Genomic DNA, 224,782 nt, shown 5'->3' on the forward strand with positions numbered 1-224,782 from the left:
CTGAAGGAGGTCACGGTGCTAAATGGCTAATATTACGACTTTGTTATTTGATTTTGATGGAACGTTACTCGATACGAATGAGCTGATCATACAATCGTTTGAGCAAGTGTTGAACAGCCGTTATCCAGGGCAATATACGCGGGAGGATATTTTGCCGTTCATGGGTCCAACATTGAAAGAGTCATTTGATACGGTTGACGCTGATTTGTCAGATGTATTGATTGAAGAATACCGGACATGGAACTTGGCGAACCACGACCAACTCGTAAAAGAGTTCGACGGGGTGTCCGAAACGTTGCAACGATTAAAAGAGAATGGCATGAAAATGGCGATTGTATCGACGAAGCGAAACAATATGGTCATGAGAGGATTACAACTCATGGGGCTGGAGGATTTCTTTGATACCGTCATCGGATTAGATGATGTGCAACGACCCAAGCCTGATCCCGAGCCTTTGTTGCTCGCATTGGAGCGGTTAGGGTCAAAACCCGAGGAAGCACTTATGATCGGGGATAATACCCATGATATTGGTGGGGGCAAAAATGCGGGTGTGCGGACTGCTGGTGTTGCTTGGTCGTTAAAAGGAGAAGCGTTTATCCGTTCGCTGGAACCGGATTATGTGTTGCAGCATATTAGCGATCTTCTTCCAATTACACAGGGTGAAAAAGTGTGAGAAGGACGGAACGGTACCGTACGAAAGGCGATGCGAATTCGCTTTGGCACATTTACCAAACGGTGTCTTTTTGGAAAGTCGCGAAAAACTTCTTTTTCATTCAAGTCGGCCGGTATACGCCTTTCATCCCTTTGAAGAACTTCATCTACCGAACGTTTTTGAGGATGAAAATTGGCGATAAAACGTCGTTTGCGCTTATGGTTATGCCGGATACGATGTTCCCTGAGCGCATCAAAGTAGGGGACAATACAATTATCGGCTTTAATACGACAATTCTTGCGCATGAATATTTGATTGATGAATACCGGATTGGCGATGTGGTCATCGGAGACCGGGTCATGATCGGGGCGAACTCGACAATTTTGCCAGGCGTGGAAATTGGCGATGGGGCGATTGTATCGGCCGCTTCACTCGTAAACCGCGATATTCCTGCAGGTGCATTGGCGGGAGGGAATCCCGTCCGGATCATCTATACGGCGGAACAGATGGAGGCGCGCAAACAGGCTTCCTCTCGTAACCTGCAAGACTAACAGAAATAGAGTGACGGTTCGTAAACTTATGTTATAATAAGGCAAGTTGATTGGGAGGAACGTTTTATGCGTTCCTTCTAATTTTTTCGGAGGAATTTGATTGGACAAAAAACATAAGAACATCGACAAAAAAGTGATTTCATTTATTCCTGACGGTGAATTTTATTATCATAAAGGCGTCAAAGCGATGCAACGCGAACGCTATGATGAAGCACATAAATATTTACAACGGGCGGTCGAGTTAAGTCCGAATGATCCGCTCATTCTCATGCAATTCGGCATTCTTGTCATGGAGCAAGGCATGTTTGAAGAGGCGTATGAAATTTTAGCGGCTGCCCATGGTTTAGACCCGGAAGAAGAGGATATTATTTTCTATTTGGCGGAAGTCCACGCTCACCTCGGGCTTCTTCGTGATGCGAAAATTTACGCTGAAAAATACATTGCGTTAGCACCGGACGGCCCGCTTGCGGACGATTCGATGGAAATCATCGACTTCGCGGAACAAGAAGAGGCGTTTTTCAAAGACGAAGAAATGCCCGATGGCGAAGTGTATTTCTTGCAGGAGAAAGCACGACGTTCCATGGAATCCGGTGATTTTGAAGAGGCGATTAAAATCTTGGAAGCGATCATTATCGACTATCCGGATTTTTGGGCGGCTTATAACAATTTGGCGCTTGCCTATTTTTATGTCGGCAACATCGAGCCGGCAAAGGAATTGCTGTATGACGTGTTGGATAAAAACAAAGGCAACATCCATGCGTTATGCAATCTCGCCGTCTTTTATTATTATGAAAAAGATCAAAAGGAATTGGATCAAATGCTCGATTTGTTACTGAAAATCAAGCCGTACCAATTCGTCCATCGCTATAAATTAGGTGCAACGTTTGCGTTAGTTGGTAAACATAAGGAAGCATATGGCTGGTTGCGCAGCTTGCAGAAAAAAGGTTTTGAAGGGGATGCGGGCTATTATTTCTGGCTTGCCCATTCGGCTTATTTCTCAGGAAATGAGCAAGTTGCAAAGGATGCATATGAAAAACTCGTTGAACTCGATCCAAGTAAGGAAGGGCTAGAGCCTTGGAAAGATGTTCATTCATCCGTAAAGCCGGAATCGTATGAGCAAGATCGCGAGTTTTTGTTAAGTAAAATCGGAAACAAATATCGAAGTGAGCGTCTACTTGGCTTTTATTTGCTTGGCAAGTCGGGCCATAAGCAAGAAATTATTTCCCATCCTGCGTACATCGACTTGGACAAGCTTTCCGTCATGGAACAGTTGTTTTTAGCACATAGCCTCGACTATGAATTCACGATTGTGAATGAATTTGATGAGTCTTTCTTACGAGCAGTGCAAGCGACGGATTTATTGTACGCTGAGTACAAACCGCTGGACAAACAAGGGACGCATTTATTCCAAATGTGGTTTACCCTATGTGAAGTCGGGTTGCAACGCGCATATCACTTCCGCAATCCGAAAGCGTTGGCGGCGGCTGCCGATTACATGTTCCAGTCATCGCGCTATAAAGGCGTGACGAAAACGGCCATCGCCCGCATGTATGGCATTTCGCCTCAGACGTTGACGAAATATGTGAATGAATTGATCGAATTTCTTCCACATTTTAATCAATAAGGAGAAAAAGTCATTTATTTCATGCAAGCAAAAAAATTGAATGGCTCCTTGAAATCTTATACGATTTGAACAGTGGTATATGTAATGGAGGAGGAAGAACGATGACAACTGAGAAAATCTATGACGTCATTATTATCGGCGCTGGTCCTGCAGGGATGACTGCCGCAGTGTATACATCTAGAGCAAACTTATCAACATTAATGCTAGAGCGCGGAATTCCGGGCGGACAAATGGCAAACACAGAAGAAATTGAGAACTATCCTGGTTTTGAAACGATTTTAGGACCGGATCTTTCGAAGAAAATGTTTGACCACGCGAAAGCGTTCGGTGCGGAATATGCATACGGTGACGTTTCCGAAATTATTGACGGGGAAAGTTATAAAACAATCATTTCAGGAAGAAAAGAATATAAAGCACGTGCGATCATTATTACGACAGGTGCGGAATACCGTAAGATGGGCATTCCTGGCGAGAAAGAACTGACTGGACGCGGCGTGAGCTACTGTGCAGTTTGTGACGGAGCGTTCTTCAAAGGAAAAGACATCGTCGTTATCGGTGGAGGAGACTCTGCTGTTGAAGAAGGTGCATACTTGACGCGTTTTGCTAACAAAGTGACGATTATCCATAGACGTGATGAGTTGCGTGCACAAAAGATCTTGCAAGACCGTGCGTTTGCAAATGAAAAAATTGATTTCATCTGGAATTCAACGGTGAAGCAAGTGAACGACAAAGACGGCAAAATCGGTTCCATTACACTCGTGTCAACAGTGGACGGAACAGAAAAAGAAATGGAAACAGAAGGTATGTTCATCTATATCGGTATGGATCCGTTAACACGACCGTTTAAAGATCTTGGCATCTTGGATGAACACGGCTATGTCGTGACGAACGAAGACATGGAGACGTCCGTACCGGGCATTTACGCTGCTGGTGACGTGCGTCAGAAAATGCTTCGCCAAGTTGTTACAGCAACTGGTGATGGTAGTATCGCTGCACAAGCATGCCAAAAGTATATCGAAGAACTCGCTGAGAAATTAGCGGAAGTATAAGAAGAGAAATGAGCAAGGACGGAGAGGGTGTTTCCGTTCTTGCTTTTTTTTGTGGGTGGCGGGGGGACTATTTTGGGCATAAGCAGGCTTACATTGGGGATGTCAAGCTGGTTATTGGGTGAAAATTATCCGATTGAAAAGGTGAACGAACGCAACAGCGCGCAGGAGGAATATTTTGCGTGAGGGTACGCGGGCGGGATGTAAGTCGGAAGCTTCCCGCCATGACGCGATTAAAAAAAGAGGTTTTTAAAGCTAGTAATTGCAGAAAGTAGTTATGTTACTGGAATCTCTGGCAGTTGTAATAACATTAATGCAACCTTAATATTGTTGTAATGGTTCTGCAATACAGATGGGTTATAGTAAGAGTATCAATTTGACCCCCCTTTTTGATATAGCAAGTTGTTAAGGCTATCTACCGGTTTACCGGTGGGTGGTCTTCTTTTTTTTGTCGTTTGGTTGAAAAACATAGTATACTGTACGTACGCGTGTTGAAAAAAGAGAGGATATTTAAATGCAAAGAATTGCTAATTTACTTGTAGTCAAAAACAATCAAGTGCTGTTGTTGAAGAAACCGAGACGTGATTGGTATGTTGCTCCAGGTGGAAAGATCGATTCTGGGGAGTCCATTTACGAAGCGGCGGTGCGGGAGTTTGAGGAAGAGACGGGTGCAGTGCCTGTGAAACCGCATGTGAAGGGGATCTATACGATGATGATTGTGGATCCGGATACGAAGGCGTTGTTGAATGAATGGATGTTGTATACGTTCGTTGCGCACGATTTGACGGGGACGCCATATGAGTCGAATCGGGAAGGGTTGCTGGAGTGGCATCCGGTTGAAAGTTTGGAAACGTTGCCTATGGCGGAAGGCGATCGGGCAAACTTGTTATTTGCAGTCTCCCAATCTGGCGTGCAATATGGTACATTTTATTATACAGAAGAGTTCGAACTGTTGGACGAACGTTTGCAAAACTCGATGGAAGGTGATTGACGACAATGGAGAACGAATTACCGAATAGCGACGTGGAATTGGTCATCATTACGGGGATGTCTGGTGCGGGGAAAACTGTGGCGATGCAAAGTTTCGAGGATCTCGGGTTTTATTGTATCGATAATTTGCCGCCAGAGTTGCTTGTTACGTTTATTGACTTAATGATGAAATCCGAAAACAAGATGAGACGGATTGCAGCGGTGATGGATACGAGGGGCGGAGACTTGTTCGATTCGCTAATCGGTGCATTGGATGACATGATTCAAATGGATGGTGTAACGGTCAAGCTGCTGTTCTTGGAAGCGAATGATGAGACACTTGTTAGACGGTACAAGGAAACGAGAAGGTCTCATCCGCTCGCTGAAGGTGGCTTGCCATTGACGGGCATCCGAAAAGAGCGGGCATTGCTTTCGGAGTTGCGCGGTCGTGCGCGGTCCATTTACAATACATCTCAACTAAAACCACGAGAATTGCGTGAGAAAATTATGTCCACGTTTTCATCGAAAGGCGATACAGGCTTTTCACTGAACTTTATGTCATTCGGTTTCAAACATGGGATGCCGATTGACGCAGATGTCGTCTTTGACATTCGTTTCTTGCCAAATCCGTATTACATCGATGAATTAAAGCCGAAAACGGGTTTGGATAAAGAAGTCTATGAATATGTGCTAAAATGGAATGATACGCAAGTGCTGATCGAGAAGCTGTCCGATCTGTTTAAATTCATTATTCCTCAATATAAGAACGAAGGGAAATCCCAAGTTGTCATTGCATTTGGCTGTACAGGAGGACAACATCGTTCCGTTACACTCGCAGAATTTTTCGGTGCTCGGTTCAAGGAAGAGTATAAAACAATTATTACACATCGTGATGTAGAGAAGAGAAAGGGTTGAACGCTATGTTGCAATCCGGGGGAGAGAAAAAAATAGTCGTCTTTGGAGGCGGGACCGGATTGTCCACATTGCTTCGAGGATTGAAAAAGTACCCTGTAGAGTTAACAGCAGTTGTCACTGTGGCGGATGATGGTGGTAGTTCGGGTAGGTTGTTGGATGCGTACGATATTCCACCGCCTGGTGATATTCGTCAAGTGATGGCAGCGCTGTCAGAAGTGGAGCCGTTAATTGAAAAGATGTTTCAATACCGGTTTTCGATTTCGGATGATTTGAAGGGACATTCTCTTGGAAACCTTATGCTTGCTGCATTGACCGACATTACGGGTGATTTTGCCGGTGCGGTTGAAAAGATGGGGCAAGTGCTGAACATTAAAGGGAAAGTATTACCTGCAGCAAACCAAAGAATCACCTTGCATGCGGAGCTCGATGATGGCACAATTGTAACCGGTGAGTCAAAAATACCGGTATACGGACGGAAAATTCAAAAAGTGTATGTATCGCCTCAAGAAGTTGAGCCGCTACCTGAAACGGTGAAAGTGATCGAAGAAGCGGATCTGATTATTTTCGGGCCGGGTAGCTTATATACAAGCATATTACCGACAATACTTGTAAGGGACATACGAGACGCTGTTCTCGCATGCCGCGCGAAAAAGGTCTATATTAATAACTTGACGACGCAAGCAGGAGAGACGTTCGAGTATACAGCCTCCGAGCATGTGAAAGCGTTGTATGAGCATGCTGGAAGCGAATTCATCGATACCGTGCTGTTAAATGACACGGATGTGGAACGTATTTATCCGCATGATGAAGGGGCCGATGTACAACTCCCTGTCGAAAATGATATTGAAGCGTTGAAAGACCTTGTGCCGAACATTGTCGTAAAAGATATTTCAACGATGGTAGATGGCCGAATGATTCATGATGCCCAAAAGGTTGCGTCTTGGGTCATCGGCTATATGGAGCAACCAAACGTTAGCGAGTAGACTTGATTGTCGCCGAGAAAGGGGGGAATGTCATGTCTTTTGCAGCAGAAGTGAAGAAGGAATTGACGCAAATTGAAACGAGTGCTTGTTGTGTGAAAGCTGAAATTGCTGCATTTATTCGCATGAATGGTGCCCTTTCGTTTTCCAACAAACAGTTAAGTTTAGATGTACAGACAGAAAATGCTGCCATTGCGCGGAGGCTCTATTCGAATATTAAAAGGCTATATCCTTATAAAGTGGAGTTGTTAGTCCGGAAGAAAATGCGGTTGAAGAAGAACAATGTGTACATATGCCGTATTCGCGAAGGCGCTAAGCAGTTGCTAGAGGATTTGTATATCCTGACAGGAACGTTTCAGTTTAACAATGAAATCGTCCCGGAGTTAATTAAAAAGAAATGCTGTAAGCGGTCTTATTTGCGCGGAGCGTTTTTGGCTGGCGGGTCGGTGAATAACCCGGAGACATCTTCTTATCATTTGGAGATTTTCTCGTTTTACAAGGAACATAGTGAAGCGCTAGTGGAGCTGATGAATCTGTTCCATTTGAATGCCAAGTCAATTGAGCGGAAGAAAGGGTATATCGCGTATCTGAAGGAAGCGGAGAAGATTTCCGATTTTCTAAGCTTGATGGGTGCGCACGTATCCGTCATGAAGTTCGAGGACGTACGGATTTTGCGGGATATGCGAAACAGTGTGAACCGTCTTGTGAATTGTGAAACGGCCAATTTGAATAAAACAATTGGAGCGGCACAACGCCAAGTTGAAAATATAAAATTCATCCAGAATACGATCGGGTTGGATCAATTACCTGAACGCCTACAAGAGATTGCCCATTTGCGGATCACCCATCAAGACATTACATTAAAAGAGCTTGGTGAAATGGTTTCAGGTGGGACGGTTAGTAAATCTGGGGTCAATCACCGTTTACGGAAAATCGAAGAGATTGCAGAAAATCTGCGTGTTGGTGGCATTTTGAACTGATTGAGAATGTGAAGACGAAAGGAGTCTAGTGCGAATGGCAGAAAAAACAGTAGAAGTGAAAATGAAGACTGGATTGCAAGCAAGACAAGCTGCATTGTTTGTGCAGGAAGCGAATAAATTTACATCTGACGTGTTTCTGAAGAAGGAAGAACGTCAAGTGAACGCGAAGAGTATTATGGGTGTCATGAGTTTGGCGATTGCAAGAGGTTCATCGGTGACGTTAATTGCTGAAGGCAATGATGAAGAGCAAGCGATCGAAACCCTAACTGCACTTGTAGAAAAAGAAAACTAAAAGAAAAAGCCGTTTCGATTGTTGTGAAACGGCTGTTCCTTTGGACAAAAAAACCTGTAAACAGGCAGGGCCATTTACAGGTTTTTTATACGTTTACGCCCTCGGCAGGAATCGAACCCACATCTCAAGAACCGGAATCTTACGTGCTATCCGTTGCACCACGAGGGCATATTATGCGCTACTGCTTGTAGCAGACAAGTCCCATTATACAAATAGCGCGGCTTGATTGCAAGACTTATTTTTTGTGCGGTTGTCTAACATGCGAGTAAGTGGGGAATGTATGAAGTCTAGGCAGAATAAAGTAGGGAGAATCGGTATTGTCGTGCTATGGACGTTTTTACAGTTGTTGACGAGACGATTGCTGAATGCGTAATATTTGACCTTAATTGACCATAGTATGTATGATAGATGTACAGTTGAATAAAAGATTTCAACAGAACGATAATTTCGATCCAGTCAAAAGGAGGAAATAGGATGAATCTCATACCAACAGTTATTGAACAGACAACACGAGGAGAACGCGCTTACGATATTTATTCTCGTTTATTGAAAGACCGTATTATTATGTTAGGGAGCGCAATTGATGACAACGTAGCAAACTCCATCGTTGCACAATTACTATTCTTGGAAGCGGAAGATCCAGAAAAAGACGTATCGATTTACATTAATAGCCCAGGCGGAAGCATTACGGCTGGCATGGCAATTTACGATACGATGCAATTCATCAAGCCGGACATCCAAACGATTTGTATCGGTATGGCGGCTTCAATGGGATCATTCTTATTGACGGCGGGTACGCCAGGAAAGCGTTACGCGTTACCGAATGCCGAAGTGATGATTCACCAACCACTCGGTGGTGCGCAAGGGCAAGCGACAGAAATCGAAATCGCTGCGAAACGCATTTTGTTCCTTCGCGAGAAGTTGAACACAATTCTTTCCGAGCGTACAGGCCAACCGGTTGAAGTCATCGCGAAAGATACGGACCGCGATAATTTCATGACGGCTGAACGTGCGAAGGAATACGGTTTGATCGACCATATTATTACGCGCAGTGACATGAAAGATTTGAAGTAAGGGAATAAGTTAACTTAGGCTGTAGGCATACTTTGTATGTCTGCAGTTTTTTTATGCTTTTTTATGGGAGAGCTGGCGCAGTATGCGGCGAACGGCTGAGTAATGCGGAGTTCTGCCGAGTTATGCGGCGTTTTGAAGAAGTATGCCGCGTTCCGATGAAATATGCGGCGTTTGAAGAAAGCATGCCGCATTTGCAAACTGTTCTTGTTCCATAAACGTGGGTGGTTTCTTTGTGTGATGGATTAAATGAATCGCGCTGAATGGGTTTTGACAAATTAATGGTTTTCGTTTAAGTGACAGTAGAGAGATATGCGGCGTTTTGCTGGATTATGCGGCGAACGGCTAAGTAATGCGGAGTTCTGCCGTGTTATGCGGCAAACGGCTAAGTAATGCGGCGTTTTGAAGAAGTATGCCACGTTCCGATGAAATATGCGGCGTATGAAGGAAGCATGCCGCATTTGCAAACTGTCTTTGCTCCATAAACGTGGGTGGTTTCTTTGTGTGATGGAATAATGAATCGCGCTGAATGGGTTTTGACAGATTAACGGTTCTCATTTAAGGGAAACATCGTGAAAAAGAAGAATCGGTGATAAACGTGGGAGAAACGGTGATAACGTGTGCCGAACCGGTGATAACGACCGAGAACCGGTGATAACGTGCTCCGAATCGGTGATAACACGCCTAGAATCGGTGATAACGGAAATAGGAGCGTTCCAAGTTCATTGACCAAATCGTCTTTGCTAAAAAATACGAAGTATACTGCGTTTGACAACGAAACTTTCCTGGAGAGGGCTGAATCATTGGTTTGAAAAGTGCATTTCTAACATAGGCTTATGGTGGATAAGGACACGTTTAGTAAGCAGGCGATGTAGGGTATGGAACTATGAGTAAATAAGGGAGTGGTTGGATGAAGAAATTACTTGGACCGATTGGCATTATCATTGCAATTGTAGTTGTACTGGGTCTTATTTTCGTGCCGAGTTACAACAAGTTTGTCAATCTGGAGGAGAATGTGGATCAGTCGTATGCGCAAGTGGAGAATCAGTTGCAGCGGAGGTTGGATTTGATTCCAAACTTGGTGAATACGGTGAAAGGATATGCGAGTCATGAGAAGGAAGTGCTGACGCAAATTTCGGAGGCGCGTGCAAAGCTTGCGGGTGCAAGTGGACCGGAAGAGCAGGCGGCTGCGGATTCTGAGTTGTCGAGTGCGTTGAGCCGATTGCTCGTTGTTGTGGAGAATTATCCCGATTTGAAGGCGAATCAGAACTTTACGCAATTGATGGATGAGTTGGCAGGTACGGAAAACCGGATAGCAGTTGCCCGACAAGACTACAATACTGTCGTAGCTGATTACAATAAGCAGACGAAACGTTTCCCAGGTAGACTCGTCGCGTCGATGTTTGGTTTTGATGAGAAGGAATATTTTAAAGCGGATGTAGCTGCGAATGAAGCGCCTGAAGTTGATTTCGGAGATGACAAAGATTGATTCGTCGGACCGTCAGCTTCCTTTTAGCTGCTTGTCTCGTTTTGCTTATTCTTCCACGAGGGACGTTCGCAGCTGACATCCCTCCGTGGAATGCGGCGGATCAATATATCCAAGATCGTGCTGGGATTTTATCGAACGAGCAGAAAGCAGAATTGAATCGGCTCGGTAAACAGTTGGATGAAGGAACGACTGCCGAGCTCGTCGTATTGACGTTGCCGAGTATTGGTGACGAGCCGATTGAACAGTTCGCGGTCGATGCACTACGAGAATACAAACTCGGGAAAGCGGACAAAAATAACGGTGCGTTGCTCGTCGTGACGACTACGCCGAATTCTGAAGATGATCGTCATTTTGAGTTGTCCACGGGTTACGGGTTAGAAGGTGCGTTGCCGGACGGGAAAGTCGGTCGCATCATGGATGAAGTGGCGGTACCGTATCTAGAGAATGAGCAACCCGACCTTGCCATTATGGAAGCGTACAAATCGTATTACAACGAGATTGCTAAGGAATACGGCTGGAATGGTGAGTTGGCTGACGTTCAACCACTTGAACGTGGTGACTCTGGCTTAGGCATTCCGGCGCCTGTCGTCATTTTCATCATCATCGTCCTTATCGGCATGTTCTCCGGTGGTCGCGGCGGCGGTGGAGGTGGTCGTGGAGGACGCGGAAGAAGCAGAAGTGGTCCCGTCTTTTTCCCGGGCTCGTTCGGCGGCGGTGGCTTCGGTGGAGGCGGCGGATTCGGCGGCGGCTCTGGCGGTGGATTCTCAGGCGGTGGCGGCTCCGGTGGCGGCGGCGGAGGAGGCCGTAGTTGGTAATGAACAGGAGGAGGCTTGCAAATCATTTGCATGGCCTCCTCTTTCTTTTATACTAAAAGAAAATGGAGAGTCGAGGTGCTTTTTCATGCATGTGCAGTTTTATACGAAAAAAGGGTGTCACTTATGTGACGAAGCGGAGTCTATGATGAAGCTTGTACAAGAAGACTTTCCGCTTACTTGGACGACGATCGATATTGAGTGGAATGATGAGAAGCATGAGCAGTATATGCTGATGATCCCAGTCATTGAGAAAGATGGGGAAGTTCTGTTGTTTGGGTCTATCGGATATGTAGAGTTAATGGATTTATTTTAAACATTATCGGCTAAGTCGGTTTATTTGAATGAACGTAACTGCTTTTTGGTAGATGAAGTAGACGGATGAATGATGGGATGGAACTAGTTAAATATAAAATTTTTGTAAGTCTACCTTCACAGATTTATTGTGATTGCAATCGGAGAAGGTGGTTTAAATCATTGAGCATGCATGATTTTGATAGATGAATTATGGAACGTTGTAGATAAGTGGGATTACTAAAGTTAAGCCTACCTTTACAAGTTTATTGTGAATACGTTCGGTTAAATGAGTTTAATTCAATGAACATACATGCTTTTTTGCTAAATGAATGATTAATGTGATTCAGGGGAAATGAATAGGAGTAGAGACTATAGAAAATACGCTGTCGAAAACTTGATGGCGATGAATTTCCCCAAATAAACTAAAAAAGTTTGAATATACTAGTGAAGAGGTATATACTTGCAGTATCAACTATATTTTTTTGCAATAGGTGGGACAAAATATTAATAGGTGGGCAGAAAGTGTCCTGCTAGAAAGTGAGGCTTTCCGTGAACTCGAATATACTCGAGGCGCAACGAAAGCTTGTGCCAGAAATGGTGGATGTACTCCATCGACGTTATAAATTATTGACTTTCATTGAGATGTCCGGGCCGATTGGGCGGAGGCCGTTAAGTTTGCTTGCGGGTTTGTCGGAGCGCGAGTGTCGAAATGAGATGGAGAGCTTGCGCGAATTGGATCTCATTCGAATCGCAAAAGAAGGAACGACGATTACTGCGGAAGGGGCAAAAGTGCGGGCGGCTCTTCAGCCAAGCATCGATGAGTGGACGGGACACGGCTTGATCGAGAGAAAACTGCAGCGTTTATTGCACATCCAGCATGTGAAAATTGTGCCGGGCGATAGTGATGCCAATGATGCGGTGAAAAACTTGTTGGCGAAAGAAGCAGCGAACGAATTTACGGAGCGCATTGGAGACGGTGAAATAGTCGCGGTTACCGGTGGGACATCGGTTGCGGCCATCCCGCATTATATGCATTCGTTTGAACGAGCTGCGCACTTGCACTTCATTGCAGCAAGAGGTGGTGTGGGGAATGACATCGGCCTACAAGCGAACGTTATCGCAGCCTCGTTTGCCCACGCGTGTGGTGGGACGTATAGCACGTTTTACTATCCTGAGTCACTCAGTGGTGAAGCGCATGAAGTGTTCAAAAAGGAACCGACGGCGCAGAAGATGATCGATTTGTATGAAAAGACCGATTGTGTCATTCACGGAATCGGGGATGCACAACGGATGGCTGAAATGCGCAATACACCGAGCGAAGAAACGGAAAAACTGCAACAAGATGGCGCAAAAGGTGAAGCGTTCGGATATTATTTCGATGAAAATGGCAAGATTGTACACAGGATCAGAACAGTCGGCATTCAAACCGAGCAGTTGAAAAAAGTGCCGCTCATCATCGCCGTTGCAGGTGGCAAGGCGAAAGCGGACGCGATTGCTGCGTATATGGCGAGTGCGCCTGAGCAAACGCTTCTTGTGACGGATGAAGGGGCAGCACTGGAAATCATCCGTAAATTAGAGAGTACGTCTTAACGACATCAACCATACTTGGAGGGAATTCAAATGACATTAAAAGTAGCGATTAACGGATTCGGACGGATTGGAAGAGTTGTATTCAGAGAGGCAAGCAAGCACGAAGAACTTGAAATTGTTGCGGTTAACGATCTGACGGACGCACCGATGTTGGCGCATTTATTGAAATACGATTCTGTGCACGGAATTTTTGACGCGGAAGTCGGTTCAGAAGACAATCATCTTGTCGTCAACGGGAAGAAGATTAAAGTTTACGCTGAAAAAGACCCAGCGCAACTGCCATGGGGAGACTTAGGTGTGGACGTCGTCATCGAATCCACAGGTGTGTTCAGAGACGAAAAAGGGTTGATGAAACATATCGAAGCGGGCGCGAAAAAAGTGATCTTGTCTGCACCTGCGAAAGGCGATGTGAAAACGCTCGTCATGGGTGTCAATGAACACGAATACGATGCGCAAACGGATAAAGTCGTGTCCAACGCTTCTTGTACGACGAACTGTCTGGCGCCTGTCGTAAAAGTGTTGAATGACCAGTTCGGCATCGAACGCGGCATGATGACAACCGTGCATTCCTACACGAACGATCAACGCATTTTGGATTTGCCACATGACGACTACCGTAGAGCGAGAGCGGCAGCTGAGTCTATGATTCCGACGACAACGGGTGCTGCATCAGCGGTGACAAAAGTCATTCCCGAACTTAAAGGGAAACTTGATGGCATGGCTGTACGTGTACCGACGCCGAATGTGTCACTTGTCGATTTCGTTGTGGAACTGTCAAAAGACGTTACAGTGGAAGATGTGAATGCTGCACTGAAGCATGCATCTGAAAATGAATTGAAAAACATTCTTTACTATAATGAAATTCCACTCGTCTCAAGAGACTACAATGGCAACACGGCTTCATCCACAGTTGACGCACTTTCTACGATGGTGTTGGATAACAACATGGTGAAAGTTATTTCTTGGTATGACAACGAGTCGGGCTACTCTGCACGTTGCATCGACTTGGCGCTATACATGCAAAAACAAGGCATTTGAGGCCAATCAATATAAATCATAGCCAATCGATAGGCTACACCTTATAATAGATAAATGGGTAGGAGGAACGGTGTACAACCCGTTCCTCCTTTTTACTAGCGTGCGTATGAAACAGCTCACTGTTCGTACGCGTTACTACTCTTGGAGGTGTGCAGTTTACATGAATGCCAAACAGACGATCAAGGATATGGACCTAACAGGAAAGCGCGTATTTTGCCGGGTGGATTTCAATGTCCCGATGGAAAACGGTACAGTGACGGACGATACAAGAATCCGTGCAGCCGTACCGACGATTACGTATTTGGTCCAAACGGGCGCAAAAGTCATTTTAGCGAGTCATTTAGGGAGACCAAAAGGGGAAGTGAAAGAGGAATTACGCCTCTCAGCTGTTGGTGAACGATTGGCTGAACTTCTTGGTAAACACGTGACGAAGCTTGACGACTCGATTGGAGCAGACGTAGAACAAGCAGTAGCTGCGATGAACGATGGCGACGTTGTGTTGCTTGAAAACGTCCGTTTCCATGCAGGGGAAGAGAAAAACGACGCGGAACTTGCGAAGCAATTTGCTGCACTTGCGGATGTGTTCGTCAACGATGCGTTCGGTGCAGCTCACCGTGCACATGCGTCCACTGCTGGAATTGCTGCGCATATCCCTGCGGTAAGTGGTTTCTTGCTCCAAAAGGAACTGGATGTCCTTGGCAAAGCGTTATCGGATCCGGATCGTCCTTTTACTGCGATTATCGGAGGTGCGAAAGTAAAGGACAAGATTGGTGTCATTGATAATTTGTTGGACAACGTCGACAATTTATTGATCGGTGGCGGTCTTTCCTATACATTTACAAAAGCACAAGGATATGAAACAGGCAATTCACTTGTTGAAGAAGATAAGATTGAACTCGCACAGTCGTTTATTCAAAAAGCGAAAGAAAAGAACGTCAATTTGTATTTGCCGATCGATGCGGTCGTCGCGGATGCATTTTCTGAAGAGGCGAACGTCCAAACCGTGAAAATCGATGCGATTGAATCCGGTTGGATGGGGCTCGATATCGGACCTGAAACTGCTGCATTGTATGCGGACGTAATCCGCAACTCGAAACTTGTCATTTGGAACGGGCCGATGGGCGTATTTGAAATGGCGCCGTTTTCAGCTGGAACGAAAGAAGTGGCATTGGCAATGGCAGAAACCGAAGCATATACCGTAATCGGTGGTGGTGATTCTGCTGCAGCTGTTGAGAAATTTGACGTTGCGGAGAAGATGGATCACGTGTCTACAGGTGGAGGCGCTTCCTTGGAATTTATGGAAGGGAAAGAACTTCCGGGTGTAACGGTATTGAAAGATCGATAATTAGGAGGGAAAACTTTGCGGAAACGAATCATTGCAGGAAACTGGAAGATGTATAAGACGATGGAGGAAGCGAAGCAATTTGTTACAGAAGTGAACGAACGCTTGCCGCAGTCCGAACAAGTCGACGCAGTCGTTTGCCCACCTTCACTCTATTTGGCAGCGCTTCAGTCAATGACGGAAGGCCGTTCATTGCAAATCGGTGCGCAAACGATGCATGACGTGGCGGAGGGCGCATTTACAGGCGAAGTAAGCCCGAAGATGTTAGCGGCATTGCACATTCCGTATGTCATTTTAGGGCATTCGGAGCGTCGTCAATATTTCAATGAAACCGATGAAACGGTGAACAAGAAAGTGCTTGCAGCATTTGCGAATCAATTGACACCAATCGTTTGTGTTGGGGAAAGCCTTGCTGAACGGGAAGCAGAAAAAACGGTAGAAACAGTTGCTTTGCAAGTACAGAAAGCATTTGAAGGCGTGTCAGCAGAGCAAGCGAAAAATGCGATCATTGCGTACGAACCAATTTGGGCAATCGGTACAGGCAAAACAGCGACTGCCGAAGATGCGAATATTGTTTGTGAAGCAATCCGTGTGGAAATCGATCACTTGTATGATGAACAGACAGCTGCAGCAATCCGCATTCAATACGGCGGCAGTGTAAAGCCAGGCAATTTAGGCGAGTTGCTGTCCATGGAACATATCGACGGTGCGCTTGTCGGTGGCGCAAGCCTTGAAGCAGATTCATTCGTGAAAATGATTGAGGTTGCAAGCCATGCCTAAAGCACCTGTTGCATTGATCATCTTAGACGGTTTCGGATTGCGGGATGAAAAGTATGGCAATGCGGTAGCGCAAGCGAACACGCCGAATTTCGATATTTTATGGAACAACTATCCTCATTCGACGCTTACAGCTTGTGGTGAAGCGGTCGGTCTTCCGGAAGGCCAAATGGGCAATTCGGAAGTCGGCCACTTGAATATAGGAGCGGGTAGAATTGTCTACCAAAGCTTAACGCGCATTAATAAATCGATCAAAGACGGCGATTTCATGACGAATGCAGCGTTGCTTCGTGCAATTGAACATGTGAAACAGAAAGGCTCTGCGCTTCATCTGATGGGCTTGCTGTCCGATGGTGGTGTACATAGCCACTATGAGCATTTATTCGCACTGCTTCGTCTTGCGAAAATGAACGGCATCGAAAAAGTATATGTCCATGCATTTTTAGATGGCCGGGATGTAGGTCCGCAAACTGCACCTGGCTATATCGAGAAGACCGAAGAAGTGATGGAAGGTATCGGTGTCGGCAAGATTGCTACGGTATCCGGACGCTATTACGCAATGGACCGCGATAAACGGTGGGACCGCGTAGAAAGTGCGTACCGTGCGATTGTCGACGGAGAAGGGGCTCGTTTTCAAACGGCGATGGCAGGAGTTTTAGCTTCTTATGACGAACTAGTACATGATGAATTCGTGATCCCGTTTGTCGTGGAGCAAGACGGACAACCTGTCGCAACGATTGAAGATGAAGATGCGGTCGTTTTCTTTAACTTCAGACCGGACCGTGCGATTCAATTGTCACGGGCATTCACGGATACGAAGTTTGACGGCTTCCATACCGGACCAAAATCATTGGAACAAGTAAAATTCGTGACGTTTACACATTATAGTGAAGACGTACAGGCGGATGTCGTGTTTACGAATGTCGACTTGACCAACACACTTGGTGAAGTGCTGTCGAACAATGGACTCCGTCAATTGCGTATTGCGGAAACTGAGAAATATCCTCATGTAACATTTTTCATGAGTGGCGGTCGGGAAGAAGAGTTCGAAGGTGAAACAAGGATTTTAATTGCTAGTCCGAAAGTGGCCACGTATGACTTGAAGCCGGAAATGAGTGCTGTCGAAGTGACGGAAGCGCTACTTGCGGAAATTGAAGCGGATCGACAAGATGCGATTATCCTCAATTTCGCGAATCCAGATATGGTCGGCCATAGCGGCTTGCTCGAACCGACGATCAAAGCGATTGAAACAGTCGATGTGTGCCTCGGTAGAATCATCGATGCGCTCTTACTGAAAGGCGGAACAGCGATTGTCACTGCGGACCACGGTAATTCTGATGAGGTCGTGACGCTAGAAGGCAAACCGATGACGGCGCATACGACAAATCCAGTGCCGGTCATCATTACAAAGACCGACATTGACCTTCGTGAAGGCGGTATCTTATCCGATCTTGCGCCGACAATGTTGAAACTGCTAGATATTGAACAACCGGCAGACATGTCCGGAACACCATTATTCTAATTAAAGGGAGAGAATTGTTATGCCAATCATTACCCATATCCAAGCTAGAGAAGTTCTTGATTCACGCGGAAATCCGACGGTTGAAGTTGAAGTGTTCACAGAAAGCGGCGCGTTCGGACGTGCAATCGTTCCATCCGGTGCTTCCACAGGTGAATATGAAGCCGTTGAATTGCGTGATGGCGATAAATCCCGTTACTTAGGAAAAGGCGTGTTAGCTGCAGTTGATCACGTAAACGAAGTGATTGCAGAAGAAATCGTTGATAACTATTCAGTGCTCGACCAAGTTGTCATCGATAAAGCTTTGATCGAACTAGATGGCACGAACAATAAAGGGAAACTTGGTGCGAATGCGATCCTTGGTGTGTCCATGGCAGTTGCACACGCAGCAGCAGATTACTTGGATCTTCCACTTTACCAATACCTTGGCGGCGTGAACGCGAAGCAATTGCCAGTACCGATGATGAACATCCTCAACGGCGGTGAGCACGCGGATAACAACGTTGACATTCAAGAATTCATGGTCATGCCGGTCGGTGCGGAATCATTCCGTCACGGATTGCGCATGGGCGCTGAAATCTTCCATAGCTTAAAAGACGTGTTGAAAGGAAAAGGCTTGAACACGGCGGTTGGTGACGAAGGCGGCTTTGCACCAAACTTGGCATCGAACGAAGAAGCTCTTTCAACAATTATGGAAGCTATCGAAAAAGCGGGCTACAAGCCAGGCGAAGAAGTATTGCTTGCAATGGACGTTGCGTCTTCCGAGTTTTACGATAAAGAAGCAAACACATACCGCTTAGCGGGTGAAGGCATTACGAAAACATCTGAAGAGATGGTTGCTTGGTATGAAGAGCTTTGCTCAAAATATCCAATCGTTTCAATCGAAGATGGTCTAGACGAAAACGACTGGGCTGGACACAAGCTATTGACAGAGCGCCTTGGCGGTAAAGTTCAATTGGTTGGAGACGATCTATTCGTAACGAATACAGAGAAGTTGGCACGAGGGATTGAAGAAGGCGTTGGCAACTCAATCCTTATCAAGGTGAACCAAATCGGTACATTGACAGAAACATTTGACGCGATCGAAATGGCGAAACGCGCGGGTTATACAGCGGTTATTTCTCACCGTTCTGGTGAATCCGAAGATACGACAATTGCAGACATCGCTGTTGCGACAAACGCAGGTCAAATTAAGACAGGTGCGCCTTCTCGTACGGACCGTGTGGCGAAGTACAACCAACTGCTTCGTATCGAAGATCAGTTGGATGAAACGGCTGTGTATCTTGGAGCGAAGACGTTTTATAATTTGAAGAAGTAAGTATCGACTTCGTTCATGATTTACGCTACGGGCGAAAGGAAGCACAAACAGCCGGCGATTGTCGGCTGTTTGTGGAATAATCAAAAAGATATTGTAACAATATGTAATGTTTGCTAGAATAGAGATAGTGTTATGTTCGATTCGGGAGGTGGAACAAAGTGCATGCTTTGTTTATGACGTTGCTAGTTATCGTGTCATTGGCGTTAATCGTTGTTGTGTTATTGCAATCCGGAAAAAGTGCAGGTCTGTCAGGAGCCATCTCCGGTGGTGCCGAACAACTTTTTGGGAAACAGAAAGCGCGTGGGTTGGATTTAGTGCTTCAACGCGTGACAATTATACTTTCAATTTTATTTTTCGTGTTGGCGATTGCCATCGTGAAGATTTGATGGGTAGTTAACGAATTGCATACATGATGAAACGCCTGGCCACCCGTATGGTCGGGCGTTTTTTTCTCTTTGGAAAAGGGAATGGTATAAAGAGGATAGAGAGGAATAGTAAGAACGATGATTTCCGTTCCGGGCGGACGCTTTCCGCGGGCACGGCTTCAGCCGCTTCCCTCGCTTCGCTCAGTCCAGGGTCTTCAGCTCGCGCTGTTCCCGCAGGAGTCGCCGCCCTGCACTTCAATCATCTAAGTGTCCTTCATTTTACTAGGTAGTAAAATGAATAATGCCTTTGCATAAGGGCATGCCAATTGTTCGTAAGTGCTATACTGCCTAAGTACGCAGAAAATCAGACAATCTAACACGACTGAGTTTCTGATTTAATTTTTGTAAGGCAAAAGCTAACATGAAAGTGGACTAAAACGATATTAAGGTACTCTGTTGTATTGTGATGGATTTCATACATACTAATTTCAAAAACGTTTTTCTTAATATGAAGATTTATTGATACATACATACTGAAAGGATGAGTATAGATATGAGGATTGCGCAGCCGAAGCCGTTCTTTTTTGAGAGTGGGAAGCGGGCGGTTTTGTTATTGCATGGATTTACGGGGACGTCGGCGGATGTACGGATGTTGGGACGTTTTTTGGAGAAGAAAGGGTATACGTCACTGGCGCCGCATTACAGGGGACATGGTGTGCCGCCTGAGGAATTGATTGAGACTGGGCCGGATGAGTGGTGGGAAGATGTTGTCGCGGGGTATGAGCAGTTGAGAGATGCCGGGTATGAAGAGATTGCGGTTGGTGGATTATCTTTAGGTGGTGTATTTTCATTAAAAATCGGGGTTACACTGCCTGTAAAGGGAATTGTGACGATGTGTGCGCCGATGTCGATGAAGACGACGGATCTCATGTTTGAAGGTGTGTTGAAGTATGCGGCGGATTATAAGAAGTATGAAGGAAAATCGGCTGATGTTATCGAAAAGGAAGTAGAGGCGTTACGCAATCGCTCGATGCATTCATTGCCTGCTTTGCGTTCGCTCGTGTATGATACGCGGGATGAGCTGGAAAAGGTGGAAGCGCCGTTGTTGGTTGTGCAGTCGCGTGACGATGAAGTGATTGACGTGGAGTCGGCGAATGTCATTTATGACGAAGCGTCTTCGACGAAAAAGGATTTACAATGGTTTGAAAAGTCAGGGCATGTCATTACGCTCGGTCCGGAAAAAGAAGCGCTTCATGAAGAGGTGTATCAATTTCTTGAATCCCTTGACTGGAACGTGTGAAAATGGAAATAGATGACGATAGTTAGAAGTGGAGGGATGGTATTGGACTTTTTTGATGAAGAACTACGGACAAGATTATTGTCTTTTATGAGAGAGGAATCGTATAAACCGCTGACGGTTCAAGAAATCCAGGAGGCGTTAGGGATTGAAGGCGCTGCGGAGTTCAAGGAACTGGTGAAGATGCTTGTTCACCTTGAGCAGAAAGGGGACATTGTCCGCTCACGTACGAACCGTTACGGTGTGCCGGAGCGCATGAACTTAGTGCGCGGGAAGTTCATCGGACATGCGAAAGGCTTCGGATTTGTGACGCCTGAAACGGAAGGAATGGATGATATTTTCATTCCACCACCGGAAGTGAACGGGGCGATGAACGGCGATATCGTGCTTGTCCGCGTGTCGAAGGGCTCGTATGGCGACCGTCGTGAAGGGACGATTATACGAATTGCGGAACGCAAAACGACGAAAGTGGTCGGAACGTATCAGGACAACCGCGGATTCGGTTTTGTCATTCCGGATGACAAGAAGTTGCCGATGGATATTTTCATTGGCAAAGGTAACTCGCTGGACGCGGTAGATGGCCATAAAGTGGTCGTGGAAATTACCGATTGGCCGAGTGATATGAAGTCCGCGACGGGAATGGTTGTGCAAATCCTTGGGCACAAAAACGATCCAGGTGTCGATATTTTATCGATTATTCATAAGCATGGGATTGAAGTTGAATTCCCTAAAGAAGTAATGGATCAGGCGAATAAAACACCGGATGAAGTGCAGGAAAAGGATTTATTCAAACGTCGTGACTTACGAGAAGATGTCATCATTACAATTGATGGGGCAGACGCGAAAGACTTGGATGATGCGATTTCGCTTGTGAAAAATGACGATGGAACGTATACATTGTCTGTCCATATTGCGGACGTGAGTCATTACGTACAACAAAATACACCGCTCGACGATGAAGCGTATGAGCGCGCGACGAGTGTGTATTTAACAGACCGGGTTATCCCGATGTTGCCGCATAAGCTATCAAACGGGATTTGTTCATTGAACCCGCATGTCGACCGATTGACGTTGTCTTGTTCGATGAAAATTGACCGCAACGGGAAAGTTGTCGATCATGAGATTTACGAAAGTGTCATCAAGTCGAAAGAGCGAATGACGTATACGGATGTATACAAGATCATCGAAGAAAAAGATGAGGAGCTGATTAAAAAGTACGCACATATCGTTCCAATGTTGAATGAGATGGCGGAACTCGCTTCGATTTTGAGACAAAAGCGAATTGACCGTGGTGCGATTGACTTTGATTTCAAAGAGTCGAAAGTGCTTGTGGATGATAACGGTTGGCCGACGGATATCGTGTTGCGCGAGCGTACGGTGTCTGAACGACTCATCGAGGAATTCATGCTTGCTGCGAATGAAACAGTGGCGGAGCATTTCCATTGGTTGCAAGTGCCGTTCTTATACCGCATTCACGAAGACCCGAAAACCGAGAAACTGCAACGTTTCTTTGAGTTTTTGACGAACTTCGGTATTGTCGTGAAGGGCTCTGGCAATAAAGTGCATCCACGCGCATTGCAGGAAATCGTGGAATCAATTGAAGGTATGCCGGAAGAGACGGTTATCTCTACGATGTTACTACGTTCGATGCAACAGGCGAAGTACTTTGAAGAAAGCCTTGGCCACTTCGGTTTATCGACGGATTTCTATACGCATTTCACGTCACCAATCCGACGTTATCCGGATTTGATCGTTCACCGATTGATCCGTACGTATTTGATTGAAAAAGATGTGTCTGCGCAGACGATCGCGCATTGGAATGCTAACTTAGCCGAAATCGCGCAACATACGTCTGAACGTGAACGTCGTGCGGTTGACGCAGAACGTGATACGGACGCGTTGAAGAAAGCCCAGTTCATGCTCGATAAGATCGGTGAGGAATTTGACGGAGTCATTTCTTCCGTTACGAATTTCGGGATGTTCGTCGAGCTTGAAAATACGGTGGAAGGACTTGTCCATGTCAGCTATATGACGGATGATTATTACCGTTTCGACGATCGTCAAATGATGATGATCGGTGAGCATACAGGCAAGCAGTTCCGAATCGGGGATGAAGTGACAATCCGCGTCGTGTCCGTCACACCTGAGGAATCGGCTATCGATTTTGAAATTGCAGGGATGAAGCAATCGTTCCATCGTGCGCGGAAAGAGACGCCGAAAGTCATTCATGCGAAAAAGGGCGGCGGTAGAAGCCAATCTGAAAAGCCGAAAGGTGATAAGAAGCAGGGCACCGGTTCGCCGAATGCGAAGAAGAAGTTTTATGAAGGTGTAGCGAAAAAGAAGAAGAAAAAGCCGGCTACGCGGAAGAGGAAGTAAGCGTGTATTGCATCGATTGAGGCGGTTGTCTCAATCGGTGGATACGCATGTAGCAATGGACGCCAGAGGCTAAGAGGCATGAAGCTGCTAGGCGTCCAGCGCTTTTGAAGAGGGGGAGAACGGTATGGCAAAAGGTCAAGGAAAAGTGATCGCGATCAATAAGAAAGCAAATCATGATTATGCGATTGAAGAGACGATTGAAGCAGGCATCGTACTGCAAGGGACGGAAATCAAGTCCGTGCGTAACGGGAAAGTGCAAATTCGAGATGCATTCGTGTTGATACGGAATAATGAAGCATGGATTTCCAATATGCACATTAGCCCATACGATCAAGGGAACCGGTTCAACCATGATCCGTTGCGTTCTAGAAAACTATTGCTTCACAAAAAGCAGATTGCGACATTGATTGGACAAACAAAGCAAGAAGGGTTTGCGATTGTTCCGTTGAAAATGTACTTGAAGGACGGCTTTGCGAAAGTTTTGATCGGCGTTGGTAAAGGGAAGAAACTTTACGATAAACGTGATGACTTGAAGAAGAAAGAAGCGAAGCGTGAAATGGAACGCGCATTCAAAGCAAAACAGCAGTATTGATTTTTACGTTAAAATCCTGTATACTGATTGTAGTGAAATAGTTCAGAAGCCTTTTACAGGCATTCCTGACATCCCTTTAAAGGTCTAACCACCTTTTATCTCGGGGACGTTACGGATTCGACAGGGGTGGTCTGAGCTTGAGCTGCGCGTCGGAGGGCTCGACTCCGTCAGAAACGGCAGTTAATAATAACTGGCAAAACAAACAACAACTTAGCATTCGCAGCGTAAGCTGATGAATCTGCCTAGCAGTTCCATCGCCCATGTGGCATTGTTAGGCTCAACTTAAGTGGGATACGGTAGCGGTCGCCTCCTGAGGCCGTTACAAGAGATTATCAGGATAGCGCTCACGGATAGCCTTGATTGACGGCAAACGTGCGCGCGAACCTAAGTAGTCAATCTACACGCGTAGACGCTTAAGTAGCAGAGCCTTTGGACGTGGGTTCGACTCCCACCGTCTCCATAGTAAGTTATGGAATTATGAAGAGCGATAGATAAAGATATTGAACAGAGGATTGACTTCTGGGCAATATCTTTTTCTTTATAATGAGAATTAGTAGGATGTGAAGAGTGTGGAGAAAATATCAATCCCTACAAACACAATGCGAATTATTAGTACCTCGAGCAAGGGGGACCAATCCAAATGGCATGTCGGAGAGAAGTGGGTTAAGCAAAATGCACGTGGTTATGAAGGAAAAGCGGAGGTCCTTGCATCTCTGATTCTCGCTTGTTCAACCCTGTCGGAGCAAGAGTATGTCACATACAAACCTTGCGAAATCTTGTTGCCAACTGGTGAAACAGTGAATGGTTGTTATTCTCAAGACTTTAGAGGAGAACTACAAGAAGTCACACTTGAACGTTTATTTGAAGCGAATTTCACTTCGACCGATTCTATTTTAAACAATAAAGCTCTTTCATCTCAAGAGAAATTTGAACAGATTATGCATCATGTTGAGATTGTTACAGGGCTTGATGCACGGGCTGTAATCTCTCGAATGCTTGCATTTGACGCGCTTATTTTAAATGAAGATCGTCACACGAATAATATCCTTTTCTTATATAATCCAGTTACACAGTCTTGGCAAATCGCACCTATTTTTGATAATGGGCTTAGCTTATTGTCTGATGAAAAAGATTATCCACCAGGCAAACCATTGACAATCTTAAAACGTAAAGTAAAGGCAAAGCCGTTCAATTCAAGTTTTACTAGGCAGTTAGCTTTGTATACGGGACCAGCATTTATCAATAAAACGAAGCTATTGCACCAACTTGAAATGCATTCTAATGAGTTTGGCCGGGCAAAGCAAGTACTCCTATCTCAAATGAATGACCCAATTTTTGACCATTTGTTTTTCGAAGGAAGTGATCATATTGATTAACTATATGAAATTTGACGTCATGTGGATGGATAAGGTCATTGCACGTGTTGACTTGAAGCCAGCAAATGGCGGCACGCCTTACGTCATCAATTACATTACCGATTTCAATAAACAGTTTTCACCGAATATGGAAGGGCATATTACGGTTGAAGAATTGGAGAAATGGCTGAAGTGGCGCACATTCCCACCAACGCGTGTCAATGCTGATGAGCTACTAGAAAGCCTTGGTTTGCAAGCCTATAATCGGTGGGGTATTGTGCGCAAAACACATGGAGTCATGGCGGACGATGAAATTTGGCTGCGATTTGAAGGGGAGACACTGACGCATAAAGACGTTTGTTTGCGGAAGAAGCTCTATTATCCTGATGAATTCTCTATTGCTGAATAACCGTACAAGAATGTTCATCTCCGTCAGAAACAGCAGCAGTCGAATCCACTACTCATAATACCAATCTTGTAAGCATTTATAGCTTGCGTTGATAATAAATGACTACGTTTGCACAATAACAGCTTCCCTCGGCAAATTTTGAACGATATAGCCATAAGCTCATTTAACCATCCGTTGTTCTTCACCAGTTTTAGCGATGTGTTCAATAGGACCTATTTCATCACGTATCATCCGGAAAAAAGTCCACTTTTCTTCATTCGCTCCTTCTGCTTTAGCGTGTGCTACTATCCCCGAGCAGTCCGTAGAGGGGCTTGGAATATTCATGTAGAAGCAAAGCACCTTGGTTTTTATACTATACCGGTGTCGTTAAGGCACGGAGGACGGGGAACGCTGTTCGGAAGCAACCCCATCGCCTAGCGTACCGCATGGCATCGGGAGGGCAACGGAGGGACAGGACGCGCCGCCTGTCAGCGCTTCGTCCTTGCCCTTGGGGACGGGAACGGCGTTACGGGTAGAAGTAGGGAATTAATATTTTCGGAAGTAGGGAAGAAAAATGATTGAATTAAGAAAGATTACCCACGACAATTTTGAGGCGGTGTTGAAGTTAAGCATAACAGATGAGCAGAAAGGAAATGGGGATTCCAGCCTATATTCTTTGGCTAGAGCCTATGTAAGGATACTCAACGACGAAAAGCCTCCTATGATCTTCGCTATATGCCATCATGATGAAGTCATAGGATATGTCGATATGGGATTTTATAAACGGGCGGAAAGTTCATTTTTACGTGAAAAATATGGAGATAAATTCACTTATGGAATTAATCGCTTCATGATTGATGAAAAGCATCAGGGCAAAGGATTTGGCAAACAAGCAATGATGAAAGTTATTGATTACATAATGTCGTTTCCGCAGGGGAAAGCTGATGCGATTTCTTTATCATATTGGATGACAAACGAAGCTGCACGGGGATTGTATGCATCTGTTGGTTTCGTTGAAACAGGAGCGATATGGGACGGACAAACAGGGGGTAATTGGAATGCAGAAAGAAAAGATATAGAGTATGCTGAAGTAGGTGCCAGACTCGGATTATAAAGCTAGAAATACATAATAGTAATTCTAGCGGACGTGGGTTCGACTCCCACCGTCTCCATAAGATTTTATGGATAGTAGTACAGAAAGAAGCATTGTTTCCAAATTGGAGATTTATGCTTCTTTTTTTATGAATCTATGTATAGGAAAATTCAATTAATTTACTGTGTTTATTGACTCGTACTTTGATAGGAGGTTTGGTTTTAAAATGACTTGGCAAGAAGTAAGAGAATTATTTCCTGATCAATTTCTTTTGGTATCGATTTTAGACTACTATGAAGAAGATAATAAAAAAATTGTGACAGAAGTTGCTCCGATACGTACTGTAGCTAAAAAAGATGCAAACAAAGAATTTTTTAGGGCGAAAGAAGGAACGGTCGTTTATCATACATCGAATGAAGATTTTGTGATTCATCTTTGCAGAGATCCAATGATGAAAGTGAGACGAATTCTAAAATAAGTGTGAAATGTATTGAGTATTCTGCCGACCATAGATTGACAATGTTCGGAATATATTCTAGTGTGAAACTTAGGGGAATGGGAAAGGTGTGTTTGTCTTGGCTAGACGGTTTACTGTCATATTTAAAGATGATATAACCATGCTAGTTTATGATGTGATTTATTTTGAAACGAAACAAATTGAGGAAATTAAAGCTATAGCAGCTGAATATGATAAAGATGCTTTACGAAAAGCTGAAAAGTATGGCATTCCCATTTCTTATCTAACTGATAATCAACGAAATATTGTTCTAGAAGAAAAGGAAAAAATGCTTAGGTCTCATAGTGCTGAAGAGCTTAAAAATAAAAACATTATTCAAATTGGAAGTCATTCCTTGGAACGAATTCTTGAACGTATCGGCTCAATTGAGGAAAATGTTATTATAGACTTAATCACGAGACTCAAGATGACCGATGCAATAACTCAGGCACAGTTTAAAGGGTTCCCATCGTTGTCTTATAGTTTAATTGAAAGTGGGAGCCCAGAGAAATATACATTTGCGATCAGTTTTGTAATAAGTAAAAGGAAGGTTCGTTTTATAAAAATGATTACAGTTCATCTGAATAGCGATAAACTAGAAAAAGTCCACTTCAGAGCTAGCGAAGTAAACCTAGATTATTATCGAAAGTTGGCGAACCTGAAAGACAAATAATTGAACGAAACAAAAAGGACAACAGTGAATAGATAAAAGGTTAGGATTAAAATGTATCTATATAGGGAATATTAGAAGAGGAGGAAGGCACTTTGCACAAAACGTTGGTTAGGGAGGTTGCCGCCATGAAACCGGGAACCAAATCATTAACAAAAGATGTAAAATGGTGTATTGATGAAAAAGTCTATATAGTAAAAAATGTGCCTTATTCTATATTACCAGCTGAAGAGAATGAGTATTTCGAAATGGATGTTTCTATTCGTTTAACCATGATCCGTGATTTAATGTATATGAATGAAATACCGTCTGTCATTGATTATAATGTGGTTAGAGATTTTGAAGTTTAAGCTCACTAAATATAAAATAATTTGATGTACTCTAAACTTTCCACTTCTGATCTTGATTGAGAAGTGGTTTTTAAAATTAAGAAAATGACCGAGGTTAACTTATAGCCATGCCAAGGTAGTACTTCTGTTATTGCGAATCTGTTGAAGTGATGCTACTGGTTGATTATATGGAATTCGATGTTGGCGAACGGTCCCTGTGTGATAAACAATCATGTTAATTCAACCAATATGTATGGTTATTCGGAAGAAATTAATAAGCCTTACCCTTACAACTTCATGTTTGTATGAACATGCAATTGTAATGTATTAACTAAATTGAATTTCACACAGGCACATATTTATGAAGAAAACATAAGAAGCATGAACTTTTCCACTCGGAGAGTTCATGCCTCTTTTTTTATTTCTCGGATGCTTAGGTGAGATTTTGTACTGACAATCCGTCTCGCCACATGACGAATTTGCCTCTATAATGAAGGGAGCCATTATTTTTTGTCCGCTCAGTAAAGGAGTTCATGCATGACTACTCAATTCTCAAAGAAACAAACCATCTTCTTGCTTCTCACCATTTTCGCGGTGGCCATCAATATGCGGCCCGCGATCACATCAATCGGCCCGATGCTCGATACGATTCGGGACGACCTCGCCCTCACCAACGCGCAAGTGAGCCTGCTTACCGCGCTGCCGGTCTTTTGCATGGGCTTGTTCGCGTCACTTGCACCGGTGCTGAACCGGAAAATCGGATTGACCTGGTCGATGTTGCTGATGCTGTTTATCATCGGCGGCATGACGGTGCTGCGCGGGTTTTATTCCACCTACGCCGCTTTGCTCGTATCTGCGATCATGATCGGCATCGGTATTGCGGTTATCGGGCCACTGTTGTCCGCGATGATTAAGCAGTTCTTTCCGGACCGGGCGACAAGCGTCATCGGCGTCTACACATTCGGCATGGGAGTCGGAGCGACGCTTGGAGCCGGGCTGACTGCGGTCTTTTTCAAAAGGACTGGTTCGTACCCTTTCGCTCTTGGCATCTGGGCGTTGCTCGTACTGCTAGGGATCTTCTTCTGCACGATTTCCTTGCGTGGCAATGTCCGCTTGAAGCAGAGAGAGAGACCTGCCGCGAGCGGTGCAGCGAGAATCTCACCGTGGAAGCAGAAAAAAGCCTGGCTGTTCCTCGTATTCTTTGGCCTACAGGCATCGAGCTTCTTCTGCGTCATCACTTGGGTCGTCCCGATTGCGACGGACAGCGGCATGTCACTCGTCGCGGCGAGCGGAGTATTGAGCCTGATGACGGGGATTCAGATCGTCTTGAACCTGATCTTCCCGATTGTCTACGAACGGTTTCCGAAACGGAAGCTCTGGCTGCTGTTTTTCCTAACGATGGGATTAATTTCAATCGGGTTGCTTTCGACCGGCAACTGGACGCTCATGTGGATCAGCGCCATTTTCATGAGCCTGCCTCTAGCGGGGCTCTTCCCAATCACATTGCTGTTCCCACTCGACGAGACAGATAACGCCGAAGACACCAATGCTTGGACCGCCATGATGCAGACTGGCGGCTATATCATGGCCGGCTTCGTCCCGCTCATCATCGCCCTTGTCTACGACGTCACCGGCAACCATGCCTACACACTCTGGATTTTCGCCGCATTGTTCATCTGCATGATCGGATTGACGTTCTTGGTCGGGGAGCGGGAGCAGCGAGTTGGTTGATAAAGAGGTACATTAGAAGAGCAAACATCCTACTGTCGTGAGATGTTTGCTTTTTTATACGTGCAGATTCATCCATAAAAAATGTGCCTGTGCTGGTTGAATTAACGTAAATTTTTTTGCGTAGAATCCTGTCTTAGCTACGTGTCGGAGGTCTCGACTCCTTCAGACCGACAGTTAAAAATAACTGTAATACACAAAAAAACCTCGGAAACTCCAATTGAAGTTCCCGAGGGTTCAAAATTTTACTATATCGTTATAAAAACCTACGTACCTTATTGTTGCATTTTACCTGCAGTATAACCGCCATCCACTGCAAGTGTTACACCGCTAATTGATTTTGCAAGATCTGAGCATAGGAATACGACAGCATTTGCTTGATCTTCTGCTGTAGACATTCTTCCAGCTGGAAGTGATTTGAGTACGCCTTCGTATTGTTCTGGAGATGTTTTTGCCCAATATTCAATTGCAGGTGTAATCGTCGCACCAGGTGCAATTGAGTTAATCGTAATGCCTTTTTGACCGTATTCCAATGCAACTGATTTCGTTAAACCAGCGATCGCATGTTTAGAAGCTGTATAAGGAGCCATGTTTGGTGAGCCTTCAATACCAGCACCTGACGCTGTATTGACAATTGCACCGCCGCCATTTTTCACCATTGCATTGACTTGGTGCTTGAGGCAGTAAAATGTACCATACAGATTTACTTTCAGCGTAATATCCCAATCTTTAGAATCCATTTCGCCAATTGGTTTAAGACCTTTGTTGATACCCGCATTATTATGTGCAAAGTCCAGCTTGCCGAAAGTTTCAACTGTTTTATTTACAAGTGCGATTACTTGCTCCTCATCACTTACATCACATTTGAAAAAGGCTGCTTCGCCACCGTTGTCTTTAATGATTTGTACCGTTTCGAGTCCAGTTTCTTCGCTTACGTCAGAAATCATTACTTTTGCGCCTGCTTTTGCTAATGCAACCGCTGCTGCTCTACCGATCCCTGAACCCGCTGCTGTAACTAATCCTGCTTTACCTTCCATAATTCCTACCATTTAAAACACTCCTTTTTTTATAATACAATACGAAAAAATTATAACATTAATAAGCTAAACTAAATAATCCATTAATATGTGTTAAATAACGTACATTACTTGCCTCTTTCATTAGAGAAGCCGGTAATCCTTTGAGTCCAATCCCGTTAGCCCCGATTGAAGCCACGCCGTCTTTACGACCAAGGCTTGCCAATGTACCGGAGTTTGTTGGATCAAATGCTTCTAACGTTTTTCCTTGTAAATACGCATATAAGTTATAGCCTACAAGCTCACCCATTTGCCATGCATTTTGTGCAGTAGGAGCGTATGGACGACCACCTTCAGAAGGGAAGGCAACCGCACTGTCACCTACAACGAATACATCTGGATGTGAGCTTGATTGGAGAAACTCATTAACCGTTGCACGGCCACGATCTACTGCAAGTTCCGATTCACCAACCAATGGATTACCTGCTACTCCGCCCGTCCAGACAAACGTATTTGCCACAATGGTACGGCCATCTTTCAACGAGATTTCATTACCACTCACATTTGTTACAGGTAGTCCCATTAAGAATTCTACCCCCCGTGCTTCTAGGCTTGCAGTTGCGCGCTCAATTAAATGATCAGGTAAGACCGGCAATACTTTTGGACCGGCTTCAACAAGCTTGATTTTCAATTCTTTTGGATCGACACCAAAACTTTTTGCGATTTTTGGCATATGGTCAATAATTTCCCCGACTAATTCGATACCGGTTAAACCGCCACCACCAATTACAATCGTTGCATCGGCTTCATTTTTAGATTTTGCGTAATCACTAATTTTACCGACGATATGATTGTAGATTTTATTCGCATCATTGACTGATTTCAACACCATGCTATTTTCTTCAAGCCCTGGTATACCAAAGTACGCTGTTACACTACCTAATGCGACCACAAGTGCATCATACTTTACAGTTGAACCATCAGCAACCTTTACCTCTTTATTGTCGACGGAGAAAGATTCGACCTTTGCGATTTTTAAATCGATATCTTTACATTTGAAAAGCTTTTCTAAAGGTATTGAAACGGCCTTTTCAGAGATTGTCCCACCTGCAAGTCGATGCAATTCAGTAATAATCTGATGTGTTGGATATTGATTGATAACAGTGATTGTAGCGTCATCAATTGATAAATGGTTGCGGACAGTTAGAGCAGTTAGAAGACCACCATATCCTGCGCCTAAAATTACAATGCGTTTTGACATTTTGTTATCCCCTTTTTTATCGTCTTGGAGTAGAAGAATTAGCTTCTTTTCTCACGTTCAGCTGCTACTTGCAAATATGAATTCACAAAACGGAAAAGTTTTTGTGCTTGTGGATCTTTCATCATTTTCAGAAGACCAAAAAGACCAATCACTTCGGTACTATCCTCGGCACGGTCTTTGGCTTCAATCATTGTAGCTGCAATATTTTTTACAGAGTCTTTTACCGGCTCGCCTATTTCTTTTATGAAACCAACTGTATCATTTTTCAATACATCATCGGTTGCAACAGATTGAGCAAAATCATAAGACTTATTCAAAATGGTGACAAGCTCGGTTAGTTTTGGTAATTGCTCTACTAAAGCAGTTAATGATTCTTGCACCTCAGGTTTTAACAGTTGATCAAGAACATCTAGTTTTTCTTGATTTGAAGGTACATGTACGCTTTCTTCAGCACGATTTGTTGCATCATGTTGTGCGGTCATTTGCGATTCTCCTTTACTTTATTAGTTAAAATAAACTGATCCTTACATCAGCAATAAATCAAATTATTGTTGAAAGATAACATGGAAAAAAGCTTCAGCTGTGTTTTCCATTGAACAATATACGCCCATATTCGAGTAAGGTCAAACATATATTTAGATGTCTAATTATTTAGTATGAACGATATTATTCGGAAATTTATGCCTTCTAAATTTTTAATTATTTTCATTTTCAAATGAATCATACGCCTCTTCAGTTTCATAGCTGATAGAGGCTACTTTTATGGAGCAAAGGAAGGTATGGACGCTATTTTTCATAAAATGGACAATAAGTAAAAGAAGTATAGGTCAAAGCATGTATTTGAGATTGTAATTTGCATTTATATTTTATAGAATAACAAACATAGTTTAATTAGAGTACTTTAATTGAACTATAATTTCGTGAAAATTGAGATGGAGAAAGGAAATAGTACATGAAATTTAGAGAGTTTTTAAAAGGTAAAGGTGCGACCTCCGCAATATTTATGGGGGTTTTATATGCAGTTTGTATGTTAGGGATCTTTTTGCCAGGCTACACGGCAATTCCGGGCAATATTGATCAGCTACCAATTGCGATTATTAACGATGACGAAGGGGAGTTTGGGGAGCAAATTGCAGAGAGCCTAGTTGAACAACTTCCGTTCGAGAACATAAAAACAGACATTCTGAATAAAGCAGCTTTAGAAGACTTAGAAGATAACGAATTAGCGTTAGTCATTCATATCCCAAAAACGTTTTCAGCTGATTTGAAAAATAGTGATGTTGCATCAAACATTGAGTTCACGCTCAATGAAGCTGGCGCAACAGTTGTAGCCTCTTCGATGAATCAAGTTGTGTCTCAAATTAATGCGCAATTAAGTGCGCAATTCTCACAGCAAACCGCAGAAGGCATCTTAATGAACGTTAATGTGCCTGAAGAGCAAGCAAAAGAACTAGCGAAGTCTATTGAAAACAGCTATGTAGGCGATATTGTTACCATCAATGACATTCCAGATGGTATGCACAATAATATGCTACCGATGTTCTTAACGATGGCCTTATATGTAGGGGCAATGATTGCTGCAATGCAATTAGTCGGAGCGTTTAAAGAGAATCGCGGGAAAGCAACGAAAACACGTTTATTCATCTACGTGCAAGTAACAGCAATCATCGTTGGACTAATTGCTGGAGTCGTCTCAACAATCATTGTGATGGGGATTAATGATTTAAGCGGAGATTTATTCCTGCAGATACTGGGGCAACAAATCCTGAATTATTGGGTAAGCTTTAACTTCACGGCAACGGTCATCTTCTTGTTTGGAGAAGCAGGTATGGTTCTAAATATTCCAATCTTATTAGTTCAGACACTTGCAAATGGAGCAGTCATTCCACGTGCTATGATGTATGCACCTTATGAGTGGGCAAGCCATATTTCACCGATGTATTACTCGGTACAAGCTTATTTTGCAAATCTATTCGGTAGCACAAGTGTAAGCCCTTATGTGTTAGGGTTAGGCCTAGTTGGACTAGTCGCGATGGTAATAAACATTGTGATCGTGTGGAAATTACACAAACCACTGCCAATAGAATCTGCAAAAATTTAAAATCTGCTGAAGTAAATGAGTAGTTTTGATAGAATGGAACTACTATTTACCGAAGGAGCTGAAATAATGGCGATTCAAATTTTTATTCTGACGAAGCTTATGGAAGAAAATAATTACCCATATAAATTGAAAAAACAAATCGCAGAATTACAGCCTCTTGAGACGATCAATGGTTTAACCGAAAGCAAGTTGTATTACCATTTTGAATCATTAGCAAAGCAAGGCTTCATCGAGGTAAAAGAAATCATTAAAGAAGAGCATCGACCCGACAAACAAGTATTTGCAATTACTGAAAAAGGTCAGGAAGTCATACCGAAAAAGATTTATAAACTCTTTGAAAGTGCAGAAACAATTGGGGATATGGTGATTGGTTTAGCCAATTTGAAATATGTGGATCGTGATAAAGTCATCCGTATTTTAGAGAAAAAGGTAAACGGGATCAAAACGACTTGGGACAAGATGTCCAAATTTGAGGGACGACATTTTATTGAACCGGGGCAAGAAGTTCTAGCAGACTTTATTGGCGATTATGCGAACTATCGAATAAATTCCTCAATAGAGTATTTTGAGAGGTTAATTAAACATATTCGAAATGAGGAAATATAAATTTGCTAATAAACAACACCTAGAAAATACGTACGGAGTATTTGAAGAAAAAGCATACACAAACAGATGAATAATAGGGATGTAAACATAGGAAGACTACAATCTCCCTATGTTTTTTCTTATTCCAATGTCCTTTTGTTCAAATTTTACTAAATCGTAGAAGCTAGGCTGTTTTTTTGGATTGGGCATTTAAAAAGAAATAGAAGACGGACCTTCTATTTCTTATAGGGAATATTCAACAATTCAGGAACAGTGACAAACTCGTACCCTTGCTCTTGCAGTGCAGGAATTATTTGGCGAAGAGATTTGATGGTATTCGTTCGATCTCCACTCGGTTCTGAGCCATCGTGCATGAGAATGATTGAGCCTGGTTGAATGTTACCTACTACTCTCGAAGTGATTACTTCCGGTGAATCTTCTTGCCAATCCAACGAATCCACTGACCATCCAATTACGTAATTGTTTATTTCGCCAAGCTTTTCGACGAGTTCATTGTATAAGAAGCCATATGGTGGCCTAAATAATTCTGTCCGGTAACCAATAATGCCGTTCAGGGCATCTTCCGTTCTAGTCACTTCCCGCTCCAGAGTTTGGAGGTCGGATTCTATGACAAGGTTCGGATGGGAATACGTATGGTTTCCGATTACATGTCCATCGTTTTGCATTCGCTTCACAATGTCAGCATTAGCAACGGCTTTTGAACCTAACACGAAGAATGTTGCTGGTACATTGTACTGTTTCAAGACATCTAATACATCATTTGAAAAGCGTGGGTCAGGACCATCATCAAATGTTAAAGCAATCCGTTTTTGATCCGTAGGACCTTGCAAGAAAAAAATATCCGGATACCGCTGTTGTAGAATTCGTAAGTCAACAGGCTGCTGAATTTTTCGACCGGAATTTTCAATTCCTTCGTCAGGATCAGGCAAATCTTCTTTCGGGTCATCTTGTATGACTGCTGTCGACCTTTCCTGCGCTACATATACCAAGGGCTCGTCATTCGCATAAACAGTCCAGACTTCCGTTATATGCAAACTAAATAAAAACCCCGTCACCAACAACCACTTCAATATTCGAATTTGCATCCATTCATCTCCTTTTTATATTTCATAACAGAGACTATTTATTGTCACCATTGTTATGTTCAACTAAATTGGGTTATTTATTCAGAGAGAAATGTCTAATTTGAAGCGGTAGTTAATAAACAAACAGCATCCTCGCATTCGCTTTTGTGCGCAAAATTTAGAATTCCATTCGCTTTCTAGAAATGTGGAATGAATAGTATCTATATAAATGGCAGACTGAAAACATTCGTTCACATAGGAGCTTCTTTTTTGGACTACTTATATAGAAGGAAGGAAGTGAATTTTTTGAATATGGAGTGAGAATAGAAAAGTATTGCATCGTTTTTAAATCTTATTTATAGTAAGTAATATAACGTATTTTTCGTTTAATATGCGTAAAATGAAACAGGAAGTTCTGAAAAAGGAGGTATCTCTATGGTTGCTGTGAAACAAAGAAACATGATTTTGTTTTTACTTTTCATTGGATGGGCGATTGGGAATTTCGATCGTTATTTTATTAACTACGCAGTACTGTCCATAACAAAGGATTTACAATTAAATCCGACCAGTACGGGATTGATTCTTAGTAGTTTTTTTGCAGGGTACGCGCTTATGCAAATTCCCGGGGGCTGGTTGGCTGATAGATTGGGTTCAAGAAGGGTCCTGATCAGCTCCGTTCTAATGTGGTCGATCTTTACGGCTTTGACTGGGGCAGTGTGGTCATTGGGTTCGATGATCATCATCCGTTTCTTATTCGGAATTGGGGAAGGTGGATTCCAGCCCGCAAGCTCGAAATTGATTTCGCAAACGTTTCCAACGGATAAAAGAGCTTGGGCCATGTCGATCATGTTATCTTCAGGAGGGATTGTGTCGTTAATCGTACCGCTTCTTTCCGCCTATATGCTAACAACAATAGGTTGGCGTACATCGTTCTTGATCCTTGGTGGTATTGGATTTCTTATCACGATCCTCTTCTGGGTCTTCATCAAACTGCCTGCTGATCTCAAAGATGAGGAGAAGACACTGGCGGGGGATTCCCATCAAGGAATTTTCAAACAAATAATAAAAACGCCACTCATGTTGAATCTGTTTATTGCCTATTACAGCATTTATGCCATTAACTGGGGCTTGGCGACATGGTTGCCGACGTACCTCGTGAATGTGAGAGGACTTGACTTGATTTCACTTGGATGGATGCAAACAATTCCAGGTTTAGCAATGATTTTCGCAATGTATTTAGCAGGATATGTCATCGATAAACTTCCGCTTGGCAAGGAAAAAGTGGTTGGCGCAATGTCTTGTATTGTTGTCGGTGTCCTCTTATATCTCATGTACAATGCGCCAAGTGTAACAACTTTCGTTGCATACCAGACGATTGTTATTATCTTTATTTCCTTTGTCATGCTTCTGTTGCCAGCAATTATTTTGAAAAGGCTTCCATCCTCTGTGACTGGGACAAGCATAGGTGTTGCGAATACAGGAGGTCAGTTAGCCGGTTTTATTACCCCGCTTGCCATCGGGTTTATTGTGCAGACATTTAACGGTTCGTATAATGCGGCTTTTGGAATGCTGATCATTTTGGCCATAATCTGTACGATTTCACTTTTGACGTTGAATCTCCAGAAGGGCGAGCTACTTCAAGCTGACGCATAAACGCTAACGGCAATTAATGTAGATAAGGAGAGATAAATGATGAAATCAATGAAAACGATTTCAAACTTGATTGAACAAAAAAAGGATAAATTCATTGCGTTAAGCGATAAAATATGGGAAGTACCAGAGTTGTATTTCGAAGAACATCAATCATCCGCTTACTTAATTGAAGGATTAGAAGAAGAAGGGTTTCATGTCGAACGGGGAGTCGCTGGTCTTAACACCTCTTTTGTCGGAAGTTTTGGGACAGGGAAGCCGGTCGTCGCGGTTTTAGGTGAATTTGACGCATTGCCAGGTCTTAGTCAGAAAAAAGGACTTTCCTGTCATGATCCGGTCGTTGAAAACGGAAATGGTCATGGCTGCGGCCATAATCTTCTTGGGACAGGCGCATTTGCAGCTGCTGTCGCCGTTAAAGAATATATGGAACAGAACGGTTTGCAAGGGACGGTTCGTTATTATGGCTGCCCTGCGGAGGAAAATGGATCCGGTAAAGCCTTCATGTCGCGGGCGGGTCTGTTTGACGATGTAGATGTAGCATTCTCTTGGCACCCTTGGGATGTACCAGGACTCATGAATGTGAAAACGCTTGCCAATTATTCTGCACGCTTCAAGTTCAAAGGAAAGAGCGCTCATGCTGCAGCCACTCCTCATTTAGGTAGAAGTGCACTCGATGCAGTAGAGTTAATGAATGTCGGTGTCAATTACTTACGGGAGCATATGGTGCCAGACGCACGAATCCATTATGCGGTTACGGATACAGGCGGCACTTCGCCGAACGTGGTGCAGGCGAATGCCGAAGTCGTCTATTTGATACGGGCAGTTGAAAAGGATGAAGTGGAATCACTTTATGAAAGGGTTCATGACATTGCTCGTGGAGCTGCATTAATGACGGGGACGACATTTGTCGTCGAATTTGTGGGAACTGCTTCCAATCTGATTCCTAATACTGTCCTTGCTGATGTGATGTATGAAAACCTTGTGAATGTCGGGGTTCCATCCTATGATGAAGCGGACGTCGCATTTGCGAAAGAAATCCGACGCACATTGACTGAGGATGATCTCAATAATGCATATGCTGGACGAGACCGGGAAACCGTGAAAAGGCTGAAGGAAAGAGTGATTGCTGATTTCATACCACCCCATTCCACTACCGAAGCGATTCTTTCAGGCTCAACGGATGTAGGAGATGTCAGCTGGATCGTGCCAACGATGCAATGTCTCACAACTTGTTTTGCTCTTGGCACGCCGCTACATACATGGCAGGTCGTCTCGCAAGGAGCAACGCCGATTGCACATAAAGGAATGCTGCAGGCGGCGAAAGTTATCGCGTCCACGGCGCTGCAAGTCATGGAAAACCCGACGATCATTGAACAGGCGAAAGCCGAGTTGGTGGACCGCTTGGACGGCAAGTCTTATTATTCTTTAATTCCTGATTCAGTAAAATAATATAAAAAAAGTATCGTGAGGACACACTCCCGATACTTTTTTTATATTATTTCGTGCGAAGTTGCAAAAGAATTTCCTCCATTTTAAGCTTACTGGTAAAATTGGATTATCGGAGTTAAGAAAGTAGGTAATGTCATGTACAGAGTAGCGGTTGTTGGTCCAAATCAATCGGTCGACAGGATTCTTACGTTGGCAAGAGAGATTGAAAAAGAATTAGAGTTCGTTCCGTATATTTATTCAAAAACGAACGAAGTAAAAGACTTCATACTGAATCCAGACATACCGGTGGACTTTTGGCTGTTTTCAGGCTATATCCCTTATCAAATTGCAGTCAATTCGACGGGGACGAACGAAAATTTTGTGTTTATCGATTCAAGTGAATTGAGTATTTATAAGGGAATCTTGAAACTTTCCAATGAGATTGGTAAAATTCCGCAACGGATTAGCGTAGATATGGTTTCATCGTTTCATTTTGATGAAGAATTTACCCAGTTGGAAAAGGACCTGGGGAAGGCATTTATTAAGAAATTCGATGTCGAGATTGAGGCGGAGGAATTGTTAGATTTTCATTACGGGTTATGGAAGCGGAATGAAATAGAAGTGGCGTTAACATGCTATCCGACTGTCTATGAAAGTTTGCGGGAAGCAGGTGTACCGGCATATTGGCTATCACCTTCACGCAATGAGATCTACCAGACTATCCGGATGTTCTTTGAAAAGATTAAAACATCATACTACAAAGACACACAAATCAGTGTCACAATGATTGAAATCGTGAAGTATGGTGTAATAAAGGAAAAAATGAAGGAATCCTATCAACTGGAATACTTGGAGTTGCATTTAAAGAAAACACTTATACAGCTGTGTGAAACATTAGATGGTTTGCTTATTGAACAAGGAAATGGGCGGTATGTGATCTTTAGTACAAGAGGAGCAGTGGAGCGGAAAATCGGGACATTGAAGGAAAAAGTGGATCATCTATCACTTGAAGCGGACTCGACTGTTGCTGTCGGAATTGGCTTTGGTCAAACCGTCTTTACGGCCGAGGTAAATGCAAACCGTGCCGTTCGGGAGTCGAAGGAAAAAGGGAAGCAGGAAATTATCATTATTCAAGAAGATGGCACGATGATTGATGCAGCGGGGAAGGATGAACAGCTTGTCTATTCTTACCGTACGGACGATAATGAATTCGTGAAGAAACTACAAGAAGGAAAAATCAGCGTTAAGACATTTAAACGAATTGAATCGCTTATTCGGAAAATGGATTGGGCCCATTTCACAACGAAGGATCTGGCGATCCACTTGAACATGAGTGAGCGGAATGCCCAGCGGATCGTTTCCGATTTATGCAAAGTGGATTTAGCTGTATGCGTTGGGGAAGAATCACATTATTCGCGGGGAAGACCGGTGAAAGTGTACCAGTTGACATAATAAACGGCACAACATCCTAACATTTTGCGTAGAAATTGGTCATTTTTTTCACACTTAAAACAGGTGCCTGTGTAAGGCTGAATTCAGTTAATTCACTACAATTTCATATACATAAAATCTGGATGTTGTAGGTATCACGTTTCTTATGATTGCTTGTATAACCATTCAAATTGCTTGAATTAACGTGATTGTTTCTGGCACAGGCACCGTCAAAATTCAAAAAAAATCATTCCATCAAAATTGCCGAGGCTGCGTATTTTACAGTATGAGAGTCACGATGGTATTCCGATAGGGCGGGATAGGACACACACACGAAAAATCAATGCGGCGTCTTTGGACCCATTCATTCGGTTTTCGGATCGAAGAGCAGCAAGCTGCCGAACAGACCGACGCCGAATGTCACCATCCCGCCACAGATAAAGCCGAATCCGACCATCGTTGTTATGCTGGATATAGTGAAACCGCTTTCGAATACACCTAACGAAAAGATGATAAAGCCCAGAACAAGTTCGAGTGTTGCTAGTCGTTTCATAAAATATAGGAAATTAATTTGCATCATGATTCCTCCATACTCGTTCACCGTTTTGACATATTTTCAGTATACGCGTGAAATGATTGTCTTGTAAATGTATTTTGATAATTTTTTAAAAACCGGTGCCCACTAGCGTTGCACCACAGTAAAAAAATAGATGATTTATATAAAAAATAGAATAAAAGACTTGAAGAACGACAAAAAAACTCCTAATGTAGGTAAGGAAGCGACGACTAAATCAGTTCCCTTACACTACAAAAAGGAGTAAGCCATGAAAAGTGTAAACCCTAATTTAGTCTTTCGTCAACTCTTATCCAATTTACCAGATAGTATTTTAGCTTGTCCTTTAATGAATGGTACGAATAAAATTACTGACTTCTCAATCGTAAAACTCTTTATTATGGCGAATGTTGCACAATGGCATAGTCATCGGGACATTGAAGCAGGAATCCAGTCAGACGAGGCATTTAAGAAAGAGCTTGGAATTGATTTTATCAGCTATTCTACAATTAGCCGTCGTCTGAATGGATTTAAAACAGGTGCCTGTGCAAGGTTGAATTCAGTTAATTCACTACAATTGCATATACATAAAATCTGGATGTTGTATGTATCACGTTTCTTATGATTGCTTGTATAACCATTCAAATTACTTGAATTAACGTGATTGTTTCTGGCACAGGCACCGTCAAAAGTATTAGTATTAAAGTATAAGGCAGTGGTGGCGGGAAAAGTACTCTATAAATGAGAATCAGATGATGGTATACTATAAGTAGAGAATAAGATGTGAATCAAATTAATCCGATAGAGAGCGCGTATAGGAGAAGGGCAGCCACTGCTGCTCTTCTTTTTTCGGCCAACTTTGTTCTTAAAAACGGGTACCTGTGTCAGGTTAAATTTAGTTAATTCATGACAATTGTGTATACAAGAATGTCGTGGTTGTAGTGTTTATTAGTAAAGTTCCTACACCTGCAATCAGTACGCGAATAAAGGTAAATGGTATACTACATTTAAATAATGCGCATTCTATTTGATGAATAGATTCTCTTTTAAAGTCGTGAAAAGAAAAAGTAGGTGAACAAAGTGGGAAAATATCAATTGGATTATAAAGGTCAATCGGCTGTGACTAAATATCATGAAAAAAACAAGCCTGTTAAGTTTGATAAAAAGCAGCATCTTGAAAAGTTACGTACAGAGTATTTGAATAAAAAGCAAAAACAAACAGATCAATAATTGGAGCGAAAGAGGCTGGGACATAACATAAAAAAACTGCATTATGGCTAATTCGCCTTTTAATGCAGTTTTTAATATTTTTCCAGTGTTTCTTTTCAAATTCTTTAGTGAGTCGGAGCGGAAAAAGGCCGACTCCTGCGGGATTGTAGCGCGAATGTTGAGACCCCGCAGGGAAAGCCGTTACGCAGAACGGCTTTTGCGAGCAAAAGCGTAGCGTTGGGAGCAAGGATGCCTTAATTTCCGCAAAGTACGCAGAAATACGGCAAATCGAACTCTTCGTTGTTCGATTGGCTCAAGCGCGCCCCGCGGAAAGCGTGCCTTTGGAGCGCAGAGGAACGGTCTATTTAGAGTTTTGTCCCAGCGTCTTTATTTGAGCTCCTTTATTGAATGACCGTTTGGAAGGACAACATATTAGGTAATAAATGGTCCGGTTGTAATGGATCATACAGTATGATATGGTTTAAGATGAAAACCCATAAGAATAGTAGAAATGGCAGCAATCGTTTTACAAAACCTTAAAAACTTAATAGGATGCACTAGGGGTGTTATTTAACTGAGATGAGTAGAAACTCAAACCCTTTGAACCTGATCTAGTTGATGCTAGCGTAGGAAAGTGTGAACATTCATACATATGAAGAGGGATGACTCTGTCTTTTTCTTAGTGTGTCATATTTGTTTTACGCAACTTTCCTTTTGGAAGGTTGCGTATTTTTTTTAGCTGTCATTTGCCTATTCAACTATTACATGTTTAGGAGCTGTTGAAATGACAAAGGTCGTGTTGGTAACAGGAAGTAGTCAAGGATTAGGGGCAACGATCGCAAGGACATTGGCAAGCCAAGGATTTCGGGTCGTCATTAATTACAATAAAAGCAAAGAGGCAGCCGACAAGATGGCTTTTGAGATTGGAAAAGATCATGCGATTGCGATTCAAGCGGATGTCACCAATCGTGCAGAAGTAGAGCGCATGGTGGAAAAGGCAACGGCATACTTCGGGCAAATTGATGTGGTCGTCAATAATGCATTAATCGATTTCAAATTTGATCCAGTCAAGCAGAAGCCGTTTAGTGAACTATCTTGGGAAGATTATCAGGGACAGTTGGATGGGACGTTAAAAGCAGCATTTAACGTCATTCAAAGTGTCATTCCTCAATTTATTGAACGACAAAATGGAAGTATTATCAATATCGGAACAAATCTGTTTCAGAATCCTGTCGTTCCTTATCATGAATACACGACAGCGAAAGCCGGATTGATCGGTTTTACACGCAATATCGCTGCCGAGTTAGGGGCATACGGTATAAAAGCGAATGTCGTTTCAGGGGGCTTATTGAAAACAACGAATGCGAGTGCTGTTACAACGCCGGAAGTATTTGAATTAATTGCGAACGCTACGCCGTTGAAAAAAGTGACAACCCCTCAAGACGTTGCAAATATGGTAGCTTTTTTGTCTTCATACCATGCGAGCGGCATTACAGGGCAGAATTATACAGTCGATGGCGGCTTAACAATGAATTGACAAATGGGGGTGTGGAGAGTGACTGAACAAAAAGGGAAACAATTGAACTTAGGTGTTTTGCTGTATGGGTGCGGGCACCACCAAGCTGCTTGGCTCATGCCTGACTCAAGTGTTGAACGCATTGGTGAGATTTCCTATTATCAAGACTTGGCCAAGTTGGCGGAAAGGGGCTTGCTTGACGTCGTATTCTTTGCGGATAATCAATCTTTTGCAGGAAAGAGTTCCAGTGAATTGCCGGCATTTTGGTTTGATCCGCTCATCAATTTAACAGCCATCTCCCAAGTGACAGACCATGTCGGGTTAGTTCCGACGATTTCAAGCACTTTTTCCAATCCGTTTACAGCTTCCCGCCAGCTTTTGAGTTTAGACCATATTACTAAAGGTCGTGTAGGTTGGAATCTTGTTACGTCAATGACTGATGTTGAGGCGCAAAATCATAACATGGATCAACTGCCCTCGCATGATGAACGGTATGAAAAGGCAGATGAATTTGCTGTGTTAATGAATAAATTATTTCTTTCATGGGACAGTGAAGCATTTTTGCATCAACGTGAAGAGAAGAAGTTGATTAATCCTGCAAATATCTCGCCATTCCATCATGAAGGCACCTATTTTAAAGTGTGTGGACCGTCCACTACGCCGAAAAGCCCTCAAGGTAAACCGGTGGCGATGCAGGCAGGGGCGTCCAAACAAGGCATTGCATTAGCCGCAAAACATGCTGATGCCGTTTACTCAGTGTCATGGAATCTTAAGCAAGCCAAAAGATTTCGAGACAAACTAAATGAGCAAGTGAGACAAAGCGCGAACAACAGACATATTAAAGTGTTTCCGGGCTTAGTCACCTATGTGGGAGAGAGCCGTGAAGAGGCTTTTGCCAAGAAAGCCGCAATAGATGTGAAACTTCCTATTGAAACAGCTCTAAAACAGCTGAGTATGTTTATCCGGCAAGACTGCTCCGATTGGGCATTGGATGAAAAGGTTCCTCCATTGCCGCCTGTCGAAGAATTTACTGGGCCAGTCGGCCGGTACGAGACGATACTGGAAATTATTCATGATACCAACCCGACAGTAAGGGAGCTGTTGGGGTATCTGAATGCTGGTGGGGGACATTTCACGCTCATCGGCACACCGGAAGAGATTGTCGATCAGATGGAGCTTTGGTTTAAAGAAGGGGTGGCCGATGGATTTAATCTTATGCCGCCGACATTGCCCGGTAGTTTAGAAGACTTTGTTGAATTAATCGTGCCGGAGTTGCAAAAGAGAGGTATTTACAAAAACGATTATGAAGGTCATACGTTACGTGAATATTTAGGGCTTGAAAACAGGTGCTTGTGATAGCGTGAATTCAGTCAATTCACTACGATTGCGTAAATGTAAATTCAGAATATTGTAGGTGTACTGTATGTTATGCTTGCTTGTATACCCATTCAAAGTGCTTGTCTCTGTCACAAGCACCGTCAAAATTGGAGGAATGCAACACATTTTGGTCTCTTTTGTCAGTTCCCTTGAGGAAATCATTGCATCCCCTTGTTAACCCATAATCACGCCCGTCGTGTCCGTTTTTGCTTCCATCAATACGATATGATGGATGTCTTCTTTCATTATAATAAGTCTCCAGGACATCTCGGTGCTTATTGCCGTGTGTCAATAAAGTGGAGAGCTGTACATCTATGTAAGTTTGGGTGATTTTTTGATGTATCATGAAAAATAGATACAATTCCATGAGAAAAGTAGGCAAAAGAACAGAAAGCCTATTTTAATCGAAAATTTTTCAAACATTTCACCACTTGAAATCCAGTGTACATGAAGAATAGCAAAAACTGATGCAGAAGGTCCCTTGGCAACTTTCGAAAGTTCGTGTTTTTTGTCATTGAATTGAGGGTAGGCTATTTACATTGACGACTGCCGATTTTGAATTGGCGGACTTCCAATAGACTAGCGTAGGAGGTAATTTCTTTGAATGAAAAGGACACGAATCAGAATGAGCAAAAGGGGCAGGACGTACACCGCGAGACATTGACGACACGCCAAGGGCATCCGGTCAGGGACAACCAGAACATCCGGACGATTGGAGACCGCGGGCCAGCGACGCTAGAGAACTATCATTTCATCGAGAAGATCTCGCACTTCGATCGTGAGGAGATTCCGGAACGTGTCGTTCATGCGCGGGGTACGGGGGCGCATGGCTATTTTGAGACGTATGGCAAAGTCGGGGACGAGCCGGTGGAGAAGTACACACGGGCGAAAGTGTTTCAAGGTGCTGGGAAGCGGACGCCGTTGCTCGTTCGTTTCTCGACAGTCGGCGGTGCCAAGGATTCACCTGAAACTGCCCGGGATCCGCGAGGCTTTGCGGTGAAAATGTATACGGAAGACGGCAACTGGGACCTCGTCGGCAATAACTTGAAGATCTTTTTCATCCGTGATGCGATGAAGTTCCCGGATATGATTCATGCATTCAAGGCGGACCCGGCATCGAATATTCCGCATCCGCAGCGCATGTTCGACTTTGTTTCCCGCTCGCCGGAAGCGACCCATATGATTACGTTCCTGTTCTCACCGTGGGGGATTCCTGCGACGTACCGCCATATGCAAGGCTCTGGGGTGAACACGTATAAATGGGTGAACGATAAAGGCGAGGCGGTTCTCGTGAAGTACCACTGGGAGCCGAAGCAGGGCATCCGGAACTTGACGCAGGAAGAGGCCGATAAGATACAAGCGAAGAACGTCGGCCATGCGACGCAGGATCTCTATGAAGCGATCGAGCGCGGCGACTATCCGGAGTGGGAACTGTTTGTCCAAATCATGGAAGATGACTACCACGACGAACTTGATTTTGATCCGCTGGACGACACGAAACTGTGGCCGGAAGATAAATTCCCGTGGCTGCCGGTCGGACGGATGGTACTTGATCGGAATCCGGTTGATTTTCATGCGGAGATCGAGCAAGCGGCATTCGGAACCGGCGTCCTCGTCGATGGCATGGATTTCTCCGACGACAAAATGTTGCAGGGACGGACGTTCTCTTATTCGGATACGCAGCGCTACCGCATTGGATCCAACTACTTGCAACTGCCATCCAACGCGCCAAAAACTGCGGTCCGCACGAATCAGATGCGCGGCCAGATGGACCACCGCGACCCGAACGAAGCGGGCGACAATCCGCATATCAACTATGAACCATCAATGATTGGCGGTTTACAGGAGGCACCGAAAGGCGAGCGACCGCCACACCGCCCGACCTTCAACGCGGCGGCGATGAGCGCGCCAATCGACCGGCCGAACAACTACGGCCAGGCCGGTGACACGTACCGCAGCTTCGAGGACTGGGAACGCGATGAATTGATCAACAACCTGTCCGAAGCCCTCGCCGTCTGCGACAAGCGTATCCAGGATGCGATGGTCGAACATTTCACGAAAGCCGATGAGGTCTACGGCCGGCGCGTGAAAGAAGGCATCGAACAGAAAATGCAAGAGAACGAGACAATGACCGCCGACGAATACCTGCCAGGTCGCGAGTCCGGCAAGACGAAATTCGGTCTTGGTACGCCGAAAGCAGCCGACGCTGCACATGACGCAGTCGATAAGAGCAACGAAGCAGATCCATATTGATCGGAATAAAGGACGGACACCCGCATGGAAAGGCATGCGGGTGTTTTAGGCGTGCGCGAAGACGTCAGCTGAAAACAGGTACCTAGGTTAAATTCAGTTAATTCGCTACAATTGCATAAACATAAATTCATAATGTTGTAGAATAATGTTTGTTATATTTGCTTTTATACCCATTCAAATTGCTTGAATTAACATGTTTGTTTCTGTCACAAGCACCGTCAAATTAGAAGAGCAAACATCCAACTGTCGTGAGATGTTTGCTCTTTTATTAAAATTAGGTACCTATGCATAGTTGATTTAACCTGAATGTTTCTTACACAGACACTGCTTTTCTACAGGTTTCACCATGGCATCCTGCTCATTGCATCTCGCAATTCATCAATCTCATGAATTTTTTCTACCGTATTCATTGTAATTGGCAATTGGTCCGTGACCGGTGCTAGTGAAATTGCGATGTCTTTTTTAACGGTCATGGTTTTTGGTATGACGCCAAGCTGCTCGGTCAGTTTTAGGAAAGCCTTCTGAATCTCTTCTTTAACATTCAGGGATTTGAGCACTTCCTGATATAACACCAAACCGTGTTCTACATCGAGCGCGACAATCAGGGTTGGGAAATAGGGTCTCTCGAATGGTGAATCTTGAATAGGCTTGTCGATCATGACAAAATCGAAAATAATGGATGTATGAAGTACTTGCATTTTCTCTAGACGTTTTATATCCAATTCGCTTATGTGCAATGAGGGCTTGTCGTCTTGCTTCAGCTTTTCTTCTTTCAGCTGAATGTGAACGCTTTGCCATTCGTAGCCTTCTTCAGTCTCTTGCACCATTCGTCCAAAAAACGTATTTCCACCTGAGTAGGAGGGAATCGTAAGGCCTCTCTCAACCTCTTTAAGCATTTCTTTTGCTTGTTCAATTGCGACAAGCAGCATACGGCCTTCCTCCTCGTCTAAATGACAAGGGTAGTAGCCAGGTACAAGGCTGCGCATTTGAACCCATTGTTTCCGTCCACGGAACGACATGCCGTGCTGTTTGAGCAAATCGTAATCGGCTGCATCCAGTTCATCACGGTCGACAAATGAAAGGAGCAAACTGTGCTGCTTCAAAAAGATGTCTCTGGTGGATTCCCCGGAAAGGGTTGATTTTAGCGCTTGGAGTCCAGTATTCCCAACATATACGGCTAATCCGTACTCCTCTCCTCCAGCTCCAAGTATCGAGCAGTAAAGAAACTGACGGCTTTCCCAATCCGCGACAATGAATAGTTGATCATCCTCAAGCAATTCCCATGGCTTGAGTTTGTTGAAGGACTTTGCTTCCTCTAATAGTTCTAGCCAATCAAATTCATCGTCAGGGTTAGCGGAATCCAGTAACCCGATTTTCAAGGTTTTTAGTTTAAGGTTTATTTCTTCGGTAAGCTCTCGCCAGTCCTTCTCTTGAATAGAGGCATCCATAGCCCAGCTATCTTCCTCGGGTGCCAGTTTCATTGCTTTCAAGCAGTATGGATAGTGCACATCCAGTTCGGGCTTCAGGATTTTCTCAAGCACGATTTCATGCTCCCAATCAGCGCCGAAGTCATAGGTGTAAATGGCGCGGTCCTTCTCCGCCATGAACCAGTCGCATATTCTTTCTTCTTGTTCTTCGTAAAAATCGTGGAAAGAGAAAAACGGAAATACCATATTTTCTCTATCTTCAACGGGTCCGATTTCTACCTTTGTCTTCTCTCCACCGCTTCGCAACATCATAAACGAATGAAGGTGTGAATCTTCCCAGTCAAACGCCACTTGCAATACGTGATGAAAGTCGACAAAAGACATATTCCCATCCAGTTGAAAACGTCTCCATACAGGTGGGCTCATTCCCTTTAAGCCCACTTTCATTTGATAAATCATGCAATCACACCCACCTATTTGAGTAAATTTTTTGATAGAATAAAATAGTTAACTTGAGGCTGCTTTTTATATGGTGATGATTTGTCTTGGTTACACTTTACACCAGAATGGGCTTCCTTCTCAACAAGATGTAACAGATACCTGTGTAAGGTTGAAATCAGTTAATCTACTAAATTTCATATCTGGATGCTGTAGGTATACTGTTTGTTATGCTTGCTTGTATACCCATTCAAATTGCTTGTTTCTAGCACAGGCACGGTCAAATAGATCTGCGTAAATAACTCTTGGAGGGATAAGCATGGAATGGAATGAAGTTGAAGGTGTTGAGGATATAAATAAACTGCTAAAAACGTTTGGTTACTTTCACGACAGTTGTTTAAAAGAGTTGGTGATGTGGAACGACTTCCATGTGCAAAAGGATCTATCAATGGCATTTGGTGATGGGCTTGATAACAACATTAAAATGCTCTTCCAAAGGCAATTTAACGATCCATCAGCGATCGAATTACTCTTTGAAGGGGTGAAAGAATTTCATCTTGGTGATGCTGGCTTAATCTTAGATGCGAATCTCATCCTTCAAGATGGAATGTTTATATGGGCAGATGCTTATGATTGGAAACCAAATGATAACGACGAGAATATTACTTGGATTGCCTCTATGAAAGTTAAATGGCGTGATGTCAGTCATTGGATGGGTGACGAGAGAAGATATGGAGAGCTAACGGAGAGTTGAACAATTGGAAACAGGTATTTATGCTAGGTTAGATTCAGTTAATCCCTTACAATTGCTTATACATAAATACCAAATGTTGTAGGTTTACTGTTCGTTATTCTTGTATACCCATTCAAATTACTTGTTTCTGGCACAAAGCGCCGTCAAAAAATAAAGCAGAAGAAGCATGTTCGCTCCGGATGAGGGAAGACATGCTTTTTTTGCTTTGATCCACTTTCGCGACTGTTGAATTGTGTGAAGTAACCAATCGTGTACGCCATCCATCAGAACATCGAGCGAACTCACGTAGATTCTCCGATGTGCAAGGGAGTACGCGCATAAACGCTTCCCGTTTTTCATTCCCTCGAGAGAATCGGGAACGCGTACGTATCGTTCGCATATTCTGTTAAGAGGTGGTTACAAGATGGAAGGTTTATTTGGGCTGTTCCTTTATGGGGATTTTGTGTTGTTTCTCTTTTTGTATATGTATATAAATCGCTACCGCCGACTAATTGGTTTTCATTTAGGTATGAATATTGCAATGACGGCTGGGGGGATGGCTGGCCTCTTATCAGGAATTTTGCTGATTTTTCAATACCCGTTTCACTTTACGCTCATTACGATCCTTGCAACCATTATTGGAATGGGGGTAGGGGCGCTATTTGGTGCGTTGTTTGATTACCAAACGATGTTAACGGGACTCATTAACGGTCTGATGGTGGGCATTATGGCGCCTATGTTAGGGGCGATTTTAACGGAGCAACTCTTTTTTGGGATCGTCCTTGAAGGATTAACCATTGCTGTCGTCACGATTTTAATCGTCGCGATCAGGAGTACATAAGGAGGGCGCGATGATTACCATTTGGGGGTTAGCTATATGGAATGTTGCAGTAACGATTTACTGTTACCTCATTTTGCGGAAAAGGAAGCAATTATTTGACGATCGATTTGCAACAACCTTAACGAATACGGCAACGTTCATCGCAACAATTGTTGTGAGCTTGCACGTATCGGTTCTGTTAACCGTTGAACTCTCCATGATTTTCATACTGAACATGATCATTGGGGTTAGCATTGGCTCGCTTTTTGGTTCACTCGTAAAGTACCATTCAGTCCTCATTGGTTTTTACAATGGATTGATTGGCAGTTCGATGGGAGTGATGATTGGGGAAGTCTTGAAGAATCCGCAAATTTGCAGCATCCCAATTTCGAACCAACAGCAAGTAGTCATGAATATGTATCAGCTATGTGGATTTGCAACTCTTTTGCTGATTGTTGTCTTTGGTCTCGTTTTATATTCAATGCGAGTATGAGAGGTGTATGCATTTGAAAAAGAACATTGTTATCGCGTCCATCCTTTTCATAGGGTTCGTAGTCGTATATTTGTTTATGCCCCGGACTGTAGCCCTTCCAAAACTAGCACACGTGAAAGATCCGCATTTGCCTGCGATTACTGGTGAAACCTTCACATTCTCCACCGAAAAACCAAAGCTTGTCGCCTTTTTCTTTACCGAGTGTCCGAATGTTTGTCCCATGACGGTCATCGACTTATTGAAGGTGCAACAGTCGTTGGTAGATGAGGGGATTAGTGAACAACAATACGACGTTGTCTTCATCACGCTCGATCCAGACGGATGAGCATTTGTTCTATTCTTTATTGCATGAAAACTTACTAGCGTTAGTGGTAGAATAGGGAAAACCAATGCTTGAGGCATGTGCAAAAAACATTGCTATTCACCTAACCAATGTGAATGGTGATAGATTGCATTAGTGGATATGTATACTTCTTGAAGACTTGATTTCCCTTGGGAAGTAGGGGGCTATTTGCTGCGTTGAGTTTGGAAGTAAACGATAAAAGGGGAGGAAATGTTTTGACTTTATTATTAAAAAATGTGCGTTTGGAAACAGGGTATTTGTATGATCAAGCGTTTGTCACCGCTACTGAAACGAAGATCGTTGATGTTTTGATAGAAGATGGAAAGTTTGTTGAAATAGCGCCAACGATCGAGGCAAGCGATGCAGTAGTGATAGATGCCAACAAGCAATTACTCGTTCCATCGTTCAAAGAAATGCATATACATATCGACAAAACATACTTCGGTGGTGAGTGGAAAGCGCCATCTCCAGCAACAGAAGGGATTTTTACGCGTTTAAAAGAAGAAGCAACACTGTTACCGAAACAATTGGATGTAGCGGAAGAGCGAGCACACGCAATGGTGCAGCATTATATAAAAAATGGACATACACATATTCGTACACATGTGAATGTTGACCCGCACATTGAGACGAAACATATGGACATCACGAAGCGTGTGTTAGAAAGTTATGAAGAGCAAATTACGTATGAAATTGTTGCGTTCCCGCAACATGGGTTATTGCGTAATGGACCAGCATTTTTATCAATCTTTGAGAAAGCGTTACAAATGGGAGCGACTCATATTGGAGGGGTAGACCCCGCTTTAGTCGATCGTAATAGCGGAGAAGTGTTGAAAACAACTTTTGATTTAGCCAAAAAATACGACTTGGCCATCGATATTCATTTACATGAACGCAATACATTAGGGGAATTTCAGATCTACCAAATCCTCGATGAAATGAAACAAAGATCTTTTAACAAGGAAGTAACCCTCAGTCACGCATTCGCATTTGCAGACTTACCGCAACAAGCATTAGACAATTTGATCGAGCAAGTGGCGGCAAATCATGTTGGCGTGACAACAACGGTTCCAATTGGGGCAGCTCCGATTACCATCCCAGTGAAATATATGTATGATCGCGGCATTAACGTTTCATTTGGACACGATAGCTTAATTGACCATTGGTCGCCTTTTGGAAGCGGGGATACGATTCGAAAACTAAACCAGTTTGTTCAACGTTTTGGGTATATTGACGAGTGGCATATCGGGCAGTCGTTGAAATATGCGACAGGCGGATTAACGCCGTTAACGGAAACTGGCGAGCAACAGTGGCCAAAAGTTGGGGATGCAGCAAATGCGCTACTCGTAGATGCCGTTAGCTCTGCGCATTTGATTGCCAGACAATGCCCTATTTCGACAGTCATTTCAAAAGGGACCATCATTCATGAAAAAGAGATCGAGCTAAAGGGGGAATTCCGATGAGCACATGGCTACGAAACGTCCGACTGGAAATTGGAGAGACGACATACGAAGATGGCAGCATTCAAACCGTAACCGATTTGTTTCATATGCAAGTGGTAGAGGGAAGCATTCAGACGATTATTCCCGCAACTGAACATGTGCCAGATGAAGGTGCAGTGGATATGGAAGGGAAATTGGCGCTTCCTGCATTCAAAGATCTACATAATCATTTGGATAAAACATATCTCTCTATCGGCTGGAGAGCTTGTCGCCCTGTAAAGAGTTTAGCTGAGCGATTGGCCCTGGAAGCGGCTGAATTAGAAGAACTTGCTGAAACAGCGGAACAAAGAGCCTCTGCCATGATTGAACTGCATTTGAGCAATGGCGTGAATCATATACGCACACATGTGAATATTGATCCTTTCATTCAATTAAAGAATTTAGAAGGCGTTAAAAAAGCACTGAAAGCTTATAAGCAATACGTAACCTATGAAATTGTCGCATTTCCTCAACATGGCTTGTTAGCGCATGAAGAAATGCCGGACTTATTAAGACAAGCATTGGAATCTGGTGCAACAATCTTAGGGGCACTTGACCCGGCAGGCATTGATAAGGACATCGAAAAGTCCTTGCAAGTTACGATGGATATTGCGAAAGAGTACAATGTCGATGTCGACATGCATCTCCACGACAGAGGACAAGTAGGTTTCTATACGATGGATAAATGGCTGGACATGGTGCAAGAACAAGACTTTAAAGGATGCACTGCTTTTAGTCATGCATTTGGTTTGAGTTCATTGACGATTCCTATGCAAAAGCAATTTGCAAAAAAACTAAGCGAGCATAACGTGGAGATTATGTCTACCATCCCTATTTCTATAAACTCTCAGCTCATTCCGATAGATATACTGCGAGCGGAAGGCGTTAAAGTTGCCTTAGGCTGTGATGGCTTTTTTGATTCGTGGAGCCCTTATGTTCCTGGAGATGTTCTGGAGAAAGTTCATAACTTCTGTGACTATACAGGGAAATCAAGCGAACGGTCGTTACGCGAAAGTTTAAGTTTGATTACACAAGGCGTAACCCCTTTGAATCGTGAAGGTGAACAAGTGTGGCCGAAAGTTGGCGATGAGGCTAGTTTTGTATTTGTAGACGCAAGCTGCAGCGCGGAAGCCGTTGCAAGACTACCAAAGAACAGACAGTTGATGCATAAAGGGAAGTTGTATAAATAGGTTGTTTTCGTAATGGAAATTAGTGAGACGAGGTACGAGAAATGAACGTAGAATTAACTAGATTTAAAGTAAAAAAGGGTAAGACGGAACAAGTAGATGAATGGTTAAAGTTCTTAAACGAAAATATGACAGATGTCCTCATTACTCTTGCAGATGAGAAAATGTTTGTTGAAACAATATTTAGAGAAGAACTAAATGGTGACGAATATTTATATTGGTACTCAGTCCAAGGCAAAGGTGGACAAGAAGTTGAACAATCTAACCATTGGGTTGACAAAAAGCACTTAGAATATTGGGCTGAATGTATTGATGAGACATTTAGTCCTGTTGACTTACAAACGGAAGTAGTTATGATTCCAGAGAAAGTAAGAAAAAGTATGGTATAAACATCTGACCTCTGAATAATTATGTCGGTGCCTGTGTTAGAAACATTCATGTTTATTCAACCATTATGTATGGTAATCATTTAGCCTAATACCTATAACTTCTCGTTTGTACTAACATGCAATTGTTGTGTATTAACTGAATAAAGTTTCGCACAGGTACCTGTTGCAGGTCGAATAACGCGCAATCACCTTTTTATAAATCAGTAGAATGATTGTGACATTACTTTGAATTGTGCGATGAATGGTTTTCATGTATACTTAACATAACTTAAAGGGAAAGGGTTGAGGGTGGAAGATGGTTAACTAATCTTGAAGTTCCGTGATTAATAAAGCACGATTCGAACGGAAAACAGGATTAGTCTGTCCATTTTTAACTCCTTTCCCATACGTACGTTTAAAGGCCGAAATAGGTCTTTTTCAAGGGGCTTGCAATCGCTTGGCAAAATTCATTTTTGATTTGTCATTGTGTTTGATTTGCGTAGCGGACTTTTGGGAAATTGGATAGTGATGGATTGGTCCTTCCGTTAAGACGGGGGGATTTTTTTATTCCCCCAGATAAGGGAGGAATGTACATGTTACTAGGTAGAATAAAGCAGTTAACGTATACGGTAGCCGATACAATGATTTTGGATAAATTGTCTGCAGATTTGCCGGAAGGGGCTTGCATTGCGATTGTTGGCGCGAATGGCGCAGGGAAATCGACATTGCTATCCTTGCTGGCAGATGAGTTGAAGCCGACTTCGGGTTCAGTCGATTGGATAAGGAAGAAACCGTCGATCACGTATTTCAAACAGGAACAAAAGGAGGAAGGGGACGTCGATTGGGATAGGACTGAAACAGCGAAGTATCGGTCGAAGTGGCATGTCCCTGAGCAAGCCGAGTATGCTTTTGCAAGTGGCGGCGAGCGGATGAAGATGCGACTTGCGGCTGCACTTGCTGAAGACAACGAGCTGATTTTATTGGATGAACCGACGAATCATTTGGATCGTGAAAGTCTTGATGAGCTTGTGAATGTGATTAATGAAGGCAAAGCGACATTTGTGATTGTGTCACATGACAGGCATTTCATCGATCGGACGGCGGATTTAATATTTGAAATCGAGCGTGGAAAACTGACGGTTTATGAGGGCAATTATTCGGCTTACCGAGAAAAGAAGGAGAGGGACCGAGAAATCCAAGCGGCGCAATATGAGCAGCAACAGCGAAAGATTGAGATGGTGGAAGGGCAGATTGCACAGCTAAGTGAGTGGTCTGCGAAAGCACATGCGAATTCCAAGAAGAAAGGGGGAGCGAAAGAATATTGGCGAATGAAAGCGAAGAAAAAGGATGTGCAAATCCGTTCAATGCGGACTCGGCTGGAGGCGGAACTTGCGAAAGACCGAATCGAAAAACCGGTAGAGGAAACGGCTGTAGCGTTTGATGTAAAAGGAAAGCGAAAAAAGGGTCATCGTGTGCTGGAACTGAAAGGCGTCCGAAAGGATTTTGCTGGCATTGAACTTTTTAAGGATGTATCGTTCACTGTCCAAACGGGGGAACGGATCGCGTTCATCGGCCCGAACGGGAGCGGGAAGACGACACTGTTTAAGATGCTGATTGGTGAAGAGAAGTTTAAGGGCGAGTTGTGGCTGACAAATGGGATGACCATCGGGTATATGGATCAGGCAGTGATGGATTTACCGGAGGACGTAACGATCGCTGACTACTTCCATACAGATACATTCGAAGAACAAGGTAAAATCCGTGTCCAATTGACAAACTTAGGATTCGAAAAAAAGCATTGGCGATTGAAGCTAAGTGAACTGAGCCAAGGCGAGCGTGTGAAAGTGAAGCTCATGCAATTCATCTTAAAAGGAACGGATGTATTGTTGTTGGATGAACCGACAAACCATCTTGATTTGCCTTCAAGGGAAGAATTGGAGAAGACGTTGGCGACTTTTCCGGGCACGTTGCTGTTCGCTTCCCATGATCGTTTCTTCACGGAACGCATGGCTTCCGGTCTGCTTATTTTCGAAGGGGGGCGCATTCGGAAATTGCCAATGACATTGGCGGAGTGGGAGAACGGGCAAAGAAGTTCAGAGCCATCCGTTTCATCCTCTGTCGCCGATCGATTACGAATTGAAACTGAATTGCAAGCTGTTTTAGGCAAGCTGAGCATGCTGAAAACGGGGGACCCGGCATATGCCGAGTTGGATCGGAAATTTTACGAGCTTAGCAAGGCTTTGAGGGAGTTAAACAGTTGATTGTATGTATTGAGAAAAAGTATTTCTTACCAAGAAAAAAATCCATTAGCGCAGACTTGTGAAATTGAAAAGAGCAATTGAATCGTACGGGTAGAATAATGTTCGGAAATGGTGGATTGCCGGCCATTTGCTGAATACCGGGAATGCCTTTTAAACCCTTTCGTCCTCCAGACGAAAGGGTTTTATAAAACAGGTGATAATTATCGAAGTAGGTTGGTCACAACTAAGCGTACACCTAGTAGTTTCTTAAAACCTATCATTTTCAATTAATTCATTCCTTTAGTTCGCATTGGAAGGTACTTCTTAAATTCAATGAGTATGTGTCACCATTGCCTCTACTGTTTTAACCATATGGCAAGAGATAGACGTTAAAATAACTTTTCTCATTTTCATTATTCCGTGCTCTCCACAGATACAGGTTTAGCAATGATAGCTTGAATTTCATCTAATTGATCTTCCATTAAAAAAGGCTGACCAAATGGTAAAATGCCTGTGTTGCCTAATAGACCACTGGTAAACACAACATCGGACTCCTCGGTTGCGGGGTTATACCTTAGTGTTAACATAAACGTTTCTTCCCCATTTTGAGTAGTGCTAGTTCCTTCAAATGACCCGGAATAAATCCATTCATTATTTGATAACTTTACCTTATGTAAAGTTCCTGCACCGTTAAAATTATTGTCACCAGCGACAGATTTTACGACACCTTTAACTGCAGCTTCATACTCTTCTCTCTCATCATTTGCGTATGTTGTCTTTAGGTCAACATGAAGATCAATAGATGATTTACTCATATCTTCACCGAACTTTTCTTTATTCCCAGCAACAAGTTCTTGGTTACGGTTGTGCAACATGGTTAAATACTCATTATTCACAGATAAATTGAAATGTAGTTTGTTTGCCTCCATCTCTACATGATCTTCATTTTTAGTAGCGTTGGCTTTTTGAGTCTTTTCATTGGTAGTGCCAAACTCCAAGTACATTAAAACGAATCCAATCGAAAGCAACAAAACGGTAATGAAATAAACCTTCACTTTTCCCAAAAATAAACTACTCCTTGTAAAATACATTTTTTAACATGGTATTATTTTAACTTGTAAAGCGAGTGAAGTAAATAGATGATTTTGTGAATTTATCTAGAGAGTTTTTATTGAATTAATGATATTAATATCAATATTTACTACTGTTACTTAATAAATAGGTTTTAACTGTAAGTTAATACTCCCGACTGTTCTTCGATATAAAAATGAAACTTTTTAGTTTATTATCACGACTAATCGGTATAAGGGAGGTAAAATCGATGAAAATAAAAAAAATCGCCATGGTTTTACTCGTCGCTCTTAGTTTAGCTGCTTGTGAAAATCAACAGGTAGTCGATGAAATCGGAGACATTAAACCAAATTATGAAGGTGCATATACAGCTCCTACCATCAATAATTTTGCTGGAATAGTAAACGGTGGAACTGCAAGATATGCAACTGGAAATGTATTTACAAGACACTCGCTCCAGGGAAGAATGAACCGGGCCATTGAGGTATATCCTGGATCTACATACGTACCAGATTTCCCGAAACTGCAGAAAGGCTATTATGCGGAAATCCTTTTTGAAGAGGTCAATAAACACGGAGAAAAACCAAAAGAGCTGTACGCCATAACGACGAGAAATCCGGAAGAAGCGAAAGTCGATATACCGGATAAGCCCGGTAAGCTTTTTCGCTATACCCTTACAATTCGAGATGAAAATGATGACTTCAAAGATCGCCGTTATGACCCTTTGTTCACAACATTTGAAAACTATAATCTTGTTATGAATGTCCGAAAACCTATTTATAATCAATATGAAAAAATCACCTTAAACATTGAAAATTGGGGACCCAATTATCTTTCTATTAGTAAGGATTGGAAATTATTCAAACTAGAAAGCGATGAGTGGATGGAAGTTGAATTTCTTATAAAAAATAATACTGTTGGAGAACCAGCGATTGAGCCATCGGCATGGAATATGCTATTGGCCCAGATGCTGAATTGCTAGTAGCAGACACAGATAAAACTTTTGTGTTCAATCATGTTCATTTGCAAAAAGGCCAGTATAAGATCCAAGGTAAAATGGGTTCTGCTGAGCATGTTTTTTATTTGGAGGATTCGTTTGAGGTTAGATAGGGTGTTTAAGTATGGGGGCTTTTGTCTGACCGTGACTCCCAATGTGGCCATAGAACAATAGTAAAGTTAAGAAGCACAAATTCTTTGAATGAGGTTTGTGCTTCTTTCTTTACTTACGCGTTAAATCAATTCAACCATTTAATGGTTAACAATAATTATAACCACCATAAAACTAGACTTATTTTCGGGTATGCAACTGTAGTGAATGAAATAAATTTAACCTTGCTTAGGCACCTGTTTAACCCCCTCCCGCTTCACACGACAGGAGAGAGATAATAATTCCAACTCAATGAATTGTCATCAATTACAAATACCGATCCAAAAACTCCCGTATAGCACGAAACCCCGTAACCTGATTCTCCCGCTTCGTAAACCCATGCCCTTCATCTTCAAAAATAATATACTCCACAGGCACACCATTCTCTTTCACTTTTTCTACAATGTCGTCGGACTCGGCTTGTAGGACGCGTGGGTCGTTTGCGCCTTGTAGGACGATGAGTGGTTTGTTGATGTTTTCGGCATGAAAGAGTGGCGAGATGCTGCGGATGTAGTCCGTTTGTGTGTAGGGATCGCCGATTTTTTTGTAGAGCAGGTCACGACTTGCTTCCCACCATGGCGGAATGCTTTTTAGTGTGCGTTCCCAGTTGGATACGCCGAATATGTTAACGCCGACATTGAATGCATCCGGTTGGAAGGTGAGGGCCGCAAGCGTCATGTAGCCACCGTAACTTCCGCCGATGATGCCGATTCGGTTTTTATCGATTTTGCCGGTTTCTATTAAAAATGTCTTCCCTTCAATACAATCCGCTAGGTCTACATCGCCATGCTTTAAGTCAGCTGCCTTGAAAAATGTCTTCCCATATCCTGAACTCCCTCGGTTGTTCACAGCGAGTACGGCATACCCGTGATTGACCAAATACTGGATCATCGGATTGAAATCGACGGTCGATTGGCCACCAGGTCCACCGTGTACCCAGATGAGTGCAGGTGCTTTTTCTCCGTCTTCCAAGTGTGGTTCATAGTAAATGGCAGGTATGTCAAGGCCGTCGAATGAAGGGAAGTGAACAACCTTTGCATGGACTAAATCGTTTTCGTCAATTTCAGGGTTCAGTGTGTTTGTTAAACAATTTAGCGTTTTTGATTCAAACTCATATACATACAAGTTTGCAGGAGCTGTTGACCGGTTTACTAAAAACACCATATATTTCTCACTCTTTGAAATGGCTAAACCGCTAATTTGTCCTTCAGGAAAATCAGTAATTTCAACCGCTTTGTCTGTTGCTGTTTCTAGCACCTTTACTTCCGTTTTTCCGTCATGATTTACATAGTAATACAAGTATTTATGAGTAGGAGAGAAACGAGCGGCTACAATTCCCCAGTCTTCTTTCGCTACAACTTCTGTCTTGCCGGACGTTAAGCAAAGTCGCTTCACATACAAAAACTCGTGATCTTCATCCGTTAAAAAGTATAAGAAATTGGAATCCAAATCGAATGCGACAGGTTGATAGTGAACGTCGCCGTCATGCTCTGACAAGTGCTTCACGCCGTCCTCTTGCGTATAAATAAACATATCGGAATTATTTGCTGTCCGCGGTTTGTGCAACGCAACGTATTTCTTGTCATGGGAGATCGCGGAAACGTAATAACCGTCTTCATTTGTAAACAGCAATGTCGGTTCCAATGTGTCTATATTCATTTCATACAAATCCATATACCGAGGATCGCGCTTATTGGATTCATAGAAAAAGGAGTTCTCATCCAGACTCCATCGATGAAACTCGGCTTTCTCTTCTGTACCAGGTGTCAAATCGATCTGTTTTCCATCTTCCTTTTGCATATACAGATGCGTAATTTCATTCCCACCTTGGTCGCTGCTGAACAGAAACTTGCGGCCATCCGGGAAATACCCCTTCGGAATAATAAAATTGTCATCTGAGCTTGTCAGTTGCTCGACCTTGTCGCCCGAACGGGAAAACGCATACGCATTGTACACACCCGAACGATTACTCCCCACTAGAATTTTTTCATCGTCTGGAGAAATCGATATCCCTATCAAACTCTCACAATTCACAAATTGCTCAATCGAATACGTCTTCTTTACACGAATCATTTCTTTAGCCCCTTCCTTTTTCCATACACCCACTTAAAATTTTATAGTATTTCGACTGTTTAAACAAATATTATTGAAAAAATAACCTAATATTTAATGAACATGGGAAATAATATTAACCAGCAAGGCAAGATAGTAATTATACAAAGCCATCTATCACTATTTTTACAAGTTGAAGTATAGTGTTATCGGAAAACAAGCATATTCTTTATAGACCAAACTACTAATAAAACAACAACCTAGCTTCTGTAACGTAAGCTACCATCGAAAAGAAGCATGATTGTCCACTTAGGAGATTCATGCTTCTTTTTTTGAATACAGGTTTATTCATGAATTCTGTCTCCGATTTCCCGCTGCTTGGCAAACAGCCGGTTTAATTTGACATTAGTAATTGCGAAAAGGGTATACAAGTGGAAAAGGAAAAACAAACATTTTCATCAACGCTATGGTATAATTGACGTAATTAATAGACAGGCTTGCACATATACATACGTAAAAGGATGTGATATGTGTGTGCAATCGGGAGGGGAAAGATATGGCAATAAATATCAAAGAAGTGTATAAAGATACAGACGATAAGTTGATTGTTGATGCTAAAAAATACAATTCAAAAGTTCCCCGGCTTGAAGTGGTTGACGGCAAAGTTAAAATAGACCTTAATGATCTTCTTCAAAAGAAATGGTTTGAGGAGTTCGAAAAGTAATTAATGGAATTAAAAATTGGCGATATCTTCTGATTAAATTATATTAATCCTAGAAATAACGAACATGATAGGAGACCAGTAGTTGTCTGGGCATTTGAAGATGAACGTTTTCTAATAGCAGCTTTTGCAACAATTACTACATCAGAGATAGAGGACTTTGATGGTAAGTATGATAAATGGAAATCTCCTATTTTTAGATGGCGTGATGCGGGGTTGTACAAGGAATCTTATGTTAAGGCAAATTGTATAGCTAGTGTGGACAAAACAGCATTTATTTCTGAAGATTATATTGGTGAAATGGCTAGGGTTGATTTGAATAATGCTCAATCAAAAATAAAAGAATTTATCAATTCAGATGAAGAACCTTGGTAAGCATCCTCCATGGGTGCTTTTGTTTTGTAGATTAATAACATTATTATCCTGAAGTAAACAAGCGTCAATAGCCAAACCCAACACTAAATCAAGCACAATTTTTCGTCCGTGGAGATTGTGGATGCAGTTTACTCACACAACTCTAACCCCTATAATCTTTGAAAAGGGGGATTAACATGATCCGTTTATTAACTAAAAGCAATACGAAACAAGCTGCCACACTACTCGCGATGGCTTATCCAGGGATGCAAATCGCGGGTGAGGAAGCTCAACAAGCATTTATTGAACGACTCAACTTGGAAATCGAAACCGAAAATAACTTAAGCTTCTACGGGCTATTTACTGAACAAAACGAGTTAGTAGGCACATACAAACTTCATGATCTTCAAGGGAATGTAAATGGGAAGATTGTTCGTGTCTGGGGAATCGGCACTGTAGGCGTGCACTTTTTCCATAAAAAAGAAGGAATTGCGAAACGATTGCTGCAGCATTTTCATGAAATGGCTAGAAGTGAAAATGTCGGGATCGTAGCGCTTTACCCATTCAACACGACTTTTTATCAAAAGATGGGGTACGGGTATGGACCGACACGCTATCAATATAAACTGAAGCCTGCAAGTTTTCCGAGCAGTGGCGATCGAAAAAAAGTGATCATGCTGTCTCCCGAAAATGAGGAAGAGATTGTTGCCGTGTACAATAAATTCGCATCGCTGCATCATGGCATGATTGAACGGACTTGGCATGAACGGAATTTGATTAAGAAAAAAGCGACATATTATGCGGGTGTTTATGAAGGCGATGAGTTGGTTGGCGCGCTTGCCTATGCATTGCTGCCTGTGAAAGATAGTCATTTTCTACATCATGAGATGACGATTTTTGAGTGGGTATGGACGAAGCCAAGTGCTTTCATGGACTTGTGTGCGTGGATTCATTCACAACAGGATCAAGTCGAACGTGTCATCGTTCGGACGCATGACGAGTCACTCATTTATCAACTGGAAGATCCCCGAAACGATAGCAATCGTCTGATCCCGAGTGTTTATCATGAAATCGGAACGGTTGGCATTGGGCTCATGTATAGAATCAGCTCGATCGAGTCATTTGTCCAGCAAACTAATTTTCATTCCTTGGAGCGACCTGATCACCCTGCAACGATTTCTTTGTTCGTCCAAGATACATTTATTCCCCAGCAAAATGGGAGTTACCATTTGTCATTCAGCCAAGATCGTTGGAGCATAGAAAAGTCATCAGATTCTTTGGAAGAAGTCGATTTGAGCATTGCGATTTCAGATTTAAGTTCGTGGTGGATGGGGTGTGTCAGCATGGAACAGCTAGTTCACTATGGAAAAGTGAATGCGGATAAATTGTCGGCTAGGCAGTTGGATCGATGGTTTAAGCCTGAGTCGAAACCTGTTTGTTTGACATCGTTTTGAAGAAGCTGTGAACATCCTAGTTCCATACCTTCCAGCAAACCATACTCACCTTTTCCGGAAAGTTATTGCTTGTTACCACATTTATAAGCAGTGAAGCACAAATTCTTACCTTCGAGAATCTGTGCTTCTTTTTGTGATAGCAAGATATATCTTTCGAAGTTGTCGTAATTATTGTATAATTAACTTAATATGTAGGTATCGACAAATCAAGTTAAGCAGTCCTGGAAATCATGGAAAGTGGTTGGAAGTGCTATTTTACGAAAAGGAGGTGTAAGACGAATGGTGAAAAAGCTGCTTGGAATTTTTGCGATAATCGGATTTTTTGCAGCATGTAGTAACGAGGTTAATCAAACAAATAATAATCTTGAAGAAGAAGTGGAAAAAGAAATTCTAGAAAATGATAAGAACCAATCGAATTTAAAAGATGATGTGGTTGAATTAGATGAAACTAGCATGGAAATTCATACAGGCTCTACAGAAACAATTAGTAGAAAGATTGAAGGTCAGGATCAGGAGATTAATGTTATTAATTATCATATAACACCATATAGGATTGCCTATCAATTAGACGAGGTATTCGGTGTTCCTGAAGTGGTCAATAACCAAATAAATTATACATCTCAAAACTCCGGCTATAAGATCACGTTAGAAATTATCGAGCACACAAATCTTGAAAAAGCTGTATTGAATCTGCAAGAAAGATTTGAAAGGGAAGGATATGAAGAAAGTTTTGAAGACGGTTATGAATTGAGAAGCACGCCGGTCGAAGAAAATGGTTTGACAGGAAAAACACAATTATATGGTGATCATCCAATGAAAGGATTTGTTGCATATGAGATTGATGAACATGCACTCGTGGTTACTTTTCAATATCAAGTAGAAGGTGCAGATGCGATGAACCCACTCTTAGAAGACTTACGAAAATCGATTCATATGCAATAATTATTTCACCAACAAAGCACGTTTTATCAATACTATCCATTTGCGTGCACGCCGAATGAAAAAGGGTAAAGTGAATGCTTTATCCTTTTTTTTAACCCCATTCATGTGGATTTTTTATTTTTAAAATCTTATTCTGTCTTTATTTGTCGGAATTCCATTATTTACTTTTTCCCATTTGCCATTGTTAAATCGTTCGTACTGTTCAAAAGCAAAAGGCAATCCATTTGCAGTACCGATGTCACTACTGTTCCTCGTGTGATGAATGATTGTCCAATCTGATAGGATAGGTAAGTGAGAGGGGTGTTACTCATGGAACTAAGCAAAATTCCTTACTATGAAAAAGAGTCACTGAAATTTCAACCTATGAAACATATGCAAGGAAGGATTCAAGAAATGGAGCAGGCATCGAGTGAAGGAGCAGAAGTTGCTAATCGCTGAAAAGACATTATCGAGCAGCTTAAAGACGAAGTATATCCGGTAGTTCACCGGATCGGGCGGGAGACATTTTCGCTGTTTGCTGAGTTTCCGTCTGGGATCTTTGAGTATGCGCTGGATATTGACAAAGCTACTTCGATCATTAAGAGGAATCAGCTTAAACCGTTCATGTTTCAGCCTTCATCGGTTATAGAGTCGGTGGATGTGGGCAATGTCAACACAGACACGAGCAACATAAAAACAAACCACAATAATCCTATCATGGTTCTTCAAAGTCAATATGTAACTGAGGGAAAACCTTATTGTATTAATGGAAACCACCGCATCACGGAAGCATTTAAAAAACAAGCGGATCACATTGGTGTATTTGTCTTTCGTGATTTGGAATTTGTCCCGTTTTTTTATGACAATCTGAGCAAGGCTATTTATTATTTGGAGATTGATTACCACAATGTCGTCAAGAATGAACGGCAGCTGTTGGCGGAACAGCAGACTGCGTTTGTATATGAATTCTAAATGATAAATGTTTGATGTAATCACGCTTACGATGTCGGAAAGCCGTTTAAACATATGACGGTGACTGATAGAATGAAGAAGCAAGTATAATAGATTTGATATTCTTATTGTGGAGGTGAAGTGAAGACATGGAATCGCTTTTTTCCGATATTGGCTATTACTTCATGCCGATATTAGCAATTGTTTTTTGTCTTAACCTAGTAGCCATCATAAAAAAAGCAAAGAACGACCAAACTACTACTTTAAATACATTTTTAATGACAACATCTTTTGTATTTATCGTATGGACCATTGCTTATCTCACTATGAATCGTAATTAATCGAATCAGATACGAGCGACATTGAACCATGCAATATGACGCGAAAAATTAGGAAGCCTATACCTGAATGCTGGAAGATTATTGGCGGAAAGAGAAGCTGTTTGCTATTCGGCAAATTTACGGTTTCTTTGTCCGATCTTCACAGCATTCGTGTGATACAGATTTTTCGGTACATCGCTATGACTTTTTGGTTTTCGTTTTTCCATTCCTTGCTTCGCGTAGGAAGCTTGAATTGTTTTTCCATTTCGGCTTTTAGACCGGCTAACAGTATATCCTTTTTCGGTTGGTCGAAAAAGATGATTCGTTCATATTCTTTTTGGTAATCCGCTAGTGACTTACCTGTCATGTTATTGCCACCTTTTTTTGCAGTTAGGAAAAGATCAAATCTTTTGCAGTATTATCAACAACAAGGTTAAGACATCGTTTTTTTTATCCAAGCAAGATCCAAGCAATTAGTGGTGCCAGTATGGAGCTCAGCAGGGCATTGAGTGACATGGAGACGGAGCCCATGGAAAATGCCAGCTCTCCATATTCGACAGCTTTTGCTGTTCCGAGTGCGTGCGAGGCGCTTCCGAGAGCGATTCCCCTTCCAACCGGGCTATGCACTTTCGCCCATTTTAAAAGGAGAGGCGCTAAGATTGAACCGAATATGCCGGCAATCATGACGGCGACGACTGCCATCGAAGCATTGCCGCCTATCCCATCTGTAATTGCGATTGCAACGGGTGTCGTGACTGATTTTGGAAGGATGGAAAGACTCAACGTATGGCTCAAGTTTGTTACTCTAGCAAGAATGGCGACGCTCAGCATTCCGATCGCTCCAGCGAAAGAGACACTGAAAAAGATAACCACGGCATGCTTACGCAAGAACCTTCGTTGCTTATAAAGCGGATAGGCAAGTGCTACAACTGCCGGTCCAAGTAGCGAATTGATCCATTGACCGCCCTGCATATAGCTTTCGTAAGGGATTTGAAAGGCAACAAGGATGACGATAATTAAAATTGTCGATGTCAATACAGGTAGTAAAAATGAGTAATGGAATCGACTATAAAGTTTCGTCATTAAAAAATAACTACTGATTGTTAACAGAATCATGAGTGCTGCGAATAGGATTAGTTGCATTCGGATGCCTCCTTCTTCTTTTCTGTCCTTTTCTCCAAACGTTGTGTGAAAATACCTGAGATGACGATTGTAATCGCCGTGCTTACTACGACAATTCCAAGTAGCAGCAATCCTTGCCACGATAGAAGGGAAGGGTAGTTCATGATGCCGACCGTCATCGGGACGAACAAAAGCGTTAAGATACCAAGTAAAAACCCTGCACCATCTTCAATCAATTCAACAGGAATCACCTTCAAGGTTAGGCAAATGAATAATAGGATTAACCCGATGATGCTACCTGGAATAATGAGATGAAAAAGGTTTTGGATAAAAGTGCCGATATAAGAAAATATGAATAGTATGCCGATTTGTAGGCAAATACGTATAACTTTCATCTTTACACTGTCTCTAAAGAGACAACTTCCTTCTTTCTGTATAAGAGTTTGTTCCTTGTATGGTTATTTGCATGAAGTGAATGTTGTAGCAAGGATTTAGAGATTATATCACTAGTAAGTGTGAGGTTCAATGATACGAATGTCTGTGGCGGTATGAAAATGTGTCGGTGCCTGTGTGAGAAACATTCATGTTTATTCAACCAATATGTATGGTTATTCGGAACAAATCAATTAGATTAATCTCTATAACTTCTCATTTGTATTAACATGCAATTGTAGTGTATGAACTGAATTAATTTCATGCAGATGCCTAACAAAATATTACAATTAATAGTAGAAAATAGAATCAGATAGGAGCAACAATAAACTATGCAATATGACGCGAAAAATTATGAAGAATATATCGAGATGCTGGAAGAAGATTGGCGGAAAGAGAAGCTGCTTGCGATTCGGCACATGATTTTGGAGTATGCCCCTGAATTGGAGGAAGTGATTCGCTATAAGATGTTGAATTACGGGAAAGACGATCACTATATCTTTGCTCTTAACGCGCAGAAGCATTATGTAAGCCTTTATGTTGGGACCATCGAGAAAGTGGAAAACGCGGAATCTCTATTAGCGGGCTATAACTATGGTAAGGGCTGCATTCGTGTGAAGAAGACGATTAAGATGGAGGACTCTGGATTGGAGCAATTTATCCACAAAACGATCGATATGTGGCGTGCTGGGGAGGATACGGATTGTTGATGGGCAAGACTTTGTCAGGATACATTGATAGTTTTTAGTATGTGAACTTTTTCGTTACATGAAAAAACAGGAAAATGGAGTTTGTATAGTGAAGAAAAATAAATTAATGAGCATCGTAACGTTATTAGCAATTGTGTTGGTAGGAACGTCAGCATGTGCCAATACCTCAAACGAGGCGCCAACCGAAGCAAATCCGTCAAAGTCTGGTGCAGTGGAAGGTAACAATGATGGTTCGGTCGATGCTTCTGCGAGCACTGACGGTGAAGAACTGGATACTACAAGTTCAGATCAAAGTGCGAGTGAACAGAAAACGCAAAAGGATGAAAGTGAAAATTCACTTTCTCAGTATTCGAATGAACAAATTGAATACGCGCGTGTTTGGCTACAACTTGGGCCGAATCAGGATATCGATGAATTAAATGTGCGCCATATTCCAGCTGGCGAACCGATAAACCCTGATGATGATACGAGTGCTGACTACCCAGAAGACGTTATTCAGTTAGCGGGGAGCCGCTTAGTAGATGGTTCCGTTACGTACAGTGGGAATGGCGATGGTACAATTACTGTTTATAACGTACCTTTAAGATGGGATGGGAACTATCCTGCTGGAGAAGATTTCTACCTAGATATTCTTGCAAATACCAAACGGGTGTCTATTGATCCGAACGAGGATGAAAAAGTGATAGCGCTAATCAAATTGATAAATGTGCAGCAAAATTAGATGCGTTTAAAGAAAAAAAAGTAACTACCTTGCTAACTGGCCAGTAAGCAAGGTAGTTATTCATTCGTGCAATGATGGATCGCACTTCATGCGGACATCTAGTGGAACGACTGGATGTTCGTTTACCCGGTCTTCTTAGGAAAATGTACGTTTATCTTGCCTCAACATTGCTTGGATTTCTTCTTTTGAGTAGTAAAATACTTATCCCTTGAGCAATAAACATGATGTAAATTAATAAAATCATGTAATCCCTGTAAACGTCTATAGTGATATTATTAAAGAAACGATAATAAATTTCTATGAGTAACCAGCCAATTGGGAAGACGGCCGCCGAATACTGATAAGATTTCAAAAGAATTTTTTTCTCTTGCTCGTCTTTTGCCTTACTCGCATATCTAAACGTTAGCGATAAAAATAGCAAAAAGACAGGGATTAAAAATAGGATGATAGAAGATAGTATCGTCAATGTTTTCCTCCAATCTAAATGAGTTGTGGTTCTATATTCCCTATATATCAACTTAAATGTAAAATAATTATAGTTTAATTCAAGTGAAAAGTAAAGATTATTTAAATATTATAGACTTGCGTGATAATTAGCTGTGCAATAAATAGTGAAGTAGGTTGAAGATGTTTGTGAACGTAATACATGATTCAACGGATACAAACAGGCGTGATAAATTCTTTTCAGATAGCTCCATGAAAGTTGGAGTCCATGATTGAAGTCCGAACAATACTCGCGCTTACTTACCGACGACATAGAAAGTCGATAATGCACGCTCATTCGTTAATGTACTGTAAAGTAAAGTACCCGTAAATCAGGTGATTTATGGACTTACTCTCACCAATGTACTTGCAGTTTATTGCCACTTGGGTCGTAAAAGTGGAAAAAGGCATGGCCATTATCTTCTTTTATTGCCTCGACCTTCACTTGATGATCTGTTAAGTGTTGGTGAAACTTAGCTAATGCTGGACTTGTAAAGCCGATGCTAAATTCGGGTTCGTTCTCAATGGTGAAGTGTGCAAATGTTTCATCCTTGGTAGGAACTAAAATTAGTAAAAAAGGTCCTTCATTTACTTTTACGATTGCACGTTCCTCCGTATGGGTTAGTAACTGGAATCCTAATACATCTCGATACCATTGTGCAGATTCCTCCAAATCCTTTACAGGAATTCTAATGTAATGTATTTGATTGATGAATGATGGACGCATCTTTTTCTCTCCTCGTTTGAGTTGGATTTTCGAATCGCTATTCCCTTTCCTCTGATTACGCGGAAAATTTAGGTAATCATAGTTTAGCATAAGTTTTGTTAACCCGATAGAACAACGGAAAAATGATTGATGGTGTGAATTGGAAGCGATATCTAGTTGTTGTATCATTCATATGACGGACAGGTTAGTAAAAGAGAGATATCGAATTTGTAGTAGTACTCAGTCTGAAGCTTAGGAGGTGTAGTTGATGCAGTCGTCCCCATGGTTACAAGGCGGTCCTTTTCTTGAAGTTAGTTTCTTGATGGAGCTTAAAGAAAAGAAAAAAGAAACTATACAGGAACTGATCGATAATTTGTCCAAGGTCAAAAATAGAATTGAAATCCATGACCAAAACGTGGATGAAATAATTGATTTCTTTGATAGAGGTTATTCTTATGACGAAGAAGACTCACAAACAAATTACCTGCATTCTTTAAGGTTAAGATTATATGTCTATTTATCGAGGAAACGAAAAGCGACATTACAAATAGAAAAGGTCTCGTCAAATGCAATAATGGTTAATTTTTGGTTTTTGGGTACTACCTTCGATGCCTTAGAGTGGGACCAAATCGGAATAAAAAAAGAGGAAATTACAGACTTTGCAAAGTTTCTTAAAGAGTTGTATTCCGTTTATGCGTTTAAAATCGGAGGATTTGCAATCGAAGAAGATGTTCTTGAATTACTTGGGTTTGATGAAATATATCCGAACGAATGCTATCATTACGAAAATGTGTCTCCTGACTATTTTCTTCATGAATCATCCCATTTCATAAATGTAATTTGGAATGAAAAATACAAGAAATTAAGTGACGTTCCTTACAATTACGAGAGGCTCGATGAGGATGGAATCTTATTGAAACTTGTAGCAGCCTATTAAACTAACCGATGCTTTAGTGAGAAATGAACATCAAATTACAATGAGCTTGACGATATATGTTCGAGCTCTTTTTTTATGTGCAAGTTTATTTCTTGATAAAATGCATGCTGCTGCCACAAAGTTAATGGTCTTTGTGTAATTTGGATTGCCGTAATAGCGGTAGGATAGCTGATTGAACAGCGAGCTATACCTTTATCATAGAAATCTTCGCGCTAAAAAGTAAGAAATACTTGTACGCTATGAAATTGAAAGTACGGGGTGATCATGATTTTTCTAAATAAGTTCTCGTTACTCATACTTATCGTCTATTGCACAGCATTTGAATTTTTATCCATGTATGATGATTTGCCGAATAAAACCATAATTGTTTACGGCGTATCAATTCTTGTGATCTGTTTTTTGGCATTCCTAGCTAAAAGAAAGAGTTCACTGATTGTGCTGCTGTTGGCCAATGTACTAACGTTCGCCCATTCTTTCTTTTGGGTAACTCGTGTCGCTGAATTTGAAGAAAAGGGATACTATATTGCACCTTTCACACCTGTTTCTTTATTGATTACCGTCACGATTGTTTTTGGACTCCTGCAGATAGCAATCTATCTGGTTACGAAGCCTACCGGGTACAAGCTAAATCTCGACAATAAATGAAAACAGAATGTGAAATAAATTCATTGAAACGCCGGCCACCTTCAAACAGGTGTCTGGCGTTTTGCTTGCTAGTAGACAATACAGCAATGCCATATCAACCAATTTTATCATTCCATGCAAGTCAAAGAAACTACTCGAACCGTGAATCATACTTTCTCTGAATGAGCCCCGTCCACTACATGTCACAATTTTCCTGCCGACCGTTAGTAGGTTTCTTCTTTCGGGTATGCTAAACTTTGAAACGTTCAAGAGGTAATGAAGAAGGTGGAATTTAGATGAAAAGAACGGAGCATCAGCAGCAACAAAAACGCAAGAAGGCGGAAAAGAAAGGGACGATCACGAAAAGGGTTATCCGCATATTATTCGCCGGAATTCTACTTGCGACGATTTGTAGCGTTATTATCATCAATCTATTAATTGCAACGAGTGATGTGAGTAAACTAGAAGAACCTGAACCAAGACCGACTTTTATTTATGATCAAAACGGGGAGGTTGTCAGTAAAATCTCTCATTCCAATATAGAAGGAGTTTCGCTGGACGACATTCCGAAAGAGTTGATTGAAGCGGTTATTTCTGTGGAGGATCAGCGATTTTACAAACATCATGGGATTAATTATGTCGGGGTTGCGCGCGCTTTTATCAATAACTTGTTCGAAGGTGAGGTCGTTGCAGGTGGGAGTACCATTACACAACAGCTCACCAAGAATGTGTTTTTATCGCAGGAGCGGACGTATTCACGTAAGTTTAAGGAATTGATTCTTTCAAAGAAGATTGAGCGAACATATTCGAAAGATGACATACTGGAACGTTACCTCAACCAAATCTATTTCGGTGAAGGAGCATGGGGTGTGCAACGAGCTGCGCACATCTATTTTGGGAAAGATGTTAGTGAGTTGACGTTGAGTGAAAGTGCGACGTTAGCTGGGTTAATCAAAGCACCTACCCATTTATCTCCATATAAAAATCTGGAGAAGTCGGTGGAACGACGCAATGTTGTTTTATCGTTAATGAAAAGTGAAAAATACATTAGCCAAGCCGATTTTGATAAAGCGATTGGACATGAAATTGTTTTAGCGGATGCAACCATGCCAAATTATAAAGGGAAATACCCCTATTATATTGACCAGGTTGTTGACGAGGCGATTCACACGTACAAACTAACGAAAAATGAAGTGCTAGCTGGCGGGTTACATATTTACACGGAAATTAATCCTGTCATTCAAGATGCGCTGGAAGAAGTGTATGCGGATGACCAATTTTTCCCCGAAAGTCAGGCAGATCAACTCCTGCAAAGTGCATCGGTCTTCTTGAATCCTAAAACAGGTGGCATTTCGGCATTGGTCGGGGGGAGAGGTGAGTACACATATGGGCGTTTTAATCATGCGACCGAGCTCATTCGGCAACCGGGATCGACGTTAAAACCTCTGGCCGTCTACACAGCTGCGTTGGAAAAGGGTTATCAAATGGCGGATTTGCTTGTTGACGAACCGATCAACATAGATGGGTATTCCCCAAGAAATTTCGATCGCCAATATCGAGGGCAAGTGACCATGTACGATGCCGTCGCTCACTCGTATAATATCCCTCCCGTCTGGCTGTTGCAGCAAATTGGCATTGAAAATGGAGTACGCACGGTTGAACGGTTCGGCATTCCTTTGGCAGAAGAAGATCATAATTTAGGCCTCGCCTTAGGAGGCTTGCATAAAGGGACATCACCGTTGCGAATGGCACAAGCTTTTTCGGCATTTCCGAATGATGGCGTTATGATACAAGCTCATGCAATTGTAGAAATAAAAGATTCAGAAGGCAAAGTCCTTGGAAAGTGGCAGGAACAGTCAGTAGAAGTGACAGAAGCAGAAGTTGCCCAGCAAATGACGTATATGCTGCAAGGTGCAGTCGAAGAAGGTACGGCGATGAAAGCACAAATTTCAGGTGTTGACGTAGGGGGTAAAACAGGTACGACCCAGCTCCCATTCGAAGGCGTGGACGGGTCAAAAGATCATTGGTTTGTCGGTTACACACCGGACATTGTTGGGGCAGTTTGGCTCGGGTATGATCAAACGGATACGACCCATTATTTAACATCGACGAGTAGTTTCACAGCACCGCCTATTTTCGCCGAAGTCCTATCAAAATCAAAAAGTGAATTGCCGACCAAGCAATTCGACTTACCATTACTCGCAAAAGCTAAAAAAGAGCTAGAGAAACAGCAGGATAAGTTACGCGATCAACAACGAAAGCAAGAAAAAGAGAAGAAGAAAGAGGAAAAGAAAGAAGAAAAAGAACGAAAAAAGCGGGAGAAGAAAGAAGAGAAGGAAAGGAAGAAGCGAGAGAAGAAAGAGGAGAGAGAGAACAAGAAATGGGATAAAGATGAAGATGAAGAGGAAGAGGAAGATGATTAGAAAATTTCGATAGTACATGACGATGAAGAATGTGAGGTGCTTTGATAAGTTGTTGCCAGCTCAAAACGGCATAGCACACGCGCTCTTAGTGAGTCATCCTACTGTCCACTTCAAGAGCGATAAAGCATTTGGCTTTATCGCTCTTTTTGGGTTACTACTTTTTAGGCTCATGGAAACCGGTCTCAGCAGTAAAGCCATATCCTCCGAAGGACTTAATCTGCTAAAATACGAAACTTTATGAATAATAGAGCGTAAAAGAGAGAAAGGGTCGGTGGGAAGGAGATCAATCATTGTTAACTAGTCTATTCATGTTGTTCATACTCATCGTTTTGCCGATAGTTACTATTTGGATGTTAGCGAGAGCAACCTATAAAACGAAGTTGGAATGGCTCCTCGATGCAGTAAAAACGGTAGCGTTGGTCGCGTGGCTAGTCCATACGCAGCCGTGGGACTGGATTGGCTATTATATCCGTTATCTATTGGTCATTTTGCTTGTTGTTGCGCTTTTCCTATCATGGAAAAAGGTCCGTGCGTTACCGTTTCGCGAAAATTATTCGACGAAACGTACAAATACAATGGGTCTCAATATCGTGCTCATTGTCTTTTTTGGAGCAATTACTGTATCAAGTATCTTCAGCTATTCAGTCAAAGACAAAGCGATTGAACTAGCATTTCCGATGCACGAGGGCACTTATTATGTTGGTCATGGAGGAAATCACACGTCGATGAACTATCATAATGCATATGATGATCAGAAATATGCGCTCGATATTGTAAAGTTAAACAAAATCGGTACACGAGCAAATGGCCTTCAACCGAAGGATTTAACCAAATACGCAATTTTCGGTGATGAACTGCTTAGTCCATGCAATGGAAAAGTAAGCGAAGTGAGAGATGGTCTTCAAGACATGACACCTCCTAAAATGGATCGCGAACATCCGGAAGGTAATTTTGTAGCACTTTTTTTGCGAGCAACATGACGCTACAATCTACATGGCGCATATGAAAGAAGGAAGTGTTGCTGTCGCAAAAGGGGATACAGTGACAACTGGGCAGCTGTTAGGGAAAGTCGGCAACTCGGGAAATACAAGCGAACCGCATTTGCATATCCATGCTGAACTGGATGGCAAAGGGGTGCCGCTGACGTTTGACGGAAGGTTTTTAGTGAGAAATCAGTTGGTGAAGACAGGGGGGAAGTGAGGGGGTTATCGTCATATGATTATAGTGGATAGAATCTTACTTGAAACGTGTCATGTGAATTTCACGTACTAATTCTAAGGTTTAAGGAATTTTTAGAGAAGGGGAGACACTGGAATAAAGAGAAATGAGGGATCGTGAATTGGACAAGAAAAAGATTTATAAAGTAATTGCCTTATTTAGTTTTTTCATTTGTATACTTGCCTGGATTCCGAATATCGTGTTCCAAATTCCGAGCCCATTTTGGATGAGTACTTTTGTTGTTGCACCAGTTGGCATTGTGTTTGCAACATTGATAAGAAAAAGTTGGTTAATCGTTGCAAATACGCTGATGTTTTTTAGTTTTTTCATTTTGATGTTTGTGGGGTATGTGGTAAATGCTAATTTTTCTTAACGTTATAAGCATTCTAAACCAACTGGAGGTTCGTCATGAAAATAACAGCACACGATGACAAAGTGAACATCGATGGTTTTGAGATTTGTGGTCATATTGATCAGGAGCAATCTTGCTCGACCTGTAAGAATCACTTGATTTATTACGAGGACTTTGATGCCTATTTTTGCCCGGCTTGTAATCATTGGTTGGAGTCAAAATGTAATGATCCGAGCTGCATGTATTGTCCGAATCGGCCAGAAACGCCGCTACCGAAGGGGTGAAAGCATGATAGGCGGATAGAGTGAAGGAAATGAGGCATTGGCAGACTAAAGAAAGGCAGGAGCACTCATGATTGTATGGTTTCGGCATTTGCCGCAAGTACGCTTGGAAGGGGCATCATGGCAGCCTTTCATTCAACACGAATGGTTGCGTAAGCATTTTATGAAGATTGTTTATGGATTAATGGTCGCTTTTATTGTATTGCCCTTTGTGTCTGGAGGGAGTCTTACTCCAGTGAAAAACTTCCCCCTCCTGTTCATCATCGTTGGCGTATTTGTCATTCACGAGGCGTTGCATATACTTGTCATCCACAAGAAAGGCGACATGAGCTTAACGTTTAAGGGGATTTATTTTTGGATTCATACAAATGCAATTCTCTCGAAAAAGAGGTATTGGGTACTTATGACGTTGCCTTTCATCAGTTTGACAATACTCCCGGCAATTGTGTCGTTTTTTGTGACGGGCGATTTGCAAGCCCTCCTGTTGTTCATCGCATGGTACAACTTAATTATTTCTGCAGCTGATATTGTGAATTCGATTTTGATTTTATTGAAACCGAATCGAACTGAATTTTGTAGGGGGTATTATCGGGTGAAGCATGAGCGGAATCAGCAGGAAATAGGTGTTATTGAGTCTTAGTAAATGGATGAAATTCCATTATTGTGTCCGTACCTGTGCAAGAAACATTCACGTTTATTCAACCAGGCACCGTCACAAATCACTACATATAAACGCACATTTTTACTCCATATTTCGTACGCTACTAGTAAATGAAGTACTGGCATAGCGAGGGAATAAAGGATGTGTATGAATGGATGGATGAGGGGAATGAAAAAGGAAGAGACCTAATTCCAGTTTCCTCTGAAGTGTATGCGGCGAGAATTGCGCTACTCGGTTCAATTTTTTCAGTATTAGGCGACGGGCTTTCTGCAATTGCTGCGGGTATGGCCCTTCAACAAGCCGAAATCGAAAGTGCACAGGAAGCAAAGGAATTAAAAGAAGCAGATGATCAATCAAAACAAGTCGAAGCCCTGCAAAAACAAATTGAACAATTGACAAAAAGAATTGAAAGTATGGAGAAAAGAACTAGTTGAATCCCGTTCCGCGCAGTTGCCAGCTTCCGTGCAAGCTGACGATTGGGCGGATTTTGGCGATGGTCGTAGGGGAATCAACGATTTTTAACGATGTGTGTACGTGTAAAAACGTTTCTTGTCATGTTAAGAGTGAAATACGATGATTACAGTCAGGTGCGCTTGAATTAATTGAAAACCCGTGAGTGTATGAATCAGTTAAACTCGTGCTAACTTGTGTTTGGTATACACATTGAATTTAATCCGTTTAAACTTACGCTAGCCTGGATATAGTTGAATGATGCGAGTATCATGTCAAGCAGATAGCGAAACTGGCCATTTGAAATTAAAGAATCTTTGTGGTATTATTATCTTGAATTCGAGATATTATTTCGTATTTCACTTAACAAGATACCTACATTCGTAAATTTTTTTATTCATATACCTTGAATTCAAGATAAATTACAAGATTAAAGGAGAGACATCATATGAACGGAATTAAAGGAATTCACCATGTCACTGCTATTACGAGCAGTGCGGAAAAAAACTATGATTTTTTCACCTATACATTAGGCATGCGCCTAGTGAAAAAGACGGTGAACCAAGACGATATTCAGACGTATCATTTATTTTTTGCGGATGATAAAGGATCCGCGGGTACGGATATGACATTTTTTGACTTCCCGGGCATCCCAAAAGGAACGCATGGAACAAACGAAATCTACAAAACGGCATTTCGTGTACCGTCGGATGCAGCATTGGATTATTGGGTGAAGCGCTTTGAAAAATATGAAGTGCAAAATAGTGGCATCCAGGAAGTGTTTGGCAAGAAGACGATTTCATTCATCGACTTTGATGAGCAACAGTATATGTTGGTTTCGGATGAGGAGAACGAAGGAGTTGCTGCGGGAACGCCGTGGCAAAACGGGCCGGTTCCTTTAGAGTTTGCGATTACCGGTTTAGGGCCGATTCACATACGCATTGCGGATTTTGATTACTTTAAAAAAGTATTGGAAACGGCGATGGAATTTAAAGAAATCGCAAAAGAAGGTTCGCTGCATTTATTCGAAGTCGGAGAAGGCGGAAACGGTGCACAAGTCATCGTGGAACATAACACGCTGTTACCGAATGGACAACAAGGATTTGGAACCGTACATCATGCGGCATTCCGCGTAGAAGATGCAAGTGTGTTGGACGAGTGGAATGCACGTATGCGAAAGTTCGGCTTCCCAACATCAGGCTATGTCGATCGATTCTTTTTCGAATCCATCTATGTCCGCGTTGCACCTGGCATTTTGTTCGAATGGGCAACGGACGGCCCTGGCTTCATGGGAGATGAGCCGTACGAAACAGTCGGCGAAAGCTTATCATTACCGCCATTCCTGGAAGGCAAGCGAGAACAAATCGAAGCAATGGTTCGTCCGATTGACACGGTTCGAAGTACGCGGACGATTGAAAAGGAATACTTGTAAACAAGTGGTTTTTTAAAAGTGAAGAACACTAATTGAGGAGGATACAAACATGACAAAACCAAATATAGGTATTATTTTAGGATCAACACGTGAAGGACGCGTAAGTCCACAAGTAGGAGCATGGGTTAAAGAATTAGCAGATAAACGCGGAGATGCAAACTATACAATAATTGATATCGCAGAATATAAATTACCGCTTTTAGGTGAAGCGGGTGACGTATCTGGTGTGGCAGCATGGGCGGAGATCATTTCAAAACAAGACGGTTTCGTATTCATCGTTCAAGAATACAATCATTCCATTACAGGCGCGTTAAAAAATGCTTTGGATTACTTGCGTGAAGAATGGAACAACAAAGCGGCTGGGATTGTGTCATACGGTTCAGTCGGTGGTGCACGTGCGGCAGAGCACCTACGCGGCATTTTGAGTGAATTGCTAGTTGCGCATGTCCGTGTACATCCAGCACTTTCATTGTTCACAGACTTTGAAAACGGAACAGACTTCAAACCTGCAGCAGTTCAAGCAGCTTCTGTTAACCAAATGTTAGACCAAGTGATTCCTTGGACGAATGCATTGAAGACAATTAGATAATCGGATAATTAAAACACAAAATGTGCTTGGTGGCATTTTGTGTTTTAATTTTTTAAAATGAGTATTTCACTCAGGTGCCTGTATTAAGATGATGAGACATGAAACCATTTGCTTTCTTCTTACCAACTGCTAGAATTAAACTAACATTTATCAAGGATTAACTGGATTGGTTTTACACAGCATTTCTGGTGAATCTGCTTATGTAAATAATTTTTTTTCGTTTAAAAAATCTCATTATGAGGGGGGAGAGTTATTGAACATTGATAGTAAAATAAAACAATTGCTTTCAAACATTCTCCCTGTATTATTTGATATCAACAACTATGAAGTAGCTGATCTTCCATCTTTCCGTAGAACAATTGATAAATTCCAACCAAATCTCATATATGATCAAGTCATTAATTTCTTTATTGAAAAGAGTGATGAAATTAATCGCATAGATCAACTAATCGCTGAAAACTTAGACAGTTGCATTGACATCAGCTATCGATTGAAAACGGAACGGTCTTTTCTAGCGAAGTGGGATAAAAATCTTGAAAAAGCGAAACAGCTAAGAGAAGTATGCAATGACACTGTTGGTATTCGTTTCATTGTAGAGAGCTCAGCAGAAGAGATGATTTCAGGAATCTTGAAAGCGATAGAACACACAACGTATACAATGGATATAATAAATATGTATGATAAACCAAAAGCGTTAGATGATGGATACAGAGGCATCCATTTACAATTTAGACACAATCCAAAATGTTTTCCATTGGAAATTCAGTTTTGGACTCAAAAAGATGCATTACTCCATTTCTATACGCATGAAATAATTTATAAAAGCAATCCTAACACTGAAACAATTGCTTATAGTCTAGCGTTAAGAAATATCTTGGAGCGTTTACCGGATAAACCTTCCACTGTTCCCATACCCTTTGAAACGTATCTTTATAAAATTCTACATGCCACTAAAGGAGGAGAATAGTATGTCATTCTTGTATGCAAGAAAACCAGGTATAAATGCAACAGCCATTTTGCCAATGACACAAAAAGATGCACTACGCGTAATGAAGGCAAACCGAGGAATTGATTTTCAACTAGGCGTATTGGGCGGTCCTGATTTAGAGACCGTCACAAGGGTATATGGTGAATTTGCCCCTTATCGCAAGGTGAATACGTTAGAGGAATTGTTTCATCAAATGAATTATCAAGAGAAATAGTAATCTCTTTAAATACATTCCATGAATACGACAGCTTTAACCATTGCTAGGGGTGACTCATGCAATTTGAACTGTCTTCTGCACGTGTCTCTAATAGGGAAAAGCCGCTTATCTTCTGTATTGTTGAAGGTAAGCGGCTTTTTGAAATCTTGCATGTATCTGATCAGACCATTAGAAGAATGTGTGATGCTGGAAAGTTTCCAGATGCAACACGAACAGAAGGTGGACATTGGAGGATACCGAAACAATATTTTAACGTAAGCCTAGATCAAGCCAGAGAAATGAAAAATGAACTAGCACAAGTTCGAAAAAAAGCACAAGAGGGAGGAGAAGTTGATGAGTTTCATTTATAAGCCCGCCTTACCATTACCACTGAGTGAAAAACATTTCGGGTTTTGCGAAATTCGTCAACTTCTTAAATTCCTCCCCTTGGTCAGATAAACAGTTACCCGTTGACGAATCCCCACGTTCTTCGCTCTGCAGTCTAGTCAGCTTTTTACACGAAAAAAAGACCGTCAAATGACGATCTACGTTCTTCCATAAACGCACCCGTTAGTTGAATAAACGTCTGTAAACAATCACGCCTAGTTCTGGTTTATCCGTTTAACTCAGGACAGATAACTAAGAGGTTGGACAACCTCGCAAAGTTCGCTTTCTTCCATAAAATTTGTAACAATCGAAGAGTGCCCCACACCTACAAGGAATAAAATACGTTCTTCTTCAGAATCAATAAGACGGGTTAAATTTGCAAACATTATTAGATTTCTTTTATACCACCAACTTAACCAGTTCATACCAATATAATTATCTAAATCACCAATGCGTGCAATATTCAAATGAAGTTTTTGCCCCATGTTAACTGTGGCGGGATCGTTTAGTTCTTTGTAGTAATCTATTACACTTTTATCATCCGACAATTCAGGCATCACAAGCTCTTCATATATTTCCTTTAGAAGTTCGGGTTGATTTTCTTCCGCCCAATTCACAACTTCCCCATAACTCATATCGGCATCGCCCATCCAATCAGTCGGATAAATCTGTTCATGCTCCATCTTTAAACCTAACCGAAAGGCGACTTGGTATATTTCATTCATTGGTAGTTTGTATGCACCTAGTTTGTATTGATTAAATTCTTCGTTAAATGATTCACTATCCTCTGGAACCATTTCAACTGCAATCTTTGTCGGGTTAAACTTTTCAACTCTGGACACTAATTCCTCTATTTCTCTTTGTCTTTTTTCTGAATCTAGCCCCTCATATTCAGCCATATGAAAACTTCCAAGTACAAGAACTTTTGCTTTTGCCTGTTTCAATACAATTCCTCCTTTAATAGTTGCCCCTTTTTCATACACTTACTCCCAATCCATTTACTTTCACTCATTCGAGTATTGGATATTATCATCTTATAACACTAGTAAATTTCTGGTAATGGACCTGGGGATGGTTCTCAAATAGGGCTCGAGCCTTAATAAATTAAACGTTCAACTTATTATTCATATACAATTCTATTGACTATACAAAATTTAATCGGACACAGTCACTGTAAAAATTTCTTGTTTTGAAATAAAGAAAGCGGTATGATAATGGGCGTATTACAGTAGGAGGTGTTGTGAAGATGGCAATTTTAATGGCATTGCCAGCTTCTAAAAAGACTCATGCAAAGCCGATTTCTGAAGTGGCGATACTTTGCATGGGGCGAATGAAAGACTAATCGCTTGCGAAAGAAGCTTCTCCATTTCTACAATTGTGGCTTTGCGCATTGTTGCAACCCACAAATACGAAGGAGCTGACATGATGACTAACGAACGTTTTATACGAAACGACCAATATAATTTTATTAAAAGACAAGTCCATCAACTCGTGTATGGCCATGCAACCGTGAATGATCAACACGTTATTGGTGCTCTCGAATCGCTCTCCATTGAGAGAGTAGATGAATTGTTTACAGAGTTATCGAATGAACAAAAAGAAATGTTGAATGGTATGGAGAATATTGCGGAAAAAGAAGCAGCGGAACAATTTCTTCTCGAGCTAGAACCGTATATCATTCCGTTCAATGAACCTTCGGAACAGCGTATGAAAAAGCTCTTTCCGAAAGTGAAAAAGTTGAAATTGCCTAAAGTAGGCCTGGACTATACAAAAATGACGTATCTCAGTTTTGACGATATCGGAACGAAAAAGAGATACATTGTCGCGCCAGCCAACAAGGGCTTCATTGGCCTTGCAGGTACTTACGAAGAGTCTCAGATCAAACAAATATGTGCGATTTGCAACCGGCTGACGACTGTCATCCTTTTTATGACGAAAACAAAAGGGGAAGCAATCGGCACATACACGAAAAAAGGGAACTATATTTGCAAAGATGCAGAGAATTGCAACCATCACTTGCTTACCTTAGAAAAACTACATGATTTTGTAGAAAACATGAAATAGAAAGTGGTTATCAGAACGAAGTAGTCAACCTAGATGTGGGGATTGCCGAATAAAGGTACGCGGCACACAAAACCTCAAAACGGTATTCTACTATAAGAAACATCCATCCTTGAGCCTCGGCTCTTACAGGATGGATGTTTTTTTATGTATGAATAGAACTCTTGTTAAAGAGAATCTGTTAATTCATAGTGGTTAACTTCAATTATGAAAAATAGAATTGAAGCATGGCTCTCTGACATAATAAATGTTTTTTTACTATTAAGAAATCTATATTGCTTTCTTCCTAGTAACTGTTAAAATTGAACTAACAAGCAGCATGGGGGAGATTCATTGTGTGGAGAAGATTAATTGCAAGTTTGCTCGTCATTTCTTTATGTCTCGTACAATTTAGTAGTGTTACATATGCACAGTCAACGTACTTTATTAACACACCAAAACAAGTGTATACATATGAAAAACTGACGAAAGATATTCAACAGTTGGCGAAGGATTATCCCGACTTAGTCTCCTATCATTCTGTCGGCAAGACGGCGTATGGGAGAGACATCTGGGCAATGAAAATCGGAAAAGGTGAATCTACACTTCTCGTTACCGGCGCTCAACATGCGAGGGAATGGATGACGACCATTTTAACGATGCACATGGCGAATAAATACGTGACAGCTTATGAAACGAACCAATCCATTCAAGGATATGACGTCAAAAAAGTACTCGACGAGACAACGATTTGGTTCATGCCGATGGTCAATCCCGATGGCGTGACATTGCAACAAAAAGGGTTAGCTGCTTTCCCGAAGAAAGACCATCCGAAACTACTTCGCATGAACGATGGGAGCAAAGACTTTACGCGTTGGAAAGCAAATGCACAAGGCATCGATCCGAATCGAAACTATGACGTTGACTGGAAGCACATCCAAAACAGTCCGAAGAAACCTTCATGGCGGAACCATAAAGGTACGAAGCCTGGACAAATTGCTGAAGTAAAAGCAGTCATGAAAGTGGTGGATGAAGTGAATCCTGAAATGATTTTGGACTATCATAGTTCGGGCGAAGTATTGTTCTGGGATTATAAAATTGATTATAAAAATAAACAACGCGACCGTGTCATTAGCAATAAAGTCGCAAGCATGACCGGCTATTCGCTCATGTTCGCACAAAATCGTGCAACCGGCTCATTGACGGATTGGTTCATGTATCGGTACGACAAGCCGGCATTGACGCCGGAAGTCGGCAAGTTTGCCGGACAGACGAACGTTCCCCTTCAAGAGTTTGATAGGATTTGGAAGCAGAACGCAGCAGTGCCAATGTATGCGGCAATGGAGAGTCGTCAACTGTGGTTCAACAAACAACCACTCGTCCAATTGCGCGATGTCCAAGTCGATTTGCTCAAACCGATAACTTTGTATGCGCAACCGTTCAAACCAACGAAACAAACCATCCAACCTCAAAGAGTTTCAGTAGTCGGAGAAAAAGCGGATTGGTACGTGATTAAGACGGATAAGGGGAATAAATGGATTAAGAAACAGCATACAAAAGAATATACTGTTCAAGGATTCACCGATTATAAAGAGGGGGCTTATTGGTCCGAACCGACCTTGTGGGCTGTCAATAATGGGCTCATTGCCGGCAACGTTGTCAATGAGCGAAAGTATTTAAAGCCAATGGACGACTTGACCGAAGCGCAATTTTTAACGATATTATTCCGCTATGCAAAACCCGAAGAGCTCGCAATGACTGCGCCGACATCCAACTTTTGGGCGGCCGTACCGTATCAACTAGCTACGCATTATAACCTGCCAGTTGCAGGAAGTCTTGCTCATGTAAAACCGGCAAACGCCCCGATTACGCGAGGTAGAATGGCACAAATACTCGCTGCACTGCATTTCGGGAATCCGGCCATAACTGTTGAGGAATCAGTAGCTTTCATGTACGAAGCAAACATTTCCCAGGGCTATGATCCGTTCAATCAAACCTTAGCAAACTTCGGTGTAGATGAAATCCTAAAACGCGGTCAGATTTCAACATTCTTCATGAACTACGACGCTTTTTTACAACAAGAAGCCCTTGGTGACGAATCGATTGAACAAACGGAGGAGTGAGGACAATAAGATTGAAAAGATTCATCATTTACAACGTGTTGATTTGTCTAGTTGTGTGTATAAGCGGCTACAGTTACATCAAAAATCATGCCCGAGAAAAAATTGCTTCTACGTACGCTTTACAATACACAGCCAACAAATATGGACTGGATGAAGGAGAACTAGAGCTACTTGACGTAATGTATAGGAGAGGTATGGGCTTTTATGATATCACCATGCAATCGAATGTCACAAAAGAGGAGTTTGCCAGTGAAGTCAGAATGGCAAATGCCCATCTTGTATCTCATTTTTATGATCTAACAAAAGAACATCGTAAACAGCTATCTGAGGAGCGATGAGAGGATCGATGAAAAAAATCATACTAATCGTCAACATTCTGCTGTGCCTAACGGTTTTATTCATTAGCCATCATTTCCACCGCCAACAACAAAAGGCAGCAGCCTATCATCATGTCCTATTAACTGTCAGTGAAAAGTATGAGGTGAACGTGGATAGATTGGATAGAAAACAAGTTGAGTATCTACCTGATGAAGAATACTATGCTATCCAAATCGAAGTGAAAAAGACAGGCGATGTGCTAGCTTACAAAGTTGGCGTTAATGAAGACTATGCAGTGACGCATGTTGAAAAGATCTTAGAGGAGTAGTCTGAATGAAATGCCTGATGTTATAAATGTGTAATTAATAAAGGTGCCATGTAATCCGGCACTAGATAAATAAGTAAAACAGGCAAGCCGTGTGGTATGGGCTTGCCTGTTTTGTCATGATATCTGCGCATGATAGGAGCCTGCCGCGTCGATAAGTCATGTTTAATTGACGCGCGCCCTGAAAAGGGAGCTTGCCGCGTCGATAAGTCACGTTTAATGACGCGCGATCCGTGAAAAAGGAGCTTGCCGCGTCGATAAGTTACGTTTAATGACGCGCGATCCGTGAAAAAGGAGCTTGCCGCGTCGATAAGTTACGTTTAATGACGCGCGCTCCCTGAAAAAGGAGCCTCCCGCGTCGATAAGTTACGTTTAATGACGCGCAATCCGTAAAATAGGAGTCCCGCGCGTCGATAAGTCATGTTTAATGACGCGCGATCCCTGAAAAAGGAGTCTCCCGCGTCAATAAGTCACGTTTAATGACGCGCGAACCATGAAATAGGAGTCTACCTTGTCATGAACCCACCTTTAATGACGCGCGATCCCTGAAAAAGGAGTCTCCCGCGTCGATAAGTCACGTTTAATGACGCGCAATCCGTGAAAAAGGAGCTTGCCGCGTCGATAAGTCACGTTTAATGACACGAGATCCGTGAAAAAGGAGCTTGCCGCGTCGATAAGTTACGTTTAATGACGCGCAATCCGTGAAAAAGGAGCCTGCCGCGTCGATAAGTCATGTTTAATGACGCGCACCTCTTAAAAAAGCAACCCCGCATCATAAACACACATTCAAAGTCACTCCACAACATTCCAGTGAAAAAACTCACCCTTCACCCGTAACAATCCCGCAAAATACCCTATTCAACCGCGCAACCAAGCACAACGCAAAAGCACCCTCAAGGACCTTACTTACCGCACCCGCTGCTTCCGCATCCACTGCGTCGCGACCCACTTCTCGCCGATCTCCACAGGCGCACCGCCGTGCAACGTCAAATCATTCAACGCCGGATCATTGTAGAAATACTCGAAGTACACCGCCATCCCTTTGCGCGGCGCTACCGAAAAATTCAAATGCGGGAAAAACGTCTCGCCGCCTTGCTCCACATCATTCAAATACATCACAAGCGTACTAATCCGATTATTCGTCACGTTGCTCTTCGCCGAAAAGAAATCATGATGCGCCTTATATTGCTGCCCCGGCGTATACCGAAGGATCTGCAGCCCCTCACCATGCGCAATTGGGATATTCATCACCGCTTCAATGCGCTTTTCAATTCGTGCAACAACAACATTTTCCGTCTCGTCAATGAACGTGCTACTACTCGTCCGGACCTCATTCTCCTCGCGTGTCGTTCCGATCTTGGAACGCTTCAACCCATCCGCCGACAAACGGATCAGTTCATCACACTCTTCCTCACTCAACATATTCCCTAACACAACAACCAACGGCTCATCGATTCTTGCAATAATGTCAATCTCTCTATCTGTCACGATCTTCTTGCCAACATGACCGAAAATCGTCTGCTCTCTATTCTCCGCTATCAACTTCCAACACCTCTTAATTGTTTACTTTGTAAAACAAAAACGTACTCGGGCAATTATATACAGCTAATAACGGTCCTCTCTCGTCCGGTTCACACATCCTTTTGGAAGTAAATTCAATATATTGTAGCACGCAGAAAACCGTATCGTAAATTACTTTTTTTGTACAAAGGATAGGCCAATGGAACTGTTTTGCGGGCGAAACTTTCGTGCGTTTTTTCTTTGAATCGCGATTAAAAAAAACAAACGCACGGCAGCTACGAAACGAAAAAAATTGTACAACAAAACGGCCGCAGCGCACGTGTGAAGTACCGTATGGCAACCATCCGCAAGCATTTCTCATAAGCAAAAAAAATTCTTTTTTATTTTTTGTATCCTTTTATACGTTCCGCGTCTATGTAATGTGTGAGAGCTATGATCATAAAAGTAAAGGTGGAGAATGGAATGGAAATGGAAAGGGAAATGGAAAAAGGATGGTTTAAAGTGTATCGGAAGCTGATCTATAAACCGATTTGGAGAGATGCGAAGCCTCATCAACACACTGTGCTCATCACGTTGCTTTCGATCGTCAATTTTGAAGAGAAGCAATGGGAATGGAATGGCAAAGTGTATACTGCGCAATCGGGACAAGTCATTACGTCGCTGGCGTCATTGAAAGATATATGCGGCAAACATATCAGTATCCAACAACTTCGGACGGCGTTAAAGCGTTTTGAAAAATACGGATTTCTAACAAACGAATCAACAAACCAAAATCGGCTCATAACCATTACCAATTGGGACGTTTACCAGCAAAACGGCAAAGGACAAACAAAGGAACTAACAAGCGAGCAACAAAGCACTAACGAGCAAGTAACAACTAAGAAGAACTATAAGCATTATAAGAACTTAAGAATAAAACCTTTCGCGTATGCGAATAAAGTTTAGGAATTCCAGCTCGATTTGACGAAGGGGGAAGCGCTATGATGGCAGAAAAAGCGGTACTTGGCTCGATGATGAAAGAAAACTATCTCATTACGGATGCAAACTTGTCCGTCTCGCATTTCGCAGATCCTGTCCACAAGATGATTTTCCAGTCGATGAAGGAGCTGCGGGCGAGTGGGAAGGCGGTTGACTTCATCACGTTGTTGACGACGTTCCACCCGCAAGATATCGGAGGGGCAAACTACGTGCGGGAGTTGGCGGACTATGCGCATCTCCCAACGTTCGATGACCATGTGACCGTCATGCTCGATGCATGGCGGGAACGGGAAACACGCAATGTGCTGCACATCGCCATGCAAGAAAACTGGCCGATTGATCGCATTATGAATGAATTGGACGCGCTGCTTGACAACCGCGTGTGCGATTATGCCTCTTTGAGTGCCTTGCTAGCGGACGTCTATGAGGACCCGTACATCAAAAAAGAGATCGTAGAAGGGGCGAAAGCCGGAATCGGGGCGCTCGATACGATGACGGACGGCTTCAAAGACGGGGAGCTGACGATCATCGCGGCACGGCCAAGCATGGGGAAATCGGACGTTATGCTGCATATCGCAAAGCACGCCGGCTGGACAAACCGGCTGCCGCTCATCTTTTCGCTTGAAATGTCCGCCGCGAGTTTACGAGATCGCCTGCTTGCGTCAACGGGAAGATTCTCCCGCATCCGGATGCGCGATCCCTACACGATGTTGAACGACAAACAGAAAACCGACTGGCCGCGCACTGTCGGCCGACTTGCGGAATCGAACATGCACTTCTTCGACCGCAGCAAACAGACCGTTGCTGAAATCCGCATGAACGTGCGCAAAATGATCCATACGTACCCGGACAAGAAACCGATCATTTTCATCGACTACTTGACGTTAATTCATTCGGAGGACAAAAGCAGCAGCATGCACTTGCAAGTGTCCAAAATTACGAAAGACTTAAAAGCGATGGCCCGCGAATTTAACTGTCCCGTCATCACACTCGCCCAGCTTAGCCGCGCCGTCGAACAACGACACGACAAACGCCCACTCATGTCCGACTTGCGCGAATCCGGTTCCATCGAAGAAGACGCTGACGTCATCGTCTTCCTGTACCGCGACGCCTACTATTCGAAGAATGAAAACGATTTAACAATGGAACTCATCGTCTCCAAAAACCGCAACGGCCCGGTCGGCACCGCCGTCGCCATGTACAACAAATTCACAGGGGAGGTCATCGGCAATGCCTAAACTAACGATCAAAGAAGAACTCGAGGACGCCATCAAACTCGACGGATCTTTCGTCGCACACGCCATCTACTACGCCCTCCAAAAAGGACTCGTCCAACTCGACGACCCATCAAGCAGCCTACCATACCCCCTCCTTGACTACGACATCATCACGAAATGGATGGCCACAAACTACTTGCAACTGTGCACTGTTAAGCTGTTCAAGATTCCCGTGCAACAAAACCGGCAGGCGCTGTACTTGGCACATGAAGAAAACGAAGCAAGAGCGCAACACTACAAAATGTACGGCTACCGTGTCGAGCGTATCATGGAAGCCCCGCATGAAATGGATACGTCGTTGTATTGCGAGGAGACGGGGAAGCACCGGGTGATACGGGATATGAAACGGAAGACGGTGGAGTTTCCTTGTTGGGTGGGGGAGATGGGGCGCTGAGGGGAACAATCCACCGTTATCAACCGAATTAAGAAAAGTGGATTTTATCTGTGTTTTTTTACAATATACTACACTTTTCTGATAGAATAGTAGTATATAACAAATAAAGGAAGTGGGCGGAATGGAATCCTTATTACTTGAGAATAAACTAACTAATGCACAGGTTGTTAAACTTAAGAAATATGCGAGAGAAAAACAAATGTTGGCGTTTCAAAAAACCTTAGAAAAATACCGAGATACAATTGGGTACTGGGAACTTACCGACTACAAAGATGCAGGAGCAAATTGGAAATCAGAAAGTACATTAAAGTGTATGTGTGGGAAGACATTACGCTATCAATATACAGTTACAAATCAAAAAACCGCCGAAATCTTAACGTTTGGAATTACCCATTTGAAAGGTCACACAGGATTCTCAGATGAAGTAATCAGAGATATTAATAAACAAATAAGAATCGCAGTTAAAGCAATCAATGAAATGGAAGAACGATTACTGAATGACTGGAAGCTTAATATGGAAGTACCAGCTGATGTTATTTTGCCTGAGAAAATCAAGAAGTTGCTTGAAGAAGGGATGCCATTGTCCCGTATTGAGGAAAACGAGTTAATTAGATTAATTCAGGAAGCTGAAAGAGTTAAATGGAAGAGGGGACGAATAGATAATTCAAATGGACAACCTAATCGAGACTTAAGGACTGACTTGGCACTATTGAAGGATGTGGACTTTGAGGCGAAAGGAAAGATAAAACGTATTGAACCAGGGAACGGTCCTTTTGAATTATGGCCACATGAGCAAGAATTTGTCGAAGACATGCTTTATTCGAGTGTGGGTAGCGCCATGCTCATTGCAGAAGAACTCCATTCAACATACCAATATTCCGATCGTTTTCGTTCTGGTCGTCCAAAAGTATATCCTTTAGTCGTTTATTACCTGGATAGACTTGTGCAAGAAGGAAAAGCTGAACTGTCACAAGATCTTGGTTTTACAGACCGTATTTACAAAGTATTGGAGGTACAGTGATTTCAATGAATGCTAAGGCCATTAATGAGTTAATCAATAGTCTTAAAGCAATTACTGTACACGGAGATGCAATTATAATCCCAGCTGATAAAACGGCGGATAGGCTTGAATTGAAAGATCATTCCTATTATTTCTGGGTAGATATTAATAGAAAAGGCCATCGGCTCAAAAAACTCACTCTTCAATTACGTGAGCAACAAAGAAAGGAGTTGCCACTTCTCCGTCTTGATATATATGGTCCGCCGCATCAAAATCCTGAAGGCGATTTTCCATTAGCTGGTGAGATCATTCCTTGTCCGCACATACATATCGCTCATCCCGAATACGGTATTAGCATAGCGTATCCATTGAATAATACATATGCTAAAATGTTAATACCTAATGTGATGATTGACGATGCTCTAGTTGTCGTAAAAGAATTTTTGAGAAGATGTAATGTGGGGAATATAGATGACTATACTTACACATACCAAACTGAACTCTTATAAAACAGAAAGGAGTGAACATCAATGATCAGTGAAATGAAATTGCTGTACGACACTTGGAATAAAAACCAGTTGCAGCTTGAGGACCATGAAGACTTTATTTTAATTACGACACCATTCCTTGATTTGCACCATGACTTCCTACAGCTCATTTTCACGAAGAACGGAGCGGAAGAATACAGGCTGTCCGACGATGGCTTCGTCCTATCTGAATTGGAAATGCTCGGAATCGATATTTTCAGCTCGCAGAAGCGTAAAAGTTTCTTTGACATGACCCTGCGCATCTTTGGCGTAACACATAATCGAGCTACAGGTGAACTTTCCGTCTCCTTCAAGTCACTATCCGAGTATCCTAAAAAACAGAACAACCTTATCCAATGCCTTCTGCGCGTTTCGGATATGCTCCTGACTGCAAGAAATACAGTCATCAGCATTTTTGCAGAAGAAGTCTCCAACTATTTTATAGAGAACCAAGTGTTTTTCTCGGACGATATCGGTTATACCGGAAAATCGGGCAACTATCAAAGCTTCGACTTTGTCATACCCGCCGCAAGGGGTAAAAAGGAAAAGATTATTAAAGCTATCAACAATCCAAAAGCAGATAACTACAAGCAACCTTTGTTATCGTTTGTAGATATACAAGAGTTGAAACAGAACTCGCAATTCATTGTATTAGGGAATGACTCCATCCAACCGATATCCGAGACGTTCTACAACTCATTATCGAACTACCAGATTCAAGTACTTCCTTGGTCAGAACGGGATCATTGGGTTAGTGATTTACGAATACTATAGAGACACTTTTGAAGTACCGAAATGGGCTTTGAAAGTGTTTTTTTGTAGGTGGTTTTTGGGATCACTTATTTTTTAAATTTCTTATTCTATATTGGAGGTGAAAGAGGTGGAGATTATGCCGGCAATTCTTGATGGATACAAACTGCAACCGAATGAAGAACTAACATTGGAGAGTCAGAATGCAAAGGATTTCGTCAAAATAATGATGCTACAAGAAGAGCTTGAAAGGGAAAAAGAAAGGCTTTATCAAGCGTTAAGTGAACAAGAAAAGAAAGAAGCTTTTAACGTTCTACGTACACAGTTCAATATTCCCGATTTCATTACGGTACGCGAAGCATCTGAAATTCTAGAAATTACTCCTCAAATGGTTCGCAGATACTGTGCCGATGGAAAACTCCGTGGTCACCAAACGCTACAAGGAAGTGGAAAATGGAGGCTAGATACAGAACAATTCATTGGTAAACCGAATTGGGATAAGTTTATAGAAAAAAGAGCAAGGATAAAAAAACAATCCGTCAACATTGCGGAGAATATGTTGGATTACTTAGATGATTGGAATTAGGAATCCATAAATATAGGAAAGACACTAGTAAACGGAGGTGCAAGATATGGTGGAGAGATATATCGCATCGTATCCTGAAGAGGAGAGATTGTTGCTAGCTACGTTGGATGAATCGAATCCAACACTGACGGATGAAGAAATTAATGATATGCTCGGGCTTGATGCATGACTATATAATGTTAATGAAATGTATTTTTTTACCATTCGGATAAATAACTCATTAATTTACTGATTAGTATAATTTAATATTATTAGGATGTTGAATTGTTCTTTAAATTATTTTTGAAACTGTGTTTTATAAGTTTAATTGTAATGTTGTGAGAATAACACAAGGATCATACGAACTCCGAAGGAATTACAAACTTCTATTCTCATTTTGGTGTTGCCATAGGACATGCTAAAGATGCAACTGAATGACATGTTCTCTCGAACTAGTCATGTTGAGGTGTTAGCATTGATGTCAAGAATAGATGAATAAGTGTAGTTATAGCGTTGGAATAATAAGGTTTTCCAGTGTTTTGGGAAGTTGCCAATACTGGGAAATCTTATTTTTATTCTGCGAGAAAAAGGTGTGAAAATGATCTGGAAATAGGGTTGAGTTGATTGAATGACTTTTATTAGGCGAGTTGACAAGACTGATGTTTTTTTGATTAGAGTATTATAGTTTACATGTATTAGTGAAGAAAATAATAGTTTGTAAATTCTAATGAAAAAGCCTATTTATTATTTGGTAAATAGTATATACTCGAAAAAACGAATGAGTTCCCGAAAAAACTTTTGAAGCCTGATAGGTTTTGTGCTATATTAATCAATGATTATATAATTTTCTATAAAAGCGGAGGTGCAAAGATGGGGGTATCCTATAAAAGGCTTTGGAAATTAATAATTGATAAAGATATGACTAAGGCACAAGTAAGAAAAGAATGTGGAATTGCAGCTAGCACATTTTCTAAAATGAATAAAAATGAATATGTATCATTGGAGATTTTAGAGAGAATCTGTAAAAAGCTAGATTGTAATATAGGAGATATAGTAGAAATTGATAAGAAATAACTCCTTAAAATTTTAATAGAGACATATATTGATTAACTACAATAAAAAAGTTTGTTAGGAGTTAAAACATGATTAGATTGGGAACTGTGTTTAGTGGGATAGGTGCTATTGAGCATGCACTTGAGAGATTAAATATAAAACATTCTATAGAATTTGCATGTGATAATGGTGAGAGAAATCTAAAGACTAGTGAAGAAGAAATATTAACTGAAATTAAAGATATGAATGATGAAGAAATAAAAAATTATATTGAAAAGTTATATATGGAAGAATGCGGAGTTAATTATGTAGAGCAAACATACAAAGCTAATTACAAAGTTCAAAATAATCAATTTTATCAGGATGTTCGCTTTTTGAATGGCTATAATTTTACAGGTAAAGTAGATTTATTTGTTGGAGGAAGCCCTTGTCAAAGTTTCTCACATGCGGGTAAAAGAGGTGGGCTGGATGATGCAAGAGGTACTTTGTTCTATGATTTTGCTCGTTTAGTTTATGAAATACAACCAAAGGTATTTATATATGAAAATGTACCTGGAATGTTAAATCATGATGAAGGTAATACATGGAAGGTAATCTCTAAAATATTTGACGAAAGTAATTATGAATGGACTTATTGGATTCAAAATGCTAAACATTATGGTCTTCCACAAAATAGAAGAAGAATTTTTGTAATTGGTTATCATGAGAAATATAAAAAACATTTTCAGAAATTAACTAAACCTGATGAAATACCGTTAAATATAAATATGGAAGAGTACTTAGAAAGGAGTGTAGATAATAAATATTATCTACCTGAAAAGGGATTTTTGCGTGTAATTAACCCAAAACATAAAAGACATGTAGCTGTAAACGGTAGTGTTGCAAGATGTCAAGTTGCAAATCAACAATTTAATTGGTATGGAGATATGCGAATAGAAACAGATATTCCAGAAAGAGTATTGAGAGATGAGCGTATTTACAAAGGTACTTACAATGGTGAGCTAAGTGTTGCTAGAGGGCTAACACCTAGGGAATGCTTTCGTTTAATGGGTTTTTCAGATGAGTTCGTAATACCAGAAAATATAAATGATAAATTTTTGTATCGTCAATCAGGAAATTCAATAGCAGTTAATGTACTAATGGAAATTATGAATACAATATTAGAGACGGGGGTTTTTGATAATGGTGATCAGAGGAAATAAAAAAATTAGCCAACCTATTAATATTGCCACGGTTTTTAGTGGTATTGGTTCTGCAGAGTTTGCATTGAAAAGGATGAATATAGATTATAACTTAGTGTTTGCTTGTGATAATGGAGAAGTAGATTTAATTGAAAGTGAAGATGAAATAAAGAAAAACTTATCGAAAATTGAAAGTTTTGATAAGGGAAAAGAATACATTGATAGTAACATTAACCCAAGAAGGACTAATTTTGTAAAAAAATCATATCTTGCAAATTATGATATCGACGAAAATCATTTTCATCATGATGCGAGATTTTTAGATGGAAATCAATATAGAGACGAAGTCGATCTTTTCGTTGGCGGGAGTCCCTGTCAAAGCTTTACTTTATTCGGATATCAAAAAGGATTAGAAGAAGCTAGAGGTACTCTTTTTTATGAATTCGCTAGGCTTATAAATGAAATCCAACCAAAAGTTTTTATATATGAAAATGTACAAGGTCTAGTTAGGCATGATAAGGGTAGAACTTGGGAAGTTGTTCAACGTGTTTTTGATAGCCTAAATTATAAAGTGCATTATAAAGTTTTAGATGCTGTTGATTATGGAATTCCCCAAAAAAGAAGGCGGATTTTTATTGTGGGTTTCAAAGATCACGAAAGAGGATTTACTTTTCCAGATGAAGTAGAATTACAATATACAATGCAGGATTTTTTAATAGATAATTGTGCAGAAGGTTATTTTACGGCTAAAGATGAAGTAATTCACATTGACAGAATCGAAGGTAAAGTAGATGAAAAGTATTTTTTATCAGAGAGAATTCTACCTGGTATCATGTCATCGGGAACAAATGGTTTTAATATGAAGCCAGAAATAGATTTGTCAATCGCTCGCCCATTAATGAGTTCTATGCATAAAATGCATAGGGCAGGGGTTGATAATTATGTAACTACGAATAATAAAATTAGAAGATTAACTCCACGAGAAGCTTTAAGATTGATGGGGTTTACTGATGATTTTAAACAGGTTGTATCAGATACTCAAATGTATAGGCAAGCAGGAAATTCAGTAGTGGTAGATGTTTTTATTGCTTTATATAAAGAGATTTTTAATATAGATTAAAGGAGAAAGTGTTTATGAAATGGTCAATGGATACTCATAAATATATGAGTGAAATTACAAGAACAGCTCTAAAAATTATCGTATCTAATAATATTAACTCAGAATCCTCTGCCTCAGAAATCGACAGTGTTGAAAGACAACTGGTTGAAGCTGGAGTATATAGTAAATATGAAAGTGCAAAAGGTAGAATAAGAAGAGCACTATTTACATATTTTAAAGCATATGGATGTATGCATGGTAATGAATCCCTCACAGAAATGGGTAAGGCGTTCATTGAAGATAAAATAACAATCCAAGAATTTTCCTTTTGGTATGTTTTAAATTATAAATATGTAGCAGATGATGCAGAGTATTTTCCAACACAATTACTTTTAAAATTTTTAAAAATAATGAGAAGTATTAATGTGGAGTATGCATATATCTCGGCACATGACTTTGCTCAGCTTGTAAATTGTGAAAAACTAAGTGATATAAATGATGATTTTATAGAAGAAATCCTAGAAATTAGAAAAAGAGAGAATGTAGAAGTTAATGAAAGACAAACAGGCTTTGATATTTGGTCTAAGATGTTAATACAAGCGGGGATATTAATAAGAAGACCAGATAGATCTTTAGTTGTGAGCAATGATGAGTTAGCTGATTGGATTTTAAACTCTTACGAGAGAGAGTTTACTGTTAGCAAGGGTGAAATTATTACAGGTATAATCAAGTACTTACCAGTTTTACCAATTGGTGATACCAGAGGTGATTCATCCCATTATCAAAATGAAAGCACCGCTTTAAAAGCACTTTTATTTGATACCATTGATGAAGAAATAATTGAAAAGTATATTTTGAGAAATAAAAAGATTGTTTTAAAAGATATGAAGAAGGCATTGGGTATTGATGAAAGAAATATCTCATTCTATCTTAACTTCCATGGGTTAGAGCATATTGTAGGGTTTGTTTTGAAGAGCAACTTAAATAATAAGATAAAAAGAATCGGTGAGATACTAATTTCCCTTGAACTAACTGAAGAATTGCTAGATGGAGAAACCGATAGTGAAAAAAATGTAGTTGAGCGATTAACAGGTGGAGATAACACATTATTATATGGTGTCCCTGGGTCAGGGAAAAGTTATAAAATTGAAAAAGAGTATTGCAATGACTTTAAATTTATGGAACGTGTTGTTTTTCACCCGGATTATATGAATACAGATTTTGTGGGTCAAATATTACCAACCGTAAAAGGAGAAGGTGATGAAAAAGAAATCACTTATGACTTCACACCTGGTCCTTTTACAAGGGTGCTTAAAAAGGCCATTGAAAATCCAGGAGAATATTATTATCTTGTAGTTGAAGAGGTTAATCGTGGAAATGCACCAGCAATATTTGGGGAAATATTCCAGTTGCTCGATAGAGACGATAAAGGAAAAAGTTCGTATGAAATTACTAACTATAATATTGCTAATGAAGTGTTTGATGAAAAAGAGAGGCCTATTTATATACCTTCCAACCTACATATTTTGGCAACTATGAACACAGCCGATCAAAATGTATTTACTTTAGACACAGCGTTTCAAAGAAGATGGAACATGAAAATGATTGAAAACGATGTATCGAAAGCGGAGCATGCTTCAAAATTAATACTTGATACAAGGGTGACATGGGAAAGATTTAATACAGTTATTAATGACCAAATTATTACAAGTAGTGCTGCTACATTATCGTCAGAGGATAAGAGATTAGGAGCTTACTTTGTAACAAAAGATATTTTAAAATACTATAGTAAAGAAGAAAATCTTGATGATGTAATACAAAAATATGGTATTAATGATAGAGATGCAGATAAAATCGATAAAGCTATTAAGGATTTGAATTCAAGGCTTGGGGATAAAGTTATTAAATATCTTTGGGATGATGCATTCAAATTCAATAGAGATGAGCTGTTTGATGTTGAATATAAAAGCTTAGAAAAAGTTTTGGATACTTTTAACTATTCTGTTGGTGAAGAAAGATTCAATATTTTCAATCAAGACATAAAAGAAAATTTGTTTAGAACATTAGATACATGGGATAGTGAGGATGAGTAAGGCTTTTACTGATGTAGTGTTATCCAAAACTTTGAATAGTTATTGTAGAAATGCAACGAATAAAGAAGGAGATACATTTGTAGGTATTAAATCAGAAATTAAGGGAGACAAGCATGAAATTAGTGTGAATTTCCCTATAGGATTTAATATCTCAAAAAAAGAAGAGAATTTACGCAATGATATTATTGACTTGATATCGGTTTTGTCAGCTTATAATGATAAACAGTCCAGGATTTCGCAAATTTCCTCAAATCAAGTATTAAAAACAGTTAGGTTTCCAGTCCAGGCATACTTTAGAGTAATGCGATATTATTTAGATTATGATTACTATATGGAAAATGAAGAAGTATATGTTCAAGGAACGTCTGGCCCTGTAAGTATGAAACAAACTATAAAAAGAGTGACTCCTATCGCTCAAAAAACAGGTTTTGTATATCCTAATTTAATGGTTCGAAAAAACAGTGATACTGATAAATATATTATCACTGAAATAAATAAGTTTTGTGTATTTGAAAGCTTTATGAAATTGGGATGGATTTATAAGCAAAGGTTACCGCAACCTGCTAATGTTCGAAATCCAAACCTTAAAATGTATCAAACTATTTTGCGACAAAAACTAGAGAAAACAAATGAAGATTCTTTAAAGCAATTATTTCAAAGCATGTTGGCAATTATCGAATTCAGAAATAGTGCAGATGATCCAGAAGAGTTTTATTTTGGAACTAACAATTTTGAATATGTTTGGGAAAAATTAATTGATGAGACTTATGGTGTGTCTAATAAAGGTTATTATTTCCCTAAAACTAACTGGAAATTACGTGTTGGTGACAGAAACAATGCGGCTCTTGAACCAGATACTATTATGATTACTGATGAAAGTATCGCGGTATTGGATGCAAAATATTATAAGTATGGTGTGACTGGAAGAGTAAGCGATTTACCACATTCTACATCCATAAATAAACAGATAACCTATGCGGAATATATAGCCGAAAACTCAAAGTTTATTAAGGATAGGAAGAATAATAAACAGATACTTAATGCATTTTTATTACCATTCAATCTATATGATAATAGACTCGGGGGAAATGAAAACTATTATTCTATTGGCGAAGCTGTTGCGGATTGGAAACAGGCTGATAAAGATTATGAACGGGTACAGGGGATATTAATAGATGTAAAAAAGTTAATGGCAAATTCTACTAAGCCAAATCGACAGGAAATTAAAAAGTTATCAGATGCAATTAAGGAAAGTCTAATACGAAATAAAAAAATGCAAAAGAGTGGGAACTAATAAAAGTTTCCACTCTATTTTTTTGCCTATATCTTCTTTGTGATACAGCATTAGTGCAGTAAACGCAGCAGTACTTTTTAACTAGGTTTGTTTTGGATACTAAAAATAATTGATTGCAATTTATATTTTGACAAACCCTGTACATAGCTTGATTAGAATCTAAGTAAAAAAGTGATAAATACATTGCTGAAAGTAAAGAAGGTAGATTCCAGTTGGGGCGCATTTTATCCGCATCGTATTTTGGTTTAATTTCGGATAAAAAATGATTTAGTTCTTTCTCAAATATATATTTTGAGATTTTTAATAAGGCTTGTTTTAAATCATCATTCTCCCTTTTAGTAAATGTCTCATATATCCACTTCCTGAAATAGTGTATTTAATGAAATGTCTTCTGGGATGATGATAGAGATTCTTCTTGAAAAATGATATAAAAAATCAATAATCAAACACTCATCTTCACTAAAAATACTTGTTTTTTTAATAACGTAGGCCTTTACAATTTGTTTTAGAAACGATAATGAATAATCATCATCCTGCATTAAATTCTCGTATTCTTCAATAATTACCTCATTTATACCCTCACCTAAAAGATAATCCTTAACTTCGAATGCTGGCACTGTCCCGCCATCTTCTCTAGGAATTTGTATTGTGTTGCTGTTGCCATCAAATCGTATCTTATTTGCATTATTAATTAATGTTATGCAATAAGTCTTTATTTGAAGATTTATAGAAAGTGTTGTCATTGATTTTTATAACCTTTTCTTTCTGCAGTAACAGAAAAAGAACCGAATCTAATAAAGATTTATTACAATGTTGTCTGTATCCTGGGCATTAAAGATGTTTATTAAAGGTTCTAGATTGTCTTTTATATAATTTACATCTTCTGTTTGAAAAGTTACAAATTGATCGTCATCACTCAAAGGAAATAAAAATCCATACTTTTTGAAAAATGACATCATTGAATTCAAATCATTTTTTTCAATCCCTATAATCTCTCCTAATATGTTGTTTTTTCGCCTCTTTTTTCTCTTCCAATTTCTTTTAAGCCTTCTCCATAAAGATAGGATGCTCGGAACTTTTCATTATTATTTCGTAAAACTATCTCCTTTGTTTTATCACCGGTGTATGTATCTACAATTTCATTAAAACTAACATCACATTTGAAACCTTCAAATGTAAATGCACTCATAAAAGTGTCTTTTGTCATTTTACTTCACCTCTTTATGTGAATAATTAGCAATAATATAAAAACATTAATTAATATTTTAATAAGCTAAATAACATTATATCGGGGCTATCCAATAAGTTCCTAAAATAAAACAGGTGGAGGGAAACGAATTGTTTTCCTCCACCTGTTTTTGATTTTTCATCCGGTCCTCTTGGAAGCGACTGACGAAAGCCAGCCACTTTTAGGAAGTTGTGGGCCAGCGCCACAATCCCAAACTCCGTGCTGACCTTCTGTAGGCCTCGCAGGAGAAATCCGCGGAACGACCGATTGCCCTTGATATGACCGAACGCACTTTCTACTTCCACTTTCCGTTGGCCGTAGATCGCTGTGTTCAGCTCACATTCAAGGGCTGTCTTGGCTTTCGCTTTCATCTCTTCGTAGATAAGAACGGGTACCTACTTTAGATTAAATTCAGTTAATTCCCTATAATTGCAAATAGATAAAACTGAGCCGTTGTAGTTGATGTGTTTGTATTTTTTGATTGCAAATCCATATAAATTGTCTGAATTAACATGAATTTTTCTGGCGCAGACACCGTCAAAATTCATATACAACTCCAAGCATAGTGTACACTATGCTTTTCTTAAGCTTTTAATTTCTCAATAGCAGATGCCATATCATAAAACTTCACAAGTGCATTTGTTGTATGATTATTAAACTTTCCTTCACGCAAACAAAGAATCCCGGATACCTCAATTCCACTTTCATACATATAATTACCAGCCTCATCTTTCATCAGATAGATGTATTCCAACAATTCATTTAATCCAACAGAAGCATAGTCAATACTCGATGTGTTTTTCACTTCGCCAATAACTATTTTTGTTAGTTTCTCGGTCATTTTATCGCGAATTTCTAGAAGAATATCAGGTCTACCTTGCGAAAGGATGTCTGACTTTTTCTCTCCGAATAGCTCGAATGCTAATGTGCGATACGTTGTCATGGCCATATGCTTTCTTTGTAGATATGGATTATCGCTGTTTGCGATTTCACTTAATCGAATGAGGAATCGCTTCTTTTGTGAACCAATCGAATCATGATAGAGCCGATACGTCTTGTGTTCATCTTCCCAAGTTGCCACCATGTTTTGTGTGCCATCTAATAAGAGTAATTTGTATTCAGAGCTGTTAGCTTTCATCACTTGGACAATCCAATATAACTCAAACAAGACATCACGATTTTCCGGTTCGATGAACGTTTTTCCGAGTACTTGCTGAAGATCTTCTTTATCATACGATCCTCGCATTAACTTTCTGTAAAGAATGAGTAATGCAGCTGCTTCACGGTAAAAGGCATTGCGATGTTGCAAAATCTTAGCAAGTATGCGATCAGGGACAGCTGATGTTGTGATGCGTTCCATATAGACATTCTTTAAGAAAGTGTGCGCTACTTGTATTTTTAGCTGTTGCCACTCCTTGTACCACTTACGCTGTTCGATCGATTTAACGACTTGTTCTTGAAACAATAAATCATAGAAAACTTGTAGCAACTCTTTTAACACGAGATTCTCTGGATTATTATAAGAACGCAAGCTCTCTGACACAGCGAAAATAGTTTTGTCCTTATAATTTCTTCGTAACCGTTCTTTTGTCGTTTCTGTCCAGTCAATTTGTCCTCTTACTTCACCATGATGCGTTGAACTTTGTACCATTGTTGTGGTCTTGATTGTTTGGATATTGTCTCCAAGATTTCGAACGAATTCAATTGTTTCAGGCAGCAATAGGAAACGTATTTTTAAAAGGTCCTGTATATTTTTAATATCAATATTCACTTTTGAGAAAAAAGACTGAATTGATACAGTTCCATCTTTTAAGTAACCATGTAAGTAGTCCGAGATTTCATCTACTATTTCTTCATCGGTTTTCTTCATTAGAAAAGACCATCTTCAAAGAAATCTGTGATAAAGTCATCTAGTTGCTCTATTTCAATAGAAGCTTGCGTCTGGCTACTCAACTTTTGTGCAAACTCTCGAATGCGTTGGATTGGTAACCCCTCAAATTGGGGCAGTACGTACAAAATAATAGATGATGTAAAGTCTTCGTTCTCAAGCGTATGTTTTGCGATATCTTGTACAATGGCAGGACCGATTTTGCGATAGTTATTAATCAAAGTCCAAATTTCTTTTAGGATTTCTACATTCGGATATTCTGTCATATTCCAACTTTTGAGATAGTCTTCCATCAAGCTGGTGGTGATTTCTTTCGGGATGCCTACCGGAATAAATGCAAAACGACGCATGAATGCGTAACTCATTTCATATAACGAAGATTTATCTACTGTATTCATCGTTCCAATTATGCGCCAATCGTCAGATACCACGTACGTATAATCATTCGGTTTGTCATTAGCGACAGATTGTGGCTTTAGAATAATGGTTTTCCCATCTACGTCTTCAAATGGTAAAGCAATTTCGTCTCCTGCTAAAACAGAAAACAATGAGCCAAACGCTTTATCGATATCTGCGCGGTTGATTTCATCGATAATTAGCCAAGTATTAAGGGGTTGATTTGTCTCTTTCTCTTTGAAGCATTTCAGGAAAAGGCCTTCTTCAAACATTAAGTTGCCATGTCGATCAGGGTGATAACCGCCAATCGTTTCGTATGTCGACCAGTTACTTGAAGCGGTGACGGTCAAAGGTTTCTTGTTGTATATGTTACAGATGGCATGCGCCAGCTTTGATTTACCTGTACCTGGAGGACCTGTCAAAATGATATGTTTTCCATTATCGATAGCTGTTTTCACTTGCTGAAATAATACGTCCGCGTTTTGAAAAACCAAGTTATCGCCGAAGTCGTCAGCGTGGGAAGTGAGCGAGTCATCATTTGTATCGCTTGCCCCAGGCATTGGATTGGGTAGCGGAGTCTTTTTCTGGCTTTCCCACTGCATTGCAATTTCCTTCGTATCATAAAAATCAACTTCAGTATCTCCATACTTTTCCTCGAAATGTTCCCGTATGAATAATAGCTTTTCATCTGTATCTGTAATGCCGGAGTTCTTTGTCAAATAGGTGAACGCCTTCGTAATTCGATCTTTATGTCCCCAACTGGCAATCCGTTCAAATCTTTCCGGCATGATTAAATGAAGCAATACGTGTTGCATTGTAACCCGCTTCCCGATAATCGTTCTTACCTGTTCCGCGAATTCTTTTAATTCTTGATGATCGGATACTATCCGTTCTCTATCTGCCACCGATTTTTCTTTTAGTTTTAACGCAATCAGGATAAGATATGAAATTTCATCAAACTTGTTCGTATTATAATAAGTTCCTGTAGAACCAAGACCCTTTTGTAAACTTTTCAAGATCGGTAAATCTTTATCTAACAAGATACCTTTCCACTCTGCAATATCCTTTAATTTACTAACTTTCGTTTCATATCGAATAGAGCGACTATGAGGGAATAAATAATAAATGAACAATATTTCAATGAATAGCTTGTAAACATTCTCCGATTCCTGCTCCAGTTGCTTTTTCAACTTCTCTTCAAAAGTGCTTCCCGTTTCATCGGGATTACCCACAAAAATAATTTCCAATCGTTTAAGATTATCCATAGTCCATACAGGGTCATTTTTCCATAGTAGAGATTGATTGTGAATAAGGCAATTCTCTTTCCAGCTTGTCGCTGCATCATAAATGGGAGCATTGCCTTGAGCGTTATTTGAGTTGTATATAGCCAATGTGGTGAACCTCCTTGCGGATATTTTCAGTAGCGCATTCTACTAGATTATTAATCGTGAAACAAAGTTGTATGATTAACCGCATTTTACCATAACGTTACTAATTATGTTAGAGATTAAGAGGTCGTTAAAAATAGTTGTCAGTAAAATTGCTTAATTAACAGGAACTTTCTACTTGTTATGTGCTACTATTTAATTAGTAGATAAATAACTGGTGTGGTCGATAGTGTCCTTGGAAAACCAGACAATCGAGCTTGATGAAATAATTGTATATCTTAAAAGCACAGTGTTGTATGTGCGGTGTTTTTCATTACCACAACACGATATATGTAGTTGTCTTAGTAGTTTTATCGGTTTTTTAATGTTTGCAGGAAAGAATAGAGAATAGCAAAAGAAGATGGATTATGTCTATTATGGATGGATGATAACGGGGAAATAGCAATAGGGAGGGTTTGGAATGGCTAAAGGCGATTCTTATATAGGGTTGAAAAAACTGTTGGTTAACAGCAGAGAGAAAAAAGTTGTGTTTTCATTTCAGGAAATTGAAGAAATCATTGGCCGGAAACTCCCGAAATCTGCATATAAACATACTGCATGGTGGTCAAACAATTATGACCACTCTCAAGCAATTGCTTGGATAGATGCGGGATATGAAACTTATGATGTAACGGCCAACTTTGGGAAAGAGAAAATTACCTTTATTAAAATAGTACAGTAATAGTAAAGTCCAAGTATTGGGATGACTACAATACTTAACAAAAATGCAATGGGGATGAATGGTGTGGAATTTAAAGAGTATTTAAAGCACAAGCACCTATTGAAAAACGGCGAAAAGAAGTTAAAGGAAGTATCTATAAACCAGTATATTAATAGACTAGAAAACATGCGTCGACATGGAATCTATAACGGGGAAAAACAAATCAATTCCATTTTGGAGCGGAAGATTAAAGAACGATATAAGGATTGGAAAACATATATGAAAACGATTGAGCATTACTTGGCTTCTAAACACTATTAATGCAATGGGATGAGCCTAAAGGTGAGATTGTAGAATTTAAATGAAACGATCGAAGCAGAATTTTATGAGTCGGGAATACTTCGACTTTGCATCAGTGATTCAATTTTAAGAACAGGTACCTGTGCCAGGTTGAATTTAGTTAATTCACTACAATTGCATATAGATAAAACTAAGCTGTTGTAGTTGATGTGTTTATATTTTTTGATTGTATATCCATGAAAATTGTCTGAATTAACATGAATGTTTCTGGCACAGGTACCGTCCACTTATTGTAGCAATATTGTCGTTCCACAACAAAAAATAATCCATCCTTGAGTGGCTGCTCATAAGGGATGGATTATTTTATCTCACTTGCTGATCCCCTTCGAAGGGAACCTGTTGCTATTACGTTTTACAGACTGCCTAATGTCATTGGCATTAGGTGGTCTTTTTTAGTTTGTTCTTTTGAAACAATTATATTACATATAGTTATTTAATACAAACCAAATGACAACGTCGTTGGTCTTTAAAGAGGGGGCCTGTAGTGTTGTAAAACAGGTGCCTGTGTCAGATTGAAAAACTACAATTGCTTATAGATAAAACTGAGCTGTTGTGGTTGATGAGTTTGTATTTTTTGATTGCATATCCATTCAAATTGTCTGAATTAATATGGATGTTTCTGGTACAGGCACAATTAAAAATGACCCACCTCGGTCCGCATTGTAAAGAGGCGTGGTGGGTTCTGTTACGCCAATTGTATCAAGAAGTGGGTATTCTATAAAGAGGTAAATGCCGAAGTTCTATATTTCACTATTAATTAGTATGGGGTATCTATGCCAGGTTAAATTGACGTGAATGTTTCGGGCACAGGCACCGTCAAAATTATACAATCATCCAATCCAAAATCCACCGATCCGCGGGCCGTTTACAGGTTCTGCGGATCGTTTTTCTTTGTGAAGACAAATGGTAGGATGAATTATAAAGCTTTTATAAAGTTACGAGATTTGAGGAATGTCGGTGATAGATTAGAGTCAGGAGGAATGATGATGGGTGAACAGCTATTGCTCGTAGAAGATGATGTGGAAATTGCTCGCGTCATTCAAGACACGCTGCGGCAGGAAGGATATGGCGTGGCATGGGCGACGACGGGGCTGGAAGGATGGGAAGATTTCCAACAAGGAGAGTACGATCTCGTGCTCGTCGATTGGATGCTGCCCGAAATGGATGGCATTACACTCTGTCAGAATATCCGTTGGAAAAGCGATGTGCCGATTATTATGATTAGTGCGCGGAAAGAGGATGCGGACAAAGTGGAAGGTCTCGGCATTGGCGCAGATGACTATTTGGCAAAGCCGTTCAGTCTGGCCGAATTGAAAGCGCGCGTCTCTTCGCAGTTGAGGAGATGGCGGCGGTATAACGGTCTTGAGGAGGAGGCGCAGCAAGCCGATTATTCGAATGAATTAACGATTGATTGGCAAATGGAGCGTGTGTTTATTAAAAAAGAGGAAGTTGCACTCACACGAAAAGAGTTCGAACTGCTGAAACTTCTTGCGCAAAATCCAGAACGCATCTTCTCAAAAGGAGAATTGTATCAGCATGTTTGGCAACAACCGGAACTCGGCGATGCACCCACAGTGGCCGTACATATTAAGGAACTTCGTGAAAAACTGAAAGACCCTGTCAAAACACCGCGGTTCATCCAAACAGTATGGGGCAAAGGGTATCGGTTCATCGGTGAGCGATTATGAAAATCAAAACGTGGTTGTTGCTCTCCTATTTACTTGTCATGCTGTTGCCGCTTGGTGCCGCATACGGATTGTTCGCGTGGATTAATGCCTATCATCAGGATCGCAATATCGCTGAATATATGGAAAGGTGGACAGAGCTAAACGCTATGCAAGCAGTGTTGAACGATCCCTCTCTGTACGAGCCGAATGCTGATTTGACAAAGGTCAAACAACTCGAAAGCAATCACTTGTCCGTGACGTTATACACGAACATCGGCTTAGTCGTATATACGTCTAACCCTATGAAGCATACCCCGCTATCTTTCGTTACGAAAGAACAATTGTTTGAAGGGTTTTATGAATTACAGCAGAAATTCGGTGCTTTCACTTATAAGGAACCTATTTTTGCCGGCACTACGCTCGTTGGCGTGTACGAAGTCCAGTTGCTGCGGGATGAATGGGTGGCAGGAGTCGGACAGCGGACATGGTTCGTTGTAGGAATCTTTTCAGTCTTCTTCATTGCCCTGTTCACGTGTGTAACGATTCTCGTCAACCGGAAATTAAACAAGCCACTTCATCAGCTAATGGGACAGATGGATTCATTCGCAAAAGGGGAGCCGGTCACCCAAATCACGACGCGCTATGACGAAATCGGGGAACTGACGAAAAGCTTTGATAGGATGCGGTCGGAATTGACGGAAGCCAACCGTAAACTGGCGGAGGAGCAGCAACAAGAGGAAATGATGATTGCGAGTATCTCCCATGACTTGAAAACACCTCTCACCTCCATCCGCGCTTATGCAGAAGCATTACAGACGGGGAAACTTTCAAGTGATGAGCAAGCAGAATATCGCAGCGTCATCATATCAAAGTCTGTGTATATGCAGCAGATGTTGGATGACCTTCTGATGTACACATTACTGCAGTCGAGTAATTATGAAACAGATTACGTAAAAGTGGACGGTGAGGAGTTTTTCGATATGGTCGTGTCCGGTTATGACATGTTGTGTGAAGAGAAACGAATCAATCTTCGTGTTGTGAGCGATGTAACCGGTGAGTATGCGGTCAATGCTAAACAACTGATGCGTGTCATCGATAATGTAATGTCAAATGCGATTGCACATACGAATCCAGGCGGGGGAATCGGGCTTGCTGCTGTAGATGTCGGGAAGACACCGGAATGGAGCTTCCCTTTCGTCTCAGAAGCACTGAAGCGGGAAGATGGCATGTATTTAATTGTCCAAAATGAAGGGCGCGGTCTTACTGAGGCTGAAATCGCAAAAGTGTTTGAACCGTTATTTCAAGCGGATCCAGCGCGAACGAAAGCGGGCGACCGGGGGACGGGCCTCGGATTAAGTATAACGAAACAAATTATGGAGAAGCACGGAGGCGACGTGCGAATGGTTTCGGTTCCAGACATCGGAACAGCGATTATATGCTGGTTGCCAAGAATGAAAGGAGAAGAACAAGAATGAAAATTTGGATTAAACCAATGATAGCCGTTAGTTTCTTGCTCTTTTTTGCAGTCGGATTGGCGGCTTGCAATACAGAGCACAATAAGTTTTCACCACAGGAAGTAGTGAATGCAGCGCTTAAAGGTGCAGATGAACAAATAGATTTCTATGGAGAATTTACGATGAAGACAAATGACGATGAAGGCGATTATTACGGGAAGCAATGGGTAGCGAAAGATGGAAAACGCCGAATCGAAATGGCGTCTGTTGATGGCACCGAAGAAACAATTGCGGTCAATGACGGTACAAACATGACGATGTATGACAAAGCGAGCAATACCGCATCAGTTATGGCGATGACGCAGGATGATATGCAACTGATCAGCCAGCAGACACCTCAACAACAAGCAAAAAAGTTGCTCGAACTCGTCAAAGACTCACATGATTTATCGACGGTAGGCAGCGAGAAGATTGCCGGCAGAGATACGTTCCATATAAGCGCAAAAGCAAAAAAAGAGAATACGTTGATTGGTGATCAGGAGATTTGGGTTGATAAGGAAACATGGATGGTCCTTAAATCCATCTCAAAGAGCACTGATCTTGTCATGACACAGGAATTTACGAAGGTTGAGTATGATCTGGAATTTGAAGAAGGCATCTTTACACTTGAGATTCCTGAAGGTGCAGCAGTAGAGACGTTTGATGAAGAAAGCATGGCTCCAAAAGAAGCAACGTTGGAAGAGGTGAAAGCAGAACTCGGAACATTCCATATGGTCGCTGAAACAGACGAAATGAAACTGTCTAGCCTAACAGTTATGGAAGGAATGGAAGGACGTCCAGAATTCTCATTCGACTACACCGATGAAGAAGGAATTCCACTATTTTCAATTTCTGTCTTTAAGGATCTGTCGAATACCGTAGATTTCGGCGCAACAGCTAAAGAAGAGCAAATAACAATCCGCGGGCAAAAAGGATCGAAAATGGAAAGCGGCAACTTCCGGTTATTGAATTGGGTCGAAGACGGTGTCGTCTATAGTGTCATTTTGGAAAACCCGACAATCGAGTTTGATGAAATGATTGAACATCTTGAAGAAATGAAATTGGTGGAATGAAGTGAGGCAAAAATCAAAGGGACTCTTTAACCGTAAAGGTTGAGTCCCTTTGATTATAAATCGGTTGACTGTGTCAGGTTGAATTAACGTGAATGTTTCTGGCACCGTCAAATTAGAAATGACTTAGAGCTCGTAAGGGAAATAGTACGCTGTTTTTATCCTTGGAAAAACGCCTTGAACACTGATGTAACAACGTTTAGGCGTTTTTAAGTGTCTAAGATAAGATGATAGGAAATTTAGTAGGTTGATTGGGTAAAAGGAATCTGTCTAGTTTGCTAGCAAGACGGTAAATACAGTAAAGATCAAAGAATTCCTACCAATATATTAATGAAGGAAAATACAGTTTCCAGTTCTGCTTTTACATCGATATAATAGAAATTAAGTAAAGATCGCTTTAACAATGAAATTGATAATTAGGAACTTCGCAATTCCCAGTGCCAAGTCCTTAAACTATCCCGAAAGGATGATGACAGTGCCTTCTACCCCCATCACAGCGAGAGAACGTCTCCTGGAAGTAATCCGTATATTAGAAGCCTATTCAGATGAGGACGATAGGTTGTCTATCCACGACATACATAGCCGTTTCCCTGAAGACTCACAAGTGGGTATCGGGGCGGTGCGGGAGGATGTCGCTGCCCTTGAGGAATCGATTGTCTTTCCGGTTTCAGCGGTGCAAGAGAAACTAGGAATGCCGAAGCATTATTATTATGACGGCAGGCCGTTTGAAATTCATGAACTTCGCTTACTCATGGATGCAATCAGTGCAGCGAAATTCATTTCACGGAATGAAACGAACCGCTTGCTCATGAAAATCCGGAAGCTGACAAGCCGTAGACTAGCTAAGCAATTGACGAATGAATTGCATGTGGCGGAGCCTTCCGCACAAGACGCGACGAATATCGTTGCAACCGTCCAGCTGCTGCATGAAGCAACCCATGATAAACACATCGTCGCCTTTCAATACGGACGTTATGGGACAGACCTTCAATTCCAATTAAGCAATGAAGGGCAAGATTACATCATCCAACCACTCGGTCTCGTATGGAACAATGATCGTTATTACTTGGTCGCCTATTACCCATCGGTAGATGATATTCGCCAATACCGGGTCGATCGGATGCGGAACGTCCGTGTACAAGACGAGCAATTTGTACCCAACCCGTATTTTGACTTACAAGCATATACGAAGAAGATGTTTCATATGTTTGGCGGCGAGCTGATTTCATTGGAAGCAAGATTTTCCGATAAGCTTATCAATGTAGTGATTGACCGATTCGGCCTGGATGCCAATATACAAGATCATGAGGATGGGACATTTCGTTTAAAAGCGCAAGTAGCGATGAGTGAAGGGCTCGTCCGCTGGCTGTTCCGGTGGGGCGGTGACGTTAAAGTCATGCATCCACAAGAACTTGTCAGCAGAATGAAAGAGGAAGCTGAAAAAATGTATAAGCATTATCTCTAACCTTTGTGGATATTCGCAAAGGTTCTTCATCACATGCCCTTACAATAAAGGAGTGAGAAAAAAGGAGGGCATTGTAATGAAGAAATTGTTGATGGTTTGTAGTGTTTTCGTTGTGATGATACTTGCGGCTTGTGGGGATATTGACGAGAAAAATAGTCGGGAAGTGAAGTCGAGTACGGACGTTGCTTCAGACACTGACGAAGCAACAGAAACGGAAAAAGAGGAAGTGAAAGAAAAAGAGAAACCGCTCGGTACACGGTCCAATCCGTTGCCATTCGGTGACACGATTACTGTGAAAGAAAATATATACGATGATAGCTTCAACGCCTATGAATCATTCGTCGACATTACACTCCTCGAAACGATCCGCGGCGAGGAAGCGTGGAAAATGATCCAAGAAGAAAACATGTACAATGAACCGGCGGATGAAGGGTTCGAATATGTGTTAGTAAAAGTAAAAGGATTTCTAAAAGAATCAGAAACCGAAGACGACAGCCTTTATTTCAGCAGCATGAATTTCAACTTCGTATCGAATGAAGGGGAAGTGTATGACTGGAAATCTGCTGTCATTCCGAACCAACTAGACAAAGAGCTTTACAACGGCGGCTCAGCGGAAGGTTTTATCGTAAATCAAGTGAAAGTCGGAGATGACTTTAAGGTTTCTTATGATTCGAGCGAAGGCTCACCTGTGTTCTTTTTTGTTAAATAAGTAATTGGAGTTGAAAATGATGAAGAAAAAACGATTGGCAATTCTGTTGTTATCAATATTCACCTTAGTAGCTTGCTCATCTAAAGAGGATGCTAACGAAAAAGCGGATAACGGCAAACAAGAAGAGAAGACTGAAGAAACGAGCGGATCTGTGGCCGTCGATAAAGGGCTATTGAACGTGGAAGTGACAATTCCTGCTTCCTTCCTAGAGGGGGAAGACATCGACGTAGTCGTAGCTGAAGCAAAAGAAGACGGCATTAAAGAAGTCACGAAAAACGACGACGGATCCGTCACGTACAAAATGACAAAAGCGAAGCACAAAGAAATGATGCAAGAAATGAAAACGAATGTAACGGAGTATGTCGATGAGCTCGTCAACAACGAAGACTTCGCCTCCATCATGGACATCAAACACAACAAAGACTTCTCTAAATTCACACTAGAAGTCGACAAAGAAGCATTCGAAAACAGCTTTGATGGATTTGCAGCCATGGGACTCGGAATGACCGGGATGTTATATCAGTTGTTTAACGGCGTCGATTCGGAGAAATTGAATGTAACAATCGATACGGTGGACCATAGTTCTGGAGAAGTATTTGGTACGGTGAGTTATCCAGAAGCGTTTGAGGATATGGAGTAATAAGATCGGGTGCCTGTGTCAAGTTAAATTTGGTTTATTCACTACAAAGGCATATGTAATGAGTATTGTATGTTTCCGTTTAAATTGGTTGAATTGAAGTGAATGTTTCTGGGACTGTCAAAATTATTCGAACGAAGGATTTCCTGTGTCTTTTTGGATAATTGATGGAGCAGCATTTTTGTTTGTTAATCAATATAGACATAGAGTGGATTATGCTATGATATAGGTAAGAACTGAACAGGGAGGGGTTTTTACAAATGAAATGGGAAGAAGTGCGTAAATTATACCCGAATCAGTATGTAAAATTGAATATCCTTGACTTTCATGTAGAAGCCGACAAAAAAATCGTGACGGACGTAGCCTTAATAAATGTCATTGAAAATCCGAAAACTGCTACGAAAGAATTGCTACGAGCAAAAGATAGTACGATTGTTTATCATACAGGTACTGAAGAAATTATGATTGAAATGAGAAAACCGACCGGCTTAAGAGGAATTAGACTATGAAGTTGGGGTTGTAAACCGTTTACTTGAAGTAGAGATGCTTATTTCTTACAAAGGAAGAACCAAAGTGCTGGACAAGCTTGTTGTCGATACAGGTGCAGCCCATACGTTGATTTCTTCTGATGTCGTTGAAGAACTAGGCATATACTTTGAGAATGGTGACCCTTTGGTTAGCTCATATGGTATAGGTGGCGAGGAATATTCATTCAGGAAACCAGTGGACTTCCTCAAGCTCGGACCTCATAAAATATGCAGGCTGAAATTAGATTTTGGTAATTTGCACGAGTGGGGCATAAATGGCCTCATAGGTCTCGATATATTAATAAATGGTCAATTTATAATTGATTTAGAAAAAATGGTATTGGTCCAAAGAAATTAACATATAAAAGCGGGTAGCTGTGCCAGTTTGCATTGAGTTAATTCGCTACAATTGCATATATAGAGTATGTTCCAATTGATGGATTTGCCGTTGAAAATTGGGTACTGTGTAATGTTAAATTCAGTTAATTAACTACAATTGCATATATATATGAGCTGTTGTAGTTGATGTGTTTGTATTTTTGATTGCATATTCATACAAGTTGTCTAAATTAACATGAATGTTTCTGGCACAGGCACCGTCATACTAGCCGAAGAAGAAGGGTGATGGCGTATTCAAGCTAACATCTGAACAGATGGACTTGATCGACGATAAGATAAGAAGGTTGTATACTAAAAAATAACGGTTTATTTATAGCATCTATTCTACTTTCTCTTGATTTTTTCATTGAAAAATTGTTATTATGAAAATTAAATGTAATACATATACTAATATTGCCCTTGCAGATAAAAATCTGTAGTGCGGCCTAAAAGATTTTTAACTGACCATCTCGAGTGGTCCAAAAAGGAAAAGCCATCCTCTTAGTGGGGGTGGCTTTTTACGTTCTTGGAACTCCTACTTGTTACAATTTTGTAGTTGATAGAGGATATTGTAATACAACATGTGATGGGGCAACGTGAAAAGCGAGTAGCTGGTTCTTTTATTCAATTACTCCACTTCCGCTTTAATTTACCCCCTATTAAAAACAGAATGAGTACATAAAGGGCAACAATCAATACAGTACCCCAATTGCCTGCAGCGATTTGATGGCCGGCGAGTGAATAGGCGAGTATGACGGGAAGCTTGCCTAACAATGTTGCGGTGATAAAGGCACCAACCCCTACATTTGATATCCCCGCGATTAGATTAATGCCTGCTGAAGGGACAATTGGAATAATCCGACCAAGCAGTACAGCTAAAAAGCCGTTTTTTTCAATGAGCGCAAGGTATTTCGATAAGTGCTTCTTCTTGGTTACATAGTTTCGTGCGGCGTGACGCAGTACGCTTTTACTAAAGAGAAATAACAGGAAGGATCCGAGCGTTGTCCCGAGCATGTTAATGGCAAAACCCGGAAAGAACGCATGATTACTTGCAATGAATGCAGCGAGTACAGGAATTGGCGCAAAGGGAATCATTGAAACGATTGCCATTATGAAGAATTGATAGATCCATGCATAAGGCCTTTCATTTTCTAGAATGTCTAAAAGTAATTGATCCATAATCGGTCCTTTACGTTGTTTTAGCTCTAGTATAGCTCATATTGGTGGAGGGTGGCTCGTACCATGCATTCGTGAAGTTTCCATATTTTGTGTGGGAGATATAGAAAGGACTTGTTCCTTTCTCTTTCGGTACCTACCTGAAATGGTTATGGGACATACTCTTAGGTAAGTGGACAGTAGGTCATACAGAAAAAACGCACAAATCATGTATTTATATTGTGATGGCAAACGACATTTCATATGAAAGACAAGATGAAATGATTGTACAAGGCGGTGGTGAATTCAGAGAGACGCCCCGCTGTGCAGGGAAGTGGATTACCCTTCAAAGGAAGCATACGTATCTTTTCTGATCAAGTAGTGAATGCATTTGAATGTAAAGTATCTTCCGACGTATCCAACGGAAAAAATGCTGTTCATTAAACATTGAGGAACGTGAAACGTCTACCATGCCCCATTAATTGAGAATTGAACGGGTGCCTGGTACTGTTGTTATATGGGGTGGTTTTGTGGAACTTGAAAAGTGGAAACAGCAGCTGCTGAATAATAAGGATTTATTCATTGGAGAGAGCACAGCGAGGCGCTCGGCTGTGCTCATTCCGCTCGTCGAAGTGGATGGGGAGTGGTGTATACTGTTTGAAGTCCGGTCGTCAAAGATGAGGTTTCAACCAGGAGATATTTGTTTTCCAGGCGGAAGAGTGGACCCTGATGACCCATCGCTATTATTTACGGCTTTGCGCGAGACGCATGAAGAGCTTGGTGTAGCGCCACATACTGTAGAAGTGCTCGGTCCGCTGTCACCGTACGTTTCTTCGATGTCTTTTGTTGTCTATCCGTTTGTAGGGGTTGTGGATTTCAATGAAATCATTACCTCTTACAATGAGGCAGAAGTTGAAGAAGTATTCACCGTGCCGATTAGCTGGTTGCTTACGCATGAGCCATATATGCATGAAGTGGCAGTGGACATTACGCCTGATCGGCAGACGTTTCCGTTTGAGAAGATTCCAAATGGTGATCAGTATCAATGGCGGAAACGCACGATAGAGGAATGGTTCTATGAATATGGAACGTATACGATATGGGGCATGACGGCACGGATATTGAAGCATTTTATTGATGTCATACGTCCGAAGAAAAGCGAATAGGAAGCTTAAGTACCAGGCATCCGTACAATTTAGAATTGTGCGGGTACCTGGTACTTTTATGTTATATACCTATAAGTTCGCGTGATCATTTTTCACGGCAATCATTACACGTCTTCCGCGAATCATCAATCACTGCATCAATACCCCGAACGATGCCCCAGTTTTTTTGAGATGCGCGCGCCTGTTTCGAGTAATCGCTCACGCATGGAGGCGAGGCGTTCTTCGGTCATGTGGAAGCTTGCGAAGCCAATGCTGACCGCACCGACGACTTCCCCAAATCCGTTCACAATCGAGACGGCTATCGAGGAGGTGCCTTCCGTCCGTTCCCCGTGACTTTCTGCATAGCCTTGCTTTCTTATTTCTTCTAATTTCTTTTCAAATTCAGGGATCTGTTGTTCCTGGATGAGCCTTTTCAAAATAGCACGCGTTTTTTCTTTCGGGAAGGCGGCAAGCATCACTTTGTTCGCAGCGCCGATGTGTAGAGGAATCCGAATCCCGAGTTGGTCGTAAATGCGGATTTGGTTTTTTTCATTATCAATTCTTTCGATAATGATGGCGTCGAGTTCTGCTGGTTTGCTTAAATAGACGCTTTCTTCCACTTCCCTTGAAAGCCGGTCGAGCTCCACACGGATTGTATTGACATAATCCATCGAGTCATACACTTGCAGACCGTACTCGAGCCAAATGGTGCCAAGCCGATACCGTTTCGTTTTTGGATCTTGTTCCACCATTCCTTGTTTTATCATCGCTTGTAGGATTCGATGTAGGGTGCTGAGTGGAAGACACAGTTTTTCGGAAAGCTCCGAAATTGATAACCCTATGTCAGCAGTTTGAGAAGCTAATAATTTTGCGATGAGCATCGCACGGTCAATCGTTTGCACAGAAATTTTCCTCCCTTAGGTAAGACAATACGGATAGATAGATTTGTTGAAATAAAAAATAGATTACTTTCTTCAACCTTATTGACATTTTACCATAATAGCAATATATTTAATCTATTAAATTTCCTGACAACGGAAACACTTTCCGTTCAGTGGAAAAAGGAGGAGTTAAATTGACGTATTGTTCTTCGATGTATAGACCTTTAAAGCGTGTCATTGTGAAGCATCCGAACGATGCATTCCGCAGTCAGTCGCATCTGGCGAGTGAATGGCGTACCTTCAACTATTTAGCCGAACCTAATTTTGAAGAAGCGGTTAAAGAGTATGACAAATTTATTGACATTCTGAGCAAGCATGTTGAACAAATTGATTATTTACCGCAGTCGGATGACGTCGGTTTGGATTCTTTATATGCCCATGACCCGGTGAAATTCACTCCTGAAGGGGCTATCATTTTAAAATCAGGAAAAGCGCTGCGGCAACCGGAAGCTGCTGTCTATAAGCAGTTTTTGAAAGAGAAAGGTATTCCGATTATCGGTGAGTTGACAGGCGATGCTGTTTCGGATGGCGGTGATATCGTCTGGTTAGATGACCGGACACTTGTCGTAGGAAGAGGGTACCGGACAAATGATGAAGCAATTCGTCAATTAAAAGAAATGACTGCTCATATGGTGGACGAGTTCATCGTTGTACAATTGCCGCATGATTTAGGGGAAGCGGAGTGTCTGCATTTAATGTCTTTCATCAGTATGGTGGACCAAGACTTGGCAGTTGTTCACTCGAGATTGATGCCTGTGTTTTTCCGTCAGTTGTTGATCGATAGAGGGATTCAGCTCATCGAGGTTCCGAATGAGGAGTACGACAAGCTAGGCTGCAATGTGTTGGCGTTGGCACCGCGCGTATGTATGCTCCCAATTGGAAACGTTTCCACGAAGGAACAATTAGAGAATGCCGGTGCAACGGTTTATGAGTATAAGGGCGATGAAATAAGCGTTTTAGGCACGGGGGGACCGACGTGTCTCACTTGTCCAGTTGTCAGAAGCTAACTAAAAGGAGAGATTTCAAATGTTTACAAATGTCATCGTAAAAACACCAGGTAAAAGCTATTTAAATGGACTCACGACATCGGATTTAGGGGAGCCGATTTACGATGTTTTGCTCGAACAGCATCAGGCGTATGTAGAAGCTTTGAAGCAATGTGGCGTGAACGTGACCCATTTGCCTGCGAATGAAGCGTTCCCTGATTCCACATTCGTTGAAGATACAGCAGTCCTCACTTCAGAATTTGCGGTTATTTGTAATCCAGGAGCTGCTTCCCGTAATCGTGAAATCGAAGACATGGAGCCTGTCATTCGGAAATTCTATGACAAAGTCTATGCGATCGAAGGATCTGGAACGGTGGACGGTGGAGATGTGCTCCAAGCTGAAAATCGGTTTTATATCGGAATTTCTGATCGTACAAACGAAGAAGGTGCCCGCCAGTTACAAGATATCCTTGTGAAAGAAGGGTATGAAGCTGACATCATTCCGTTGAAAGAATTCTTCCATTTAAAGACGGGCATCGCGTATGTCGGAGAGAATCGGATGGTACTTGCTGGTGAGTTCGTGGATCATCCTGCTTTTGATTCATATGAAAAAATCATTGTCAGTAAAGAAGATGAGTATTCCGCAAACTGCATTCAAGTGAATGATTATGTCATCATTCCAAAAGGCTACGAAGCAACAAAACGTCAATTGAATGAAGCTGGTCTGCAAACGATTGAGCTTGAAATGTCCGAGTTTCAAAAACATGACGGTGGTCTAAGCTGTTTGTCTTTACGTTTCTAAAGAGGTATCCCCGATTAATTTCAGATGAATTTGTCGGGGATATTTTCCAAATACGATAGACTGAATTTTATTTTTATTCAAAAGGATATGGGGGATGGCTAGTATGAATAAAGTAGGGGAACAAGCACATATACCGCAATTGAATCGTTCGATGAAAAGCCGTCACTTGCTCATGCTGTCTCTTGGAGGTGTGATTGGAACCGGATTGTTTTTGAATGTCGGCTATACGATCAATCAAGCTGGCCCTGGCGGAGCGCTTGTTGGGTACTTGATTGGTGGATTGATTTTATATATGGTGATGACTTGCTTGGGGGAACTCGCTGTCCATATGCCGGTGACAGGATCATTCCAAGCGTATGCAACGCGCTATATCAGTCCTTCAGCAGGATTTTCACTCGGTTGGATGTACTTTGTTGGTTCGGCTGCTACGGCGGGGGTCGAGTTCACTGCTGCTGGAATTCTCATGAAACATTGGTTTCCTGATATATCGGTTTGGGTGTGGTGTGCCATTTTCATGGCGCTGTTGTTCTTCTTGAATGCGCTCACAACAAAAGGTTTTGCGGAAGCGGAGTTTTGGTTTGCGGGCATTAAGGTACTTGCTGTAATCGCTTTCATCGTCATCGGAGCACTGGCGATATTCGGATGGATACCGCTGGAAGATCGTGTGGCGCCGCATTTCTCTAATTTGGCGCCTAGCAACATGTTTCCTGCAGGGATTGTCATTGTATTCGTGACAATGATGAATGTCATTTTTTCTTACCAAGGTTCTGAACTCGTTGGAATCGCGGCTGGTGAGACGGAGAATCCGAAAAAGAACATTCCGAAAGCCATTCGGACGATATTGTTCCGTATCATCGTTTTTTATATTGCATCCATCGTCGTACTGTCTGCGATTTTTCCGTCATCTGAGTTAGGGCTGATGGAAAGTCCATTTGTCACATTGATGAAATTGGCGGGTGTTCCTTATGCGGCAGGCATCATGAACTTCATTATCCTGACGGCGATTTTATCGGTAGGGAACTCTTGTTTATACGCATCCACACGTCTCCTTTGGTCAATGGCGAATGAAGGGATGGCCCCTAAGCTGTTCGGTCGCTTGACGAAAAACAAGGTGCCGCTCAATGCGTTGATTTTCACGATGTTCTTCTCGTTGCTATCGCTGTTAACAAGTGTAATGGAAGCCGATACAGTGTTTGTGCTGCTCATGTCGATTGCTGGAATCGCGGTCACGATTTCATGGATGGGTATTGCAACGTCTCAATTAATGTTCCGTCATCGGTACGTTAAAGCAGGAGGGAAAGTTGAAGAACTGGAGTACCGAGTCCGCTTTTATCCTTGGCTTCCGATTTTCTGTATTGTCTTCTGTTTAGCCGTATTAGGCTTCCTTGCGAGTGATCCTACACAACGGATCGGTTTACTATACGGCGTCGGTTTCTTCGTCGCTTGTCTAGTGTTCTATAAATTTAAATTGGCAAAGAAGTTTCCTGAGCGTATTGAAGCATCGGAGCTTGCGCCTGAAACGAAATAAGGAATTACATTATATAAAGTGCTTGGCACTGTAAGAGGAGATTGAGAATGATGAAAGAATCTTTATGGGCGACATCTGAGAACCTACGTGCATTGTTATGTGAACTTGTCAGTTGGGATAGTCGAACTCTGACGGAAGGGGAGCGGTTTTTTGCACCGAAAGTGATGGCGAAGCTAGGCGAGCTCGACTACTTCCGGGATTATCCGGAACATTTGGCTATGCATGATGCAGGATTGGGCCGAAGTGCTGTAACAGCATTGTACAAGCATCCCGAAGCAACGGAAACGATTGTGCTGATCAGTCATTTTGATACGGTTCAGACCGAGGAATATGGTGTGTTGGAGCCGCTCGCTTTTCATCCCGAAGAGTTGACGAAGAAGCTGCATGACCATAAAGAGGATTTATCAGTAGAAGCGAGAGAGGATCTTGAATCCGGGAATTACTTATTCGGCCGTGGCACGATGGATATGAAGATGGGCCTTGCGCTACATATGCAACTGATCGAGAAAGCGAGCAAGGAAAAATGGCCGATCAACCTCGTGTTGACGACTGTTCCAGATGAAGAGGTCAACTCTGCAGGGATGCGTACTGTCGTTACGGAGCTTGTCCGTCTACGGGAAGAGTATGGCTTGACGTACAAATTGTTTTTGAATGGCGAACCTTCTTTTTCTCAAGGTCCAGCAGACAATAAAGAATATATCTATTCGGGAACGATTGGGAAAATCATGCCGGCAGCATTGTTCTATGGTAAAGAGACACATGTCGGCGAACCACTCCGAGGAATGACGGCGAACTATATCGCTTCGTTTTTGACTCAGAGAATGGAATGGAACGAACGATTTCGAGAAACGGATCGAGGGGAGAGCACGCCGCTGCCGGTTTCATTGCAGCAAAAGGATTTGAAGACGCAATACTCGACCCAAACTCCTTACCGTGCGGCTGCACTTTACAATGTGTTCTTATTCAAGCGGACAGCTGCTGAAGTGATGGACCTATTCGCGGAAGTTGCTAGGGAAGCGATGGCGGAGTGCAATGCGCATTATCAGGCAGTTTGCGAACGGGAACAGCTAAAGGGTGTAGGGGAAGTGAAGGTACTGCGGTATGATGAACTGCTGTCCTATGCCTTGAACAAACTAGGTGTGGAGGAAGTGAATTGGCACAAGCAAGAAGCGCTCATCAATGAAGAATGGGACGATCGGGAAAAATCGCTTCGCATTGTGGATAATTTGATGATTCAGTGTCAGGAACTTGCGCCGGCAACGGTTTTGCTTTATGCACCTCCTTATTACCCGGCTATTAATTCGTCAGATTCTCCGCTCGTCGATCAAGCGATCAAATTGGTACAGGAGACGGCGAGTACATTCGATTTGACGGTGAATCAAATCCATTATTTCAACGGGATTTGTGATTTAAGTTATGTGAACTACACAGATGATGCTCAGGGGTGGACGGCATTTGAAAACAATACCCCTGTTTATGGCGAAACGTACAGCATTCCATTTGAGGCGATGTCCGAGCTGCGGGCACCCGTCTTGAATGTCGGCCCGTTCGGAAAAGATGCGCACCAGAAAACGGAGCGGTTGCATGTGGATAGCGCATTTAAAGAGATGCCGGTCATTTTGGAGACGTTGGTTAAAAGCATGTTCTGAGGGGGTGCCTGTGCAAGGTTGAATTCAGTTAATTCACTACAATTGTATTTTCATGAATACGAAGTGTAACAATTTGTGGGTTTAGATTTATTTGTTGTATAACCATTCAAATTGGTTGAATTGACATGAATGTTTCTGGCACAGGCACCGTAGCATATAAACATTCAAGTTCGATGAATGGACCTGTTTGATTCCGGCACAGGCTCCGTCAAGCGTGTATTGACGTTCAGATCTCATTTTGGTATAATTCTTCTATTATTTTTTTGAAATTGAATAGAAACCTTGTATAAATTCAAGAATACGGCTTGAAAGTTTCTACCAGCTACCATAAATGGCTCGTCTACAAGGAATGTTAAATCAGTGCAATTTACTATTCCTTTTTGTAGAAAAAACTTTGTCCTTCCTTAGGTCAAAGTTTTTTTCGATTAGAGTGCATACTCGTATCAACTGGCTGAAAAATTATCCTTGAAACCATTGCCGTTCATTCTTTAATTAAACAAATAGGAGATTACAACATGAGGAACTTTTTTAAATTCGCTGAACGGGATACTTCCTATAAGCAGGAAACGCTAGCAGGCGTGACAACCTTCCTGTCCGTAGCGTATATTTTGGTCGTAAATCCACTGATCTTGAGTCAAGCTGGGATGGATAGTGGGGCGGTATTTACTGCAACTGCTCTTACTGCGATTATCGGTACACTTCTTATCGGTTTGCTTGCGAACTTCCCAATCGGAATTGCGCCAAGTATGGGACTGAATTCATTTTTCACTTTTTCTGTCTGTATTGGAATGGGGATACAATGGGAAGTTGCATTGACGGGTGTTTTTATTGCAGGCGTTATTTTTATGCTGTTAAGTGTCATGAAGATCCGGGAGAAAATTATTACGATTATCCCATTGAATTTAAAATATGCAATCGCTGCTGGAATCGGATTCTTTATTACATTTATTGGGATGAAAAATGGAGGGCTTATTATTGCCAATCCGGATACATTTGTTTCAATTGGAGACTTAACATCCCCTACAACCTTGCTGGCCATTTTTGGCTTGGTCCTTACGATTGTTATGTTAGTGCGTGGAATCAGAGGCGGAATTTTTTATGGGATGATCATTACTACGATAATTGGAATGATTGTCGGATTAATAGACGCTCCCTCAAAAATCATAGGAAGCATACCAAGCTTAGAACCGACATTTGGAGTCGTGTTTTCCCATTTGGATCAGGTGTTCACCCCTGAATTACTGGCAGTGATTTTCACGTTTTTACTTGTTGCCTTTTTTGATACGGCTGGAGCTTTAATTGCCATGGCCAGTCAAGCGGGAATGATGAAAGGGAATACAGTGCCGAACATTGGAAGAGCATTGCTTGCTGATTCTACCGCGAGTGCAGTCGGAGCGATATTGGGAACATCCACGCCTGCGACGAGTGTTGAATCTTCTGCCGGCATTGCAGTCGGTGGCAGAACTGGCTTTACGTCTGTTGTGATCGCTGCTTGCTTTATGATTGCTTTGTTCTTTTCACCGGTTTTATCTGTGATTACGTTAGAAGTTACTGCGCCAGCGTTAATTATTGTCGGCGCATTAATGGCAATGGAAATCAGAAAAATAGACTGGAGCAGGTCGGAAATTGTAATTCCATCCTTCTTAACGATCATCATGATGCCCCTCACTTCGAGTGTGGCAATGGGTCTTGCATTTGGTTTTATTCTGTATCCACTTTGTTTTGTGGCGCAAAAGCGGTCTAAAGAAATTCATCCAATTATGTATGTGCTTGGTTTGTTATTTATCCTATACTTTGCGTTTATAGTGTAGCTAGAAGTGTTCGATAGCTTTTTTAGATTAAACCCAGTTAGAAGTATCTTTTAGTTGAAGAATGTGCCAGTACTTGAACCCAAATCGTTCAAGAAACTGGCATTTTTTTTATTTTGAAACCAGATGCACCTTTGCACGCGTCTTAGAGGTAAGATTGTAAATAGTGTGGGTGGCGGGGGTGAGAAATGATTATGAGTCGTTCTTGGAATGAATCCGATGAAGAGGTCTGGCTGTCTGGTTTGATGGATGCGCTTGGCGATCGGTTGACGAATCTGTCTTTCAGTTATTTGAAAGATTGGGGGAAAGCTCAGGAAGTAGTGCAGGATGTCTTTTTTACCTGTTATAAGAAACGCCGTCACGTTCTCGAATTAAATTCAATTGAAGCCTGGCTATACAGGGTTACCGTGAATCGGTGCAAAGACGTCTTACGGACTTCATGGGTTAAGAAAGTGATCGTGAACAATGAGTTGTTTCTTACGCAAAAATCAGGGCAGCCATCGCCGGAACATGAAGCTGTCGCGAAAAGCGAGGATGAGCGGTTAGCCCGGCTCGTTTTGGAGTTGCCGATCAAATACAAGGAAGTCATTTTGCTTTTTTATTATGAAGATCTGTCTGTGGAGGAAATCAGTTATGTGTTGAAGTCCAATCCGAATACGGTCAAAACCCGCTTGAAAAGAGGGCGGGAAGCATTGCAGAAATCCATAGAGAGGAGCGGTTTTCTTGAAAGAACCAATGAGGGATATTAAAAAGTCATTAGATGCGACGGTCTTCAAAGATTCGCAGTTCAGCGCGAAGCATAAGCATGCAGTCTTTCAAAAGATTCATAAACGCAAGACCATCTATGTCCTGCCTGCGCTAGTTAGCGGATTGCTACTGACGGTTGTGGTTTCAACAGGTATTTATTTTGCATCGGAAAGGATAGGCGGTGAAAGTCCGGATGCATTGGTACCGAATCACCCAGTTACCACGGAAATTCCGCCACCTCAAGGAGAGGGTGGAACAGAAACAGTTCCTCTCTATGCAGCCAAAGAGGATGGCGAAGTATCCATGAAGGACGCTGAAACAGCTTATGCGCTTTGCGTAGATGCACTGACGGACTATTACAATGCCATTTGGAACGGCACGGAGATTGACGTGGGCAAGTTTATAGGGAACGAGAACCTTCAACAGTACTTGGAAACGAAGATTCAGTTCGAATCTAAGAAGTACGGCACTATGGATAGCAAGGTGAAACAGCTTGAAATCGGCGATTGGAAAGTGACTTTTACGAATGACGAGAAGGGAGGATATCTCTATTTGGAAGTACCGGTTAGCATCCGAAAGCATGATGGAGGCGGATATGGAGAAGGTACAGAGTTTTTTGTGCGGAACATAGATGGCAAGCTGACGATTGTTGACTGGTACACGGGCGGAAAAGATACGTATGATTACTTGGTGCGCGGATATGAGCAGAAGATTGGCAATCCTAATGTTTGGAATGATCATGATTGGGTGAATAAGTTTAAAAGCGGTACAGGTCTCTATGATTTCGAACAGCAGGTCTATGATCGATTCCAGCTCACCCATGATGCGAACGAGTTGATCGGGCTGGAACCGATCAGCATTGCGAAACTATATGCATACGCCAGTTATCAGCAAGACTTTGAAACGGCGTATGCGCTATACACGGATCGTGAGGAGCATATATTATGGAGCGAGGAAGAAGATGAACAAATTCCGTTGGCCGATAGGGGGACACCGGAACAGGTATTGGAAACATATAAAGGACTCGAAAGAGGGTCTTTTATTCAAACAAGTGACTACGAAGGATATATTAAGTTTTATCCAAACGGCGAGCAGCACGTGGAATCCGGCTTCTCCATGATAAAAAATGAAGAAGGCATTTGGCAAGTCGCGTTCTTGCCAGTCCAGTAAATGTGGAGGGGCTATGTGACAAACATTCATGGCTGTTACCCAACTATGAAAAGTATCGCCTGTGCTAGATTTCAATACAATTGTATGTCCGTCCGTGGAAAATGTATCGGTTGATGGCTTTGCAATTCATTTATTTATCACGATTCGGTTAAATTAAAATGAATGTTTCTGGCACAGGCGCTTTTAAAATGAAAAGCCTACCCTCGTTTCTCTGTTATGTAAGCAGAGAGGTGAGGAGTAGGCTTTTGGCAATCAGTTTTGTATGTTGTACGTTTTAGTGTTTACGTTTTACTTCGATTCGATAGCCATCTGGGTCAGTGACAAAGAAGTAAAAAGGTGCTCCGCCTGAAAGTCCTTTCAGTTCACCTGTTTCATAAGGAGAAGCTTTACAGATTTCATGCATTTTTTCTAAATCATCCACGGTTACGCCTAAATGACTGAAACCATTTCCGATTACATAAGGTTCTGCATCATAATTATATGTCAGTTCAATCTGTACGGAAGAACCGGGTGAATTCAAATAGATAAGATCGAATTTATCTTCAGGGAATTCTCTGCGACTAGCTACTTCAAAATCAAAAAGATTCGTATAAAAATCTAACGTCGCATCAATGTCTCTGACACGTAAACAAATTTCAACGAGTACTTGGTTCATTTTTTCAACCTCCGTAATTGTATAAGTTTTTGTTTGTTAAGATGGTTCAACTGATTGAAAACAGCATCTTTATTTTACCATACATGATTCGTTAAGTGAAAAAATGCGATGGGATCGCTCAACCTCACTGCTTTGCCCAATAAACAACGGTCGTAATGTGGTGAAATGACTTCTTATACTTTCAATAGGCTTGTCTTTTCATTTTCCGCTAGATGATCCGGCAAAAAGCAATCCGGTCATTGTCTTAAAATTGATCACGGGCGTTCCGCAATTCGATAAAGTCCTCCAATGTCTCCGCTTGCAAAAAGAGGTTGATGGCCTTCTCTTTGCCAATCGTCGTCGGGAGTGTAGGATGTCCTTTGGCACGCAATTCCTGGACTTCTTTTAACGAATTGTAGATCTTTTCATTCTCCGGATATATGTTGGAGGTAAAGCGTAAATTCGTTTCGGTATATTCGTGGCCAGGGTAAACATGTATCGCATCATCCAAGCGCTTAAATGTCTGCAAAGATTCGAATTGGGCTTCGTAATCGCCGGTGAAAACCCGACCGCATCCTGCTGAAAACAAGGCGTCCCCGCAAAAGAGATGCTGCCCCATTAAGAAACTGATGTGGCCATGCGTATGCCCTCCTGATGCGTAGACTTGGACAGGTTGCCCCAATACGTGAAAGGTGTCTCCTTCCTTTACAATTCGATTCACGAAGTTTTTCGTTTCTTCCGGCCCATACACAACACTTTCCGGATGACTCGCTACAATCTCTCGTACCCCGCCGATATGATCTTCATGCATATGCGTTAATAAAATGGCCGTCAAACGAAGCTGCTTTTCTTCCAGGTAATCCAGGACAACGCCCGCTTGTCCTGGGTCGACCACAACTACCTCTGTTTCTTTCTGAATGCACCATATGTAATTATCAGAAAAGGATTTAATTGGATGAATAATCATCTTCTGATTCCTCCTCTTGGTTTTTTAGTGTGGAGACTACTTTTGAAAATTGTCTGTGTTAGTTTGTGAATACACACTACAAATTGTTGGTTGATGAATTATTTTAACATATCATTTATCTTTATTACTCACAAATGTTGGTTGCAGCAAGCGTATTCATGTTAATCAGTATCGAGAAGCAGTGCCAGTGTTCATTTTCTTAATTCACAACAATTTTATCACACAGGTGAAGGTTTCTGGCGATGATACCGTCAATTCAATAAGCTAGAGCCTAGGAGAGATACGAGAAAAATAACTAGACTGGGAATAAAAACATTCAGGAGCGACCTTTTTAATGTTCTTTTTTTCTTAGAAAGAAAAGAATGGAGTACATCAAAAACTACAAATGTCCCTACAATGAGATAGGGTTCCTTAAACAATTCCTACATATCGTGTGCCTTATACTAGTGATACGTTCAAGGCAAGGATATCTCCATTTATCCATTCATCAATAACACTCTTTCGTCAAAGCTTGGATATAATACGTGAAAAACTGGTAAACTCATTTCACCATGTTGCTCATTTTTCCATAAGATGTTTAACCACTCTTCAAAATTGCTTAGTGTTTTAATAATTTTCTTTGTATCTTGGCTTATAAAACCAACACGGTACTCATGATTTTTTACATTGTCATCACAGATGAATACCCAATGATTATTCGAACTATCACCTGCATCAAACATCGTAAAAGAAATTAATGTAGCTGAACGAATCCATTCATTCGTTTCTACTAGGAGTACTTTACTTGGAATATCCGGAATAAGGTCGTGAACATTACGAATGTCTGCGCAAGGAGAGTTATCGTCAACACCACCAATAGGTTCGCAATCCAACAGGAAAATACCGTTTGAGAAGTGTTTCAAAAACAATCTAAATGATGGAGGCAAGGGATACCCAAGAGTCTTCTCATATGCGCAGATCATTTCTTCCGACGCAGGTTCTGTCTTGTCAATACTTGGGTATCTCATGTTAAATTGCTCAATGAATTCGTGAATGAACATTTTATCACCCTTCCACTGCCAATATTTCTTAGGTAATAAATAATACGTTGAATGTAAAAAATAGTAGTCCATAAAAGCTTAAAAACGACATTAATAATAAAAAAAGGAACGGACTGGTTAAGCACCGTCAGTTCCTTGCATCGAGTGTCGTAAAAAATTAAATTTGTTTTTAATTTTTTCTTCAGTTTCCTTCCGCATCCGTCCAAACGACCTTGTACAGCAAAGCGATGTCATAGGTTTCAAGCCTTTCAGGTAAACCGCTGTCTTTCGAGGGTGCGAAAGTAAACAGCGTGCTACCTTTTGTCCCAACCCAAGCGGCAAGATAAATTGGTTTGTCTTTGTGGAGAGTGGAATCTGAAATGACGAGGTTCCCAAATGACCGGGCTAAGCTTCCAACTTCAATAGGGTATGTGATCGATGTGCTCCCTGAAGGATAGCTGAGCTTGATTGCTACGTTTTCTTCATCAAGTTCCGTCACGGTGAACGAGATCAATTTACCATCGAAATGTTTGTCTTGCGTTGAAGATGTGAGAAGAAGTTCCTCTTTGAATTTCCCTTTATGATAGACCTCGACGGAATACGTTATATCTTCATTTTCGGCAATCTTCCCGTTCACTGTAAAGAATTGCGGATTGTTTGCTCCCGCCATAGAAAGCAATAACTCTTCATGTTCGCTCAATGTATACGGTTTGATGCTCAATGTTGCATCCGTTGAATCTTTAGGAGACATAAAAGAGCAGCCTGCTAAAAGAAAAATCGACATCCATACAATTGAATACTTTTTAATATGTTTCACACAACTCCCCCTCAAATTTGATTTTACTAGTTATACGTATATAAAAGCAATAAGATTCAGAAAATAATACATTGAATTTCCAATTAGGTTCGCACTAGGTTCTCATTGAATTTTATAATGCTTTAGAACTTATAGAAGTGAATGTAAGTTATCTATCAGAAATCTTTGTATATTCGATGGAACATATTGTTAGTGATATGGTACTATTTAAGTAGTGGGAATTTTGTAGAAAAAGAGGAAGGGGACATGGAAGTGTTCGTTTAATAGTCGAAATGTGGATTGTCTAAAAAATGCCTGATTCACAAGTTGTCAATTACCTGCAATAAGATGAAGTTTACCTACCTTTTTCTATATATAATAATGTTTCAAATTGGAGGTGTTTCTGTGGGGAGTTTTGGAAGTAGATTAAAAGAACTTAGAGATTCTAAAGGCATTACTGTAGAGAAATTATCTGAAACACTAGGCATCGCGAAAAGTGTGATGTGGAATTATGAAGCGGATAGGAAGGGTCCAAGCTTTCTGCATTTCATAATGATTGCAGAATATTTCAACGTATCATTGGATTATTTGGCATTCAGTAAGCAGGCTGCGGTTGAACTTTCCTCATACGATTCATTTAAAAGTTGTGAAATTCACCTGGATGGAACAGCAATTAGTGAAGAGGAGCATGAAGAGTTGCTCGTTTATTTACAGACACGCAGAGCAATAAAAGCTATGCGAAGCGATGAATAACTATCGTTTCAATATGTGGACTGGATTCAGATAAATCTCTTAGCAACACTAATAGATATATAAATTGGTTGCGATAAATATTATTGGCACAAATTTCAAATGATCTTTTTAAATAAGAGCAAGGGGGGGCGTTTATGTGTTTAGCTTTTTGAAGTCGAAATGTGGACTATGTAAACGAAAAATCGCGCAATATCAGAGGTACCGACTACGGGATAATTTTAAAACAGGTGCCTGTGCCAGGTTGAATTTAGTTAATTCACTACAATTTCATATACATAAATGTATTTATCTCAGTTGATGGATTTGCAGATATTTTTTGTATATCTATACAAATTGGTTGAATTGATGTGAATGTTTCTGGCACAGGCACAGGCACCCTCCACTAATGGATATTCTAAGTGTGGCACTTTAACTGGAGTTTCATGAAACAGACAAGGAGTGAGAAACTTGAAGAAAGTATATAAACTTTCTGAATTGGGGAAGTTGAGTTTGGTTGAATTTACAGTATTTTTCATAGGTTTTTGTGGTGTGCCCAGTTCTTTATTAATCAGTAATGATATTTTTAGAATTACTGTTTTAGTTATTTTAACATTGATATTTTTGTGCCTTTTAATTTTTTCAAAAAAATTCAGAGGGGAGAGAAACCTTCCAAAGCACTATATATTAATGCTGATTTTACTTTTATTTACATCGACTTTAATTACACTACTTTTATCTGTAGGAGATAGCAATTTTGTTATCTATGGTTTTGTTTTAGTTTTTTTGCTTACTTATTTATTGTTGGAATCATTGTGTATTTGTTATTTAATTTTGTTTTCATCCTTGGTTTGAAAAAAATGTTTCCATATGAGTTAGAAGGTAATAATCGAGTAAACAGACTAAGTTTAAAGAAATTATCAAAATATATTGAGCTTGACAACCAAAAATTATATTTTAGTTTGAATCTAATAAATTTGATAATATACCTAGTTTTTGTGTTTTATGGCCTGCTTCTATTTATAAAATATCAAAATACAGAAACATTAACTAAAGTTGGAGAGCTGTCAGATTGGGTGAAAAAACAGGATTCAATTTCATTGTTTAATGGAGTTACCCTGTTTTCATTAATGATTGCTATTTATACAATAACTTTTCCTATACAAAATAAGATTATTGACGAGGCTGAACAAAAATTAAATGAAAAGAAAAAGGTTTATTATTAAGTTATCTATGTCAATTCTTTCTATCCATAATAAATATCTCATTCATATAAATAAATGGACTATTTTATCTTGGGAGCAGAGCCTCCTGAAGGGAATCTGCTATTACATACCATCTACTGTAACCTGCATTAGGTGGAAAGCTGTTATAATGGTTATACTAACTAAAATGCGTGGTGGTATAGATGCAAGAAGAGTCACGCTTCGAAAGAAGAAAGAAAGTCCAGTTCGCTGTTGGAATGGCAGCGATTGATGGTGGAAAACCGAGCGCATTTACAAAAAAACTTTTAGAGCAGTATGAAAATGGTCAATTAACATCCAGTGAATTAAAGCAAGCCATTGTCAAAAAATATACGAGGACTTCCCAGTAACTATGGACTCGTATGTAGAAGAATCTCCTGAGCCAAATTACCTTAAAAAAATTATTTCAGATGCATTATATGTGGTTCCTTCCCAAAATGTTGATTTGGAGGAGGAAGTCTCTAGTAGTTATCAGGTAATCGGTCCGTACGATGTTTCTGAATACGAGGAAAAACCATTTGATATTGAATTCAACGATAATAAAACTAAAAAGTAATCCACCCTTAGGTTTAGCTTACTATCAAGGTTGGATTATTTTATTTCACAAAAATGCGAATGCTGGTATGACAGTAATGAGAAAATGATGCCAGTGCCAAGTCATTTACATAATTGTAAAATGTATCGGTGGATTAGCAATTAATACTTAAATACCTGTTTAAAATGATTAAATTAACATGAATGTTTCTACTCCATGCACCGTCGAAAATCAACCACCTATGCATAGAATCCCTTTTTGTCACTATACTAAGTCCATCTATAATAGGAGGGATGATGATTGTGACAAACGATTCGAATCCTAGCTGGAAAAAGAACCACCCGAGCTCCCAGCTGAGCAATGCTGTTGAAAAGGCGGAACGCTCGGTGAAGCAAGCGTTGTCAAACCCTGAAGAAATGGCGGTCGAACATGCTTTTAATTCGATTTTACGAGCAGAAAATGCCTTTGCCAATGCAGTGGAAAAAAATGAGCATATGGATACGGTTCATCAGAACAAGGAGCAATTGGATGATTTGCGGCAACAACTGAAGGACGTACATGAGCAAGGTGAAAGTACGGAGTAATTAGGAGAGAAGAGTCGACGATTGCGCAGATTGCCATAAGTGGTAAGCGATATATAGTTTCTTCCGTAGCGGGTATTTGAGGGTACTCTTAATCTCGATGGAATAAAAATACAATAAAAACGGCGATCCATATCTGAATGTAAAAGGTATTGGATCGCTCTTTTTTTCTTTGTATACATGTATGTTCCGTTGAGGCGCAAATACCGCTAGGAAGTACAAAGTGCTATTCCTATATAACGATTCTGATTGGTCTCTTGACAATAAGGTTTTCCGCTATTGAAACATTGTTAAACATATTTCGATTTTTTTCTTGACGAGCGCAGAAATTCATTATATTATCAACGATATTGAGAATCATTTTCAATTAATTGAAGTCAGGAGATGAATAGGTATGAAGAAAAGTATGATTTTTCTTGTTGTCGCTATGATGCTTGTATTATCTGCGTGCGGCAGTGCAAGTAACGAGGGCAAAAAAGAAGAAACAAAAAAAGAGCCAGAGGTACAATCTGGTGAAGTGAATTTATATACAAGCAGACATTATGATGTGGATAATGAATTATATAAAAAGTTTGAAGAAGAAACAGGCGTTAAAGTGAACGTCATCAAAGGTGAAGCTGATGAGCTGATTGAGCGCATTAAGCGTGAAGGTACTGCAACGAAAGCAGACGTTTTCTTAACAGCAGATGTTGGACGTCTTTTCCGTGCGAAGGAAGATGGTTTGCTTCAAGAGGTGTCAAGTGACATTTTAGCTAAACAAGTGCCAGAAAAATTCCGAGATCATGACGATATGTGGGTAGGTTTGACGAAACGTGCACGAGTTTTAGTGTATAATAAAGAAAAAGTGAAACCTGAAGAACTTTCTACTTATGAAGCCCTAACGGAAGATCAGTGGAAAGGACGAGTTCTTGTTCGTTCTTCGGAAAGTGTGTATAACCAGTCCCTTCTTGCTTCTTTCATTGAAATAAATGGAGAAGAGCAAGCGAAAGAGTGGGCACAAGGAATTGTTAACAATCTTGCTCGTAATCCTGAAGGTGGAGACCGAGACCAAGCGAAAGCAATTGCTGCTGGAATCGGTGATGTTGCGATTATGAACACATACTATTTTGGCCAAATGCTGAACTCACAAGATCCGGAAGAAGTGAAAGTAGCTGAGAATCTTGGCGTGTTCTTCCCGAACCAAGAAACAACGGGAGCACATGTGAATATTAGCGGTGCAGGCGTTGTAAAAGGATCGAAAAATGCTGAAAATGCAATGAAATTACTTGAATTCATTACGGGTGAAGAAGCACAAGCAGAGTTTGCTTCAGCGAATTATGAATACCCGGTGAATCCGGATGTTGAACCTTCTGAGCTCCTAAAATCTTGGGGTGAATTCAAAGAACAAGATATTCCGTTGCCAACGCTTGGAGAGAACAACGCGAAAGCGATTATGATCTTTAACGAAGTCGGTTGGAAATAAAAAGAGTAAGCCCCCTGCCGCTTTTGCGGTAAGGGGTTTCTTGCGGAAAAGATAAAGGATGGATTTGTCATGAACAGGTATTTGGCGAACGTGAATGGGTGGACAATTGGAGCTATACTAATTATTATCTTGCTATTTATACCAAATATCTCGATTGTAACCGGCATTTTTTCACCAGCAAGTGAAAACTGGACGCATATTAAGGAATACATGCTCTTAGATTATATAAAATCTTCATTAACACTCGTTTTATTTACGGCATTGTTTACGATAATAATTGGTCTCAGCCTTGCTTGGTTAATTGCCCAATATGATTTTCCGCTAAGAAATTTCATGAAGTGGGCACTCATTCTTCCTTTGTCAATTCCGCCATTTATCGGTGCTTATACGTATCATGGCATTGTGAATTACACGGGTGTGATTCAAAAGACACTCCGTAACCAGTTTGAAATCAATCCTAATCCTGCTTTCTTTGACATCATGAATGTGCCAGGTGCCATTTTCATTTATACAATCTTTCTCTATCCGTATGTATATATGATTACGAGAATTTTTTTGTCACATCAATCCGCGTCGCTCATTGAAAGTGCTCGTACCCTCGGGAAAGGGCCGTGGGCAGTTTTCTTGAAAGTAGTTGTCCCAATTTCACGCGTCTCAATTATTGGTGGCGTAAGTCTCGTGATTTTGGAAGTGTTAAATGATTATGGAGTCGTTAAGTATTTTGGTATTCAAACGTTCAGTACAGCTATTTTTCAGACGTGGTTCGGACTTGGTGATTTGGATTCATCCATTAAACTCGCTGCTTCCCTCATGGGCATTGTGATTTTTATTCTAATGGTGGAACGTTTACTACGTGGTGGTAAACAATACAGTTATTCAACGACAAAAGTGAGACCGCTTCCTCTTGTCAAGTTGAAAGGGAAGTCAGCCGCTTTTGCTACGATGTATACCTTGACGATTTTTAGCATTGCCTTTCTAATCCCTGTCATTCAGCTGGTCGATTGGGTGATCTTGACGTTTGGAAAAGTGCCGATGGATGAGGTTCTCGTGTATACGAAAAACTCTGTTTCTGTCGCTGCACTCAGCGCGACATTGATTATTGTATTCTCGTTGATCATCGGTAATTTTAGCCGGTTCGTCCATCATAAATTTGCAAAAGTACTACCTAAATTGACCATACTTGGTTATTCAATTCCGGGGGCAGTCATCGCGGTAGCGGTCGTTACGACATTTATAGCGCTTGATCGTTTTTTTGCTCCTGGTTATCGGTGGTTCGGGATGGATGCAGATCTTGTCTTAAGTGTGAGTCTTTTCATGCTCATTAGTGCGTATGTCATCCGTTTTTTTGCGATTGGATATAATTCGATTGAAGCTGGATTCGATAAAATCGGCACGGATTTCCATGACGCTTCTCGCATGTTAGGGGTTAGCCGATTGCGAACATTTTTCAAAATCGACGTTCCGATGATGAAGGGTGCGATTATAAGTGGATTTGTCCTTGTGTTTGTCGATATTCTCAAAGAAATTCCATTAACACTTATTTTAAGACCATTCAATTATGACACGCTTGCAACGAAAGCATTTCAGTATGCAAGTGATGAAAAAATCATGGAGGCTTCACAGGCTTCGTTACTGATTGTCGGTGTCAGCGCAGTTGCCATTATTGTTTTCAATAAGCTACTAAGAGAGGAGCCGAAATGATATGTTCATCGACATTCGAGATTTGAGTTTTTCGTATGCTAATTCAGTAACGAGAGCAGTTAACTGCATTTCATTTACAGTGGAAAAAGGGGAAGTCATCTCTATCCTTGGTCGAAGCGGAAGTGGAAAGAGTACAATTTTACGCTTGATCGCAGGTCTTGAAATGCCGGATGCGGGTTCGTTTACATTGAATGGCAGAAAAATTATGGATGCGCGGACATTTATTCAGCCAGAAAAGCGGGGAATTGGGATGGTTTTTCAAGACTATGCGCTATTCCCTCATATGAGTGTAGAGGAGAACATATTATTTGGGCTTTCGAAGATGAGTCGGAAAGAGAAGCAGAAGCGTGTAAATGAAGTGCTTGAACTCGTTGAACTGGAAGGTTTTGAAAAACGCTATCCACATCAATTGAGCGGCGGCCAACAACAAAGGGTTGCTCTTGCACGGGCAATCGCTCCAGAACCTGAACTTATCCTGCTTGACGAGCCGTTTAGTAACCTTGATACAGATCTTCAAGTGAAAATTAGGGAAGATCTTCGGCGCATTCTTAAGAAGGCTAATACGACTGCTGTATTTGTCACGCACAATATCAATGATGCGCATGCACTGGCGGACCGGATTGTGAAGATTAAAGACGGGAAGATTGACATCATTGGGCGTCCATGTGATTTGTTGGTCGGTAGTGCAACGTAAGAACCTACAACACGGGTGGAGTTGTTTTGAGGGACTGCTTTGCCTGTGAAAGAATGAAATTAGTGAATTCAACACGATTACCAAACAAATAAAATGAAAGAAGGGAGCCCGTCATATTGAATGGGCTCCCTTCTTTCATGTAAATTGTTATATAATGGACGCTAAACAATTATTGTGGAGTGGTGCGCATAAATAATTCCCGGTCAAGTGCATTCACTTTATGCGTAATGTATTTGAGTTCTTTCGTCAAATTATCTTTGACTTGTATCGTGTTTTTTGATAACTCTTCGAAGTGTTGGCCGACCCCTGTTAATTTTGATTCAACTGCATCTAATCGTGTATCGACCGCATCAAATCTTGTGTTCATTTCGGCCTTCATGCTGGTCATTTCCGATTCAATAGAAGTAAGCTTGTCCATGACTTTTCCCATCATTTCCGTCAATTGAGTTTCCATCAGTATCACCCCGTTTTACTCATTATACTATTGATGTACAGTTACTTCAACGAGGGATATAATTGCTATAGATGACAGGTATTCTTTCAATTGTTTGAGAAGAGTTACTGCTGACTTCTCTTTATCGGTGGGAGCAATTTAGTTACAGATAATAGATAAAGTTGCTCGCCAATGAGCTTGGCACAAACGAAAACTGCGTTTGTGCGTGTTTACTGTGTAATATCCTGATGTAGGAAGACTACAATAGTCAAAGTGAATTTTACAATAGGAGATGTAGGAGAATGACGGTTAATCTAAATGAAAAGGCACTTCAACTATTTGAGGTCAATGAATATGATGCAGCGCTTGCACTGCTTGAGCAGGTGGTTAAGGAAAAGCGGACAGTGCAATCGTTGAATAATTTGGCGTGGATGTACTTGTATGAAGAAGAGGATGTGCGTCGAGCGAAACCGCTTCTGGAAGAGGTTGTAGCGCTGTGCCCGAACAGTCACTTTCCGTTTAACATGCTCGGAGAAATTGCGTTGGGGGAGAAGGATTGGGAAAGTGCAAGGGAACTGTTGACGACATCGATTACTATTGAATCGTCACGTGAAGCCATTCATAATTTAGCAGTTGCCGACTTTCATACGGATCGTTTTAAGCAAGCGGCAGACGGATTCCATGCAGTCGCTGAAGACTCGGATATCGTTCGTTGGTATGAAGTAATCGCACGTATTCGAAACGGGGAGTTGGCAGTTGCCAAATCAATACTTGACGAGTGGAACAGTGAGTCTGCTCATTATTTAGGGGCAATCGAAGCGGCAGATGCTTATGTGGAATTGGACTGCTGGCAAGAAGCGCGGGACATGTTTGAAAAAGAGTGGAAAGATTATTTCGTTTCGCCTTACGTGATCGGTCGGTATGCGTATGTTTTATTCCGCTTACATGATGTGCACGCTTGCCGGCAAGTGATCGATCAGGCGGTTGAGGACAAGCAAGTGGAAATCGAAGAAGAGAAGCAGGAAATATGCGATGAACATTGGTCTGAAGCGGATAAAGCCGACAAAGTTCAGGAGTTGCATGAGGAACTAAAAGGCCTACAACAACTATTTGCAAAATTGCAGGCAGGCTATCGACCGATTTTTGAGTTTGAATTACATTCTGAGGGCGGCTGTTATTTGTTTGGCTGTAAACAACACGGTCATTCGGAGTGGGTGGAGTGATTGGTTAGGGGATTGTTGGTGGTTCTGGTGAATCAAAGGCTTAGGTAAGCTTTACAAATGGAGCACTTATATTCATGTTGTGTTGCTGAGTAGGAGTCAGCATATATTGTTAGGATTCATTCCAAGGGGGAAATGTATATGGTCGGTATGTTGAAAAGCAAGCGGGTTCTTTTACGAGAATTGGAAGAAGAGGATTGGGTGGGCGTTCATCACTATGCTTCTCAAGAAAAGGTTTGTCGATATCAGCCTTGGGGACCGAACACAGAACAAGATTCCAAGGAGTTTGTAATGCAGGTTTTACGCGATGCTGCGAAGGATAACAGGGAGCGTTTTGTTTTTGCCATATTGCTAAGAGAGAACGGGAAGATGATTGGTGCTGGCGAGATTACTAAACAGGATCATACGAACAGAGTTGGTGAGATCGGCTATATCATTCACCCGGCTTATTGGGGCTCAGGCTATGCAACCGAGACTGCAAACGCCTTACTTACTTTCGGTTTTCGTCAATTAAAGTTCCATCGGATTTTTGCTACATGCGATCCAAGAAACATTGGCTCGTCACGGGTGTTAGAAAAAGTAGGAATGACGTTAGAAGGCAGATTACGAGAGGATTTACTGCTGAGAGATGGCTGGCGTGATTCTTTATTATACAGTGTCTTAGAACAAGAGTGGATTGAGAAATAATGTACTTATTGTGTAATTGAGTTCGTACTTAAAGAGAGAGAGAAAAATTGTTCGTTTTGATTTTCTGAAATAAATACAGTAATCAAGATATCAGCGAGCCGTTATTGTCTTTGATCAAGGATCGATTAATCTCGTAATCTGTGAAAATTAGTGAAATGATGTAGTTAAAGATTTTATTTTTAGATGACAGAGAGGATGATTAAACATATGCAACCGGTTTTTAGAGCTTTGCAGGAATGGATGGCACAACACGTGCAATTTGTGAAAGTGGAAGAGGAGGATGCTGGTGAAATCTACGATATTCTTGAAGAGGATACTGGAGAAGTCGTAGGCCAGTGTATCCTTACTGCATCCAATCGTTTATCGAATTTCTCCTATTTTTGTGAGGAGAAGAACGGCGAGTTGACGAGTAATGATATGCCAGCAATTGCAGAAGCTTTCATCACGCAATTTTATCCGCTTGGTTTACAAACGTATCAGTTGCAGTCGATCATTGATATAAACGACTTATTCATCGTTTCCTATGGAGCGAAAGAGGAGCGATATGGGATAGACGTGCCAGGCATTGGGTTCTCCTTGTCCATTTCACCAACTGGGCAAGTCATTCAATTCAGTTACACACATGAACAAGCGGAAATCCGATATCCTTCGCATATCATTACCCCTGAAGAGGCGAAAGAAAAGTATGCTTCATACATTGATTTTGATTTGATTGTGCAGTTGTTAGATACGGAGCTGTATGCAAATGGAGATAATACGTACCGGCTTCTATATGGGCTTAAAGAGTATGCGATTGACATTCCGGCTTCAGGGGTAGAGCCAGCCGTCGTATCAGTCGGGGGTCAAGTAGAACCTATCGAGATGCGTGTTCCGCCTACTAAATCGCTACATGAATGGATCGGGGTGACACGTCATCATAGAAAAATCGGAGAGCAAAGCGAGGAGGATGTGTTAATTGAAAAATTTATGCACCCTTCAATCGATTTACCCAATGAGCTAGACATGTCTGAAGTTTACGAAGAGAATCTAATCACAATTCATACGCATCGAGTTACTAACTTGCCAAAAGTGTTTTACAATGGCGAACCATGGAAAGGAGAACCAATACGTCTTACAACTGATTTTCTGAAACAACGTGCGCTGGATTTTCTGTTTGCCATCTTCCCACAAGCGTCTGAGCATTTTGTTATGCAAAAGGAAGAGGTGGCGAATGCGTTAGAAACGCCACTTGAAGCGTTCATAGACGATGAGTATGAAGATGATTTTGAGGAGTGGGAGGATGAACTGCTAAACGAAGAAGAAGAAACAGTGCCGTTCTATTTTCAATACCAAGTGAATGGAGTACCAGTCGATGAAAGCGTTACGTGCATCCTAGTAGGCGTTTTATCAGGTCGGATTGTGAGCGCTTCAATTGAACCAATGGAGGAAGAATCGCTTCTTCAAATTTGCACGGAGCCGAAGCTATCCAAAGCGGCAGCGAAAAAACTGTTGTTGGAAAAATTGCACATGGAAATTGCGTTAGCACAAGCGTATGATGAAGACGGAGAGCCGTTCTACGAAGTGGTCTACCTTCCGTCCTACACTGAAACAACTGGACATATTCGCGCAATTGATGCGCAAAATGGTAAAGCGTACTATGTCAATGTGGGGGATAGTTTGTTTTTGTAAACAACTTCTACATGCTTGATAAATGCCTTCGAATAATGTGTCGGTTAGACTTCATCACTTCGTAGTAATTCTTATATAATCATATACATTGGTTGCATGACTTAATTGTTCATTACACAGTCATTGTCCTTAAAGCGTAGAGTGGGCGTTCAAACCGGGCACCACTTTCGTGCAAGGTACAACACGATGAAAATCATTGAAGTCGTGTTGTTCGATTAGGGTTATCTGGACTTTTAGGGGAAGAGTTGAAAAAATGACTTTCCTAATCAGTTTTCATCGTATGTAAAAGAATGTGGCAGCTTCTTGCTTTTGCGAGAGGTTGCTTTTTTTTATTCCCAATCTACCAATGGTAGTTCATAAAGTTACCTTCCGTCTCATCACTATTCATGTTAGAATATGGTAACTGCTATCTAAGTGTGTTTGACACGATACTAGGTGTTCGAATCAAACAAGAACGTTTACGACAGGAACTAAAATTGGAAGCGCTTGCATATACAATATGCTCGCCAGCTCACTTAAAGCCGAATTGAAAATGGAATCTGAAAGCCTAGTGATGAAGTAATTTAAATGCTAATAAATCGACTGGATTGTCATGTTGACGGGGGAGGGCTACAGATGAGAGAGGTCGTCAAGTTCGTAGCAAAAGGGATAAGGAAAAATAAATATATTTATTTACTAGCGTTTGTCATATTACTGATTACGTCTTCCTTGCTATTCATAAATAATGCTCAGATTAGTTCTACCCAAGATGAACTGCAGCAGGCTTTTGACAAACGGGAGGAATCTCTGGATTTTTTAATTAGCAAAACATTGATTAAAAAAAGGTATGTAGGACTTCCAGAGAATCAGCAATTTGCGCTAGATAGCTTACTTGTGCAAGAGAACTATGTAAAGCGGATTTCTCAAAGGTTGTCAGAAGGCGATATGGATATCGCAAAAGACAACCTGGCATTTATAAATGAGTATTTAGACTATCGAAAATATAATTTTATTCATTTTGAAAATGAAGATCTTTTAGAAATTGAGAAAGATAAATTGAACGACTTAGCAAAACACGATCTTCCATTTACTGAGCAGCAAACCCCAGTCAAAACGGTTCTTTTCACTAAGCAGTTATTACATCTGTTGCTTAATCCACTGACGGCGCTTATATTTCTTCTTATGTTCTGCTATAAATATACAACTGATGAACGCAACCGGACATTTGACTTTCTCAAGGTGAATTCGCTATCGAATCCGGCTATTTATTACGGCTATGTCTTTTCCTTTTTTCTATTCATGGTTGGCTACCTTTTGTTTTCGGTGGTTCTGGCCTTTCTGCCACCACTCTTCACAGGTAATTTGAAGACCGTTTATTACCCGTTAGAGGTCGCGATTGGAGGGAATACGGCGATTGTGCCTGCATGGAGGTGGCTCCTTTACCTGCCGATTGGTTGGGGGATTTTCGTCTCCTTGCTATTGGTGGTGGCATCTTGGCTATGCAAGCAGCGCGTATCGCTAGGCGTCTTAGCAGGCTTCATCTTTTTACCGCTTTTGTGCTTGTATCTTCTTGCTGAGCAACTTGGCTTTTCCATGTTGAACCCTATTCATCTCGTAGTGGGTTATGATGCCAGTCTATTCCCGTCTAACCAATTCATCATCTATTTGGTGGGTATGCTGTTACTCTTATTGATATTAATTGGTGCTTCCTATCCAATCTTCCGTTCAAAGCGCATGTTGCTGCGGATGAAGGGTAGGGCAAGTGGCCGCAGACCTTACCAACCAAAGTCGCAGTTAAAGCTTATTCAATTTGAGCATCTGAAGAGAAGACGCGATGGACGAATATTTTTTGTACTGCTATTGCTTACGGGTATCAGTGTCGGCACTTCTATTTTTGTGAATCAGCAATACAAGTCCGTCGATGGAAAAATCGTCAAAGCGATTGAAGAACTACAAAGTTTTTTCATCTCGAACCAGTTCAAATACAAATTGATGGAGGAAGAAGAGGAAGTAGAAAAAGTAGATTCAACCGATGAGACTCCTCTCGTAAAATTTTCAGAGGTTATGGAGAAGGGTATTGCGTTATTGGAAGAGGTTAAAAAGAAAGCAAATACACCTGCATTTCATCATCTCTACAGGGAAACTTTGAAATCACTAGGCCCAGGCAATTCTCAATCTTACAAAGAATTGGAATCCAATCAATGGAGTGTAACAACAATGGCATCGGAAGAGCAGCAAAAGTTGTTAAAAGAAAGAGAAATGCAGCCTTGGCCTATTGGAGGATTATGGATATCGAATTTCGACGATCCAAGCAGGGAGCCTAGCAATGAACTTGCAAGTTTATTAAAAATGGTACAAGAGGAAAATGAAAAATACGGGCACAGCGCAATATTCACCGCCTTTTTCTACATGAATCATAATATTGTGTGGTCAGTGCTAGCTCTGTTTGTTTTCGTGTTATGGGTGAGCTTGGCAGAGGAGCATCGGCCGGATCGAACCGTCCATTTCCTGGTAACAAAACCGCTCCACCTCCGCTCGGTCTACGTCAGCAAGTGGGCATACAACCTGGCAACTGCATGTCTATTCTTCCTGTTCAGCGGTGGGATTGCCTTCGTCGTCAGCTGGTTGCTAGGCGGGTATGGGGAAGCGGATTATCCAATTCCGACATACGCCATCGAAGAAACTGAAAGTGGTGAGGGACAATTTTTTTCTCCTGTCGACAATGTTTATTTTTCATTCGATAGTGTGCAAGGAATGGTCTTGCAAAGCGTGGCTCTCATTTTGGCACAAATTTTCTTTTTAAACAGCCTGTTCAGTTTTATCGGAAGGTGGATGAAAAACCAGTACGCTGTTGTCATAGCAACGCTGCTCATTACAGTTGCTGGATATCTGTTTGCGAGCCAATATCCTTCTCTGTATATGATGTTCAATCCATTTTTGTATTTCAATACATGGCATGTTGTGGATGGCTGGCAATCGATTTTGTTGGAGTCGCCCCTCGTCAATGTTGGAACGGGCTGTCTCGTACTTATCGCCGCTGGAACTGTGCTGTTCTTAGTGGGATTGATTCCAAATAAGGGAAAGGTGTCGTGATAACTATGTTACAAGTGGAGAAATTAACGAAAAGGTATGGAAAAAGACCTGTCCTGCAAGCTGTCACTTTTGAGCTGGCTGCCGGGGAAGTCATCGGGCTAGTTGGACCGAACGGGGCGGGGAAGTCGACGCTCATGCGTTCTATCCTTGCGCTGGAAGAGGTGGATGTAGGAAGTGTATCCGTGCAGGGGGTTTCGAATCAGTCGCCGGAATTTTTCAGATATGTTTCCTTCCTGCCGAGTGATAATTATTTGTATATGCATTTGTCGGGCTATGATCATTTGGCGTTCGTGGCCAATGTCTATGGGCTTGACAAAACAGCGATTGAAGAGGTAATTGACAGCATCGGCATCCGCTCCTATGTGAACGATCCTGTCAAATCCTATTCCTATGGCATGCGGCAGCATTTGCTCATTGCTTTGTCCATTTTAACCAAGCCGCTTGTTATTTTGATGGATGAGCCGTTCAATGGCCTGGATCCGACGAGCATCATTGAATTGAAGCAGTTGATCCGCGATTTATCCGCGCAAGAGATTGGTATTCTCGTCTCGACGCATAACTTGGATATTTTGGAGGACATGACGAAAGCGATTTGGTTTATAAAAGAAGGGGAATTGATTCAGACCAATATAGGGTTGGTTGACAAAGTATCTTATCAGATCGATGTACAGTTAGGGGATGGGCAGACAGTGGACCAGCTGATGGCGGACAGCAATTTGCCTTTCCACCCACTCGCTAACGCGCTGACCACTGATCCAGCGTTTGAAGTGGAACTGTATTTGGAGCAGTTGATTAAGAACGGAGCGAAAATTCAGGCGGTCCAGCAAAGCACCATGGCCCTAGAGGAGAAGTACAAAGAGTTTTATGGTTTGAATACGTAAAAGGTTTTCGTAAGGAACTTCACTGAAATGCAAGAAGGGATGGTTGGTATTACAGTGAAAGTAAAAATATGCTTTCAGCTGTATAAATAAGGCGTGGTATCAGAAGTATTCCATGCTCTTTACTTGGATTTGTGCGAATGGCTAGAAGCATTAAGTTTTGATCAGGACACAAGAATTGATAAATGTATGGGAGAAGTTAGTCAATGCATTCAAATGCATATAGTAATGAAAAAAATAGGGCTGGTAATAATAGTGATACTCTCCGTCATTACGTGAATGAAGTACGTGGGCTTATTATTGTACATATTCTTTCTGTAATGAATAATTTGAACGTATGTTCTTGTTATGTTATCATTTATTTAGTAATCTGAAAATACAGATGGGGGTGTGTTAAAAATGGCGGTGGCATGGGTCAGAGAAGAAGAAGTGACTTATGACGGCGGCTCGTCGGATCAGGATGGTTTATGGAAGAAAGTACTTGGTGATTTATTCGAGGATTTTATATTGTTTTTTTCACCGGAATTACACGCACAGATTGACTTTCAGCAGCACACTGATTTTTTGGACAAGGAACTGTTTCAGGAGATTGCAGACGAGAAAAAAGGTCGGCGATTTGCAGATCGATTGGCGAAAGTCCGACTGAAAAATGGTATGGAACAATGGATTCTTATCCATATCGAAGTCCAAAGCAAGAATGAATCTGACTTTCCTGAACGAATGTTCCGCTACTTCTATCGCATCTACGATCGCTATCAAGAAAAGATTGTTGCCATCGCTGTTCACACATCACCTTACAAAAATACCATTCCAAAACGTTTTACGTACAATTATTTAGGGACTGAGTTAAACTATTCCTATCGAAATTACCGAACGGAAGCGTATTCTAATGATGAATTGGAACGCTCCGAGAATATTTTTAGTAAGATTGTATTAGCCGCAAAAGTTTTACATCAGACGAAAGACGAAGCCCATCAACGCTATCTGTTCAAAAGTAAGCTAATGCGTGAGCTAATCAGGAATCAAAACTACTCACGCACCGCAGTGCAAGCCGTTTTTCATTTTATCGACTACTTGTTACAATTGCCAGAAGCCTATACGAAACAGCTATCAAACGAAATTCGGCCAATCATTCGAGAGGAGACGGAGCTAATGGAGCTATACAATAAGGAAAACGCTTCCCCGACAATTAAAAATGCTTTTGATCTGGAATGGGAAAAGGGCGTTCAGCAAGGCTTGGAACAGGGTTTGGAACAGGGTTTGGAACAGGGTTTGGAACAGGGTTTGGAGCAAGGCTTGGAACAAGGTGTAAAAAAAGTGGTCGTGGAAATGTTAAGAAAGGGAACGCCAGTGGATTTCATAGCAGAAGTGACGCACTTGGCTAAAGAGGAAATTGAAAAGATGAGAGAAATGCTGCAGTGAAAGTAGGATTCCCTGTAGTCTAACAGTGCCAGGTTCTACTAGAATTAGAGATTGTTCTAGAACCTGGCTTTTTCTCATACTGCCCATCATTCGAGAGGAGACGGAGCTAATGGAGCTATACAATAAGGAAAACGCTTCCCCGACAAGTAAGAATGCTTTTGATCTGGAATGGGAAAAGGGTGTTCAGCAGGGCCTGGAACAGGGTTTGGAACAGGGTTTGGAGCAAGGTTTGGAGCAAGGTGTAAAAAAAGTGGTCGTGGAAATGTTAAGAAAGGGAACGCCAGTGGATTTCATAGCAGAAGTGACGCATTTGGAAAAAGAGGAAATTGAAAAGATGAGGGAAATGTTGCAGTGAAGTGTGATTCTCTATCGTTTAACAGTGCCAGGCTCTACTAGAATTTGAGATTGTTCTAGAACCTGGCTTTTTCTCATACTGCCCATTATTCGAGAGGAGACGGAGCTAATGGAGCTATACAATAAGGAAAACGCTTTCCCGACAAGTAAGAATGCTTTTGATCTGGAATGGGAAAAGGGCGTTCAGCAAGGGTTGGAACAGGGTTTGGAGCAAGGTTTGGAACAAGGTGTTAAAAAAGTGGTCGTGGAAATGTTAAGAAAGGGAACGCCAGTGGATTTCATAGCAGAAGTGACGCATTTGGATAAAGAGGAAAATGAAAAGATGAGAGAAATGCTGCAGTGAAAGTAGGATTCCCTGTAGTCTAGCAGAAGTAGTGGGAAGGAATTGTAACTCTTCATGTAGAAGTATTTATCAAAAGGAGTGGTCGAACGTGATAACAGATCGAGATAAGGTTTTCTTACAAATGGCATTGGAAGAGGCAGAGATGGGGCTTCAGCAGAATACGTATCCCGTCGGAGCAATTCTTGTGGATGATCAATACAATGTGATTGCAAAGGGACGTAATAGAGTGCATACCGCTAAAGACGCAACGGCGCATGCAGAAATCGATGCGATCCGAAATGCGGGAGAAGCTATTTTTGACGCGAAAATACATAACAAAGCCTTTACCCTCTATAGCTCATTGGAGCCATGTCCCATGTGTACAGGCGGAATTCTTTTTGCAAAGATTCAACGAGTCGTCTGGTTGTTAAATGATGATATGGGATTTGGAGGTTATCAAAAGATGAAGGATTCGGCGATCTTCAATACCAAATTTAATCGAATCGAAGCCATTGCGGAGCCTGATGTTGAGCTTAAAAATCGTCAACTCGAGCTAATGCGGCAATGGGAGCAAAATTCAAATCACATCCAACATTTAAGGTCCGCCGGGAGCGTAAATGTGTAATTAGGGTGCATTCGTTCACATGTACGATAGGGTGGACATGAAAATTCATTGAATAACTAAATACACCACAACCGGGTGTCCAGATGAACTTTCTTCATTCTGAAACCCGGTTTTTTTATTGGAACCGATAGTTACCGAGCGTCGTCTAACAGGTAGGGAAAGGGGGCGTATGGTGTGGATCACGAAGATTTGTGTGGGCTGTCGGAAGATATGCAAATTGAAAAACTGATGACACGATTCGGTGAAGAGCTTAAGCGCCTTACGTATACGTATGTGAAAGACCATGCTGCAGCGGAAGATGTGACACAGGAGATTTTCTTAAAGGTGTTTTGAAATTGGATACATATGCAGGGAAGTCGTCCTTCGAATGAATTATTTGGAAGCGATTTGAAACATGGTCTTTACGGTGCTTACGTGGACCAAAAAGGTGCTGCTGTTTTATACCTAGTCCCGTTTACGCATATCATAGGGTACCGACACCTCAGGATCAATTCGAGTTGTTGAATACAATGACACAAATTATCCTCAGACATCCAGAAGTAAAGGAAATTTATTATACGTTTAATTTGAACCGGACGGATTTCTTTGATTGGCTGGACGCCGATGAGCAAGTATATACACGGGAATAAATTACGGTTGATTGACAGGAACTACAGATGGCCAGGTTCTTCTTCGTTTAATGAAGAACCTGGCCATTTTAGATTGGTGACAGAGTAGACGATGCAAATCGATCGTTATCGTTTTTTCTTCCGCGCCCTTTACTTCAACAGTATGCTAAAAACGACTACGCCCGTAATGATGGTATAGGCGAGTATTTGCCAAGTGAACAACAGTTGAATGGCATCTTCGATCGAAGTGCCATGGACGAATACATCATACGGATTTTCGTCGCGGTACGCGATCGGTAGCTTGTCTCCCACGTTGTATTGCTGGTACGTATAGGGGGTGACGTCTTTTATGACACGGAAATTCTGTCCGTATTTGTCTTCGAAAGAGATGACGAATTCGTATTTTGAGTCTGCATATTTGCGATAGGAGATTTCGTAGTTACGGTCGAAAGTACGTTACCAATTGCCAAACCTGCTATTTCATTTCATCATTGTCTCGTAGAAAGTGAACCCGGTTCTTGATAGACCAAAATCAGCTCTAAATAATTCTCAATCCGCTTCGCTTGCCCAACAGCACCTAATTCTCTAAATAGATAAATCGATTTTCGAATCTTCGTAATCCCTTGTTCTGTTTCTCCCAATCGCAATTTATAAGCACCTTTGAGCTGCAACAAGTTTGCCCGCTCAAATAATTTGTGTTCAGGTAGTGAGAGCTTGTGCAGGTAGGAAAAGAACTCGTTCAATTCTGTTTGAAATCTCGTGTCGTGCGTGAAGTCAGTGACAGGCCCCAATAGATACGTAATTGAATTCATGAGAATGGTCGTAATGACGTCATTTACCTTTTGGAAATCCTTGTATCGAATACTTTTTTCATATGCGGTTCGAGAAAGCAGGAGCACGGTTTCCGGTTCAAGAAAAAATAGCGTCGCATTATAGAGTATGAATTCATAAAGCCCCCATACTTCAATGCGGAAGAAGTAATCTGCTAATCGTTGAATGTCCTCTTTGGTTACTTCTTCATCCATCCTTTTGTTGTCAAGGATCCCTTCATACATATGTAGCATTAACACATGATACTGATGGGTTTCTACCCCGAATTGCTGCCACTTTTTCGTTTGCTGCTCTTTTAACTTCCTTAGTGCATCCGAATCACCTTGTGTGTATGCGTTGTGAACCGCTCTGAAAAACTGTTCAAGTTGGCTCGATTGGAACTCGTTGTGCACAAACAAAAATTCATCAAAACTCATCATCATTTTTTCTAATATGTTCGTGAACAGCCCAAGTGTCATATCGGAATCACCGCGCTCAAATTTCGATAGGAATGAAATCGAGCAAATCCCATCCGCCAATTCCTTCATCGTCAGTCCTTTTTGCTCCCGAATCTGCCGTAGTGTTTCCCCGTATGCTTTCATTACTTCGCCCCAATTCCACTATATGAAAATTAATGAATCACTTTGAAAGATTCAATTTACAATAAAAATAAGATAATTCCATTATACATGAGGAGGCGGCTAATATGGCTGAAGCAAAACAGTATCTAATAAAAAATGGGACGATTATTGATGTTGAAAAAGGGGAATCATTCCTCGGCTCAATTGAAATTGAAGGAACAAAAATTAAGCGGATGTATAAGGTGGATGAAAGGTTGCCAGAAAACCTTCAGATAATTGATGCGAACGGTATGTATATAATCCCGGGTTTGATCGATATGCATTGTCATATCCAAAGTAGATTTGCGCCACATTTCTTGGCGTCTGGAGTGACGACCGTACGAAATCCAGCGAGTAATGTGATGCTGATTGAGGATTTGCTCAACGCGCCGCTTGATGCACCTACACCTCGTGTCTTTTCCGCAGATCGGATGATTGATGGCGAGCCGGGACTGTGGGGGCCAACAAGTTTCGGGAACTTTGTTACAGAAGATCCTGAAGAAGCCCGACAGGAAGTGCGAAGACAGGCGGAAGCCGGTGTTCATTTCATCAAGACTTATGGTTTAGCCAATCGAGAGGTTATTCAGGCAACGGTTGAAGAAGCTCATAAATTTGATTTGGAAGTCGCTTGCGATTTGATTCATTCCCAAAAAGTGAGTGCGTTGGAAGCGGCACGGCTAGGCGTTACGTGGTTCGAGCATGCTTCAGGGTTTGTACAGTCCCTCTATCCGGGGTGGTACCCAACTGCAGATCAAGCGGAATGGAGTCATATTGATTGGGAGAATCCTGACGAGAAGATGATTAGAGAACTTTGTAAACAGATGCTCCAATATGAAGTGAAGCTCTGTCCAACGCTTGTTTGCAACGATCAGTCGAAACGGTATCCTCATATTTGGTCGCCGGAAAATCTGGTGATACGTTCTCTCGAAGAACATGCTATTTTGATGAGCCATTGGAAGAGCATGGAACAACATGTACACAGTATTAAACAGCAATTTTGTAATCAGCATGCTTTTACGAAACTTGTGACGAAGACCTATTTTGACCTGGGTGGCACAGTTGTAGCAGGGACCGATACGCCTGCGCTTTTGTACACGTTCCCAGGGATGGCGCTGCATCGAGAGTTAGAGCTATTCAGAGAGATTGGGCTAACTGAAATGGAAACGTTACAAGCTGCAACAATCCGTGCGGCGCAATCCATCTATCTTGAGAACATCGGCGCAATTAAAGAAGGGTACATCGCTGATCTCGTCATCTTGAATGAGAATCCACTCGAAGCGATCGAGCATACGAAAAACATCCATCGCATTGTGAAAGGTGGGAGGGTGTACAGCCAAGAAGAAGTGCTTACGTATATTCAAAGCAATGAGGAGTCCGAAGTGCGGATGGTTGAATTCCAAAGTAGATGGGAAGAGGAGATGAGCAAAGTGGAAGTTGGCGACTGAAATATAGTAAGCGAGAGAAGTCATTGTACCAACGTTGAGAAGGGATTGACACATTGTTCGACAAGGGGATGGTCAACTAACAATGAAGGCCAATAGTAGAAGTACATCTTATAAAAATACGAAAAATGAAAATAACCATCCTTTGCTCATGTGAGTGAGTATGTAGGATGGTTACTTTCTTCATTTATACGCTCAGTAGCTTCCTAACAGAAAATATTACTGATTTGCTCGGTTATCAATGATGTTTTGTACCTGTTCAGCCGTCAAATCAGCAAGCTTACAAATTAATTCCAAAGGAAGAGATTCATCGTGCATTTTCAAAACAAACGCCTTTTTGGTTTGTTCCTTTCCTTGCTCGATGCCTTGCTCGATACCTTTTGCGATTCCGATTTCACGCCCTTTTTCAACGCCTTGCTTAATCCCTTGCTCGATGCCTCTTTCAATTCCTTTTTTAAGTCCAAGCTTTTCAGCATCTTCCATCCGTTGAATATGGTCACGCAGCGCAATTTCCCTGCTAAGAGCAAGGTGGAACGTTTCGGGATCCATACTTAGTTTACGGATTTCCTCAAATGCCTCTTTGTATGCGGAACTTTCCATCGCGATTTCCTCCTTCATTTTTTGATTTCCTCTAAAAAACAGTAGCCATTTTTCGAGCGCATTCATATCATCTAGAGGCTTTTGCAGTTCTTTTGGCAATTGAATTACGTGTATCTCCAAGTGCTTAGAAAAGAGAAGTCCTTTTTTCGGTTCTATAATTTGAAATGTACTATGAATGTCTTTAATTGGCAACATTTCAAAATCCGAAATGATGATTTGGATTACTTTTTTCAACTGTCCATACGGATCTGTACTTCTTATTTGTGAACTATACAAACTCGCCCAATAATACAGCATGCGTTCGTTGAAAGCAGTATGTCTTTCCAATTGCATTTCTATGTTAATTTGTTCCCCAAGTTCAGTCGTCGCACGCAAATCCATGATGGACAACTTATCAACGGCATACTTTTTCGTATTCAAAGGATCCATTAACTGTAAAGACTTAATCGTACCTCCTAAAATTGAATTGACAAAATGCAGAAGCAACCGATTGTTCCGTTCATCTGTGAAAAACGATTTGAAAACAAAATCATTTCGTAGCTCTAGTAATTCAGAACCGTAAACTTCCATATCTTCCTTCACGACAGTAACCAACGTACATCCCTCCATTTCGTTACACTCTTAATAAAACAAACGTTCGTAAAAATCAAGTAAAATAACAAATTATTCAAACTTTTAAAAGGGGATTATTGTTATAAATGTATGCCTACAAAAAAGCAAGTACTTGTTCTGTCAATAGCATGCACAAAAAAAGAACAAGTCTCTTAAATGAGACGTTGTTCTTTGGATGACAATTTAATACCCTCGCACAATTTTATTGCGAATTTTATTCGACAACAATTCAACTAGTAAAATCAATACCATCAAACCAATCAAAATAGAACCGACTTCGGACCATTTATAACCATTCATCGCGAAAATGAGTGGGGCACCGATACCGCCTGCACCAACTAATCCGAGAACGGCTGCGTCCCGCAAGTTCATGTCAAACCTGTAAATGGCGACGGATAGGAACATTGCCGAAAGTTGGGGAATGATGCCGTAACGGATCTTTTCGAAAGTTGTACATCCGATCGACTCTAGAGACTCGAGGATATTTACTTCCAAATCTTCGATAATATCTACAAAGAGCTTAGAAAGCATTCCGATTGAGACCAACGCCATCGTCATCACACCGGCAAACGGTCCAGGTCCTGTTACACGGATAAACATTAAACCATACACAATTGCAGGGATGGTACGGATAAAGATTAACAAGAGACGAATGATGAACGCAATCGGTTTTGGAACAATGTTGGATGCCGACAAGAAAGCGAGCGGAATCGCAAGAATTGCTCCGACGATTGTACCTAAAAAGGCGATTGCCATTGTTTCTAGCAGTAAGTACGGAACACCGTTTTCGTTAAAGGTGAATAATAATTCTGTGTTTGGTGTCACAATTCCGTGCAAAATGTTTTTGGCGATTGTCAGTCCATTGCTTGTGAAATTCGATAAATCGATAGCGGTTAATGACCACATGAGAAAGAGAATGACTATAACTGCGGTGATCACATTTTGCACAGTGCGTTTTGGCTCATTTAATAAATGTTTTTCAATTGTATTCATTGTGACCACCCTTATAGTAATTTCTTTCTGATGTATTCACTAATCGTTTCGATAATTAATACTGTGATAGCGAGCAATAGTAAAATCATGCCGACATTCGCATAATTACGCCATCCAAGGCTTTCGTTGAGCATTAAACCGATACCGCCTGCTCCGACATAGCCTAGTATGGCGGCGTATCGTACATTTCCTTCGAAACAGAAGATCGCGTTTGAAAGATAGTTTGGCAAGATTTGCGGCATAATGGCGTATCGGAATGCCGAAAACGTTGTGTGCCCCATGGACTGCATCGCTTCAAATGCCTTTAAATCAGCATTCTCGATTTGCTCGTACAACAGTTTGCCAACATAAGCGATCGTAAAGATGAAAATGGCGACAGTTCCTGCCATCGTCCCGATGCCGAAGATGAACGTTGCAATTAGCGCTGCGACCAATGTTGGCAATGTACGCAATATGCTTAAGATGAATTTAGTTGTGACGACAACCGTCTTATTTTTCCCCATGTTCGATGCGGCAAAGTAGGCGAGTGGCAAGGCACATACGGCACCTAGAATGGAGCCTAACAGCGACATCTTAATGGTGTCGAATAAAGGTTGCCAAAGTTTGTCTAAGTAGTCCCAATTAGGCGGGATCATGCCATCTAGAATCATCCATAACTCTCGGATTCTTTTTACTAATTTCTCAACGTCAAACCCTGTAATCTGGACAGAATAATAGAAGCAAATGAGTAGGATCAAAATGATAATAGGAGCCTTTGAGCGCTTAACTGCAACCGTTTTTCCGTTTGGCAATGTAATTGACTTTGCTTTTAAGATGTTCAATTGCCAGTCAGCTCCTCTTCAAGCTTTCCATTGTAAATATGTTCGAGAATCTCTTCAGTCACTTCATTTGCCGGACCGTCGTAAACGAGTTCACCACTTCGGATACCGACAACACGATCAGCGTATTCCAATGCCAAATCGACATGGTGGATATTAATGATGACGGTCATATTCATTTCCTTGTTGATCCGTTGGAAATCTGTCATCACTTGTTTTGCGGTAATAGGGTCCAAGGAAGCGACAGGTTCATCCGCTAAAATGATGCTTGGATTTTGCGCAAGTGTGCGGGCTAACGCGACACGCTGTTGTTGACCGCCGGAAAGCTGGTCGACACGAATGAAAGCTTTGTCCAAAATATTCACCCGATCGAGTGCTTCCAATGCTGCAATTTTTTGTTGTTTTGTATAGAGGCCAAGCACCTTTCGCCACAAGGGCATATCGGGTACAAAGGAGACTAGTACATTTTTAATGGAAGAAATACGGTTCACGAGGTTGAATGATTGGAAAATCATCCCGATGCCTCTACGCAACTTTCGGATGTCTCTTCCTCTTAGCTTAGATACTTCCACATTGTTGACGATTAATGAACCATCCGTAATATCATGCATCCGGTTCACACAGCGTAATAGAGTAGATTTTCCTGCGCCAGATAATCCGATAACGGCTACATACTCGCCTTGTTCAATCGTCAAATTAATATTATGTAATGCGACATAGCCGTTGTCGTATTTTTTTTCTACGTTTTGAAATTTTATCATGCGTACATCACTACCTTTGCTTAAAAAAGGGAACACACAAGATGTCCCCTTTTTTCATTGTATTTAGTTTGAACTAAGTTCTTGAACGATTTCTTGTGCTTTTCGTTCATTGTCATAGTCTGAGTCTTTTGCTTTTTGATAGCCGTCATGGCTATAGATTGCGATGACTTCTTTACCTTCTTCGGAATTACCGATATTGATGAACGCTTCTTGAAGTGCAGTTTTTAACTCGTCTGTCATGTTGTCGGAGTTTTTGCTTACGCTCACTGTATCGTTATAAATTGCTGGCATTACACCGATGACATCTGTTTCATCCCAAATTGAGTTGGATTGACCAAACTCAGCTGTCCATTTGTCTGCAAAGTCGATACGTGCATCCGCATAAGTTACGAGTACGTCTGTTTGACTTGCAGCAAGACGAGCAAATGCACTTCCGTATGAATCAGCCTGTACCACTTTTGATAGATCAGTAATCGTTTTGCCGAAATTCTCATCTAACCATAAAGCTGGGTAAATATAACCTGCTGGAGATGATGAAGACATAACGTTCCAGTTTACATTGTCTAAATCTTCGAAAGTCAATTCTTCGCCATTATTCACTTTTTCCGCAAGGGCTCTACCTTTTTCAGATGGGCCAGCGATAAGAAGTGCGCGATAAGAATTTGCTTGTACATCTGACTTTTCGGTTGGTTTGTTTTGATTCCACTCAGCTGGAGCGTCTGCATCAATGCTCAAACCTGCACGAGTTGCTGTCAAAATAACTTCCGCGCCGTCGTCATAAAGGACATATGTACCACCAGGAATTAAACCGATATCTGTTGTGCCAGCAGATAATGCTTCACCGACAGCTTCGTAGTTTGTTCCAACCGTGATGTTGACTTTGCTTACATCATAACCTTGTTCTTTGAGCTCTGCTTTTAGCATTTCTTTAAGCGGTTCGGTTGCTGTAATGATTTCTTCAGGATCACGCGATGGAACGAAAGCGATCGAAAGTTCTTCGATTGTCTTATCGTCTCCGTTGCTTTCAGACTTTTTGTCATCTGATCCACATGCAGCAAGTGAAATGCCCATTAAGAGTACAAGCATCAACATTACTAATTTTTTCATGAATAAACCTCCTCATTTTTGACTACTAGACTAGTATAAATTACTTTGATAGAATAGGAAAGTAAAGAATTTGTTAACATATATTTCAAAAATAGATGCTACTAATATGTATTGAGGTGTCCGATGAGAAAAATCTCTATTTTGGTGACGAGTGATGTACACGGGTATATAATGCCGACCGATTTTTCTGGTGTGGAAGATTTACCACTCGGATTAGGCAAATTGGCAACCGTCATCGAGGAAGAAAGGAACAATCATTCCATTCTGTTGATCGAAAATGGCGATTTCATTCAAGGAAGCCCGTTAACCTATTATGAACAAAGCTTTGTAAAGGGAACGGAAAACGCAGTGATCAGTGCAGCGAATGCACTTCACTATGATCTCGCGGTATTCGGGAACCATGAATTCAACTTCGGAATGCCTGTTTTGAATGAAGTGGTGGAGCAATCGAATTATCCTTGGCTTGCTGCAAACATTAAACGAACGGATGGCACGTACTTTACGCAGCCATATGTATTAAAAGAAATCGATGGCGTCACGATTGCAGTTGTTGGTGTAACGACACAATTCGTCCCAGTTTGGGAAGCGTCGAATCATATAGAAGGACTACTCTTCGAAGATTCCTTTAAAGCAGCGAAAAGAGAAGTGGAATGGCTTCGTGCCAATCATGAGATAGATGTAATGATCATTGCCTATCACGGTGGATTCGAATGTGATTTGGAAACGGGGGCAGTCCTTGAAACGACTGGCGAGAATGTCGGTTATCAAATTTGTCAAGAAATTGAGGGGGTTGATGTTGTTGTTACTGGTCATCAGCACCGCGAAATCGCTCAGCATTTATTCGGCAAAGCCGTTGTACAGCCTGGCACAAAAGGCGTTTGTCTCGGAAAAATTGAGTTGACGATAAACGATAGTGGAAAGTTGGAAAAAGCCGAACCATCCTTGATCTATATGGACGATGTACCGGTCAATGAAACGATAAGCGCGTTAATCGCACCGATTCATACGGAAACCGAGAACTGGCTTGACCAAAACATCGGAAAAATAGAAGGAAATATGCTCATTGACAGCCCATTTACTGCACGATTGAAGGGGCATCCGTATGCTGAATTTATTAACCGGATTCAAAATGAAGTAGGCGACACGTCTATTTCATGTATGGCCATCTTTAATGATGTATGTCGGGGATTTCAGCCAGATGTGACGATGCGCGATATCGTGACAAATTACATCTTCCCTAATACATTAAAGGTGTTACAAGTGAAAGGTCGCTATATTATTGAAGCATTGGAGCAATCGGCAACGTATTTCACATTGGTCGATGGTGTTCCTGCCGTATCTGATGCTTTTATGATACCGAAAGCCCAGCCTTTCAACTACGATCTGTGGACGGGTATCGATTATACGATCGATTTACGCAAGCCTGAAGGAAGCCGTGTTGTGGAAGTGCTCTATAATGGAAGACCGTTGGAAGCTGAAGAAACGTATGAAGTAGTCATGAATAATTACAGAGCGACGGGTGCGGGGAATTTTCCGTATTTCAGGGAGTGTCCGGTTGTGAAAGACATTCAGACGGATATGACAGAACTAATCGCGAATTATTTTGTGAAACACGGAACCGTTACAGCTAAGCCGATGGACAATATGACAATCATTTATTAAATAAAAGGAAGAACATGCCGCTAGGTAGAGGCGCTGTTCTTCCTTTTTCGTATTTCAGCTACTTAAATACTTTGTATTCACTCACATTGATTAGTTGTCTTTAGACTTGTTATCGTTTTCCTCTTGCTCTATCGCTTTATCCGCCTTATTGAAGTCTTTTTGATAAAGTACTTCTTGTGCTGAACTGAGATTATTATTCTTGTCAGTCATCTGTTCATGTGGCTGTTTGTTCTTATCCATTTCAATTACTCCTTTCATCCTTGTGTCTCTATTACTTGTACCCAAACCTTGGAATACTATGCACAACTCAATGTTAGAGTACATCCATCATTTTTTCGCATCAACCAACACAAGCACTTTTCCATTTTGAACGTCATCTGCAAACTGTTCTGCATCATCATCCGGAACACCTAGTTCAAGCAATGCGTGCTTTAATCCGCCAGCATCTGTACCAGCGCCGATTACTGCACCGCCAATCGTTGTCAAAATGGGGCCGGCCGCTAACACTGCACCGAATCCCGGAATCACAACGGTCGATAACCCTACTAGAACGCCTGCCATACCGATCGCACCGCCCGTTGCAGCTCCTGCAATCGCTCCATCTCTCGTTGACGGTTTAATTTCCTGTGTTACGGCATCCGGCGTTTCAATATGTTTAGCAATTACCGAAATCTCTTCAGTTGTATAACCTTCCTTTTTTAATGATTCCACTATTTCAGCTGCTTCGTGTTCAGTCGAATAAACGCCAATTACTTGTTTTGTCATAACAAAATCCCTCCAGTTCACTTCTGCGGTGATGTATCCTCTTTACCCATCCTGAAAGAAATCTATACATCGTTCCTTGAAAATTATTATCGCAATAAAATGAAAAGGACGATAGCACTCATGAAAATTGGCTCTCAACACAAAAATGCATAAGAGACAGTTTGCCCCCATGCATCTTTCATTTGGATATTAAAAACGGAGTCTTTCGTTATGTTGATACCTTCTACGTACCTCTTTGCTAATTCATTCATACGCTACAACAATATGAAAAGGAGGGCTAAAGATGCTATCGATTGCCACGTTCATGCAAGTGTTACTCCCGTTGTATCTGATTGCAAGCGTCGGGTTTATCGCACGAAAAATAAACGTATTCCATACACAGACGAATCATGTCAGTACCCAACTACTGTTAAACATTACTTTACCGGCATTAATCATCTATTCATTGAACACGAAGCTTACAAAAGAACTGCTTATCTCTTTTGAGTGGTTAGTGGCAATGTCCCTCTTCATCCTCGGCAGTTCCGTCATTGTCGCGTTCATTTCACGGAAGAAAGCGCGTTTGCCTGAACAACAAAAAAGTGTCTTTGAAAGCCTCATTATTTTTGGCAATCAAGGATTCATTGGTTATGCAATCATTTTTATGCTTATGGCTGAAGAGGGAATCGTGTATTTAACGATTTTCAATAGTTGTTATTTGCTACTTATTTGGTCGTACGGCATTTATTTATTCACAAAGGGTGCACACAAGGTGAACTGGAAAGGTTTGATCGTCAATCCAGGCATTGTATCGACCTTAATCGGGATTGTTATGATGGTCTTGCCTCTTTCTTGGCCAGAAGCATTTGTAGCAACCGTTGAAAGCATTGGTAAGATGACGATACCATTATCGATGCTGCTCATCGGTAGTCTGCTTGCGGATATGCGATGGCAAACATTCCGCCAATACGGCATAAACAGGTATCTATGGATAGCAGCTGCTTTTCGTTTACTCGTGTTGCCAATTTGTTTACTGCTTTTCCTTTATGTCCATGTGCCTTTTCCATTGCTAGTTGTTGCTGTGCTGACGTCGGCGATGCCGAGTGCTACAACGACTTCGGTCTATGCCCAGAAGTTTGGGGCGGATGCGTCTTTTGCTTCGTTTGGTGTCCTTTTGACAACGGTGCTATGCCTGTTTACATTGCCGTTATTATATAGCCTTTTGCATTGGTTGTATCCGTATTTTTACTAATTCATCGTAGGGAACGCAATGACCAATTGACCTTCATGATTCATCACTTCAATGAGTGCATCGTCAAAGAGGTAAGGCGTGTCATTCTGATCTCGTGGTGTAACCTTTTCATAGCTATTTCTAGCCGTTAGCACAGGGAAGGTGATTGGGATGAAACGTCCTTTATGTAAGACCCGCATATTGCCCATCAGGAATAACTCTTTGCTAGATGCGGCAAAGCTTAAGTGGCCGACTTTCTTATTTGTCGTACGGGAGATAAGTTTTACGTCTTGCAATAAAGCGATCAAGCACAACATAATATCATTGATCACTTCAGGTGAAAGTTTATCCAATCCTTGCTCCACGAAAAAGGCATTGAGCTGGTTTCGGATTTCCTTAAAGGAGAACAAATTCTCGATTTTCTCTTTTTTTCCTTTGCCGAGGTTTTGAATGATTTCTTGGCAGTGGTCGAAATAGCTTTTAACGTACCCTGTCATCTGTTCACGTTGGACAAGGAATTGTCCGAGTTCGTTTAGTACTTTATTGGCTTGCGCATGTTTTTTGGCAAATAACAGAAATGCTAGCACGTCTTTTTCGTCAAATGACCGTTCAGCGAATTGTTTGTAATAATATGCAAAAAGTTGTTTTTCTTTATTGTCCATTGGTTTTCACTCCTTCACATCAGAATTTCATCATACCACGGATTGTTTTTCGAGATAATCGACACGTCTTATGTTGCACAGATTGAGAGTTGTTTGAATAAACTCAATTCATTTCATTTTTGATTTCACCGGTGAATGCATTTAAAATAGACTTCTGTAGTTCTACTTGGAGTAGATGTACGGAAGTAACGAATAATCGGATTGCTGGAGGTTACTATGAATTATCGAATTATGAACAAGCAAGTATTTGAACAAGCGCAAGTGCGTTCAGTTTCAGATGTAACGTTCACAGAGGAAGAACTTCAACACGGTATGAAAATTGCCGTGTCAAAAGTGGACAAGACACTCGAATTGTATTTAGTCGATGTAGATGGACAGAAGAAGTTTGAAGTCCGGTGGGATGACTCCACGGAAATTTTCACAGGCTGGAATTCCGCTTGGGAAAACTTCACTTGGTGTCTAAATATCGTTGGAAACGAATAATAGGGTCAGCCGCCCTTGAATAAAAGCATGTTTTGATTTTTATTTCAAAACATGCTTTTATTTTTTGTTGATTGCTGGAAATTAATAAGGTGATAAATTTCAGAATTCATATGAAACTTTCTGCCGTAAGTGATCGTATTAACTAGTAGATACACGCCTACATTAAGTAAAATTGAAAAATGATCATAACTTGTTAAGAGTTAACAGACGTATGGGACAGAAAAAATAACCATTGAAGGTGATGTTTTGAAGAACACAAAATTAAGGCTTATTTGGATTGTGCCCAATGTATTCTGTTACATTATGCTGATTGGCTGCCTAATTTTTGTGCCTATTCATAAGAAGGACATTGCTGAAATCGGTATGTTATCGATATGGATTTTAATGCTCATAGCACTATTTATGGTAGCCCTATTTGGAAGTTTTCGTAGTAGATATTGGATAAAAAAGGGGAAATGTAGTGGTAGTTTGTTCATCAACACAAAGCGCGGAAAGGGGATCGCACACTTGGATTTTGCTAGAAAGTCTATCTATTACCTGTTCATCATTGCATTTGCCATACTTTATTTTTACATCCTCAGTTTACTTTATAACTATTCGCCACTATATGTGGGGCATTCTCTATATCTTGGTCTTTTGAGTTTACTTGTAATTATTTTTTCTATCATCTTATCCGTTTTAACGGTTAATAAAATACGAAAAATATACATTGCCAAACTTTCGTGATCGAGTCAGTGATTTTTTTACATAATGTCATTGTCTACTGCGTTCATCGTCCGACAGTGAAATCCTAAAGTTGCCTGTGCTAGAATAGAGACACTAGCTGTTCACTTGAATGTGAACTTGATCACCTTCGATGAAACATATAACGAACAGGAGTGAAATGCATTATGAAGAAAAGATTGATTTTAGCAATCGGTTTACTAGTAAGTCTTCTCTTGGTTGCTTGTAGTAAGGAAGATTCGGGGAATAAAAGCGAAGTCGAAGATATTAAAGAAAAGGTACATGAATATAGCGTAGGAAGTTTCCCAGACGATGTAACAGCGTCTATTACTTCACATGAACTTATTGTCACGAACAAAGGTCAGAAAACGACAATCGACTTGCCGAGTGATGAATTCTTTGTTTCGATTGCTCCCTTTGTTGAAACGACTCATTCTTGTGCAATCCACAGCTTAACTGGGTGCCAAGGGGAATTAGTTGGAGAGGAATTTGGCGTGCTCATTAAAGATGAAGAGGGCAATGTAGTAGTAGATGAAACGATGACTTCACTAGAAAATGGATTTATTGACTTGTGGTTACCACGCGATAAAAATTTGTCGGTGAAAATTACACAAGGCAATAAAACGGTTGAATCTACTATTTCAACATTTGAAGGCGATAATACTTGTATTACGACAATGCAACTGACTTAATGCTGTTACAGAGTTGCATTTGTAACAGATTTGATATGCCAAACAATTGTTGAGTATAGCGATAAGTTTTTAAAAACTACTCATTAAGACCCGTGTTTGGACATAAAAAAGGATGTTCCTGAAATCAATTTTCTGGAACATCCTTTTTAATTAAATAACTCACTCCGTACGGCTTAATTCCTTTGCAGCGGCAAATAAAATTTCAGCAGCGGGGAGTAGGGCGTCTTCGTTAATGTCAAAGCATTCGTGATGATGACCAGCAGCAAGCTCTGTGCCAAAGATGCAATAGGTCGCTTGACCACCGCGCTGTTGGACCGCTTCCAAAAAGTAAGTTGCATCTTCTGATCCTGCGTTCGCTTCACTTGTGACGTCCACATGTTGGATGAATGCATGATGCTTCGCAATATCGGCTAAGCGTTTTGCCAAGTCATCCGAGCATTTGCAGCTCACCGCTTCGCCAGCTGTTTCGATCGAATAGTCAATGCCGTACATTTGGGCAGCGCCTTTTACGATGTTTTCGACTTGTTCTTTCATGTAGTTGTTCACGTCACTCGTTTCACCACGTGTTTCGGCGACAAGTGTGGCATGGTTCGGGATGATGTTTCGTCCCGATCCAGCATGCAATTCACCTACGTTAATGCGCGAGTCACCGCCTGAATGTCGGCAGATGGCGTGCATATTCAATGCAGCACTAGCAGCGGCAAGCAAGGCGTTTTTTCCGGCTTCCGGTTCTCCGCCCGCGTGTGCAGCTTTCCCTGTAAACGAAATGTTGAGCTTCGTTGTCGCTAAAAAGCCATTGTTTGCAGCGACAAAATGGTGTTGCGGCACACCCGTACCGATATGAGAGGCGATGAAGTAATCTGTGTCGTCTACAACTCCGGCACGAGCCATTGCTTTTGCGCCTCGCGTTCCTTCTTCTGCTGGTTGGAAAATGAGCTTAATGACACCGTTCAGCTCTTCTTGCTTTTCTGCAAGTAGCGTAGCGAGTCCAAGACCTATTGACGTGTGTGCATCGTGCCCGCATGCATGCATCGATCCGTCAGCAGTTGACCGGAAACCGAATGAAGCAGGCGTATGATCCGCTGTATCTGCCTCTAAAATCGGCAGTGCATCCATGTCTACCCGGAACGTAACGGTCGGACCAGGGCGCTTTGTATCGAGCGTTGCAACGATGCCTGTGAACCCTTCCTCAAAATAAGGAAGGAAGCGTTCGACGGCACCGTTTTCAATTGCCCAAGTGACATGTGCTTTTGTTTTAGCTGCATCGGGTTTCCCCATGCATACGTCTTCTTTCATCACTTCTTTACCGAGCTGTAAGTCAAACCCTAACGGTTCTAAAATGCTTGCTACGATGGATGCCGTACGGATTTCTAGAAAACCTTGCTCGGGAAATCGGTGAAAATCACGTCTCCAGTCAATCATTTGTTCTTCTAGTTGCATACTAATGCCTCCTGAAATGACGAATTGTTGTTTGTATTATTGATTACATACGTGCTGGAATACCAGGTCCGAACGGAATGCCTGCATAGAAGAATACAAGAATTAAAATGATCCATGTAATTAAGAATACAAGGCTATATGGAATCATTAAGGACATATACGTTCCGATACTAGCTTTCTTATCATAGCGCTGCATGAACGCCAAAATAATGACCATGTAAGGGAACAACGGCGTAACGATATTTGTAGATGAATCCGCAATACGATAAGCAACTTGCGTGAATGCCGGATGATACCCAAGCTCCATAAACATCGGTACGAAAATTGGTGCTTCAATAGCCCATTTTGCTGAACCAGATGTAATGAGGAAGTTCATAAGTGATGTGAAAATAATATACCCGATGATAAGTGGCATTCCTGTAAAGTTGACGCTTTCTAGGAATTCCGCACCGTTGACAGCTACCCATGTTCCTAAGTTCGACCAGTTGAAGTACGCAGTGAATTGCGCGATTGCGAATACGAGTACGATATAGCTAGACAAGTCTTTGACGGATTCAGACATGTAGTGGCTAATATCTTTACTAGACTTAATTTTGCCGACAACCATACCGTAAGTTACCCCGATAATAATGAAGAAGAACAAGATAATCGGAATGATACCGCTTAAGAACGGAGATTTCGGAAGTAATTCGCCGTTTTCATTTGTTAATGGGCTGTTTGGTAAGTAAATCGTTACGACAATTAGAATGACATATAAAAGACCTGCAAGAACTGCTGATATGAACGCCTTCTTCGCCTTCGGGTGTTCTTCCGTCTCTTCGTCTACAACAGCATCTCCTTTGTAGACACCAAGACGTGGCTCAATGAATTTCGTTGTCAGCAAGCCCCCGACAATTGTTAAAACGATAACGGACGCGATATTGAAAAACCAGTTATCTACGGGTGACACGATGAATGTTTCATCCATGATCCGTGCAGCTTCTGTCGTAATACCCGCAAGCAATGCATCTGTTCCAGCAATGAACAAGTTTGCCGTGAAACCTGCACCTGCTCCTGCAAATCCTGCAGCTAGACCCGCTAAAGGATGACGGCCGACTTTATAGAAGACAAGTGCTGCAAGTGGTGGAATTAATACGACTGCAGCATCTGACGCCAAGTTCCCCATGATCCCAACGAATACAACTGTGTATGTCAGTAGGAAAGGGGGGGATTTCAAAATTGTTTTACGTACAGCATAGTCTAACATCCCAACTTTTTCAGCTAATCCAACACCAAGCATCATGACGACAACAAGGCCAAGCGGCGCAAAGCCCGTAAAGTTATCGAGCATCGATGTGAGGATGAACTGCAAACCTTCTGCAGAGATCAAGCTTTTAATCGGTAGGACTTCACCTTTACCTGGATGGACAACAGAAGCGTTAAACAAACTGAAAATCCAAGAAACAATAATCATTAATACTGCTAAACCGACAAATAGTGCGAATGGATCGGGTAATTTATTCCCTATCTTCTCAACAATGTCCAAAAACTTTTGGAAAAAACCTTTCTTCTCTTTCATCATTTCACCTCTTTAGTAGATTCTTTTTCCGCCAAGCGTAGATGGACTGACATCTTTCGGAATCGGCGGATTGTATGGGTTTTGGTGCTCAAATTGAGCATGTTCTTCTCTCACTTGTGCAAGTTTTTCACTTGAAGTGAGTAGATCAATACCAGTCAAAGCCATTGCAGAAGCAGCGCGGATCATGCCGCGATGCGCAAAATCTGAAAGCCCTTGGGCCGTCATTTGCCATGTATGAAGTGCCGTGCCAAGCGTACTTGTTGCAGCCGTAAGTTGGGCAGTAGGGAGCACCCAGCTGACATCCGCTACGTCTGTCGAGCCATAGAAAATTTCCTCAGATGGGACATAATCAGAAATTTGATCATTCAAATACTTGCCTTTGAATTCACTACCGTCTCCGATATAGCCGAATCCACTCATAACATCTAAGTAAAATTCTTGCTCATCAGATGAGAATGTCTCCCAAATCTGTTTTGCGTATGCCTCTTCTTCGGCGGACACTTCACCAGCTCCGACTTCTTTTAAGTTTTTGTGAAGGATTTGTTCCAAACTTCGATTTGGCACATAGTTGGAGCACGCTTTAATGAATTCAATTTCCACGTTCGTTTCAGTCATAAGTGCTGCGCCTTCAGCAATCTTGCAAATCCGTTTATAGATGCCCTCGACTTGATTGTTTTTCGGTGCACGGATCAAGTACAGCACTTCCGCTTGGGGTTGCACGACTGCAGGGGATAGACCGCCTGTATCGGTAACGGCATAGTGAACACGAGCATCTTGAATGATATGCTCACGTAAGTAATTGACACCGACGTTCATTAATTCGACCGCATCCAACGCACTTCGGCCAAGGTGAGGGGAGTTTGCTGCGTGTGCAGATATCCCTTTGAAACGGAAAGCGACTTGGTAGTTTGCTAGCGTCGGTCGGCTCATAATGGAATTACCCGGTGACGGATGCCATGTCAATGCGGCGTCAACGCCTTCAAACGCACCGTCTCGCACCATGAACGTTTTTCCCGATCCACCTTCTTCACCTGGGCAGCCGTAAAAGACGACCGTACCTGGCAAGTTGTTCGCTTCCAAATAGGCTTTCGTTGCACAAGCTGCAGCAAATGCGCCTGTACCGAGTAAATTATGTCCGCATCCATGTCCGAAATGAGGGGTTTCTTCAACAAGCTCCTTTTTAGCTGTTCCTGGCGTTTGGCTCAATTCGGGCAAAGCGTCATACTCACCTAAGAAAGCAATGACCGGCTTCCCTGAACCGTATGTTGCTTTAAACGCAGTAGGGATATTGGCAAGTTTACGCTCGACCGTAAAACCTTGTTTTTCACATTGCTCTGCTAGAAACTTTGCAGATTCAAATTCTTCAAACCTTGTTTCTGGATGCTGGAAAATATAAGCGGATACCTCATTGAAGTAGTCTGCATTGTTATCCATATAGTCTTTGATGAATGTATACATGTAAAAATTCCTCCTAGTTTTCAGTCTAATGATGGGTCTTCATTGCTTGCTGCTCGTTTTAAATATTCGGCAAGCACTTTCGTTCCTTTCAATAGATCGTCACTATCGGCAAGTTCTGACGGATGATGGCTCACTCCGTTACGGCAAGGGATGAAAAGCAACCCGCACGGCCAGCGTTTTGCTAGATTCATCACGTCATGTCCCGCACCACTATTTAATTCCATCGATGACAATCCGATGTCGTTGCATAGTTGGGTAAGCGTTGCATGTATCGATGGGTCCAACTCAATCGGGTCATCGTCAACGAGTGTTTTGATCGAGACCGTCACCGCTCGTTTTGCTTCGATGGTCCTAACGAAATGATTAATCTTTTGGACCAGTTCGTTTTTTGCGGCAGCACTTGTACTTCGAATATCGACGCCTAACACGACTTCCCCCGGGATCATGCTCATCGCATTTGGGCTATTTTGGATTGTGCTCACCGTCGCGACAAGTGGAATATTTCGTCGATTTACCGCAAGCGTTTCCTGTTCGATGAAGCTGATAAGCGGTGCGATTGCAACGAGCGCATCTTGCCGTTCGTCCATCGGAGTGGAACCTGTATGATTTGTTTTGCCAATGGTAGTAATTCGAAGTCTCGTCGGTTGGGCAATCGCTCGGACAATCCCGATGTCTGTCCCTGTCTTTTCAAGTTGCGTCGCTTGTTCAATATGTAATTCGATAAATTGCTCAAGCTGTTCATCTTCTAGTCGAGCCTCATGAACGGTGTCCCAATCCAATCCACAATATGTAAGCGCTTTCTTTAACGTGATGCCACTTGAGTCCTCAAACAAAGCAAGTTTGTCCTTATCTAACAATCCGGCAATCGCTTTACTACCGATCGTTGATACATTGAACCGCGCAGACTCTTCACAGGCAAAGGCAATCACTGCAATGTTCTTTGTCGGTTTAAAACAAGCATCTTTTAGTAGTTTGACCGCGGCAAGACTAGCGACGACTCCTGTTACACCATCGTATCCGCCGCCGTTGTAAACCGTATCGAGATGTGAGCCTGTAGCAATAAAACGCGCTGATTCGTCAACTTGCCATACCGCCCATTGGTTGCCTGCTGCATCTTGGAACGTTTGCAAGCCGAGCTCTTTCGCGATGGACCGGAATTGTTCCTGAGAGGCTTGTTCTTCCTCTGAATAACCGAGGCGGGAAAACCCTTCAGGTTGGTCCATCGTTTCAACAAGGTTGACTTGTCGCAACTTCTCTTCAATCCAACTAGTGAGTTGTTCCATCACTTACTCCTCCTTCCCGAAGAGGAGTTCCTTGTCCGAAAAGCGGTACACATTGCTCGGTCGTCCTCTTTGTGTCGTTTGCGTTCGTTCATGAATTTCAATGACCCCGGCTTGTTGTAATTCCAATAAGATACGCCGCGCATTCCGTTTCGTTTGCGAAAACCATTGCGCCACATCGTCCGCGGTAAATGCTTGTCGGTTATAGCGTTGGCAATGAAAAGCTAATCGCAAAACGTCACGGGCGTTGCTGTCCGTCAACTGGAACCGGACTTGTAACGTGGCACGCATTTCAGTCGTGTTCAATTGATTGGCGTAATCGCTATGGATTTTTTGCGTAATGTCTTTCTTTGTTTTGACAATTAAAATGTACGGTTCTTCATCGGCTTGCAATTGATTGAGCCCATGTCGCACATGTTGTTCAGCTTCAAGAACGGTTTGTCCGTAACCAATCGTAAAACCGACATCCAATTGCTGATTCAATTTGAATGTTTCAATCATGTTCAGTAATGAAGCTTCAATGTCTTCGTCAATTTCACCTTTCGTCGTATAGATGGAATAAAGACCATCAGCATTCTCAACAAACGATCCGTTCAATTTTTGCGTTAATGTGAGCAAATCTTTTTTTACGAGCAAATCTTGGTGCTTCCATTCAAAAATGGATTGTTCGATGTTTTCATGTGCGTTCAACACTTGGCAGCCGAGAACAGCCATTTGCAAGTTTTCATAGTGTTTTGACTGAGCTTTTTCAATAAGTAGCTCAAGTGCTAACTTGATCGCAATGTACGAAGGAGTGAGCCGGTACACAGGGATGTTGACGGCTTGAAGGCGATCGAATACATCATTTAACGCCGTAATGGCTACTTCCGTTTTCCCTTCTTTATACATTTTCTCATGCAAACTAGCGATCTGCTTACTGTCCCCGTTAAAAGAAGAAGGGATTGTACTAAAACGGAGATGGTCAAAATTATAAAAGGAGACGACTTTCTCCATTTCTTCATCCGTAATGTAATCAATGCTCACAGAGTGAATCATTCTTCCTTCTTTCTCTTGAATTTCAAGTAGTTTGACAAAAAAGCTGGAACCGTGTAAATAAGGGTAATTCGACTGTTCTTCCGATACCAGTTCATGTTGCAGTGCGTACATATGATTCATCATCCCGGAAAACAGCCACTGATCGACAATTGGACGACCTTGCTCAATGAGGTCAGGTAATTCACTCACTTTTTCGTAAATGAATGGAATGCACTTTGCATGTGGAAACTCTTCTGCAACGTATTGAATCTTTTCAACCGATTCAGCAGGTCCAATAACGCCAATGGTAACGAGCAATATGTAACCTCCTCTCCAGATAGTAAGTGTGATTTAAGGACAAATTCCTTTAAGTTTCCTTATACGTTACTATAAAGCGCTTTCACTGTCTATATGTTTTTCTTTGGAAATATTAGATTGTTCTTAAGAAACGTTGATATGGTAAAGTTTTTAGCTATGTAAACGAAAAATTAGAGTAAAAAAGTTTAGTCTTGTTTTCAATAGGGAATACTTAAACGCTAACTAGATAACTTGTCGCGCTTTGAATGAGTAGATGAATACGTTGCAATTAAAAAGAATAAGTCGAAAGGAGAAGTTTTTTTGCATATTACGAGAGTATTTTGGTATGCAGTCGTTATTTGTATAGCGATTGTTTTATGGGGTTCACTTGCTCCCGCTCAATTAAACGATTCAACAAAGGTAATAACAGCATTTATTTATGATCACTTTGGATGGTTTTATATTTTTGTTATTGTCGCCATGATCAGTTTCTGTTTTTACATGATGTTCTCCCGATTTGGTAAGGTGAAATTAGGGAAAGAAAATGATGAACCGGATTTTAGTTTACTTGCATGGTTTGCAATGCTTTTCAGTGCAGGTATGGGAATTGGCCTTATGTTTTTTACGACAGCGGAAACGATTTCCCATGCGTTTATCAGTTCACCAAATGCAACACCGGGATCCGACCAAGCAATTATTGAATCCCTTCAGTACGTCATGTTTCACTGGGGGCTTCACGGCTGGGGACTTTATAGTATTGTGGCGCTCGTGTTAGCGTACTTCAAATTCAGAGTAGGTGCGCCAGGATTAATTAGTGCTACATTGGAACCGTTATTCGGCAAAAAAATAATGAGAGGCTCTGTCGGTCATATAGTGGATACACTTGCCATTTTCGCAACGGTTGTCGGAGTAGCTTCTACACTTGGATTTGGTTCAGCACAAATAAACAGCGGATTGACGTATTTATTTGATGCACCGAAAACCTTTTGGTTCCAACTCATCATTCTTTTAGTAGCAACGGTTTTGTTTATACTCTCAGCATGGTCTGGAATTGGCAGAGGCATCAAATACTTAAGTACAGTCAATATTGTTGTCGCGTTCATCCTGCTCATTTTGTTATTCATCGTCGGACCGTCGATGTACATTTTAAATCTGTTTACGACATCGATCGGGAAGTATGCGAGTAATTTTATTGAAATGAGTTTTGAGCTCCAACCGTTAAATGGCGACAAACGTCAATGGATTAACGATTGGACGATTTTCTACTGGGCTTGGTGGATTTCGTGGGCACCTTTTGTGGGGATGTTCATCGCGCGTGTGTCAAAAGGGCGTACAATTAAAGAGTTTGTCGCAGGTGTTTTGCTTGCTCCAACACTCGTTACGTTCATCTTCTTTGCAGTATTCGGCGGATCGGCATTATACTTGGAGCAAAATGGGATTGCCCAGCTGTCTACATTAATCACAGAAACAGTGACATTCGGTATGTACGAACATTATCCGCTCGGTACAATCTTGTCTTTCATCACTGTATTCGTGATTGCAATCTTTTTTATCACATCAGCCGATTCGGCAACGTTTGTTCTTGGTATGTTCAGTACAGGTGGTCAATTGAATCCGTCCAACGTCGTCAAAATCGTTTGGGGTCTCACGCTAGCTGCAATGGCGGCGATTGTCATGTACTCCGGTGGGATTAAAGGCTTCCAGAATATGCTTATCATTTCCGCATTGCCGCTTTCCCTTATCGTTATATTAATGGTTGTTTCTTTTTACAAAATCATTCAGCAAAAAGAATAAGCCTTTAGCTACAAAAATTCTCAAGAGGTGTGATTTTAGTGAATTTATTAAACGTTCGAAAAGGACAATTTGTCTATTACAACAATAAGTTGCACAAAGTGTATTCCGTCAAACCGTTCTTTAAAAAGTCTGTGCACCTTATTCGCCTTGAAGACTTGGAACAGGAAATCGTTACTGCAAAAGAAATTACACTGTACAAACCAAAGCATTTGGATAGTTTCCTATTTAATTATGAACGGTATACATTGCATAAAGAAGCAAAGGCGAGTGTGGGAGATTATATTTTAATCATTAATCCCAAACCAGACTCCTTGGATCATCACCATCTTCATGCGATTGAAATCGTTTCTTCTATTGAAGCAAATGGTGTTATCAGTAATAAATCCAACGGTATTAAACATAGTGAGTACTGGGTCATGGTACCGAGGCTGGAAGAAGGGGCGACGATCATTGACTTGGCACAACCCGATAGCCATGAATCGGCCGAACAGGCAAAGAGACAAGAACAGCATATACGTCAGACGTATACGCCTAAAATTGGCGATGTCTATCAGAAAAACAATACTGACCCTGTTTTACAAGCGATGGTCGTTGCCATTAAAGGTGACACAGCCTATTTAGGCGGTGATATCGAAGTACCCATTGAAAAGTTAATAAACAGCAAGACGTGGAGTTTACTTGCCCGGGTACCATTGTAAGGAATGCATACGTAAAAGCGAGTCAATCAGACAAGTTCTGGTTGGCTTTTTTCATCCGCCTTCCCCTCATCGTTTATGTATTGAAATTTTTGATTTGTTTTTACATGGGTGGATTGACTTTCAATTGGAAGGTGTTTACAGTTAAAGTGCTAGCGCGTGTTTCTTTAAATAAATGGTGAATAATCGATCGATACTGAAAATCGAAGAGGGGGGAGCATTTCATGTACATTACAGTTATTACGGGTTTATGGGTATCCATACTTCTTTTTTTAACTATTCGATTCATTCGTATTCTTTTTAAGATGAGACAGACGGTTGTTTTTCCATTGACAGAAGTTGAGTGGAATTCCATTCAAGTTCATCCGAATAAAACGGTTGGCAAGCCGGACCTCTCTCACCAAAAGATGGCTGTATGGGGAAATGGTCTAGTCATTTTTTTCATCACTGTGTGGATTGTAGTTGAAACATTCCTCTTAAAACGTCATTTTCCTGCCGCTATCGTGTTCGCTCCAATATTGTGGAACTTGCCTAAACTATGGAATCTATTCGCTTTTCTAAAACAAGGAATTGTTTGTGGTAACCGTTTTGTCCCGTGGAATCGGTTGCAGTCCTACCAGTCCATACCAATCGATAAACATCATCGCTATTATGGCTATTCACCTGAACTGAATGAAGGCTATGAGTTACTAATTCATACGAAATTTTCAGAAGTGAGCTGCCTTGTGACAACGGAATCGGTCAAGCAAAAGCTCATACTTCTATTGGAGGAGCAACTAAAAATCCATCAAACAAGACCGATAGGCATGTAGAACGAACAACACCGATCGATGGAGGATTTCTTTTAGGTGTACGGATGAAAGGTAAAACAGCAGAAACGTAACGATAAATCCATAACTAAAGGACGTTTCAAAGACATTCGCATATGCTAGAAGAAAAGTTTGAAAGGAAGAGCGAGTCCTATGTATTATCCACCGTACGGCTATCCGGACCAACCGCGCAATTATTGGAATGGTTCAATGCAGCATTCAGCAGGTAATCCAACCTATCAACCTTGTCCTAATGGAGCGATGCAGGCCTATCCCTCTCATCACAATTATTTTCCATATCAAACGGCTCCTACAGATTATGGACCGCAACCATTTGTCTTGAACATTGATGAAGCGACGAAACAAAACAATACTTTCCGTACTGCCATATGGACAGGAACTTATTTACAAGCGACATTAATGAGCCTTCAACCGGGAGAAAGTATCGGACTTGAAATACATCCTGATGTGGACCAGTTCATACGCATTGAACAAGGAGAAGGAATTACACAAATGGGGAAGCAAAAAGACCGGCTAGACTTTCAAGCTGCTGTAGCGGAAGACTCGGCAATCTTTATTCCTGCTGGTGCATGGCACAACCTCACAAATACAGGACGTATTCCGTTAAAGCTGTACTCGATTTATGCACCTCCTAATCACCCGTTTGGTACTATTCACCCGACAAAAGCAGCCGCAATGGCGGCAGAATATGGAAGCGAGTAAGTGTCGCCATTTTAAATTTGCGTTGTAGAAAGCTTAAATAGTAAAAATGCCTGAAGGATCATTCCAATCAGGCATTTTCTCTGTTCACTCAATTTGTCCACCTTGTAATCTTGTAGCTATGCTGAAATAACCTGTGCTTGTTTCCGTCGCGATAAGACGAGAGTCGTTACGACAAGTAGAAGTATTGCCAAGAGTAGTGTATAAGCACTTCCTGTCAAACCAGCAACAATGAACCCAACAAGCGCAATAGAGGCATTCAACAATGCATAAGGGAATTGCGTTTTCACATGATCCAGATGATCCGCGCCTGCTCCAGTTGAAGAAAGAATGGTCGTATCAGAGATTGGTGAGCAATGATCTCCAAAAATTCCTCCGGATAAAACTGCACCGATACAGACGAGTATATGCGCGTCCAACGAAATCGCCATCGGAATTGCAATCGGCAACATAATCGCAAATGTACCCCAAGACGTACCAGAAGCAAGCGCCATAACTGCACCGACAATGAAGAGAATGGCCGGGATAATAAATGCAGGTACATTCCCTTTCATGATTTCCACAATATAAGCAGCAGTCCCCATCTCACCAATGACTTTGCCAAGTGACCACGCAAGAACAAGTGTCGTCGCCACATACACCATCTTTTGCATGCCGCCTGTATAAATATCAAAGATCTCATTGAATTTCTTCACTTTATATACAATCATTAAAACAACAATCGTAATCGCCGCAAACAAGTAAGCCGTACTTAACGCCACACGGAATTCGCTTCCAGGAACAGGCGTTACCGGGAAACCTTTCGACACGAGCAATCCAAACAACGTAACAAATAATACGAGAAGCGGAAGCCATATGAGAATTGTACGGCTCCCCGTCGTATAGTCCTTCATTTCTTCGGCTTTCCGCAACGGTTTGGACTCTGGCCAATACAGCTGGCCAGTTTGACGTACACGTTGTTCCGCTTTTGCCATCGGACCAAAATCCAATTTCGTAATGGCAATTAACGGCACAAGCAAAACTGTTAAAATCGCATAAAATTGAAAAGGGATAACTTGGATAAGTGTGCTGAATTCTGAATCAGCAATATTCAACTTATCAAACTCCGCACGAATTAATCCCATAATATAGACGCCCCACCCGATAAACGGTATTAGAACAGCTACTGGTGAGGCTGTGGAATCAATAATCCAAGCAAGTTTCTCCCGCGAAATTTTCACCTTATCAAAGATTTTTTCAAAAACAGGTCCAACAATAAGCGGCGTACCTAAGTCAGAGAAGAATATGAGTATGCCACCGAACCAAGCTGCTAATTGCGCATTTGCTCGTGTTCTAATAAATTTCATGGATGCTGCAGCAAGGGCCGCTCCGCCCCCAGATTTCTCCATCAAAGCAACAAAGCCTCCGATGAAGAACAACAATACAAGTACCGCTGCATTATAACTATCCGTCAGTTGGGGAAATAAGTATTCTCCAATGACGCCAGTCGTAGCTGACAGCGGATTCCCGCCAACAAGAATAAGCACACCGGCAAACACGCCGGAGAATAACGAAATCAGTACATTTTTCGTAACGATCGCTAAAATGACCGCAATAATTGGGGGAATTAACGATAACAGTCCCATATGTTCCATACAGTCCATTCCTTTCAGAAATAATATATTGAATAACTATACAACTAAAATATTATTTATACAATATGGTAAATAAATTTATTCGTATAGCTCCTAATAGATTTTATTAACAGATAAGTATGATAATATATTTTAAGAGTATATGTTCGTAATTAATGGGGGGTGCAGAGGTGGTCACTACGTTGTCCATTCGAGAAAAACAATCGGCTTACACAAATCACGATAAGCTGTTTAAAGAGTTGCTTCATACTTTCTTTGAAGAATTTCTATTAGCTTTTTTCCCAGAAGTTCACAAAGAACTTAAATTCGCTCATCTTCAACCAATCTCTGAGGAAGTACATTCTGACTTAATAAGAGGAAGTACTCGTAGGCTTGATATTGCGGTGCAAACGAAGTTGAAAAATGAAGATGCTGTCGTTATCGTCCATGTGGAGCCACAAAACAGTAAACAGGAAGATTTCAATCGTCGCATGTTTAGCTATTTTAGTTTACTTTACAACAAGTATCAAAAGCCTATTATCCCAATAGCAATTTTTAGTTATCCCCAAGAATGGGACGTCCAAGAATTCACCATATCTTTCCCTTCCTTTGATGTCATGCGATTTCAGTATAAAACACTCCATTTGAAGAAGAAAAATTGGAGAGAATACATTCAAACTAAAAATCCAGTCGCGGCAGCTCTGCTTAGTAAAGCTATACTGAAAGAGAAAAAATTTATGTCAAACTCGAATTTTTACGAATGATGGCAAATATGAAACTCGATGAAGCAAGGCAAAGACTCTTGTATGGTTTCTTTGAAACATATTTACAATTAAACGACGAAGAGGAGGAGCAACTGATGAAGGAAATTCAACAATCTCCTGAAGCACAAAAGCTCATGGAACTGCCGATATCCTATGAGGAAAGAGGGATAAGGAAAGGTTATGAGCTAGGAATTGAAAAAGTAGCAAATGAAATGAAAAAAAAGGGAACGGCTTAGGAAGTGATAGCAGAAGTGACGGGTTTAACAAACGAGAAGTTAGTTGATTGGAAATATAGAGTGCAAAAAGAGTGAAAGAAAGTTTGTTTGCTCTCTTTCACTCTCTTTTGTTGTCACTCCAACTCTTTATCCAACAAAGGAAGGATTAAAGCTCTTACCTCATCAGTCGATTTAGTATTCATCAACTCATTCCGTAATTCGCCCGCACCTCTAAATCCACGGATATAAATTTTGAAGAAACGGAGAAGCGGTTTGAACGAACGAGGTTCAGCTTCTGTTGAATACTGATCGTGCAAATCCAATTGCAAAAGCAATAAATTCAAATACTCTTTCACGCTATGTTCTTTAGGTTCCTTTTCGAAGGCAAATGGATTTGTAAATACACCGCGACCAATCATGACGCCATCTACGCCATATTGTTCCACTAATTTCATACCTGTTGCACGATCAGGAATATCGCCATTTATCGTTAACAACGTGTTTGGCGCAATCTCATCCCGTAATTTTTTGATTTCAGGAATCAGTTCCCAATGTGCATCGACTTTACTCATTTCTTTTTTAGTGCGGAGGTGAATGGAAAGGTTCGCAATATCTTGCTTCAACACATGTCCTAACCATTCGCGCCATTCATCGACTTCAACATAGCCTAAACGTGTTTTTACACTAACTGGCAATCCGCCTGCTTTCGCTGCTTGGATAAGCTCTGCAGCCACATCGGGTCTTCTAATCAACCCTGATCCTTTTCCTTTGGCAGCGACATTCGGTACAGGGCATCCCATGTTCAAGTCGATTCCGCGAAAACCAAGTTTCTTCATATCGATGCTCATTTGTTTAAAATACTCCGGTTTATCGCCCCAAATATGTGCCACGATCGGTTGCTCGTCTTCCGTAAACGTCAATCGTCCACGCACACTATCTCTACCATTTGGGTGACAATAGCTTTCCGTATTTGTAAACTCCGTAAAAAATACATCAGGTCGGCCTGCTTCTGCAATGACATGACGGAATACAACATCTGTAACATCTTCCATTGGTGCTAATATAAAAAACGGCTTCGGTAAATCGAGCCAGAAATTATCTTCATTACTCATTTCATATCCTCCTGAAGCAATCAATAAAACCAACTTTATTCATTGCGAATTCCTAATCCATTTTAGAGTTTATCATTTTTTGTAAAGGATGCACAGAGACAACTAAATCATTCCCATGAACTTTAACCTTGTTAGAAACAGAAACACTGCCGAATTATGTAAACATCTACAAAATCTCTGTTCGTTATCAAGTTAAAACGCTGATTTCACATAAAACCGGTTCAAAAACTTCTCAAACGCGGCACATCTCTCAAACGCGGCAAACATCACTCAAACGCCGCATAAACTTCTCAAACGCGGCAAACATCACTCAAACGCCGCATAAACTTCTCAAACGCGGCAAACATCACTCAAACGCCGCATAAACTCCTAAAACGCGGCAAACATCACTCAAACGCCGCATAAACTCCTCAAACACCGCAAACATCTCACAAACACCGCATAAACTTCTCAAACACCGCATACTCCTACAAAACCATCCACTCATCAAACAACCCCGTTAGCATGTCAAACCAATTAGGCGCGTCGTGAGACATTTAGATACAAGCCATTTCTCGCGTTCGAAAATCTAGAAGTCGCATAGGTTTTGTGTAAAAGCTCTTATTTTCTACAATTGTTCCAATATGCCGATGAAAAACTTCATATTTCCATAGACTCCAGCAAACCCTTCACAAACCGAATGAAAACGGAATTTGGCAAGTGGTTTTCAGTCCAATACAATGATTATTGCTTTCAACAGGGCATAAGGTAGTCATTCATCTTTACCTTCGCACCGCAAAACTATTTATGTAATTAATTCCATTTTATAGTTCTTTATATACCTTTTACAAAATGGATAACACGCAACTTTAGTCTTGACAAGGTGAATCGTTGAGGGTTTAATGGAATAGGATTAATGACCTGGATGAATAAGGAGGTATCTACGATGTACGAGTATACCGTGAAACGAATTGCTTTACTTCATGGTCGTGAGGGGATGTCCTTTGCTGAAGACTATGAGCAACACATTGCCGCGTATGCAAAACAAGGATGGCGGTTTGTACAACTTGTGGTTTTTTCTGAATTGGCACCTAACGAACGTCGCATCGATCTCCTATTTGAAAGGAAAATAGAATAGGAAAGGAGTGACTCTCATGAATACAGTCGCATTGCGTTTGTTGAAAATTGTTACGCTATTGCTTGCCGGTCTTTTCGGTTTCTTTGTATTTGCTGGCAATTTGTTGGACTATAACTCAAACTATCAATTTGTTCAACATGTTTTATCGATGGACACTACGTTTGAAGGAAATTCATTAATGTGGAGAGCAATTGAAAGCTCTACAGCGCACACAATTGCTTATTGGGCATTAATTATTGCAGAAGGAACGTTTAGTTTCTTAGCATTCATCGGTGTGTACAAAATGCTGAAAAATTTACGTGGGACAGGACGCCAATTTAACAAAGCGAAGTCATTTGGTTTTTATGCATTCATTTTAGGATTCGCGATTTGGTTCTTTGGTTTTATCGTCATCGGTAGCGAATGGTTCGCAATGTGGCAGTCGCAAATTTGGAACGGAAAAGAAACAGCGATGGATATTACATCTGTTTGGATTGGTTTCGCAATTTTATTAGCATTAAAAGATGAAGATTTAGAGGCCTAATATTTTTTATTTATTTTCTATATTCCTTAAACGAAGCTTTACAAGAGATCGATTCTTGTAAAGTGTTTTTATTAGAAGTCACTACTTTGTTAATAGCTATACACTGCATGAATTTGACTACGCATAATACTTGCTTTTTTTCCATATAACAGTAGAAACAATTAGCTAAAGGATGGTTCATTGGCACATATGTGGATTGTGGGATTCTCTACAACATTCATTGGACTTATAATTGGCGGTGGTTTGGCGGCAATTGTTAACCAAACTACAAGAAGTATCGCGACAATCTTTGCACTTTGTGCGGGCCTTTTACTCGGATTGCTTAGTTTAGAAATTGCACCTGAGGCAATCCATTTAGGGGGATGGCTGGTGTTTGGCGTAGGTTTTTTCGGAGGGGTTCTACTTTTTGTGATAACTCATAAGTGGTTGCATCGCTATCCGATTATTCGCAAAGATGCTCAGAAGACACAATGGATTCGCTCGGGCATTTTGTTGGCGGTTATCATTTTACTGCATAATTTGCCAATGGGCGTTGTTTTAGGAGCGAGTCATCATACAACGCTCAATCTCTCTTTATTACAAGCGCTTGCACTTCATACGATTCCTGAAGGGATGATTCTATTTACGCCACTACTCCTTGCTCGCGTTCGTGTAACGGTAATATTTCTATTGGCAATTATTGTGTCCATTCCTGTTGGCATAGGTGCATATATTGGCAATGAAATGGGGCAACAATTTGACATGCTATTGGGTCTGCTCATTAGTGTAACGGTAGGTACAATCTACATGATTACAATAAAGGAAATTCTGCCTGAAGCCGTAAAGCGATCTTCCAATCTCTCTAGTTTGTTCATAGTTTGTATTGGTTTCGGTGTGATGTGGGTGTACATGTTTATTGTTTGAAATAAATGACGACGACGAGAATCAAAGAAGTATGGGAATAAGTATGAATAGCAGTGTGGTCTTACCGGGTAAGTCTGTCGCATATAAATAGCTTAAAAACTGAGGAGTAAATAGATGATTGAATTTTTTACAGCGCGCAGTCCAATAGAACAAGCAGTGCTTGCAACGCTTTTCACTTGGGGGATGACAGCTGTCGGCGCATCCTTCGTATTCACAACGAAAAAAGTGAACCAGAAATTCATGGATGGTATGTTAGGATTTGCGGGCGGTGTCATGGTAGCAGCTAGCTTTTGGTCGCTGCTCGCACCAGCAATTGCCATGGCAGAAAACGGTCCTTATCCATCTTGGTTTCCAGCTGCTGTTGGCTTTTTAGCAGGTGGGCTCTTTTTGTGGATTGCCGATAAAATCATTCCTCATTTACATCCCGGCATGTCGCTGAAGCATGCGGAAGGATTCCGACCAACAAGGAAAAGAAGGAGCACGCTGCTTGTCCTGGCAATAACATTACATAATATCCCCGAAGGTCTTGCAATTGGCGTGGCGTTTGGCGCAGTGGCTGCTGGCTTACCATCAGCAACAATAGCGTCTGCTGTCGCGCTTGCAATAGGCATCGGTTTACAAAACCTACCTGAAGGAACAGCTGTTTCCTTACCCCTTCGCAGAGAAGGGTTATCCCGCAGAAAAAGCTTTTTCTATGGGCAATTCTCAGGTATGGTAGAACCTATTTCAGCAATAATCGGGGTACTTGCAGTTGTAGCATTACAACCCATTCTTCCTTTCGCGCTCAGTTTCGCTGCAGGCGCGATGCTGTTTGTCGTAGTGGAAGAAGTCATTCCAGGTTGACAAGAAAACGGCAATACCGATCTAGCGACGATGTGTTACTTAATTGGCTTCACAGTTATGATGATACTGGACGTCGCTTTTGGATGAATGCCCCGAATCATTCGTGTAGAAAGAACGCACATCTCATCGCAAGCAACCCATTAGTTTGTCAAAACCATTTAGCGTGCTTTTGATTAACACCCATCTTGAATCCTACCGCGCACTCACCAACACGGCAAAACTCGCTAGAACGCCGCATAATCTTGATGAACGCGGCATACCCTCTCAGAACGCCGCAAACTTCTCTCAAACTCAGCAAACTCTCTCAGAACGCCGCATACTTCTCAAAAACGCGGCAAACTTTCTCAGAACGCCGCAAACTTCTCTCAAACTCAGCAAACTCTCTCAGAACGCCGCAAACTTCTCTCAAACACGGCAAACTCTCTCGTAACGCCGCAAAACTCGCTCGAACGCGGCAAACTTTCTCGTAACGCCGCAAACTTCTCTCAAACGCCGCAAAACTCGCTCAAACGCGGCATATCCCTCTATTAAAATCCAAAATGCTTCCTCAATAAATAAGCGACCCATTTACAATGTGGATGTAATTGGATATTCTCGAGTAAACCTTTAACAAGCGGGCGGCTTAGCGTCGGCTCTAGTAATTCCTGCTTCAGTAATTCCAACGAATCTTTCTCAATAGACGCATCAATGTCATGCAAGGTCCGTTCGATAACGTCAAGTAACTGATCTACTGACACTTCTTTGCAAATGCCGTGCTGAAACTGCTGAACAAGCTCATTTGTTATGAATGGAGTAATGATATGTTTAGCGAGTATCTCCGTCTTTTCCACGAGTGATCGAGCGAGTACGTCTACATCTAATGGCGTGTTATAGAAAATGAACAACTCCGAATACATTTTCATAAAACCTTTAATGCTGTATACAAGATCGTGTTTCGTGCGATCAACAGCATCGCCAAATAATCGTTCCACCATCAATAATATTGTCTGTTCCATCATTTGATCGTATGACCGCATCTTTAACATGAAGTCTTCGTTAAACGATTGCATTTGTTCTTTAATTAATATCTTAGCAAAGTCTGAATGTCTCTCAAACGAATCAAAAACAAAATAATAGAATTTATAAAGGAGTTCATCGTCATCTTTTGTAGTATTGACCAAGTAGTCAATATTTGACGTGAATTGCGTAGTGAAATGATCGATTAATGCTAAAATCAATTCATCTTTGGATTTGAAAGCTAAGTAGAATGCACCTTTCGATATTCCGCAGCGATCAGTAATTTGTTGTACAGAAGTTGCTTCAAAACCTTGTTCTGCAAAGAGTTCCAAAGCGTTTTCCATAATTAGTTGTTTCTTTGTCATGTGCATATTATCACTCCTCGTTTGTTGACAAGTGACCGAGTAGTCATTAGTATAAATAAATGAGTTCTCAAAGTCAATGTAGGGGAAGGTGTCATTGTGAAAGGCTTGGTCAATTTTGTATTGAAAAATAAACTAGCAGTATGGCTACTAACAATTATTATAGTTGTAACAGGTATTTATTCAGGGACACGGATGAAAACAGAAACGTTGCCTGATATTTCAATTCCATTTTTAATGGTTATGGACGTCTATCCAGGAGCAACTCCTGAACAAGTCATGAAAGATGTTTCCGTTCCGTTAGAAAAAGCGATTGAAAACCTTGAAGATGTTAAAGGAGTATATTCCAACTCGTATTCTAACATGTCCAGTATTCAAGTGGAATATGAATACGGAATAGATATGGATGAAGCGAAGCGTGCTTTAGCATCCGCTTTAGATGCGGCAACTTTACCGGAAGGTGCACAGGCGCCGACAATAACAGCGATTAGTATGAACATGATGCCAGTCGTTGCGTTGAGTATAAGCAGTGAAACAGAAGACATTGTTGAGTTAACATCTACTGTAGAAGATATACTCCTTCCAAAAATCGAGAAGATCGAAGGTGTTGCTTCGGCTACGATTACAGGGCAGCATATAGAAGAAGTAGAGTTAACATACAACGCTGAGAAAATGGCTGAACTGGGCATTACGCCTGAAGACGTGAAACAGATGATTCAAGCTAGTGATCTAGCTGTCTCATTGGGGCTTTATGAGTTTGAAGAAGGGGAACAAGCAGTTTCAGTAGATGGGAAATTCATGACGGTGGATGAACTGAAGGGAATGCTGATTCCTGTCACACCATCTGAAGCGAACCCATCACCATTTGTGAAGCTTGGTGATATCGCGACAATTGAAATCGTCGGGAAAGTACAATCGGTATCCCGCACAAATGGTGAAGAAGCCATTGCCATTCAAGTTGTTAAAGGGCAACAAGCAAATACCGTTGAAGTTGTAAATGCGGTGAAGAAGCTCGTTAAGGAAGAAGAAAAAGCTGTAGAAGGTCTTGTAGTCGATATTTCACTTGACCAAGGCGCACCAATTGAAGAATCTGTTGCCACAATGATTGAAAAAGCATTGTTTGGTGGATTAATCGCTGTGCTCATCATTTTGTTGTTCCTTCGCGATGTAAAATCAACGATTATTTCCATCGTTTCCATTCCAGTATCGATCTTCATGGCTTTGTTGCTACTGAACTGGATGGATATCACGTTAAACATTATGACGCTTGGAGCAATTACCGTTGCCATCGGTCGTGTCATCGATGACTCTATTGTCGTTGTAGAGAACATCTATCGACGCTTGCATTTAAAAACAGAGAAATTGTCCGGTAGAGCACTTGTACGGGAAGCGACAATTGAAATGTTTAAGCCGATTATGTCTTCAACATTAGTAACCGTTGCAGTCTTCGCACCACTCATCTTCGTAGGTGGTATGGTCGGCGAATTGTTCATGCCGTTCGCATTGACGATGACTTTTGCACTCGGAGCTTCCTTACTTGTTGCAATAACAATCGTTCCTGCTCTATCACACTTCTTATTTAAGAAAAAGTTATATAGTGAGAAAACTGATAGCCGCCACAAAGAGATTGGTAAGATGGCGACAAGCTACAAAGGGATTCTTCGTTGGACGTTGAATCACAAGTGGATTACCTCTATTGTTTCAATTGTTTTATTAGCAGGAAGTATCGCACTCACGCCACTGATTGGTTTTAGTTTCTTAGGTAGTGAAGAAGAAAAAGTCATGTATTTAACATACACGCCAGAAACGGGCGAGTTAATGGAAGATACGTTAGCGAATATCGAAGTTGTGGAACAAGAACTAATGAAACGTGATGATATTGATATTGTCCAGTTGTCTGTTACGGACGCGGGGGATCCGATGTCTGCGATGATGGGTGGCGGGTCAAATGGTGCGTTAATGTATCTCATTTTCGATCCAGATATGAAGGACTTCCCTGCGGCTCGTACGGAAGTTGAAGAGTATGTATTCAATATTAGTCAGTCCGGTGAATGGAAGAGCCAAAACTTCGGAATGGCTATGCCGACAAATGAGATTAGCTACACATTCTATAGTGAAAATCTTGATCGATTAAATGAAGCTGTAAAAATGGTCGAAGGTGTTATGAATGAGAACGACCGACTGGAGGACGTCTCTTCAAGTGCGAAGGATGCATACATCGAGTACAAATTCAAAGTCGAACAAGATGAATTGCTTCAGTACGGTCTAACGACAGGTCAAATCGTTATGATGCTGAACCCTTCGCGGACACATGATGTGCTAACGACGATTGAAAAAGACAGCAATACGTTAGAAGTAGTTGTTCAGCAAGAAGAGGCAAAACAGCCAAAGTCGATTGATAAATTGCTAGCGACTGAGGTACAAACAGCACTTGGCACGACGATGAAATTGTCAGAACTAGTAACGCTTGAAAAAGGAACGACGCTAAATGAGCTTTCAAGAAGTAAGGGCGAATACTATGCAACCGTTTCAGGAACGATTAAAGATGAAGATATTTCAAAAGCGACAACAGAAGTTGATGAAGCTATCGATAAGTTAGAGTTACCTAAAGGCGTAACCATTGATGTGGCTGGGGTTGCTGCAGATATGACAGAAACATTTACTCAACTAATTGTTGCCATGTTAGCGGCAATCGCTATTGTCTACTTCATTCTAGTTGTTACATTCCGTGAAGGTGTCGCACCTTTTGCGATTTTGTTCTCGTTACCATTTACTGTTATTGGTTCATTTGTCGGTCTGTTGATTGCAGGTGAAACGATTTCTGTTTCGGTCATGATGGGACTGTTGATGTTAATTGGGATTGTCGTCACAAATGCTATTGTACTCGTCGATCGAATTGTTCGTATGGAACGTGATCGACTGAGCATGCGAGAAGCGGTTCTTGAAGCAGGTGTGACAAGGTTACGGCCGATATTAATGACTGCGATTGCGACAATCGGGGCACTTATTCCATTGGCACTCGGAACTGGCGGCGGTGGGGGGCTAATCTCCAAAGGTCTTGCCATAACCGTTATCGGTGGATTAATTAGTTCGACGTTACTGACACTAATTGTTGTTCCAATTGTTTACGAAATTTTATCGAAAATGTTTAAGAAAAACCGTCTCGAACTAGAAGAAGAGTAAAAGAGTAGCCTTACAAGGAGAAATTCTTGTAGGGCTTTTCTTTTTGGAATAAAGACCAAAAAAGTCTGATACGCAATAGCAGAAGGCACTACACGGAAAAAACATCTATCATTCATACAAGTTGCTAGCATAAACTCCATTTAAACCCCATATAACAATAGAAACAATCAGCTAAAGGATGGTTCATTGACACATATGTGGGTTGTTAGTTTTATAGCGACTTGTATCGGGTTGGGCGTAGGTGGTGGAATGGCAGCTGTCATGAATCGTTATACGAGAAGTATCGGGACAATCTATGCTGTTTGCGCGGGTCTTCTTCTCGGGTTGCTCAGTTTAGAAATCGCGCCAGAAGCAATTCGGTTAGGGGGATGGACGGTTTTTGCGATTGGTTTTGTAGTTGGCGTCATTGTCTATAAGATCACCCATAAGTGGCTGCATAAACAGACGCTTATTCGCAATGATCCGCAAAAGAATCAATGGATCCGTTCTGGCTTATTTCTTACGATTATCATTATGTTGCATAACTTTCCAATGGGAGTCGTTCTTGGAGCAAGTCCTCACGATGATTTTAGTGTTGCTTTTTTACAGGCAATGATTTTGCACACAATACCCGAGGGGATGATCTTATTCACACCTTTGTTACTTGCTGGCGTAAGATCAACAGTATTATTTCTCCTATCTGTACTCCTTTCAATACCAGTTGGTGTCGGGGCTTTCATAGGTGATGGGATCGGTTTGCAGTATCATTTGCTATGGGCGCTTTTCATTAGCGTGACAGTTGGAATGATTTACATGATCGCGATGAAGGAGATTCTAACTGAATCCGTGAAGCGGTCCTCCAATACATACAGTCTATTCGTTGCATGTATTGCTTTTGGCTTGTTTGGATTGTACGTGTTACTCGTGTAATTAGGTGTTAGTTTGTGAGCGTCATGCATGTGAGAAAGACTGTTAAATGAAATACATGTTGGATAATTTTCCTTCATGCATATTTTCCGTTGACTATTTATGTAAAAACGAGCCTCTGTATGTGTAAGATCACCTGGTTTCATCAAGCGTAAAGCATCGAACCTTGTCCTATCTTCTAGGTGTGCATCATATACTAGCTAAAAACTGAGGAGCTAAATAATGTTCGAAGAGTTTATGACGCTCAGTCCACTCCAACAAGCGCTTATCGCCACTTTCTTCACATGGGGAATGACGGCGGTTGGAGCAGCATTCGTTTTTACTACAAAAAAGGTCAATCAGAAATTCATGGATGGGATGCTTGGGTTTGCTGGCGGAGTGATGGTGGCGGCGAGTTTTTGTCTTTGTTAGCACCATCCATTGCGATGGCCGAAAATGGTCCATATCCATCCTGGTTTCCTGCGGCTGCTGGCTTTTTAGCCGGTGGTCTTTTTCTGTGGGGTGCAGACAAAATCATACCGCATTTACATCCAGGGTTGTCTATGAAACAGGCGGAAGGGTTTAAACCTGCAAAGAAAAGACGAAGTACACTGCTCGTTTTCGCCATCACGCTACATAATATTCCGGAGGGTCTTGCAATCGGAGTTGCGTTTGGGGCGGTAGCTGCTGGTTTGCCATCAGCAACGTTGGCTGCGGCGGTGGCATTATCGATTGGCATCGGACTTCAAAACTTGCCGGAAGGGACAGCCGTTTCTATGCCGCTGCGTAGAGAAGGGATGTCCCGTAGAAAAAGTTTTTTTTACGGACAGTTCTCTGGAATGGTGGAACCGATTTCTGCAGTAATTGGTGTGCTTGCAGTAATGGCAATCCAACCTATACTTCCATTTGCGTTAAGTTTTGCAGCAGGTACAATGATTTTCGTCGTTGTGGAAGAAGTGATTCCTGGTTCGCAAGAAAGCGGGAATACCGATCTGGCAACGGTTTGTTACTTAGTAGGGTTTACGATCATGATGATCCTAGATGTGGCGTTTGCATGAGTCGTCGAAGGTAATTCAATAAATGTACTTAATAAAATCATCATCTTTCCCATGCATCTTGAATATACTAATCTGAAAGTCACGCAGATCTTTTTTGGCAGAGGGAATAGTTTAGATTTGCAAGGTGAACCACTTTATAAAAATCAGTAGGAAGGGGGCGATTCAACAGTGATTGTTGATATTCATAATCATATTTTACCTGGAATAGATGATGGCCCCAAATCGATGGAGGAAGCACTACTACTAGTTAAAAATGCTGAAGCAAATGGGGTAACGCATATTATTGCAACCCCTCACCTCAATGATAAGTATTATACGAACGCACTAGTAATAAAAGAAGCAGTTGATGAGCTAAGAAGAGCAATTTCTTTGAATCAACTAACAATTGAAGTGTTACTTGGACAAGAGATCCATTTTTATAATGCGATGAATGTGGACAAGACGAACGAATTTGTAACGTTAGGAGACAATGGAAACTACCTGTTGTTAGAGCTTCCTAATGATCATCTACCGCACTATACATTCGAATTGCTTTTTCGTTTACTCCAAAAAGGTTATCTACCCATCATACCTCATCCGGAGAGGAACGTCGTATTACGAAAGAAAAAGCAAAAAGTATACGAGTTAGTTGAAAAAGGTGCGCTCATACAAGTAACTGCTTCGAGTGTAATCGGCATAGACGGGTATGCCGCAAAGCGATTCACAAATGATCTTATTAAACATAATCTAGTCCATTTCATAGCATCAGATGCACATCATCATGAAGCGTATCCTTTTTTACTCGTACAAGCTTATCAGGAAGTACGCAAAAAATTTTCTGATCGGCAATTAAGTTACTTTATGAAAAATGCTAAGCATGTGATAAATGGAACTGCGTTACATGCATTGCCCCCTATCCCTTTTAAGAAGTGGAAAAAATCGTACTAGTATCCAGCAAAATTCGCGCAAAACTAGTAGTCGAAAGGAGAGGAGTTCTTGGAAGATCGAATTAGCTTTTATGAGTTCATGATGGCTTTTAAAAAACGAATTGTGCTTACGATTTTTATCGTCTTGTTTGTCGTAACAGCAACTGGACTCGTAAGTTATTATTTATTGCCTCCCATTTACGAAGCTTCTACACAAATATTAATAAGCAAAAAAGAGTCAGGGGAAGGGAAAATTAATACGCAAGATATACAGACGGATCTTCAGCTTATTGATACGTATAGTGAAATTATTAAAAGTCCGGTCATTTTATCTCAAGTAATCGAGAATTTAAATTTGAAAACAACGCCTGATTTACTGACAAAAGATATTAAAGTGACAAGTAAACAAAATTCACAAATTTTAACGGTTATTGTTGAGGATCGTGAATTACAGAAAGCTGTTGTCATTGCTAATATGATTGCTGAGGTTTTTCAGAAAGATATTAAAGTATTGATGAATGTTGATAACGTAACCGTTCTTTCGCCAGCGATTAATAAACCTTATATCAAACCAGTTTCGCCGAATTTGCCGTTGAATCTCATTATTGCCATGGCTGTTGGCTTTATGATTGCAGTAGGTATAACCTTTCTCATTGAATTTGTCGATAACACCGTTAAAACAGAGCAGCAAATCCAAGAATTAGTCGGTGTTTCGATTCTGGGCCTTGTTAGCCCGATTACGCAAACGAAAAAGAGCAAGTTTAAAAGCAAAGCAAATAGAAAGAGGAGGTGATAGCGATTGGCCAAAAAAAATCGATCTCAAAATATGGCAAGGAAACTATTAATTAATGATTATGCAACATCTATTTTTGCAGAGCAGTTTCGCTCCATTCGAGCAAATATTAATTTTTCTTTGAAGGATAAGGGGCTCACATCGTTATTAGTCACTTCTTCTTCAGTTGGTGAAGGCAAATCTACTGTTGCGGCTAACATTGCGATTTCCTTTGCTCAAGAAGGAAAAAACGTTCTTCTGGTGGATGCAGATTTAAGAAAACCGACCATGCATGTTACTTTTAATCATTTTATTTCACCAGGTCTAACAAATCTATTCATTAGTGATTGGCAGTTTGAAGATGTTGTAAAAGAGTCGGGTATAGAGGGCCTAAAACTCATTACATCTGGACCGATTCCTTCGAATCCAGCAGAACTCCTAAGTTCTAAATCCATGAATCGATTTATGAAAGATATGAAAGGTAAATTCGATATGATCATCTTTGATGCGCCACCACTTCTTTCTGTTGCAGATGCCCAAATACTAGCAGAGAAGTGTGAGGGAACAATCCTTGTGATACGAGCAGGAACGACAGAAAAGAAGAATTTACGTAAAGCAAAAGAAGTATTAACCAACTCAAAGGCAACGGTTATCGGAGCCATTCTTAATCATTACAAGTTGGAAAAGAATCATTACTACTATGATTATTATGCCGATAAAGAGTAATTGGCAAAGTTGGAGTATAGATGCTGACTGACGATAATTGGGGGATGCCAAAATGAAAAAGAAGGTATTGCATGTCCTTAGTTCCAACGATTTTGCAGGCGCCGAAAATGTTGCAATGTGTATCATTAGCAATATGTCCGATTCCTTTGAGTGTGCATATGCATCACCCATTGGTGGGATAAAAGACAACTTGGCAAGCAGAGGTATTCGTTATATCCCGATCCAAAACTTCTCCTATTTTCAAATCCATAAAGTAATAAAGGAATGGAAACCGGATATTGTACATGCACATGATTTTAAAGCGACCATTAAATGTCTGTCGCTCTTTCGGACAATCCCTGTTGTCTCCCATATTCATCAAAATCCAACTTGGCTGAGAAAAATCCGTATCCATTCGATCTTATTCTTTCTAGCATGCTATCAATTAGCCAAAATTATTGTTGTTTCACCCGCAATAAAAGAAACGACTTTCTTATCACGATTTTTCAAACATAAAACAGAAGTCATTTCAAATATTGTAGATCGAAACTGGATTACCCAAAGAGCTCAACTTGAAACAGGTGCTGAAAATGATATTGCGTTCATCGGCAGATTTGAGGATGTGAAGGATCCATTACGGTTTATCAATATTGTTGCCGAAGTAGTGAAAGAACTTCCTAACTTAAACGTAATCATGATGGGGGGAGGCACGCTAGAGGAACGCTGCAAAAAAGCGATACGAGTAAAAAAGTTAGAAGGAACTATTGATGTCAGGGATTTTTTAGATAATCCGTATCCATTACTTAAAAGTGCGAAAATGCTCGTCATGACTTCAAAATCAGAAGGATTACCGATGGTGGCAATTGAAGCATTAGCATTTGGAAAACCTGTGCTTGTCCCACGGTTAAATGGCATCGAAAATATTGTAGATGCGAGTTGTGGATTCATTTGTAACTCAGATCAGGATTTCGTCAAAAATATAGTCGGGCTTAGTACTTCTACTGAAAAATACAAGGACATGTCTTTGGCGGCTTCCAAAAGAGCTGCAGAGATATGCGATATGGACTTGTATAGAAAGCAAGTGGAGCAGGTGTATCGAGATGCAGTGCGGAGTTGAGAATGCGGAAACGACAGAATCCCTTGAAAGAGTTGGAAAAAAAGGGTCACTAATTATTGATATTGGAATGACAGCTGGATGCCTCTTGGGAGATTACTTGCTATCGAGTACAATTCTTATTTTTTTACTATGTATGTACTTAATCTTACGAATCCTATTTACCTCTATTGAGAAGAACTTCGCATTATTCATGCTACTCATCCCAAATGTAGGGATCATGATTATTCAATTAGGTGGTTTATCTGTTCCAATCTTAAATGTGTTAATTAGTGTAGCGCTACTCAAATTATTACTAACCTTCGTACATCTACCGCTCGAAAAAACGAGCATGTTCATCATAGGGTTGTTTATTGTGTATGAGTGGAGTCACATGTTCATCTACAGCGTGCATGCAATCATTTTACTCATGAGTTGGAGCGCTGCGGTGCTGTATGCATCACTCTTTCTAATCTACTCAAAAACCGTGTACAACCACTTTCTTGTCGTTACGTATTTCATTGCAGGAGTGTGTCTATCAACAGTATACGGAATTCTAGACTTTATGGATAGGTATGGCTCTCTTTTTAATAATAACGCGACCATACGGTTTCACGGTGGGGCAGGAGATGCTAACTACTATTCAATGTATATCCTGATGGCGATGTTTTGTATATTGTACATTGTGAACAGGGAAACGAAAAAGTTAACGAAAGTAGTATTACCCATTCTTTTTGTATGTTTATTGGCATTCGGTTTTTTAAGCCTATCTAGAATGTTTTTACTAGTCGGTACGTTGCTTTGTGGCATGCTGCTTATTCATATTTTGTTTTCATTGAAACGTCGAAAGAGGCTATTTACGTTTATGACAAGTGTGGCGTCGCTGATTGTGCTAGTTGCCATTTATTTTAGTGAGAAAATACGCTCCAATATGGAATTGCTGTTTTCAAGATTTACGGATTTCATCGATGACCCAGCTGCACTAACAAGCAATCGCAATCTCTTGGCAGAACAATATATGGAGTTATTTACGTCAAATCCGTTACAAATGATGTTTGGAATGGGGATTCAGGACTATCACATACGTTCTGGTATTTATCTTGAAACTCATAACATTCTATTAGAGTTGTTAGTAGTTTGGGGGATTGTTGGTGTTTTTGTATTCGCTATATTTCTACTCTTGTATTTTAAAGAAAGTCGATCATTCATAAAGAAGCCTAGAACAAACTTAATCGGCTGGCTGCCGCTATTATGTATAGGCGCTAGTTTTATGTCAATCAATGCGATGTCAAATGAAAGTTTTTTTCTACTGTTACTCTTCACGATTAAACATTTATACGAGTTTGACTAGGAATCCATCCTTCACTTGCAACTACTTCATCTATTTACCCGTACATGAACTGTATGAAAAATACCTAACAAAGAAGGAAAAATCATTGAAACGATAAAGAGAACAGCTATAGTCGTTATGGTTCTTACTGTTCTATCCAAAATTACAGGTTTTGCAAGAGATATTACTTTGTCTTATTTTTACGGTGCTACCTCAACCAGTGATGCTTATATCATTTCAATCACCATTACCTCAGTATTGTTTAGCCTCATCATTATGGGAATCTCGACAGCATACATTCCAATGTTTAAAAAAATTGAGCATGAAAATGGCGAGCAGCAGGCAACTTTCTTTACGAATAACTTACTCAATATCGTTTTAATCGTCACGACCATTGTAATTATCATCGGTTTGTTTTTTGCTCATTCACTCGTGAAATTATTTGCTTTTGGTTTTGATGGAGAGACATTGAAAACGGCAGTCATTTTCACGCGAATTGCATTAGTAGGCATTTATTTCACAAGCTTAACCCAACTTTTTACGAGTTATCTTCAACTGAAAGGTAAATTTACCATTCCCGCTATGATCGGCCTTCCCTTTAACATGATCATCATTGTCGCCATTTTTATAAGTGCCCAATGGAATATTGTCGTCTTGGCTATTGGGAGTGTTCTCGCAGCATTTATTCAACTACTGTTTTTAATCCCCTCGTTGTGTAAAGTGAACTATCGCTATGTGCCTGTCGTGCAGTTTACGGACAAGAATATTAAAAAAATGGTCACCATTGTTTTCCCAATCATGATTGGTATTTCCATTGACCAAATTAATTTAATGATTGATAAAACAATCGCGTCTACGTTAACAGAAGGTGGGATATCGGCCTTAATGTATTCAAGTCGACTGAATGACTTTGTACAAGGCATTTTTGTTCTGTCTTTTGTTACGGTCATGTTTCCAGTCATTTCAAATATGGCTGCTAAAAAACATACGCAAGACTTCAAAAAGTCTATCAGTAATGTGCTATCGAGTGTAATTTTGATCGTCGTGCCTGCGAGTATCGGGATCATGGTTTTGGCAGAACCGATTACGAGGCTACTGTTCGGTCATGGACAATTTGACGAACGAGCCATTCATATGACTGCACATGCTTTATTTTTCTATTCAATTGGAATGATTGGATACGGTCTTCGTGAAGTTTTGAATCGAACATTTTATTCGATTCAAGATTCAAAAACACCCATGTATAACGCCAGTATTGCAGTTGTTTTAAATATTACTTTGAGCTTCCTACTCTCTTCTTTTATGGGGATCAGTGGTCTTGCTCTTGCTACAAGTATCTCAGCCCTATTTTGCTCGGCTTTACTAGGGATTAGTCTTCGAAGGAAAATAGGAGCGTTTGGAACAAAAGAGAATCTGGGAATCTTGCTAAAAGCGGTTTTTGCGTCCTCAGTTATGGGCGGTGTCGTCTACTTTCTACATGAATACTTACTGTCTAATTGGCATGCTATGTTGAAAATGAGTACGGTTGTTATTGCTGGCGGTATGGTCTACTTTATACTGATTTATGCGTTAAAAGTGCAAGAATCCAAATACATTATTGCGTTTGTGAAGCGAAAAGTTTTTAAGTGAAATCCTCTTATTATAAAGCGAATGTTCGACTGTCTTGAAACTTGTAGCGTATAGTTTTGTTCTTACACTTTTAAGAGAAGTGAAAAGTAGATTTTGGATTGTCCGTATGTTACGTAAACGTTTTCCAGCGGTAATGAAAATAGTGCGAAATAGGGAGTGGATTTTCCCAAGTATCTTCTGCTGGACGGTAAAAAAAAGAAGTCTCCAACATGGAGGCTTTTTTGCATAGAAAAGTTTAGAAAATTGGAAAAACCCCTTTAAATATACCCTTTCTTACTTGCATGAAATTGTATCGAATAGCATACGATTAAGTAGCATAGAGAATGGTTAATTTTTGAAATAGGACGTTTGGAGGGGTAGGTTTTGGAAAAAGGAAGTCGGCGTTATCTCCTTACGAAAACGATAGATGAGAATCGGTACAGGATTGAAAAAAGGTTGTTTGATATTTTTATTGCCTCCTTGTTAATCATTTGTTGTATTCCCTTATACCTATTAATCGCTAGTTTAATTGTGATTAGTTCAGGCAGGCCCATTTTATTTAAACAAAAGAGAAGTGGCAAAGACAACAGGGAATTCATAATTTATAAATTTAGAAGTATGAAGCAGACCAATCAATTGAACAGGCATGTTTATAGTTGGCACGAAAGTGTACCCGATCATTTTGTGTTTAAAACAAATGTGGACGACACAATTACGCCAATAGGAAGAGTATTACGTAAGTATAGTTTGGATGAGTTGCCGCAATTATTTAATGTTGTATTTGGAGAAATGAGTATTGTAGGACCTCGGCCTGAGATCACGGAAATCACTCAATATTACAGTTCACGCCAGGCAAAGCGTTTAGTAGTGAAACCGGGTATAACCGGCTATGCCCAAGTGAATGGACGATCAGAAATAAACCACGGGAAAAAAATTGAATATGATCTTTACTATATCGAAAATCAATCCTTTTTGTTCGATTTGAAAATTATTCTGTCGACGATTAAGCAAGTAGTGAAGGGCAAAGGTGCTTTTTAACAAGGGGGTCAAGTGTACGCTACGAACCTTCAAGCTATTCGAAAATAGGATGGACAATAGATGTATTTACAGCTCCTTGCAGGCAGTTTGGAAAAGCGTTCTGTCTAGGAACTAACCGATAATCGGTGGAAAGGGGGCATACATGTCCAAAGCAAACCAAACCCTACAAGTCGTTCAAGTCATTACAAAAATGGATACAGTCGGAGGGGCGCAAATTCATGTGCGAGACGTAGCGAAGCAGTTGCAAACCAATGGACATGCCGTTCATCTCATTACTGGTGGAAAGAAACATGTGCACGAGTGCCTAAAATCCATCCCGATTCACTTTATCCCGCATCTGGTTCGTGAACTTCATCCGTTATCCGATATTAAAGCGTTTTTCGAAATGAAAAGACTATTGAAAATTATTCAACCAGATCTCGTTGCAACACACTCCTCAAAAGCAGGTATTATTGGACGGCTTGCCGCTAGATCACTTCACATTCCGGTCATATTCACCGCGCATGGATGGTCATTTACGGAAGGTGTACCCCATCCACGAAAACTTTTCTATCGTCTTATTGAAACGATTGTAGGCTACTTCACTTCTGGCGTCATTGCCGTTTCAAATTATGATTATCAACTAGCTTTACAACATCATGTAGTTTCTCAAAAGAAAATAATCTGCATACAGAATGGTGTGCATGATTTTAAAGAGCCTCCTCAAAGGTTAAAGCAAGGCAGAGAGGAGATACGTCTCATCATGATCGCGCGATTTGCGCCACCTAAAATGCAGCAGCATCTACTAGAAGTGCTCATCGACTTGAAACATCTACCGTGGGTTATGCAGTTTGTAGGTGACGGTCCTACTAAAGAGTCAGTGGAACGTTTTGCAATAGATCATGGTATTGGCGACAAAGTGCACTTTGAAGGGTGGCGTGAAGACATAGAAGAGCTTCTAGCAAACGCTGATGTATGTATGCTTATTTCCGAGTTTGAAGGCTTGCCACTATCCATTCTTGAAGCAATGCGTGCAAGTTTACCGATCATTGCGACGGATGTTGGAGGTGTAAAGGAAGCGGTCACAGCACAAAATGGTTTTTTAGTTAGCAAAGACGATAAAAATGCTTTGAAAATAGCAATTCACCGGTTAGTTGAAGATCAGGAACTTCGTTTTAATATGGGCGAAAACGGAAGGAAGTTATACGAGGAAAGATTTACGTTCGACCACATGATGGAGGATACATTCACTTATTATAAAACAATTGCAGGAAAGGAAGATGAAACTTGAAGGTTTTATTGACAGGAGGTGCTGGCTTCATTGGATCCCATGTTGCGGAGCAATTGGTGTCTCATGGGTATGAAGTTGTGATGATCGATAGTTTAGTTTCAGGTTCAACAAAATCCGTCCCTCATGGTATACGATTGTACAACTTGGACATTAACGATTGTGAAGTAGAATCTGTCTTTAAAATCGAAAATCCTGACATTGTCATCCATTTGGCTGCACAGACATCCGTCACACACTCCATGAGAGACCCTTATTTTGACTTTCAAACGAATACATCCGCTACAGTCAAACTCTTACAATATACTGCACGGTATAACGTGAAACAATTTGTATTTGCTTCATCAGCGGCAGTTTATGGTGATGCCATTCAGTTGCCAATTGATGAACAACACCCCATTAATCCTCAATCATTTTACGCGGTATCGAAGTATACTGCTGAACAATATATTCAAACATTTGCACGGGTTTACGGCTTCACTTCAACCATCTTACGTTTTTCAAATGTTTTTGGTCCAAGGCAAAATCCAACGGGTGAAGCTGGAGTTATAGGGATTTTCATTTCAAATTTATTGAAAAAAGAACAATGTGTCCTTTATGGTGGCAGCCAAACGAGAGATTTCATCTACGTGAAAGATGTTGCGATTGCGTGTAGAAAAGCAGTGGAGTCGAACATAGCAGGTATATTTCATGTCAGTTCAAACACAGAAACCCCAATAAGTGATTTGCATACTTTTATTTCAAAAAAGGTGAATATTGATCTACCAATTATTACTAAACCCATTCGGAGCGGTGAGCTATTAAGGAGTAACCTGTCCAATAAACGCACGCAATTGAAGCTCGCTTGGGTACCGATCTACTCACTATCTGAAGGATTAGATGAGACAATCGATTACTTTATTGAAGATTTAAGTCAGAGCATGGAAGGGCGAAATGATGGAGCTCATTCGAATCAAAACAGTCGAACAGTTATACACAGTCAAGCATGAATGGAGTCAAATTCTTGCCACTACTCATAACTCCAATCCATTCATAGAGTTTGAATGGGTTGCTCTTTGGATGAAGTATTATGGAAATGAACAGGACGTAGAAATAATCGGTGTGAAGAGGAGAGGAGAATTCGTCGGCTTCTTGCCTTTTGTAAAAAAGAAAAATATGTTTGGCGATACGTATGAAATGATTGGTTATGGAAAGTCAAATTACATGGATTTGATTGTACAACACCACATGCTGGAAGATGTCGTCCATTTCGTTTTTAAGCAATTAATGACAGAGAATTCACATAGCCTATTCAACTTACATGGGCTGTTGGAAAGTAGTCCGACTTACCAAGTTCTATTGGATTGCCTAGAAAAAATGGAGCTTACCTACAGCTACCACAGAGTCGTAACCCCCTACATCAATCTTGAAAAGATCCAAATGAAACAGTATATGGATAAAAGAAAAAAATTGCATCGGTTAGATCGAAGAGAAAAAAAACTGCATTTGCTTGGGACAGTCGAACATCGGATTTGTGAGTTGGAAGAAATGGATTATATTTTTCAGCTCCACGATAAGAGATGGGACAAGAAAAATGATACGAGTGGATTCACAAATGAAGTTGGACGTGCCTTCTATACAGAACTACTGCTTGTGGGCAATGAAAGATTTAAACCAATCGTGGATGCATTATATGTCGATGGAAAAATGATTGCTTTTAATTATGGTTATTCATGCGGAAATCGTTATTTAAGCTATGTGTTAGGCTATGATGATGATTTTGAGTCTTTCAGTCCCGGAAGAGTGTTAGAGAAAGAAGCAATTTTAGGTTTGGTAGATACAAAGTATACGATTTTTGATTTAAGCATTGGGTATGAGCCTTATAAATTTGAATGGAATACCCATCTAGATTATACGACAAAATTGATTTTCTCCTCAAGAGGAGCCAAAGTAAGGCTTGGAAGAAGGTATTTCTCGTTTAAAGAACGACTAATTGAACAACTAAAGAAGAATAGGAAATTAGTCCTTTTTAAAAGGGATACGTTAGGTGAAGTTAAGTATACGATTAGCAAAATGTTTAAACATGCAAATAAGGAAAGTAAGAAAGAAACTTTGTACCAACTCATACACAAAGTTAAGCGTTTTTTGTGGGAGAAGAATAGAGCCCTCATTATGGTAAAAGAAGTTGAACGGACAAGAAAGCCAGGAATGGGTGAGGGGTTTACAGAATTACAGTTAAAGGATGCATTATATGATCCAACGTTTCAAACACATAACTTAAAAAGAATTTGTACGCGGCTATATGGCGGCTATCAAGCATACTATAAAAATGGCGAAAAAAAAGAAGGGAATCTCTTATGGACCAACCGTAAAGTACTTAGGCTCAACCGTATCTCTTACATAAAAGAGTTGCGAAAAAATGCCATCTGGTTAGAAGATTGGAATGTTGAAAACTTGCTTGATATATGTAAGTTTGTGCACAAAGAACATCTCATTAATTGCATACTGCTTGAAATCGATGCGAAGGATAAAAAGGCTATTCAACTCGTAACAGATCTAGGCTTTCGTGTAGAAAAATCGGTATCCAGTACAACGATATTCGGAAAAGAAAAAATTCGTGTCATTGAAAATGAAGCAAAATAGGAGCTGCCTGAATGATAGAGATTCATCGGAAGGTTTTATTTGTGAAAGTTTGTAATCGCTTTTTTGATCGATGCATGGATTTTGTTAAGGAACGACGATCTATCATGGGTTTCTCACATTCATTAGAACAAAGAGACGGTCTACAACCGTTTCAAACAGTACACATCGACTTAGAGAAAACTGAAGTTGAGTTATTTTCCGGAATTGAGAAGGAAAATAGAAGACAAATTCGAAAAGCAGAGAAGCAAAACATGCAGTTTGTCGTTCTGGAGCAGCCGAGTGATGCCGAGCTGAAAAAATTTCAACTTTTTTACAATCGATTCGCAAAGCAAAAACGTACAAATCGCTGTCGGTCTTTTCATGTGCATACGATGAAAAAATTAGCACAGAAGAACGCGCTCGCATTCACCTATATGAGTGATGAAGCAAACAAAAACATACATTGTTACCGCATTTATGTAACGGATGGGGATATCGCAATGACGTTGTACTCGGCATCCAATCATAACGTCAATACATCTTCTGAAGCAAAGCGTCATGTGAGTGAAGCAAACCGCTACTTAATATGGAAAAACATGATGAGGTTTAAAAAGAAAGGGGTAAGAACATTAGATATGGGAGGACTCACGGACAAGCCTTCGATTCAGAAATTTAAAACAGGATTTGGAGGCGAATTTGTTACGGTCTATTCAGGATATATTGCCAATTCGTTTGTAGGAAAGTTAATTATATTTGTAAGAAAACAATTCCAAACAAAAGGCCAACTATAGATGAGTGGACGAGGAACCTTTATTGTTTCTCTCGACTTTGAATTGAATTGGGGCGTCCACGACGTCTTTACAATTGAGCAATACGGAGAGCATATTAAAGGCGTCCGTACCGCGATTCCGAGTATGTTAGCGCTCTTTGAACAATATGAAATCCACGCAACATGGGCAACTGTCGGCATGCTTTGTTTTAAAGACAAAGAAGAATTAATAAAATATTTTCCTGCCATACTGCCGACGTATGGAAATGAAAGCTTTTCACCTTACACCAAATTACATACAGTAGGAGAAAATGAAGAGACGGATCCTTATCATTTTGGTCAATCGTTAGTGTTACAAATCCTGCAAGTACCACATCAGGAGATTGGAACTCATACATTTTCTCACTATTATTGTTTGGAGAAAGGGCAGAAAGCTGAACAATTTCAAGCCGATTTACAAGCATCTCTAAACGTACCTTGCTTCCAACCACATACCATCCGATCCCTCGTCTTTCCGAGAAACCAATTGAACGCCAACTATTTAACAATATGCAAACAACTAGGCATAGAAGCATACAGGGGAAATGAAGAACACACAATTTACGAAGCAACAGGTTACAACGATAGAAGTAAGGTGAAACGGGGTATTCGTCTGCTAGATGCTTATATCAATATCACCGGACACCACACCTATCAATTACAACAAGATCAAGATAATGTTCCGGTGAATGTAAGAGCTAGTCGATTTTTAAGGCCCTACCATCCAACGCTCAAATTTGCCGAGCCACTCCGCTTGAAACGCATTAAGAAAGGAATTGAACATGCCGCAAAACACGGCGAGGTGTATCATCTATGGTGGCACCCTCACAATTTCGGAACTCACGTGAATGAAAACCTCTCATTCTTACAAAAAATTCTTGCCCACGTCTCCGAAATGAAAGAAAAGTACGGCCTACAAAGCAAGACGATGGGAGAAGCCGCCTCCTCTATCACTCAAAATGGAACCAAAAATAAAAATCCGCAATAACTACCACTCATAACCCGCGCGCAACACCAACTTGCGCGCTTCTTTTCCAGAACGCATCATAACTCAACAGATCATAACAATTCGCTTTGCAATCTACATTCAGTCCTAACAAAACCAAAAACAAAACCGTTAATTGGACAAAACCCATTTGGCTCGACCCGAAATCTGCATCAGTCACTCAAACGACCCACGGAACTAATGAACAGCCTAACGCGAACATGTTAAATCCGTGTCATTTCATCAAACGCCGCATACTTCTTGCGAACTCCGCATAACTCCACCAAACTCCGCATTCTTGCTCGAAACGCCGTATAACCAAGCAAATCGCCGTATACTTGCCCAGCTTTCATAACCTCAAAAACAGGAATCCTAACTTCTAGGATTCCTGTCGCTGATCAAAAGCAAGTAAACTGGTCAATCCGATTTAAATCCATCCCGAAGTATTCCCAACGACGACGATTCGGTCTCCAGCGATAGCCCGCAATCGACGTGCGCCCGACAAAAGTTGGATAGAACCAGAACCCTCTATTTCGAGACGTCCAAATGTACGTATAGCGGTACAAGCAACCTCTTATGCCGCCTGGATCGACGCGGTACAATTGAGCGCTCGGATAACTCGGTGTATAACTCGGTGGCGCAGCAGTAGGCGCTTGTGATCCGCCTTGGCCTGGCCCGCCGGAACCCCCTTGCCCCGGTGATCCTGGAAAACCGCCACCCGGAAATCCTGGGAATCCGCCCCCTGGGAAACCACCTGGTCCGCCTTGCCCTGGTGGAAATCCAGGCATTCCTCCTGGTCCACCTTGCCCTGGTGGAAAACCTGGTGGTCCAAATGGAGGAAACTGTCCGCCTGGCCCCCAATGATTCATCTCATAATTTTGCATGCCCATCCCCGACATCCAATCGTCCATTCCATAATTCGGCATGCCGCTTCCTGGCATCCATCCGCCCATTCCGTTATTATTCATTCTCTCTGCCTCCCCAGTATATCCTTCAGGTAATTTCGGGTACCATTGCTCCTGTCCTTGACCTTGATTCGTAGAATTTACGTCATTCATTGGTTCTCTCCTCTCAAGCGCTTCTCTTCATTCTATGTAACAATAAAAGAATTGGGTTGGACTCTTGGGGAAGAAAAAACTTTTTTCGTACATGACAGTCTAATAGATAGAAGGTGCTCACAGGGGGTGGGGAAATTGACAGAAATAGAGCTAGCACGGAAAGCGATCCGTGGAGACGACGATGCCTTTTTACAACTGATGTTTATCCATAAAGAGGCTCTTTATCGAACCGCTCTTGCTTATTTGAAAAATGAACAAGACGCACTCGAAGCCTTGCAAGAAGTAACAGTACGTGCCTATGAGAAAATGAAATCATTACGGAATCCTCAATATGTAAAAACGTGGCTAATCCGTATTATGATGAACCATTGTCACGACTTACTGAGAAATCAAAAACGTGTTGTGCTTAATGAAGAACTCATTATTACAAATAAAGTGAGTGATGATTTTACGTACCTTGAAGTCGAAGAAGCGCTCAGCCATCTTGCTGAAGAAGATCGAGACTTAGTCCACTTAAAATATTTACATGATCTCAAAATTAAGGACATCGCCGCAATGACAGCAACACCAGAAGGAACTGTGAAAACGAGGTTGTATAAAGCGATCAAATCATTACGCGCATTTTTTGAAGAGAAAGGAGAAATTCGCCGTGTTTGATGAAGAAAAGGACTTGAAGAAATGGAAAGAGGAAATTGAGAAGAAAGAAGTCCAGGACGTTCAACTAGAAACCGCCATTTTAGAAGGCTTTCGACAGGCAAAAGAGAAAAAAGTGAAGAAACAACGTCGGTTTATGAAAAGAAGCATATGGACGACAGTCGCTGCTGCCATTTTGCTCCTCACATTCATCACATCAATCCGCGTGTCTCCCGCTTTTGCCAATGCCGTAGCTTCCATTCCGGGAATGGCTCGTTTTGTCGAAACGATTCAAAGCGACAAAGGACTACAGCTAGCCATTGAAAATGAACACTTTCAACAGATTGGCGTATCAAAAGAAACGGAAAATATGAAAGTGACGCTTGAAGGATTCATTACCGATGAAACAACGATGGTTGCATTTCTTACCATTGATGAGAAGAGGTTTTCTCCTGAGTCCCGTCCGGAATTTCGTATACTCAATCTTGAAGGTGACGTAGTTAGTAAATCAAGATCTATCGGAGCAAGTTTCGAATATACAGATACACAAAGAATCGCAACAACTGAAGTCGAGTTTGAATTTGTTGAAACGGTACCGAGCGGTGAATTGATATTGGAATACGAAGTTCAAGAAGCAGGGGATGGAGAAACGATTGAAATCATCCAAATCCCGTTCGAAAATACTTTACAACCCATTAAAAAAGAACAATTCATCATCAATGAAACAGCAGTGGTCGAAGGACAGAAAATCCATATCCGTTCCGTCACAATCGGTTCATTAAAAACAGCAGTGGAAGTAGAATTTGATGAAGAGAATACAAAGAAGATTTTTGGTTTTGAAGATTTAACACTCATTGACGATACCGGTGAAGTCTGGAGCTCCATCAACAACGGCGTTATAGCAAGAGAAACGGATAATCCGAATGTTATGTTTTATTACTTACAAAGTAACTATTTTAAAGAGACTAATCATCTTACATTAACGTTTAGTAAATTGATGGCAATGGATAAAGACGAAGCTTTTGTTGTCATTGACACAGATAAGAAGCGAATTATTCGTCAACCCCCTCTTAACCTGTTCAGCAACTTGACTGTAAATGGCTCGTTTATTGAAATTGAAATGAAGAGTGAAAAAGGTGTTCATCGTGATCCTTTCACAATCCTATTGGATGCAGACGGTAATGAGGTGGAAAGTAATTCCCAAGGGTCAATTAACCCTTTCGAAAAAGATATGACAATACATTTCCAAATATCTGGTGAACAGTATAAAAACCCATTAACCTTGCCATTATCGTTTTATCCATCCTACATCAACGGAAACGTCTCCATCACAATCAAATAACAAATGCCCACGTAGCTTCTCAAGCCCGTGGGCATTTTCATCACATCACCATACTAAATCACCATCACATTACCATAGAACAAACTTTCGTAATTATCAACAAATAACGTTCGTTTTCGTGTACGATAAGGAAAAATACCATCTACATATGAACGAAAGGATGAACAATGTGATAAAGCTTTCTGGGGATTCATTAACACTTAATCAGATGGAACAAATTCTCTATAAAAATGTCCCAATCGCTTTGGACGAAGAAGCCCTACAACGAGTCCGGAAAAGTAGGGAAGCGGTCGAGCGAATTGTGCAACAAGACAAAACGGTTTACGGCATTAATACAGGTTTTGGGAAATTTAGCGATGTAAAGATAGATGAAAGAGACACGAAAGATTTACAGCGGAATCTTATCCGATCGCACGCATGTGGGGTAGGTGAACCGTTTCCTGAAGTGGTTTCAAGAGCAATGGTAGTATTGCGTTTAAACGCACTGTTAAAAGGTTTTTCCGGCATTCGTGCGGAAGTGTTGGAACGATTCGCCTATATGGTTAACAACGGCATTCATCCGGTCATTCCGCAACAAGGTTCGCTAGGCGCATCAGGGGATTTGGCGCCACTGTCCCATTTAGCCCTTGTCCTCTTAGGAGAAGGTTTTGTTTGGCAAAACGGAAAGCATGTCCCGGCGTTCGCGGTTTGGAATGAACATAAAATAGAGCCGATTGTTCTTGAAGCAAAGGAAGGGCTAGCGCTCATCAACGGTACACAAGCCATGACGGCTCAAGGGGTCGTCAACTATTTGGAAGCTGAAAAACTTGCATACAGTAGTGAATGGATCGCCGCGATGACAATGGAAGCGCTACATGGCATTACGGATGCGTTTCATCCAGCGATCCACGAAGCGCGTGGGTACAAGGAGCAAGTCGACGTGGCGGCAAGAATGTTGGACTGGTTGGAAGGAAGTCAACTGACAACCATTCAAGGTGAAAAGCGCGTTCAAGATGCGTATTCCATCCGTTGTATCCCCCAAGTGCACGGTGCAAGTTGGCAAGTGCTCGCATATGTAAAAGAGAAATTGGAAATTGAAATGAATGCTGCAACTGACAATCCATTGATATTTGACGAAGGGGAAACCGTCGTATCGGGAGGGAATTTCCATGGTCAACCGATCGCATTTGCAATGGATTTTCTTAAAATCGCGGTAGCGGAACTTGCGAACATTTCCGAAAGACGAATTGAACGTCTCGTCAATCCGCAATTGAATGAAGGCTTACCGCCATTTCTTAGTGCGCAACCAGGTCTTCAATCCGGGGCGATGATTTTACAATATTCCGCTGCCAGTCTTGTATCGGAAAATAAAACGCTGGCACATCCTGCTTCCGTCGACTCTATCCCGTCTTCAGGGAACCAAGAAGATCATGTTTCGATGGGGACGATTGGTTCAAGACACGCACAACAAATCATCAAAAATTCACGAAATGTCTTGGCAATTGAAGCGCTTTGTGCGATGACAGGTTGTAATGCTCGAGGCATTGAACAGATGGCTCCAAAAACGAAGCAACAGTTAAACGCACTTCAAAAAATCGTTCAACCGATTGACTGTGATCGAATTTTTGCGCCAGACATAGAAGACATCGCGACGTTTTTAGCGATGTAACAATAAACCAAGCATGCATGCCACCGCTGGAACGCAGTGCATGCATGCTTGGTTTTCATTTGACTACATAACTTTCGAATTTTACTAGAAAATTGACGAAGCAGTATGACCCATACCATTTCAACGCAGAAAAATCCAATCAGTTTATTGCACAACCGTCCGACTATCACATTCCGGGTCAACTGCCCGGTTCAATTGGACAATGTGAGCAGAAGAATGCTCATTCCCAGTCAGCGCATCAGCAAGCATGTTCGCGCCCATCATACTGTAAACCGTCCCGTTGCCGCCGTAGCCAAGCAAGTAATAATGGTTTCGTTTGTGTGGATGCTCGCCTATGAAAGGGAGATTATCAAGAGACTCTCCAAAAGTGGCACAATACGAATAGGCGATTTCAATCGGCAAGTGTGGGAATAGCGCTTTAACCTGCATTTTTAATTGTTCACCACACTCCGTAATCCGTTCATCGGACGTTGGCATTTCAGCAACTTCTTCATCCAAACCGCCGATGACGAGACGCCGTTCCGCAGATGACCGGATGTATAAATAAGGACGTTTTGATTCCCAAATGAGCGCTTCCTCATACCAAGGTGGCATTTGGTCGAGCGGTTCCGTGACGATGACATACGATCGATTAATGTCTGCACCGATTCGTTTGCCAACAGGAACTGTTTCATAACCCGTTGTGAACACAACTTGTTTGGCGTGCAAATCTCCCGCAGACGTTTTAATTCGAAGCCTATCATTTTCTTCTTTGACGTCTTCCACTTCTGTAAATTCAAAAATATGGCCACCATGCTCCTCGAAATCATCGAATAAGCAATTGACGAATTTGTAAGGATTCACTTCTGCATCTCCATACGTAACAATGGCACCGGGTTTATCAAACCCCATTTTCGCTTTTAGTGTTTCCTGATCCCAATAATCACACGGGAATCCATGCTTTTTCAATGTTTTATATTCGGTGTAAATCCGTTCTTCATCTGCTTCATCACTCGCGTAATAAATGCTCGGACGGCTATAAAACTCTGGGTTACCCGGTAACTGTTTCGCAACAGTTTGCAAATCTTCCATTGCTTCCAAACATAACCGATAGAATTCCACTGCATTCTTTTCCCCAATCTGTTCAATCAACTCATGAAGCATGATATCATTAGAGTATTGAAGTAAACCGGTATTTGCAGACGAACTGCCAGCAGCGACTTGTCTTTTATCGAAAACGGCTACGGACAAGCCTTTTCGAATGAAAGTATAGGCACATAACGCACCTGACATCCCACCACCGACGATGATAACATCATATGTATCTTCTCTTTTCGGTACGCGTCGAGGTGAAACTTGAAGTGTAGTTGGCCAGTAAAGTGAACCACTATGAATTTGCATAAGGCAATCCCCCTTTTTTCTTCAATATACCCGTTTAAGAATAAACAATATCTAACTTGCTGAAAAAAATTTTGGAGGTCTACCCAATGGAATCAAAACCACATCTTTTACTAATAGATGGCATGGCTGTGCTATTCCGCTCATTCTTTGCCACGTCAGCAATGGGCCACTTTTTCCCGAATTCAAAGGGCATCCCGACGAATGCCGTCCAAGGATTTGCTCGACACACATTGACGGCTACTTCAATTTTTAAACCAACCCATATGGCGGTTTGTTGGGACATGGCTGCACACACATTCCGGAACGATTTATTTGATGGCTATAAAGCAAACCGCCCTGAACCGGCACCAGAACTGCTACCGCAATTTGATATGGCGAGAGCACTGTCCGAAGAAATTGGTTGGAAAAACTACGGAATTCCAGGAATGGAAGCTGACGATCTAATCGGCTCACTTGTCTGTGCTTGGGAAGGGAAGGCAGACATTACAATCGTGACGGGGGATAAAGACCTGTTGCAATTACTCCGTCCGGGTGTGTCCATTGCATTTATGAAAAAAGGGTACAATATCTATGATATCTATACAGAAGAACGTTTCGTAGAAGAGTACGACATTCCACCGCATCGTTTTGTAGAAGTCAAAGCATTCACAGGGGATACAAGTGACGGCTATCCGGGTGTAAAAGGGATTGGACCGAAGACCGCGTTGAAATTAGTGAAAGAACATGGAACGGTGGAAGCGGTCATTGAGAAAATTGACCAACTGGCACCTGCCATGAAGAAAAAAATCGAAGCGGATATGGATATGTTGCGCCTCTCTAAAAAGTTAGCGCAAATCCATTGTGAAATTGAATTCAAAGAAACAATTGATGACTTACTGCTTCCTGAATTTTGTTCAGGATTGAGGGACCACTTGCGAGCGAACGAATATTCAATGGTCGTCCGGCAATTGGATTCATTGTTTCCTGCAATCGAAAAAACCACTGTCTGATCGGCTAATCAGCAGTGGTTTTTTCAACTTTAACGAAAGATAGAATGGCACGGTTTTTCTCGTACGGAATCTCACGAATGTGGCTCGCACGATGGCGGCCACCGTTGTCATGAACAAGCAACAACAAACCTGATTGAGTCTCTTTGTACCCGATAACAGGCACCCAGTGGTAATCAAAGCTATACGTGCCGAACCAGTGAAAAGAGAACCATTTATCGAATTTAGCAGCAACCGCTCGTCCATTCGCAAGTTCGACTTTTACAGCATCAATTGTGCAGGCTTCCACGATCCAACCATTACCGAGCAACTTCCGCAAATTGCGTATGAATCGCCATTTGAATAATCCGATAGGCGTGCCACCCAACTTTCGGTAAAGCTCATTAATGTGGTAGTCTAACGACTGATGGCGTAGCAATAAGAAAGCTGTTACGGGACCGCAAGCAGATTGACGATACCGCTCAGCAATATCATCGTCAAATTGTGATTTTCCTTTGAAGTTTCGAATGTACATCACGTCGAATCCCTCGCTTAATCGGTGCGACTTTTAATAGTCTAATTGCTTTAGTAGGACTACATAGAAGCTAGTAGTAAAGGCATTGTGTATTATAGCTGAATGACCGATTCATTTTCCTTTAATAGTACCTTTAACGCCATACGGAAGTTAATGTACGATTCAAAGTCCATATGAACCCCTGCACTTACAATTCTGCGAACAATACTTGGATTAAAGCCAACGGAAATCGGGCGAATATCCATCAGTTTAAGTGTATTGTTAAGCACTTCTAGTTCAAATGCAATGGTATTATAATCATGCTCATCACTTTCATTTAAATCAGAGCCTGTAAAATCAAAGATGGCACAATTGACTGTAGGATTTTCTCCTATGTATTCCAACACCTGATTACGTATCAATTCAAACCGTTCGGCCCCCGTATAGCCGACAATCGGCACGAGAATTGTGTGATCGACAATTGAAGAAATAATTGGGACGGACGTTTTCTTTATCATTTTTTCCAGCATTTCAATTCTTGCTTTCAAACGCTCTATTTCATGAATGGATTCCATTTTTCCACCTCAAATAACTGTTTTCTGTTGCACCCTTCCATTATACGACATACTCTAACAAAAAAAACAAAACTAATTCAGTAAACAAAATAATTCGCTCCAGTTGAGCGTAAAATTGAAGCGTCACACGTACAGAACAATCTACATCCACCTACTAGCCAAAAAAAATAGGCCTTTGCCTTCAAAGTGTTCACTTCGAAGACAAAAGCCTGCACCGTTACATTCAATTTACGAATTTTTTACTTCGACTGATTCCAAGAAATCAATCACTTGATCTGGCGTTTTCGCATTTGCACTGTGTAAATGCGCTTTCTTCTCACCATTTTGGAAAATGAGCAAACTTGGGATGCCCATCACTTCGTATTTCTCTGCAACTTCAGGAAGCACATCGCGATCGACGTCATACCATGTGTACGAATTGTACTCCTCAATGATCGGATCGATGAACATGTCCATACGTGTGCAATCCGGGCACCAGCCTGCTTGGAATTTGATTAATGCTTTCCCGTCACCGTTAATGACTTCGTTAAATTGTTCTACTGTCGTAATTGATTTCATCATACAACACTCCTTTTCCTTCAGTGTACAATCTTCTACACGATACGGAAACTAAAATGCCCACACTAACGCTTCCACCCGTCATCCATGAGGGAGAGTATGAATAGAATAATAGAAAAGAAAACGCGTATGTTCCAAAAAGTTTGTGAATTGAACCATATAAATATTGCGAAAACGTGTGGAATGTTCTAAACTACTAAATATAGATACCGTTTCTATTTTTTTTACGCATAAAATGAATGAGCGTTCATTCAAGAAAAGGGAGGCTTCGTAAACGTGGCATATGAAATCAAGAAAGCGGCAGTATTAGGATCAGGCGTGATGGGGTCAGGGATTGCAGCCCATTTAGCAAATATCGGGATTCCTGTCCTTTTGCTCGATATTGTCCCAAATAAGCTGACAGAAGAGGAAGAAGCGAAAGGACTGACGTTGGAAGATCGGCGCATTCGTAACAAATTTGCTTCCACTGCTGTAGAAAAACTGGTGAAGCAAAAGCCCGCTCCACTTACGACGAAAAAGAATCTTTCACTCATTGAAGTCGGAAACTTTGAAGATGATTTGGATAAATTAAAAGATGTTGACTGGGTCATCGAAGTAGTTGTGGAAAATTTAGAAATCAAAAAAGCGTTATACGAAAAAATAGATGCGGTACGCAAACCAGGAACAATTATTACATCGAATACTTCAGGGATTAGTATCGAAGCAATGGCTGAAGGACGTACAGAGGATTTCCAAAAGCATTTCCTTGGTACGCATTTCTTTAATCCACCTCGCTATTTGAAATTACTAGAAGTCATTCCGACGGCAAAGACGGCTCCTGAAGTCCTTTCCTTCATGCTCCAATTCGGGGAAGATCGCTTAGGAAAAGGTGTCGTCATCGCAAAAGACACACCGAACTTCATTGCCAATCGGATTGGGACGTATGGATTGCTCGTTACCCTTCGTGAAATGGAAAAACGCAATTATTCCATCGGAGAAGTGGATTCGGTGACAGGAACGCTTATCGGACGTCCAAAATCGGCGACATTCCGGACATTGGATGTCGTTGGACTCGATACGTTCATGCACGTCGCTAAAAACGCATATGACAAAACGGAAGGCGAAGAACAGCAAGTTTTCGAACTCCCAGCTTTCATGCAAAAGATGATCGACAACGGCTGGCTCGGCGCAAAAGCGAAGCAAGGCTTCTACTTGAAGAAAGATAGAGAGATTTTGGAACTCGACATAGAGACGTTTGAATATGTCCCAACGAAGAAATTGAAAACGCCTTCAATTGAAATGGCGAAGCAACAAAAAGGTTTGGCGAACAAAGTGAAATCCCTCGTCTACGCAAATGACCGAACAGGGGAAATCCTTTGGAGTATCCTTTCTCCAACGTTGACGTACTCTGCGCAACTAACTGGTGAAATCGCGGATGACATCGTCGCCATCGACAATGCCATGAAATGGGGCTTCGGTTGGCAACAAGGACCGTTTGAAATTTGGGATGCAATCGGTGTCGCAAAGTCAGTTGAGCGGATGAAAGCAGATGGACTGACGATCCCTTCATTTGTAGAAGAGATGCTTGCGAAAGGATTCGACACATTCTATAAGGAAGAAGAGGGAGACTTGTTCTTCTATAACGGAGATCGCTATCAGCCTGTTCCAGTAAATGAAAAGGCGATTGACTTAAAGCGCTTTAAGAAAAAGAATGGCGTCATCAAGAAGAATTCAGGTGCAAGTTTAGTAGACTTAGGGGATGGCATTGCGTTACTAGAGTTCCACTCTCAGTCGAATGCAATTGGGTTAGACATCATTCAGATGATTAACTTTGCTGTCGATGAAGTTGAAAAGAATTACAAAGGGCTCGTCATTGGCAATCAAGGCAAAAACTTCTGCGTCGGCGCGAACTTAGGCATGATCTTAATGGAAGCGCAAGACGATAATATTTTTGAACTGGATTATACAATCCGTTCCTTCCAAAACGCGATGATGAGACTGAAATATAGCCGGAAACCGGTCGTCGCTGCACCGTTCCAAATGGCGCTCGGTGGTGGGGCAGAAGTGTGCTTGCCAGCAGCACATATCCAAGCATCAATGGAAACGTATATCGGGCTTGTTGAAGTAGGTGTCGGGTTAATTCCTGGAGGGGGCGGAAACGTCAACTTGTACACAAAACACTTAAAAGGATTGCCGAACGGCGTCCAAGTGGATATTCAATACGTCGCAAACAAAGTGTTTGAAACGATTGCGATGGCGAAAGTATCGACGTCTGCTGAAGAAGCGAAAGAGAATAACTTCTTGAACTTTGCGGATGGCATAAGCGTCAATCCCGATCACTTGCTCTATGATGCAAAACAAGCGGCGTTGGCCCTATATGAAGGCGGCTATTTACCACCTAAGAAAGAAAAAGTTCCGGTAACGGGGGATTCAGGGTACGCAACAATGCTACTTGGTGCAGAAGGAATGTATTTATCGGGCTTCATTAGCGAGCATGATTTGAAAATCGCGAAGAAATTGGCATTCGTACTGTCTGGTGGCAAAGTGCCGTTCGGGACACTCGTCGATGAACAATATTTGTTGGACCTTGAACGGGAAGCGTTCCTCAGTCTTGTGGCGGAACCAAAGTCACAGCAACGTATGCAACATATGCTCCTGAAAGGGAAGCCATTACGCAACTGACGGAACAATTAGCAAAGGAGGAAAAGGGATGCGTGAAGCAGTAATTGTAGCCGGTGCACGGACACCGGTCGGAAAAGCAGGCAAAGGCTCGCTTGCAACTGTCCGTCCGGATGATTTAGGTGCATTGGCAATTAAAGAAACATTGAAACGAGCTAATGGATACGATGGACCAATTGATGATTTGATCATAGGATGCGCGATGCCGGAAGCGGAACAAGGCATGAACGTCGCGCGGAATATCGGCGCATTGGCAGGACTGCCGGATACGACACCTGCCATAACCGTCAATCGTTTCTGTTCTTCTGGTCTTCAATCGATTGCCTATGGAGCGGAGCGGATCATGCTTGGCCATGCAGAAGCGATCATCGCTGGTGGTGTCGAGTCGATGAGTATGGTGCCGATGATGGGGAATACGATCCGACCGAATATTACGCTTGCGGAAACAGCGCCTCAATACTATATGGGGATGGGGCACACAGCTGAGCAGGTTGCAATGAAATACGGTGTCAGCCGGGAAGACCAAGATGCATTCGCGGTACGCTCCCACGAAAAAGCGGCTGCAGCAATTAAAGCAGGGAAATTTGTAGATGAAATCGTTCCTGTCGAAGTTGTAAAACGATTTGTAAATGAAACAGGCAAATACGAAGAAAAAACCGTCCTGTTTGACATGGATGAAGGCGTCCGTACAGGTACGACAATGGAAGTGTTGGCCAAACTACGACCGGCGTTCTCAGTGAAAGGATCTGTCACAGCTGGAAACGCTTCGCAAACTTCCGACGGTGCGGCATCTGTCCTCGTAATGGACCGGGAAGTCGCTGAAGGAAATGGGTTGCGTCCAATTGCAAAATTCCGTTCCTTTGCTGTAGGCGGAGTGCCTCCTGAAGTGATGGGGATTGGGCCGATTGAAGCGGTACCTAAAGCATTGAAACTTGCGGGCTTATCAATCGAAGACATCGATTTGTGGGAGTTGAACGAAGCGTTCGCTTCTCAATCACTACAAGTCATCCGTCATTTAGGATTGGATATGGATAAAGTGAACGTTAACGGTGGAGCAATCGCACTTGGCCATCCACTCGGTGCGACTGGTTCCGTCTTAACAGTAAGATTGTTGAACGAATTGAAGCGCCAAGGGAAACAGTTTGGCGTCGTCACGATGTGTATCGGTGGCGGAATGGGTGCTGCAGGCGTATTTGAAATGCTGTAAACCTGCGTGTAGACGATTTCAAGATTGCGAATGAAAAACAAATGGAAGCCGTGCAATCAAGCTTAATAAGCAACTATCGTTCAACAACACATGGCTTCCTTCCGGGATAAGGCGGTCCATAAAAGACTTCCATAATAAGTTAGGTAAATAAAGGAGGAACAAACAATGGCTGAAACAAAAACAAATGAATTCGTTCGTGGTGGGGCTTTTCTCATTGAGGATCTGGATGCTTCACGCGTATTTACGCCGGAAGATTTTTCTGACGAGCAGAAAATGATTGCAAAAACGACAGAGGACTATGTGAAAAACGAAGTGTTGCCAGTAGTAGAAAACTTGGAGAACCACGAGTTTGAGCATTCGGTCCGATTATTGAAATCTGCTGGAGATCTTGGTCTATTAGGGGCAGACGTTCCTGAAGAATACGATGGCCTTGGTCTCGATAAAATCTCATCTGCGTTAATTGCAGAAAAGATGTCCGTCGCAGGTGGCTTTTCGATTACACATGGTGCACACGTCGGGATTGGTACATTGCCGATTGTTCTTTTTGGAAATGAAGACCAAAAGAAAAAGTACTTGCCGAACTCCGTATCAGGGGACAAAATTTCTGCGTATGCGTTAACGGAACCGGGCTCAGGATCTGATGCATTAGGCGCTAAAACGACAGCGAAATTGAATGAAGCAGGAACGCACTACATTTTAAATGGTGAAAAGCAATGGATTACAAATGCTGGTTTTGCGGACGTATTCGTTGTTTATGCGAAAGTCGATGGCGACAAGTTTACAGCATTCATCGTCGAAAGGGACTTCCCGGGTGTTTCTGTCGGTGCGGAAGAGAAGAAAATGGGCATCAAGTCTTCCTCCACACGGACGCTCATCCTTGAAGATGCAGAAGTACCAGTTGAAAACCTCTTAGGCGAAATTGGCCGTGGCCACATCATCGCTTTCAATATTTTGAACATTGGTCGGTACAAACTTGGTGTTGGAACAGTTGGAGGGTCGAAGCGGGCACTCGAATTGGCGATTACTTATGCGAATCAACGTCAACAGTTCAAGACGCCAATCTCATCTTTCAATTTGACAAAAGAGAAACTGGCGACGATGGCTTCCAAGTTGTACGCGACGGAAAGCTTAATTTACCGTACGGTCGGTTATTTTGAAGAGCGCAATAGCGAGATGACGCCTGAGCAACAAAAAGATGGAAAAGCGGTTGCAGCGTCCATCGCGGAATATGCAATCGAATGCTCCATCAACAAAGTTGTCGGTTCCGAAGTACTCGATTATATCGCGGATGAGGCGGTTCAACTTCACGGCGGATACGGCTTCATGCAAGAGTATGAAGTGGAGCGCATTTACCGTGACTCCCGTATTAACCGGATTTTTGAAGGAACAAATGAAATTAACCGGATGATCGTACCGGGCACGTTCTTGAAAAAAGCGATGAAAGGCGAGTTGCCTTTACTCGAAAAAGCACAAGGCCTGCAAGAAGAGTTGTTAATGATGATGCCGGAAGAAATCGGCGACGAAGCATTGGCACAAGAAAAAGTGCTTGTGAAGAACGCGAAGAAGATCGGTTTGTTGACTGCGGGTATGGCTGCACAACGTTTCGGCACGAAGCTTGAAGCGGAACAGGAAGTCCTTGTCAACATTGCGAACATCGCCAACAACATTTTCGCAATGGAGTCTGCGCTGTTACGAACAGAAAAAGCAGTCGCGAAAAATGGCGAAGCGAAAGAACAACAAAAAATCCTTTACACGGAGATTTTCTGTCAAGAAGCATTCGAAGCAATTGAAAAAGATGCAAAAGAAACATTGCTTGCTTCCGTTGAAGGCGACAACCAACGGATGATGCTATCGGCATTGCGGAAATTGACTCGCTCAACGCCATACAACATCATCGCGAAAAAACGTGAAGCGTCAGTGAAATTAATCGACGCTGAAAAATATATTGTTTGATTCAAAGATTGAATAGGGAACAACATCCAAAATGCATGAAGGGCAGATTGCCAACATGCATTTTTTTTATTTAATTATCTGTATTTAACGTTTCTATATTTAAACTATGTAGTGGATTTGAGCGGAAAAAGGCCGACTCCTCGAAAATGCTAGCGCATTTCCTTCGTGCGGTGTTTATTCGAGGAAGTCTATTCAATGTCCTGCGGGATTTCAGCACGAATGGTGAGACCCCACAGGGAAAGCCGTTACGTAGAACGGCTTTTGCGAGCAATAGCGTAGCGTTGGGAGCAAGGATGCCTTAATTTCCGCAAAGTACGCAGAAATACGGCAAATCGAACTCTTCGTTGTTCGATTGGCTCACCCGTGCCCCGCGGAAAGCGTGCCTTTTGGAGCGAAAAGGAACGGTCTATTTTAAAAATATCTGTTTTCTCTGTTATACTAGAGAAAAGTGGAGGTGCTGCAGATGACGATTACTTATTACGGCTATCCGAAATGTGGAACGTGTAAAAAAGCGGAAAAGTGGCTAACGAACAATGATGTGAACTTCGAATCCATCAACATTGCTGAAAATCCACCAACGAAAGAAACGCTTCAACAAATGATCAGCAATTCCGGATTAGACATCAAAAAATTCTTCAATGTCAGTGGGATGAAATACCGAGAATTGAACTTGAAAGACAAACTCCCTAACATGTCAGATGACGAGAAAATCGCGTTACTCGCATCGGATGGAATGCTCATTAAACGACCACTTGTAACAGATGGTACGACAGTGACGGTCGGCTTTAATGAAGCGCAATTTGAAGCCGCATGGAACGCATGATTAAGTTTCTTGTCTTTATGCATGAAATATGTAAGAATTGAATGGAAATCAATAATTGTAAACGTATGGAGGGTTATGGGATGAGCACACCTAAAGACTTGCGTTATTCTGAAGAACATGAGTGGGTAAAAGACGAAAACGGTAATTACCGCATCGGAATTACACATTTCGCACAATCTGAACTTGGCGATATCGTATTTGTTGAGCTTCCACAAGTTGGAGACGAAGTGAAAGCGGACGAGCCATTTGGTAGCGTAGAATCTGTTAAAACCGTTTCTGAGCTATATGCGCCAATCAGCGGAAAAGTACTTGAAGTAAACGAAGAATTGGAAGATAGCCCTGAATTGGTGAACGAATCTCCATATGAAGGCGCTTGGATGATCGTCGTTGAAGCATCTGACAAAGCGGAACTTGATGCATTAATGTCTGCTGAAGACTATGACAAAATGACAATCGGTGAGTAAGCACAACTAGAGCGCTGGAGCTTTCCGGCGCTTTTTCTAATGGCCTAAGGAGGCAGGGAAATGGAGTTTCGTAGAGTCGTTGTCGTAGAAGGCGGTGCTGACCGAAAGCGATTGAAAAAAGTGTTGGCAGAGCCAGTCGAGATTATTTGTACGAATGGAACAGTGAGCCCTTACCGCATTGAAGAGTTGCTGGCACCGTATGAAGATGACCAGATTTATATTTTTGTCGATGCAGATGACTCCGGAGAAAGCATTCGGACTTTATTTAAACGAGAATTTCCTGAAGCCCTCCATTTATACACGGAACGCGTCTACAGGCAAGTCGAGACGACCCCTTATCGCACGCTTGCAGCAATTTTACTTGCAGAAGGTTTTCATGTGCATCCTGAATTTTTACTTTGAAGGTGATAGAACTGAACACGATCCAAACATGGACACGTGAACAATGGGAACAAAGCAAAAAAGATCTCCCGCTAAGCGTGTTTTATTTATATACACCGATGTGTGGCACTTGCGCGGTTGCGTCAAAAATGATGGAAGTCATTTCTGTGATGAAACCAGAGTTGCCAATTGGAAAGGCAAACTTGAATTATATCGAAGATCTCGCCGTCGATTATGAAATCGAAAGTGTTCCTTGCCTGCTCATTCAGAAGGAAGGATATGTACGAGAAAAAATCTATGCTTTTCAATCTATTCCGCATCTTTTAGAAAAAATGGGTTTGACATGATTGAAAGTTCTATGGTATAAGTATATCTAATAAATTTAACGCAAATTGAATATGTCGCTCTTATAAAGAGAGGTGGAGGGAAGTGCCCGATGAAGCCCGGCAACCGTCACGAAAGTGAAATGGTGCCAAATCACGCAAAGCGCATGCTTTGAGAGATGAGAGAATGGACGAACGTTGAGATAAACGATAACGTATTGGCCTTTCTGCTTGTCTGCAGAAAGGCTATTCTTTTTGGACAAGATTGTATTGAGGTGAATTGAACATGATCGAGTTGAAAAGTGTAAATAAGATATTTGGTTCGGGAAACACTAGTATAACGGCTGTTGATAACGTCAATCTAGCTATCCATGCTGGTGAAATTTTCGGGATTATTGGGTATAGCGGTGCAGGGAAAAGTACACTAATCCGATTATTGAATGGTTTAGAACAACCTACTTCGGGATCTGTAAATGTCGCGGGTTATGAAATGGCAACCATTAGTGGAAAAGCGTTACGGGAAGCGAGACAAAAAATTAGTATGGTGTTCCAGCATTTCAATTTGCTTTGGTCGCGGACTGTAAAAGAGAATATCGCTTTTCCATTGGAGATTGCAGGCCTCAAAAAGGATGAAAGAGATCGTCGAGTCCAAGAATTAATTGATTTAGTTGGCTTGAACGGCCGGGAAAATGCGTACCCATCCCAATTGTCAGGCGGACAAAAACAACGGGTCGGCATTGCCCGGGCGTTAGCAAATGATCCACAAGTATTGCTATGTGATGAAGCCACTTCAGCACTTGATCCGGAAACGACGGATGCCATCCTCGATCTGTTAACGAGCATTAACGAGCGACTTGGTTTGACCATTGTTTTAATCACACATGAAATGCATGTCATCCGTAAGATCTGTCACCGTGTAGCGGTCATGGAAGCGGGGCGAGTTGTGGAAATCGGGAACGTCCTCGATGTGTTCCAATCACCAAAAGCGCCAATTACAAAGCGTTTTGTCTCTCAAGTGACAGAACCGACCGGCACAGAACAAGCGTTAGAACATTTAAAATCCGATCATGCAGCTGGAACGCTCGTAAAATTAGTATTCGTCGGTGAACGAACAGAGCAACCGGTATTAGCAAACTTAATTCGTACATTTGGAATCGACGTCAACATCGTGCAAGGGAACATTTCGCACACAAAAGGTGGAGCATATGGGACATTGCTGTTGCAATTGATTGGCGATGCAACAATCGTCAACGAAGCGATTGACTTCCTTCATTCCGAAGGCGTACAGACGGAGGTGATCGACCATGATTGAAACACTTTTACCAAATGTTAAATGGGATAAGATGTGGGAAGCGACGATCGAAACACTCTATATGACAGCTGTTTCAACCGTCTTCACGTTCGTGATCGGTATCGCGCTCGGTATTGTGCTCTTCCTTTCAAGTCCTGGCCAATTATGGGCGAACAAACTGACTTATGCCATTACCGGAGCGGTCGTCAACATATTCCGTTCAATTCCATTCATTATTTTAATCATCTTGTTAGTGCCGGTAACGATTTTCCTAGTCGGCACGATGCGTGGTCCGAACGCCGCACTGCCTGCACTTATTATCGGCGCAGCACCGTTTTACGCACGTATGGTGCTCATCGGTTTACAAGAAATTGATAAAGGTGTACTGGAAGCTGCACGGTCAATGGGTGCAAAGACGAGTACGATTATTTTCAAAGTACTTTTGCCCGAATCAAAACCCGCATTGTTCTCCGGTATAACCGTTACAGCCATTGCATTAGTCGGCTATACAGCGATGGCAGGAATTATTGGTGCTGGCGGGTTAGGGAATCTTGCGTATTTCCAAGGATTCCAACGAAGTCAGAATGATGTCATTCTCGTTGCAACGATTTTAATATTAGTCATCGTTTTCATCTTTCAATTCATTGGTGATGCCATCGTCCGTAAGTTGGACAAACGGTAAGTGAATGTCAGGTCAAACCTGTTCATTATAAAAAACAACTAAGAAATGGGGAGTCAATTATGAAGAAGTATTTGGCGGGGATTTTATTAGCAGTACTTGTACTTGCATTAGCAGCTTGCGGAACAAGCGATAAGAACAATGCAAGTGGCGGAAAAGAAGAGTCTACGAAATTAGTTGTCGGTGCGACGAACGTGCCACATGCACTTATTTTAGAACAAGCGAAGCCGTTGCTTGAAGAAAAAGGTTTTGAGTTAGAAATTGAAGAATACCAAGATTACATTTTGCCGAATAAGGATTTGGATGCAGGCACGCTAGACGCAAACTTCTTCCAGCACATTCCATACTTTGAAGGACAAATTGCAGACTTTGGCTATGAGTTTGCAAACGCTGGCGCAATTCATATCGAACCAATCGGCGTTTATTCTAAAAAATACAAAGCACTTGATGAACTACCTGACGGTGCGACAGTCCTCATTAGTAACTCTGTAGCCGATCACGGTCGTGTACTTTCTATGTTGGAAAAAGAAGGTTTAATTACTCTAGCAGACGGTGTTGAGAAAGTAAAAGCTGAGCTTGACGACATCGTTGATAATCCGAAAAACTTACAGTTTGAAGCAGAATACGAAGCAGCACTTATGCCGGAGTTGTACAAACAAAACGAAGGTGACTTGTTGTTAATTAACTCCAACTATGCACTTGATGCAGGCTTAAATCCATTGGAAGATGCGATTGCACTTGAAGAATCAGATTCTCCATACGTTAACATCATTGCTGTTCGTGCTGGAGATGAAGATCGTAAAGCAATTAAAGCACTTGTTGAAGTACTAACATCTGAAGAAATCCAAGACTACATCTTAAAAGAGTGGGGCGGCTCGGTTGTCCCAGTAAAATAAGTTTGTCGTTAGACTGCTTGCCTTACCATTGCCGGTAAGAAAAGCAGTCTTTTTTGATAACTACAAATATTTAAGGTAGCGTTCCTATTTCTTCTTTACTATGTTAAAGTAAATGTACAAACAAATAGACAAATGTGCATTTGGGGAGGACATAGAGAATGAAAAAGATTGGACTAATTTGGCGAATACTTATCGCCATCGCACTTGCAGTAGGGTTAGGGATGTTACTTCCAAAAATACATGAAGGATTCAGCGAATGGTTTGTCAGCTTATTTGCGACATTCAATATGATTTTTGGCGGCTTTTTGAATTTCGTCGTGCCGTTAATTATCATCGCTTTTATTGCACCGGGAATCGCCAAACTCGGGAAAGGTTCTGGAAAGCTACTAGGTATGGCTACCGTATTTGCATACGCATCAACAATCGTAGCCGGTATCATCGCTTTCTTTGCAGCAACGACTTTTTTACCGAACTTCATTCATGCCGTAGGGTCAGGTTCAGTAGAGAATGCTGGAAGACCTGCAGCAGAAGCGTTTTTTGAAATTGAGATGACACCAGTAATGGGCGTCATGTCTGCATTATTGCTAGCATTCATCCTCGGAATTGGAATGGCATCCATTAGCAGCAAAACGATGCTTTCGTTCTTTGATGAATTGAATACTCTCATTGAAAAAGTAATTTCGTACATCATTATTCCGCTATTACCGGTTCATATTTTCGGGATTTTCTTGAACATGACGTTCAGCGGGGAAGTGGCAAAAGTATTATCCGTCTTCTCCATCGTGTTTGTTATGATTATTATTTTGCATCTACTCATGCTGACGATCCAATATACGATTGCAGGAAGTGTTTCAAAACGAAACCCATTTGTGTTAATGAAAACAATGGCACCTGCTTACATGACCGCAATTGGGACACAATCTTCAGCAGCGACAATCCCTGTTACACTAAGACAAGCAAAAAAAGCAGGAGCATCCGAACGAGTAGCTGACTTTACGGTTCCGTTGTTCGCAACAATCCATTTATCCGGTAGTACGATAACATTAGTCTCTTGTTCCATTGGTGTATTGTTAATGAATGACATGCCGGTATCATTCGTAAGCTATTTGCCATTCATCTTCATGCTTGGCGTGACGATGATTGCAGCGCCGGGAGTACCAGGTGGAGCGGTTATGGCAGCAGTTGGACTCCTCGCAACAATGCTTGGCTTTGACGAGTCAATGGTGGCTTTGATGATTGCGTTGTATATGGCGCAAGACAGTTTCGGCACAGCGACAAACGTAACCGGCGACGGCGCATTGTCGATTATCGTCGATCGGTTTACGAAGAAAGAAGCATAACCCCAAACGAATACATCCGACGAACTGTGGATACCCTTGAGAAATCAGGCATCCACAGTTTTTCATTCTCAATGAACTGTGAATAAATGAAAATGTAGGCTCCTATTTTCATAAAGAAGATTGAGAAATGACGAGCTTTGAGCTAAATAAATTATAATAATTCTTAATGATTTGCAAGGGCGTCCGTAATAAGCTAAAATTAGAATGATACTAAACAGAGAATGGAATTAACCGTTCATAACGATCATATTGGAGGTATTGGAATGGCAACTTTGGTAATTAAAGACCTTCACGTTGAGATTGAAGGAAAAGAAATATTGAAAGGCGTCAATTTGACAATCAATACAAACGAGATCCACGCAATTATGGGTCCGAACGGTACTGGTAAATCGACACTTGCGTCTGCAATTATGGGGCATCCAAAATATGAGGTAACTTCTGGTTCAGTCACATTAGACGGTGAAGATGTACTTGAAATGGAAGTTGATGAGCGTGCTCAAGCGGGTCTTTTCCTTGCTATGCAATATCCAAGTGAAATTACAGGCGTAACGAATGCAGATTTTATGCGTTCTGCAATTAACTCACGTCGTGAAGAAGGCGACGAAATTTCCCTTATGAAATTCATCCGTGAATTGGACAGCAAGATGGATCTCCTTGAAATGGATCAAGATATGGCAACACGTTACTTGAACGAAGGTTTCTCTGGTGGAGAGAAAAAACGTAACGAAATTCTTCAACTCATGATGTTGAAGCCGAAATTTGCGGTGTTGGATGAAATCGACTCCGGTCTTGACATTGACGCTTTGAAAATTGTTTCTAAAGGGATCAATGAAATGCGTGGACAAGATTTCGGATGCTTGATGATCACACACTACCAACGTCTATTGAATTACATTACGCCTGATCACGTTCATGTCATGATGCAAGGCCGCGTTGTGAAGTCAGGTGGTCCTGAGCTTGCGAAGCAACTTGAAGAAAACGGTTATGACTGGATTAAAGAAGAATTAGGAATTGAAGACGAAACAGTTGGACAAGAAGCATAAGAAAGGGGACGATTCAAAATGACGGTTGAAACAAAAATGGCATTGACCGAACAGGACGTCCGCTCTTTTTCCGCACACATGAATGAAGCCGCTTGGATGGCAGATTTCCGCGCAGATGCGTTAGCGAAAGTGGAACAGCTTCCGATGCCAAAACCAGATAAAACGAAAATTGATAAATGGAACTTCATGGACTTCCCATCTCACACAGTAGAAAGCGCAACATTTGCTTCACTTGCTGAGCTACCGGCAGAAGCTAAGGAATTGGTTGGGGAAGACCAACGAAACATTTATGTACAACATAATAATACACCTGCATTCATCTCACTTTCAGAAGATTTGAAAGCGAAAGGTGTCATCTTAACAGATATTTTCACAGCATCTCGCGAGCATGGAGATCTTTTGAAAAAATACTACATGACAGATGGCGTGAAAGTGGACGAGCATCGCTTGACAGCACTTCACGCAGCGTTAGTGAACGGTGGCGTATTTGTTTACGTACCGAAAAATGTAGTCGTTGAAGAGCCTTTGCAAGTGTTATTCTTGCACAATGATCCGCAAGCATCCCTTTTCAACCATGTGATCGTCGTAGCAGATGCGAATAGCTCTGTCACGTATGTAGAAAACTATCTTTCAACTGTTGAAGAGGCTGCTGGACAAGCGAACATCATTTCAGAAGTGTTCACTGGCGACAACGCAAAAGTGATTTACGGTGCAGTGGATGTCCTTGCCAAAGGCTTCACGACTTACGTCAACCGCCGTGGCGTCACTGGCCCTCATAGCCGTATCGAGTGGGCATTAGGATTAATGAATGACAGCGACACAATTTCAGAAAATATCACGCACTTAGTAGGAAACGGTTCTTCTAGCGACTTGAAAACAGTTGTCGTTGGCCGTGGCACTCAAAAACAGAACTTTACATCAGAAATTGTTCACTGGGGCCAAGATACAGATGCGTTCATCTTAAAACACGGTGTCATGAAAGAAGGAGCTTCTTCCATCTTTAACGGTATCGGTCGAATTGCGAAAGGCGCAACACGCTCTAATGCAGTTCAAGAATCACGTATTCTCATGTTAAGCGAAAAAGCACGTGGGGATGCAAACCCAATTCTCTTAATTGATGAAGACGATGTAACAGCAGGTCACGCTGCATCTGTCGGTCGCGTAGATCCATTACAATTGTTCTACTTGATGAGCCGAGGAATTTCAAAACAAGAAGCAGAACGCCTCGTCATCCACGGCTTCCTTGCACCAGTCGTCAGCAAATTACCAATCGAAGGTGTTAAGAAGCAATTGACGGAGGTCATCGAAAGGAAAGTGCGCTAATGCTCAGCAAAGAGATCCGCAAACATTTCCCGATTCTTGACCAGGAGATTAACGGGCATCCGCTCGTTTACTTAGATAGTGCTGCGACTTCCCAAAAGCCGCAGCAAGTTATTGACGCACTAACGAATTACTACAAGCTCGACAATTCAAACGTCCATCGCGGTGTTCACTCGTTAGGGAACCGAGCGACGGAAGGGTATGAAGGAGCTCGAGAAAAAGTTCGTAAGTTCATCAATGCAAAATCAACACAAGAAGTCATTTTTATGCGCGGCGCAACAACTGCATTGAATACTGTTGCCCAAGGCTATGGACGGCAAAACGTTGGAGAAGGTGATGAAATCGTCATTACGCCAATGGAACACCACTCCAATATTATTCCTTGGCAACAACTTGCGAAGGAAAAAGGCGCAGTCCTAAAGTATATTGACCTCGAAGAAGATGGTACGCTGTCGCTCGAAAAAGTCCGCGAAACGGTCACAGAGCGTACGAAAATCGTCTCTGTCATGTATGTATCTAACGTGCTAGGTACAATGAATCCGATTCAAGAGATTGCTGAGATTGCCCATGCACATGGTGCAGTCATGGTAGTGGACGGAGCACAAGCGGCACCACATTTGAAAATCGACGTGCAAAAACTGGACTGTGATTTCCTTGCTTTCTCAGGTCATAAAATGTGCGGTCCGACAGGCATAGGCGTCCTTTATGGAAAGAAAAGCTTGTTGAATGCAATGGAACCGGTTGAATTTGGCGGTGAAATGATTGACTTCGTAGGCCTCTATGAATCTACATGGAAAGAACTGCCGTGGAAATTCGAGGGAGGTACGCCGATTATTGCAGGTGCTATCGGTTTAGGCGCAGCGATCGACTTCTTGGAAGCGATCGGATTGGACGAAATCGAACGGCACGAACACGAGCTTGCTGCGTATGCGATGGACAAAATGTCAGCAATTGAAGGGCTTGAAATATACGGTCCGAAAGATCCAGGTAAGCGTGCTGGCCTCGTAACGTTCAATTTGGATAACGTCCATCCGCATGACGTAGCAACTGTATTAGATATGAACGGAATCGCAGTGCGGGCAGGTCACCATTGTGCCCAACCGCTTATGAAATGGTTGAAAGTTTCAGCGACGGCACGTGCAAGCTTCTACGTGTATAACACGGAAGAAGATGTCGACCGCCTCGTCGAAGGACTCCGTATTGCAAAGGAGTATTTCCAATAATGTCATTAAACAATTTAGACCAACTATACCGCTCAGTCATCATGGATCATTACAAGAATCCAAGAAACAAAGGTGTACTAGCAGACAACAACATCACGGTCGACATGAACAACCCGACATGTGGAGACGTCATTCACTTAACAATGCAAGTCGAAGACGGTATCGTTAAAGATGCGAAATTTGAAGGAGAAGGGTGTTCCATTTCCATGGCATCCGCCTCGATGATGACGCAGATTATAAAAAACAAAGACGTCGATGCTGCTGTTCAGTACGCTCATGTGTTTTCGGACATGATGCTTGGCAAAGAAGTCGATGATTCCATTGACCTCGGTGATATCGAAGCCCTTTCAGGCGTCGCAAAATTCCCAGCACGCATTAAATGTGCGACATTGAGCTGGAAAGCGATGGAGAAAGGGATCGGTAAGGATTCTGACGAATAGACCCGGTGCCGACTTCTTCGTCTAGAAGTCAACAAACTGTCAAACTGCTTGTCTTGACAGGCAGTTTGGCAAATGAAAGAACGGAGGAATAATGATGGCTAAAAAAATGCCTGAAATTGGCGATTACAAATATGGTTTTAGTGATAAAGACGTATCTGTTTTCCGTTCGGAACGTGGTTTGACACGTGAAATCGTTGAAGAGATCTCAAAAATGAAAGAAGAGCCTCAGTGGATGTTGGACTACCGTCTTAAATCCCTTGAACTTTTCTACAACATGCCAATGCCTCAATGGGGCGGAGATTTGAAATCGCTCAACTTCGACGAAATTACGTATTATGTAAAACCTTCCGAAGCGACAGAACGTTCATGGGATGAGGTTCCTGAAGAAATCAAGCGTACGTTTGACAAATTAGGGATTCCTGAAGCAGAACAAAAATACCTTGCGGGTGTTTCTGCACAATATGAATCTGAAGTTGTCTATCACAACATGAAAGCAGAACTTGAAGACATGGGTATCGTCTTCAAAGATACAGATTCTGCCCTTCGTGAAAACGAAGAACTGTTCAAGCAATATTGGGGTACGGTCATTCCGAACTCTGACAACAAATTTGCGGCATTGAACTCAGCTGTTTGGTCTGGTGGATCATTCATCTACGTACCACCAGGCATTAAAGTGGATACGCCGCTTCAAGCATACTTCCGTATCAACTCGGAAAACATGGGACAATTCGAGCGTACACTCATCGTCGTAGACGAAGGCGCAAGCGTCCATTACGTTGAAGGATGTACAGCACCTGTGTACACAACGAACTCTCTTCACAGTGCGGTCGTTGAAATCATCATTAAAAAAGATGCTTACTGCCGTTATACGACAATCCAAAACTGGGCAAACAACGTCTATAACCTTGTAACAAAACGTGCTGTATGTGAAGCAAACGCAACAATGGAATGGATTGATGGCAACATCGGATCGAAACTAACGATGAAGTACCCTGCATGTATCTTAAAAGGCGAAGGCGCACGTGGAATGACTCTTTCCATCGCGCTAGCTGGTAAAGGCCAACACCAGGACGCAGGTGCAAAAATGATGCACTTAGCACCAAATACTTCATCAACAATCGTTTCTAAATCCATTTCCCAACACGGCGGGAAAGTAACATATCGTGGTATCGTTCACTTCGGTCGCCGTGCTGATGGCGCGCGTTCCAACATCGAATGTGACACGCTCATCATGGATGACCTATCGACATCAGATACAATTCCATACAATGAAATCCTAAACGACAACATTTCACTTGAGCACGAAGCGAAAGTTTCCAAAGTTTCCGAAGAACAGCTCTTCTACTTAATGAGCCGTGGTATCGGTGAACTAGAAGCAACAGAAATGATCGTCATGGGCTTCATCGAGCCATTCACAAAAGAATTACCAATGGAATACGCAGTAGAAATGAACCGCCTCATTAAGTTCGAGATGGAAGGTTCAATCGGATAATTGTATTAAAACCTTGTCACATCAATATTTGTGGCAAGGTTTTTTTGTGTGAATTAATAGTAAAAACGTAAAGCTTTAATGGCAAGTTTTATTAAGTCGGTAGGTATTCAATCTCTTATGAAATCATAAGTAACATGAAATAATGTTGGTCAATAGCATACTGCCTACCACATTGTGGACTGTATACAGA

At 41.5% G+C, this 224,782-nt stretch carries 223 protein-coding genes, 1 tRNA gene, 1 other RNA gene, 2 pseudogenes and 3 riboswitches (1 of these 230 running past the window's edge); of the genes and pseudogenes, 175 read left to right on the plus strand and 52 right to left on the minus strand.

Going from position 1 to position 224,782, the window contains the following annotated elements:
- The 10 genes from NRI27_RS07300 to NRI27_RS07345 all read left to right on the plus strand — a co-directional run.
- Nucleotides 1-30, plus strand: partial view of a nucleoside recognition domain-containing protein gene (locus tag NRI27_RS07300; RefSeq protein WP_371390120.1) — the final stretch only. 915 nt of this gene lie to the left of the window's left edge; only the last 30 of its 945 coding nucleotides appear in the window; its start codon lies beyond the left edge, outside the window; the stop codon is at nucleotides 28-30.
- Nucleotides 23-673 (plus strand): pyrophosphatase PpaX, encoded by a 651-nt coding sequence (ppaX, locus tag NRI27_RS07305; protein ID WP_371390121.1) that lies wholly within the window; start codon nucleotides 23-25, stop codon nucleotides 671-673. The genes NRI27_RS07300 and ppaX overlap by 8 nt, the downstream gene beginning before the upstream one ends.
- Nucleotides 670-1,203: an acyltransferase gene (locus NRI27_RS07310; protein WP_317946879.1), complete on the plus strand. Its 534-nt coding sequence runs from the start codon at nucleotides 670-672 to the stop codon at nucleotides 1,201-1,203. The genes ppaX and NRI27_RS07310 overlap by 4 nt, the downstream gene beginning before the upstream one ends.
- A gap of 100 nt (nucleotides 1,204-1,303) precedes the next feature.
- Nucleotides 1,304-2,827, plus strand: a complete 1,524-nt coding sequence (locus tag NRI27_RS07315; protein ID WP_371390122.1) for a tetratricopeptide repeat protein — start codon at nucleotides 1,304-1,306, stop codon at nucleotides 2,825-2,827.
- A 101-nt stretch (nucleotides 2,828-2,928) separates the two neighbouring features.
- A complete protein-coding gene (gene trxB / locus NRI27_RS07320) occupies nucleotides 2,929-3,876 on the plus strand; it encodes a thioredoxin-disulfide reductase (protein ID WP_317946877.1) in 948 nt (315 codons plus the stop codon).
- Nucleotides 3,877-4,387: 511 nt separating this feature from the next.
- Nucleotides 4,388-4,864, plus strand: a complete 477-nt coding sequence (locus NRI27_RS07325; RefSeq protein ID WP_317946876.1) for an NUDIX domain-containing protein — start codon at nucleotides 4,388-4,390, stop codon at nucleotides 4,862-4,864.
- Between the two features lie 5 nt (nucleotides 4,865-4,869).
- The gene (rapZ, locus tag NRI27_RS07330) at nucleotides 4,870-5,757 is read left to right on the plus strand and encodes an RNase adapter RapZ (RefSeq protein ID WP_317946875.1); all 888 of its coding nucleotides are present in this window, start codon (nucleotides 4,870-4,872) and stop codon (nucleotides 5,755-5,757) included.
- Nucleotides 5,758-5,762: 5 nt separating this feature from the next.
- Entirely contained in the window at nucleotides 5,763-6,740 is a 978-nt protein-coding gene (locus tag NRI27_RS07335; protein ID WP_371390124.1) for a gluconeogenesis factor YvcK family protein, read from the plus strand.
- A 32-nt stretch (nucleotides 6,741-6,772) separates the two neighbouring features.
- Nucleotides 6,773-7,717 carry a DNA-binding protein WhiA gene (gene whiA, locus NRI27_RS07340; protein ID WP_317946874.1) on the plus strand — a complete coding sequence of 315 codons (945 nt, stop codon included), beginning with the start codon at nucleotides 6,773-6,775 and terminating at the stop codon, nucleotides 7,715-7,717.
- 34 nt (nucleotides 7,718-7,751) lie between these two features.
- Nucleotides 7,752-8,009, plus strand: a complete 258-nt coding sequence (locus NRI27_RS07345) for an HPr family phosphocarrier protein (RefSeq protein ID WP_317946873.1) — start codon at nucleotides 7,752-7,754, stop codon at nucleotides 8,007-8,009.
- 96 nt (nucleotides 8,010-8,105) lie between these two features.
- Here NRI27_RS07345 and NRI27_RS07350 read toward each other — a convergent pair.
- Nucleotides 8,106-8,177 (minus strand) — tRNA-Arg (locus tag NRI27_RS07350).
- Between the two features lie 306 nt (nucleotides 8,178-8,483).
- Here NRI27_RS07350 and clpP point away from each other — a divergent pair.
- Nucleotides 8,484-9,083: an ATP-dependent Clp endopeptidase proteolytic subunit ClpP gene (gene clpP / locus NRI27_RS07355; protein ID WP_317946872.1), complete on the plus strand. Its 600-nt coding sequence runs from the start codon at nucleotides 8,484-8,486 to the stop codon at nucleotides 9,081-9,083.
- Nucleotides 9,084-9,624: 541 nt separating this feature from the next.
- Here the strand turns inward: clpP and NRI27_RS07360 are convergent.
- On the minus strand, nucleotides 9,625-9,855 hold the full coding sequence (locus NRI27_RS07360; RefSeq protein ID WP_371390125.1) for a hypothetical protein: 231 nt from the start codon (nucleotides 9,853-9,855) through the stop codon (nucleotides 9,625-9,627).
- Between the two features lie 135 nt (nucleotides 9,856-9,990).
- Between NRI27_RS07360 and NRI27_RS07365 the strand changes: the two genes are divergently transcribed.
- From NRI27_RS07365 to NRI27_RS07465, 21 genes are all read left to right on the plus strand, one after another.
- A complete protein-coding gene (locus NRI27_RS07365; protein WP_371390126.1) occupies nucleotides 9,991-10,569 on the plus strand; it encodes a LemA family protein in 579 nt (192 codons plus the stop codon).
- Nucleotides 10,566-11,384, plus strand: a complete 819-nt coding sequence (locus tag NRI27_RS07370) for a TPM domain-containing protein (RefSeq protein WP_371390127.1) — start codon at nucleotides 10,566-10,568, stop codon at nucleotides 11,382-11,384. The genes NRI27_RS07365 and NRI27_RS07370 overlap by 4 nt, the downstream gene beginning before the upstream one ends.
- Nucleotides 11,385-11,469: 85 nt before the next feature.
- The gene (locus NRI27_RS07375) at nucleotides 11,470-11,697 is read left to right on the plus strand and encodes a glutaredoxin family protein (RefSeq protein ID WP_371390128.1); all 228 of its coding nucleotides are present in this window, start codon (nucleotides 11,470-11,472) and stop codon (nucleotides 11,695-11,697) included.
- 530 nt (nucleotides 11,698-12,227) lie between these two features.
- Nucleotides 12,228-13,268, plus strand: a complete 1,041-nt coding sequence (locus NRI27_RS07380) for a sugar-binding transcriptional regulator (protein ID WP_371390129.1) — start codon at nucleotides 12,228-12,230, stop codon at nucleotides 13,266-13,268.
- A 30-nt stretch (nucleotides 13,269-13,298) separates the two neighbouring features.
- On the plus strand, nucleotides 13,299-14,306 hold the full coding sequence (gap, locus tag NRI27_RS07385; RefSeq protein ID WP_317946665.1) for a type I glyceraldehyde-3-phosphate dehydrogenase: 1,008 nt from the start codon (nucleotides 13,299-13,301) through the stop codon (nucleotides 14,304-14,306).
- A gap of 160 nt (nucleotides 14,307-14,466) precedes the next feature.
- Nucleotides 14,467-15,651: a phosphoglycerate kinase gene (locus NRI27_RS07390; protein ID WP_317946663.1), complete on the plus strand. Its 1,185-nt coding sequence runs from the start codon at nucleotides 14,467-14,469 to the stop codon at nucleotides 15,649-15,651.
- A gap of 15 nt (nucleotides 15,652-15,666) precedes the next feature.
- Complete coding sequence (tpiA, locus tag NRI27_RS07395) at nucleotides 15,667-16,428, plus strand: triose-phosphate isomerase (protein WP_371390130.1); 762 nt, start codon at nucleotides 15,667-15,669, stop codon at nucleotides 16,426-16,428.
- The gene (gpmI, locus tag NRI27_RS07400; protein ID WP_371390131.1) at nucleotides 16,421-17,947 is read left to right on the plus strand and encodes a 2,3-bisphosphoglycerate-independent phosphoglycerate mutase; all 1,527 of its coding nucleotides are present in this window, start codon (nucleotides 16,421-16,423) and stop codon (nucleotides 17,945-17,947) included. The genes tpiA and gpmI overlap by 8 nt, the downstream gene beginning before the upstream one ends.
- Nucleotides 17,948-17,966: 19 nt before the next feature.
- Entirely contained in the window at nucleotides 17,967-19,262 is a 1,296-nt protein-coding gene (gene eno / locus NRI27_RS07405) for a phosphopyruvate hydratase (RefSeq protein WP_317946657.1), read from the plus strand.
- A gap of 158 nt (nucleotides 19,263-19,420) precedes the next feature.
- Nucleotides 19,421-19,648: a preprotein translocase subunit SecG gene (gene secG, locus NRI27_RS07410; protein ID WP_317946655.1), complete on the plus strand. Its 228-nt coding sequence runs from the start codon at nucleotides 19,421-19,423 to the stop codon at nucleotides 19,646-19,648.
- 532 nt (nucleotides 19,649-20,180) lie between these two features.
- Nucleotides 20,181-20,927 carry an alpha/beta hydrolase gene (locus tag NRI27_RS07415; protein ID WP_371390132.1) on the plus strand — a complete coding sequence of 249 codons (747 nt, stop codon included), beginning with the start codon at nucleotides 20,181-20,183 and terminating at the stop codon, nucleotides 20,925-20,927.
- Nucleotides 20,928-21,014: 87 nt separating this feature from the next.
- On the plus strand, nucleotides 21,015-23,300 hold the full coding sequence (rnr, locus tag NRI27_RS07420; protein ID WP_371390313.1) for a ribonuclease R: 2,286 nt from the start codon (nucleotides 21,015-21,017) through the stop codon (nucleotides 23,298-23,300).
- 124 nt (nucleotides 23,301-23,424) lie between these two features.
- The gene (gene smpB / locus NRI27_RS07425) at nucleotides 23,425-23,892 is read left to right on the plus strand and encodes an SsrA-binding protein SmpB (RefSeq protein ID WP_317946651.1); all 468 of its coding nucleotides are present in this window, start codon (nucleotides 23,425-23,427) and stop codon (nucleotides 23,890-23,892) included.
- A 102-nt stretch (nucleotides 23,893-23,994) separates the two neighbouring features.
- Nucleotides 23,995-24,355, plus strand: a transfer-messenger RNA (tmRNA) gene (gene ssrA, locus NRI27_RS07430).
- Between the two features lie 106 nt (nucleotides 24,356-24,461).
- Nucleotides 24,462-25,268, plus strand: coding sequence for a HipA domain-containing protein (locus NRI27_RS07435; RefSeq protein ID WP_371390133.1), 807 nt, complete (start codon nucleotides 24,462-24,464; stop codon nucleotides 25,266-25,268).
- Nucleotides 25,261-25,656 (plus strand): hypothetical protein, encoded by a 396-nt coding sequence (locus NRI27_RS07440; RefSeq protein WP_371390135.1) that lies wholly within the window; start codon nucleotides 25,261-25,263, stop codon nucleotides 25,654-25,656. The genes NRI27_RS07435 and NRI27_RS07440 overlap by 8 nt, the downstream gene beginning before the upstream one ends.
- Before the next feature lie 553 nt (nucleotides 25,657-26,209).
- Nucleotides 26,210-26,749 (plus strand): GNAT family N-acetyltransferase, encoded by a 540-nt coding sequence (locus NRI27_RS07445; RefSeq protein ID WP_371390136.1) that lies wholly within the window; start codon nucleotides 26,210-26,212, stop codon nucleotides 26,747-26,749.
- A gap of 205 nt (nucleotides 26,750-26,954) precedes the next feature.
- Nucleotides 26,955-27,206: a hypothetical protein gene (locus NRI27_RS07450; RefSeq protein ID WP_371390137.1), complete on the plus strand. Its 252-nt coding sequence runs from the start codon at nucleotides 26,955-26,957 to the stop codon at nucleotides 27,204-27,206.
- 97 nt (nucleotides 27,207-27,303) lie between these two features.
- Entirely contained in the window at nucleotides 27,304-27,897 is a 594-nt protein-coding gene (locus NRI27_RS07455) for a hypothetical protein (protein ID WP_371390138.1), read from the plus strand.
- A gap of 92 nt (nucleotides 27,898-27,989) precedes the next feature.
- Nucleotides 27,990-28,244 carry an RNA-binding protein gene (locus tag NRI27_RS07460; protein WP_371390139.1) on the plus strand — a complete coding sequence of 85 codons (255 nt, stop codon included), beginning with the start codon at nucleotides 27,990-27,992 and terminating at the stop codon, nucleotides 28,242-28,244.
- A gap of 516 nt (nucleotides 28,245-28,760) precedes the next feature.
- Nucleotides 28,761-29,954, plus strand: coding sequence for an MFS transporter (locus tag NRI27_RS07465; protein WP_371390140.1), 1,194 nt, complete (start codon nucleotides 28,761-28,763; stop codon nucleotides 29,952-29,954).
- A 272-nt stretch (nucleotides 29,955-30,226) separates the two neighbouring features.
- On the opposite strand, the gene NRI27_RS07470 is transcribed toward NRI27_RS07465, so the two are convergent.
- The 3 genes from NRI27_RS07470 to NRI27_RS07480 are packed head-to-tail and all read right to left on the minus strand — an operon-like array spanning nucleotide 30,227 to nucleotide 32,710.
- On the minus strand, nucleotides 30,227-31,000 hold the full coding sequence (locus NRI27_RS07470) for an SDR family NAD(P)-dependent oxidoreductase (RefSeq protein WP_317946643.1): 774 nt from the start codon (nucleotides 30,998-31,000) through the stop codon (nucleotides 30,227-30,229).
- Nucleotides 31,001-31,046: 46 nt separating this feature from the next.
- Nucleotides 31,047-32,228, minus strand: a complete 1,182-nt coding sequence (locus NRI27_RS07475; RefSeq protein ID WP_371390141.1) for an NAD(P)/FAD-dependent oxidoreductase — start codon at nucleotides 32,226-32,228, stop codon at nucleotides 31,047-31,049.
- Between the two features lie 38 nt (nucleotides 32,229-32,266).
- Nucleotides 32,267-32,710, minus strand: coding sequence for a helical membrane plugin domain-containing protein (locus NRI27_RS07480; protein WP_371390142.1), 444 nt, complete (start codon nucleotides 32,708-32,710; stop codon nucleotides 32,267-32,269).
- Nucleotides 32,711-33,180: 470 nt separating this feature from the next.
- On the opposite strand from NRI27_RS07480, the gene NRI27_RS07485 reads away from it, so the two are divergent.
- Together NRI27_RS07485 and NRI27_RS07490 are read left to right on the plus strand one after the other, a co-directional pair.
- A complete protein-coding gene (locus NRI27_RS07485; RefSeq protein WP_371390143.1) occupies nucleotides 33,181-34,329 on the plus strand; it encodes a YhgE/Pip domain-containing protein in 1,149 nt (382 codons plus the stop codon).
- Nucleotides 34,330-34,395: 66 nt separating this feature from the next.
- Nucleotides 34,396-34,935, plus strand: a complete 540-nt coding sequence (locus NRI27_RS07490) for a PadR family transcriptional regulator (RefSeq protein WP_371390145.1) — start codon at nucleotides 34,396-34,398, stop codon at nucleotides 34,933-34,935.
- 215 nt (nucleotides 34,936-35,150) lie between these two features.
- Here the strand turns inward: NRI27_RS07490 and NRI27_RS07495 are convergent, their stop codons facing one another.
- Entirely contained in the window at nucleotides 35,151-36,020 is an 870-nt protein-coding gene (locus tag NRI27_RS07495; protein WP_371390146.1) for a polysaccharide deacetylase family protein, read from the minus strand.
- 414 nt (nucleotides 36,021-36,434) lie between these two features.
- On the opposite strand from NRI27_RS07495, the gene NRI27_RS07500 reads away from it, so the two are divergent.
- From NRI27_RS07500 to NRI27_RS07510, 3 genes are all read left to right on the plus strand, one after another.
- The gene (locus NRI27_RS07500; RefSeq protein WP_371390147.1) at nucleotides 36,435-37,652 is read left to right on the plus strand and encodes an MFS transporter; all 1,218 of its coding nucleotides are present in this window, start codon (nucleotides 36,435-36,437) and stop codon (nucleotides 37,650-37,652) included.
- Between the two features lie 39 nt (nucleotides 37,653-37,691).
- Nucleotides 37,692-39,098: a M20 family metallopeptidase gene (locus NRI27_RS07505; protein WP_371390148.1), complete on the plus strand. Its 1,407-nt coding sequence runs from the start codon at nucleotides 37,692-37,694 to the stop codon at nucleotides 39,096-39,098.
- 135 nt (nucleotides 39,099-39,233) lie between these two features.
- On the plus strand, nucleotides 39,234-40,529 hold the full coding sequence (locus tag NRI27_RS07510) for a hypothetical protein (protein ID WP_371390149.1): 1,296 nt from the start codon (nucleotides 39,234-39,236) through the stop codon (nucleotides 40,527-40,529).
- Nucleotides 40,530-40,872: 343 nt separating this feature from the next.
- On the opposite strand, the gene NRI27_RS07515 is transcribed toward NRI27_RS07510, so the two are convergent.
- Nucleotides 40,873-41,085: a hypothetical protein gene (locus NRI27_RS07515; protein ID WP_371390150.1), complete on the minus strand. Its 213-nt coding sequence runs from the start codon at nucleotides 41,083-41,085 to the stop codon at nucleotides 40,873-40,875.
- A gap of 247 nt (nucleotides 41,086-41,332) precedes the next feature.
- Between NRI27_RS07515 and NRI27_RS07520 the strand changes: the two genes are divergently transcribed.
- The 5 genes from NRI27_RS07520 (at nucleotide 41,333) to NRI27_RS07540 (ending at nucleotide 47,416) form a co-directional block, all read left to right on the plus strand.
- Nucleotides 41,333-41,686 carry a hypothetical protein gene (locus NRI27_RS07520; protein ID WP_371390151.1) on the plus strand — a complete coding sequence of 118 codons (354 nt, stop codon included), beginning with the start codon at nucleotides 41,333-41,335 and terminating at the stop codon, nucleotides 41,684-41,686.
- A 455-nt stretch (nucleotides 41,687-42,141) separates the two neighbouring features.
- The gene (locus NRI27_RS07525; RefSeq protein WP_317945483.1) at nucleotides 42,142-42,291 is read left to right on the plus strand and encodes a hypothetical protein; all 150 of its coding nucleotides are present in this window, start codon (nucleotides 42,142-42,144) and stop codon (nucleotides 42,289-42,291) included.
- A 528-nt stretch (nucleotides 42,292-42,819) separates the two neighbouring features.
- A riboswitch (TPP riboswitch) is annotated at nucleotides 42,820-42,920 on the plus strand.
- 134 nt (nucleotides 42,921-43,054) lie between these two features.
- Complete coding sequence (locus NRI27_RS07530) at nucleotides 43,055-43,807, plus strand: 3-oxoacyl-ACP reductase (RefSeq protein WP_371390152.1); 753 nt, start codon at nucleotides 43,055-43,057, stop codon at nucleotides 43,805-43,807.
- An 18-nt stretch (nucleotides 43,808-43,825) separates the two neighbouring features.
- Nucleotides 43,826-45,142 carry an LLM class flavin-dependent oxidoreductase gene (locus tag NRI27_RS07535; protein ID WP_371390153.1) on the plus strand — a complete coding sequence of 439 codons (1,317 nt, stop codon included), beginning with the start codon at nucleotides 43,826-43,828 and terminating at the stop codon, nucleotides 45,140-45,142.
- Nucleotides 45,143-45,763: 621 nt separating this feature from the next.
- Nucleotides 45,764-47,416: a catalase gene (locus NRI27_RS07540; RefSeq protein WP_371390154.1), complete on the plus strand. Its 1,653-nt coding sequence runs from the start codon at nucleotides 45,764-45,766 to the stop codon at nucleotides 47,414-47,416.
- 341 nt (nucleotides 47,417-47,757) lie between these two features.
- On the opposite strand, the gene NRI27_RS07545 is transcribed toward NRI27_RS07540, so the two are convergent.
- Nucleotides 47,758-49,302, minus strand: coding sequence for a plasmid pRiA4b ORF-3 family protein (locus NRI27_RS07545; RefSeq protein ID WP_371390155.1), 1,545 nt, complete (start codon nucleotides 49,300-49,302; stop codon nucleotides 47,758-47,760).
- A gap of 298 nt (nucleotides 49,303-49,600) precedes the next feature.
- Here NRI27_RS07545 and NRI27_RS07550 point away from each other — a divergent pair, with 298 nt between their 5' ends.
- From NRI27_RS07550 to abc-f, 8 genes are all read left to right on the plus strand, one after another.
- Nucleotides 49,601-50,035 (plus strand): hypothetical protein, encoded by a 435-nt coding sequence (locus NRI27_RS07550; protein ID WP_371390156.1) that lies wholly within the window; start codon nucleotides 49,601-49,603, stop codon nucleotides 50,033-50,035.
- Between the two features lie 403 nt (nucleotides 50,036-50,438).
- Nucleotides 50,439-50,855: a hypothetical protein gene (locus NRI27_RS07555; protein WP_371390157.1), complete on the plus strand. Its 417-nt coding sequence runs from the start codon at nucleotides 50,439-50,441 to the stop codon at nucleotides 50,853-50,855.
- 10 nt (nucleotides 50,856-50,865) lie between these two features.
- Nucleotides 50,866-51,327 carry a hypothetical protein gene (locus tag NRI27_RS07560; protein WP_371390158.1) on the plus strand — a complete coding sequence of 154 codons (462 nt, stop codon included), beginning with the start codon at nucleotides 50,866-50,868 and terminating at the stop codon, nucleotides 51,325-51,327.
- A gap of 13 nt (nucleotides 51,328-51,340) precedes the next feature.
- Nucleotides 51,341-51,652, plus strand: a complete 312-nt coding sequence (locus NRI27_RS07565) for an SCO family protein (RefSeq protein ID WP_371390159.1) — start codon at nucleotides 51,341-51,343, stop codon at nucleotides 51,650-51,652.
- Nucleotides 51,653-51,885: 233 nt separating this feature from the next.
- The gene (locus tag NRI27_RS07570; protein ID WP_371390160.1) at nucleotides 51,886-53,133 is read left to right on the plus strand and encodes an amidohydrolase; all 1,248 of its coding nucleotides are present in this window, start codon (nucleotides 51,886-51,888) and stop codon (nucleotides 53,131-53,133) included.
- A complete protein-coding gene (locus NRI27_RS07575; RefSeq protein WP_371390161.1) occupies nucleotides 53,130-54,341 on the plus strand; it encodes an amidohydrolase in 1,212 nt (403 codons plus the stop codon). The genes NRI27_RS07570 and NRI27_RS07575 overlap by 4 nt, the downstream gene beginning before the upstream one ends.
- Nucleotides 54,342-54,382: 41 nt before the next feature.
- Nucleotides 54,383-54,727 (plus strand): DUF6176 family protein, encoded by a 345-nt coding sequence (locus NRI27_RS07580; RefSeq protein ID WP_371390162.1) that lies wholly within the window; start codon nucleotides 54,383-54,385, stop codon nucleotides 54,725-54,727.
- Nucleotides 54,728-55,299: 572 nt separating this feature from the next.
- Nucleotides 55,300-56,967: a ribosomal protection-like ABC-F family protein gene (gene abc-f, locus NRI27_RS07585; RefSeq protein WP_371390163.1), complete on the plus strand. Its 1,668-nt coding sequence runs from the start codon at nucleotides 55,300-55,302 to the stop codon at nucleotides 56,965-56,967.
- Between the two features lie 392 nt (nucleotides 56,968-57,359).
- Here abc-f and NRI27_RS07590 read toward each other — a convergent pair whose 3' ends face one another.
- Nucleotides 57,360-58,010, minus strand: coding sequence for a hypothetical protein (locus NRI27_RS07590; RefSeq protein ID WP_371390164.1), 651 nt, complete (start codon nucleotides 58,008-58,010; stop codon nucleotides 57,360-57,362).
- A 257-nt stretch (nucleotides 58,011-58,267) separates the two neighbouring features.
- On the opposite strand from NRI27_RS07590, the gene NRI27_RS07595 reads away from it, so the two are divergent.
- A complete protein-coding gene (locus NRI27_RS07595) occupies nucleotides 58,268-58,999 on the plus strand; it encodes a hypothetical protein (protein WP_371390165.1) in 732 nt (243 codons plus the stop codon).
- 432 nt (nucleotides 59,000-59,431) lie between these two features.
- Here NRI27_RS07595 and NRI27_RS07600 read toward each other — a convergent pair whose 3' ends face one another.
- Nucleotides 59,432-61,237 (minus strand): S9 family peptidase, encoded by a 1,806-nt coding sequence (locus NRI27_RS07600; protein WP_371390166.1) that lies wholly within the window; start codon nucleotides 61,235-61,237, stop codon nucleotides 59,432-59,434.
- Nucleotides 61,238-61,772: 535 nt separating this feature from the next.
- Here NRI27_RS07600 and NRI27_RS07605 point away from each other — a divergent pair.
- The 6 genes from NRI27_RS07605 (at nucleotide 61,773) to NRI27_RS07630 (ending at nucleotide 65,638) form a co-directional block, all read left to right on the plus strand.
- A complete protein-coding gene (locus tag NRI27_RS07605; protein WP_371390167.1) occupies nucleotides 61,773-61,940 on the plus strand; it encodes a hypothetical protein in 168 nt (55 codons plus the stop codon).
- Between the two features lie 213 nt (nucleotides 61,941-62,153).
- Entirely contained in the window at nucleotides 62,154-62,312 is a 159-nt protein-coding gene (locus NRI27_RS07610; RefSeq protein ID WP_371390168.1) for a hypothetical protein, read from the plus strand.
- 176 nt (nucleotides 62,313-62,488) lie between these two features.
- Nucleotides 62,489-63,745, plus strand: a complete 1,257-nt coding sequence (locus NRI27_RS07615; RefSeq protein ID WP_371390170.1) for a GNAT family N-acetyltransferase — start codon at nucleotides 62,489-62,491, stop codon at nucleotides 63,743-63,745.
- A gap of 279 nt (nucleotides 63,746-64,024) precedes the next feature.
- Entirely contained in the window at nucleotides 64,025-64,687 is a 663-nt protein-coding gene (locus tag NRI27_RS07620) for a hypothetical protein (RefSeq protein WP_371390171.1), read from the plus strand.
- Between the two features lie 309 nt (nucleotides 64,688-64,996).
- A complete protein-coding gene (locus NRI27_RS07625) occupies nucleotides 64,997-65,125 on the plus strand; it encodes a hypothetical protein (protein WP_317945430.1) in 129 nt (42 codons plus the stop codon).
- A gap of 201 nt (nucleotides 65,126-65,326) precedes the next feature.
- Complete coding sequence (locus NRI27_RS07630; protein WP_371390172.1) at nucleotides 65,327-65,638, plus strand: hypothetical protein; 312 nt, start codon at nucleotides 65,327-65,329, stop codon at nucleotides 65,636-65,638.
- A 459-nt stretch (nucleotides 65,639-66,097) separates the two neighbouring features.
- Here NRI27_RS07630 and NRI27_RS07635 read toward each other — a convergent pair whose 3' ends face one another.
- The 3 genes from NRI27_RS07635 to NRI27_RS07645 all read right to left on the minus strand — a co-directional run bounded on the left by NRI27_RS07635 (nucleotide 66,098) and on the right by NRI27_RS07645 (nucleotide 67,454).
- Nucleotides 66,098-66,304, minus strand: a complete 207-nt coding sequence (locus tag NRI27_RS07635; RefSeq protein ID WP_317945424.1) for a hypothetical protein — start codon at nucleotides 66,302-66,304, stop codon at nucleotides 66,098-66,100.
- 83 nt (nucleotides 66,305-66,387) lie between these two features.
- The gene (locus NRI27_RS07640; protein ID WP_371390173.1) at nucleotides 66,388-67,080 is read right to left on the minus strand and encodes an LrgB family protein; all 693 of its coding nucleotides are present in this window, start codon (nucleotides 67,078-67,080) and stop codon (nucleotides 66,388-66,390) included.
- A complete protein-coding gene (locus NRI27_RS07645) occupies nucleotides 67,071-67,454 on the minus strand; it encodes a CidA/LrgA family protein (RefSeq protein ID WP_371390175.1) in 384 nt (127 codons plus the stop codon). The genes NRI27_RS07640 and NRI27_RS07645 overlap by 10 nt, the downstream gene beginning before the upstream one ends.
- A gap of 369 nt (nucleotides 67,455-67,823) precedes the next feature.
- On the opposite strand from NRI27_RS07645, the gene NRI27_RS07650 reads away from it, so the two are divergent.
- Together NRI27_RS07650 and NRI27_RS07655 are read left to right on the plus strand one after the other, a co-directional pair.
- Nucleotides 67,824-68,201 (plus strand): iron chaperone, encoded by a 378-nt coding sequence (locus NRI27_RS07650; RefSeq protein WP_371390176.1) that lies wholly within the window; start codon nucleotides 67,824-67,826, stop codon nucleotides 68,199-68,201.
- Between the two features lie 88 nt (nucleotides 68,202-68,289).
- Nucleotides 68,290-68,922, plus strand: coding sequence for a hypothetical protein (locus NRI27_RS07655; RefSeq protein ID WP_371390177.1), 633 nt, complete (start codon nucleotides 68,290-68,292; stop codon nucleotides 68,920-68,922).
- A gap of 151 nt (nucleotides 68,923-69,073) precedes the next feature.
- On the opposite strand, the gene NRI27_RS07660 is transcribed toward NRI27_RS07655, so the two are convergent.
- Nucleotides 69,074-69,388, minus strand: a complete 315-nt coding sequence (locus NRI27_RS07660) for a hypothetical protein (RefSeq protein WP_371390178.1) — start codon at nucleotides 69,386-69,388, stop codon at nucleotides 69,074-69,076.
- A 372-nt stretch (nucleotides 69,389-69,760) separates the two neighbouring features.
- Nucleotides 69,761-70,132 carry a VOC family protein gene (locus tag NRI27_RS07665; protein ID WP_371390179.1) on the minus strand — a complete coding sequence of 124 codons (372 nt, stop codon included), beginning with the start codon at nucleotides 70,130-70,132 and terminating at the stop codon, nucleotides 69,761-69,763.
- A 247-nt stretch (nucleotides 70,133-70,379) separates the two neighbouring features.
- On the opposite strand from NRI27_RS07665, the gene NRI27_RS07670 reads away from it, so the two are divergent.
- The 13 genes from NRI27_RS07670 (at nucleotide 70,380) to NRI27_RS07730 (ending at nucleotide 80,633) form a co-directional block, all read left to right on the plus strand.
- Nucleotides 70,380-71,048, plus strand: a complete 669-nt coding sequence (locus NRI27_RS07670) for a hypothetical protein (RefSeq protein WP_371390180.1) — start codon at nucleotides 70,380-70,382, stop codon at nucleotides 71,046-71,048.
- Between the two features lie 264 nt (nucleotides 71,049-71,312).
- Nucleotides 71,313-71,693, plus strand: a complete 381-nt coding sequence (locus tag NRI27_RS07675; RefSeq protein ID WP_371390181.1) for a hypothetical protein — start codon at nucleotides 71,313-71,315, stop codon at nucleotides 71,691-71,693.
- A 275-nt stretch (nucleotides 71,694-71,968) separates the two neighbouring features.
- Nucleotides 71,969-74,095 carry a transglycosylase domain-containing protein gene (locus tag NRI27_RS07680; RefSeq protein WP_371390182.1) on the plus strand — a complete coding sequence of 709 codons (2,127 nt, stop codon included), beginning with the start codon at nucleotides 71,969-71,971 and terminating at the stop codon, nucleotides 74,093-74,095.
- 290 nt (nucleotides 74,096-74,385) lie between these two features.
- Nucleotides 74,386-75,075: a M23 family peptidase gene (locus NRI27_RS07685; protein ID WP_371390183.1), complete on the plus strand. Its 690-nt coding sequence runs from the start codon at nucleotides 74,386-74,388 to the stop codon at nucleotides 75,073-75,075.
- Between the two features lie 13 nt (nucleotides 75,076-75,088).
- A complete protein-coding gene (locus NRI27_RS07690; RefSeq protein ID WP_371390184.1) occupies nucleotides 75,089-75,295 on the plus strand; it encodes a M23 family metallopeptidase in 207 nt (68 codons plus the stop codon).
- A 139-nt stretch (nucleotides 75,296-75,434) separates the two neighbouring features.
- Nucleotides 75,435-75,686 (plus strand): hypothetical protein, encoded by a 252-nt coding sequence (locus tag NRI27_RS07695; protein WP_371390185.1) that lies wholly within the window; start codon nucleotides 75,435-75,437, stop codon nucleotides 75,684-75,686.
- Nucleotides 75,687-76,016: 330 nt separating this feature from the next.
- Complete coding sequence (locus tag NRI27_RS07700; protein ID WP_371390186.1) at nucleotides 76,017-76,586, plus strand: DUF3267 domain-containing protein; 570 nt, start codon at nucleotides 76,017-76,019, stop codon at nucleotides 76,584-76,586.
- Between the two features lie 164 nt (nucleotides 76,587-76,750).
- Entirely contained in the window at nucleotides 76,751-77,041 is a 291-nt protein-coding gene (locus NRI27_RS07705) for a translation initiation factor 2 (RefSeq protein WP_371390187.1), read from the plus strand.
- Between the two features lie 464 nt (nucleotides 77,042-77,505).
- Nucleotides 77,506-78,489, plus strand: a complete 984-nt coding sequence (locus tag NRI27_RS07710) for a ring-cleaving dioxygenase (protein ID WP_371390188.1) — start codon at nucleotides 77,506-77,508, stop codon at nucleotides 78,487-78,489.
- A 49-nt stretch (nucleotides 78,490-78,538) separates the two neighbouring features.
- Nucleotides 78,539-79,078 carry an NADPH-dependent FMN reductase gene (locus NRI27_RS07715; protein ID WP_371390189.1) on the plus strand — a complete coding sequence of 180 codons (540 nt, stop codon included), beginning with the start codon at nucleotides 78,539-78,541 and terminating at the stop codon, nucleotides 79,076-79,078.
- Between the two features lie 253 nt (nucleotides 79,079-79,331).
- Complete coding sequence (locus NRI27_RS07720; protein WP_371390191.1) at nucleotides 79,332-80,045, plus strand: hypothetical protein; 714 nt, start codon at nucleotides 79,332-79,334, stop codon at nucleotides 80,043-80,045.
- Between the two features lies 1 nt (nucleotide 80,046).
- Nucleotides 80,047-80,280 carry a hypothetical protein gene (locus tag NRI27_RS07725; RefSeq protein ID WP_371390192.1) on the plus strand — a complete coding sequence of 78 codons (234 nt, stop codon included), beginning with the start codon at nucleotides 80,047-80,049 and terminating at the stop codon, nucleotides 80,278-80,280.
- A 59-nt stretch (nucleotides 80,281-80,339) separates the two neighbouring features.
- Complete coding sequence (locus NRI27_RS07730) at nucleotides 80,340-80,633, plus strand: helix-turn-helix domain-containing protein (RefSeq protein WP_371390193.1); 294 nt, start codon at nucleotides 80,340-80,342, stop codon at nucleotides 80,631-80,633.
- A 255-nt stretch (nucleotides 80,634-80,888) separates the two neighbouring features.
- Here NRI27_RS07730 and NRI27_RS07735 read toward each other — a convergent pair whose 3' ends face one another.
- Nucleotides 80,889-81,593 carry a DUF5694 domain-containing protein gene (locus NRI27_RS07735; protein ID WP_371390194.1) on the minus strand — a complete coding sequence of 235 codons (705 nt, stop codon included), beginning with the start codon at nucleotides 81,591-81,593 and terminating at the stop codon, nucleotides 80,889-80,891.
- Between the two features lie 481 nt (nucleotides 81,594-82,074).
- On the opposite strand from NRI27_RS07735, the gene NRI27_RS07740 reads away from it, so the two are divergent.
- The 4 genes from NRI27_RS07740 to NRI27_RS07755 all read left to right on the plus strand — a co-directional run bounded on the left by NRI27_RS07740 (nucleotide 82,075) and on the right by NRI27_RS07755 (nucleotide 85,458).
- Entirely contained in the window at nucleotides 82,075-82,713 is a 639-nt protein-coding gene (locus NRI27_RS07740; RefSeq protein ID WP_317945374.1) for a FusB/FusC family EF-G-binding protein, read from the plus strand.
- Between the two features lie 332 nt (nucleotides 82,714-83,045).
- Entirely contained in the window at nucleotides 83,046-84,812 is a 1,767-nt protein-coding gene (locus NRI27_RS07745) for a M14 family zinc carboxypeptidase (protein WP_371390195.1), read from the plus strand.
- Between the two features lie 11 nt (nucleotides 84,813-84,823).
- Nucleotides 84,824-85,150, plus strand: a complete 327-nt coding sequence (locus NRI27_RS07750; RefSeq protein WP_371390196.1) for a hypothetical protein — start codon at nucleotides 84,824-84,826, stop codon at nucleotides 85,148-85,150.
- A gap of 8 nt (nucleotides 85,151-85,158) precedes the next feature.
- On the plus strand, nucleotides 85,159-85,458 hold the full coding sequence (locus tag NRI27_RS07755; protein ID WP_371390197.1) for a hypothetical protein: 300 nt from the start codon (nucleotides 85,159-85,161) through the stop codon (nucleotides 85,456-85,458).
- A gap of 903 nt (nucleotides 85,459-86,361) precedes the next feature.
- Here NRI27_RS07755 and NRI27_RS07760 read toward each other — a convergent pair.
- Nucleotides 86,362-86,997, minus strand: a complete 636-nt coding sequence (locus NRI27_RS07760) for a 2OG-Fe(II) oxygenase (protein ID WP_317945368.1) — start codon at nucleotides 86,995-86,997, stop codon at nucleotides 86,362-86,364.
- A gap of 441 nt (nucleotides 86,998-87,438) precedes the next feature.
- On the opposite strand from NRI27_RS07760, the gene NRI27_RS07765 reads away from it, so the two are divergent.
- From NRI27_RS07765 to NRI27_RS07825, 13 genes are all read left to right on the plus strand, one after another.
- Nucleotides 87,439-87,921, plus strand: coding sequence for a hypothetical protein (locus NRI27_RS07765; protein WP_371390198.1), 483 nt, complete (start codon nucleotides 87,439-87,441; stop codon nucleotides 87,919-87,921).
- A gap of 35 nt (nucleotides 87,922-87,956) precedes the next feature.
- Entirely contained in the window at nucleotides 87,957-89,192 is a 1,236-nt protein-coding gene (locus tag NRI27_RS07770; protein WP_371390199.1) for a replicative DNA helicase, read from the plus strand.
- A complete protein-coding gene (locus NRI27_RS07775) occupies nucleotides 89,185-89,625 on the plus strand; it encodes a hypothetical protein (protein WP_371390200.1) in 441 nt (146 codons plus the stop codon). The genes NRI27_RS07770 and NRI27_RS07775 overlap by 8 nt, the downstream gene beginning before the upstream one ends.
- A gap of 121 nt (nucleotides 89,626-89,746) precedes the next feature.
- Entirely contained in the window at nucleotides 89,747-90,646 is a 900-nt protein-coding gene (locus tag NRI27_RS07780; protein ID WP_371390201.1) for a DUF3895 domain-containing protein, read from the plus strand.
- A 5-nt stretch (nucleotides 90,647-90,651) separates the two neighbouring features.
- Nucleotides 90,652-91,134 carry a DUF6978 family protein gene (locus NRI27_RS07785; RefSeq protein ID WP_371390314.1) on the plus strand — a complete coding sequence of 161 codons (483 nt, stop codon included), beginning with the start codon at nucleotides 90,652-90,654 and terminating at the stop codon, nucleotides 91,132-91,134.
- A gap of 21 nt (nucleotides 91,135-91,155) precedes the next feature.
- Nucleotides 91,156-91,926, plus strand: coding sequence for a DUF1829 domain-containing protein (locus tag NRI27_RS07790; RefSeq protein WP_371390202.1), 771 nt, complete (start codon nucleotides 91,156-91,158; stop codon nucleotides 91,924-91,926).
- A gap of 115 nt (nucleotides 91,927-92,041) precedes the next feature.
- A complete protein-coding gene (locus tag NRI27_RS07795) occupies nucleotides 92,042-92,488 on the plus strand; it encodes a helix-turn-helix domain-containing protein (RefSeq protein WP_371390315.1) in 447 nt (148 codons plus the stop codon).
- A gap of 46 nt (nucleotides 92,489-92,534) precedes the next feature.
- Nucleotides 92,535-92,657 carry a hypothetical protein gene (locus tag NRI27_RS07800; RefSeq protein WP_371390203.1) on the plus strand — a complete coding sequence of 41 codons (123 nt, stop codon included), beginning with the start codon at nucleotides 92,535-92,537 and terminating at the stop codon, nucleotides 92,655-92,657.
- Nucleotides 92,658-93,337: 680 nt separating this feature from the next.
- The gene (locus tag NRI27_RS07805) at nucleotides 93,338-93,541 is read left to right on the plus strand and encodes a helix-turn-helix domain-containing protein (protein ID WP_204667960.1); all 204 of its coding nucleotides are present in this window, start codon (nucleotides 93,338-93,340) and stop codon (nucleotides 93,539-93,541) included.
- A 68-nt stretch (nucleotides 93,542-93,609) separates the two neighbouring features.
- Nucleotides 93,610-94,722 carry a DNA cytosine methyltransferase gene (locus NRI27_RS07810; RefSeq protein ID WP_371390204.1) on the plus strand — a complete coding sequence of 371 codons (1,113 nt, stop codon included), beginning with the start codon at nucleotides 93,610-93,612 and terminating at the stop codon, nucleotides 94,720-94,722.
- Entirely contained in the window at nucleotides 94,703-95,821 is a 1,119-nt protein-coding gene (locus NRI27_RS07815; RefSeq protein ID WP_371390205.1) for a DNA cytosine methyltransferase, read from the plus strand. The genes NRI27_RS07810 and NRI27_RS07815 overlap by 20 nt, the downstream gene beginning before the upstream one ends.
- Nucleotides 95,822-95,835: 14 nt before the next feature.
- Nucleotides 95,836-97,893, plus strand: a complete 2,058-nt coding sequence (locus NRI27_RS07820; protein WP_371390206.1) for an AAA family ATPase — start codon at nucleotides 95,836-95,838, stop codon at nucleotides 97,891-97,893.
- Nucleotides 97,886-99,187 (plus strand): LlaJI family restriction endonuclease, encoded by a 1,302-nt coding sequence (locus NRI27_RS07825; protein WP_371390207.1) that lies wholly within the window; start codon nucleotides 97,886-97,888, stop codon nucleotides 99,185-99,187. The genes NRI27_RS07820 and NRI27_RS07825 overlap by 8 nt, the downstream gene beginning before the upstream one ends.
- 347 nt (nucleotides 99,188-99,534) lie before the next feature.
- Here NRI27_RS07825 and NRI27_RS07830 read toward each other — a convergent pair whose 3' ends face one another.
- The 5 genes from NRI27_RS07830 to NRI27_RS07850 form a co-directional block, all read right to left on the minus strand.
- Entirely contained in the window at nucleotides 99,535-99,930 is a 396-nt protein-coding gene (locus tag NRI27_RS07830) for a hypothetical protein (RefSeq protein ID WP_371390208.1), read from the minus strand.
- A gap of 254 nt (nucleotides 99,931-100,184) precedes the next feature.
- Nucleotides 100,185-100,394, minus strand: coding sequence for a hypothetical protein (locus tag NRI27_RS07835; RefSeq protein WP_371390209.1), 210 nt, complete (start codon nucleotides 100,392-100,394; stop codon nucleotides 100,185-100,187).
- A gap of 50 nt (nucleotides 100,395-100,444) precedes the next feature.
- Nucleotides 100,445-100,786: a transposase gene (locus NRI27_RS07840; RefSeq protein ID WP_371390210.1), complete on the minus strand. Its 342-nt coding sequence runs from the start codon at nucleotides 100,784-100,786 to the stop codon at nucleotides 100,445-100,447.
- 212 nt (nucleotides 100,787-100,998) lie between these two features.
- Nucleotides 100,999-102,285, minus strand: coding sequence for a hypothetical protein (locus tag NRI27_RS07845; RefSeq protein ID WP_371390211.1), 1,287 nt, complete (start codon nucleotides 102,283-102,285; stop codon nucleotides 100,999-101,001).
- Nucleotides 102,285-104,090 carry an AAA family ATPase gene (locus NRI27_RS07850; protein WP_371390212.1) on the minus strand — a complete coding sequence of 602 codons (1,806 nt, stop codon included), beginning with the start codon at nucleotides 104,088-104,090 and terminating at the stop codon, nucleotides 102,285-102,287. The genes NRI27_RS07845 and NRI27_RS07850 overlap by 1 nt, the downstream gene beginning before the upstream one ends.
- Nucleotides 104,091-104,547: 457 nt before the next feature.
- On the opposite strand from NRI27_RS07850, the gene NRI27_RS07855 reads away from it, so the two are divergent.
- The 10 genes from NRI27_RS07855 (at nucleotide 104,548) to NRI27_RS07900 (ending at nucleotide 113,073) form a co-directional block, all read left to right on the plus strand.
- Complete coding sequence (locus tag NRI27_RS07855) at nucleotides 104,548-104,808, plus strand: DUF7662 domain-containing protein (protein ID WP_371390213.1); 261 nt, start codon at nucleotides 104,548-104,550, stop codon at nucleotides 104,806-104,808.
- 63 nt (nucleotides 104,809-104,871) lie between these two features.
- Complete coding sequence (locus tag NRI27_RS07860) at nucleotides 104,872-105,108, plus strand: hypothetical protein (RefSeq protein WP_371390214.1); 237 nt, start codon at nucleotides 104,872-104,874, stop codon at nucleotides 105,106-105,108.
- A gap of 1,025 nt (nucleotides 105,109-106,133) precedes the next feature.
- Complete coding sequence (locus tag NRI27_RS07865; RefSeq protein WP_371390215.1) at nucleotides 106,134-106,835, plus strand: response regulator transcription factor; 702 nt, start codon at nucleotides 106,134-106,136, stop codon at nucleotides 106,833-106,835.
- A complete protein-coding gene (locus tag NRI27_RS07870; protein ID WP_371390216.1) occupies nucleotides 106,832-108,289 on the plus strand; it encodes a HAMP domain-containing sensor histidine kinase in 1,458 nt (485 codons plus the stop codon). The genes NRI27_RS07865 and NRI27_RS07870 overlap by 4 nt, the downstream gene beginning before the upstream one ends.
- The gene (locus NRI27_RS07875) at nucleotides 108,286-109,380 is read left to right on the plus strand and encodes a LolA family protein (protein WP_371390217.1); all 1,095 of its coding nucleotides are present in this window, start codon (nucleotides 108,286-108,288) and stop codon (nucleotides 109,378-109,380) included. Before NRI27_RS07870 ends, NRI27_RS07875 begins: the two co-directional genes overlap by 4 nt.
- A gap of 466 nt (nucleotides 109,381-109,846) precedes the next feature.
- Nucleotides 109,847-110,842: a helix-turn-helix transcriptional regulator gene (locus NRI27_RS07880; RefSeq protein WP_371390218.1), complete on the plus strand. Its 996-nt coding sequence runs from the start codon at nucleotides 109,847-109,849 to the stop codon at nucleotides 110,840-110,842.
- A 76-nt stretch (nucleotides 110,843-110,918) separates the two neighbouring features.
- Nucleotides 110,919-111,551 carry a hypothetical protein gene (locus NRI27_RS07885; protein ID WP_317946523.1) on the plus strand — a complete coding sequence of 211 codons (633 nt, stop codon included), beginning with the start codon at nucleotides 110,919-110,921 and terminating at the stop codon, nucleotides 111,549-111,551.
- Between the two features lie 19 nt (nucleotides 111,552-111,570).
- Entirely contained in the window at nucleotides 111,571-112,191 is a 621-nt protein-coding gene (locus NRI27_RS07890) for a hypothetical protein (RefSeq protein WP_371390219.1), read from the plus strand.
- Between the two features lie 257 nt (nucleotides 112,192-112,448).
- Nucleotides 112,449-112,697, plus strand: coding sequence for a hypothetical protein (locus tag NRI27_RS07895; protein ID WP_317946527.1), 249 nt, complete (start codon nucleotides 112,449-112,451; stop codon nucleotides 112,695-112,697).
- Between the two features lie 64 nt (nucleotides 112,698-112,761).
- Entirely contained in the window at nucleotides 112,762-113,073 is a 312-nt protein-coding gene (locus NRI27_RS07900; RefSeq protein WP_371390220.1) for a retropepsin-like aspartic protease, read from the plus strand.
- 644 nt (nucleotides 113,074-113,717) lie between these two features.
- On the opposite strand, the gene NRI27_RS07905 is transcribed toward NRI27_RS07900, so the two are convergent.
- Entirely contained in the window at nucleotides 113,718-114,272 is a 555-nt protein-coding gene (locus NRI27_RS07905; protein ID WP_317946531.1) for a TVP38/TMEM64 family protein, read from the minus strand.
- A gap of 506 nt (nucleotides 114,273-114,778) precedes the next feature.
- Between NRI27_RS07905 and NRI27_RS07910 the strand changes: the two genes are divergently transcribed.
- Nucleotides 114,779-115,414 (plus strand): NUDIX hydrolase, encoded by a 636-nt coding sequence (locus NRI27_RS07910; protein ID WP_371390221.1) that lies wholly within the window; start codon nucleotides 114,779-114,781, stop codon nucleotides 115,412-115,414.
- A gap of 137 nt (nucleotides 115,415-115,551) precedes the next feature.
- On the opposite strand, the gene NRI27_RS07915 is transcribed toward NRI27_RS07910, so the two are convergent.
- The gene (locus tag NRI27_RS07915) at nucleotides 115,552-116,295 is read right to left on the minus strand and encodes an IclR family transcriptional regulator (RefSeq protein ID WP_371390223.1); all 744 of its coding nucleotides are present in this window, start codon (nucleotides 116,293-116,295) and stop codon (nucleotides 115,552-115,554) included.
- A 191-nt stretch (nucleotides 116,296-116,486) separates the two neighbouring features.
- On the opposite strand from NRI27_RS07915, the gene NRI27_RS07920 reads away from it, so the two are divergent.
- The 7 genes from NRI27_RS07920 to NRI27_RS07950 all read left to right on the plus strand — a co-directional run bounded on the left by NRI27_RS07920 (nucleotide 116,487) and on the right by NRI27_RS07950 (nucleotide 125,024).
- Nucleotides 116,487-117,341, plus strand: a complete 855-nt coding sequence (locus tag NRI27_RS07920; protein ID WP_371390316.1) for a dimethylarginine dimethylaminohydrolase family protein — start codon at nucleotides 116,487-116,489, stop codon at nucleotides 117,339-117,341.
- A gap of 19 nt (nucleotides 117,342-117,360) precedes the next feature.
- Nucleotides 117,361-118,122, plus strand: a complete 762-nt coding sequence (locus tag NRI27_RS07925; RefSeq protein ID WP_371390224.1) for a dimethylarginine dimethylaminohydrolase family protein — start codon at nucleotides 117,361-117,363, stop codon at nucleotides 118,120-118,122.
- Between the two features lie 103 nt (nucleotides 118,123-118,225).
- Nucleotides 118,226-119,650, plus strand: coding sequence for an amino acid permease (locus NRI27_RS07930; RefSeq protein ID WP_371390225.1), 1,425 nt, complete (start codon nucleotides 118,226-118,228; stop codon nucleotides 119,648-119,650).
- Nucleotides 119,651-119,700: 50 nt separating this feature from the next.
- Nucleotides 119,701-121,299 (plus strand): M20/M25/M40 family metallo-hydrolase, encoded by a 1,599-nt coding sequence (locus NRI27_RS07935; RefSeq protein ID WP_371390317.1) that lies wholly within the window; start codon nucleotides 119,701-119,703, stop codon nucleotides 121,297-121,299.
- A gap of 262 nt (nucleotides 121,300-121,561) precedes the next feature.
- A riboswitch (purine riboswitch) is annotated at nucleotides 121,562-121,662 on the plus strand.
- Between the two features lie 152 nt (nucleotides 121,663-121,814).
- Nucleotides 121,815-123,110 (plus strand): NCS2 family permease, encoded by a 1,296-nt coding sequence (locus NRI27_RS07940; RefSeq protein ID WP_371390226.1) that lies wholly within the window; start codon nucleotides 121,815-121,817, stop codon nucleotides 123,108-123,110.
- 185 nt (nucleotides 123,111-123,295) lie between these two features.
- Nucleotides 123,296-123,856, plus strand: coding sequence for a sigma-70 family RNA polymerase sigma factor (locus tag NRI27_RS07945; RefSeq protein WP_371390227.1), 561 nt, complete (start codon nucleotides 123,296-123,298; stop codon nucleotides 123,854-123,856).
- Nucleotides 123,831-125,024, plus strand: a complete 1,194-nt coding sequence (locus tag NRI27_RS07950) for a hypothetical protein (RefSeq protein ID WP_371390228.1) — start codon at nucleotides 123,831-123,833, stop codon at nucleotides 125,022-125,024. The genes NRI27_RS07945 and NRI27_RS07950 overlap by 26 nt, the downstream gene beginning before the upstream one ends.
- A 274-nt stretch (nucleotides 125,025-125,298) precedes the next feature.
- On the opposite strand, the gene gloA is transcribed toward NRI27_RS07950, so the two are convergent.
- The 4 genes from gloA to NRI27_RS07970 form a co-directional block, all read right to left on the minus strand.
- Nucleotides 125,299-125,679: a lactoylglutathione lyase gene (gloA, locus tag NRI27_RS07955; RefSeq protein WP_371390229.1), complete on the minus strand. Its 381-nt coding sequence runs from the start codon at nucleotides 125,677-125,679 to the stop codon at nucleotides 125,299-125,301.
- A 244-nt stretch (nucleotides 125,680-125,923) separates the two neighbouring features.
- The gene (gene gloB / locus NRI27_RS07960; protein ID WP_371390230.1) at nucleotides 125,924-126,625 is read right to left on the minus strand and encodes a hydroxyacylglutathione hydrolase; all 702 of its coding nucleotides are present in this window, start codon (nucleotides 126,623-126,625) and stop codon (nucleotides 125,924-125,926) included.
- A 476-nt stretch (nucleotides 126,626-127,101) separates the two neighbouring features.
- Complete coding sequence (locus NRI27_RS07965) at nucleotides 127,102-127,665, minus strand: SMI1/KNR4 family protein (RefSeq protein ID WP_371390231.1); 564 nt, start codon at nucleotides 127,663-127,665, stop codon at nucleotides 127,102-127,104.
- 181 nt (nucleotides 127,666-127,846) lie between these two features.
- Nucleotides 127,847-128,461 (minus strand): hypothetical protein, encoded by a 615-nt coding sequence (locus NRI27_RS07970; protein WP_371390232.1) that lies wholly within the window; start codon nucleotides 128,459-128,461, stop codon nucleotides 127,847-127,849.
- A 384-nt stretch (nucleotides 128,462-128,845) separates the two neighbouring features.
- Between NRI27_RS07970 and NRI27_RS07975 the strand changes: the two genes are divergently transcribed.
- The 8 genes from NRI27_RS07975 (at nucleotide 128,846) to NRI27_RS08010 (ending at nucleotide 135,386) form a co-directional block, all read left to right on the plus strand.
- Entirely contained in the window at nucleotides 128,846-129,193 is a 348-nt protein-coding gene (locus NRI27_RS07975; protein ID WP_317946550.1) for a helix-turn-helix domain-containing protein, read from the plus strand.
- 447 nt (nucleotides 129,194-129,640) lie between these two features.
- Nucleotides 129,641-130,024 carry a hypothetical protein gene (locus NRI27_RS07980; protein ID WP_371390233.1) on the plus strand — a complete coding sequence of 128 codons (384 nt, stop codon included), beginning with the start codon at nucleotides 129,641-129,643 and terminating at the stop codon, nucleotides 130,022-130,024.
- Nucleotides 130,025-130,029: 5 nt separating this feature from the next.
- Entirely contained in the window at nucleotides 130,030-130,395 is a 366-nt protein-coding gene (locus NRI27_RS07985) for a hypothetical protein (RefSeq protein ID WP_371390234.1), read from the plus strand.
- Nucleotides 130,396-130,577: 182 nt separating this feature from the next.
- A complete protein-coding gene (locus NRI27_RS07990; protein ID WP_371390235.1) occupies nucleotides 130,578-130,763 on the plus strand; it encodes an antitoxin VbhA family protein in 186 nt (61 codons plus the stop codon).
- 487 nt (nucleotides 130,764-131,250) lie between these two features.
- A complete protein-coding gene (locus tag NRI27_RS07995) occupies nucleotides 131,251-131,532 on the plus strand; it encodes a hypothetical protein (RefSeq protein WP_317943805.1) in 282 nt (93 codons plus the stop codon).
- Nucleotides 131,533-131,923: 391 nt separating this feature from the next.
- Entirely contained in the window at nucleotides 131,924-132,991 is a 1,068-nt protein-coding gene (locus NRI27_RS08000) for a Fe(3+) ABC transporter substrate-binding protein (protein WP_371390236.1), read from the plus strand.
- Nucleotides 132,992-133,060: 69 nt separating this feature from the next.
- Nucleotides 133,061-134,692: an ABC transporter permease gene (locus tag NRI27_RS08005; RefSeq protein ID WP_371390237.1), complete on the plus strand. Its 1,632-nt coding sequence runs from the start codon at nucleotides 133,061-133,063 to the stop codon at nucleotides 134,690-134,692.
- Nucleotide 134,693: 1 nt separating this feature from the next.
- On the plus strand, nucleotides 134,694-135,386 hold the full coding sequence (locus tag NRI27_RS08010) for an ABC transporter ATP-binding protein (protein ID WP_317943811.1): 693 nt from the start codon (nucleotides 134,694-134,696) through the stop codon (nucleotides 135,384-135,386).
- A 169-nt stretch (nucleotides 135,387-135,555) separates the two neighbouring features.
- Here NRI27_RS08010 and NRI27_RS08015 read toward each other — a convergent pair whose 3' ends face one another.
- Nucleotides 135,556-135,840: a hypothetical protein gene (locus NRI27_RS08015; protein WP_371390238.1), complete on the minus strand. Its 285-nt coding sequence runs from the start codon at nucleotides 135,838-135,840 to the stop codon at nucleotides 135,556-135,558.
- A gap of 281 nt (nucleotides 135,841-136,121) precedes the next feature.
- On the opposite strand from NRI27_RS08015, the gene NRI27_RS08020 reads away from it, so the two are divergent.
- From NRI27_RS08020 to NRI27_RS08065, 10 genes are all read left to right on the plus strand, one after another.
- Nucleotides 136,122-137,042, plus strand: a complete 921-nt coding sequence (locus NRI27_RS08020; RefSeq protein WP_371390239.1) for a tetratricopeptide repeat protein — start codon at nucleotides 136,122-136,124, stop codon at nucleotides 137,040-137,042.
- Nucleotides 137,043-137,180: 138 nt separating this feature from the next.
- On the plus strand, nucleotides 137,181-137,726 hold the full coding sequence (locus NRI27_RS08025) for a GNAT family N-acetyltransferase (protein ID WP_371390240.1): 546 nt from the start codon (nucleotides 137,181-137,183) through the stop codon (nucleotides 137,724-137,726).
- A 207-nt stretch (nucleotides 137,727-137,933) separates the two neighbouring features.
- Nucleotides 137,934-139,394, plus strand: a complete 1,461-nt coding sequence (locus tag NRI27_RS08030) for a YcdB/YcdC domain-containing protein (RefSeq protein WP_371390241.1) — start codon at nucleotides 137,934-137,936, stop codon at nucleotides 139,392-139,394.
- Between the two features lie 615 nt (nucleotides 139,395-140,009).
- Entirely contained in the window at nucleotides 140,010-142,466 is a 2,457-nt protein-coding gene (locus NRI27_RS08035) for a hypothetical protein (protein WP_371390242.1), read from the plus strand.
- A gap of 5 nt (nucleotides 142,467-142,471) precedes the next feature.
- On the plus strand, nucleotides 142,472-143,347 hold the full coding sequence (locus NRI27_RS08040) for an ABC transporter ATP-binding protein (RefSeq protein ID WP_371390319.1): 876 nt from the start codon (nucleotides 142,472-142,474) through the stop codon (nucleotides 143,345-143,347).
- 396 nt (nucleotides 143,348-143,743) lie between these two features.
- Complete coding sequence (locus NRI27_RS08045) at nucleotides 143,744-144,766, plus strand: Rpn family recombination-promoting nuclease/putative transposase (protein ID WP_371390243.1); 1,023 nt, start codon at nucleotides 143,744-143,746, stop codon at nucleotides 144,764-144,766.
- Nucleotides 144,767-144,875: 109 nt separating this feature from the next.
- Nucleotides 144,876-145,121 (plus strand): transposase, encoded by a 246-nt coding sequence (locus NRI27_RS08050; protein WP_371390244.1) that lies wholly within the window; start codon nucleotides 144,876-144,878, stop codon nucleotides 145,119-145,121.
- A 108-nt stretch (nucleotides 145,122-145,229) separates the two neighbouring features.
- Nucleotides 145,230-145,463 carry a transposase gene (locus NRI27_RS08055; RefSeq protein ID WP_371390245.1) on the plus strand — a complete coding sequence of 78 codons (234 nt, stop codon included), beginning with the start codon at nucleotides 145,230-145,232 and terminating at the stop codon, nucleotides 145,461-145,463.
- 88 nt (nucleotides 145,464-145,551) lie between these two features.
- A complete protein-coding gene (locus NRI27_RS08060) occupies nucleotides 145,552-146,067 on the plus strand; it encodes a nucleoside deaminase (protein WP_371390246.1) in 516 nt (171 codons plus the stop codon).
- Nucleotides 146,068-146,241: 174 nt separating this feature from the next.
- Nucleotides 146,242-146,400, plus strand: a complete 159-nt coding sequence (locus NRI27_RS08065) for a sigma factor (RefSeq protein ID WP_371390247.1) — start codon at nucleotides 146,242-146,244, stop codon at nucleotides 146,398-146,400.
- Between the two features lie 425 nt (nucleotides 146,401-146,825).
- Here NRI27_RS08065 and NRI27_RS18040 read toward each other — a convergent pair whose 3' ends face one another.
- Together NRI27_RS18040 and NRI27_RS08075 are read right to left on the minus strand one after the other, a co-directional pair.
- Nucleotides 146,826-146,987, minus strand: coding sequence for a hypothetical protein (locus NRI27_RS18040; protein WP_483316076.1), 162 nt, complete (start codon nucleotides 146,985-146,987; stop codon nucleotides 146,826-146,828).
- 176 nt (nucleotides 146,988-147,163) lie between these two features.
- The gene (locus NRI27_RS08075) at nucleotides 147,164-148,087 is read right to left on the minus strand and encodes a helix-turn-helix domain-containing protein (protein WP_371390248.1); all 924 of its coding nucleotides are present in this window, start codon (nucleotides 148,085-148,087) and stop codon (nucleotides 147,164-147,166) included.
- 104 nt (nucleotides 148,088-148,191) lie between these two features.
- Between NRI27_RS08075 and NRI27_RS08080 the strand changes: the two genes are divergently transcribed.
- Nucleotides 148,192-149,550, plus strand: coding sequence for an amidohydrolase family protein (locus tag NRI27_RS08080; RefSeq protein WP_371390249.1), 1,359 nt, complete (start codon nucleotides 148,192-148,194; stop codon nucleotides 149,548-149,550).
- Between the two features lie 216 nt (nucleotides 149,551-149,766).
- Here the strand turns inward: NRI27_RS08080 and NRI27_RS08085 are convergent, their stop codons facing one another.
- From NRI27_RS08085 to NRI27_RS08105, 5 genes are all read right to left on the minus strand, one after another.
- Entirely contained in the window at nucleotides 149,767-150,741 is a 975-nt protein-coding gene (locus NRI27_RS08085; protein ID WP_371390250.1) for an Rpn family recombination-promoting nuclease/putative transposase, read from the minus strand.
- Nucleotides 150,742-150,942: 201 nt separating this feature from the next.
- Nucleotides 150,943-151,752: a phosphonate ABC transporter, permease protein PhnE gene (phnE, locus tag NRI27_RS08090; protein ID WP_371390252.1), complete on the minus strand. Its 810-nt coding sequence runs from the start codon at nucleotides 151,750-151,752 to the stop codon at nucleotides 150,943-150,945.
- Nucleotides 151,753-151,763: 11 nt separating this feature from the next.
- On the minus strand, nucleotides 151,764-152,567 hold the full coding sequence (gene phnE, locus NRI27_RS08095; protein WP_371390321.1) for a phosphonate ABC transporter, permease protein PhnE: 804 nt from the start codon (nucleotides 152,565-152,567) through the stop codon (nucleotides 151,764-151,766).
- A 2-nt stretch (nucleotides 152,568-152,569) separates the two neighbouring features.
- Nucleotides 152,570-153,331: a phosphonate ABC transporter ATP-binding protein gene (gene phnC, locus NRI27_RS08100; RefSeq protein WP_371390253.1), complete on the minus strand. Its 762-nt coding sequence runs from the start codon at nucleotides 153,329-153,331 to the stop codon at nucleotides 152,570-152,572.
- A 63-nt stretch (nucleotides 153,332-153,394) separates the two neighbouring features.
- Nucleotides 153,395-154,438 carry a phosphate/phosphite/phosphonate ABC transporter substrate-binding protein gene (locus tag NRI27_RS08105; protein WP_371390254.1) on the minus strand — a complete coding sequence of 348 codons (1,044 nt, stop codon included), beginning with the start codon at nucleotides 154,436-154,438 and terminating at the stop codon, nucleotides 153,395-153,397.
- A gap of 123 nt (nucleotides 154,439-154,561) precedes the next feature.
- Here NRI27_RS08105 and NRI27_RS08110 point away from each other — a divergent pair, with 123 nt between their 5' ends.
- On the plus strand, nucleotides 154,562-156,100 hold the full coding sequence (locus tag NRI27_RS08110) for a bifunctional metallophosphatase/5'-nucleotidase (protein WP_371390255.1): 1,539 nt from the start codon (nucleotides 154,562-154,564) through the stop codon (nucleotides 156,098-156,100).
- A 90-nt stretch (nucleotides 156,101-156,190) separates the two neighbouring features.
- On the opposite strand, the gene NRI27_RS08115 is transcribed toward NRI27_RS08110, so the two are convergent.
- Nucleotides 156,191-156,358 carry a YfhE family protein gene (locus tag NRI27_RS08115; protein ID WP_371390256.1) on the minus strand — a complete coding sequence of 56 codons (168 nt, stop codon included), beginning with the start codon at nucleotides 156,356-156,358 and terminating at the stop codon, nucleotides 156,191-156,193.
- Between the two features lie 69 nt (nucleotides 156,359-156,427).
- On the minus strand, nucleotides 156,428-156,865 hold the full coding sequence (locus NRI27_RS08120) for a general stress protein (RefSeq protein WP_371390257.1): 438 nt from the start codon (nucleotides 156,863-156,865) through the stop codon (nucleotides 156,428-156,430).
- Nucleotides 156,866-157,148: 283 nt separating this feature from the next.
- On the opposite strand from NRI27_RS08120, the gene NRI27_RS08125 reads away from it, so the two are divergent.
- Nucleotides 157,149-158,096 (plus strand): AEC family transporter, encoded by a 948-nt coding sequence (locus NRI27_RS08125; RefSeq protein ID WP_371390258.1) that lies wholly within the window; start codon nucleotides 157,149-157,151, stop codon nucleotides 158,094-158,096.
- Here NRI27_RS08125 and NRI27_RS08130 read toward each other — a convergent pair.
- Entirely contained in the window at nucleotides 158,093-158,737 is a 645-nt protein-coding gene (locus NRI27_RS08130; protein ID WP_371390259.1) for a hypothetical protein, read from the minus strand. The two genes, NRI27_RS08125 and NRI27_RS08130, sit on opposite strands and share 4 nt — an antisense overlap.
- Before the next feature lie 216 nt (nucleotides 158,738-158,953).
- On the opposite strand from NRI27_RS08130, the gene NRI27_RS08135 reads away from it, so the two are divergent.
- The gene (locus tag NRI27_RS08135; protein WP_317943842.1) at nucleotides 158,954-159,220 is read left to right on the plus strand and encodes a hypothetical protein; all 267 of its coding nucleotides are present in this window, start codon (nucleotides 158,954-158,956) and stop codon (nucleotides 159,218-159,220) included.
- A gap of 890 nt (nucleotides 159,221-160,110) precedes the next feature.
- Nucleotides 160,111-160,635: a CueP family metal-binding protein gene (locus tag NRI27_RS08140; protein WP_371390260.1), complete on the plus strand. Its 525-nt coding sequence runs from the start codon at nucleotides 160,111-160,113 to the stop codon at nucleotides 160,633-160,635.
- 159 nt (nucleotides 160,636-160,794) lie between these two features.
- Here NRI27_RS08140 and NRI27_RS08145 read toward each other — a convergent pair whose 3' ends face one another.
- From NRI27_RS08145 to NRI27_RS08165, 5 genes are read right to left on the minus strand one after another with little or no spacing between them, the layout of a single operon-like run.
- Complete coding sequence (locus NRI27_RS08145; protein WP_371390262.1) at nucleotides 160,795-162,075, minus strand: amidohydrolase; 1,281 nt, start codon at nucleotides 162,073-162,075, stop codon at nucleotides 160,795-160,797.
- 43 nt (nucleotides 162,076-162,118) lie between these two features.
- Nucleotides 162,119-163,636 (minus strand): AbgT family transporter, encoded by a 1,518-nt coding sequence (locus NRI27_RS08150; RefSeq protein WP_371390263.1) that lies wholly within the window; start codon nucleotides 163,634-163,636, stop codon nucleotides 162,119-162,121.
- Between the two features lie 9 nt (nucleotides 163,637-163,645).
- Nucleotides 163,646-165,091, minus strand: coding sequence for a M20 family metallopeptidase (locus NRI27_RS08155; RefSeq protein ID WP_371390264.1), 1,446 nt, complete (start codon nucleotides 165,089-165,091; stop codon nucleotides 163,646-163,648).
- 20 nt (nucleotides 165,092-165,111) lie between these two features.
- Entirely contained in the window at nucleotides 165,112-166,374 is a 1,263-nt protein-coding gene (locus NRI27_RS08160; protein ID WP_371390265.1) for a Zn-dependent hydrolase, read from the minus strand.
- 3 nt (nucleotides 166,375-166,377) lie between these two features.
- The gene (locus NRI27_RS08165; RefSeq protein WP_371390266.1) at nucleotides 166,378-167,703 is read right to left on the minus strand and encodes a helix-turn-helix domain-containing protein; all 1,326 of its coding nucleotides are present in this window, start codon (nucleotides 167,701-167,703) and stop codon (nucleotides 166,378-166,380) included.
- Nucleotides 167,704-168,003: 300 nt separating this feature from the next.
- Between NRI27_RS08165 and NRI27_RS08170 the strand changes: the two genes are divergently transcribed.
- The 4 genes from NRI27_RS08170 (at nucleotide 168,004) to NRI27_RS08185 (ending at nucleotide 171,703) form a co-directional block, all read left to right on the plus strand.
- Nucleotides 168,004-169,476, plus strand: a complete 1,473-nt coding sequence (locus NRI27_RS08170) for a BCCT family transporter (protein ID WP_371390267.1) — start codon at nucleotides 168,004-168,006, stop codon at nucleotides 169,474-169,476.
- Between the two features lie 38 nt (nucleotides 169,477-169,514).
- A complete protein-coding gene (locus NRI27_RS08175) occupies nucleotides 169,515-170,174 on the plus strand; it encodes a hypothetical protein (RefSeq protein ID WP_317943856.1) in 660 nt (219 codons plus the stop codon).
- A gap of 221 nt (nucleotides 170,175-170,395) precedes the next feature.
- A complete protein-coding gene (locus tag NRI27_RS08180; protein WP_371390268.1) occupies nucleotides 170,396-170,983 on the plus strand; it encodes a hypothetical protein in 588 nt (195 codons plus the stop codon).
- 150 nt (nucleotides 170,984-171,133) lie between these two features.
- Nucleotides 171,134-171,703 carry a cupin domain-containing protein gene (locus tag NRI27_RS08185; RefSeq protein WP_371390269.1) on the plus strand — a complete coding sequence of 190 codons (570 nt, stop codon included), beginning with the start codon at nucleotides 171,134-171,136 and terminating at the stop codon, nucleotides 171,701-171,703.
- A 116-nt stretch (nucleotides 171,704-171,819) separates the two neighbouring features.
- Here NRI27_RS08185 and NRI27_RS08190 read toward each other — a convergent pair whose 3' ends face one another.
- Entirely contained in the window at nucleotides 171,820-173,334 is a 1,515-nt protein-coding gene (locus NRI27_RS08190) for a Na+/H+ antiporter NhaC family protein (RefSeq protein WP_371390270.1), read from the minus strand.
- A gap of 182 nt (nucleotides 173,335-173,516) precedes the next feature.
- Between NRI27_RS08190 and NRI27_RS08195 the strand changes: the two genes are divergently transcribed.
- On the plus strand, nucleotides 173,517-174,077 hold the full coding sequence (locus NRI27_RS08195; protein ID WP_371390271.1) for an RpnC/YadD family protein: 561 nt from the start codon (nucleotides 173,517-173,519) through the stop codon (nucleotides 174,075-174,077).
- A 95-nt stretch (nucleotides 174,078-174,172) separates the two neighbouring features.
- On the plus strand, nucleotides 174,173-174,313 hold the full coding sequence (locus NRI27_RS08200; RefSeq protein WP_371390272.1) for a hypothetical protein: 141 nt from the start codon (nucleotides 174,173-174,175) through the stop codon (nucleotides 174,311-174,313).
- A 113-nt stretch (nucleotides 174,314-174,426) separates the two neighbouring features.
- Here the strand turns inward: NRI27_RS08200 and NRI27_RS08205 are convergent, their stop codons facing one another.
- Nucleotides 174,427-175,404 carry a tRNA dihydrouridine synthase gene (locus NRI27_RS08205; protein WP_371390273.1) on the minus strand — a complete coding sequence of 326 codons (978 nt, stop codon included), beginning with the start codon at nucleotides 175,402-175,404 and terminating at the stop codon, nucleotides 174,427-174,429.
- A gap of 925 nt (nucleotides 175,405-176,329) precedes the next feature.
- Here NRI27_RS08205 and NRI27_RS08210 point away from each other — a divergent pair.
- From NRI27_RS08210 to NRI27_RS08225, 4 genes and pseudogenes are all read left to right on the plus strand, one after another.
- A complete protein-coding gene (locus tag NRI27_RS08210; RefSeq protein ID WP_371390274.1) occupies nucleotides 176,330-176,521 on the plus strand; it encodes a DUF4177 domain-containing protein in 192 nt (63 codons plus the stop codon).
- 16 nt (nucleotides 176,522-176,537) lie between these two features.
- On the plus strand, nucleotides 176,538-177,044 hold the full coding sequence (locus NRI27_RS08215) for a DUF2165 family protein (RefSeq protein WP_317943881.1): 507 nt from the start codon (nucleotides 176,538-176,540) through the stop codon (nucleotides 177,042-177,044).
- 189 nt (nucleotides 177,045-177,233) lie between these two features.
- Nucleotides 177,234-177,947 (plus strand): ZIP family metal transporter, encoded by a 714-nt coding sequence (locus NRI27_RS08220; RefSeq protein ID WP_371390322.1) that lies wholly within the window; start codon nucleotides 177,234-177,236, stop codon nucleotides 177,945-177,947.
- 114 nt (nucleotides 177,948-178,061) lie between these two features.
- Nucleotides 178,062-178,877, plus strand: a pseudogene (locus NRI27_RS08225) (ZIP family metal transporter).
- Nucleotides 178,878-179,317: 440 nt separating this feature from the next.
- Here the strand turns inward: NRI27_RS08225 and NRI27_RS08230 are convergent.
- Nucleotides 179,318-180,157 carry a TetR/AcrR family transcriptional regulator gene (locus NRI27_RS08230; protein ID WP_371390275.1) on the minus strand — a complete coding sequence of 280 codons (840 nt, stop codon included), beginning with the start codon at nucleotides 180,155-180,157 and terminating at the stop codon, nucleotides 179,318-179,320.
- A 90-nt stretch (nucleotides 180,158-180,247) separates the two neighbouring features.
- Between NRI27_RS08230 and NRI27_RS08235 the strand changes: the two genes are divergently transcribed.
- From NRI27_RS08235 to NRI27_RS08305, 15 genes and pseudogenes are all read left to right on the plus strand, one after another.
- On the plus strand, nucleotides 180,248-183,331 hold the full coding sequence (locus NRI27_RS08235) for an efflux RND transporter permease subunit (RefSeq protein ID WP_371390276.1): 3,084 nt from the start codon (nucleotides 180,248-180,250) through the stop codon (nucleotides 183,329-183,331).
- A 195-nt stretch (nucleotides 183,332-183,526) separates the two neighbouring features.
- On the plus strand, nucleotides 183,527-184,240 hold the full coding sequence (locus NRI27_RS08240; RefSeq protein WP_371390323.1) for a ZIP family metal transporter: 714 nt from the start codon (nucleotides 183,527-183,529) through the stop codon (nucleotides 184,238-184,240).
- Between the two features lie 219 nt (nucleotides 184,241-184,459).
- Nucleotides 184,460-185,274 (plus strand): annotated as a pseudogene (locus NRI27_RS08245) (ZIP family metal transporter).
- A gap of 168 nt (nucleotides 185,275-185,442) precedes the next feature.
- A complete protein-coding gene (locus NRI27_RS08250; RefSeq protein WP_371390277.1) occupies nucleotides 185,443-186,201 on the plus strand; it encodes a tyrosine-protein phosphatase in 759 nt (252 codons plus the stop codon).
- A gap of 48 nt (nucleotides 186,202-186,249) precedes the next feature.
- Nucleotides 186,250-186,972 (plus strand): YveK family protein, encoded by a 723-nt coding sequence (locus NRI27_RS08255; protein ID WP_371390278.1) that lies wholly within the window; start codon nucleotides 186,250-186,252, stop codon nucleotides 186,970-186,972.
- A 6-nt stretch (nucleotides 186,973-186,978) separates the two neighbouring features.
- Nucleotides 186,979-187,677, plus strand: coding sequence for a CpsD/CapB family tyrosine-protein kinase (locus tag NRI27_RS08260; protein WP_371390279.1), 699 nt, complete (start codon nucleotides 186,979-186,981; stop codon nucleotides 187,675-187,677).
- Nucleotides 187,678-187,729: 52 nt separating this feature from the next.
- Nucleotides 187,730-188,773: a glycosyltransferase gene (locus NRI27_RS08265; protein WP_371390280.1), complete on the plus strand. Its 1,044-nt coding sequence runs from the start codon at nucleotides 187,730-187,732 to the stop codon at nucleotides 188,771-188,773.
- Nucleotides 188,757-190,100, plus strand: coding sequence for an O-antigen ligase family protein (locus NRI27_RS08270; RefSeq protein WP_371390281.1), 1,344 nt, complete (start codon nucleotides 188,757-188,759; stop codon nucleotides 190,098-190,100). The genes NRI27_RS08265 and NRI27_RS08270 overlap by 17 nt, the downstream gene beginning before the upstream one ends.
- A 108-nt stretch (nucleotides 190,101-190,208) precedes the next feature.
- Nucleotides 190,209-191,708, plus strand: coding sequence for a murein biosynthesis integral membrane protein MurJ (murJ, locus tag NRI27_RS08275; protein WP_371390324.1), 1,500 nt, complete (start codon nucleotides 190,209-190,211; stop codon nucleotides 191,706-191,708).
- Nucleotides 191,709-192,071: 363 nt separating this feature from the next.
- Nucleotides 192,072-192,725 carry a sugar transferase gene (locus NRI27_RS08280; protein ID WP_371390282.1) on the plus strand — a complete coding sequence of 218 codons (654 nt, stop codon included), beginning with the start codon at nucleotides 192,072-192,074 and terminating at the stop codon, nucleotides 192,723-192,725.
- A 142-nt stretch (nucleotides 192,726-192,867) separates the two neighbouring features.
- A complete protein-coding gene (locus NRI27_RS08285) occupies nucleotides 192,868-193,995 on the plus strand; it encodes a glycosyltransferase family 4 protein (RefSeq protein WP_371390283.1) in 1,128 nt (375 codons plus the stop codon).
- Nucleotides 193,992-194,981: an NAD-dependent epimerase/dehydratase family protein gene (locus NRI27_RS08290; protein ID WP_371390284.1), complete on the plus strand. Its 990-nt coding sequence runs from the start codon at nucleotides 193,992-193,994 to the stop codon at nucleotides 194,979-194,981. The genes NRI27_RS08285 and NRI27_RS08290 overlap by 4 nt, the downstream gene beginning before the upstream one ends.
- On the plus strand, nucleotides 194,926-196,614 hold the full coding sequence (locus tag NRI27_RS08295) for a GNAT family N-acetyltransferase (RefSeq protein WP_371390285.1): 1,689 nt from the start codon (nucleotides 194,926-194,928) through the stop codon (nucleotides 196,612-196,614). The genes NRI27_RS08290 and NRI27_RS08295 overlap by 56 nt, the downstream gene beginning before the upstream one ends.
- 11 nt (nucleotides 196,615-196,625) lie before the next feature.
- A complete protein-coding gene (locus tag NRI27_RS08300; protein ID WP_371390286.1) occupies nucleotides 196,626-197,384 on the plus strand; it encodes a hypothetical protein in 759 nt (252 codons plus the stop codon).
- On the plus strand, nucleotides 197,385-198,389 hold the full coding sequence (locus NRI27_RS08305) for a polysaccharide deacetylase family protein (RefSeq protein ID WP_371390287.1): 1,005 nt from the start codon (nucleotides 197,385-197,387) through the stop codon (nucleotides 198,387-198,389).
- A 395-nt stretch (nucleotides 198,390-198,784) separates the two neighbouring features.
- On the opposite strand, the gene NRI27_RS08310 is transcribed toward NRI27_RS08305, so the two are convergent.
- Nucleotides 198,785-199,444 carry a hypothetical protein gene (locus NRI27_RS08310; RefSeq protein WP_371390288.1) on the minus strand — a complete coding sequence of 220 codons (660 nt, stop codon included), beginning with the start codon at nucleotides 199,442-199,444 and terminating at the stop codon, nucleotides 198,785-198,787.
- A 126-nt stretch (nucleotides 199,445-199,570) separates the two neighbouring features.
- Here NRI27_RS08310 and NRI27_RS08315 point away from each other — a divergent pair, with 126 nt between their 5' ends.
- The 3 genes from NRI27_RS08315 (at nucleotide 199,571) to hutH (ending at nucleotide 203,067) form a co-directional block, all read left to right on the plus strand.
- Nucleotides 199,571-200,101: a sigma-70 family RNA polymerase sigma factor gene (locus tag NRI27_RS08315; RefSeq protein ID WP_371390289.1), complete on the plus strand. Its 531-nt coding sequence runs from the start codon at nucleotides 199,571-199,573 to the stop codon at nucleotides 200,099-200,101.
- Complete coding sequence (locus tag NRI27_RS08320) at nucleotides 200,094-201,419, plus strand: DUF4179 domain-containing protein (RefSeq protein ID WP_371390290.1); 1,326 nt, start codon at nucleotides 200,094-200,096, stop codon at nucleotides 201,417-201,419. Before NRI27_RS08315 ends, NRI27_RS08320 begins: the two co-directional genes overlap by 8 nt.
- A 169-nt stretch (nucleotides 201,420-201,588) precedes the next feature.
- Nucleotides 201,589-203,067: a histidine ammonia-lyase gene (hutH, locus tag NRI27_RS08325; RefSeq protein ID WP_371390291.1), complete on the plus strand. Its 1,479-nt coding sequence runs from the start codon at nucleotides 201,589-201,591 to the stop codon at nucleotides 203,065-203,067.
- A 144-nt stretch (nucleotides 203,068-203,211) separates the two neighbouring features.
- Here the strand turns inward: hutH and NRI27_RS08330 are convergent, their stop codons facing one another.
- On the minus strand, nucleotides 203,212-204,447 hold the full coding sequence (locus tag NRI27_RS08330) for an NAD(P)/FAD-dependent oxidoreductase (protein WP_371390292.1): 1,236 nt from the start codon (nucleotides 204,445-204,447) through the stop codon (nucleotides 203,212-203,214).
- Nucleotides 204,448-204,533: 86 nt separating this feature from the next.
- Here NRI27_RS08330 and NRI27_RS08335 point away from each other — a divergent pair, with 86 nt between their 5' ends.
- Nucleotides 204,534-205,436 carry a 5'-3' exonuclease gene (locus NRI27_RS08335; protein ID WP_371390293.1) on the plus strand — a complete coding sequence of 301 codons (903 nt, stop codon included), beginning with the start codon at nucleotides 204,534-204,536 and terminating at the stop codon, nucleotides 205,434-205,436.
- A 4-nt stretch (nucleotides 205,437-205,440) separates the two neighbouring features.
- Here NRI27_RS08335 and NRI27_RS08340 read toward each other — a convergent pair whose 3' ends face one another.
- The 3 genes from NRI27_RS08340 to NRI27_RS08350 all read right to left on the minus strand — a co-directional run bounded on the left by NRI27_RS08340 (nucleotide 205,441) and on the right by NRI27_RS08350 (nucleotide 207,059).
- Nucleotides 205,441-205,947, minus strand: a complete 507-nt coding sequence (locus tag NRI27_RS08340; protein ID WP_371390294.1) for a hypothetical protein — start codon at nucleotides 205,945-205,947, stop codon at nucleotides 205,441-205,443.
- Between the two features lie 92 nt (nucleotides 205,948-206,039).
- Nucleotides 206,040-206,501, minus strand: a complete 462-nt coding sequence (locus NRI27_RS08345; RefSeq protein WP_371390295.1) for an STAS domain-containing protein — start codon at nucleotides 206,499-206,501, stop codon at nucleotides 206,040-206,042.
- Nucleotides 206,502-206,729: 228 nt separating this feature from the next.
- On the minus strand, nucleotides 206,730-207,059 hold the full coding sequence (locus tag NRI27_RS08350) for a thioredoxin family protein (protein WP_317943899.1): 330 nt from the start codon (nucleotides 207,057-207,059) through the stop codon (nucleotides 206,730-206,732).
- Between the two features lie 276 nt (nucleotides 207,060-207,335).
- Here NRI27_RS08350 and NRI27_RS08355 point away from each other — a divergent pair, with 276 nt between their 5' ends.
- The 16 genes from NRI27_RS08355 (at nucleotide 207,336) to sufB (ending at nucleotide 224,592) form a co-directional block, all read left to right on the plus strand.
- On the plus strand, nucleotides 207,336-209,720 hold the full coding sequence (locus NRI27_RS08355) for a 3-hydroxyacyl-CoA dehydrogenase/enoyl-CoA hydratase family protein (RefSeq protein ID WP_371390297.1): 2,385 nt from the start codon (nucleotides 207,336-207,338) through the stop codon (nucleotides 209,718-209,720).
- 28 nt (nucleotides 209,721-209,748) lie between these two features.
- Complete coding sequence (locus tag NRI27_RS08360) at nucleotides 209,749-210,924, plus strand: acetyl-CoA C-acetyltransferase (RefSeq protein ID WP_371390299.1); 1,176 nt, start codon at nucleotides 209,749-209,751, stop codon at nucleotides 210,922-210,924.
- A gap of 165 nt (nucleotides 210,925-211,089) precedes the next feature.
- Nucleotides 211,090-212,877 carry an acyl-CoA dehydrogenase family protein gene (locus NRI27_RS08365; RefSeq protein WP_371390301.1) on the plus strand — a complete coding sequence of 596 codons (1,788 nt, stop codon included), beginning with the start codon at nucleotides 211,090-211,092 and terminating at the stop codon, nucleotides 212,875-212,877.
- 463 nt (nucleotides 212,878-213,340) lie between these two features.
- The gene (locus NRI27_RS08370) at nucleotides 213,341-213,700 is read left to right on the plus strand and encodes an arsenate reductase family protein (RefSeq protein ID WP_371390302.1); all 360 of its coding nucleotides are present in this window, start codon (nucleotides 213,341-213,343) and stop codon (nucleotides 213,698-213,700) included.
- Nucleotides 213,701-213,780: 80 nt separating this feature from the next.
- A complete protein-coding gene (gcvH, locus tag NRI27_RS08375) occupies nucleotides 213,781-214,164 on the plus strand; it encodes a glycine cleavage system protein GcvH (protein ID WP_317943908.1) in 384 nt (127 codons plus the stop codon).
- Between the two features lie 60 nt (nucleotides 214,165-214,224).
- On the plus strand, nucleotides 214,225-214,566 hold the full coding sequence (locus NRI27_RS08380) for a toprim domain-containing protein (RefSeq protein WP_371390303.1): 342 nt from the start codon (nucleotides 214,225-214,227) through the stop codon (nucleotides 214,564-214,566).
- Between the two features lie 2 nt (nucleotides 214,567-214,568).
- Nucleotides 214,569-214,892 (plus strand): thioredoxin family protein, encoded by a 324-nt coding sequence (locus NRI27_RS08385; RefSeq protein ID WP_371390325.1) that lies wholly within the window; start codon nucleotides 214,569-214,571, stop codon nucleotides 214,890-214,892.
- Between the two features lie 57 nt (nucleotides 214,893-214,949).
- Nucleotides 214,950-215,054, plus strand: a riboswitch (SAM riboswitch).
- A 100-nt stretch (nucleotides 215,055-215,154) separates the two neighbouring features.
- Nucleotides 215,155-216,180: a methionine ABC transporter ATP-binding protein gene (locus NRI27_RS08390; protein WP_371390304.1), complete on the plus strand. Its 1,026-nt coding sequence runs from the start codon at nucleotides 215,155-215,157 to the stop codon at nucleotides 216,178-216,180.
- Nucleotides 216,173-216,841, plus strand: coding sequence for a methionine ABC transporter permease (locus NRI27_RS08395; RefSeq protein ID WP_371390305.1), 669 nt, complete (start codon nucleotides 216,173-216,175; stop codon nucleotides 216,839-216,841). The genes NRI27_RS08390 and NRI27_RS08395 overlap by 8 nt, the downstream gene beginning before the upstream one ends.
- Nucleotides 216,842-216,900: 59 nt before the next feature.
- Entirely contained in the window at nucleotides 216,901-217,734 is an 834-nt protein-coding gene (locus NRI27_RS08400) for a MetQ/NlpA family ABC transporter substrate-binding protein (protein WP_371390306.1), read from the plus strand.
- Between the two features lie 158 nt (nucleotides 217,735-217,892).
- Complete coding sequence (locus tag NRI27_RS08405; protein ID WP_317943920.1) at nucleotides 217,893-219,074, plus strand: dicarboxylate/amino acid:cation symporter; 1,182 nt, start codon at nucleotides 217,893-217,895, stop codon at nucleotides 219,072-219,074.
- A 263-nt stretch (nucleotides 219,075-219,337) separates the two neighbouring features.
- On the plus strand, nucleotides 219,338-220,117 hold the full coding sequence (sufC, locus tag NRI27_RS08410) for a Fe-S cluster assembly ATPase SufC (protein ID WP_317943922.1): 780 nt from the start codon (nucleotides 219,338-219,340) through the stop codon (nucleotides 220,115-220,117).
- Nucleotides 220,118-220,135: 18 nt separating this feature from the next.
- A complete protein-coding gene (gene sufD / locus NRI27_RS08415; RefSeq protein ID WP_317943924.1) occupies nucleotides 220,136-221,440 on the plus strand; it encodes a Fe-S cluster assembly protein SufD in 1,305 nt (434 codons plus the stop codon).
- Nucleotides 221,440-222,660 (plus strand): cysteine desulfurase, encoded by a 1,221-nt coding sequence (locus NRI27_RS08420; RefSeq protein WP_317943925.1) that lies wholly within the window; start codon nucleotides 221,440-221,442, stop codon nucleotides 222,658-222,660. The genes sufD and NRI27_RS08420 overlap by 1 nt, the downstream gene beginning before the upstream one ends.
- Nucleotides 222,660-223,100 (plus strand): Fe-S cluster assembly sulfur transfer protein SufU, encoded by a 441-nt coding sequence (sufU, locus tag NRI27_RS08425; protein WP_371390308.1) that lies wholly within the window; start codon nucleotides 222,660-222,662, stop codon nucleotides 223,098-223,100. Before NRI27_RS08420 ends, sufU begins: the two co-directional genes overlap by 1 nt.
- Before the next feature lie 94 nt (nucleotides 223,101-223,194).
- Nucleotides 223,195-224,592, plus strand: a complete 1,398-nt coding sequence (gene sufB / locus NRI27_RS08430; protein WP_371390310.1) for a Fe-S cluster assembly protein SufB — start codon at nucleotides 223,195-223,197, stop codon at nucleotides 224,590-224,592.
- Nucleotides 224,593-224,782: the final 190 nt, after the last annotated feature.

This window comes from Sporosarcina sp. OR05, from assembly GCF_041414805.1.
In the GTDB taxonomy this organism is placed as follows: Bacteria; Bacillota; Bacilli; order Bacillales_A; family Planococcaceae; genus Sporosarcina; species Sporosarcina saromensis.

Coding starts and splice junctions, on each gene's coding strand:
- NRI27_RS07830 (WP_371390208.1), bottom strand. CDS start 99,930: ATGACAACACTTTCTATAAATCTTCAAATAAAGACTTATTGCATAACA.
- NRI27_RS07485 (WP_371390143.1), top strand. CDS start 33,181: ATGAAATTTAGAGAGTTTTTAAAAGGTAAAGGTGCGACCTCCGCAATA.
- NRI27_RS08005 (WP_371390237.1), top strand. CDS start 133,061: ATGAACAGGTATTTGGCGAACGTGAATGGGTGGACAATTGGAGCTATA.
- NRI27_RS08040 (WP_371390319.1), top strand. CDS start 142,472: ATGTTACAAGTGGAGAAATTAACGAAAAGGTATGGAAAAAGACCTGTC.
- NRI27_RS08015 (WP_371390238.1), bottom strand. CDS start 135,840: ATGGAAACTCAATTGACGGAAATGATGGGAAAAGTCATGGACAAGCTT.
- sufD (WP_317943924.1), top strand. CDS start 220,136: ATGACGGTTGAAACAAAAATGGCATTGACCGAACAGGACGTCCGCTCT.
- NRI27_RS07895 (WP_317946527.1), top strand. CDS start 112,449: ATGAAATGGGAAGAAGTGCGTAAATTATACCCGAATCAGTATGTAAAA.
- NRI27_RS07490 (WP_371390145.1), top strand. CDS start 34,396: ATGGCGATTCAAATTTTTATTCTGACGAAGCTTATGGAAGAAAATAAT.
- NRI27_RS07620 (WP_371390171.1), top strand. CDS start 64,025: ATGGTGAAAAAGCTGCTTGGAATTTTTGCGATAATCGGATTTTTTGCA.
- NRI27_RS07935 (WP_371390317.1), top strand. CDS start 119,701: ATGAAAGAATCTTTATGGGCGACATCTGAGAACCTACGTGCATTGTTA.
- NRI27_RS08035 (WP_371390242.1), top strand. CDS start 140,010: ATGAGAGAGGTCGTCAAGTTCGTAGCAAAAGGGATAAGGAAAAATAAA.
- NRI27_RS07765 (WP_371390198.1), top strand. CDS start 87,439: ATGGAAATGGAAAGGGAAATGGAAAAAGGATGGTTTAAAGTGTATCGG.
- sufC (WP_317943922.1), top strand. CDS start 219,338: ATGGCAACTTTGGTAATTAAAGACCTTCACGTTGAGATTGAAGGAAAA.
- NRI27_RS07730 (WP_371390193.1), top strand. CDS start 80,340: ATGCAATTTGAACTGTCTTCTGCACGTGTCTCTAATAGGGAAAAGCCG.
- NRI27_RS07520 (WP_371390151.1), top strand. CDS start 41,333: ATGAAAAGTGTAAACCCTAATTTAGTCTTTCGTCAACTCTTATCCAAT.
- NRI27_RS07700 (WP_371390186.1), top strand. CDS start 76,017: ATGATTGTATGGTTTCGGCATTTGCCGCAAGTACGCTTGGAAGGGGCA.
- NRI27_RS07855 (WP_371390213.1), top strand. CDS start 104,548: ATGGCTAAAGGCGATTCTTATATAGGGTTGAAAAAACTGTTGGTTAAC.
- NRI27_RS08400 (WP_371390306.1), top strand. CDS start 216,901: ATGAAGAAGTATTTGGCGGGGATTTTATTAGCAGTACTTGTACTTGCA.
- clpP (WP_317946872.1), top strand. CDS start 8,484: ATGAATCTCATACCAACAGTTATTGAACAGACAACACGAGGAGAACGC.
- NRI27_RS07780 (WP_371390201.1), top strand. CDS start 89,747: ATGGAATCCTTATTACTTGAGAATAAACTAACTAATGCACAGGTTGTT.
- NRI27_RS08160 (WP_371390265.1), bottom strand. CDS start 166,374: ATGGAACAACTCACTAGTTGGATTGAAGAGAAGTTGCGACAAGTCAAC.
- NRI27_RS08300 (WP_371390286.1), top strand. CDS start 196,626: ATGATAGAGATTCATCGGAAGGTTTTATTTGTGAAAGTTTGTAATCGC.
- NRI27_RS07675 (WP_371390181.1), top strand. CDS start 71,313: ATGATTTTTCTAAATAAGTTCTCGTTACTCATACTTATCGTCTATTGC.
- NRI27_RS08370 (WP_371390302.1), top strand. CDS start 213,341: ATGACGATTACTTATTACGGCTATCCGAAATGTGGAACGTGTAAAAAA.
- NRI27_RS08145 (WP_371390262.1), bottom strand. CDS start 162,075: ATGCAACTAGAAGAACAAATGATTGACTGGAGACGTGATTTTCACCGA.
- NRI27_RS07905 (WP_317946531.1), bottom strand. CDS start 114,272: ATGGATCAATTACTTTTAGACATTCTAGAAAATGAAAGGCCTTATGCA.
- NRI27_RS08220 (WP_371390322.1), top strand. CDS start 177,234: ATGTGGATTGTGGGATTCTCTACAACATTCATTGGACTTATAATTGGC.
- NRI27_RS07865 (WP_371390215.1), top strand. CDS start 106,134: ATGGGTGAACAGCTATTGCTCGTAGAAGATGATGTGGAAATTGCTCGC.
- NRI27_RS07825 (WP_371390207.1), top strand. CDS start 97,886: ATGAGTAAGGCTTTTACTGATGTAGTGTTATCCAAAACTTTGAATAGT.
- phnC (WP_371390253.1), bottom strand. CDS start 153,331: ATGATAAAATTTCAAAACGTAGAAAAAAAATACGACAACGGCTATGTC.
- NRI27_RS08210 (WP_371390274.1), top strand. CDS start 176,330: ATGTACGAGTATACCGTGAAACGAATTGCTTTACTTCATGGTCGTGAG.
- eno (WP_317946657.1), top strand. CDS start 17,967: ATGCCAATCATTACCCATATCCAAGCTAGAGAAGTTCTTGATTCACGC.
- NRI27_RS07815 (WP_371390205.1), top strand. CDS start 94,703: ATGGTGATCAGAGGAAATAAAAAAATTAGCCAACCTATTAATATTGCC.
- rnr (WP_371390313.1), top strand. CDS start 21,015: ATGAGAGAGGAATCGTATAAACCGCTGACGGTTCAAGAAATCCAGGAG.
- NRI27_RS07375 (WP_371390128.1), top strand. CDS start 11,470: ATGCATGTGCAGTTTTATACGAAAAAAGGGTGTCACTTATGTGACGAA.
- NRI27_RS07680 (WP_371390182.1), top strand. CDS start 71,969: ATGAAAAGAACGGAGCATCAGCAGCAACAAAAACGCAAGAAGGCGGAA.
- gcvH (WP_317943908.1), top strand. CDS start 213,781: ATGAGCACACCTAAAGACTTGCGTTATTCTGAAGAACATGAGTGGGTA.
- NRI27_RS07840 (WP_371390210.1), bottom strand. CDS start 100,786: ATGAAAGCGAAAGCCAAGACAGCCCTTGAATGTGAGCTGAACACAGCG.
- NRI27_RS08340 (WP_371390294.1), bottom strand. CDS start 205,947: ATGTACATTCGAAACTTCAAAGGAAAATCACAATTTGACGATGATATT.
- ppaX (WP_371390121.1), top strand. CDS start 23: ATGGCTAATATTACGACTTTGTTATTTGATTTTGATGGAACGTTACTC.
- NRI27_RS07580 (WP_371390162.1), top strand. CDS start 54,383: ATGAACGTAGAATTAACTAGATTTAAAGTAAAAAAGGGTAAGACGGAA.
- NRI27_RS08265 (WP_371390280.1), top strand. CDS start 187,730: ATGAAAAAGAAGGTATTGCATGTCCTTAGTTCCAACGATTTTGCAGGC.
- sufU (WP_371390308.1), top strand. CDS start 222,660: ATGTCATTAAACAATTTAGACCAACTATACCGCTCAGTCATCATGGAT.
- NRI27_RS08240 (WP_371390323.1), top strand. CDS start 183,527: ATGTGGGTTGTTAGTTTTATAGCGACTTGTATCGGGTTGGGCGTAGGT.
- NRI27_RS07450 (WP_371390137.1), top strand. CDS start 26,955: ATGACTTGGCAAGAAGTAAGAGAATTATTTCCTGATCAATTTCTTTTG.
- NRI27_RS08200 (WP_371390272.1), top strand. CDS start 174,173: ATGAAGGAAATTCAACAATCTCCTGAAGCACAAAAGCTCATGGAACTG.
- rapZ (WP_317946875.1), top strand. CDS start 4,870: ATGGAGAACGAATTACCGAATAGCGACGTGGAATTGGTCATCATTACG.
- NRI27_RS08135 (WP_317943842.1), top strand. CDS start 158,954: ATGAATTATCGAATTATGAACAAGCAAGTATTTGAACAAGCGCAAGTG.
- NRI27_RS07740 (WP_317945374.1), top strand. CDS start 82,075: ATGACTAACGAACGTTTTATACGAAACGACCAATATAATTTTATTAAA.
- NRI27_RS07845 (WP_371390211.1), bottom strand. CDS start 102,285: ATGAAGAAAACCGATGAAGAAATAGTAGATGAAATCTCGGACTACTTA.
- gpmI (WP_371390131.1), top strand. CDS start 16,421: ATGCCTAAAGCACCTGTTGCATTGATCATCTTAGACGGTTTCGGATTG.
- NRI27_RS08185 (WP_371390269.1), top strand. CDS start 171,134: ATGTATTATCCACCGTACGGCTATCCGGACCAACCGCGCAATTATTGG.
- NRI27_RS07510 (WP_371390149.1), top strand. CDS start 39,234: ATGTACAGAGTAGCGGTTGTTGGTCCAAATCAATCGGTCGACAGGATT.
- NRI27_RS07880 (WP_371390218.1), top strand. CDS start 109,847: ATGACAGTGCCTTCTACCCCCATCACAGCGAGAGAACGTCTCCTGGAA.
- NRI27_RS07500 (WP_371390147.1), top strand. CDS start 36,435: ATGGTTGCTGTGAAACAAAGAAACATGATTTTGTTTTTACTTTTCATT.
- NRI27_RS08360 (WP_371390299.1), top strand. CDS start 209,749: ATGCGTGAAGCAGTAATTGTAGCCGGTGCACGGACACCGGTCGGAAAA.
- NRI27_RS07770 (WP_371390199.1), top strand. CDS start 87,957: ATGATGGCAGAAAAAGCGGTACTTGGCTCGATGATGAAAGAAAACTAT.
- NRI27_RS08110 (WP_371390255.1), top strand. CDS start 154,562: ATGAGAAAAATCTCTATTTTGGTGACGAGTGATGTACACGGGTATATA.
- NRI27_RS07640 (WP_371390173.1), bottom strand. CDS start 67,080: ATGCAACTAATCCTATTCGCAGCACTCATGATTCTGTTAACAATCAGT.
- NRI27_RS07725 (WP_371390192.1), top strand. CDS start 80,047: ATGTCATTCTTGTATGCAAGAAAACCAGGTATAAATGCAACAGCCATT.
- NRI27_RS07575 (WP_371390161.1), top strand. CDS start 53,130: ATGAGCACATGGCTACGAAACGTCCGACTGGAAATTGGAGAGACGACA.
- NRI27_RS08270 (WP_371390281.1), top strand. CDS start 188,757: ATGCAGTGCGGAGTTGAGAATGCGGAAACGACAGAATCCCTTGAAAGA.
- NRI27_RS07805 (WP_204667960.1), top strand. CDS start 93,338: ATGGGGGTATCCTATAAAAGGCTTTGGAAATTAATAATTGATAAAGAT.
- phnE (WP_371390252.1), bottom strand. CDS start 151,752: ATGAATACAATTGAAAAACATTTATTAAATGAGCCAAAACGCACTGTG.
- NRI27_RS08295 (WP_371390285.1), top strand. CDS start 194,926: ATGATGGAGCTCATTCGAATCAAAACAGTCGAACAGTTATACACAGTC.
- NRI27_RS07325 (WP_317946876.1), top strand. CDS start 4,388: ATGCAAAGAATTGCTAATTTACTTGTAGTCAAAAACAATCAAGTGCTG.
- NRI27_RS08155 (WP_371390264.1), bottom strand. CDS start 165,091: ATGTATACATTCATCAAAGACTATATGGATAACAATGCAGACTACTTC.
- NRI27_RS07885 (WP_317946523.1), top strand. CDS start 110,919: ATGAAGAAATTGTTGATGGTTTGTAGTGTTTTCGTTGTGATGATACTT.
- NRI27_RS08055 (WP_371390245.1), top strand. CDS start 145,230: ATGGAGCTATACAATAAGGAAAACGCTTTCCCGACAAGTAAGAATGCT.
- NRI27_RS07810 (WP_371390204.1), top strand. CDS start 93,610: ATGATTAGATTGGGAACTGTGTTTAGTGGGATAGGTGCTATTGAGCAT.
- NRI27_RS07930 (WP_371390225.1), top strand. CDS start 118,226: ATGAATAAAGTAGGGGAACAAGCACATATACCGCAATTGAATCGTTCG.
- gloA (WP_371390229.1), bottom strand. CDS start 125,679: ATGAACCAAGTACTCGTTGAAATTTGTTTACGTGTCAGAGACATTGAT.
- NRI27_RS07345 (WP_317946873.1), top strand. CDS start 7,752: ATGGCAGAAAAAACAGTAGAAGTGAAAATGAAGACTGGATTGCAAGCA.
- NRI27_RS08000 (WP_371390236.1), top strand. CDS start 131,924: ATGAAGAAAAGTATGATTTTTCTTGTTGTCGCTATGATGCTTGTATTA.
- NRI27_RS07470 (WP_317946643.1), bottom strand. CDS start 31,000: ATGGTAGGAATTATGGAAGGTAAAGCAGGATTAGTTACAGCAGCGGGT.
- NRI27_RS07530 (WP_371390152.1), top strand. CDS start 43,055: ATGACAAAGGTCGTGTTGGTAACAGGAAGTAGTCAAGGATTAGGGGCA.
- NRI27_RS07465 (WP_371390140.1), top strand. CDS start 28,761: ATGACTACTCAATTCTCAAAGAAACAAACCATCTTCTTGCTTCTCACC.
- NRI27_RS08180 (WP_371390268.1), top strand. CDS start 170,396: ATGTACATTACAGTTATTACGGGTTTATGGGTATCCATACTTCTTTTT.
- NRI27_RS08390 (WP_371390304.1), top strand. CDS start 215,155: ATGATCGAGTTGAAAAGTGTAAATAAGATATTTGGTTCGGGAAACACT.
- NRI27_RS07800 (WP_371390203.1), top strand. CDS start 92,535: ATGGTGGAGAGATATATCGCATCGTATCCTGAAGAGGAGAGATTGTTG.
- NRI27_RS08030 (WP_371390241.1), top strand. CDS start 137,934: ATGCAACCGGTTTTTAGAGCTTTGCAGGAATGGATGGCACAACACGTG.
- NRI27_RS07835 (WP_371390209.1), bottom strand. CDS start 100,394: ATGACAAAAGACACTTTTATGAGTGCATTTACATTTGAAGGTTTCAAA.
- NRI27_RS07635 (WP_317945424.1), bottom strand. CDS start 66,304: ATGACAGGTAAGTCACTAGCGGATTACCAAAAAGAATATGAACGAATC.
- NRI27_RS07545 (WP_371390155.1), bottom strand. CDS start 49,302: ATGATTTATCAAATGAAAGTGGGCTTAAAGGGAATGAGCCCACCTGTA.
- NRI27_RS08305 (WP_371390287.1), top strand. CDS start 197,385: ATGAGTGGACGAGGAACCTTTATTGTTTCTCTCGACTTTGAATTGAAT.
- NRI27_RS08130 (WP_371390259.1), bottom strand. CDS start 158,737: ATGGACAATAAAGAAAAACAACTTTTTGCATATTATTACAAACAATTC.
- NRI27_RS08335 (WP_371390293.1), top strand. CDS start 204,534: ATGGAATCAAAACCACATCTTTTACTAATAGATGGCATGGCTGTGCTA.
- NRI27_RS08215 (WP_317943881.1), top strand. CDS start 176,538: ATGAATACAGTCGCATTGCGTTTGTTGAAAATTGTTACGCTATTGCTT.
- NRI27_RS08075 (WP_371390248.1), bottom strand. CDS start 148,087: ATGAAAGCATACGGGGAAACACTACGGCAGATTCGGGAGCAAAAAGGA.
- NRI27_RS07600 (WP_371390166.1), bottom strand. CDS start 61,237: ATGATTCGTGTAAAGAAGACGTATTCGATTGAGCAATTTGTGAATTGT.
- NRI27_RS07940 (WP_371390226.1), top strand. CDS start 121,815: ATGAGGAACTTTTTTAAATTCGCTGAACGGGATACTTCCTATAAGCAG.
- NRI27_RS08405 (WP_317943920.1), top strand. CDS start 217,893: ATGAAAAAGATTGGACTAATTTGGCGAATACTTATCGCCATCGCACTT.
- NRI27_RS08285 (WP_371390283.1), top strand. CDS start 192,868: ATGTCCAAAGCAAACCAAACCCTACAAGTCGTTCAAGTCATTACAAAA.
- NRI27_RS07945 (WP_371390227.1), top strand. CDS start 123,296: ATGATTATGAGTCGTTCTTGGAATGAATCCGATGAAGAGGTCTGGCTG.
- NRI27_RS07790 (WP_371390202.1), top strand. CDS start 91,156: ATGATCAGTGAAATGAAATTGCTGTACGACACTTGGAATAAAAACCAG.
- NRI27_RS07775 (WP_371390200.1), top strand. CDS start 89,185: ATGCCTAAACTAACGATCAAAGAAGAACTCGAGGACGCCATCAAACTC.
- NRI27_RS07475 (WP_371390141.1), bottom strand. CDS start 32,228: ATGTCAAAACGCATTGTAATTTTAGGCGCAGGATATGGTGGTCTTCTA.
- NRI27_RS07365 (WP_371390126.1), top strand. CDS start 9,991: ATGAAGAAATTACTTGGACCGATTGGCATTATCATTGCAATTGTAGTT.
- NRI27_RS07870 (WP_371390216.1), top strand. CDS start 106,832: ATGAAAATCAAAACGTGGTTGTTGCTCTCCTATTTACTTGTCATGCTG.
- NRI27_RS08395 (WP_371390305.1), top strand. CDS start 216,173: ATGATTGAAACACTTTTACCAAATGTTAAATGGGATAAGATGTGGGAA.
- NRI27_RS07495 (WP_371390146.1), bottom strand. CDS start 36,020: ATGCAAATTCGAATATTGAAGTGGTTGTTGGTGACGGGGTTTTTATTT.
- NRI27_RS07615 (WP_371390170.1), top strand. CDS start 62,489: ATGATCCGTTTATTAACTAAAAGCAATACGAAACAAGCTGCCACACTA.
- NRI27_RS08420 (WP_317943925.1), top strand. CDS start 221,440: ATGCTCAGCAAAGAGATCCGCAAACATTTCCCGATTCTTGACCAGGAG.
- NRI27_RS07560 (WP_371390158.1), top strand. CDS start 50,866: ATGATTACCATTTGGGGGTTAGCTATATGGAATGTTGCAGTAACGATT.
- NRI27_RS08080 (WP_371390249.1), top strand. CDS start 148,192: ATGGCTGAAGCAAAACAGTATCTAATAAAAAATGGGACGATTATTGAT.
- gap (WP_317946665.1), top strand. CDS start 13,299: ATGACATTAAAAGTAGCGATTAACGGATTCGGACGGATTGGAAGAGTT.
- NRI27_RS07515 (WP_371390150.1), bottom strand. CDS start 41,085: ATGCAAATTAATTTCCTATATTTTATGAAACGACTAGCAACACTCGAA.
- NRI27_RS08150 (WP_371390263.1), bottom strand. CDS start 163,636: ATGATGAAAGAGAAGAAAGGTTTTTTCCAAAAGTTTTTGGACATTGTT.
- NRI27_RS07390 (WP_317946663.1), top strand. CDS start 14,467: ATGAATGCCAAACAGACGATCAAGGATATGGACCTAACAGGAAAGCGC.
- NRI27_RS07505 (WP_371390148.1), top strand. CDS start 37,692: ATGAAATCAATGAAAACGATTTCAAACTTGATTGAACAAAAAAAGGAT.
- sufB (WP_371390310.1), top strand. CDS start 223,195: ATGGCTAAAAAAATGCCTGAAATTGGCGATTACAAATATGGTTTTAGT.
- NRI27_RS07555 (WP_371390157.1), top strand. CDS start 50,439: ATGGAAGGTTTATTTGGGCTGTTCCTTTATGGGGATTTTGTGTTGTTT.
- NRI27_RS08380 (WP_371390303.1), top strand. CDS start 214,225: ATGGAGTTTCGTAGAGTCGTTGTCGTAGAAGGCGGTGCTGACCGAAAG.
- NRI27_RS07595 (WP_371390165.1), top strand. CDS start 58,268: ATGAAAATAAAAAAAATCGCCATGGTTTTACTCGTCGCTCTTAGTTTA.
- NRI27_RS08020 (WP_371390239.1), top strand. CDS start 136,122: ATGACGGTTAATCTAAATGAAAAGGCACTTCAACTATTTGAGGTCAAT.
- NRI27_RS08310 (WP_371390288.1), bottom strand. CDS start 199,444: ATGAATGACGTAAATTCTACGAATCAAGGTCAAGGACAGGAGCAATGG.
- NRI27_RS08010 (WP_317943811.1), top strand. CDS start 134,694: ATGTTCATCGACATTCGAGATTTGAGTTTTTCGTATGCTAATTCAGTA.
- NRI27_RS07445 (WP_371390136.1), top strand. CDS start 26,210: ATGATTGAATTAAGAAAGATTACCCACGACAATTTTGAGGCGGTGTTG.
- NRI27_RS08115 (WP_371390256.1), bottom strand. CDS start 156,358: ATGAAAGGAGTAATTGAAATGGATAAGAACAAACAGCCACATGAACAG.
- NRI27_RS07990 (WP_371390235.1), top strand. CDS start 130,578: ATGCAAGAAGAGTCACGCTTCGAAAGAAGAAAGAAAGTCCAGTTCGCT.
- NRI27_RS08330 (WP_371390292.1), bottom strand. CDS start 204,447: ATGCAAATTCATAGTGGTTCACTTTACTGGCCAACTACACTTCAAGTT.
- NRI27_RS07965 (WP_371390231.1), bottom strand. CDS start 127,665: ATGTTCATTCACGAATTCATTGAGCAATTTAACATGAGATACCCAAGT.
- NRI27_RS08045 (WP_371390243.1), top strand. CDS start 143,744: ATGGCGGTGGCATGGGTCAGAGAAGAAGAAGTGACTTATGACGGCGGC.
- NRI27_RS07670 (WP_371390180.1), top strand. CDS start 70,380: ATGCAGTCGTCCCCATGGTTACAAGGCGGTCCTTTTCTTGAAGTTAGT.
- NRI27_RS08120 (WP_371390257.1), bottom strand. CDS start 156,865: ATGACAAAACAAGTAATTGGCGTTTATTCGACTGAACACGAAGCAGCT.
- NRI27_RS08050 (WP_371390244.1), top strand. CDS start 144,876: ATGGAGCTATACAATAAGGAAAACGCTTCCCCGACAAGTAAGAATGCT.
- NRI27_RS08345 (WP_371390295.1), bottom strand. CDS start 206,501: ATGGAATCCATTCATGAAATAGAGCGTTTGAAAGCAAGAATTGAAATG.
- NRI27_RS07650 (WP_371390176.1), top strand. CDS start 67,824: ATGCAATATGACGCGAAAAATTATGAAGAATATATCGAGATGCTGGAA.
- NRI27_RS08365 (WP_371390301.1), top strand. CDS start 211,090: ATGGCTGAAACAAAAACAAATGAATTCGTTCGTGGTGGGGCTTTTCTC.
- NRI27_RS07550 (WP_371390156.1), top strand. CDS start 49,601: ATGGAATGGAATGAAGTTGAAGGTGTTGAGGATATAAATAAACTGCTA.
- NRI27_RS07715 (WP_371390189.1), top strand. CDS start 78,539: ATGACAAAACCAAATATAGGTATTATTTTAGGATCAACACGTGAAGGA.
- NRI27_RS08125 (WP_371390258.1), top strand. CDS start 157,149: ATGCTATCGATTGCCACGTTCATGCAAGTGTTACTCCCGTTGTATCTG.
- NRI27_RS07925 (WP_371390224.1), top strand. CDS start 117,361: ATGTTTACAAATGTCATCGTAAAAACACCAGGTAAAAGCTATTTAAAT.
- NRI27_RS07875 (WP_371390217.1), top strand. CDS start 108,286: ATGAAAATTTGGATTAAACCAATGATAGCCGTTAGTTTCTTGCTCTTT.
- NRI27_RS07890 (WP_371390219.1), top strand. CDS start 111,571: ATGAAGAAAAAACGATTGGCAATTCTGTTGTTATCAATATTCACCTTA.
- smpB (WP_317946651.1), top strand. CDS start 23,425: ATGGCAAAAGGTCAAGGAAAAGTGATCGCGATCAATAAGAAAGCAAAT.
- NRI27_RS08230 (WP_371390275.1), bottom strand. CDS start 180,157: ATGCACATGACAAAGAAACAACTAATTATGGAAAACGCTTTGGAACTC.
- whiA (WP_317946874.1), top strand. CDS start 6,773: ATGTCTTTTGCAGCAGAAGTGAAGAAGGAATTGACGCAAATTGAAACG.
- NRI27_RS07755 (WP_371390197.1), top strand. CDS start 85,159: ATGAAAAAAATCATACTAATCGTCAACATTCTGCTGTGCCTAACGGTT.
- NRI27_RS07335 (WP_371390124.1), top strand. CDS start 5,763: ATGTTGCAATCCGGGGGAGAGAAAAAAATAGTCGTCTTTGGAGGCGGG.
- NRI27_RS07625 (WP_317945430.1), top strand. CDS start 64,997: ATGGAACTAAGCAAAATTCCTTACTATGAAAAAGAGTCACTGAAATTT.
- NRI27_RS08140 (WP_371390260.1), top strand. CDS start 160,111: ATGAAGAAAAGATTGATTTTAGCAATCGGTTTACTAGTAAGTCTTCTC.
- NRI27_RS07710 (WP_371390188.1), top strand. CDS start 77,506: ATGAACGGAATTAAAGGAATTCACCATGTCACTGCTATTACGAGCAGT.
- NRI27_RS07690 (WP_371390184.1), top strand. CDS start 75,089: ATGGCGCATATGAAAGAAGGAAGTGTTGCTGTCGCAAAAGGGGATACA.
- NRI27_RS07795 (WP_371390315.1), top strand. CDS start 92,042: ATGCCGGCAATTCTTGATGGATACAAACTGCAACCGAATGAAGAACTA.
- NRI27_RS07820 (WP_371390206.1), top strand. CDS start 95,836: ATGAAATGGTCAATGGATACTCATAAATATATGAGTGAAATTACAAGA.
- NRI27_RS07415 (WP_371390132.1), top strand. CDS start 20,181: ATGAGGATTGCGCAGCCGAAGCCGTTCTTTTTTGAGAGTGGGAAGCGG.
- NRI27_RS08190 (WP_371390270.1), bottom strand. CDS start 173,334: ATGGAACATATGGGACTGTTATCGTTAATTCCCCCAATTATTGCGGTC.
- NRI27_RS08105 (WP_371390254.1), bottom strand. CDS start 154,438: ATGAAAAAATTAGTAATGTTGATGCTTGTACTCTTAATGGGCATTTCA.
- NRI27_RS07920 (WP_371390316.1), top strand. CDS start 116,487: ATGTATAGACCTTTAAAGCGTGTCATTGTGAAGCATCCGAACGATGCA.
- NRI27_RS07985 (WP_371390234.1), top strand. CDS start 130,030: ATGTTTCCATATGAGTTAGAAGGTAATAATCGAGTAAACAGACTAAGT.
- gloB (WP_371390230.1), bottom strand. CDS start 126,625: ATGATTATTCATCCAATTAAATCCTTTTCTGATAATTACATATGGTGC.
- NRI27_RS08205 (WP_371390273.1), bottom strand. CDS start 175,404: ATGAGTAATGAAGATAATTTCTGGCTCGATTTACCGAAGCCGTTTTTT.
- NRI27_RS08350 (WP_317943899.1), bottom strand. CDS start 207,059: ATGAAATCAATTACGACAGTAGAACAATTTAACGAAGTCATTAACGGT.
- NRI27_RS07665 (WP_371390179.1), bottom strand. CDS start 70,132: ATGCGTCCATCATTCATCAATCAAATACATTACATTAGAATTCCTGTA.
- NRI27_RS08025 (WP_371390240.1), top strand. CDS start 137,181: ATGGTCGGTATGTTGAAAAGCAAGCGGGTTCTTTTACGAGAATTGGAA.
- NRI27_RS07645 (WP_371390175.1), bottom strand. CDS start 67,454: ATGAAAGTTATACGTATTTGCCTACAAATCGGCATACTATTCATATTT.
- trxB (WP_317946877.1), top strand. CDS start 2,929: ATGACAACTGAGAAAATCTATGACGTCATTATTATCGGCGCTGGTCCT.
- NRI27_RS07605 (WP_371390167.1), top strand. CDS start 61,773: ATGGCAATAAATATCAAAGAAGTGTATAAAGATACAGACGATAAGTTG.
- NRI27_RS07480 (WP_371390142.1), bottom strand. CDS start 32,710: ATGACCGCACAACATGATGCAACAAATCGTGCTGAAGAAAGCGTACAT.
- NRI27_RS07785 (WP_371390314.1), top strand. CDS start 90,652: ATGAATGCTAAGGCCATTAATGAGTTAATCAATAGTCTTAAAGCAATT.
- abc-f (WP_371390163.1), top strand. CDS start 55,300: ATGTTACTAGGTAGAATAAAGCAGTTAACGTATACGGTAGCCGATACA.